Here is a 230,686-nt window from a genome sequence, read left to right as displayed (position 1 = left end):
CCCAAAATGTAGGGGGAATATGATACAATAGAAGTAATCATATACGGTTTAATCAGGCTTGATAGCAAGCATTAGAAAAGTGCTCCACGGGATTAGCCTTGTGTGGAGTTAATGAGGAAAAGTTATGGGAATCTTTGATTTTTTAAAAAAGACGGAAACTGCAGAGGCAGCTGAAATCACTGAAGCACAGAAAGAAACAGAAGAATCTAAAAACAATGCATGTATTGGAGTTCTAGATTTGTTCCCGATGAAGGAAACGAATCAATTATTGATTGTTGGGAGTTTAGAAGGTAGTCTGAATGTTGGGGATCAGTTACAGTTTTGCAATCCCGACCAAGGAATGGAAAGTCTTGGTAGTGTAGAGGTTAAAAAACTCAGCAGTCAAAACAAAGATGCAGATAGTCTAACTGATGAAGTTCTTGCCCATCTAGTGGTTGATAGGATTCCTTCTTTGGATAAACTGAAAAAAGGAAGTGTGCTCTTTAGTTCAGGTGTTGATGAAGAGCAAAAATTATCTAGCTATTCGGATGCTCTTTATCGTGCTTTTGTAGCCATCCAAGAGGGCCAGTTAACCAATGAGGATTATTTGGCAGCTAGCCTTGATGATAGCGTAGAGATTTTACGCCTCTTTTTATGGAAATGCCGTCAAAATCAGGAAACTGAAAGTGAAGAAAGCTATCAAGCTAACACCCGCAAGTTGGAGCGTCTAGCAGAAATTGTCAAGGATAAGTTGTTAGCAGCAGATTCAGTTTATGCAGTTTTTTCAGAAAAAACAGGCGAACCCTATCTTTTCTCAACGACCTATGACAGGGGAGAAGAGGGATACCTATGCACAGATCCCATGATCATGCTTTTGACACCATCTTGGTATCGCCAATTCAAAGAAACCATTGATAGCCGCCCAAACTCTGTCGTAAAACTGATTGAAAATACGGAAGATAAAAAAGGGATTGAGAACTTCCTTGGGACAGCCTTTTACTTAAATGGTGCCTTGGGAGCAATCTTTAATTCTAAGGAAGTTAGCATCAGTGCCTCGGCCTTGGTTCAAAAACCAGATTATTCTAATTTGCCAGAAATACAAGTTCCTGTAATGAATCCTGACCTAGTGAGATGGATGTTGTTGATGGGACAATTGGATAGCCCAACTACAGAAGATGAAGAAGTAATTTATAAGCTCTATTATAAGTTCTTTTCAGAAGCTATGCCGAAAGCTAAATTCCTAATTCCTCTAGATGCGGCTTCGGAATTTAAGGGCGATAGTCAGGAAGGAAATTCCTTCGTTTTAGAAAAAGATTCTAGTTTCAACATTCCGGTCAAAGAAGGAAAAAATGGCAGAAACTCTGTGCCGGTATTTACTGATTGGAAACGTCTGCGAATGGTCTTTGACGAAAAATGGAATGGCATGATTGAAGAAGCGGGAGGCATGATTGAAGTTTTTGACTATGCCATTAATCCAACGGAGTATTATGAAGCGGGTGCTTATGTTAGCCTAACAGCTTTTAAAGAGATGCAAGAGCTCAGTGAGGAACTAGAAGGCAGAGCTAAAGATTAGAGAGTTTCTTTACATTGGGAAACTATATAGTTTTATCTACATCCTACTTGAACCACTAACCTTTTTCAAAGATTGTGAAAGGAAATGATATGGCAAATAGAAGTTATATTTACTTAAAAAACGAAGATGAAGCCCGTATTCTAACAGAGGGAATTTACACAATACCCTATTTTTGGCAATTGTTTTGGGATGAAGAAGATTTAAAAGCTCCTATTGCTCTCTGGGAAACAGCAGAAAAACTGGAAGAAGATGAAGAGCAGGCAGAAAGATTTTACCAAGAGCAGAATGTAGATATCTTGCTTTCTATTGAAAAATTCCAGCAGAATGCCCTCAAACACCGCTCTTTTTTAGAAGAGAATGCTCCACAATCCGTGCAACTATATGATGCCTTTGTTCGTTATATTCTTGCAAACATAAAAGATGGTGATGTGCTCGGATTTGATGTCTTAGATGTTGTTTTTATGGACCAAGTGTCTGTTGTTTCTGATAAACTGTTAAAAAATATACGAGCTATTCGGGGAAATCAACCCAAAGATTTAGATTTTTCTTTGACAGAAAAGAACTTAATTGGTCTTGCTATGGGCTTTCCTGATTATTATGCTTCAGAATTATTGCCAGAGGACAATATTCTAGATTCGGTTGCCTATCAGGATGAACTGAAGAAAACGAACCCCCAAGAAGATAAGAAAGTGCTTGATATGACTGGATCTGATTCAAAAGGGAACAAGCCTCGTGTTCTTTTAGTGTTTTGGATTTTGTTGGCACTAGGAATTATGTGGGTTTTATATATTATTTTTAGCTAATAAATAGAAAAGAGAATAAATGAGAATTGCAGATTATAGCGTGACCAAGGCAGTGCTGGAGCGTCACGGTTTTACCTTTAAAAAGTCCTTCGGGCAAAATTTCTTGACCGATACCAATATCCTTCAAAAAATTGTGGATACGGCTGAGATTGATGACCAGGTCAATGTCATTGAGATCGGGCCAGGTATTGGTGCCTTGACGGAGTTTTTGGCTGAGCGTGCAGCTCAAGTCATGGCTTTTGAGATTGACCACCGCTTGGTACCAATTTTAGCTGATACCTTGCGTGATTTTGACAATGTAACCGTAGTTAACGAAGACATTCTCAAGGTTGATTTGGCGCAGCATATCCAGAATTTCAAAAATCCTGATTTACCAATCAAGGTAGTAGCAAACTTGCCTTACTATATCACAACCCCTATTCTTATGCACTTAATCGAGAGTGGCATTCCTTTTAGTGAGTTTGTGGTCATGATGCAAAAAGAAGTGGCAGATCGTATCTCTGCTCAACCAAATACCAAGGCTTATGGTAGCTTGTCAATTGCAGTTCAGTATTATATGACGGCTAAGGTTGCCTTTATCGTGCCTCGTACGGTCTTTGTACCAGCACCCAACGTGGACTCAGCTATCCTGAAAATGGTACGTCTTCCAGAACCGGCGGTTGCGGTCGAAGATGAGAACTTCTTCTTTAAGGTTTCCAAGGCTAGTTTCACTCATCGTCGCAAGACCTTGTGGAACAACTTGACAGGTTACTTTGGGAAGACTGATGACGTCAAGGACAAGTTGACAAAGGCTTTGGACCAGGCTGGACTGGCACCATCTGTACGTGGTGAAGCTCTTGGCTTAGAAGAATTTGCTAGTCTAGCAGATGCGCTTAAAGGACAAGGACTCTAAGATGCAGGGACAAATCATTAAAGCATTGGCCGGTTTCTACTATGTGGAAAGTGATGGTCAAGTTTATCAAACACGCGCGCGTGGGAATTTTCGTAAAAAAGGCCATACACCCTATGTTGGAGATTGGGTAGAATTTTCTGCAGAGGAGAACTCAGAAGGCTATATTTTGGAAATTCATGAACGAAAAAATAGTTTGGTTCGTCCACCCATTGTCAATATTGACCAGGCCGTTGTCATTATGTCCGTTAAAGAACCTGACTTTAATAGCAACTTGCTGGATCGGTTCTTGGTTCTTTTAGAGCACAAGGGAATTCATCCTATCGTCTATATTTCCAAGATGGACTTACTGGAAGAACGAGGAGAACTGGATTTTTACGAGCAGACCTATCGTACCATCGGATATGACTTTGTGACTAGTAAAGAGGAACTCTTGCCTTTGTTGACGGACAAGGTTACGGTCTTCATGGGGCAGACAGGTGTTGGAAAGTCAACCCTGCTTAATAAAATTGCACCTGACCTCAATCTAGAAACGGGAGAAATCTCAGACAGTCTAGGACGCGGTCGCCATACTACTCGAGCTGTTAGTTTTTACAACCTCAATGGTGGTAAAATCGCAGATACACCAGGTTTTTCGTCGCTAGATTATGAAGTATCAAGTGCTGAAGAGCTGAACCAAGCCTTTCCAGAGATTGCTAGTGTCAGTCGCGATTGTAAGTTCCGTACTTGTACGCATACTCATGAGCCATCTTGTGCAGTGAAACCAGCAGTAGAAGAGGGCATCATTGCAAACTTCCGTTTCGACAACTATCTGCAATTTCTCAGTGAGATTGAAAATCGCAGAGAAACCTATAAAAAAGTCAGCAAAAAAATACCAAAATAAGGAGAAACCTATGTCTCAATACAAGATTGCTCCGTCAATTCTGGCAGCAGATTATGCCAACTTTGAACGTGAAATTAAACGCCTAGAAGCAACTGGGGCAGAATATGCCCATATCGATATCATGGATGGTCACTTTGTACCTCAGATCAGCTTTGGTGCAGGTGTAGTTGAAAGTCTTCGACCTCATAGTAAGATGGTCTTTGACTGCCACTTGATGGTATCAAATCCTGAACACCATTTAGAAGACTTTGCGCGTGCAGGAGCAGATATCATCAGCATTCACGTAGAGGCAACACCTCACATCCATGGCGCTCTTCAAAAGATTCGTTCTTTGGGAGTGAAACCTTCTGTAGTCATTAACCCTGGAACACCTGTTGAGGCGATTAAACATGTCCTTCACTTAGTTGACCAAGTATTGGTCATGACGGTTAATCCTGGATTTGGTGGGCAAGCTTTTCTGCCTGAAACCATGGATAAGATTCGTGAGTTGGTGGCCCTTCGTGAGGAAAAAGGCTTGAACTTTGAAATCGAAGTCGATGGTGGTATTGATGACCAAACCATTGCTCAAGCCAAAGAAGCTGGCGCTACAGTTTTTGTAGCGGGGTCTTATGTCTTTAAGGGAGATGTCAATGAACGAGTGCAAGCTCTCAGAAATCAACTGGACTAAAGTTGCAGTTTTTGCAGGGGGAGACCGCGGTCACTACCGGACAGATTTTGACTGTTTTGTCGGTGTGGATCGAGGCTCACTCTGGGTACTGGAGGAAAAACTTCCTCTTGCTCTTGCAGTTGGGGATTTTGATTCTGTGACTGAAGAAGAACGTCAGTTGATTCAAGAACATGCCCAGCATTTTGTCCAAGCTCAGCCAGAGAAGGATGATACCGATCTGGAACTAGCACTGTTAACGATTTTTGAAAAAAATCCTCAGGCTCAGGTGACCATTTTTGGCGCCCTAGGTGGTCGCATCGACCATATGCTGGCCAATGTCTTTCTGCCTAGCAATCCTAAATTGGCGCCCTATATGCGTCAAATAGAGATTGAGGATGGGCAAAACTTGATTAGCTATTGCCCAGAAGGGACCAGTCAACTTGAACCACGTTCGGACTATGATTATCTGGCCTTTATGCCGGTTCGGGATAGTCAGTTGACCATTATCGGTGCCAAGTATGAGTTGACAGAGAAAAATTTTTTCTTTAAGAAAGTTTATGCTTCTAACGAATATATAGATAGGGAAGTTTTGGTGACTTGCCCAGATGGCTATGTGGTTGTCTTGCATAGCAAAGACAGGAGGTAGGATGGAAAGTTTACTTGTTGTTTTATTAGTTGCTAATCTAGCCGGCCTCTTTCTTATTTGGCAAAGGCAGGACAAGCAGGAAAAATATCTGACCAAGAGTTTGGAAGACCAATCAGATAACCTATCAGACCAGTTAGATTATCGATTTGAACAAGCCAGACAAGCTAGCCAGCTAGATCAAAAGGACTTAGAAGTGGCTGTCAGTGACCGTTTGCAAGAAGTGCGAATCGAGTTGCACCAAGGTCTGACCCAGGTACGTCAGGAGATGAACGAAAACCTCCTCCAAACAAGAGATAAGACTGACCAACGCCTACAAGCCTTGCAGGAATCAAATGAGCAACGCTTGGAACAGATGCGCCAAACGGTTGAGGAAAAGCTAGAGAAGACCTTGCAGACACGCTTGCAGGCCTCCTTTGAGACAGTTTCCAAGCAACTGGAATCTGTCAACCGAGGACTTGGAGAAATGCAGACGGTGGCGCGAGATGTCGGTGCGCTTAATAAAGTCCTTTCTGGAACTAAAACGCGAGGAATTCTAGGAGAATTACAACTGGGACAGATTATCGAAGATATCATGACACCTGCCCAGTATGAACGAGAATTTGCAACAGTTGAAAACTCTAGTGAACGTGTGGAATACGCCATCAAGTTACCTGGACAAGGTGACCAGGAATATGTCTATCTACCGATTGATTCTAAGTTTCCACTGGCAGATTATTACCGTCTGGAAGAAGCCTATGAAGCAGGTGACAAGGACGAGATTGAGCGCTGTCGTAAGTCTCTCCTAGCAAGCGTCAAGCGTTTTGCTAAGGATATTAAGAGTAAGTACCTGGCGCCACCTCGGACAACCAATTTTGGAGTCTTGTTTGTTCCGACAGAAGGTCTCTATTCAGAAATCGTTCGTAATCCGATTTTCTTTGATGAGTTGAGACGGGAGGAGCAGATTATCGTTGCAGGACCAAGTACCTTGTCAGCCCTCCTAAACTCCCTATCGGTTGGTTTCAAGACCCTTAATATCCAAAAGAGTGCGGACCATATCAGTAAAACCCTTGCTAGTGTCAAAACCGAATTTGGCAAGTTTGGTGGTATTTTGGTTAAAGCGCAAAAACACCTCCAACATGCCTCTGGCAATATTGATGAATTACTAAATCGTCGTACTACAGCTATCGAGCGGACGCTCCGTCACATTGAGTTATCAGAAGGTGAGCCTGCGCTTGATCTACTCCAGTTCCAAGAAGATGAGGAAGAATATGAAGATTAGTCACATGAAGAAAGATGAGCATTTTGAAGGTTTTTACCTAATCAAGTCAGCTGATCTTAGACAAACCCGAGCTGGGAAAAACTACCTAGCCTTTACCTTCCAAGATGATAGTGGGGAAATCGAAGGCAAACTTTGGGATGCTCAACCGCATAACGTTGCAGCATTTACAGCAGGAAAAGTAGTCCATATGCAAGGACGAAGAGAAGTGTATAATAACACCCCTCAGGTCAATCAAATTACTCTTCGTCTGCCTCAGCCTGGCGAACCCAACGACCCAGCGGACTTTAAGGTTAAATCTCCAGTAGATGCCAAAGAGATTCGTGAGTATATGTCACAGATGATTTTCAAAATTGAAAATCCGATTTGGCAGCGAATTGTTCGGAAACTCTACACCAAATATGACAAGGAATTCTACTCCTATCCAGCTGCTAAGACCAACCATCATGCCTTTGAAACAGGCCTGGCCTACCATACAGCAACCATGGTTCGTTTGGCAGAAGCAATTGCAGATATTTATCCTCAGCTCAATAAAAGTTTACTTTATGCAGGAATCATGCTCCATGATTTAGCCAAGGTCATCGAGTTGACAGGTCCTGACCAAACTGAGTACACAGTAAGAGGAAATCTTTTAGGGCACATTGCTTTGATTGACAGTGAAATCACAAAAGCAGTTATGGAGCTTGGAATCGATGATACCAAAGAAGAGGTTGTCCTTCTTCGTCATGTCATTCTCAGTCACCATGGTCTCCTTGAGTACGGAAGCCCTGTTCGTCCACGCATTATGGAGGCAGAGATTATTCACATGATAGACAATCTGGACGCAAGTATGATGATGATGTCAACGGCTCTCGCTCTTGTTGATGAGGGAGAAATGACCAATAAGGTCTTTGCCATGGACAATCGTTCCTTTTATAAGCCAAAATTAGACTAGAAACTAAAAAAATGAGCTTTATTTAGGTAATAAAGTTCGTTTTTTTAACTCTAGTGTGATATAATGAGAAAAAGACTAAATAAAAAAGAATGGTAAATGCATAATGAAATTAAGAAGAAGTGATCGGATGGTTGTTATTTCCAATTACTTGATCAACAATCCATACAAATTAACCAGTCTCAACACCTTTGCAGAAAAGTATGAATCTGCCAAGTCTTCTATTTCAGAAGATATCGTCATCATCAAACGTGCTTTTGAAGAGATCGAAATTGGTCATATCCAAACAGTGACAGGTGCAGGTGGAGGAGTTATTTTTACACCATCTATTTCTACCCAAGATTCTAAAGCTATTATTGATGAGTTGCGTGAAAAGCTCTCAGAAAGCGACCGTATCCTTCCAGGTGGCTACATTTATCTATCGGATCTGCTCAGCACACCGTCCATTTTGAAAAATATTGGTCGCATTATTGCTAAGAGCTTCATGGATCAGAAGATTGATGCTGTTATGACGGTGGCGACCAAAGGGGTTCCGCTTGCAAATGCAGTGGCAAATGTCCTCAACGTACCTTTTGTTATTGTCCGTCGCGACTTGAAAATTACTGAGGGTTCAACTGTTAGTGTCAACTATGTTTCAGGTTCTAGTGACCGTATCGAAAAGATGTTCCTTTCAAAACGTAGCCTCAAAGCAGGAAGTCGTGTCTTAATCGTCGATGACTTCTTGAAGGGTGGAGGAACCATTAACGGGATGATTAGCCTCTTGTCTGAGTTTGATTCAGAGTTGGCTGGTGTAGCTGTCTTTGCTGATAATGCACAGGAAGACCGTGAACAACAGTTCGACTACAAGTCACTCTTGAGAGTCACAAATATTGATGTGAAGAACCAACAAATTGCTGTTGAAGTTGGAAATATCTTCGATACAGAAAAATAAGAATTGACTTGAAATACAAAGGTTGGAACTTTCGTCCCAGCCTTTCTTTGATAATGAATATGAAGGAGTCCTATGAAAACACCATTTATTAAACGTGATGCCTTAGAAAAGATTGTTGAGGAGTTTCCAACCCCATTCCATCTTTACGATGAAAAAGGGATTCGCGAGAAAGCACGCGCAGTAAACAAGGCCTTTTCTTGGAATAAGGGCTTTAAAGAATACTTCGCAGTTAAAGCGACCCCAACCCCAGCTATTTTGAAAATCTTACAAGAAGAAGGGTGTGGAGTGGATTGTTCTAGTTATGTCGAACTCTTAATGAGTCATAAACTAGGATTTGCAGGTTCCGATATGATGTTCTCATCTAATAATACTCCAGATAGAGAATATGCCTATGCCCGTGAATTAGGTGCGACGATTAATTTAGATGCCTTTGAAGATATCGAGCATTTGGAACGTGCAGCAGGTATCCCAGAAATCATCTCTTGCCGTTACAATCCTGGTGGCGTATTTGAACTGGGTACGGACATTATGGATAATCCTGGTGAAGCTAAGTTCGGGATGACTAAGGAACAGCTTTTTGAAGCCTTTGCAATCTTGAAAGAAAAGGAAGCTAAAACCTTTGGGATTCATTCCTTCCTAGCTTCCAATACAGTGACCCATCTCTACTATCCAGAATTAGCACGTCAGCTTTTTGAATTGGCAGTAGAAATCAAGGAAAAGTTAGATATTTCACTGGACTTTATCAATCTTTCTGGTGGTATCGGGGTCAACTATCGCCCAGATCAAGAGCCTAATGACATCGCTTTGATTGGAGAGGGAGTTCGTCAGGTTTATGAAGAAGTCCTCACACCAGCAGGCCTTGATCAGGTTAAGATTTTTACAGAACTTGGTCGCTTTATGTTGGCACCTCATGGAATTCTAGTCACAAAAGTAACTCATAAAAAGAAAACCTACCGTACTTATCTAGGAGTAGATGCGTCAGCTGTCAATCTTATGAGACCAGCTATGTATGGTGCTTATCACCACATTACTAATATGATGCATCCTGATGGTCAGACTGAAGTAGTTGATGTTGTTGGTTCTCTTTGTGAAAACAACGATAAGTTTGCAGTTAATCGTGAACTACCTCAAACAGAAATTGGTGATTTGTTAGTCATTCATGATACAGGTGCGCATGGCTTCTCTATGGGCTACCAGTACAATGCCAAGCTTCGTTCGGCAGAAATTCTCTATACAGAGGACGGTGGAGCACGCTTGATCCGCCGAGCAGAGCGACCAGAGGATTATTTTGCGACTCTCTATGGGTTTGATTTTGACAAGGATTAATAAATATTTTGAAAATCATGAAAGTTGAAAGTGAAAAACAGATTGTTTTCTAAAAAATAGGCAAAATCTGTGGTTTTTCTTTTCAGTCATGGTATAATAAAGACTATAAAACGTTTTCAAGGAAGGTAACGATATGTCTGAGGAAATAATTGACTATGGACAAGTGACAGGAATGGTGCATTCGACAGAGAGTTTTGGGGCGGTAGATGGCCCTGGAATTCGTTTTATTGTCTTTTTGCAAGGCTGTCAGATGCGTTGCCAATACTGCCATAACCCTGATACTTGGGCTATGGAAACCAATAAATCTCGTGTACGAACAGTAGATGATGTTCTAGAAGAAGCGCTTCGTTATCGTGGTTTCTGGGGAGACAAGGGAGGTATTACAGTCAGCGGAGGAGAAGCCCTCTTGCAGATTGATTTCTTGATTGCCCTCTTTACCAAGGCAAAAGAAAAGGGTATCCACTGTACCTTGGATACTTGTGCCCTTCCATTCCGTAACAAACCACGCTATCTAGAAAAGTTCAACAAGTTAATGGCAGTGACAGACTTGGTTCTCCTTGATATCAAGGAAATTAACGAAGCACAACACAAGATTGTAACCAGTCAAACTAATAAAAACATCTTGGCTTGTGCTCAGTACTTGTCAGAAATCGGTAAACCTGTTTGGATTCGTCACGTTCTTGTACCTGGATTGACAGACCGCGATGAAGATTTGATTGAACTTGGTAAGTTTGTAAAAACTCTCAAAAATGTTGATAAGTTTGAAATCTTGCCTTATCACACTATGGGTGAGTTCAAATGGCGTGAACTTGGGATTCCATATTCCCTTGAAGGAGTTAAACCTCCAACAGCAGATCGCGTCAAGAATGCTAAGGAATTGATGGATACAGAAAGCTATCAAGATTACATGAAACGTGTACATGGATAAAAAGAAGCCTGATGGAAACATCGGGCTTTTATAATGCAAAAAAGACTTAGCAATCTAGCTAAGCCTTTTATTTTTTATCTAGAATGTTGTTTTCCAGCATTGCGTTTTTTGTTTTTCTTCTTGTTAGAAGTTGTGATAGCTGTTGCTGGTTCAGGGGTTACATCTTTACGATTGCTTGAAGTTTTGCTTGCTTTTGGTGGATTCTTAGCAAATTCTTCGCGTACTTTTTTACGAAGTTTTGGACGAACGATGTAGTTGATGATGAATTGTTGAAGTATCATCATGAAACCACCGACAACCCAGTAAAGTGTAACGCTGGCTGGTGAGAAGACAGAGAACACGACAATCATGAGAGGGCTCATATAGAGCATCTTCTTGATCTGTTCTCTTTGAGTTTCATCCTCAACTCCATGTAAAGAAAGGAGTGATTGAAGATAGTAAAGGATACCAGCAAAGGCAACCAAAATCATACTAGGTGAGCCTAGAGGAATTCCTAGGTAGCTTGCTTGGGCAACTCCTTCAGTATGTTGGGCAGCAAAGTAGATAGCAGAGAAGAAAGGCATTTGAATGAGGATAGGGAAACATCCCACGCCGCCAAACATGCTGATGCCGTGCTCTTTTTGAGCAGCAAAGAGAGCTTGTTGAGCTTCTAGTTTTTCTTCTTGAGTTGTTGCTTCTTTCAGGCGAGTCTGATGTGGTTCAAGGACGTGCTTGAGAGCATTCATCTTTTCAGAGTGAAGCGTTGCTTTCCATGATTGGTAGATACCAAGTGGAAGGATAATCAAGCGAACGATAATGGTTACGATGATAATCCCAACACCGAAACCGAGACCTTGATCATTAGCGAAGTATTTGATAGCTTCTCCCATTGGAGCACCCAAGAAATCCCAAACGGGACCAATTGGCTTACCTGTTGCTTTATCGATCTGAACGCAACCTGCCAAGACTAATAGCATAGCCACTCCCATAGCCGAGAGTGCAAAACGTTTAATAGATTTCACTGTTTTTATTCCTTCTTTAAAAATTATACCTTTCTATTCTACTGTTTTTTTGGAAAATATACAATAGTTCTAGAGACCTAATTTGCGACTTTGAAGTCTGAATAAGATGGAAAGTTACTCAATTGAACATCAAGATAGGTTACTTTAGAGAATGGGGTAGGGCCTTTTCGAATCTCTTGGATAAACTTGGCCATGATGGCTGAAGACTCTGCTTGGGCAAGGATTTCAACGGTTCCGTCATCGTTATTCCAGACACGACCCGTAATGCCACCTAGTTCTAGAGCTAGGGTATAGACACCCCAGCGGAAGCCCACTCCTTGGACGCGACCTTGGGCGATCATTTTAACCTTTTGCATACCAAACCTCCTTGATTGTGTTATAATATTTCTATGACTATTATAACCTCTAAAGCCAATTCTGTGGTGAAAAATGCCAAAAAATTGCATCAAAAAAAATATCGGAAAACCTCATATCTGATTGAGGGATGGCATCTGTTTGAAGAAGCTGTTCAGGCAGGTGCAAAGATTGAGAAAATATTTGCCCTTTCAGAGTATGGTGAAAAATTAACGGACTACCCTCAGACTGTCTTTGTGGCCGAAGAAATCTTGCTTGATTTAGCAGATTCACAAACTCCTCAGGGCATTGTAGCCATTGTTCAAAAGGAAGAAGAGCAGTTGCCGGATTTGAGCCAAGGGAAATATCTTTTCTTGGAAGACGTGCAGGATCCTGGAAATGTTGGCACAATGATCCGAACGGCAGATGCGGCAGGTTTTTCGGGAGTCGTTGTTTCAAGCAAGTCAGCAGATATTTATAGCTTGAAGACTCTTCGATCCATGCAGGGCAGTCATTTTCATTTACCGATTTATCGGATGCCTATTGAAACTTTTGTTGAAGAGGCTAAAAAGGGCAATTTACCAATTCTGGCAACTACTTTGTCCCAAAACTCTAAAGATTATCGTGAGCTTGCTCAGCTAGCAGATTTCGTCTTGGTTATGGGAAATGAAGGTCAAGGCATTAGTCCATTCATGACAAATCAGGCAGATCAACTGGTTCATATTACCATGAAAGGGCAAGCGGAAAGTCTCAACGTTGCCATTGCTGCAGGCATACTCATGTTTTATTTGAGTTAAATTGTTTTATTTTTGTTATAATAAGTAAAAAGATTTCATAAGGAGAAAAAAGATATGAATCAAACAATTATTCAAGAACGTTCTGGTCTGAATCAATTTTATGCAAAAGTCTATGCTTTTGTCGGGATTGGGATTGCCTTATCTGCAATTGTTTCAGCCTTGATGTTAACAACCTTCCAAGATCTTCTTGTTCAGTTAATGATTAACGCCCGTATATGGCTAATCGTAACAGGAGTAGTTGAAGTTGCCCTTGTCATTGCAGCCAGTAATATGGCTTATAAAAATAGCCCAGCAGCTCTTCCGATGTTTCTCATCTATTCAGTAGTGAACGGTTTTTCACTGAGTTTCATCGTGTCGCTCTATCTACCAGGAACGGTTCTAACGGCCTTTATTTCCAGCGCAGCTCTCTTCTTTGTCATGGCTATTATTGGAGTTGTAATTAAAAAGGACTTGAGTGGTATCGGACGTGCTTTGATTGGAGCCTTGGTAGGTCTCATCTTGGCTATGATTGTTAATATATTCTTAAACAGTGGTCTATTCGATTACATTATCAGTATTGTCATGGTTCTTGTTTTTGCAGGTTTGATTGCCTGGGATAACCAAAAGATTCGCTATGTTTATGAAGAATCAAATGGTCAAGTCGCTACAGGTTGGGCAATTTCATTGGCACTTAGCCTCTACCTCGACTTTATCAACCTCTTCCTCAGCTTCTTGCGTATCTTTGGAAGTGACGATTAATACTTTTAGAGCTCAAATGAGCTCTTTTTTAAATTTTTACTTTTATTTTTACTGGCAAAAGGGTATAATCATCTTATTATTCAAAAGGAGAGATGTATGAAGAAAAGTTTTATCCATCAACAGGAAGAAATTTCCTTTGTAAAAAATACCTTTACCCAGTATTTGAAAGATAAATTAGAAGTTGTAGAAGTGCAGGGGCCAATCTTGAGTAAGGTTGGGGATGGGATGCAGGATAACCTCTCAGGGATTGAACATCCAGTTTCTGTTAAGGTTTTGCAAATCCCAGATGAAACCTATGAAGTGGTGCATTCCCTTGCTAAGTGGAAACGCCATACCTTGGCCCGTTTTGGTTTTGGCGAGGGTGAAGGCCTCTTTGTTCACATGAAGGCCCTTCGTCCAGACGAAGATTCGCTAGATGCGACTCACTCAGTCTATGTTGACCAGTGGGACTGGGAAAAGGTCATTCCTAATGGGCAACGCAATCTAGCCTATCTCAAAGAAACAGTCGAAAAGATTTATAAGGCTATTCGTTTGACAGAGTTAGCAGTAGAAGCACGCTATGATATTGAGTCAATTTTGCCTAAGCAAATTACCTTTATCCATACAGAAGAGTTGGTAGAACGCTACCCAGACTTGACACCAAAAGAACGTGAAAATGCTATCTGTAAGGAGTTCGGTGCGGTCTTCCTAATTGGTATCGGTGGAGAATTGTCAGATGGGAAACCTCATGACGGACGTGCACCAGACTATGATGACTGGACAACTGAGTCTGAAAATGGCTATCATGGCTTGAATGGGGACATCCTTGTTTGGAATGATAATTTGGGTGCAGCCTTTGAATTGTCTTCAATGGGGATTCGTGTCGATGAAGACACTCTTCGTCGTCAGGTAGCTATTACGGGAGATGAAGATCGCTTGAGTCTAGAATGGCATAAGGCTCTCTTGAACGGACTTTTCCCTTTGACAATCGGTGGAGGAATTGGACAGTCTCGTATGGCTATGTTCCTGCTTCGTAAGAAACACATCGGTGAAGTCCAAACCAGTGTTTGGCCGCAAGAAGTGAGAGATACTTACGAAAATATTCTTTAATCAATCGAGCCGTAAGGTTCGATTTTCTTTTTTTGATAAGAATTTGGTATAATAGACGTTATGAAAATCGTATCAGGAATCTACGGTGGGCGTCCTTTAAAGACGCTGGACGGTAAAACGACAAGGCCAACATCAGACAAGGTTAGGGGCGCTATTTTCAATATGATTGGCCCTTACTTTGAAGGCGGGCGTGTGCTAGATCTCTATGCTGGTAGCGGGGGGTTATCCATTGAAGCAGTTTCAAGAGGGATGTCTAGCGCTGTCCTAGTTGAGAAGGATCGCCGAGCCCAGAATATAGTCGCAGAAAATATTCGGATGACCAAGGAAACCTCTAAATTTCAATTATTGAAAATGGAATCCAGTCGCGCATTGGAGCAAGTGGATGGTGTCTTTGATCTTGTTTTTTTGGACCCTCCCTATGCAAAAGAACAAATCGTGTCCGATATTGAAAAAATGGCAGAGAGAAATCTTTTTTCAGAAGATGTCATGGTGGTTTGTGAGACCGATAAATCAGTAGAACTTCCAGAAGAAATTGCTTGTTTGGGTATCTGGAAGGAAAAAATATATGGGATTAGTAAGGTGACGGTTTATGTCAGATAAGATTGGGCTATTTACAGGTTCCTTTGATCCGATGACCAATGGACATTTGGATCTTATTGAGCGTGCAAGTAAGCTCTTTGATCAATTGTATGTAGGGATTTTTTATAATCCCCATAAAACGGGATTTTTACCGATAGAGAGCCGAAAGAAAACTGTTGAAAAAGCAGTAGCACATCTCAACAATGTCAAAGTCATAGCTTCTCACGATGAATTAGTCGTTGATGTTGCTAGAAGATTAGGTGCAGAGATCTTAGTGCGTGGTTTACGCAATGCTACGGATCTTCAGTATGAAGCTAGTTTTGATTTTTACAACCATAAATTAGCGGGAGAAATGGAGACAATCTATCTCCACAGTCGGCCAGAGCATGTTCACATCAGCTCTTCAGCTGTGAGAGAACTATTGAAATTTGGTCAAGATATCAGTGAGTATGTACCAAATGCTGTCCTAGAGGAGTTAAACAATGAAGAAAAAAACTAGATGGCCCCTATATCTCATTATTGGGCTCATTATCACTTTTATAGCTTTTACGGTGCCCCTGCCATATTATATAGAGGTGCCAGGAACTTCTGAAGATATTCGAAAGGTTTTACAAGTTAATAACCAACCTGACCAAGAGGAAGGTTCCTACCAATTTGTGACGGTTGGAGTTAAGCACGCCAGAATGGTTGACTTGTTTTATGCCTGGCTAACACCTTTCACGGATATACATAGTGCCAAAGAAATGACGGGTGGTTCGTCAGATGCAGAATTTATGCGAATCAACCAGTTTTACATGGAAACTTCGCAAAATATGGCCAAATATCAAGGTCTGAAGACGGCGGGTAAGGAAATTGAGCTCAAATATCTGGGTGTCTATGTTTTGACTGTTACAGATAACTCGACTTTCAAGGGAGTTCTTAATATTGCTGACACCGTGACAGCTGTGAATGATAAGACTTTTGAGAGTTCCAAGGAGATGGTTGACTACGTTAATTCTCAAACTCTAGGTGATCAGGTGAAGGTTACTTATGAGGAGGATGGAAAAGTCAAAACTGCCGAAGGAAAGATCATTACTCTAGAAAATGGGAAGAATGGTATCGGAATCGGTTTGATTGACCGTACAGAAGTATCTAGTGATGTGCCAATCAAGTTTTCAACTGCAGGTATTGGTGGTCCTAGTGCTGGGATGATGTTTAGTTTATCCATCTACACGCAAATTGCAGACCCTACTCTTCGCAATGGACGTATCATTGCTGGTACAGGAAGTATCGACAGAGATGGGAATGTTGGTGATATTGGTGGAATTGATAAAAAGGTTGTGGCCGCAGCTAAGAAAGGAGCAACTGTATTCTTTGCTCCTAACAATCCAGTAACTGAAGAAGCTAAAAAAGCAAATCCAAATGCCAAGAGTAATTATGACACAGCTCTAGAAGCAGCTCAAATGATTAAAACAGACATGAAAATCGTTCCAGTCAAAACGCTTCAAGATGCGATTGACTATTTGAAAAACAATCCCTAAACAGTAGGCGAATCCCTAAACTAGCTTAGAAAAAAAGAAGATGGTATAATAGGCAAATGATTCAATTGTTTTTTACCCTTAGTAGTCATATGTTTTTTGTCTACCTAGTCTTTCAGCTCTTGAAAGATTTGGTCAGATGGGATCAAATTTTGAAGGTGACAAAGGATAATGCGAAGAAGGTTCGACTCTTGGTAGTATTGTGTAGTATCGGTTTAGGATATCTGATTAGTTCCTTTTTCCTAAATCTCTACCAACTTTGGCAAGAAGCAGTTAGAACACTATTCTAAAATTGTAAGTGAAGGAAAATACTCTATGGAAAAAATTGTAGTTCAAGGTGGCGATAATCGTTTGGTTGGAAGTGTCACCATCGAGGGCGCAAAAAATGCAGTTTTGCCACTGCTTGCAGCAACTATTTTAGCAAGTGAAGGAAAAACAGTCTTAAAAAATGTTCCTATTTTATCGGATGTTTTTACCATGAATCAGGTGGTTCGTGGATTAAATGCGAAAGTAGACTTTGATCAAGAAGCACATATTGTTGAAGTTGATGCGACTGGAGATATCACAGAAGAAGCTCCCTATAAGTATGTCAGTAAGATGCGAGCTTCTATTGTAGTATTGGGGCCGATCTTGGCTCGTGTGGGACATGCTAAAGTTTCGATGCCAGGTGGCTGTACCATCGGTAGTCGTCCGATAGACCTTCACCTAAAAGGACTCGAAGCAATGGGGGCTGAGATCACCCAAACAGCAGGTTATATTGAAGCTAAGGCAGAACGCTTGCACGGAGCTCACATTTACATGGACTTCCCTAGTGTTGGAGCTACTCAAAACTTGATGATGGCAGCAACTCTTGCTAACGGCGTAACTGTCATTGAAAATGCTGCGCGTGAACCTGAGATTGTTGACTTGGCTGTTCTCCTAAATAAAATGGGTGCCAAAGTCAAGGGGGCAGGAACAGAAACTATTACCATTACTGGTGTTGAACAACTACACGGTGCAACCCACAATGTTGTGCAAGACCGTATTGAAGCAGGGACCTTCATGGTAGCAGCTGCCATTACAGGTGGAGATGTCTTGATTCTGGATGCTATCTGGGAACATAATCGCCCCTTGATTGCTAAATTACAGGAAATGGGTGTTGAAGTCATCGATGAGGACGAAGGAATTCGTATTCGTTCTCAACGTGAAAAATTAAAGGCTGTTCATGTTAAGACACTTCCACATCCAGGATTTCCGACAGATATGCAAGCGCAGTTCACTGCTCTAATGACCGTTGCTCAAGGTGAGTCAATTATGGTAGAAACTGTATTTGAGAATCGTTTTCAACATTTAGAGGAAATGCGTCGTATGGGTTTGCACTCTGAAATCATCCGTGATACAGCCCGTATTATCGGCGGACAGCGACTCCAAGGTGCAGAAGTTCTATCGACAGACTTACGTGCCAGTGCAGCCCTGATTTTGACTGGCTTGGTAGCTGAAGGCGAAACAGTTGTAGGAAAGCTTGTCCATTTAGATAGAGGTTACTACCGTTTTCATGAAAAATTAGCCCAGTTAGGAGCTAAGATTGAACGGGTAAGTGTGGAAGCTGATGAAGATGAATAAACAATCCAAATATGTCTTACGTCGCTTTATCCTAGTAATTGTAGTATTACTACTAGGAGTCTTAGCTCTTGCTATTGGTTTGATGATTGGCTATGGTATTCTAGGAAAAGGTCAAGATCCTTGGGCTATTTTAGCACCAGCAAAATGGCAAGAACTCATCGCAAAATTTACAGGAAAATAGAGAGTGGGACAGAAATCGGTAATTCGTTAGAATTCGATTTCGTCGTCCCACCTCCGCACAGTTGAATAGGGTTGTAAAAGCTGATGAAATCAGCGTAGTAGAGCCCACTCAACCACTGCGTCTTGCTCGATAATCCAAAGACAATTGAGAGGCTAGGACTTTTGTCTCAGCCTTTTTTTCTAGGAAGTGAATGTAATACTCAATGAAAATCAAAGAGCAAACTATGAAGAGAACCGCAGGTTGCTCAAAACACCGTTTTGAGGTTGTGGATAGAACTGACGAAGTCAGCTCAAAATACTATTTTGAGATTGCAGATGGAAGCTGACATGGTTTGAAGAGATTTTCGAAGAGTACAAGGAGAAAATATGAATAAAAAAACAAGGCAGGCCCTAATTGGTCTCTTGCTCTTTTTGCTCTTGTCAGCAGGAAGCTACTATATTAAACAAATGCAGTCTTCCAACACTGCACCACAAACACAAGTAAAACAAAAATCACAGTCGTCTGATACTCCAAGTCAAGAACTGGCTGAAAGTGTATTGACCGATTCAGTTAAAAAACAAATTAAGGGTACTCTAGAGTGGAATAGCGCAGGAGCCTTTATCGTCAATAACAATAAAACCAATCTAGACGCCAAGGTTTCAAGTAAACCCTATGCGGATAATAAAACAAAGACTGTAGGAGGAGAGACGGTTCCCACAGTAGCGAATGCAATCATGTCAAAAGCGACCAGACAGTACAAGGATCGTGAAGAAACTGGCAATGGTTCAACATCTTGGACGCCTGCGGGTTGGCATCAGGTTAAGAATCTAAAGGGAAGTTACAACCATGCGGTCGATAGAGGGCATTTGTTGGGCTATGCCTTAATCGGTGGTTTAGATGGCTTTGATGCTTCTACTAGCAATCCTAAAAACATTGCCGTACAGACGGCTTGGGCCAACCAAGCGCGTGCAGAAGATTCGACAGGTCAAAACTACTATGAGAGCTTGGTTCGAAAAGCCCTAGATCAGAATAAACGAGTGCGTTACCGTGTGACGTTGCTCTATGCGTCTGAGGAAGACTTGGTGCCGTCCGCATCGCAGATTGAAGCCAAGTCCTCTGATGGGGAGTTGGAGTTTAATGTCGTTATTCCAAATGTCCAAAAGGGAATTCAGTTAGATTACCGAACAGGTGAGGTCACAGTCACAAAAAATAGCTAATTGATTAAGAGGTTGAGGAAAAATCCCAACCTCGTTTTTTATTAGTCATGAACTGTAGAAACGATTGCTTGTTTTTTGCTCTTCTGATTTTAAAGAGCTTTTTTGAAGATTCACAAGGCTTGAACTAGGGCGTCGAGACTTGGATTGCAGCTCTTTATTCAGCGCCCCTTTATCATAGAAATTGAAAATTAATGTGTAAAAATTGGAAAATATGGTATAATGGTTTCAATTATACTTTTTAGGAGAAGGAAAATGGAAGACCCGAGCAGTCAGGATTTGCTACTGCAATTTGTTTTATTAGTTGTTTTGACCTTTTTAAATGCCTTTTTCTCAGCAACAGAAATGGCCATGGTTTCACTTAGTCGTTCACGTGTTGAGCAAAAAGCTGAAGAGGGAGATAAACGCTATATCCGTTTACTAAAGGTACTTGAAAACCCCAATCACTTTTTATCAACCATTCAAGTTGGTATCACCTTAATTACGATCTTGTCAGGGGCTAAACTAGCAGATTCACTTGGAGAGTTAATCGCCTCTTGGATGGGAAATAGCGAAACTGCCTATGCGGTAGCTAGCTTCTTATCATTAGCTTTCTTGACCTATATTTCTATTGTTTTTGGTGAGCTTTATCCTAAGCGAATTGCTCTAAATCTTAAGGATGCCTTGGCTATCCGAACAGTACCGTTTATTATTGGACTTGGTAAGATTGTGAGTCCCTTCGTTTGGATGCTCTCAGCATCAACTAATCTCTTGAGTCAATTGACACCGATGACATTTGACGATGCAGATGAAAAAATGACTCGTGATGAGATTGAGTATATGCTTACCAATAGTGAAGAAACCTTAGATGCTGATGAAATCGAAATGTTACAAGGTATTTTCTCGCTAGACGAGCTTATGGCACGTGAAGTCATGGTTCCTCGAACGGATGCCTTCATGGTTGATATTCAAGATGATACTCAAACCATTATCGAAAGCATTTTAAAACAAAACTTTTCTCGTATTCCTGTCTATGATGATGACAAGGATAACGTGATTGGTTTGATTCATACCAAGAGTCTGCTAAAAGCAGGGTTTACCGATGGTTTTGACAATATCGTATTGAGAAAGATTTTGCAGGAACCGCTCTTTGTACCTGAAACTATTTTTGTGGATGATTTGTTAAAAGAGTTGAGAAATTCACAAAGACAGATGGCAATTCTTCTTGATGAATATGGGGGAATGGCTGGTTTGGTTACTCTTGAGGATTTACTTGAAGAGATTGTTGGTGAAATAGATGATGAAACCGACCGAGCTGAGGTCTATGTTCACACTATTGGCGAAAATATCTATATCGTCCAAGGGACAATGAATTTAAATGACTTCAATGACTACTTTGATGTTGAACTTGAAAGTGATGATGTAGATACAATTGCTGGTTACTATTTGACTGGTGTGGGAACTATTCCAACATCAGAAAAACTTAGCTATGAGTTAGAAAGTAGCAATAAGCATATCACTCTAACCAATGATAAGGTCAAAAATGGACGTGTAACCAAGCTTAAGGTTCAAATTCAAGAACTTGAATCAGAAGAAGAAACAGAATAAAACAAAAGCTTTATCAGAGCAGAACTGATAAAGCTTTTCTAATAGTTAAAAGAAAAGGCTCTATAATATTTGTAGTGGGTAAATCCCCTATAGATATTATGGAGCCTATTTTGTGTAGAAAAAAAGTCCCATAAGATCTATAATGAAAAGCGACTAAACCATCATTAGAAAGAATCATATGGAACAATTACATTTTATCACAAAACTACTCGATATTAAAGACCCTAATATCCAGATTCTAGATGTTATCAATAGGGATACACACAAGGAAATCATCGCTAAACTGGACTATGACGCCCCATCTTGCCTTGAGTGCGGAGGTCAAATGAAGAAATATGATTTTCAAAAACCGTCGAAAATTCCTTACCTCGAGACGACTGGTATGCCTACCAGAATTCTTCTTAAAAAGCGTCGTTTTAAGTGCTATCATTGCTCGAAAATGATAGTCGCTGAAACTTCTATCGTTAAGAAGAATCATCAAATTCCTCATATTATCAACCAAAAGATTGCTCAAAAGTTGATTGAAAAGACTTCTATGACTGATATTGCACATCAGCTATCCATTTCAACTTCAACTGTCATTCGTAAGCTCAATGACTTTCACTTTAAGCATGATTTTTCTCGTCTTCCAGAGATTATGTCTTGGGACGAGTATGCCTTTACCAAGGGAAAGATGAGTTTTATCGCACAAGATTTTGATCAGCTCAATATCATTACTGTTCTTGAGGGAAGAACACAAGCTATCATCCGCAATCACTTTCTGCGCTACGATAGAGCGGTCCGATGTCGAGTGAAAATCATTACTATGGATATGTTTAATCCTTACTATAACTTGGCTAAACAGCTTTTTCCTAATGCAAAAATTGTACTTGATCGTTTCCACATTGTTCAGCACTTAAGCCGAGCTATAAGTCGAGTTCGTGTTCAAATTATGAACCAATTCGATAGAAAATCCCATCAATACAAGGCTATCAAGCGCTACTGGAAGCTCATCCAACAAGATAGCCGTAAATTGAGTGATAAGCGATTTTATCGCCCTACTTTTCGTATGCACTTGACGAATAAAGAGATTCTAGACAAGCTTTTAAGCTATTCCGAAGACTTGAAACACCACTATGATCTCTATCAACTATTGCTTTTTCACTTTCAGAATAAAGAGCCTAAGAAATTTTTCGGACTTATTGAAGACAATCTAAAAAAGGTTCATCCTCTTTTTCAGACTGTCTTTAAGACATTTCTAAAGGACAAGGAGAAAATCGTCAACGCCCTTCAATTACCTTATTCCAACGCTAAATTGGAAGCGACTAATAATCTCATTAAACTCATCAAACGAAATGCTTTTGGTTTTAGGAACTTTGACAACTTTAAGAAACGAATTTTCATCGCTCTGAATATAAAAATGGAGAGGACAACGATTGTCCTCTCCAGATGTTAGCTTTTATTCAACCCACTACAGTTGACAAAGAGCCAAAGAAAAAGACTCCTGTAGGAGTCTTTGATAATATAGAGGCGGTAGACGGATTTGAACCGACGATCAAGCTTTTGCAGAGCCGTGCCTTACCACTTGGCTATACCGCCTTAACTTTTATTATTATACCTTTAAAATCTGCTCTCGTCAATAGTTTCTTTTCTGAAAATGTAAGTTTTCCGACTTTCAAAATGTGAGCGACAAAATATTCTGAAAATTCGTTTACTTTTTGAAGTGGTTGTGGTATAATAAGCATTATCTTATTAATTTCAAAAGAGGAGTTAAGTAATATGAAAAAAAGTCGGATTTTTGCAGTAGCAGGCGTAGCCCTACTTGCAACAGGTGTTCTCGCGGCTTGCGGTTCTTCAAAATCATCTAATGCTGAGGCTCCAAAAGCCTACGGATATGTATATACAGCTGATCCAGAAACTTTGGACTACCTTATCTCTGGTAAGCAAAGTACAAAAGTTGTCACTTCAAATGGTATCGATGGACTCTTTACAAATGATAAATATGGTAACCTCACTCCTGCAGTTGCAGAAGATTGGTCAGTGTCTCAAGATGGTTTGACATACACTTATAAGATTCGTAAAGGTGTAAAATGGCTCACAGCTGATGGTGAAGAATATGCAGAAGTAACTGCTAATGACTTTGTTACAGGTTTGAAACACGCAGCTGATAAGAAATCAGAAGCATTGTATCTTGCTCAAGATTCTGTAAAAGGTTTGGCAGATTATGTGGCTGGGAACTCAACTGACTTTTCAACTGTTGGTGTAAAAGCTGTTGATGACTACACTCTTCAATACACTTTGAACAAACCAGAGCCATATTGGAATTCTAAAATGTCTTACGCAATCTTCTGGCCTTTGAATGCAGAGTTTGAAAAATCAAAAGGTTCAGACTTTGGTAAGTCAACAGATCCAACATCATTGCTTTACAATGGTCCTTTCTTGCTTAAAGGATTAACTGCTAAGTCTTCTGTTGAGTTTGTGAAGAATGAGCAATATTGGGATAAAGATAATGTTCACTTAGACACTGTGACGCTTGCATTCTATGATGGTTCAGACCAAGAATCAATCGAACGTAACTTTACAAGTGGTGCATACAGCTACGCCCGTCTCTTCCCAACAAGTTCAAATTATTCTAAAATCGCAGAAACATACAAAGACAACATTTACTATACTCCACAAGGAGCTGGTATTGCTGGTTTGGGTGTTAATATTGACCGTCAAAGCTATAAATATACATCAAAAACAACTGATGAAGAAAAGACTTCTACTAAGAAAGCCCTTCTTAACAAAGACTTCCGTCAAGCTTTGAACTTTGCATTTGACCGTACATCATACTCTGCTCAGCTGAATGGTGAAGATGGAGCAGCGCTTGCTGTTCGTAACCTATTTGTAAAACCAGACTTTGTTTCTGCAGGTGAGAAAACATTTGGTGACTTGGTTACTGAGAAAGTTGTTTCTTATGGTGATGAGTGGAAAGATGTAAACTTTGCAGATGGTCAAGATGGTCTTTATAATGCTGATAAAGCGAAAGCAGAATTTGCTAAAGCTAAGAAGGCTTTGGAAGCAGATGGCGTGAAATTCCCAATTCACTTGGATATTCCAGTTGACCAAACTGCTAAGAGCTACATTGCGCGTATTCAGTCCTTCAAACAATCTGTTGAAAAAGTTCTTGGTGAAGAAAATGTAGTCATCGATATCCAACAAGTAACAAAAGATGAATTATTTAACATCACTTACTATGCTCCGAATGCAGCAGCTGAGGATTGGGATCTTTCAGGTGCCGTTGGATGGAACCCAGACTATCAAGACCCATCAACTTACCTTGATATCTTGCAAACAAGTAACAGCGAGCAAACAAAGACTTACATGGGTTATGACAATCCATCAAATCCAGCAGTTACCCAAGTTGGTTTGAAAGACTACGACAAGTTGCTTGAAGAAGCTGGTAATGAAACAAGTGACCTTAACAAACGTTATGAGAAATATGCAGCAGCTCAAGCTTGGTTGACAGATAGCTCCCTCTTCCTTCCAGCTATGTCATCTTCAGGAGCAGCGCCAGTTATTTCTCGTGTAGTACCATTCTCGGCCTCTTACACTCAATCTGGTGATAAAGGTTCAGATGTATACTTCAAGTACCTTAAATTGCAAGCTAACACTGTAACAACCAAAGAGTACAAAGAAGCTCGTGAAAAATGGCTCAAAGAAAAAGCTGAATCAAACGAAAAAGCTCAAAAAGAGTTAGCGAGTCATGTGAAATAAATAATGCTCATCAGAACTTTCTCTCCTAAAGGAGAAGGTTCTTTTGGGATTTTAAAGGAAATAATATGAAAAAATATGTTTTTATGCGTATCTTGCGGTCGTTGGTTTCTATTTTCTTAGTAACGACCTTGATTTACACAATCATCTATACGATGGTTCCACGGAAGTTGATCTTCAAACAAGATACTAACTACAATAAAATTGCAACCACAGCTGATAAACGTGATAACTATGAAAATACCGTCTTTGAGCGTATGGGTTATATCGAATATTATGATACGAAAGAGTTGCAGGAAAAAGCTAGTAGCATTGACTCTTCTGTTACAGTAGATGCAAATGATACAAATAAAGCAATCTATGAAAAATATATCCAACAACTTGGGAATGGTTGGACTCTAGGTGAGTTTACAGAGAGTGGACAATTCTACGCTACACGTGAAATTCCTATTTTTGAACGTGTGTTTAAATTCTATGCAAACTTGCTTGATATTGACCATACAAACAAGATCCAAGACCCTGAGAATCCTAACTTAGAGCGTTATTTGCGCTTTGAGAATGACCCTGCTATCGGTTGGTCTCTTGTGGGTTCAGGTACTAAACACAAATACCTCTTGTACTTCAATAGTCAGTTCCCATTTGTTCACCAAAACTTTGTCAACTTGAACCTAGGAGATTCTTATCCAACTTATGCAAATACTCCTGTTCTTCAAGTTATTACACAAGGACAAGGACAAACGAAGACTTCTGAAGTTCAATTCCCAACTGGTAAGAAAACATCATCAGTAAATATTTACTCAAGAACTTATAAATCTCCGAGTCAAGCTGATGCTCGTGAAGTAGCCAACTACGGTAAAGATGATCCTTATACAGCTACTGAGAGCAACTATCAGTACCCATCTATGATTGCAAGTTCTGCTATCACTGGTTTGATTGGTCTTTCGATTTCATACGCGATTGCGATTCCTCTTGGTTCAGCAATGGCTCGTTTCAAAAACACTTGGATTGATAGTTTCGCTACAGGGACTCTAACTTTCTTGTTGGCTCTTCCAACGATTGCCCTAGTCTATATTATTCGTTTGATTGGTTCTTCAATCGGCTTCCCAGACTCATTCCCAATCTTGGGTGCTGGTGATTGGCGTTCTTATGTCCTTCCTGCTGTGATTTTGGGCTTGTTAGGAGCACCTACTATGGCAATTTGGATTCGCCGTTATATGATTGACTTGCAATCACAAGATTTCGTTCGTTTTGCTCGTGCAAAAGGTTTGTCTGAGAAAGAGATTTCTGATAAGCATATCTTTAAAAATGCTATGGTACCACTTGTTTCTGGTATTCCAGGTGCTATCATTGGTGTTATTGGTGGAGCAACTCTTACAGAAACAGTCTTCGCCTTCCCAGGTATGGGTAAAATGTTGATCGACTCTGTAAAGGCTTCAAACAATAATATGGTAGTTGGTCTTGTCTTTATCTTCACTTGTGTCTCAATCTTCTCAAACCTTATTGGTGATATTTGGATGACGATTATTGACCCACGTATTAAATTGACAGAGAAAGGAGGCAAATAATGTCTACAATTAGTAATGAAAAATTTCAGTTTGTAAAACGTGATGATTATGCCTCTGAAGCAATTGATGCTCCTGCCTACTCATACTGGGGTTCTGTCTTTAGACAGTTTTTGAAGAAGAAATCAACAGTAATCATGCTAGGTATCTTGATTGCAATTGTTTTGATGAGTTTCATTTACCCAATGTTTTCTGATTTTGACTTTAATGATGTAAGTAAGGTAAACGATTTTAGCGCTCGTTACATTAAGCCAAATGCTGAATATTGGTTTGGAACAGACAGTAATGGTAAATCTCTCTTTGATGGTGTCTGGTTTGGAGCTCGTAACTCTATCTTGATTTCGGTTATTGCTACCTTTGTTAACCTTTTTATCGGTGTTGTCATCGGTGGAATTTGGGGAATCTCAAAATCAGTTGACCGTATCATGATGGAAGTCTACAACGTTATCAACAATATTCCATCACTTTTGATCGTTATTGTTTTGACTTACTCTATCGGGGCAGGGTTCTGGAACTTGATCTTTGCCATGAGTGTAACTACTTGGATTAGTGTTGCCCATTCAATTCGTATCCAAATGTTACGTTACCGTGATTTAGAGTATAACCTTGCTTCACGAACTTTGGGAACACCAAGTTACAAAATTATTGTAAAAAACATTATGCCCCAATTGGTATCTGTTATTGTTACGAGTACGTCGCAAATGCTCCCAGCCTTTATCTCATATGAAGCTTTCCTTTCATTCTTTGGTCTTGGATTGCCGATTACAGTTCCTAGCTTGGGACGTTTGATTTCAGATTATTCTCAAAACGTAACAACCAATGCATACCTCTTCTGGATTCCATTGACTACATTGGTCTTGGTATCCTTGTCACTGTTCGTTGTTGGTCAAAACCTAGCAGATGCTAGTGATCCACGTACACATAGATAGGAGTAGACATGATAAAAGGAAAAAATGTAATTTTGACTGCTCAAGATATTGTCGTGGAATTTGATGTTCGTGACAAGATTTTGACAGCTATTCGAGGTGTCTCCATCGATTTGATTGAGGGAGAGGTCCTCGCCTTAGTTGGGGAGTCAGGCTCAGGTAAATCAGTTTTGACAAAAACATTCACAGGAATGTTGGAAGAAAATGGTCGCATTGCACAAGGAAGTATTAATTACCGTGGACAAGATTTGACAACCTTATCTTCTCATAAAGAATGGGAAAGTATTCGTGGTGCGAAGATTGCAACTATCTTCCAAGATCCGATGACCAGTCTAGACCCAATCAAGACAATCGGAAGTCAAATCACAGAAGTTATTGTTAAACACCAAGGCAAGACTGCTCAAGAAGCTAAAGAGATGGCTATTGACTATATGAATAAAGTTGGTATTCCAGATTCTGAGAAACGTTTTGACGAGTATCCTTTCCAATATTCTGGGGGAATGCGTCAACGTATTGTTATCGCGATTGCTCTTGCCTGTCGTCCAGACATTCTTATCTGTGATGAGCCGACAACAGCTCTTGACGTGACCATTCAGGCACAGATTATTGATTTGTTGAAGTCACTTCAACACGAATACCACTTTACAACAATCTTTATCACCCACGACCTAGGTGTAGTAGCAAGTATCGCTGATAAAGTTGCGGTTATGTATGCTGGTGAAATCATCGAGTATGGTACTGTTGAAGAAATCTTCTACGACCCACGTCATCCATATACGTGGAGCCTCTTGTCAAGCTTGCCTCAACTTGCGGATGACAAAGGTGAATTGTACTCAATCCCTGGAACACCTCCATCGCTTTATACTGAATTGAAGGGAGATGCTTTTGCTCTTCGTTCAGATTATGCTATGAAGATTGACTTTGAGGAAAAAGCACCTCAGTTTGCAGTATCTGATACTCATTGGGCTAAGACATGGTTGCTTCATGAACAAGCTCCAAAAGTTGAAAAACCATCGGTGATTGCAGATTTACACGACAAGATTCGTGAAAAGATGGGCTTTACACATCTTGAGGACTAGGAGGAAGGAAATGTCTGAAAAATTAGTAGAAATTAAAGACTTAGAAATTTCCTTCGGTGAAGGAAGCAAAAAGTTTGTCGCTGTTAAAAATGCGAACTTCTTTATCAACAAAGGAGAAACTTTCTCACTTGTTGGAGAGTCTGGTAGTGGTAAGACAACAATTGGTCGTGCTATTATCGGTCTTAATGATACCAGCAAAGGTGATATCATCTTTGAAGGTAAAAAAATTAATGGTAAAAAATCACGTGAACAAGCTTCGGAATTAATTCGTCGTATCCAAATGATTTTCCAGGACCCTGCTGCAAGTTTGAATGAACGTGCAACAGTTGACTATATCATTTCTGAAGGTCTTTATAACTACCATTTATTTAAAGATGAAGAAGAAAGAAAAGAAAAAGTTCAAAATATCATTCGTGAAGTGGGACTTTTGGCTGAACACTTGACACGTTACCCACATGAGTTCTCAGGTGGACAACGTCAACGTATCGGGATTGCCCGTGCCTTGGTTATGCAACCTGACTTCGTTATTGCGGATGAGCCAATTTCAGCCTTGGACGTTTCAGTACGTGCCCAAGTTTTGAACTTGCTCAAGAAATTCCAAAAAGAATTAGGATTGACTTATCTCTTTATCGCCCACGATTTGTCAGTAGTTCGTTTCATTTCTGATCGTATTGCGGTAATTTATAAGGGTGTCATTGTTGAAGTGGCTGAAACTGAAGAATTGTTTAACAATCCAGTTCATCCATACACGCAAGCACTTCTATCAGCTGTTCCTATTCCAGACCCAATCTTGGAACGTAAAAAAGTTTTGAAAGTCTATGATCCAGATCAACATAACTATGAAACTGATAAGCCTTCTATGGTAGAAATTCGTCCAGGTCACTATGTTTGGGCAAACCAAGCAGAGTTGGAACGCTATAAAAAAGATTTGAAATAAGAAAAAGTTTTGTAATCTTGATAGAACAATTCTATTAAGATTATGAAACTTTTTTATTTTTGTAAAAAACTAGTCTAAAGATAAACAACTATATACCCGAGAACATGCTAATACTCAATGAAAATCAAAGAGCAAACTAGGAAGCTAGCCGCAGGTTGCTCAAAGCACGGCTTTGAGGTTGCAGATAAAGCTGACGTGGTTTGAAGAGATTTTCGAAGAGTATAAGACTAGTCTTCAATGATTCTTGGATGAGAGATCAAAGAAGCTGTTTTCTTTGAAAGTGTATTGAATCTATGCAGAATGGAATGGATAAAACTACTTTCAGATAAGCTTTTATGAATCTTCAAAATTAAAATCACTTTCTATTTAAAAATCCATCTTGCAAAGCCTACCTATATGTGCTAGAGTTATGGTAACGGTTACAAAATTAAGGAGGGTTTTATGAGAAATCCAGCATTAGTAGAAGAAATGAAAACATACCAAGGAAGGGATGAAGTTCCTCATGATTTTGATGCTTTTTGGGATGGGGAGATTGATAAGGTTTCGGTCTTGCCAGATTACCAACTAGAGGAACGTGATTTTCATATTCCAAATGTGAAGTGTTATGAGTTAACCTTTAAAGGTACCCGTGATGGCCTTGTTTATGCGCGTATAGTCTTACCAAAATCAGAAAAGAAAGTACCTGTCATTTTCCACTTCCATGGCTATATGGGACGTTGCTGGGATTGGACAGATATGCTAGCCTTTACAGTAGCTGGTTATGGTGTCGTATCGATGGATGTTCGTGGACAATCTGGATACTCACAAGATGGCTTGCGCTCACCACTCGGAAATACAGTTAAGGGCCAAATTATCCGTGGTGCAGTAGAAGGAAAAGAGCAACTCTTCTATAAGGATGTCTATCTAGATATTTATCAATTGATTGAAATTGTAGCTAGCTTCCCACAAGTGGCTGCGGGGCAATTAGCAAGCTATGGAGCTTCTCAAGGAGGGGCACTAGCTCTAGTGGCTGCGGGGCTAAATCAACGTATCAAGCGTACAGTTGCTATTTATCCATTCTTATCAGACTTTAGGCGAGTGCTCGAGATTGGAAATACCAGCGAAGCCTATGATGAGCTCTTTCGTTACTTTAAGTTCCATGATCCATTCCATGAGACAGAAGAGCAGATTATGGAGACGCTCGCCTATATCGATGTAAAAAATCTTGCCCATCGCATTAAGGGGGAAGTTCGAATGATTACTGGGCTTGATGATGATGTCTGCTATCCAATCACTCAGTTTGCCATTTACAACCGTTTGACTTGTGAAAAGAGTTATCGTATCATGCCTGAATACGCTCATGAGGCCATGAATGTTCATGTCAATGATCAAGTTTACAATTGGTTGTGTGGTAGTGAGATACCCTTTACCTATCTTGGTCATTAAAAATTGAAAAAAAGCTCTGTAGTTTCGAATGAACTACAGGCTTTTCTTTATGTGACCCAGATAATGAGAAAGTAGTTTCAGGTAGTTTGAAACTTCTAAATATCTTTGAAAGTAGAATCTATTATAGATTATAAAGTCTAAAATTTAGAATATTTATTATATAATATGATTAAGATAAAATGTGAAAGGAGTATAGCTAGTTGCGAATCTTTTAACATGGAATTTATAAAAGAGCAACAGCATTTCATCTACAAAGAATGGCAATTTCATTCAATAATACAGTTTCTTATTTGCAGCTAGTCTGAAAGGCTAAAAATTTTAAGCAAAAAAGAAAGCGCTTTATTTTTTAAAAAATAACGGAAGGGAACACATGAATCAGAGAGATTTTGATAGAAAACAGAGATATGGAATTCGGAAATTTGCAGTTGGAGCAGCTTCAGTAGTGATTGGAGCGGTTGTTTTTGGTGCTGCACCGGCTTTGGCTCAAGAGGCGCCATCAACGAATGGTGAAACAGCGGGGCAATCTTTGCCAGAATTGCCTAAGGAAGTAGAGACAGGAAGTCTAGCTAATGTAGATAAGGAGCCTGCAGGCCAAGTAACCACAGTAAATAATAGTGGAACAGAAGTGAGCCGTGAAGAGTTGCAAGCAAACCCAGGGTATGAAAAACCAACAAAAACAGAAGCATCAAACGAAACTCCAGCTACAGAGAGTGAAGACGAAGAAGAAGTTGGAAACATTCCGCGTGACTTTTATGCAAGAGAGTTGGAAAATGCCAATACTGTTATAGAGAAGGAAGATGTTGAAACCAATCCTTCAAACGGTCAAAGAGTTGACATGAAAGAGGAACTCGATAAGCTTAAAAAACTTCAAAATGCGACCATTCATATGGAGTTTAAGCCAGATGCATCTGCTCCACGTTTTTACAACCTCTTCTCAGTTTCTAGTGATACCAAAGTAAATGAGTATTTCACTATGGCCATCCTTGATAACACAGCTATCGTTGAAGGTCGTGATGCAAATGGAAACCAATTCTATGGTGATTATAAAACTGCTCCTTTGAAGATTAAGCCAGGTGAGTGGAACTCTGTAACCTTCACAGTTGAAAGACCAAATGCAGACCAACCAAAAGGTCAAGTTCGTGTCTATGTAAATGGTGTCTTGTCGCGCACAAGTCCTCAGTCTGGTCGTTTCATCCAAGACATGCCAGATGTCAACCATGTGCAAATCGGTACAACGAAACGCACAGGCAAAAACTTCTGGGGCGCTAATCTTAAAGTCCGTAATCTAACTGTTTATGATCGTACCCTTTCACCAGAAGAAGTTAAAAAACGTAGCCAACTTTTTGAAAGAGGAGAGTTGGAGAAGAAACTTCCTGAAGGAGCAGAAGTTACTGATAAACTGGACGTTTTTGAAGGTGGTGAGAACCGCAAGCCAAATAAAGATGGTATTGCAAGCTACCGTATTCCAGCCCTGCTGAAAACTGATAAAGGAACCTTGATTGCTGGTGCAGATGAGAGACGCTTGCATCACTCTGACTGGGGTGATATCGGTATGGTTGTTCGTCGTAGTGATGATAAGGGCAAAACATGGGGAGATAGAATTGTCATCTCAAATCCTCGTGATAATGAGAATGCTAAGAATCCAGAATGGCCATCACCAGTCAACATTGACATGGCCCTAGTCCAAGATCCGAAAACTAAGAGAATCTTTTCAATTTATGATATGTTCCTTGAAGGTAAGGCTGTATTTTCTCTTCCAGGAAAAGCACCACAAGCCTATGAACAAATTGGGGACAAGGTATACCAAGTCTTGTACAAACAAGGTGATGCAGGACGTTATACAATCCGTGAAAATGGTGAAGTTTTCGACCCTGAAAATAGAAAGACAGAATACCGTGTTGTAGTTGATCCTAAGAAGCCAGCCTATAGTGATAAGGGTGATTTGTATAAAGGTGAAGAACTGATTGGTAACGTCTACTTTGATTATAGCGACAAGAATATCTTTAGAGTTTCAAACACCAACTATCTCTGGATGTCTTATAGTGATGACGATGGTAAAACTTGGTCTGCACCAAAAGATATTACATATGGAATTCGTAAGGATTGGATGCATTTCTTAGGTACTGGACCTGGTACAGGGATTGCCTTGCATTCAGGACCTCACAAAGGTCGTCTCGTTATCCCAGTCTACACGACAAATAACGTATCATACCTCAGTGGTTCTCAATCTTCACGCGTCATTTACTCAGATGACCATGGTGAAACATGGCAAGCAGGTGAAGCTGTCAATGATAACCGTCCAGTAGGTAACCAAACAATTCACTCTTCAACCATGAATAATCCAGGTGCTCAAAATACTGAGTCAACTGTTGTTCAGTTGAACAACGGAGACCTCAAACTCTTCATGCGTGGATTGACAGGAGATTTGCAGGTTGCAACAAGTAAGGATGGCGGAGCAACTTGGGAAAAAGATGTGAAGCGCTATGCGGATGTCAAAGATGTCTACGTTCAAATGTCTGCCATTCATACGGTACAAGATGGTAAGGAATATATCATCCTCAGTAACGCAGGTGGACCTGGACGTTACAATGGTTTGGTACACTTAGCGCGTGTGGAAGCTAATGGGGATCTAACTTGGCTCAAGCACAATCCAATTCAAAGTGGTAAATTTGCCTATAACTCCTTGCAAGATCTTGGAAATGGCGAATTTGGCTTGCTTTATGAGCATGCGACTGCCACTCAAAATGAATACACCTTGTCTTATAAGAAATTCAACTGGGATTTCTTAAGCAAGGATAGAATTGCTCCAACAAAAGCAACTGTGAAAAATGCTGTAGAGATGAGCAAAAATGTCATTGCTCTAGAATTTGATTCTGAAGTATTGGTGAATCAACCACCAGTTCTTAAACTGGCAAATGGTAATTTTGCGGCTTTCTTGACACAATACGATACAAAAACATTGTTATTTGCGGTTAACAAGGAAGATATTGGTCAAGAAATTACAGAAATCATTAACGGTGCAATTGAGAGCATGCATAATTTACCTGTAAGTCTTGAAGGTGCAGGAGTCCCTGGTGGTAAAAATGGAGCAAAAGCAGAAATCCATGAAGTTCCAGAGTTTACAGGTGCAGTCAATGGTGAAGGTACAGTTCATGAGGATCCAGCCTTTGATGGTGGCGTCAACGGTGAGGAAGCAGCCGTTCATGATGTACCAGCCTTTGAAGGTGGTGTGAACGGCGAAGAAGCGGCTGTTCATGACGTTCCAGAAATAGAGGTTGAAGAAAATCCACCAGGAACTATTAACGAAGTTCCGGCCTTCGAAGGTGGGGTTAATGGTGCCGAAGCAGCCGTTCATGAAGTTCCAGCCTTTGAAGGTGGTGTGAACGGTGAGGAAGCCGCGGTCCATGAAGTTCCAGAAGGTAATCTAGTAGAAAGCTCAAAAGGGGAATCTGCCGTTCATGAAGTTCCAGCCTTCGAAGGTGGAGTCAATGGTGAGGAAGGAGCTAAGGCAGAAAGTACAGAGTTCGAAGGCGGTGTTAATGCAGTAGAATCCGCTAAGTTAGAGGTGCCAGAATATACAGGCGGTGTTAATGCAGTAGAATCCGCTAAGTTAGAGGTGCCAGAATATACAGGCGGTGTTAATGGAGTAGAATCTGCTAAGTTAGAAGTCCCAGAGTATACAGGTGGTGTCAATGGAGTAGAGGCCGCTAAGTTAGAAGCGCCAGAATATACAGGTGGTGTGAATGCAGTAGAATCCGCTAAGTTAGAAGCGCCAGAATATACAGGTGGCGTCAATGGATTAGAATCCGCTAAGTTAGAAGCACCAGAATACACAGGTGGTGTTAATGCAGTAGAATCCGCTAAGTTAGAAGCACCAGAATATACGGGTGGTGTCAATGGATTAGAATCCGCTAAGTTAGATTCTCCAGAATACACAGGTGGTGTTAATGCGGTAGAATCTGCTAAGTTAGAAGTTCCAGAGTACACAGGTGGCGTCAATGCAGTAGAGGCCGCTAAGTTAGAGGTGCCAGAATATACAGGCGGTGTTAATGGAGTAGAACCTGCTAAGTTAGAAGTTCCAGAGTACACAGGTGGCGTTAATGGAGTAGAGGCCGCTAAGTTAGAGGTGCCAGAGTATACAGGTGGTGTTAATGGTCTAGAATCTGCGAGTACAGAAGTTCCAGCCTATGTAGGTGGTGTAAACAGTGCGGAAGCTGCTATCCATGAGGTCTCAGAGTATAAGGGAGAACAGTCAATTGTAGTTCAAGCTATGGCACAAGATAAAACTTATCAAGCCCCTGCTGCTCGTCAGCAACTTCTTCCTGAAACAGGAAGTGAAGATGTTGCTCCTCTTGCCTCTCTAGGATTTGTAGGCATGCTCCTAGGTATGTTTGCCATGGGCAAGAAAAAAGAAGATCAATGAAATAGTTAAAATCAACGAAATTCATAGAGGAATTTGATCTTATATTAGAAAGGGTCGTGACTAGAACTAGTTACGGCCTTTTGATCTAGATAAATCAGGAGTCAAATAGTTAATACTCTTCGAAAATCTCTTCAAACCACGTCAGCTTCGCCTTACCGTATATGTGTTACTGACTTCGTCAGTTCTATCCACAACCTCAAAACGGTGTTTTGAGCAACCTGCGGCTATCTTCATAGTTTGCTCTTTGATTTTCATTGAGTATAAGTTTGAGATAAAGTTCATTAAAAAACGATTCAACTGGATGAAGCAATTTTATGTTAGAAAAATCCAAAGCGTCCGAAAGTAGTTTCAAATGTCCAATTTTATATTTCTAAAACTGAAAGTATAATCTGTTCTATCTCAATCTCTCTTAAAAGGGGAGGATTTATTATATAATGAGAATAAGATAAAATTTGAAAGGAGTAGGAGACTCTAGTTAACGATGGCATGATGATAGATTGTTGATCGTTAAGTGAGAGAAAATTTGAAAGAGCGAGTGTAACCATTCGTGAAAAAAGTAATTTTTGTCATTTAGTCAGATGACTAAAAATTTTAATCAAAAAAGAAAGCGCTTTATTTTTAAAAATGAAAGGAAGAAAGATGAAGCATAATCAGTTGGAGAGAAAACAACGATACGGAATTCGTAAATTTACAGTAGGAGCCGCTTCAGTCGTTATTGGAGCAGTTGTTTTTGGTGCATCGCCAGTATTAGCACAAGAATCAACAACTACCAATAAGGAAACGACAGAACTAGGAGTAGAGAAGGATCAGGCAGAAAAAGTAGCAGATACTGAAAAGAATGTTACTGAGTCTAATGGAGTAGATACAGTCACACATACATCTACAGAAGCACATACTGGAACAGAGACAACTGCAACAGCAGAAACAGCAGAAGCAACTAGAGAAACCGAAAAAGATCCAGCTTCGCTTCCACGTGATTATTATGCTAGAGAGTTAGAGAACGCCAATACTGTTCTTGAAAAGGAAGATGTAGAGACTAATGCTGCAAATAGCAATAGAATTGATTTGACAGAGCAATTGGACAAACTGAAACAGCTTCAAAATGCGACCATTCATATGGAGTTCAAACCAGATGCTTCTGCACCAGCATTTTACAACCTTTTCTCAGTATCAAGTGATAAGGTAAGAAATGAATACTTTACAATGGCTGTGTATAACAACGTTGCCTTGATTGAGGGCCGCGATCAAGATGGAAATCAATTTTATGATAGATACACAGATGCACCATTAACAGTCAAACCAGGTCAGTGGAACTCAGTAACCTTTACAGTTGAAAGACCAAGTGCAGATTCTCCAGATGGGCAAGTTCGTCTCTATGTAAACGGAGTTTTGTCACGAACAAGTAAGAAATCAGGACGCTTTATTAAAGATATGCCTGATGTAAATCATATGCAAATTGGTACCACAAATCGTGCAGGAAGTATGGTTTGGGGGGCAGGCTTACAAGTTCGTAATCTAACTGTTTACGATCGTGCCTTGAGTCCAGAAGAAGTTCAAAATCGTAGCTACCTATTTGAAAGATCCGAATTAGAGAAAAAGCTTCCAGAAGGAGCTGAGATAACAGATAAAAAGGATGTCTTTGAAGCTGGTAAAAATGGGCAGTCAAATCCAGATGGTATTAATAGCTATCGTATTCCAGCCCTCCTTAAGACTGACAAGGGAACTTTGATTGCTGGTGCTGACGAACGCCGCTTACACCACTATGATTGGGGTGATATCGGTATGGTCGTTAAACGAAGTGAAGACAAGGGCCAAACATGGGGCGATCGCATCACTCTTACCAATCTTCGTGACAACCCAAAAGCTACTGATCCATCTGTTGGTTCACCAGTAAATATCGATATGGTTTTAGCCCAAGATACTGAAACCAAACGAATCTTTTCAGTCTATGATATGTTCCCAGAAGGAAAAGGTATCTTTGGAATGTCAGCTGAAAAAGAGGAAGCTTATAAAGAAATTGATGGGAAAACCTACCAAATTCTCTATCGTGAAGGAGAAAATGGAGCCTATACTATTCGTGAAAATGGGCTTGTCTACACACCAGATGGTCAGGCAACGGATTATCGTGTTGTTGTAAATCCTGTCAAGCCTGGTTACAGCGATAAAGGTGATCTTTATCAGGGTGAGCAGTTACTAGGCAATATCTACTTTACAAGTAATAAAACTTCTCCATTTAGAATTGCTAAAGACAGCTACCTATGGATGTCTTACAGTGATGATGATGGTAAGACTTGGTCTGCTCCTCAAGATATTACTCCAATGGTCAAAGCTGATTGGATGAAATTTTTAGGTGTGGGACCTGGAGTGGGCATTACCCTCCAGAATGGACCTCATAAAGGTCGTATCGTCGTTCCTGTCTATACGACGAATAGAACAAACCACCTCAATGGTTCTCAATCATCTCGTATCATCTACTCAGATGACCATGGTAAGACTTGGCATATGGGTGGCGGTGTCAATGATAACCGTACACTTTATGATGGTACAGTAGTTGATTCAAGCAACATGAACAATTACTATGCTCAAAATACAGAAGCTTCTGTTGTTCAGCTGAACAATGGTCAGTTGAAACTCTTTATGCGTGGTTTGACTGGTGATTTGCAGGTTGCGACAAGTAATGATGGTGGTATTACATGGGACAACTATGTAGCACGCTATGATGTGCCAGATGTCTATGTTCAAATGGCAGCGACTCATACGGTTCAAGATGGTAAGGAGTATATCCTTCTAGCAAATGCCAATGGCCCAGGTCGTAAGAATGGTTACATTCGAGTGGCTCGTGTAGAAGAAGATGGCGAGTTGACTTGGCTGCATCATCATTTGATTCAAGAAGGGGAGTATGCCTATAACTCACTTCAACAGATCGGACCAAAAGAATTTGGTCTCTTGTACGAACATCATGAAGCTGGTGGCAATCCTTATACTCTATCCTTCAAGAAATTCAACTGGGATTTCCTAACGAAGGAAAGAATTTCTCCTAAAGAAGCCAAAGTTAAAAATGTTATTGAAAAATGGCCAGGAATTCTTGCAGTAGAATTTGATTCAGAAGTTTTGGTTAACAAAATCCCAACACTTCAGTTGGCAAATGGTAAAAAAGTAAACTTCATGACCCAGTACGATACGAAGACTCTTCTATTTACAATAGACAAGTCAGATCTTGGTCAGGAGATAACTGGACTTGCTTCTGGAGCTATCGAGAGTATGCACAACCTTCCAGTGAGTCTTGAAGGAGCAGGTATTCCTGGAGCTGCCAACGGTAGTGAAGCTGCTGTTAACGAAGTACCAGAATTCACAGGTAGTGTTAATGGTGTAGAAGCTGCGACTGCTGAACTTCCAGAATTTACTGGTGGAGTCAATGGTAGTGAAGCAGCTGTAACGGAGCTCCCAGAGTATACTGAACCTATTGGTACAGTAGGTGAAGAAGCAGCACCGATAGTAGAACTTCCAGAATTTGCAGGTGGAGTCAATGGTGTAGAAGCAGCAAAAGCAGAATCTCCAGAATTTGCAGGTGGTGTCAATGGTAGCGAAGCAGCTGTACATGAAGTCCCAGCATTCACAGGCAGTGTGAAGAATGACGTCGCGTCAACAGAAAAACCAGGATTTGTAGGCGATGTCAAAGGTTCAGAAATAGCGAGCGCTAAAAATCCAGATCACAAAGGTCAGCAGTCTATTGTATCTCAGGTTATGGCACAAGATAAGACCTATCAAGCACCTGCAGTTCATCAAGATGTTCTTCCTAAGACAGGAAGTAAAGATGCCACTGCCCTTGCATCAGTAGGGCTTGTGGGGATGCTCCTTGGTATGTTTGCTTTGGGGAAGAGAAAAGAAGATTAGTCAAATAGTTGAAATTGAAGGTTTCCTTAGTGAAACTAAATCTTAGTTAGAAAGGGTCGTAACGAAAATTTGTTACGGCCTTTTTCTTTCATGTTTGCGAGAAAAAAGGGCTGTTTTCAAGATTTAAGAGGTGTTGGGATAGATTTTAGGTTCCTGAAACTACTTTCAGAAGAAACTGTTGCATAAAATTGTTTTGAAACTTCAATCTATCCTAGCACAAGTTATTGAAAGCGCTTTAATAATAAGCTATAATAGTCACATAAACACAAAGGAAAAGAAAAGGAGGAAAGTAGATGCCACAAATTAGTAAAGAGGCCTTGATTGAACAAATCAAAGATGGAATCATCGTTTCTTGTCAGGCACTTCCTCATGAACCGCTCTACACAGAAGCGGGAGGAGTTATCCCCTTGTTGGTGAAAGCAGCTGAACAAGGTGGTGCAGTCGGTATCCGAGCAAACAGTGTTCGAGATATCAAGGAAATTAAAGAGGTCACTAAACTTCCGATTATCGGAATTATTAAACGTGATTATCCACCACAGGAACCATTCATCACAGCGACTATGAGAGAGGTAGATGAGCTAGCAGCTCTTGACATCGAAGTCATTGCTCTTGACTGTACCAAACGTGAACGTCATGATGGCTTGGAGATCCAAGAATTTATCCGTCAGATCAAAGAAAAATATCCAAATCAACTCTTGATGGCTGATACAAGTACCTTTGAGGAAGGTCTAACAGCAGTTGAAGCGGGAATTGACTTTGTCGGAACAACCTTGTCAGGTTACACTTCTTACAGTCCAAAAGTGGATGGCCCAGACTTTGAACTCATCAAGAAACTCTGTGATGCAGGGGTGGACGTCATCGCTGAAGGAAAAATTCACACACCAGAACAAGCTAAGCAAATCCTAGGTTACGGAGTGCGAGGTATCGTAGTTGGTGGCGCTATTACTAGACCAAAAGAGATTACGGAACGATTTGTTGCGGGTCTTAAATAACACAATATAAAAAAACGAGGAGAGTGGTTGATTAGTAGGAAAAAATGAAAACGTATACAAAGCCGACATTACTCATTATCCAATTCGGATACGCTTATCATCATTTAGGAGAATACAAATGAAATTTAAAAAACTAGCTTGTACAGTACTTGCGGGTGCTGCGGTTCTATCTCTTGCTGCTTGTGGCAAATCAGATGCAAACAAAGATGCTGCTAGCTCTGGTAGTGACAGTGGAAAAACTGAAATCACTTGGTGGGCATTCCCAGTCTTTACTCAAGAAAAAACTGGCGATGGTGTAGGAACTTATGAAAAATCTATCATCGAAGCTTTTGAAAAAGCAAATCCAGATGTTAAAGTTAAACTAGAAACAATCGACTTCAAATCTGGACCTGAAAAGATCACTACAGCAATCGAAGCAGGAACTGCGCCAGACGTTCTCTTTGACGCACCAGGACGTATCATCCAATACGGTAAAAATGGTAAATTGGCTGAGTTGAACGACCTCTTTACAGATGAATTTGTTAAAGATGTCAACAACGAAAATATCATCCAAGCAAGTAAAGCTGGTGATAAAGCTTACATGTATCCAATCAGTTCTGCACCATTCTACATGGCTATGAACAAGAAAATGTTGGAAGATGCAGGAGTTGCAAACCTTGTAAAAGAAGGTTGGACAACTGATGACTTTGAAAAAGTTTTGAAAGCGCTTAAAGATAAAGGCTACACACCAGGTTCATTGTTCAGTTCAGGTCAAGGGGGAGACCAAGGAACACGTGCCTTCATCGCTAACCTTTATGGCGGATCTGTAACTGATAAAGAAGTAACAAAATACACAACTGACGATCCTAAATTCGTTAAAGGTCTTGAAAAAGCATCTAGCTGGATCAAAGATGGTTTGTTGAACAACGGTTCACAATTTGACGGTGGAGCAGACATCCAAAACTTTGCAAACGGTCAAACTTCTTACACAATCCTTTGGGCACCAGCTCAAAATGGTATCCAAGCTAAACTTTTGGAATCAAGTAAAGTTGAAGTGGTAGAAGTACCATTCCCATCTGATTCAGGTAAACCAGCTCTTGAATACCTTGTAAACGGATTTGCAGTATTTAACAACAAAGACGAAAAGAAAGTCGCAGCAGCTAAGAAATTCATCCAATTCATCGCAGATGACAAAGAATGGGGTCCTAAAGACGTAGTTCGTACAGGTGCATTCCCAGTTCGTACTTCATTTGGAAAACTTTATGATGACAAACGTATGGAAACAATCGGTAGCTGGACTCAATACTACTCACCATATTACAACACAATCGACGGATTTGCTGAAATGAGAACACTTTGGTTCCCAATGTTGCAAGCTGTATCAAATGGTGACGAACAACCTGCTGCAGCATTGAAAGCATTCACTGAAAAAGCGAATGAAACAATCAAAAAAGCAGCTAAATAATAAGCCCTAAATAAAAACTGAGTTCCCCCCTTTTCCCTGAGCATATCTGTGTATGAAAAGGGGGACTTTTGTTTGAAATAGAAGCAACTGACAGGTCAAAATTAAAATGAAGTTTTTACATTGACGAATCTTAGAAAAATTTCATTTTGATTTTAGATCAGGGTCAGATAACAGTCAAAAAAATAAAACTATGTGAAAGTGAGGTGCCGACTGTGAAAATCAATAAAATTCGCATGCGGGAAACTATTATTTCCTACGCATTCCTAGCACCAGTATTAATCTTCTTTACCGTCTTCGTTTTAGCTCCAATGATCATGGGCTTCATCACTAGTTTCTTCAACTATTCGATGACTAGCTTTGAGTTTGTGGGCTTGGACAACTACATCCGTATGTTTAAAGACCCTGTCTTTACAAAATCTTTGATTAATACCGTAATCTTGGTTATCGGGTCTGTACCAGTCGTTGTACTCTTCTCGCTCTTTGTAGCATCACAAACTTACCAACAAAATGCCATCGCTAGATCTTTCTACCGTTTCGTCTTCTTCCTTCCTGTAGTAACAGGTAGTGTTGCCGTAACAGTAGTATGGAAATGGATCTACGATCCTCTATCAGGTATTTTGAATTTCGTACTTAAGTCAAGCCATATCATTAGCCAAAACATTTCTTGGTTGGGTGATAAAAACTGGGCTTTGATGGCGATTATGATTATTCTTTTGACAACATCAGTTGGTCAGCCAATCATCCTTTACATCGCTGCAATGGGTAATATTGATAACTCACTTGTTGAAGCGGCGCGTGTCGACGGAGCTACTGAGTTACAAGTTTTCTGGAAGATTAAATGGCCAAGCCTCCTTCCAACAACTCTTTATATCGCAATCATTACAACCATCAACTCATTCCAGTGTTTCGCTTTGATTCAGCTTTTGACTTCAGGTGGTCCAAACTACTCAACAAGTACACTTATGTACTACCTATACGAGAAAGCCTTCCAATTGACTGAGTATGGCTATGCCAATACTATTGGTGTATTCTTGGCAGTTATGATCGCAATTGTCAGCTTTGTTCAATTTAAAGTACTTGGAAACGACGTAGAATATTAATAGAAAGGAGACAGCTATGCAATCTACACAAAAGAAACCTTTAACAGCTTTCACTGTTATTTCAACCATCTTCTTGCTTTTATTGACTGTACTGTTTATCTTTCCATTCTACTGGATTTTGACAGGTGCATTCAAATCACAACCAGATACCATTATGATTCCACCACAATGGTTCCCTAAAGCTCCAACAATGGAGAACTTCCAACAATTGATGGTGCAAAACCCAGCCTTACAATGGATGTGGAACTCAGTCTTCATTTCATTGGTAACTATGTTCTTGGTTTGTGCAACTTCTTCCCTAGCAGGTTATGTATTGGCTAAGAAACGTTTCTATGGACAACGCATTCTATTCGCTATCTTTATCGCTGCCATGGCTCTTCCAAAACAAGTTGTCCTAGTACCATTGGTACGTATCGTCAACTTCATGGGAATCCATGACACTCTTTGGGCGGTTATCTTGCCTTTAATCGGATGGCCATTTGGGGTCTTCCTCATGAAACAGTTCAGTGAAAACATTCCAACAGAATTGCTCGAATCTGCTAAGATTGATGGATGTGGTGAGATTCGTACTTTCTGGAGCGTAGCCTTCCCAATCGTGAAGCCAGGATTTGCAGCTCTTGCAATCTTTACCTTCATCAATACATGGAATGACTACTTTATGCAGTTGGTTATGTTGACATCTCGTAACAACTTGACCATCTCACTCGGGGTTGCGACTATGCAGGCTGAGATGGCAACCAACTATGGTTTAATTATGGCAGGGGCTGCTCTTGCAGCTGTGCCAATCGTAACAGTCTTCCTTGTCTTCCAAAAATCCTTCACTCAAGGTATTACTATGGGAGCCGTTAAAGGTTAATACTCTGCGAAAATTGAATATAGTACAATCTGTTTATCAGTATGCAGAAGTATAGTTGATAGACTAAGAGAATACAGGATATATAAGTGTCTACAAAATGGAGAGGAGTTGGTTACTTCACGAAGTTTTGTTAGACACTTATAAACTTACTGGCTAGACATTTTGTGTCTGAAGATAACAATCAGGTAAAGGAAATTACTATGATTTTTGATGATTTAAAAAACATTAGCTTTTACAAGGGAATTCATCCAAATCTCGATAAGGCTATTGATTATCTCTATGAGCATCGTAAGGATAGCTTTGAATTAGGCAAATACGAGATTGATGGAGATAAGGTTTTCTTAGTTGTACAGGAAAATGTTCTTAACCAAGAGGAAAATGATCTCTTTGAGCATCATAAAAAATATGCAGATTTGCATTTGTTGGTTGAAGGGCATGAGTACTCTAGCTATGGTTCTCGCATCAAAGATGAGGCTGTAGCCTTTGATGAAGCCAGCGATATTGGCTTTGTCCATTGTCATGAACAATACCCACTCTTGTTGGGATATCACAATTTTGCAGTCTTTTTCCCAGGTGAACCTCATCAGCCTAATGGCTATGCAGGTATGGAAGATAAAGTTCGCAAATACTTATTTAAAATTTTAATCGATTAGTCAGTTAGGAGGAGCAAACAATGGCACATAAAGGATCTGGATTGATAAAAGCGGCATTTGATACGGATAACTTTCTTATGCGATTTTGTGAGAAGGTTTTAGATATCGTGACGGTTAACCTACTCTTTGTTGTGTCTTGTTTGCCTATTGTGACAATCGGAGTAGCAAAAATTAGTCTCTATCAGACAATCTTCGAAGTTAAGAGTAGTCGTCGTGTTCCTGTTTTTAAAACGTATATAAGAGCCTTTAAGCAAAATTTGAAATTAGGTCTCCAGTTAGGTTTGTTGGAACTTGGAATTTTTCTGATTAGCGTTGTTGACTTATCTCTATTCTGGAGTCAAACCAGCCTAGGCTTCCAGCTCATTAAAGCCATTTGCTTGGGAATACTGATATTTTTAACCCTAGTTATGTTGGCTAGTTATCCAATTGCAGCACGATATGACTTGACTTGGAAAGAAGTTCTTCAAAAGGGCTTGCTTTTGGTCAGCTTTAACTTCGTGTGGTTCTTCTTGATGTTTGCAATTATTTTATTAATCATGATGCTTCTCTATCTATCAGGCTTCACTCTAGTGCTTGGTGGTTCAGCATTTCTACTTTTTGGCTTTGGCCTTCTTGCTTTTTGCCAAGCTGGATTAATGGAAAAATTGTTTGCTAAATATCAAGCAGATTGAAAATGATATGAAACTACTTTCAAACAAGAAAAGCTATGGGAGATGAATAGAAATTAAAATCTAAGTGGCTAAGATGTATTGAAAGCGCTTTTCACAAGGTGTATACTAAAATAGTAAAAAATCATCTGCCAAGAGCAGAAAATAAGAAATTTTAGGAGAAATCTATGTCAGATTTAAAAAAATATGAAGGTGTCATTCCTGCCTTCTACGCATGTTATGATGATGCGGGTGAAGTAAGCCCAGAACGTACTCGTGCCTTGGTGCAATACTTCATTGATAAAGGTGTTCAGGGGCTTTATGTCAACGGTTCTTCAGGTGAATGTATCTACCAAAGCGTAGAGGACCGCAAATTGATCTTGGAAGAAGTCATGGCAGTTGCTAAAGGTAAATTGACCATCATTGCTCATGTGGCTTGCAACAATACTAAAGACAGTATCGAACTTGCTCGCCATGCTGAAAGCTTGGGAGTAGATGCTATTGCAACAATCCCACCAATTTACTTCCGTTTGCCTGAGTACTCAGTTGCTAAATACTGGAACGACATTAGTGCAGCGGCACCAAATACAGACTACGTTATCTACAACATTCCTCAATTGGCAGGTGTTGCCTTGACTCCAAGTCTTTACACAGAAATGTTGAAAAACCCACGTGTCATTGGTGTTAAAAATTCTTCAATGCCAGTTCAAGATATCCAAACTTTTGTTAGTCTTGGTGGTGATGATCATATCGTCTTTAATGGTCCAGACGAACAATTCCTAGGTGGACGTCTCATGGGTGCAAAAGCTGGTATCGGTGGTACTTATGGTGCTATGCCAGAACTCTTCTTGAAACTCAACCAATTGATTGCAGATAAAGACCTAGAAACAGCGCGTGAATTGCAATATGCTATCAACGCTATCATCGGTAAATTGACTGCAGCTCATGGAAATATGTACGGCGTTATCAAAGAAGTCTTGAAAATCAATGAAGGACTTAATATCGGATCAGTTCGTTCTCCACTTACACCAGTGACCGAAGAAGATCGTCCAGTTGTAGAAGCAGCTGCGGCATTGATTCGTGAAACTAAGGAGCGTTTCCTCTAATCAATAGGAGATTTTATGACTAATTACGTTGCAATTGATATTGGTGGAACTAATATCAAATATGGTTTAATTGATCAGGATGGACAACTTGTAGAGTCTCACGAAGTAGCGACTGAGGCTCACAAGGGTGGTCCACACATTTTACAAAAAACAAAAGCTATCGTAGCTAGCTATCTAGAAAAAGGACCAGTATCAGGTGTAGCCATTTCCTCGGCGGGAATGGTTGATCCTGATAAGGGTGAGATTTTCTACGCTGGTCCACAGATTCCAAATTATGCCGGAACTCAATTTAAAAAGGAAATTGAAGAAAGCTTTAACATTCCTTGTGAAATTGAGAATGATGTCAACTGCGCAGGGCTAGCAGAAGCGGTTTCTGGATCTGGAAAAGGTGCAGGAATAACGCTTTGTTTGACCATCGGAACAGGTATCGGTGGTTGTTTAATCATTGATGGCCAGATTTTCCATGGATTTAGTAATTCTGCCTGTGAAGTTGGCTATATGCATATGCAGGATGGGGCTTTCCAAGATTTAGCTTCTACAACTGCCTTGGTTGAGTATGTAGCCAAGGCTCATGATGAGGAAGTGGCTCATTGGAATGGTCGCAGAATTTTCAAAGAAGCTACAGAAGGCAATAAACTCTGTATGGAGGGCATTGACCGTATGGTAGACTATCTTGGGAAAGGTCTTGCTAACATCTGTTATGTTGCCAATCCAGAGGTTGTTATACTAGGTGGTGGTATTATGGGGCAAGAAGCGATTTTGAAACCGAAAATTCGTACAGCTCTGAAAGATGCGCTTGTTCCGAGCTTAGCGGAAAAAACAAGATTAGAATTTGCGCGTCATCAAAATACTGCAGGTATGCTTGGAGCCTACTATCACTTCAAAACAAAACAATCCTAAGTTGGCCTTGCCAATTTAGGATTTTTTAGTCATAAAAAGTAAAATAATCATTTAGTAAAAATCTAGTTAAAACTTTGAAAACCCTTGCATTTTTTAATATAACATAGTATATTTATAATAATGCGAAAACTCTAGAAAAATTCTTGCTAATGGAAGCATTATTTTATTTTTTAAAAATGTAAGCGATTTCTACAATCTTATATTTACTCAAAATAAATAGCTCAGGGAAAGAATTTTAAGCTAGGGAATCAAACAAAAATTGTCGCCAGATTACACTGGGCTCGGGCAGTAGCTGACTGCTCTAGAAGATTAGGAGTATTTGATGAAACAATATTTTTTAGAAAAAGGTAGAATATTTAGTATTCGTAAACTGACTGTTGGTGTTGCTTCTGTCGCAGTCGGTCTTGCTTTTTTTGCATCTGGTAATGTTGCGGCTAGTGAACTTGTGACAGAACCAAAACTTGAAGTAGATAGTCAAGCAAAAGAAGTGGCAGATGTAGATCATGAAAAAGAAGAAGCAGTTAAAGAAGAAGTAACTGAAAAAACAGAACCTGCTGTCGAGAAAGTGGCAGAGGAAGGGAAAACTGCTGAAGTGGCTGGCGATTTACTCCCTGAAGAAATCCCTGACCGTGCCTATCCTGATACTCCAGTGAAAAAAGTGGATACTGCAGCTATTGTATCAGAAAAAGATAGTCCACAAGTAGAGACTGAAAGTATCTTAAAAGCGAAGGAAGAAACTCCATCTGAAGCTGGAAAAGAAAATAGAGCCATTATCAATGGTGGACAAGACCTTAAGCGCATCAATTATGAAGGTCAACCAGCAACATCTGCTACTATGGTTTATTCAATCTTTAGCTCACCTTTGGCCAATGGAGGTAGTCAGCGATACCTTAACTCAGGTTCAGGTATCTTTGTTGCTCCTAATGTCATCTTGACAGTGGCGCACAACTTCTTGGTCAAGGATGCGGATACTAATGCTGGTTCTATCCGTGGTGGTGATACGGCTAAGTTCTACTACAATGTAGGTTCAAATACTGCTAAGAATAATTCTTTACCAACTTCAGGGAACACTATTTTGTTCAAGGAAAAGGATATTCATTTCTGGAATAAAGAAAAATTCGGTGAAGGTTATAAGAATGACTTAGCCTTGGTTGTAGCTCCAGTTCCACTTTCAATTGCAAGTCCAAATAAGGCGGCTACCTTTACTCCTCTAGCAGATCATCGGGAATACAAAGCTGGAGAACCAGTGAGCACAATTGGCTATCCTACAGATTCAACTTCTCCAGAATTGAAGGAACCAATTGTTCCTGGTCAATTGTATAAGGCAGACGGTGTCGTTAGAGATACTGAAAAGTACGATGAAAATGGAGCTGTAGGTGTTACCTATCGTTTGACTTCTGTTTCTGGTCTTTCTGGTGGTGGAATTATTAACGGTGATGGTAAGGTCATTGGGATCCACCAACGTGGTACTGTTGATAATGCGAACATTGCTGAAAAAGATCGCTTTGGAGGAGGGCTTGTCCTCTCACCAGAACAATTGGCATGGGTCAAAGAAATCATTGATAAATACGGTGTTAAAGGCTGGTATCAAGGCGACAACGGCAATCGTTATTACTTTACTCCAGAGGGAGAAATGCTCAGAAATAAGACAGCTGTAATAGGTGAAAACAAATATTCCTTCGATGAAAGTGGTGTAGCGACTCTTCTTGAAGGTGTTGATTATGGACGAGTTGTTGTCGAACACCTAGACCAAAATGATAATCCAGTCAAAGAAAACGATACTTTTGTTGAAAAGACGGAAGTTGGAACTCAGTTCGACTATAACTATAAAACAGAAATTGAAAAGACTGACTTCTTCAAGAAGAATAAAGACAAATATGAGATTGTATCAATTGATGGCAAAGCTGTCAATAAACAGCTAAAAGATGCTTGGGAAGATGATTATAGCGTTGTGAGCAAGGCTCCTGCAGGAACTCGTGTCATCAAGGTGGTTTATAAGGTCAATAAAGGTTCCTTTGACGTTCATTATCGTTTGAAAGGTACAGACCAAGAATTAGCAACTGCAACTGTGGATAATAACGATGGTAAAGAATATGAAGTTTCCTTTGTTCACAGATTCCAAGCTAAAGAAATTACAGGCTACCGTGCAGTAAATGCAAGCCAAGAAGCAACAATCCAACATAAAGGAGTGAACCAAGTTATTTTTGAATACGAAAAAATTGAAGATCCAAAACCAGTAACTCCTGCAACTCCAGTAGTGGATCCAAAAGACGAAGAAACAGAAATTGGAAATTATGGACCACTTCCAAGCAAGGCTCAGTTGGACTACCACAAGGAAGAATTGGCTGCCTTCATCCACTATGGAATGAATACCTACACCAACTCTGAGTGGGGAAATGGTAGAGAAAATCCTCAAAACTTTAATCCAACTAACCTTGATACAGACCAGTGGATTAAGACTTTGAAGGATGCCGGGTTCAAACGAACAATCATGGTTGTCAAACACCACGACGGTTTTGTGATTTATCCATCTAAATATACAGACCATACGGTGGCTGCAAGTCCATGGAAAGACGGTAAGGGTGACCTTCTCGAAGAAATCTCTAAATCAGCAACTAAGTATGACATGAATATGGGTGTTTACCTATCACCATGGGATGCTAATAACCCTAAATATCATGTTTCAACTGAAAAAGAGTATAACGAATACTATCTCAACCAACTCAAGGAAATCCTTGGGAATCCTAAATACGGAAACAATGGTAAATTTATCGAAGTCTGGATGGACGGTGCGCGTGGTAGTGGAGCTCAAAAAGTAACCTACACCTTTGACGAATGGTTCAAGTACATCAAGGAAGCTGAAGGAGATATCGCTATCTTCTCTGCACAACCGACAAGTGTCCGTTGGATCGGTAATGAACGTGGTATCGCTGGAGATCCAGTTTGGCATAAGGTTAAGAAAGCTAAAATCACTGACGATGTGAAGAATGACTATCTCAACCATGGAGATCCAGAAGGAGATATGTACTCTGTCGGTGAAGCAGACGTTTCTATTCGTTCAGGTTGGTTCTACCATGACAATCAACAACCAAAATCAATCAAAGATTTGATGGATATCTACTTTAAGTCTGTTGGTCGTGGAACGCCACTTCTCCTCAATATTCCACCAAATAAAGAAGGTAAATTCGCAGATGTAGACGTGGCTCGCTTGAAAGAATTCCGAGCAACCTTGGATCAAATGTATGCGACTGACTTCGCCAAGGGAGCAACTGTAACGGCAAGCTCTACCCGTAAGAATCACTTGTACCAAGCAGGTAACCTAACAGATGGTAAGGATGATACTAGTTGGGCATTGTCAAATGATGCGAAGACAGGTGAATTTACTGTCGATCTCGGTCAAAAGAGACGCTTTGACGTAGTCGAACTCAAAGAAGATATTGCTAAAGGTCAACGTATCTCTGGATTTAAGGTTGAAGTTGAGCTCAATGGTCGATGGGTTCCATATGGAGAAGGTTCGACTGTTGGTTATCGTCGTCTTGTTCAAGGTCAACCTGTAGAAGCCCAAAAGATTCGTGTGACTATCACGAATTCACAAGCAACTCCTATTTTGACAAACTTCTCTGTTTATAAGACACCAAGTAGTATCGAAAAAACAGATGGCTATCCTCTAGGCTTGGATTACCATTCAAACACAACAGCTGACAAAGCAAATACAACCTGGTATGACGAATCTGAAGGCGTTCGTGGAACATCCATGTGGACCAATCAAAAAGATGCTAGCGTAACCTACCGTTTCAATGGAACTAAGGCTTATGTCGTATCTACAGTGGATCCAAATCATGGTGAAATGTCAGTTTATGTGGATGGTCAAAAGGTTGCAGACGTACAAACTAATAATGCAGCTCGTAAACGTAGCCAGATGGTTTATGAAACAGATGACTTGGCTCCAGGTGAACATACCATCAAACTCGTTAACAAAACTGGAAAAGCTATTGCAACTGAAGGTATCTACACGCTCAATAATGCTGGTAAAGGTATGTTTGAGTTGAAAGAAACAAGCTATGAAGTTCAAAAAGGCCAACCAGTTACTGTAACCATTAAACGTGTTGGTGGTAGCAAAGGAGCTGCAACAGTTCATGTCGTGACTGAACCAGGAACAGGGGTTCATGGTAAAGTTTATAAGGATACAACAGCTGATTTGACCTTCCAAGATGGTGAAACAGAAAAAACGTTGACCATTCCGACAATTGACTTTACGGAGCAAGCTGACTCTATCTTTGACTTCAAAGTGAAAATGACGAGTGCTTCAGACGAAGCATTGCTTGGCTTTGCTTCAGAAGCAACAATTCGAGTGATGAAAGCTGAATTGCTTCAAAAAGATCAAGTCAGTCATGATGATCAGGCAAGTCAACTTGACTATAGTCCAGGTTGGCACCATGAAACGAACTCAGCTGATAAATACCAAAATACAGAATCATGGGCATCGTTTGGACGTTTGACAGAAGAGCAGAAGAAAAATGCCAGCGTAACAGCCTACTTCTACGGAACAGGTCTTGAGATCAAAGGATATGTGGATCCAGGACATGGTATCTACAAGGTGACGTTAGATGGTAGAAGAGTCGAGTATCAAGATGGCCTAGGTAATGCGTCTGAATACAACGGTAAGAAGTACTTCAGTGGTACAGCTGCCACACGTCAAGGTAATCAGACTCTCGTTCGTTTAACAGGACTCGAAGAAGGTTGGCATGCTGTAACCTTGCAATTGGATCCAAAACGTAATGATACTACAAGAAACATTGGTATCCAAGTTGACCAGTTTATCACTCATGGAGAAGATAGTGCTCTTTATACCAAAGAAGAGTTGCTTCAAGCTATGAAAAACTGGAAGAATGAATTGGATAAATTTGATCAAACAAGTTTGAAGAACACTCCAGAGGCGCGTCAAGCCTTCAAGTCAAACTTGGACAAATTATCAGAGCAACTTTCAGCAAGTTCTGCAAATGCACAAGAAGTTCTGAAAACAGCTACAGCCTTGCAAACGATCCTTGATAAGGAAGAGAACTACGGTGTAGAAGAAACTCCAGCCCAACCAGAAGAGCCTAACTATGATAAGGCTATGGCAAGCTTGGCAGAGGCTATTCAAAACAAGACTAAAGAACTAGGTGATGATAAGGAAGCTAAGAAGAAACTAGTCGAGTTATCCGAGCAAGCTCTTACTGCTATTGAGGCAGCTAAGACTCAGGATGCGGTAGACAAAGCCTTGCAAGCAGCTCTAACTTCTATCAACCAACTTCAAGCGACTCCAAAAGAGGAACCAAAACCAGAGCAGCCAGCTCAACCAGAAGAGTCTAAGATTGACTACGATAAGGCTATGGCAAGCTTGGCAGAGGCTATTCAAAACAAGACTAAAGAACTAGGTGATGATAAGGAAGCTAAGAAGAAACTAGTCGAGTTATCCGAGCAAGCTCTCACTGCTATCGAAGCAGCTAAGACTCAGGATGCAGTAGATAAAGCTTTGCAAGCAGCTCTAACTTCTATCAACCAACTTCAAGCGACTCCGAAAGAGGAACCAAAACCAGAGGAGCCAGCTCAACCAGAAGAGTCTAAGATTGACTACGATAAGGCTATGGCAAGCTTGGCAGAGGCTATTCAAAACAAGAGCAAGGAACTAGGCAACGATAAAGAAGCTAAGAAGAAACTAGTTAAGTTATCCGAGCAAGCTATTACTGCTATTGAGGCAGCTAAGACTCAGGATGCGGTAGACAAAGCCTTGCAAGCAGCTCTAACTTCTATCAATCAACTCCAAGCGACTCCGAAAGAGGAAGCAAAACATTCAAATCTTCCGACTGAAGGTGTTAAAGAATTGAGCTTTACTCAACCAAGCCTTGAGGTAGTAGAAGAAGCTACCAACTTCAAGACAGTTAAACAAGAAGATCCAACTCTGCCAGAAGGTGAAACTCGTGTAACTCAGGTAGGTCGCGCAGGCAAGGAACGTATCTTAACAGAAGTAGCACCAGATGGAAGCCGTATTGAAAAACTGCATGAAGTTGTTGAAGTGGCGCAAGATGAGATTGTGCTAGTCGGAACTAAGAAAGAAGAATCAGGTAAAACAGAGGCAGCTATCCATGAAGTACCAGAGTTTACTGGTGGCGTAAATGGTTTGGAAGCAGCTATCCATGAAGTACCAGAGTTTACCGGTAGTGTGACTGGTTCTGGAGCAGCTATCCATGAAGTACCAGAGTTTACTGGTGGTGTAAATGGTTTGGAAGCAGCTGTCCACAGAGTTTCAAACTTTGAAGGAGGAGTTCCTGGTGGACAAGCACCTATTCATCAAGTACCAGGATTTACTGGTGGTGTAAATGGTTCTGGAGCAGCTATTCAGGAGATTGCCGAACACAAGGAAGAACAGTCGCGTGTAGCTCAGGCTATATCACCAGATAAGACTTATCAAGCACCTGCAAATCGTCAAAATGGTCTCCCTGAAACAGGCGCTAAAGAAACGGCTACTCTTGCAAGTTTGGGAGCTGTAGGAGCACTTCTTGGACTGGCTGCCATTGGAAAGAAAAAAGAAGACGAATAGAATCTGTCAAACTCAAGAAATACTGTTGAGGAAGTATAGATTTTGTGGAAATTATTGCAGAATATTAAAAAACTACTGTAATAACTGTCCAAACTTTAGAGATTGAAACCAATAACTAATCTCAATTATAAAAAGCGAACAAAATGAGTTTTCTGAGAGTCAGAATTCCGTCTTGTTCGCTTTTTTGGCTCTTTGTCAATTGTGATGAGCAAGCATTTGGTCAAGGTTGAGAGTGCTAGCCATTTGCTTCTTAGTGATGTAGGTAAGTTTCACATGGGTGTAAATCTTCTAGAAAGCTTAAACTCAAACTGCTGATTTTTAAGAGCAAACAAACTGTTCACAGACTGCTAGTTATGCATGTTTAAGCTTTTAAAACAGATTCTAGAAGGATTGAATTGCATTTTCTACTATACAATCCAGTTCACGTTTATGCTTGGTACAGTATGGGACAAGTGTTTAAAAGAGTGATTATCCTTGTACACTAGTGTCCACTTTTACAATTTTTCATGACCTTGAAAAGTTAGTATTTTATAGCTTTCGTGCCGAACTTATCCGTTTTATAGTATTTAAGTGGTTTAAGGTCAAATTGCTTGCTTTTGTCTACTAATAATGTATAATGAAAGTGGATAATAATAAAAAGGAGACTGCAATGTTTTTTAAACGTTCAAACGGTGAATTCCGTGAAACCGATCGTGTGACTCGGTTCAAATTGATTAAGTCGGGTAAGAATTGGTTGCGCGCATCTACTTCGAACTTTGGGCTTCTAAAAGTGATTCGTGGTCAAGTAGAAGAGACTATTGTAGCCGAAGTGCATGAAGATGCGGTGTCAGAAAAGGGACTGACAAGTCGAGTATTCTTAAAAGGGATCGTCGTGGCCGCAGCTGTTCTTAGTGCGACATCGCTTGTACATACTGGTCATGCAGATGAACTAGGAAAAGATGCAACAACTGCATCAGCTTTGGTTAGTGCACCTGCAGTTACAACAGAGTCAGAATCATTGAGTGAGCAAGGTTCTACGGACCAATCAGCAACTCTAAATGAATCTGCTACTGAAACAAAAGAAGATACAGTGGTTTCATCTGAACTAGTTGCAGATGCTCCTGTGTCTGAAGACAAAGCAATCTTGGAACAAAATGCTTCTGAAGCAGCTTTGTTGATTAACATCGCTGAAAAATACGCATCAAACCATCAAGATGCAGATCAAAAAGCAGCGATCCATGCGGCTGTTGCTAACCTTCAATCAGAATTGTCTGCAAGCACTAGTTTGGCCAATGCAACTGCTCAAGCTTATGCAGATCAACGTGCACGTTTGAGCAAGTCAGTGGATGAGCTGATGGCAGTCTTAACAGTGGCAGGTTTTGAAGGAAACACTACTGTTAACGGATCACCAGTAGTCTCTGCACAGTTGGATGCTCTTTCAACCTCAAATACTCTAACAGCTCCATCTGTTTCTCCAACAATGGATCAACCAAACGGTGCTTCAATTGAAGACCCAGCATGGAACAATGCAAATTATAAATTAGATCCAAATGCAGACCGTTATACTTATTCAATCTGGGATCTTCAAAACTGGGCAGGATCTGCAAATCAAGGTGGGGTGACCTATAGCAATGGTGGTTACTATGTAACGTTCTCAGTAGACCGTGCTACTACGGGGACTACAGAAGCTCCAAAAGTTCATGCTCGTTTGGTAGAAAAAGCTACTGGTAAAGAAGTAGAAGCGTTGGATATGACTGCTAACTCAACTTACCAATTTAAAACTTTGGTGCAAGCAAATCCAACTTATGCACCTCAATTTGATTATACGCTTAAAGAGTATGCGCAGATTCTTGGGACATGGACAAATAACCGAGATGCTGGTCCAAAAGCGGATGACAAATATAAACATCATATTCTTCAAGTTCTTGATTTAGCAAAACCTGGAAATGAAGGATCAACAAAACCAAACGTTCAAACAAAAATTCCTCGTGAAAAAATCACTCATACGACCTATTATAAAGTTGAGGGAACTAATGAAGAATTAGCTTCATATAGTCAAACCGGCATTGAAAGCCAAGCCTACAAGGCATCTAATCCGCGTTCATTTGAAGGCTACGAGTTCGTACGTACGGATGCTGAAAAAGATATGAGCGGTTTCTTAGGTGGTGTTGGAGCTAAGTACCTGGAACTTCAAGGTGGGCGCGCTCATTACTACGTGAAACGTATTGTTGAACAAATAGCGACAGACGGGACCTCAGTTGTTAAGTTATATGTCTTAGATCCGTCAAAAGTTTCATCTTACAACCCAGCAACTGATGTTAACACCCCTGATTTAAGTAATTATACATTGGTATATACCTCAGATCCTGTTAAGCCAGGAGAGAAACCAACACCTGCTGGAACAAAAGATGCAACTCACTCAGTTGGATTTGTTGATAGTAAGGATGGACAATACCATCTTAAAGTAGAAACTTATACTGATGGTGGGAATGGAAATGCGCGTTTGAGTGGTTGGTTCAATAAAGCCACTGGAGATGCCTTTACCGCTTCACCGCAGTTCTCAGTTGATGTTGATCCAGTTCGAAATAATACATCTAACATCATTGGTGGAAATACACCAGGAGATAAAGCTTCAGGCTATCCATCATTCTTTAATAACTATTCTCTTCCAACAGTCAAAGAAATTTCTACGAATGTAACTCACTATTACCGCAAATCAGATGTTAAAGGTAATGTCTACGTTCATTATCAAGATACAGAAGGTAAGACTATTAAGCCAGATGTAACCGATGAAAAAGATCAACCAGTTAATAAGGTCTACGATACAGTTGTAGACAATCGTCCGAACGAGATTACATTCGAAGGTAAGACTTACGAGTTAGTCCCAGCTGGTAACTACACAGTAGGTGAAGTTGATGACCAAGGACATCTTACATCATCAGATCCAACAACAGGTGCAGTTGCTAAAGAGGATAAGAATGTAACTTACATCTACAAACTTAAAGAAGGTGAAGTTGTTATCACTTATGTAGATGAAAATGGTAAAGAGATTCAAAAACCTCGTCAAGACACTCCAAATTCACCATATGACACACCATATGACACTACTGAGGAAGGTGAAAAACCTAACTTCATCAAGGCAGAAGATGGTAAGACATATAAGATCGTACCGAAGGGTGATTATCCTGTAGGTAAGGTTGATGAGAATGGACACCTTGAAAAGTCTGCCCCAGTTACAGGTAAGGTTACTAAACCAAAATCAACTATCACTTATGTTTATAAAGAAGTGAATGGTAATGTCTATGTACACTACGTTGATACAGAAGGTAAGACAATCAAGGACGATGTTACTGATGAAAAAGCTCAACCAGTAGACAAAGACTACGACACAGTTGTAGACAACCGTCCACAAGAGATTGAATTCGAAGGCAAGACTTACGAATTGGTTCCAGCTGGTACTTACACAGCCGGTGAAGTAGATGACCAAGGTCACCTTAAAACAACAGATCCAACAACTGGTAAGGTTATCGAAGGCAATAAGAATGTCACTTATGTCTACAAGTTGAAAGAAAAACCAAAAGGTGAAGTTGTTATCACTTATGTGGATGAGAAGGGTAAAGAGATTCAAAAACCTCGTCAAGACACTCCAAATTCACCATATGACACACCATATGACACTACTGAGGAAGGTGAAAAACCTAACTTCATCAAGGCAGAAGATGGTAAGACATATAAGATCGTACCGAAGGGTGATTATCCTGTAGGTAAGGTTGATGAGAATGGACACCTTGAAAAGTCTGACCCAGTTACAGGTAAGGTTACTAAACCAAAATCAACTATCACTTATGTTTATAAAGAAGTGAATGGTAATGTCTATGTACACTACGTTGATACAGAAGGTAAGACAATCAAGGACGATGTTACTGATGAAAAAGCTCAACCAGTAGACAAAGACTATGACACAGTTGTAGACAACCGTCCACAAGAGATTGAATTCGAAGGCAAGACTTACGAATTGGTTCCAGCTGGTACTTACACAGCCGGTGAAGTAGATGACCAAGGTCACCTTAAAACAACAGATCCAACAACTGGTAAGGTTATCGAAGGCAATAAGAATGTCACTTATGTCTACAAGTTGAAAGAAAAACCAAAAGGTGAAGTTGTTATCACTTATGTGGATGAGAAGGGTAAAGAGATTCAAAAACCTCGTCAAGACACTCCAAACTCACCATATGATACACCATATGACACTACTGAGGAAGGTGAAAAACCTAACTTTATCAAGGCAGAAGATGGTAAGGCCTATAAGATCGTACCGAAGGGTGATTATCCTGTAGGTAAGGTTGATGAGAATGGACACCTTGAAAAGTCTGACCCAGTTACAGGTAAGGTTACTAAACCAAAATCAACTATCACTTATGTTTATAAAGAAGTGAATGGTAATGTCTATGTCCACTATGTAGATACGGAAGGCAAGACAATCAAGTCAGATGTAACCGACGAAGATGCTCAACCAGTAGACAAAGACTACGACACAGTTGTAGACAACCGTCCACAAGAAATTGAATTCGAAGGCAAGACTTATGAATTGGTCCCAGCTGGTAACTACACAGTAGGTGAAGTAGATGACCAAGGTCACTTGAAGTCAACAGACCCAACAACTGGTAAGGTTATCGAAGGCAATAAGAATGTAACATATGTATACAAACTTAAAGAAACACCAGCTGAGCCTAATGGTAACGTTTATGTCCACTATGTAGATACGGAAGGCAAGACAATCAAGTCAGATGTAACCGACGAAGATGCTCAACCAGTAGACAAAGACTACGACACAGTTGTAGACAACCGTCCACAAGAGATTGAAAAAGACGGTAAGACTTATGAATTGGTCCCAGCTGGTAACTACACAGTAGGTGAAGTAGATGACCAAGGTCACTTGAAGTCAACAGACCCAACAACTGGTAAGGTTATCGAAGGCAATAAGAATGTAACATATGTATACAAACTTAAAGAAACACCAGCTGAGCCTAAGGGTAACGTTTATGTCCACTATGTAGATACGGAAGGCAAGACAATCAAGTCAGATGTAACCGACGAAGATGCTCAACCAGTAGACAAAGACTACGACACAGTTGTAGACAACCGTCCACAAGAGATTGAATTCGAAGGCAAGACTTATGAATTGGTCCCAGCTAGTAACTACACAGTAGGTGAAGTAGATGACCAAGGTCACTTGAAGTCAACAGACCCAACAACTGGTAAGGTTATCGAAGGCAATAAGAATGTAACATATGTATACAAACTTAAAGAAACACCAGCTGAACCTAAGGGTAATGTTTATGTACACTACGTTGATACAGAAGGTAAGACAATCAAGTCAGATGTAACCGACGAAGATGCTCAACCAGTAGACAAAGACTACGACACAGTTGTAGACAACCGTCCACAAGAGATTGAATTCGAAGGCAAGACTTATGAATTGGTCCCAGCTGGTAACTACACAGTAGGTGAAGTAGATGACCAAGGTCACCTTACATCATCAGATGACACAACAGGTAAAGTAGCTGAACAAGATAAGAACGTTACTTACATCTACAAGCTTAAAGAAGAACCAGTTCAACCAAAAGGTAGTGTCTATGTACACTATAAAGATACAGAAGGCAATGAGCTTAAAGCTTCTGTAACGGATATGGATAAAGAACCAGTTGATTCAGCTTACGATACAGTCGTAGACAACCGTCCAAAAGAAATCGAAAAAGATGGTAAGACTTATGTATTGGTACCAGCCGGTAACTACCCAGTAGGTGAAGTAGATGACCAAGGTCACCTTACATCATCAGATGACACAACAGGTAAAGTAGCTGAACAAGATAAGAACGTTACTTACATCTACAAGCTTAAAGAAGAACCAGTTCAACCAAAAGGTAGTGTCTATGTACACTATAAAGATACAGAAGGCAATGAGCTTAAAGCTTCTGTAACGGATATGGATAAAGAACCAGTTGATTCAGCTTACGATACAGTCGTAGACAACCGTCCAAAAGAAATCGAAAAAGATGGTAAGACTTATGTATTGGTACCAGCCGGTAACTACCCAGTAGGTGAAGTAGATGACCAAGGTCACCTTACATCATCAGATGACACAACAGGTAAAGTAGCTGAACAAGATAAGAACGTAACATATGTATACAAACTTAAAGAAACACCAGCTGAGCCTAAGGGTAACGTTTATGTCCACTATGTAGATACGGAAGGCAAGACAATCAAGTCAGATGTAACCGACGAAGATGCTCAACCAGTAGACAAAGACTACGACACAGTTGTAGACAACCGTCCACAAGAGATTGAAAAAGACGGTAAGACTTATGAATTGGTCCCAGCTGGTAACTACACAGTAGGTGAAGTAGATGACCAAGGTCACTTGAAGTCAACAGACCCAACAACTGGTAAGGTTATCGAAGGCAATAAGAATGTAACCTATGTATACAAACTTAAAGAAACACCAGCTGAGCCTAAGGGTAACGTTTATGTCCACTATGTAGATACGGAAGGCAAGACAATCAAGTCAGATGTAACCGACGAAGATGCTCAACCAGTAGACAAAGACTACGATACAGTTGTAGACAACCGTCCACAAGAGATTGAAAAAGACGGTAAGACTTACGAATTGGTCCCAGCTGGTAACTACACAGTAGGTGAAGTAGATGATCAAGGTCACTTGAAGTCAACAGACCCAACAACTGGTAAGGTTATCGAAGGTGATAAGAATGTAACATATGTATACAAACTTAAAGAAACACCAGCTGAGCCTAAGGGTAACGTTTATGTCCACTACGTTGATACAGAAGGTAAGACAATCAAGTCAGATGTAACCGACGAAGATGCTCAACCAGTAGACAAAGACTACGACACAGTTGTAGACAACCGTCCACAAGAGATTGAAAAAGACGGTAAGACTTATGAATTGGTCCCAGCTGGTAACTACACAGTAGGTGAAGTAGATGACCAAGGTCACTTGAAGTCAACAGACCCAACAACTGGTAAGGTTATCGAAGGTGATAAGAATGTAACCTATGTATACAAACTTAAAGAAACACCAGCTGAGCCTAAGGGTAACGTTTATGTCCACTACGTTGATACAGAAGGTAAGACCATCAAGTCAGATGTAACCGACGAAGATGCTCAACCAGTGGACAAAGACTACGACACAGTTGTAGACAACCGTCCACAAGAGATTGAAAAAGACGGTAAGACTTACGAATTGGTCCCAGCTGGTAACTACACAGTAGGTGAAGTAGATGATCAAGGTCACTTGAAGTCAACAGACCCAACAACTGGTAAGGTTATCGAAGGTGATAAGAATGTAACCTATGTATACAAACTTAAAGAAACACCAGCTGAGCCTAAGGGTAACGTTTATGTCCACTACGTTGATACAGAAGGTAAGACCATCAAGTCAGATGTAACCGACGAAGATGCTCAACCAGTGGACAAAGACTACGACACAGTTGTAGACAACCGTCCACAAGAGATTGAAAAAGACGGTAAGACTTACGAATTGGTCCCAGCTGGTAACTACACAGTAGGTGAAGTAGATGATCAAGGTCACTTGAAGTCAACAGACCCAACAACTGGTAAGGTTATCGAAGGCGATAAGAATGTAACCTATGTATACAAACTTAAAGAAACACCAGATAAACCTGTAGATCCAACATCAGGTAAACCGGTTTCGGAACAACCAGCTGATCCAACATCGGCTAAGGAACAACTTCCAAATACTGGTGAAACTACATCTGCAGGATCAACTGTACTCGGAGTAGTTGCAGGACTTGTAGGATTGGCAACACTTGGACGTCGTAAGAAGGAAGACGAAAAATAGTCATCTTTCTTAGGAGAGTAATGTTACTTTATTTAAAATAACAACTCAACATAGAAAAGAGAAGCTATCCCCCACTTTAGGGATAACATTTAGAAAATCTTTTCAACATAAAACGCATAATATCAAGGTTTTTGAATATCTGATATTATGCGTTTTTCTGATTTTAAAGATCTTTTAGCCAACCTCTTTTTATGCATTGGGGAAACAAGTCTTTCTATGAGATAAAGCCCCTCATAGATCCCCACAAAAGGAAGAACCCAAATAAAGTTTTTATAGTAGATTGAAATAAGATATGAATAAAGAGATTAGGAAACTCAAGTTAATTTCTAAAAACGTTTTAGAATCCTTAGCGGATATAATCCAAGGTGAAGCTGACGTGGTTTGAAGAGATTTTCGAAGAGTATAAAAACCAGCGACTTTAATCGCTGGTTGCTTATATGATTATTCATTTGATAGGGGTGAAGGCTTATCTAGACCTTCTATTTCTACGATAGCCGTTTAGTTTTTTATTTTCCCAATAACTGTTAAAGATTTTTTCTTTACTTTCACGATCAATTTCTAGGAAATAAGCATAGAGTAGATCGATTAAGATCAACATAGGAAGTTGGGCAGAAATGCGTTGGATATAGGAAGCCTGACTCTGGCTTGCTACCAATACAGTTTCTGTGAAGGCCTGAGTTTCCTTGCTAGGTGTACTCGTAAAAAGAACAGTTTTAGCCCCCATATCTTGAGCGTCTAGTAGACTGTCAATGATGGATGGAGTTGTTCCAGAAAGGGAGAAACCAAAGACCAAACATTTTTCATCGATGATACTGGTCGTCCAGGCGAATCCATCTGGATCTGTTAAAGCTTCACAAACGACACCTAGTCTCATGAAACGCAATTTCATCTCACGCGCAACTAGGCCAGAACTTCCAGTCCCAAAAAAATAGACGCGTTCTGATTGATCAATCATTTGGGCAATACGCTCCAGTTGGTCATCATCAATCAATTCTTGTGTCATTTCTCGGATATTTGTATAGCTTCTCAAGACTCTTTGTGTCAAAGGATTCATATCTTGTTGAGGAACGGAAAGGGTATCCTTTTGTTGTTGGTATTTGAAAATAAATTCCCGATAGCCCGTAAAGCCACATTTTTTGGCAAAACGAGTGAGAGCCGCTTGAGAAATATGAAGTTTTTGAGTGACTTGCTGAGAAGACAAGTCATCATGAATGGTATCTGCCTGCAAAAAATAGCGGGCAATCTCTTGCTCTAAATCGGTCATTTCTTCAAAGTGAAGATCAATAATCGTAGAGATGTCTGGCTTGTTCATGGGACTCCTTTGTAGTTATTTGTTAAACATTATTTGTCAATAAAACCTAACAAATAAAATAGCGCTTACTTTTATTATACCACAGTTGCTTTGTTTTTGGGATAAAAAGGAAAAGTCTTTTCTTTTTCCATAATTTTCTCATCAAATTATGGTACAATGAAGAGTAAGATTTTGATTAGAAATGAGACTGATTTGTATGAGAAAATTCAACAGCCATTCGATACCGATTCGGCTTAATTTATTGTTTGCAATCGTTATATTGCTCTTCATGACCATTATTGGTCGCTTGCTCTATATGCAAGTCGTGAACAAGGATTTCTATGAAGCTAAGTTAGCATCTGCTAGCCAAACTAGGGTAACAACGGGTTCTGCTCGAGGAGAAATCTATGACGCGGCTGGAAAACCCTTGGTAGAAAATACCGTTAAACAAGTAGTGGCTTTCACACGAAGCAATAAGATGACAGCTACGGATTTAAAGGATATTTCTACTAAGCTCCTAGCTTATGTGACAGTTTCCTCGCCAGATTTGACGCAACGTCAAATGGCTGACTATTATCTAGCGGACCCAGCTGTCTATAAAAAAACGGTAGAGGCTCTTCCTAAGGATAAGCGTTTTGATTCTGATGGTAATCAGCTGTCTGAAGCTCAACTTTATAACAATGCTGCTGAGAGTATCACTTCTGATCAACTGAACTATTCAGAGGATGAGAAAAAGATTATCTACCTCTTTAACCAGCTCAATGCAGTTGGTAATTTTGCGACAGGGAATATTCAAACCGACCCCTTAAGTGACACACAGGTGGCCATCATTGCTTCAGCTTCCAAGGAATTACCTGGTATTAGCATTTCAACTTCGTGGGATAGAAAGGTTTTAGAAACCTCGCTTTCATCTATCGTTGGAAGTGTCTCTAGTGAGAAATCAGGTCTTCCAGCTGAGGATGTGGATGCTTATTTGCAAAAAGGCTATTCACTTAATGACCGTGTTGGAACTTCTTATCTAGAGAAACAATACGAAGAAGTTCTACAAGGGAAGCGTACCGTAAAAGAAATCCATCTCGACAAATATGGTGATATGGAGAGTGTGGAAAATGTCGAAGAAGGTAGCAAGGGCAAAAACATTAAGTTGACCATTGATTTGACCTTCCAAGACAGTGTGGATAATCTTCTGAAAAGCTACTTCGATTCAGAACTATCAAATGGTGGAGCAAAATATTCAGAAGGTGTCTATGCAGTAGCTCTCAATCCTAAGACGGGTGCTGTGTTAGCTATGTCAGGGATTAAACATAATCTGGAAACGGGTGAATTGACCTCAGACTCGCTGGGGACTGTGACCAATGTCTTTGTACCGGGTTCTGTCGTTAAAGCGGCTACCATCAGCTCAGGCTGGGAAAATGGTGTTCTTAAGGGGAACCAGACCTTGACAGACCAGCCAATCGTTTTCCAAGGATCCCCAGCTATCAATTCTTGGTATACTCTTGCTTATGGTTCTTTCCCAATTACAGCAGTCGAGGCTTTGGAATACTCTTCTAATGCCTATATGATTCAAACTGCTTTGGGAATGATGGGTCAAACCTATCAACCAGATATGACAGTTAAGACCGACAAACTAGAGTCTGCGATGGGAAAACTACGCGCGACTTTTAGTGAGTATGGTTTGGGTGCTTCTACAGGAATTGATTTGCCAGAGGAATCAACAGGATTTATTCCTAAAAACTTTGACTTGGCTAATTATCTGTACAATGCTTTTGGACAGTTTGATAACTATACGCCGATGCAGTTAGCCCAGTATGTGGCAACAATCGCTAATAATGGTGTTCGTTTGGCTCCTCATATCGTAGAAGGAGTCTATGATAATAATGAGCAAGGCGGTCTAGGAAATTTGATTCAGCAAACAACTAGCACCGAATTGAATAAAATCAATATTTCTGAGTCAGATATGGCCATCCTACAAAAAGGATTTTACCAAGTGTCGCACGGAACAAGTGCTCTTACGACAGGTCGTCCCCTTCTAAACGGGGCAACGGTCTCTATCAGTGGTAAGACAGGTACAGCCGAAAGTTATGTAGCCGATGGTCAAAAGGCTACCAATACCAATGCGGTTGCCTATGCCCCATCAGATAACCCTCAGATTGCAGTTGCAGTTGTATTCCCACATAATACCAATCTCAGCAATACGATCGGACCTTCGATTGCCCGAGATATTATCAATCTATACAACCAACACCATCCAATGAACTAGAAAGGAAGCTATGCTTTACCCAACACCTATTGCTAAGTTGATTGACAGCTATTCTAAACTTCCAGGTATCGGGATTAAGACAGCGACCCGACTGGCCTTTTATACCATTGGAATGTCGGATGATGACGTCAATGAATTCGCAAAAAATCTTCTGGCAGCTAAACGAGAATTGACCTATTGTTCAATCTGCGGACGCTTGACAGATGATGATCCTTGTTCCATCTGTACGGATCCTAGTCGTGACCAGACTACTATCCTAGTATTAGAGGATAGCCGAGACGTAGCAGCTATGGAGAATATCCAAGAATACCATGGACTCTATCATGTCTTGCACGGCTTGATTTCACCAATGAATGGGATTAGTCCTGACGATATCAATCTTAAAAGTCTCATGACTCGTCTCATGGATAGCGAGGTTTCAGAGATCATCGTGGCGACCAATGCAACTGCTGATGGTGAGGCGACTTCTATGTACATCTCTCGACTTCTCAAGCCAGCAGGAATCAAGGTTACTCGTCTAGCACGAGGTTTAGCAGTCGGAGCTGATATCGAATATGCGGATGAAGTAACGCTCTTAAGAGCTATTGAAAATCGTACCGAACTCTAGTTTGTAAGGTTAAGGATAGATGCAATGAACTAGCAGATAATCATTTAAAAGTACAAAGAGCCTGAATCCCATTTTGACTCAGGTTCTTTTCTTGTTTTTTGCTGTACAAGTTTAAAAAAATAGACAAATGTGATATACTAAAGAGCAAGTATTCTAGTAGAAATAGGACAATCATATGAAACAAACAATTATTCTATTATACGGTGGACGCAGTGCAGAACGTGAAGTGTCTGTATTGTCAGCTGAGAGTGTCATGCGTGCGGTTAACTATGATCGTTTCGCAGTAAAAACCTTCTTTATCAGCCAGTCTGGAGACTTTATCAAAACCCAAGAATTTACCCAAACACCTGGACAAGACGAACGTCTCATGACCAATGAAACGATCGATTGGGACAAGAAAATTGCTCCAAGTGCTATCTACGAAGAAGGAGCGGTTGTTTTTCCAGTTCTTCATGGACCTATGGGAGAAGATGGTTCCGTTCAAGGTTTCTTAGAAGTCTTGAAAATGCCTTATGTCGGTTGTAACATCCTATCTTCAAGCCTTGCCATGGATAAAATCACAACTAAGCGTGTATTAGAGTCTGCTGGGATTGCCCAAATTCCTTACGTAGCGATTGTTGAAGGGGATGACTTGGCTTCTAAGATTGCAGAAGTTGAAGACAAATTAAACTATCCAGTCTTTACCAAGCCATCCAATATGGGTTCTAGTGTTGGTATTTCTAAGTCTGAAAATAAAGAGGAACTCCATCAAGCTCTCGAACTCGCCTTTAAATATGATAGCCGTGTCTTGATAGAGCAAGGCGTCAATGCCCGTGAAATCGAAGTTGGCCTCTTAGGGAACTATGATGTCAAGAGCACTCTTCCTGGTGAAGTTGTCAAAGACGTAGCCTTCTATGACTATGATGCTAAGTATATCGATAACAAGATCACCATGGATATCCCGGCTAAGATTAGCGATGATGTAATAGCTCTTATGCGTAAAAATGCCGAAACTGCCTTCCGTGCTATCGGTGGACTTGGATTGTCGCGTTGCGACTTCTTCTATACAGATAAGGGAGAAGTTTTCCTAAATGAGTTAAATACCATGCCAGGCTTCACTCAATGGTCTATGTATCCCTTGCTTTGGGACAATATGGGAATTTCTTATCCAGAATTAATCGAACGTTTGGTTGACCTTGCTAAGGAAAGTTTTGACAAGCGTGAAGCGCACCTATTGTAAAGACAGACATAAGGGCGAGGAAGGACTCCTTGCCCCTTTTTAAAGGAGTAAACATGAAACTTACGATTCACGAAGTTGCGCGTGTTGTTAATGCAAAAAATGATATGACAAGCTATGCGGATAACCCGTTAGTCAAGGCAGAGTTTGATAGTCGCTTGATTGGAGCTGGGGATCTATTTGTGCCACTCAAGGGAGCGCGTGATGGTCATGACTTTATCGAGACGGCTTTTGAAAATGGTGCTGCTACAACCTTGTCAGAAAAGGAAGTGGCAGATCATCCATACATTTTAGTAGAGGATGTTTTGACAGCCTTTCAAGATCTTGCAGCCTATTACCTTCAAAAGACCGGTGTAGATGTCTTTGCCGTTACAGGTTCGAACGGTAAGACAACGACCAAGGATATGTTGGCCCATTTGCTTTCTACAAGCTACAAAACCTACAAAACGCAAGGAAATTACAATAACGAGATTGGCTTACCTTATACAGTTCTTCATATGCCAGATGACACTGAGAAGTTGGTCTTGGAAATGGGACAGGATCACTTGGGAGATATTCATCTTTTGTCTGAACTGGCTCATCCGAAAACAGCTATTGTGACTCTGGTCGGAGAGGCACATTTGGCCTTCTTCAAGGACCGTTCAGAGATTGCCAAAGGGAAATTGCAAATCGCTGATGGTATGGAGAAAGGGGGATTGCTTTTAGCGCCAGCTGACCCCATTGTAGAGGATTATCTACCTACTGACAAAAAAGTGGTTCGCTTTGGCCCAGGTGCAGAACTAGAAATTACAGAATTAACTGAGCGTAAGGATAGCTTAACCTTCAAGGTTAATTTCTTGGAGCAGGCTCTTGACTTGCCAGTAACAGGTAAGTACAATGCGACTAATGCTATGATTGCTTCTTATGTTGCCCTGCAAGAAGGAGTGACTGAGGAGCAGATTGGTCAGGCCTTCCAAAATCTTGAATTAACGCGTAACCGTACCGAGTGGAAGAAAGCAGCCAATGGAGCAGATATCCTGTCAGATGTTTACAATGCCAATCCGACTGCTATGAAGTTGATTTTAGAAACTTTCTCTGCTATTCCAGCTAATGAAGATGGTAAGAAAATCGCAGTTCTGGCGGACATGAAAGAACTTGGAGACCAGTCTGTTCAACTCCACAATCAGATGATTTTGAGCATTACACCCGATGTCCTTGATACCGTTATTTTCTATGGCGAAGACATCGCTGACTTGGCTCAACTAGCCAGTCAAATGTTCCCAATCGGCCATGTTTATTACTTCAAAAAAACTGCTGAAGAAGACCAGTTTGAAGCTATGATTAAGCAGGTCAAGGAAAGTCTTGGAGCACATGACCAAATCTTGCTTAAAGGTTCGAACTCTATGAATCTAGCCAAGTTAGTAGAAAATTTGCAAGAAGAAGACTAATGTTCTTCGATAAGAAAAATTTTTCAAGAGTAAATTTGTCTTGAAGGATTAGCTTCTTTGGAACACAAAAATATAAGAAATAAATATAAGCTAGGCTCTATAAAAATCAGTAAGAGATTGGCTTATATGAAAATGAGGAAAGTTACATGAATGTTTGGGATGCTTTATTTAGCACGCAGCCGACGGAGCCACCCCAATTTGATCTTCTTTGGTATGGAAGTCTATTTACTTTATTGGCATTGACTGTATTTCTTGCCTATCGTTATGGTGAGAAAAAAGTTTGTCAACGATTTTTCCAGATTTTACAGGCCGTTCAATTAATTCTACTTTACGGCTGGTATTTGGTAAATCAGATGCCTTTGACAGAAAGTCTACCCTTTTATCATTGCCGTCTGGCAATGTTTATAGTGCTTTTGCTTCCTGGTGTTTCTAGAGTCAAACAGTATTTTGCTGTGCTAGGAACCTTTGGGACTTTGGCAGCCTTTGTTTATCCAGTGCCAGATCCCTATCCCTTCCCCCACATCGCTATCCTGTCCTTTATTTTCGGACACCTAGCCCTCCTTGGAAATTCCTTGATTTATCTTTTGAAGGACTACGATGCTAGCTTATTGGACTTCAAACGAACCCTAATCATCACATCTTCACTGAATGCTGTGATCTTTGTGGTCAATCTAATGACGGGTGGAGATTATGGCTTTTTGACAAAACCGCCATTGGTTGGAGACCACGGTCGTTTGATCAATTATCTAGTCGTTACCCTATTCCTGACTTGTGCCATTTATTTAGTCTCTAAAATTTTTCAGACAATCCTTCAGGAACAGGAAGAAAAAAGGTTGAGAATCTGGCAGAAATAAAAAAATATTTTCCCAATCTCTTGACTTTTATCTGAGAATTTTGATACAATAGTAGACGGTATTGTTTACCCCATTTGTAAGGCCCCGGAACCTTTCAAATAACTTGCGGACCGGAACATCCGCCCTGTAAACAAAAACGATATTCATATAGGAGAAATCATGAACAAAACTACATTCATGGCTAAACCAGGCCAAGTAGAACGCAAATGGTACGTTGTTGACGCAACTGATGTACCTCTTGGACGCCTTTCAGCAGTTGTTGCTAGCGTACTTCGCGGAAAAAACAAACCAACATTCACACCACACACTGATACAGGTGACTTCGTAATCGTTATCAATGCTGAAAAAGTTAAATTGACTGGTAAAAAAGCATCTGATAAGATCTACTACACTCACTCAAACCACCCAGGTGGATTGAAATCAATCTCTGCTGGTGAACTTCGTTCTAAAAATGCAGTACGTTTGATCGAGAAATCAGTTAAAGGTATGCTTCCACACAATACTCTTGGCCGCGCTCAAGGTATGAAATTGAAAGTATTCGTTGGAGCTGAGCACACTCACGCTGCACAACAACCAGAAGTTCTTGATATTTCAGGACTTATCTAAGGAAAGGAACAATAAAGTATGTCACAAGCACAATATGCAGGTACTGGACGTCGTAAAAACGCTGTTGCACGCGTTCGCCTTGTTCCAGGAACTGGTAAAATCACTGTTAACAAAAAAGATGTTGAAGAGTACATCCCACACGCTGACCTTCGTCTTGTAATCAACCAACCATTCGCAGTTACTTCAACTGCAGGTTCATACGACGTTTTCGTTAACGTTGTAGGTGGTGGATACGCTGGTCAAGCAGGAGCTATCCGTCACGGTATCGCTCGTGCCCTTCTTCAAGTAGACCCAGACTTCCGCGATTCATTGAAACGCGCAGGACTTCTTACACGTGACTCACGTAAAGTTGAACGTAAGAAACCAGGTCTTAAGAAAGCTCGTAAAGCATCACAATTCTCAAAACGTTAATCAATACGATTATATCAACGTTTCAAAGCACTCAAAAGTTTACCTTATGGGTGCTTTTTTCGTGTTTTTTTAAAAAGTTTACCTCAAAGTTCACCTTGTTTTTACCTTATTGTTTTAGAGACTTTAAAGCAAATTCACCAACTGCTATAGGAACTACATTAGAAGTATTGACATAAATCTGAGTTGTACCTGTATCGCTATGAGTCAATGCTTCAGAAATGGCTTCTAAACTCATTCCTGCTTGTTTAGCAAGTGTTGCTCCTGTATGTCGTAATTTATGAGGTGTAGCATGTGCCAGTTCTTTATGTCGCTTTCTGATGCTTTTCATTTTATTGTTTAGATAGTCGGCGTGTAAAGGCTTATTGATGTTTCCTTTGGTATCGATATATGTAAAAACAAATTGTTCTGGATTACTGATGATGCCAAACTTTGCCAGCTCATATTTTTGTTGCTCTTTCCAAGAGGCAAGAAGTTGAAGTAAGTCATTAGAAATAGAGAAAATAGTTTTCTTATTTCCTTTAGTAGATTTTACTTGTCCATATCTATCTAAAGCTTGAATTAGCTGAATCTGCGATTTTGAAAAGTCTATATGTTTCCATTGAAGAGCATAGGTTTCAGATTTTCTATCGCCTAAGAAAAAAGTGAGATAAAATAGGACATAATCTTTAAGGGTTATTTTATCATTCTCTAAATCTTCTTGAAATGCTGAGAACCATTCTTGGAGTTGTTCATGAGTTAGATATAAATCTTCCTCTCTCTTTGACTCTGCAAGTTGAATCTTTTTAGTGGCCTTTATTCTTCTTAATATTTTTGCAACTCTATTTGCTTCAATATATTCAAGTTCTTCTGCCCAATCAAAAATGGAAATCACATAGCTACGTAAAGATTTGAAGTTCGCATATTCATTAGCCTTAGATGTCATTAGATTTAGGATAACTTGCTTATTTTGATTTAGAAACTGTATCGTATAGTTTCCAAGAAGTGGTAGTATATGTTTTTCAAAACATGTTTTGGTATTTGCAACTGTTGACCTGCTTGGTGGCTTAGAAGTAGATGTAGTTTGTCCTGCTTTATAAGAGTCCCACCAGATATTGTTATAGAAGTCTGAGAAAAGAATATCTTCTTTTCCTAGTCCTGTAAACTCATTATCTTCTATTTGATTTAACTTGGTAAGCAAGTCTATCTCAGCTTGTCTTGCCTCCTTTCTAGTTTTAAATCGCTTATCGTAATAGTTGCTATTGACAATTCCAAGTGGCATTCGTGCTTCTATTGGGATATAAACTTTTAAGCGAAAAGTTCCGTTCTTTGTCTTACTGATAGTCGTCATGATATTCTCCTTGTGTATCGAACCAGAAAATATCATGACTATTATAAAACAAAAATATAGATATTTCTAGTTTTGTGAGTAAAGCCATGAATTAATGGCTTCTTTATTAAATCGTATAGTCTTGCCTATTTTTATTGTAGGCAGTCCTTTCTTGATCCAACTATCTAGAGTATTGTTTGAGATGCCTAGATAGTGGCAAGCCTGCTGTTTGTTTAAAAAAGGGCTTTCAAGGTTACTATGGTGTAGCTTCTTTTCAATTTCTTTTGTGATAAGTTCAGCAAGTAGGAGCTGAATTTGTTTAACTTGTTCATCTGGTAGAATTACTTGCATAAGTTATTTCTCCCTATTGTGCTATAATTGAAGTATCAGTTGATTTTTAATCATCTGTATTTGCCTCATCAGTATTGCTCGCCAAAGTATCTTCTGAGGAGGTTTTTTTGTTGTTTTGTGGATTATAACGTCTAGAATCTAAAAATTTTGTAAAAAAGTAGGTTCGTTCAATTATTAATCCCAGTAGTGAAATATCTTTATTTCTAGCGTAGTGAACTAAGTCTTCGAACTCGGTAAAATCGTTATCGGTGATTACATCGATAACAGTTTCTAGAAATAAATTTGAATTTTGCTCTATCAAGAACTTATCAAGTTCGAATCCGCAACCTGATTCAATATCCTCTATATTGTATAAAGTTTTTTCAGGATTTTCTGCATGTATGAAATAATCGTACATACCTTTTGGTGACATGACAACTTCAACGTGGGAAGGTGTATTGAGTTTCTCAGTAAGAAGCTCTGACACTTGGGAATAACTTTTTAGCGATTCAAAAAATAAGACTCCGTGCTTGTGCGATTTTTTAAATTCCCCAGTTTCCCTGTTAATGTCCTTATCATGCCAAGGGCTAAGAACAAATGGAATGTGTAACTCTTCGAGAATTTCTAAATAATTTTCTGGGGCACTTTCCTTATAGAATAGGAATGCCCATTTATTTGAACGTTTTTCTTTAGCCATTTTGTCTTCTTTCTATGATTATTGATTATTGATTTATTGGGGGTCGTAGTAACCCCAATAAATCTTCTCTTGGGGCTTGCCCCAAACCCCAGCCTCTCCTGCCCGATGATATCACACACTAAGAACGCTTGAGGACTGGCAAGGGACGGGGTAGTATTTTTCGACTTCGTTACGCTTTCGCTTTAGGCTTCGCTATACTACGCTGAAAAATCTCCACCCCTCAAAGCCCTTGCAAGGCCTCATTTTCCTACTGATTGGTAAGTGCCGACACTATACCGATGAGATAGCTCAAAAAGGGCTACTGTCGTCAAAACAAGTATAGCAGGAAAACCGCTATTCATACCTTGAGAAAAGCTCCTGAATTCGTAGATTCAAAATTTGCTGATTCTTAACTGGAATAGTCCGAAACATTCTCACAGGTTCGCCTTCTATTTGAAAATACCCATATCCCCTAGGCTTGACGATGACCTCGTCTTTTTCCATATCTGGGAAAAGTAACTGTCTATTGTTGCTTGCATTCAAAAAGCTAGTTGATAAACTGATGACACAATTAAAGTTATATCGTCCAGGCAAATCTACCAATAAGAATCGCTGACTGGATAAAATTATTCTGAAGCCTAGGCTTCTACCCATACTATTCATCATTAGCATTTTAGACAGTATTTCCTTGTGTTTCTTTTTATCAGTTTGTTCAAGATAAGCTAGAAATGCTTGCCACTCGTCAAAAATAAGATATAGATTGTGGTCATTCGTTTCTACCTTGCTTAATCTGTTTTCAAAGCGATTATAGATAGTTTCAAACATATCAAGACAGTTGAATCCACGAGCTACATGAGTCCCTGACATTGAGAATAGTTCATCATCAGCTTTAAAATCCATAAAATAAGCTTCAGCAGATGTATCATGGGTTGCCACAAGACCTATAAATCTATGCAAGAAGGTTGATTTCCCTGAACCAGACGGTCCTGCAATAATCCAAGCAAAATATCGGTTTATGTCAATGTTGAAAGGGGAAGGGTGTCCCCTACTGTTGACCTCGAAAACGTTTTTAATCATATTAGAAGTCCTCTTCTTGAATGATTTCAGTCTGTCTTGCCATACGATTGTGTGTCGCCTCTTCAAATGTTTTGACATCAAATTTAGCAACCCAACCAGCACCAACATTCATTTCTATGTGCATATAGTCAAGAGCAAATTCATTTGTGTATTTAGCCAACACTCCCATGAAATAATCTTCAAGCTCCTTTTGGGAGTTTGTGTCAAGATTATTAGCGAGATAGATCCAAACATCTATACCTCGTGTGGTAGCAGGATTTATAGTTTTTAACTGTAAATCATGAGATAAGTTTTGATTGAGATGATTGACCACGTTTTGTAAGACAGTACCTTTTCGGACTTGTAGTTGTTCATCAGCTTTCTTATTGAACCACCAAAGTGTGACATTTTGAATCAATGTAGTTATAAACTTAACTTGCTTGCCTGTTAACAAGAGGCATTGTTCCCATAAATTTTCATTTCTCTTAACAACCTCATCTGACACAATGAGAAACTGTCGTTTTAGAGAGATGTATAGAGTATTAAAACCTTGCCATATAAATAATGCAAGAATAAGATAAAAGAATATTTGTATCAACATATATGTTACCTCGTCATATAGTGAGTAGTTATCATCTACACAATGCAGATGATAACTCACTATGTTCGTCACTTATCTTAATGAAATATCAGCAAGTTCAGCTACAAGAGCGAGTCCGACCGGTTGCTTCAACTTGTCAAGAACAAATGACAAGTCATACTTGTTAAGTATGATGTCAGTATTGACCAAACCATCTAAACTCTCGTTTTGATAGTTCTTCAACTTGACTTTGAACGTCGGGCAGTAATTTTCTTGACCAATACTAGCGAACTGTTCATAGAGTTCGACATCTACGCATGTAAGAGATGCCCATGGTCGTTGATTATCTTGACCCTCGTTTATGATTCCATTGTTTGTATTGATTACTTTGATATCTGACGAGATATCAATAGAAGTTGACAAAGCATATAAAAATGCTCTCGCGCTTTCGTAGTTTCCTATGATTAATTTTTTCTCTTTTGACATATGAATGCCTCCTTTGCTAATCTTCCGTCTGACTAGCAATTTTAACTTTGAATGATAGGACGGTCTATATTTGAATTGGTTAGCTAACTTATGACACTAGTATATATTTTTTTTGTTCCATGAGCAATGTGAGGGATTAATATAGTTGGTGTCTCTTTTTTGACACCATTATTTAAAGAATCTTCTTTATGTAAAATATATAAATCATGATTAATATTTTCGATTAAAATAGGCTTTTTATCTATATTGTTTCTAATAAGTGATTTGGATATTAATAATTGAACAACTTATCATTTAAAGTTTTTATCTAACTTTTGATACTATTTTATATATTTTTTTATAACTAAAAAAGGATTCTAATTTTATGGTTAGAATCTTTTTTTGACACTATTATTGAAAGGTGCTATAATGTTTTTAAAAGGAGGTAATATATGATTAATTTTGAAGATTTAAAGTTAGAAATACAAGATGAGTTTATTTCTTCTAATATTTCTGAAATATTGTACAGACAAAGAAAAAAAGATAAATTATCACAAGAACGTTTTTTAGAAGAATATTTTGAATACAATATTTATACAAAAACAGCAGGGACTTTATCGCTCTCGCAGTTAAAAAGATATGAGAAAAATTATCGAGAAAAATCTTCCACTATTAAGCCTCAAAAAAGTAGCGAAATTTTTAATATTATTAGAAGATTTTCTGTTACTAATGATTTATATCAAAGAGAGATATATAACGACTATTTAAAAGAAGATTCGTTTAGGTTAGCTGAACGTCTAGAAGAGTTAGGTTTATTGGACTGCATTGAAAAAGCAACTAATGGACTAGCTGGGATGAATGAATTTAACATTAAATTTGGAAAAACTTATGATAAATCTGTCTTACTAGATTGGTTATTCACTAATGCTAATAAAGCATTGAATGGTGAAGATATACCTCAATTTATTTATAGTCAGACTAAAACAAGGCATGATATAAAAGGAGGAACTAAAAACTAAATTAGCAAATTTAAAAAAGCCAAGTTCAAAAATACTTGGCTTAATTTATTTGTTTTAATATATCTCGGAGAGCTTTTATAGTAGGTTCTCTTTTTTCTGTTGGTAGGTTTCTAATATCTTCAATGAGTTGTGAAAATTCTCCGCTTTGATTTTGATTTTCAATATTAAAAAAAGTATTCATATCAACTTCAAGAGCTTGTATGATTTTTTCAATAGTCTCAAGCTTAACGTTTAACTGTTTATTCTCTAATCTATAGATATAGTTGAATCCCAGATCAGCCTTTTCTGCTAGATATTCTTGTGTCATTCCGCTTTTCAGTCTTAGAAGTCTGATTTGTTTTGCAACAAATTCTCTTAAATTTATTTTTTCAGTCATGATAGTACCTCATAACTATCATACAAGTTTATCTCGTTGAATAAATCATTATCAAAAGACTGAAATTTTTGCTAGAATGGTGTTTTAAAGACTGTAAAATGTGGTATAATATTATTCATAAAACAGTCTTTTAAGACATAAAGGAGTTTACATGCTAGAATCAAACACACAAGGTCACGGCACCATCAAAAAATTGCGTACTGGCGCAGTTATTTCAACGCTTGCAATCTCGGCTCTAGGGGTATCTACTGGGGTATCGGCTAGTGAGACTGAGGTAGCCGTTAATGAGCCTGCAACTAAGGTAGTTGCTAAAGACGAGGTAGTTGCTAAAGTTCCTAGTCAAGCTGATGTTGATAAGGCTAAAGCTGAATCTGACAAGGCTAATCAGGATGTAGCTAAGCAAAAAGAAGTGGTTGCATCTACTGAAGCAAACATTGCTAACGTTGAAAAGACTATCGCTGAAACTACTAAAAAGGTAGAAGAAGTTAAGTCGGTTACACCTGAAAAGGTTGCTGAGGCTAAGGCTGACGCTGACAAGAAAGCCAACGAGCTAGCTACGGCTGAGAAGACTGTAGCGGATGCTGATAAGTCTGTATCTGCGACTGCTGAAAAGGTTGAAGACCAAACTAAGGTAGTATCTAACGCTGAGAAAACTGCCACTGCTACGGCTAATAAGGTAGCTGACGCTCAGAAAAAAGTAGATGCTCTTTCATCTACTACTGATGTTGCTCCACTTGAAGAAGAGGTAGCTACACTTACTGACCAAGTTAGTGAAGACACTCAAGCCGTAGAGACTGCTGAGACTAACCTTAACAATGCTAAAAAGGCTCAAGCCAACAAAGACCAAGCCATCAAAGATGCTCAAGGTGGGGTATCTAGTGCTGAATCTAACCTTACCCAAGCTACTACAGCCCTTGCTAGTGCTAAAGCTGACCAATCTAACAAAGATAAGGCAGTTACTTCTGCTAAATCAGCTCTTGACGTAGCTAAACAAGGTGTTACTGAAACAACCACATCTTCTGAAACAATGTACGATGTTCCTAAGGCAACTTACTCTCCAGCCTTGTCTGATGAGTATATTCAGGCAATTAAAGCCCTAGCTAATGGTACAGGCAATGTTCTTGATGTTATGAAGGCAATCAATAAGCCTTATACTGACGAGAAGACAGGTGTAAGTGCCAATACTCTAGGTGGGTATAACTTTACAGGTAAGTATTTCTATAAAGGTAAAGATATTGCTTATGGTAGTGAAGACACAGACACTACAGAGATTGTTGATTTCCAACACCTATCTAAAGAGCAAGCAACTAAATTAAGTTTGTATGCAGCATCTATCATTAACGATTTGCGTGCTAAGGTTGGTACTGCACCTCTTAAAGTTAGTGAAAGTTCTATTGAATTGGCTACTCAGTTTAACCATTACGCAAATCCTTTTGAAAAAGTGACAGATGGTAAGACAAGTCCAAACTACACAAAAACTCTAGCTGAGAAGTTAGCTATGGGTAAAGAGTCAGCTAAGTTTAACTTGGACGCTTTGGGTATTCGAGCAGAGGGTATCCCAGATTACGCAGGCAAAGGTACTGTTTCGACTATGGCTCAAATCAAGCAAGTAGTTTATGAGGGTATTGTTCAGACAATTATGTCTGCAACAAGTACAAGTTCTAGCGAAGATCTATATAGTGGTGCTTTGTCACTTCTAGGTTTCCGTGATACCGATAAAACCAATCTTGGTGTAGGTCTAGGTTTTGGTTATAGTCAGCTTGGGGTAAAATATGAGACTAGTTTCACTCTCTCTCCTACTAAAGAGGTAACTACAACTACCCAGAAGGTAGACACTAAGGCAGTAGAAACTGCTCAAACTGCCTACAACGATGCACTCAAAGCATCTGAAGAAGCTAAATCAACTGTAGCAACTGCACAAACTGACTACACTGACGCTGAGACAGCTCTTGCTAATGCTCGTAAACAGCTCTCTGATTTGGTAGGTAACAAGATTGATGTTCCGTCACTTGAAAAGGCTCTTGCTGATGCTAAAGATAAACTAGCGCAGGACACTCAAGCTTTGCAAACTGCTAAGGAATCGCTTGCTCTAGCTAAATCAAACGCTACTGACAAAGCTAAGGCTCTTACTGATGCTAAAACAGCTCTTGAGACTGCTAAAGCTGAGCAATCAGATGCAGACAAGGCTCTTACCTCAGCTAAGGGTGAGTTGGAAGTCCTTACTAAGGCTCATGATGTAGCAGTCTTGGCTCGTAAGTCAGCTGGTCAAGACCTTGCTCGTAAACGTGAAGCGTCTAAAGAGGCTACCGATACTCATACAGTTCTTGAACTTGCTCTCACTAATCGTGATGAAGTCCTTAAGGCTTTGGACAAAGAGCTTACTGACGCTAATGCTAAGCTTGGTGTACTCCGTGCTGAGTTGGAAACTGCTAAGGAAGAGTTGGCTCGTCTTGAGGGTATCGCAGAAGTTAAGGCTCGTGGGTATGAAAACTTTAAGCAACTCAAAGCCGACCATGACGCATACCTTGCTGAACAACAACGCTTGCAGGCTTTGAAAGACAGAGCAGAAGAAATCCGTAACGCAGGTGGAGAAGTTAAACCTGTCCTTGATGCTGACGGTAAAGTAGTTGATGTTGTGGATGCGAAGGCTAAGGCTAAGGATAAAGCAGTAGTTGCGACAGTAGGAACTAAAGACGATAAAACATATCAAGCTCCTGCACAAGCTACAAATGCAAAAGCAGAACCTAAGAAACAACTTCCAAATACAGGAACGAAGGATTCAGGACTTTTAGCATTGCTTGGAGCAAGTGTTGGACTATTTGCTTTAGCAGGAAAACGAAAATATAATAGATAAAAAGAAAGAGAGCGGTGGCTCTCTTTTCTAATGAAAACAAATTAGTATACATGTAAAAATTTTATATAAGGGAAACTTTTGATATTCTGGTTCGATTTTTGCTTATTTTTTATGAAAGTTTACCTTATTTTAATGAAACTGATTGAAATTAGTTGAAATTTTATTTTTTGAAAACTTATAAAAACGTTGATTTTAAAGCACTTTGAAATTAGATGAAATAAGTGGTGCCCCAACCAGGTCTTAAGAAAGCTCGTAAAGCTAGCCAGTTCTCTAAACGTTAATTCGTTGCTGGACAGCAGAATACAAACGAAAACACTTTGCATATTGCAAGGTGTTTTTTTCTATGAGAACTGGCGGTGCGCAATTAGGATAGCTCTAGCGACTTTAGTCGCATAGAGATATGCTATGCACAGTTGCCCCAAGAAAACAAGCGAAGCGATGTTTGATTGGATGGCAACCACTGCACTCAAAACGTTCTTCGAAAGAATTACTATACTTACAAAGAGCACCTTTCGGGGTGTTCTTTTTATTGATATTATAATTAGAAATCTCCTTGAAGGGTATCAGGTAAATGAAAAGATTCGGCGATCATATCCTATTTCTTCGTACTTTAGTCTAATACCTATAATGTAAAAAACTCTAGCTATCAGGTAGTTGATAGTTAGAGTTTTTTTCTATTCATATGATTTAATGAGATTAAATAAGGCTTCTACTTCTGATGACAGTGTAGCTGATTTGAGATAAGCATAATAAACTGTAAATGTTATCTGGTCCTCCGGTATTAGAGGGATTTTTATTAAATCATCATCTTCATCAGAAAGTGCGATATCAGCCAGTAAACTAAGGCCGATCCCTTTCTTTAAAAGTTCTTTAAGAATGACAATGTCATCAGTCTTAAAGAATATTTCTGCCTTGTTTTGATGCTTTTGATTAAGTAGTTCAAAAGCTTTCAGGTGAACAAAGTGTTCGTCTAAAAGTATAAAGGATTGATCTACTAAATCTTCAAAAGTGAGGGAAGGAGCAGTAGCAAGAGGATGGTTCTTAGATAAAACGACATACAGTTCTTTATGAAAGAGTTCATGCGTCTCTATTGAAGGATGATTGAGTGGTTCAATCAAACCTAGTAGGCTTGCATCAAGGTCTCCCTTGAGGAGAAGATTTAATAACTCTACGGAGCCACCGCGGATAGGGCGTACTTTTTTTAAAAAATCGAATTGATCTTTTTCGTTTAAGGCAGCAAAGAGATACTGAATGATAATAGGAGGGAATCCTACAGTAGAGTATTGGGCCAAGGAACGATTGATTTCTTTGCGAGTAGAAATAACCTCAGGTAAGATCTTTTCTGTATGCTTTAGAAGGATCTGCCCTTGAGGAGTTAGTTTGAAGGAACGATGCGAAGGATCATGGTGAATCAATTTGCAATTAAAAGATTCCTCTAAGCGCTTGATTGCATAAGAAATAGATGGTTGGCTGACCTTGTGTTGTTTTGCTACTTCCGTATAGGATTGAAGCTGACAGAGGTCATAAAAATATTGTAGATCTTTTAAATTCATATGGGCTCACTTTCATTAAATGGAGAAAAAATTGGAAATCACCAGATAAATAAATCTTATCCGTATCCCACAATTTGACTATACGAGTATTCGCCGGTTAAAATGTAAGTGAGTCAGGGATTTCAAAGGTTATCTAAGATACTTTCAAAAATGACCAACATCTTTTCTCGTTTATCAATAGGGAGTTGTTTAACCTTCATGTTGATTCTTTTGAGTGAAAGATTGTCGGTCTTATCAGAGGTTGATTCAAGGCTATCAAAATTGAGAAATTCCTCTGGGGTCATCTTTAGGGCGACAATCACTTTTTCAAGACTGTGAATGGTCAGATTCACATTTTGGTTTTCAAGTTGATTGATATACTTAAGCCCGAGCCCCGCTTGTTCCGAAAGTTCTTCCTGGCTCATTTTTTTCTGTGTTCGAAAATATTTCACTTTTTGGGAAATATATTGTTGTAAATAGTTTTTATTCGTCATATAAATAGAATACAAGTTTTGCATGACAAAAAAACATCTTAAAAAATACAAAGTATTGTATAACAAACTTATATAATATTTATTTTAATTCGGATTGCCAATTTGTATGATTAGTTTCTTTTACTCGAAACGTTTAGTAAATAGTGATCATCGAGAGTTTTATGAGTTCAGAACTTTATAAAATATAACAACTTAAAGTGCCATTAACAATAGTGTTTTAAGTATAAAGAGCTTATTAGAAAATTGTCTTCGTAGACTCATTATAACATATGCGTACACAATAGTATTTTTTAAACAACAAAGTTTTACAAACAATTCATTTTAAGTGGTATAATAGATGTAAAAAGGAGGTTGCACTATGACTGCACATGATATTTTAAACAACCCTTTCCTCAATAAAGGTACTGCCTTTACCTTAGAGGAGCGAAAGGAACTAGGCCTTATTGGTTTACTGCCACCGTATGTTCAAACGATTGAAGAACAAGCGGCGCAAACATATGCACAAATGCAAACAAAAGCCAATGATTTGGAAAAACGTCTTTTCCTAATGGAAATTTTTAATACCAACCGGACTCTTTTCTATTACCTCTTTTCTCAACATTTGGAGGAATTCAATCCAATTGTATACGATCCAACCATTGCAGATACCATTGAAGGCTATAGTGACCTCTTTGTAGATCCCCAATATGCGGGATATCTTGATATCAATCATCCTGAAAATATTGAAGCCACTTTGAAAAATGCTGCTGGGGATCGCGAGATTCGTCTCATTGTTGTAACAGATGCAGAAGGAATCCTTGGAATCGGTGACTGGGGAACAAATGGTGTCGATATTTCTGTTGGGAAATTGATGGTCTACACGGGTGCTGCTGGAATCGATCCTTCTATGGTTCTTCCTTTAGTCATTGATGTAGGGACTAACCGTGAAGAACTTCGTAACAATCCTAATTACTTAGGAAATCGTCACGAACGGGTTCGCGGTGATCGTTACTACGACTTCGTTGACCAATTTGTTCAAACAGCAGAACGTCTCTTTCCTAAACTCTACCTTCACTGGGAAGACTTCGGCCGCTCGAATGCTGCCAATATTCTTGAAAAATACCGGAAACAAATTCCAACTTTTAATGATGATATTCAAGGTACAGGAATCGTTACCTTGGGTGGTATCTTTGGTTCACTAGATATTAGTGGTGAAAAATTAACAGATCAAGTTTATCTCTGCTATGGTGGTGGGACTGCGGGTGCAGGAATTGCCGCTCGTGTTCTTCGTGAAATGGTGAGTGAAGGTCTTTCTGAAGAAGAAGCCTATAAACGTTTCTTTATGGTTGATAAACAAGGTCTTCTCTTTGATGACATGGATGACTTGACACCAGAGCAAAAACCGTTTGCTAAGAAACGTGCTGACTTTAGTAACGCAGACAAGTTGACTGACCTGCTTGAAGTAGTGAAAACTGTGAAGCCAACCATTCTTGTAGGAACTTCGACTCAGCCTAATACCTTCACTAAAGAAATAGTAGAGGCTATGTGTGAAAATACAGAGCGTCCGATGATCTTCCCTTTGTCAAATCCAACCAAACTAGCTGAAGCTAGTGCTAAAGATTTGATTGAATGGTCAGATGGCAAAGCTTTTGTCGCAACAGGAATTCCTGCTGATACAGTTTCTTATAAAGGTGTCGACTATGTGATTGGTCAAGCCAATAATGCCTTGATTTACCCAGGTCTTGGTCTAGGTATGCTGGCTTCTGAAGCAAGTCTTTTGACTGATGAAATGATCGGAGCAGCGGCTCATTCATTGAGTGGTATTGTCAATCCAGGCCAACCAGGAGCTCCTGTCTTGCCACCGTTCAAGTATGTAGCAGATGTTTCTATTAAAGTAGCAGAAGCAGTCGCTAAAAAAGCACAAGAGCAAGGTCTTGCACGTGCTAAGGAAACAGATATGGCCAAAGCAGTTCGTGATTTGAAGTGGTATCCAGAGTATAAATAATTCACTGCTGCTGTCTATCCTTTGCTAGCGACAGATTTGTATGGGCTGTGGACTTAAGTAATTTAGAAAGGATACCTATGTCACTCTTTTTAACCTCGATTACGAGTATCATTCCGATTATCGCTATTATTGTTTTGGGGTATATTCTTCAGGTGAAGGGATGGTTTGGAGATGCCTTTGGGCCTAACCTATCTCGTTTGATCATGAATGTAGCCTTGCCAGCGTCAATCTTTGTGTCGGTGATGAAATACCTAACACTAGATAAACTAATCAGTCTTTCTGGAGGTCTCCTTTATACATTTGTGGCCTTTATCTTGGGCTATATCGTAGCTTATATTGCAGTTATGGTTTTCAAGGTTCGTCCAGGACGGCGAGGAACCATGATTAATACTTTTGTGAATGCCAATACTATTTTTATTGGTTTACCTTTAAACGTTGCTCTTTTTGGGGATCAGGCTCTTCCTTATTTCTTAATTTACTATATCACTAACACGATTTCCACCTGGACATTGGGCGTGTATTTGATGACGAGTGACAGTAAATCGGGTCAAAGCAAGGAGACAAGTAAATTTGACTGGAAGAAATTGCTACCAGCTCCGCTTGTAGGTTTTCTTGTGGCTCTGCTATTTTTGATTCTCCGAATCTCTATTCCAGATTTCGCAACGAATACCTTAACCTATGTTGGAAATATCGTAACTCCCTTATCTCTGATTTATATTGGTATCGTTCTTGCAAAGGCAGGCTTGAAAACTATTACTTTTGATAAAGATACAATTGTCACTTTAGTTGGACGCTTTATCCTAGCTCCTCTAATCATGCTTCTTGTATTGAAGTTCTTTGCGCCAAATATGGCGACAGTAGAATTTAAGACCTTTATGATTCAGTCCGCTACACCAGCTTTAGCTGTTCTTCCGATCCTTGCTAATCAGGGAAAAGGAGATGTGGAATTCTCTACGAATGTGGTGACTCTAAGTACGGTTTTATTTATCGTTGTTATTCCAATATTACAAACTTTATTAGGATAAGAAGGAAGAGGATAGGATTGAAAGTTTTGCATTAAGAAATTGCACTATTATAGATACATCTATTCCTATTTCTTGAAATCAAAATCGGCATAAACTCTTCGGACGTTTCCTATCAAGCGCTTTTGAGCTGTCCTAAAAGCCAAACTTTTCAAACTAGGATTGAAAAAAGCTTGTCAAGCATCACAATTTAGTAAACGTTCTTCGAAAGAATGACTATACTTACAAAGAGCACCTTTCGGGGTGTTCTTTTTTTGTACGTTCTTACTAAATTGGCGCAATTGACGCAGTTGTTGTGACTTTAGTCGCTTACAAATGTAGCTGCAAACTGATGAAGTCAGTTGCCTCAAAAGGTTCATCAACACCATACTATCAACGTTTCGAAACACTTCATGGTTCACATCATGTGGTGTTTTTTTGATGATTTTTAGCAAAATTTACACCACTTTTTACACCACAAGTCTTTGTTTTATACAATTTCTTCCTAGTATAAGTTTAGTATGATATAATTAGGGTGAGAACAATCGAAAGGTGTTATAAATGAAAATAGGAAAAATAATTAAAAGAACTGAAGATATTGTTTATATCGGTAATAATGATGGAAGCTTTCAAAAGTCTGCTATTGAAAATTGTGAATTCGAGCCCAAAATCGGGGATATTGTTCATATCTATGAGGGTCTAGTTGTAAAACTTGAAGCTAAAAATGCTGCTTTTACTTATAAACCGAAGCATAAGATAACTAGTATTGTAGATGGGATTGCTAGAATACAGCTGAATACAGGAAATGAGCTGACTATTTCGATTCGTGAGTTGAATTTTCAACCTAAATTGAATGAATTAGTTGAGATTTATCAGGATGCTGATGAAATGATTGTTCTACGATCGAAAGAAAAAGGCATCAACTGGCTGTTGCTCTTGTCATGTTCCTTAATTCCTATAGTGCTGACTAGTTTTATGTTCTTTTTTAATCATAAGAAGCAAGATGCAGAAGCAGTGAATACCCCTACATCTGAACAGCTCTCTACTACTAGTAGTACGACAACGACTAGTACAACAACCACTAGTTTAACGACTACTCAAGATAGTACTACGACTACGGAGGAAAAACCTTCGACGCAAGAAGAGCAAACGAATGCTGAATCACAAAAAATAGATGAGCAAGCTATTCTAAATGGTGATTTCTCTACTCTAGTTGGAACATGGAGAAATGGGCTTGGACAAGAATTTACATTCGATAGAAGTGGATTAGTAAACAGTGGAAATATTGAAAAAATGAACATAGGTAATGATGGAAGTATTAACTTTAGTGTTAGAACTGGTAATACAGGATTTGGTATGATTATTTATCCTGCGGGGACTACTATGAAGTGGGTTGATTCTGATCCAAGTAAAAATAGGCTTATTGCTGGTCAAGTTGCTCCAGCTAGTTCAGAACAAGTCTTTTATAGAGTGGACTAAATGATTAACCATCTCATCAAATTTGAGGTGGTTTTCTTCTTTATTTGTAAGTCATTATCATTTTATGAAGATGAAGCAGGTAGGGTTTAAAAATAGCTTCCATAAGCGTTCCAGCTTGTTTAGCAAGATGTTGGAATTTATGAGGACCTTGCTGGATATTATTTTTGTTCATAGTATGTTGTGTTATAATGTAGATACGATATGAAAAAATAAAGATATCTTTTTAAATCCTGTAAATGTTACTTTGTGTAAATATGAGTAAATTTGAATCTAGAGAACGATAGGAAATGTTTTATAATGATAAGTTTAGAGCTGATGTCTGAAGAAAATAGTATAGATATCTATTCTTTTGAAAAAGAAAATCGGGAGTATTTTGAGCGGAATTTACCTCCTAGACCAGCTACCTATTTTGATTCAGAAGGTTTTAAAGAAATTACAAGGGAATTGTTAAGAGAACAAGAGAATCATGATGTCTACATGCATCTTATTAGAGATGCACAAGGTACTATGGTCGGAAGAATCAATTTAAGTGTTTTAGGGAAGGATAGAAAAACAGCAGAACTTGGATATAGGATTGGAGAAAATGTTACTAATTTAGGTTATGCAAGTGAAGCGGTTAAACTCGTTTTAGACAAGGCCTTTACTACTTATGGTTTACATAAGATTATCGCAGGGACGGCAACGGACAATCTGGCCTCTCAGAGAGTGCTTTTAAAAAATGGTTTCACCTTTAGTAAAATCATAGAAAATGACTTTCAAATGCATAACGAGTGGATTCATACGGCAGTATTTGAGATAAGGAATCTATAGCATCATCATTACCAGTCGTTTGCCAAAACTCAACATTCCCAGTAGACATTCGTCTACTTTTTTTATATAATAAAACTAAACCAAAATGGTTGAATCTCAAAAATAGAGTTAACCTAGGATGAAACATCACACTAGGAGGGAAGTCATGTACCAACCAGAAAAACTAAAGGCTCGGAGAAAAGAGCTAAAGCTAACACAGAAGGAAATTGCAGAGCAGCTTGGCATTAGTTTTCAGGCTTATTCGGCTTGGGAGCGTGGAGTCAAGGAGCCTTCTAAAGAGAAGGTTTCACAACTAGAAGAGATTTTAAAAGTACCAAAAGGTTATTTCACCCAAATTGAGATTGTTCGTATCTATAATAGCCTCTCTAGCCAAGGGAAAGAAAAGGTGGTAGTCTATGCTCGCAACCTGGTTCAAGAAGAACAAGCAAAGAAGGTAACGGCCATGCCAGAAAAACTTTTCGAGTATCATGTCTACGAACGTATGTCAGCCGGTATCGGAGCTTCAGTTTATGATGATCGCAACTTTGATACGGTTTACTTTAATGAGGAACTAGCTCACGATTTTGCTTCCTGGGTCTCTGGAGATTCTATGGAACCCAAATATCAAAATGGTTCAGTAGCTTTGATTCGTGAGACCGGATTTGATTATGACGGTGCTGTCTATGCAGTGGTTTGCAATAACCAGACCTATATCAAACGGGTCTATCGAGAAGAGGATGGCTTGCGTCTGGTTTCCATCAATCCTAAATACAAGGATATTTTCATTTCTTATGAGGAAGATCCGCGGATTGTAGGCATTATCGTGGGCAATTTCGTACCCATGGAGGGATAAGTCTATGGGCTACTTTGATTATTCCAGAGAGCCCAAAAGTGATATTGCCTTTGTCGATATGAAGTCCTTTTATGCCAGTGTTGAGTGTGTGGAAAGAGGACTCCATCCCCTCAAAACCTCCCTTTGTGTCATGAGTCGGGCGGATAATTCTGTTGGGCTTATTCTTGCCTCCTCGCCTATGTTTAAAAAGGTCTTTGGGAAAGCAAATGTAGGTCGTGCTTATGACCTGCCTTTTGATATTAAGACGCGCAAATTTTCCTACTACAATGCTAAGAAACAAGGCTTACGGACAGACTCAGCCTATGTGAGATTTATCGAAGACTGGGCTCGGGTGACCGTCATTGTCCCTCCTCGGATGGATAAGTATATCGCAGTTAATATGAAAATCCAACGAATCTTTCAGAACTATGGCGGTCCAGATGATATTTATCCTTATTCAATTGATGAAGGCTTTATTGATCTAACCAGTTCGCTCAATTATTTTGTTCCGGACCAGCAGATTTCTCGTAAAGATAAGCTGGACATGCTTTCGGCTCGTATCCAGAGAGATATCTGGCGACAGACCGGGATTTACTCGACGGTCGGCATGTCGAATGCCAATCCTCTGCTTGCTAAGTTGGCTTTGGATAATGAAGCCAAGCACACACCGACTATGCGAGCCAATTGGTCTTACCAGGATGTGGAAGATAAGGTCTGGTCTATTCCAAAGATGACTGACTTTTGGGGGATTGGACGTCGAATGGAGAAGCGCTTGAACGCCTTAGGAATTCATTCGATTAAGGAATTGGCTAATAGCAATCCGGATGTCCTGAAGAAGGAACTTGGCCAAGCTGGACTTCGCTTGTGGTTTCATGCCAATGGAATAGACGAGAGTAATGTTCACAAGCCCTATAAAGCCAAATCTCACGGCTTAGGCAATTCGCAAATTTTACCGAGAGACTATGTCAAGCAACGAGACATCGAAATTATCCTTCGAGAGATGGCTGAGCAGGTGGCTATCAGGCTTCGACGGGCCAGAAAGAAGACGACAGTTGTGTCTATTCATCTTGGATTTTCTAAGCAGGAACAAAAACGCTCCATCCATACCCAGATGAAGATTGAGCCGACCAATAATACCGGTCTTTTAGTCAGTTATGTACTGAAATTATTCCATAGCAAATATACTTCTGGAGCTGTCAGAAGCGTTGCCGTTAGTTATTCAGGATTTGTGGACGAGTCCTTTGCTTTAATTTCCCTTTTTGATGATGTTGACAAGCTAGAAAAAGAAGAAAGGCTCCAGACCGCCATTGATTCGATTCGAGAGCAATTTGGCTTTACTTCTCTCTTGAAGGCGACTGCTTTAGAGGATGCCTCGAGAAGTATTGCAAGAAGTAAGCTGATCGGAGGGCACTCTGCTGGAGGATTAGATGGACTAAAATGATTGATCGCTCTTATTTGCCCTTCCAATCCGCGAGGGATTATCAGGATCCAGGCATGCAGAAGTGGATGGGCTTTTTTCTATCGGAGCATACGAGTTCACTCATTGCAGAAAACAATCGTGTCGATTTATCAACAGATTTGAATTCAGTCGAGAAGTTGTTGCTACTTTCCCAGCTCTACGTCGGACGACTAAAAGGCTCTTTTGTGGTCAAGGAGAAAAATCATAAAAGCACGATAATCGGTGAAGTAAGAGCATTATCCCCCGAAGAAATCTCTATTAGAACGGATGAGGGCTATCGATTAATAAGGGTAGATGATATTCTCACAATCCAACTTTGTCAGGAGGAAGTTTATGACTAGAAAAGAACTTTATGAAAATAAACTACAGATGGACTATTTTTCAGATGACTACATCCGCTTTGAAGAAGATTTCCAAAAATACTCTGCCATGAATGTACCTCTGACTTTTCTGATTGACGACATTCTGCGAACCATGGCTATCAACCAAAAGGACTACTTTGTCTTGAACAAGGAAAATGCCAAGGATGGCAGAGATCATTATTATTATTTTGAGATAGATTGTCGCGTAGGATGTAGAAGTTTTCACTATAAAAAGCATGTGAATAGATAATTTGAACGCTACGACAGATGAAGCCTATATTTATTTTGAAAATAAATTATCCAGTGAATTAGCACCCCTAACAGAGAGTGCTAAAACATCATAAATTCATCAAGTGATTTGAAAATTTTGAGAATAACGGAAAAAACGTTAAAAATGTTTGATCAGTAGATAAATATATCGATGACTATATTTTTTATCATAATTGTAAAATAAAAATTTCTGAAAATTTTTTATGGATCTGAAATTTTTCTCCACAAGAATACAAAGACTAGTAGATTTAAGAATGTATAGACCCTGAAAGTTAAATTTTTCGGGGGTATAGTACGGAGAAATTCCTCCCTCTCAAAGCCTCTCTTTTGTCATGAGTTGTGTGATCTATCCTTAGATATCAAGAAATGCAAATCTTATGAACTATAATGCCAAGAAATAAGGTTTGTCAACAGATCCAAAATTTATCTAAGATTGGTTCCGAGTACTTGTGCTTGTTCTTTTTGGCAATTGCAGTCAATATGGTGGAAATTTAGACCATTTAATGCAGAATAGAGAATCCGATTTGTCATCAAAAAAACATCATTTTCTTAGTTCTTGTCATAGATTTGTAATGAAAATGTACTTTCTTTGTAAAAATCAAAATGCTATAATTCTCTAAACAATTTTCCTTGCACAGGGAGGTTATTATGAAAAAATATAGATGGTTAAAGAAAAGTTTCTTGGCGCGTATCCTTGGATTGCTGATGGTATTTCTCTTCTTATCAGCATTCACAGCACCTGAAAAACCAGACTATGGTATCTACGATCCGAATCACTATTTGACAGAGGACGCTATCACACAAATTCGTGATTTGAATGAAGCTAATAGTAAAAAGGCAGAAAAGCTCCAAATAGGTGTCTATATCGTAGATAGTCTGGAAGGAGAAAGCATTGAAACGGTGGCTAATGAAACTGCCAGGGCTTGGAAGATTGGCTATTCAGGAGATAATTTTGGAAGTCTCATTGTAGTAGCTGTTCAAGACCGTAAATCGAGAATTGAAACCAGTAATAACACCGCCATTAGAATAACGGACTATCAAACCAAGCAGATTTTGGCAGCCAGCCGTACAGATTTCAAAACTGGTGACTATGGTAAAGGAATTCTAGCGATTGCCAAAGGCTTGGACAATCAGTTTTATAGAGGAAGTGGAACATTTCCATCTGATGAATCCTCTAAAATCAAACGTTATTCTGATAGCATCAGTGGGAAAAAATCGAGTCGCAATAGTAGCTCGTCTAGTCATCGTAAGAACAGTGACCCTATGGACAATGTGTTTGGAGTAGGGATAATCATTTATTTCATTATCGTATTTATAGCCATTATTAGAGGAGGCGGCGGTGGCCGAGGAGGAGATTCCTCTGACGGAGGATGGTGGTTTAGTGACTCATCCGATTCGGATTCATCTTGGTCAGACTCAGGTTCAGATTCTTCTGGTGGCTGGGACGGCGGAGGCTTTGATGGCGGTGGCTCATCCGATGATTGGTAATGTTAGTATAAAATTTAAGGAAATAAGTAGGTTTAGATATGAAAAATAAAGGAATCATTTATGTATTGAGCATTTTACTAGCCATTATCTTGCTGGGAGGTTGCTCGGTTGTAGGTACTTATAACGGTCTTGTCTCCGAACAGACCAAGGTAGAACAAGCTCAAGCAAATGTAGCGACAGCCCTCCAACGTCGTTCAGACTTGATTGGAAATCTGGTAGAGTCTGTAAAGGGACAAATGAACCATGAAACAGAGGTCTTCGCCCAGATTGCAGAAGCACGTGCAAAAATTGGGAATGGCTCTGTTACTTCAAAGGAAAACCAAGAGGCTCAAAGTGAGTTGAGTTCAGCTATTTCACGCCTACTTGTATTGACAGAGAACTATCCTGAGCTTAAGAGCAATCAAAATGTGGAACAACTCATGACGGAGTTGGCTGGAAGCGAAAATCGTATTTTTGTAGCCCGCAAGGATTACAACCAGGCAGCAACTGACTACAATCAAAAATTAAGAAGCTTTCCAACTGTTCTCTTTGCTAATATGATGAACTTTAAAGAAGCAGAAACCTTCAAAGAAAGCGAAGAAGCCAAGACAGCTCCAAAGGTTGACTTTAGTACTTCTACATCAAAACAGTAGACTGGCCGTTTATTTCTAAGAATTGCAAGATCTGGAAACTACTTTCCAGGTCTTTTTGCTATAATAAAAATAGGAAACCATTCTGGAGGTGATGAGATGGAGAAGTTGCTACAATTGTTGATTTTAGTGCCCTATTTTTTCTTTTTTAGTTGGCAAAGGAAGGCACGACCAGGAAGAAAACACTTTTCACTCCTTTACTATTTTTACTGGATTTATTTACCTCTCATGGCCTTGTTTAGTCTAGCTTTCACTCTTTTTTCGCTAATCTTATTTAATTTTATTTTACTAGAACCCAAGGATTTAGCTAGGTGGTTGATATGGATAGTTTTAGTCTTTTTATCCTTACTCAATGACTGGATAGTTTATACTTGTCTAAAGTTTATGAAAAAACTGAAGTTGGAAAAGAATAAGGCTAATCTTCCTTGAGAGAACTGAGGAAATTATTGCCTAATAACTGAAGGATGCTTCGTTTCTCAATGCGGAGTTAAGTAGAAGTTTAAATTAGGGAAAAATGAAACTAAGAGTAGGAATTTTAAGAGGAACTAATCTCGATGATTAGCCCTTTTTTGCCCTAAGGGAAAACGGAATATTTCTTGAAAAAATTGGGCAAATATGCTACAATAAAAAGAACATTCTAAAATATTCAGAATTTAAAGTAAGGAAAAAAATGGCAAATTTACTAAAAACAATCATCGAAAATGATAAAGGCGAACTCCGTCGCTTGGAAAAGATGGCGGACAAAGTCTTAAGATATGAAGATGAAATGGCTGCGTTAACAGACGAGCAATTGAAAGCAAAAACAGAAGAATTCAAACAACGCTATCAAAATGGTGAGACTCTTGACCAACTTTTGTATGAGGCGTTTGCTGTTGTACGCGAGGGAGCTAAGCGTGTTCTTGGTCTTTTCCCGTATAAGGTTCAGGTTATGGGGGGGATCGTTCTTCACCATGGTGACGTTCCTGAGATGCGTACTGGTGAGGGGAAAACCTTGACAGCGACTATGCCAGTATACCTTAACGCCCTTTCAGGTAAAGGTGTACACGTAGTTACGGTCAATGAGTATCTATCAGAACGTGACGCGACTGAGATGGGTGAGTTGTACTCATGGCTTGGTTTGTCAGTAGGGATTAACTTGGCAGCCAAATCTCCAATGGAGAAAAAAGAAGCTTATGAGTGTGATATCACTTATTCAACAAACTCAGAGATTGGATTTGACTACCTCCGTGATAACATGGTTGTTCGTGCGGAGAATATGGTTCAACGTCCACTCAACTATGCCTTGGTCGATGAGGTTGACTCTATCTTGATTGACGAAGCTCGTACTCCTTTGATCGTTTCAGGAGCCAATGCAGTTGAAACTAGCCAACTCTACCATATGGCAGACCATTTTGTGAAGTCTTTGGATAAGGATGACTATATCATTGATATTCAGTCTAAGACAATTGGTCTATCTGATTCTGGTATTGACAAGGCTGAAAGCTACTTCAAACTAGAAAATCTCTACGATATCGAAAACGTAGCCTTGACTCACTTTATCGACAATGCCCTTCGTGCTAACTACATCATGATTCTTGATATTGACTATGTGGTCAGCGAAGAGCAGGAAATCTTGATTGTCGACCAATTTACAGGTCGTACCATGGAAGGTCGTCGTTATTCTGATGGTTTGCACCAAGCGATTGAAGCCAAAGAAGGTGTGCCAATCCAAGATGAAACCAAGACTTCAGCTTCTATTACCTACCAAAACCTTTTCCGTATGTATAAGAAATTGTCAGGGATGACAGGTACTGGTAAGACTGAGGAAGAAGAATTCCGCGAAATTTACAATATTCGTGTTATTCCTATCCCAACAAACCGTCCGGTTCAACGTATCGACCACTCAGACCTACTCTATGCAAGTATCGAAGCTAAGTTTAAGGCTGTTGTCGAAGATGTAAAAGCTCGCTACCAAAAAGGTCAACCTGTCTTGGTTGGTACGGTTGCAGTTGAAACCAGTGATTATATTTCTAAAAAATTGGTAGCTGCAGGTGTTCCTCACGAAGTATTGAATGCCAAGAACCACTACAAAGAAGCTCAAATCATCATGAATGCTGGCCAACGTGGTGCAGTTACAATCGCGACCAACATGGCCGGTCGTGGTACTGATATTAAGCTTGGTGAAGGTGTTCGTGAACTTGGTGGACTTTGTGTCATTGGTACAGAACGCCATGAAAGTCGTCGTATCGATAACCAGCTTCGTGGACGTTCAGGACGTCAAGGGGACCCAGGGGAGTCACAATTCTACCTTTCTCTGGAAGATGATTTGATGAAACGTTTCGGTTCAGAGCGCTTGAAGGGTGTCTTTGAACGTCTCAATATGTCAGACGAAGCGATCAAATCTCGTATGTTGACACGTCAGGTTGAAGCAGCACAAAAACGTGTTGAAGGAAACAACTACGACACCCGTAAACAAGTCCTTCAATACGATGATGTCATGCGTGAGCAACGTGAGATTATCTACTCACAACGTTACGATGTCATCACTGCTGATCGCGACTTAGCTCCTGAGATTCATGCAATGATTAAACGCACTATTAATCGTGTTGTTGATAATCATGCGCGTGCTAAACAAGATGAAAAACTAGAAGCTATCTTGAATTTTGCAAGATACAACTTGCTTCCAGAAGATTCAATTTCACTTTCAGACCTAGAAGGTTTGTCAGACCAAGCGATCAAAGATGAACTTTACCAACGTGCCTTGAAAGTCTACGATAGTCAAGTTGCTAAGCTTCGTGATGAGGAAGCTGTTAAAGAATTCCAAAAAGTCTTGATTCTACGTGTTGTAGATAACAAGTGGACAGACCATATCGATGCTCTTGATCAGTTGCGTAATGCTGTTGGTCTCCGTGGTTATGCTCAGAATAACCCTGTCGTTGAGTATCAAGCAGAAGGTTTCCGTATGTTTAATGATATGATTGGTTCCATTGAGTTTGATGTGACTCGTTTGATGATGAAAGCACAAATTCATGAACAAGAGCGTCCACAAGCAGAGCGTCATATCAGTACGACCGCTACTCGTAATATCGCTGCGCAACAGGCTGATCTTCCTGCAGATTTGGATCTTAGCCAAGTTAAGCGTAACGACTTGTGCCCATGTGGTTCTGGTAAGAAATTTAAAAACTGTCACGGTAAACGACATTAAGAATGACTAATTTTCAGGCGGATGCCTAGTGAAAAGTGAATTTTCGCTTGGCGTCCGTTTGCTTTATAAGGAGGATGAATCATGGTATTTACAGCCAAAAGCCCTAAAATTAATATTGAAGAAGTTCGTAGTTTGTCTAAATTAGAAGGACAAGCACTTGCCAATAAACAACAACGCGATCAAGAACTTGAAGCGATTATTCGTGGTGAAGATCAACGAATTTTGTTGGTGATTGGTCCGTGTTCGTCTGACAATGAAGAAGCAGTTCTTGAGTATGCCAAGCGTTTGGCAAAATTGCAAGAAGAAGTCAAAAATCGCGTCTTTATGGTGATGCGCGTCTACACTGCTAAACCACGTACTAATGGTGATGGTTATAAGGGCTTGATTCACCAACCAAATGCTAAAGAAGCACCTAGTCTCATCAATGGGATCAAGGCGGTTCGTCACCTGCATTACCGTGTTATTTATGAAACAGGAATGACAACAGCAGATGAGATGTTGTACCCAGAGAACCTTCCTTTGGTAGATGATTTGATTTCTTATATGGCAGTTGGAGCTCGTTCGGTTGAAGACCAGCAACACCGTTTTGTAGCTAGTGGAGCAGATTTTGCGACAGGTTTTAAAAATCCAACCTCAGGAAATCTCAATGTCATGTTCAACGGTATTTATGCAGCGCAAAACAAGCAGAGTTTCCTTTTCCTAGGGAAAGAAGTCGAAACTACTGGAAATCCTTTATCCCATGCCATTCTCCGTGGTGCCCTTAACGAATACGGAAAAAATATTCCTAACTACTACTATGATAATTTGATGGATACCATTGCCCAGTATGAAAAGATGGGCCTTGAAAATCCATTTATCATCATTGATACCAACCATGATAACTCAGGCAAGCAGTATATGGATCAGATTCGCATCGTTCGTCAGACCTTGATTAACCGCGATTGGAATGAAAAGATTAAAAAATATGTTCGTGGTTTCATGATTGAGTCTTATCTAGAAGACGGTCGTCAAAATGAACCAGAGGTCTTTGGGAAATCTATCACCGATCCATGTTTAGGATGGGAAAATACTGAGGCTCTTGTGCGCGAAATCTACCAAAGACTAGGAGAATAATATGGCATTTATTGAAAAAGGTCAAGAAATCGATATTGAAGCGATTAAGGCGGAAACACAGTTATCTGCAAAAGCCTTGCAACATAAGGAAAGCCGTGACCAGGAACTAGCAGACATCCTTTCAGGAAAGGATGACCGAATCTTGTTGGTCATTGGACCTTGTTCGTCTGACAATGAAGAAGCAGTTCTTGAGTATGCTCGCCGTTTGGCAGACTTGCAGAAGAAAGTTGCGGATAAGATTTTCATGGTCATGCGTGTGTACACAGCCAAGCCACGCACCAATGGAGATGGCTACAAGGGTTTGGTTCATCAGCCAGATACTTCTAAAGCACCAAGTTTGATTAATGGTTTGCAGGCTGTACGTCAGCTTCATTATCGAGTGATTACAGAAACTGGATTGACTACAGCAGATGAAATGCTTTATCCATCCAATCTAGTTTTAGTTGACGACTTGGTGAGCTACCATGCCGTGGGTGCGCGTTCAGTAGAAGACCAAGAACACCGTTTTGTAGCTTCAGGGATTGATGCACCAGTGGGGATGAAAAATCCAACCTCAGGAAATCTATCTGTTATGTTTAATGCCATCTATGCTGCACAAAACAAGCAAATATTTCTTTACCATGGACAAGAAGTTGAGACTTCAGGTAATCCCCTGGCCCACGTTATCCTTCGTGGAGCTATGAATGAATATGGGAAGAATGAACCAAACTTCTACTATGAAACTCTCTTAGATACTATCGGCCGTTACGAGTCTATGGGGCTTGAAAATCCCTTTATCATGATTGATACTAACCATGATAATTCAGGCAAGCAATATATGGAGCAAGTTCGAATTGTTCGTCAGGCTCTGCTCAACCGTGACTGGAATGAAAAGATCAAGAAGACAGTTCGAGGTTTCATGATTGAATCTTACTTGGCAGATGGTCGCCAAAATCAACCAGAAATCTTTGGTTGTTCTATTACAGACCCATGTCTAGGATGGGAAAACACAGTAGCCTTGGTAGAAGAAATCTATACTACCTTAACAAAATAAGTGAAAAGGATGGAGTTGGGGGAACCTCAACTCTTTTTGACGAAAATGATAGTTGGACACGGAATCGATATCGAAGCATTAGCTTCCATACAACATGCAGTTAAAAAAAGAGAAGGCTTTGCGCAGCGTGTTTTGACAGACAAGGAATTGAAGCGCTTTGCCAGTCTCAAAGGTCGTAGACAGATTGAGTATTTGGCTGGTCGTTGGTCAGCTAAAGAAGCTTTTTCAAAGGCTATGGGAACGGGTATTGGAAAGCTAGGTTTTCAGGATTTGGAAGTCTTGAACAATGAGAGAGGTGCTCCCTACTTCAGCAAATCCCCGTTTTCAGGAAAAGTGTGGTTATCGATTAGCCATACAGATCAGTTTGTGACAGCTAGTGTTATTTTGGAGGAAAATTATGAAAACTAGTCCACATAGACCAACTAAGGCCCTTATTCATCTAGAAGCAATTCGCTACAATATCCAACAAATGGGAGCGCACATTCCCAAAGATACCCTCAAATGGGCAGTTGTAAAAGCCAATGCCTATGGGCACGGAGCGGTTGCTGTTGCTACGGCTATCCAGGATGACGTTGATGGTTTTTGCGTTTCTAATATCGATGAAGCCATCGAGCTTCGTCAGGCAGGAATTTCTAAGAAGATTCTTATTTTAGGAGTATCTGAGGTTGAATCTCTTTCATTGGCTAAGGATTTTGATATTACCTTGACAGTGGCTGGATTGGAATGGATTCAGAAACTCATAGCCACAGAGTCAGACTTATCAGGTTTAACTGTTCACCTTAAAATTGACTCAGGCATGGGACGAATTGGTTTTAGAAGTGCAAGCGAGGCGGCACAAGCGCAAACTTTACTCAAGGAGCATGGAGCAAATGTTGAGGGAATCTTTACACATTTTGCAACTGCTGATGAAGAGTCGGATAGCTATTTTAAGGAACAGTTAGAGTGTTTCAAGGAAATCCTAGATGGCTTGCAAGAAGTACCAGAATTGGTTCATGCTAGTAACTCCGCAACGACTCTATGGCATGCAGAAACTATTTTCAGTGTTGTTCGCATGGGAGATTCCATGTATGGTCTCAATCCAAGTGGACAAGTTTTGGAATTGCCTTATGAACTAAAACCAGCCTTAACTTTGGAGTCAGCTATTGTTCATGTTAAAACAGTCCCAGCTGGGGTTTGTATGGGTTACGGAGCAACTTATCAAGCAAACGGTGAGCAAGTCATTGCAACGGTACCGATAGGTTATGCAGATGGTTGGACACGAGATATGCAGAATTTCTCAGTTCTGGTAGATGGACAATTGTGCCTCATCGTAGGACGTGTATCCATGGACCAAATCACCATTCGTTTGCCTAAGCTTTATCCATTGGGTACCAAGGTAACCTTGATTGGCTCAAACGGGGACAAGGAGATTACTGCAACAGACGTAGCAGTTTATCGAGGAACCATCAATTATGAGGTGGTTTGTCTCCTCAGTGATCGAGTTCCGAGAGAATATTATTAAAAAACAGAAGGAAAGGAGTGTAGCATGAATTTACACCAACCCTTGCATGTCTTGCCAGGCGTGGGACCTAAATCAGCAGAGAAATATGCCAAACTAGGAATTGAAAATCTGCAAGACCTCTTGCTCTACTTTCCTTTCCGTTATGAAGATTTTAAGACCAAGCAGGTGCTAGAACTAGAAGATGGTGAAAAGGCTGTCCTATCTGGTCAAGTCGTGACTCCTGCTAGTGTTCAGTATTATGGATTTAAGCGTAATCGCCTACGTTTTAGTCTCAAACAGGGAGAAGTTGTGTTTGCGGTTAACTTCTTTAACCAACCCTACCTGGCTGACAAGATTGAACTAGGAGCAACCTTGGCTGTCTTTGGAAAGTGGGATCGTGCTAAAGCTAGTCTCACAGGTATGAAGGTTTTAGCCCAAGTGGAGGATGATCTCCAACCTGTCTATCGTCTCGCACAAGGAGTTAGTCAAGCAGGCCTTGTTAAAGTCATTAAAACCGCCTTTGACCAGGGTCTAGATCTCTTGATAGAGGAAAATATCCCTCAGTCCTTGCTCGATAAATACAAACTCATGTCTCGCTGTCAGGCTGTTCGTGCCATGCATTTTCCTAAGGATTTAGCAGAATACAAACAGGCCCTTCGTCGAATTAAGTTTGAGGAGCTCTTTTATTTCCAAATGCAGTTACAGACCCTCAAATCTGAAAATAAGATTCACGGAAGTGGATTGGTCCTGAATTGGTCCCAGGAAAAACTAACTGCCGTTAAAGAGAAATTGCCTTTTGCCTTAACCCAAGCCCAAGAAAAAAGCCTACAAGAAATTCTAACAGATATGAAGTCGGACCAACACATGAATCGACTCTTACAAGGGGATGTCGGTAGTGGGAAGACAGTGGTTGCGGGTCTAGCGATGTACGCGGCTGTAACGGCTGGTTATCAGGCAGCTCTAATGGTTCCGACAGAGATCCTTGCAGAGCAGCATTTTGAAAGTCTAGAAAGTCTCTTTCCAGATTTGAAACTAGCCCTCCTAACAGGTTCACTAAAAGCTGCAGAAAAACGCACGGTTTTGGAAACGATTGCTAAGGGCGAGGTTGATGTGATCGTCGGTACCCATGCCCTTATACAGGATGGGGTGGAATACGCTCGACTTGGTTTGATTATCATCGATGAACAACACCGATTTGGTGTGGGACAAAGGCGTATTTTACGGGAAAAAGGAGAAAATCCAGATGTCCTTATGATGACGGCAACTCCGATTCCACGGACCTTAGCCATCACAGCTTTTGGAGATATGGATGTTTCCATTATTGACCAGATGCCAGCGGGACGAAAACCGATCGTAACACGCTGGATTAAACATGAACAGTTGCCCCAGGTCTTGACTTGGTTGGAGGGTGAGATTCAGAAAGGTTCACAAGCCTATGTTATTTCTCCCTTGATTGAAGAATCAGAAGCCCTGGATCTTAAAAATGCTATTGCTTTATCGGAAGAATTGACGGCTCATTTTGCAGAAAAAGCAAAAGTTGCTCTCTTACACGGTAAGATGAAGAGTGATGAAAAAGACCAGATTATGCAGGATTTCAAAGAGAGAAATACAGATATTCTGGTTTCGACAACGGTTATCGAGGTCGGGGTCAATGTGCCAAATGCGACAGTCATGATTATCATGGATGCTGACCGTTTCGGACTTAGTCAGCTTCATCAGCTCAGAGGTCGTGTCGGTCGGGGAGACAAGCAGTCCTATGCGGTACTTGTGGCCAATCCCAAAACTGATTCTGGAAAGGATCGCATGCGCATCATGACGGAAACGACCAATGGATTTGTCCTTGCAGAAGAAGATTTGAAAATGCGTGGCTCTGGTGAGATTTTTGGAACCAGACAGTCAGGTCTACCAGAGTTTCAAGTGGCTGATATTATCGAAGATTTTCCTATTCTTGAGGAAGCGCGTAAGGTAGCTGGTTATATCAGCTCCCTTTCTAACTGGCAGGAGGACCCAGAGTGGCATATGATTGCCCTAAATCTAGAAAAGAAAGAACATTTAGATTAAGCTTTCTCTAAGAAAATCTTAAGTTTGCTTTTAGGGTTATTGTCTATACTAGGGTCATCAAAAAGAAACGAGGACTCTCACATGACGATGACAATTAAAGTAAATTACCAAAAAACGTTTCAACAGGAACAAACACCTTCTCATAAATACTAAGTAAAAGAGCGGTAACGAACGCTCTTTTTGTATGGGATTCTCAGGTAAGGGATTTAGAAAAGTGATTATGTTCATTTGATTTACTGAATGTATAAACTTCAACATTACTTCAAACAACACCTTAGTCTTAACAGGCAATCTAAAAGCAGTGCTTTGAGAAACCTGTGACTAGCTTTCTAGTTTGCTCTTTCGTTTTCGTTGAGTCAGAAGTTACTTTTAGTTTTTTCTAAGGAAAATGTAAGCTATGTTTTAGGAAGAGATTTTATACTGGGTTCATCAAAAAGAAACGAGGACTCTCACATGACAATGACGATTAAAGTAAATTATCAAAAAACCTTTCAAGAAGTAGTGGAAGCAGAAAAGGTTGCTACAAAATAGTAGTTATTAAGGGCAGTAGAGCCCTTTTTAAATACTTGCTTTATACTCTTCAAAAATCTCTTCAAACCACGTCAGCTTCGCCTTGCCGTATGTGTGGTTACTGACTTCGTCAGTTTTATCTACAACCTCAAAGCAGTGCTTTGAGCAACCTGCGGCTAGCTTTCTAGTTTGCTCTTTGATTTTCATTGAGTATTAGGCGAAATATGATAGATTTTTAGTAGATAGAATGGGCAGAATCACGCTATACCAATTTTTATTCTTGACAAGTAAAAGAAACAAGTATATACTGTTTTTGCTGATTCTGCAAAGCGAGAATTAGACTATACCAATTTAAGGGGAAAGCACAGCTTGTCTGTGTCGTATATACTATGTGTGGAATTGTTGGTGTTGTTGGAAACACAAATGCAACTGATATTTTGATTCAAGGGCTTGAAAAGCTCGAATACCGTGGTTATGATTCTGCGGGAATTTTTGTCCTAGGTGGTGCTGAAAACCATTTGGTGAAGGCTGTTGGTCGTATTGCAGAATTGTCTGCTAAAACTGCTGGCGTTGAGGGGACAACTGGTATTGGACATACTCGTTGGGCCACTCACGGTAAACCAACAGAAGACAATGCTCACCCACATCGCTCTGAGACAGGACGTTTTGTATTGGTCCACAATGGGGTGATTGAGAACTACCTTGAAATCAAGGAAGACTACCTTGCAGGTCACCACTTCAAGGGACAAACAGATACAGAAATCGCTGTACACTTGATTGGAAAATTTGTTGAAGAAGACGGCATGTCAGTACTTGAAGCCTTCAAAAAAGCTCTTCACATTATCCGTGGTTCTTATGCCTTTGCCTTGGTTGACTCACAAGATCCTGAAGTCATCTATGTAGCTAAGAATAAATCACCACTTTTGATTGGTCTTGGAGATGGTTACAACATGGTCTGCTCAGATGCTATGGCTATGATTCGTGAAACTAACCAATACATGGAGATCCATGACCAAGAGTTGGTGATTGTGACGGCAGATGGCGTTGAAGTGCAAGACTATGATGGCAACAGTCGTGAGCGTGCTAGCTACACTGCAGAGCTCGACTTGTCAGATATCGGTAAGGGAACTTACCCTTACTACATGCTTAAAGAAATCGATGAGCAACCAACAGTGATGCGTAAGTTGATCCAAGCCTATACAGATGAGGCTGGTCAAGTAGTGGTGGACCCTGCTATCATCAAGGCTGTTCAAGACTCAGACCGCATCTACATTCTAGCAGCTGGGACTTCTTACCACGCAGGATTTGCTTCTAAGAAAATGTTGGAAGAATTGACAGATACGCCAGTTGAACTTGGTATCTCATCTGAGTGGGGCTACGGTATGCCACTACTCAGCAAGAAACCACTCTTCATCTTTATCAGCCAATCTGGTGAAACAGCTGATAGCCGTCAGGTTTTGGTCAAGGCCAATGAAATGGGAATTCCAAGCTTGACAGTGACAAATGTGCCAGGATCAACTCTGTCACGTGAAGCCAACCATACTATGTTGCTTCACGCAGGTCCTGAAATTGCCGTTGCTTCAACCAAGGCATATACTGCGCAAATCGCAGCTCTTGCCTTCCTTGCGAAAGCGGTCGGTGAAGCAAATGGCAATGAAAAAGCCAAAGCTTTCGATTTGGTTCACGAATTGTCTATCGTGGCTCAGTCTATCGAATCAACTCTCTCAGAAAAAGAATTGATTGATAGCAAGGTTCGTGATCTTCTTGAAACAACACGTAACGCCTTTTATATCGGACGTGGTCAAGATTACTATGTAGCCATGGAAGCCAGTCTCAAACTCAAAGAGATTTCTTATATCCAATGTGAAGGTTTTGCGGCTGGAGAGCTCAAGCACGGAACTATTGCTTTGATTGAAGAAGGAACGCCTGTATTGGCCCTCTTGTCAGATCCGGTTCTTGCTAACCACACTCGCGGAAATATCCAAGAAGTGGCAGCACGTGGCGCTAAGGTCCTTACTATTGCAGAAGAAAATGTTGCTAAAGATACCGATGATATTGTCCTTACGACCGTACACCCTTACCTCTCACCAATCTCAATGGTCGTACCAACACAATTGGTCGCTTACTTTGCAACTCTACACCGTGGACTTGATGTGGACAAGCCACGTAACCTTGCCAAGTCAGTAACGGTAGAATAAACCCAAAGTTTAAATCATAAGAAAAAGTGAACTAAATAGTTTTCTGGAAATCAGAATGCTGTCTTGTTCATTTTTTTTGTATACTTAATGAAAATCTATGACTAAACTAGTTCTCTTGTGTAGATGTCTCCAAGCATCGCTTTGAGGTTCTAGATAAGAGTGACGAAATCAGTCTCATTACACCAATTTGATATTGTAGAGAAAACGGATCAAGACCTCAGTCAAGATAGTTCAAGTCAAGATTGAAGAGGATTGATTCATACTCTTCGAAAATCTCTTCAAACCGCGTCAACGTCGCCTTGCCGTAGGTATGGTTATTGACTTCGTCAGTTCTATCCACAACTTCAAAACAGTGCTTTGAGCTGACTTCGTCAGTTCTATCCACAACCTCAAAACAGTGTTTTGAGCTGACTTCGTCAGTTTCATCTACAACCTCAAAGCAGTGCTTTGAGCAACCTGCGGCTAGTTTCCTAGTTTGCTCTTTGATTTTCATTGAGTATCACTCCTTTTAAGGATTCATTAGAAATAAATCTAAAATCAAATGTTATCCCAGTTTCTATTAAAATTAAAATTCTTTTTGAAAGCTATGCTTGTGAAAGACTGGAAAGCTATAAAAAAACTCTAAGAGCTGGACGATAAGGATCCAACTCTTAGAGGAGTGAGTGTCGTATTTTACTTGCGATACAAACGATCGTATTGATAGTAAGGGTCAAAGGTTACATTGATTCCTAGTTTGCGAAGAACATTCTTATCTTCGTCTGTTAGGATAATCGTAGAGTGAGCTTCGCTTCCTTTGAGATTTCCGAGTTCTTTCATGGCACGATCTGCATCAGGATTTTGCATAGCTGTGATTGCAAGTGCGATAAGGATTTCATTTGAGTGGAGTCGGGGATTGCGACTACCTAAGTGATTGATTTTCAAACCTTGGATTGGTTTCACCACTTCTGGTTCGATTAATTTTGTTTCAGCATCGATGTTAGCTGATTTCTTGATTGCATTGATCAAAGCAGCGGCTGTTGGACCAAAGAGTTCTGAGTTCTTACCAGTAACGATTTCACCAGAAGGTAATTCAAGAGCTAGAGCAGGTCCGCCTGTTTCTTCTGCTTTTTGACGTGCGGCAACAGCAACCTTTCTATCAGCTGGTGTGATACCTAGGTCATTCATGAGAAGCTCAATCTTCTTCACAGCAGTTTCTCCAACCTTCTCAGCTTTGAAGTCAAGAACTGTCTGGTAATAGCGACGGATAATTTCCTGTTTAGATGCTTCAATGGCAGCGTCGTTATCAGTGATTGCAAAGCCAACCATGTTGACACCCATGTCAGTTGGAGATGCATAAGGAGACTCACCCAAGATACGTTCCAGCATACGCTTAAGAACAGGGAAAATTTCAATGTCGCGGTTGTAGTTGACTGTGGTTTCTCCATAAGTTTGGAGATGGAATGGGTCAATCATGTTGACATCATCTAGGTCTGCTGTAGCGGCTTCATAAGCTAAGTTGACTGGATGATGGAGAGGAAGGTTCCAAACTGGGAAAGTTTCAAATTTGGCATAACCAGACTTGATACCATTGATTTGGTCGTGGTACATGTTAGACATACAAGTTGCCAACTTACCTGAACCAGGACCAGGAGCAGTCACGACAATCAAGTTACGGCTAGTTTTGATATAGTCGTTTTTCCCCATACCTTCAGGAGAAATGATGTGATCCATATCTGTCGGATACCCTTTGATAGGGTAGTGAAGATAAGAGTCGATACCATTCTTCTCTAATTGATTACGGAAGGCATCTGCTGCCGGTTGTCCTGCATATTGAGTAATGACAACTGAACCAACAAAGATACCCAATTCATTGAATTTATCGATCAAACGAAGCACTTCTTGGTCATAAGAAATGCCCAAGTCTCCACGAGCTTTTGAGTGCTCGATATTGCTAGCGTTAATAGCGATAACAACCTCAACTTGCTCCTTCAACTCTTGCAAGAGCTTGATTTTATTGTCAGGTTCATATCCAGGAAGGACACGAGCAGCGTGGAAATCTTCTAACATTTTGCCACCAAACTCCAAGTAGAGTTTGCCGTCAAATTGGTTGATGCGCTCCAAGATATGGTCGCGTTGTAGATTCAAATATTGTTCAGAACTAAAAGCTTGTTTTTTCATTTTTTTACCTCTGAGCTCTATTATATAAAAAAAATGGAAGATTAGAAACTAGAGAGTCGCAAAAGTGAGAAAAAAAGATAAAGCAAACGCTTGCATAATTTTGATAAAAGGTCTATGATGGAGTAAAGTCAATTTTAAATAGAGGTAAAAAGATGCAAGAAAAATGGTGGCACAATGCAGTCGTCTATCAAGTATATCCAAAAAGTTTTAAGGATAGCAATGGAGATGGGATTGGTGATTTACCTGGGATTACCAGTAAGCTAGACTATCTAGCTAAGTTAGGGATCACAGCGATCTGGCTTTCTCCAGTCTATGATAGCCCCATGGATGACAATGGTTATGATATTGCCAATTATCAAGATATTGCAGCTATCTTTGGATCCATGGAAGATATGAATGTGCTGATTGCTGAGGCTAAAAAACGAGATATCCGAATCATTATGGATTTGGTGGTCAATCATACATCAGATGAGCATGCTTGGTTTATTGAAGCTTGTGAAAATCCTGATAGTCCTGAGCGAGACTACTATATCTGGCGGGATGAACCTAACGAATTGGAGTCAATTTTCAGTGGATCTGCCTGGCAATACGATGAAAAGTCTGGTCAATACTATCTCCATTTTTTCAGCAAGAAGCAACCGGACCTCAACTGGGAAAATGAAGAACTACGCCAAAAAATCTATGAAATGATGAATTTCTGGATTGATAAAGGGATCGGTGGATTTCGTATGGACGTTATTGACATGATTGGGAAAATTCCTGACGAGAAGGTGGTTAATAATGGTCCTATGCTCCATCCCTATCTCAAGGAAATGAATCAGGCAACTTTCGGCGACAAAGAGCTTTTGACAGTAGGGGAGACATGGGGAGCAACGCCCGAGATTGCTAAGCTCTACTCGGATCCAAAGGGGCAAGAATTGTCTATGGTCTTCCAGTTTGAGCATATCTGTCTTCAGTATCAGGAGGGTAAACCTAAGTGGCAGTACCAAAAAGAGCTAAATGTAGGGAAATTAAAAGAGATTTTCAACAGATGGCAAACGGAATTAGGAGTTGAAGATGGCTGGAATTCCCTCTTCTGGAACAATCATGACCTCCCTCGTATCGTCTCTATCTGGGGAAATGACCGAGAATACCGCGAAAAATCTGCTAAAGCGTATGCAATCTTGCTTCATCTCATGAGAGGGACTCCTTATATTTACCAAGGGGAGGAGATTGGGATGACCAATTTCCCGTTTGAAAAGCTAGATCAAGTAGAAGATATTGAATCTCTCAACTATGCGCGTGAAGCTCTTGAAAAAGGTGTTTCAATGGAAACAATCATGGATAGCATTCGTGTGATTGGACGTGACAATGCGCGTACTCCAATGCAGTGGGATGAGACAAAAAATGCCGGTTTCTCAGACGGACAACCTTGGTTGGCTGTTAATCCAAACTACGAAGCAATCAACGTTCAGGAAGCACTGGAAAACCCAGATTCTATTTTCTATACTTATCAAAAATTGGTAAACATTCGTAAGGAAAATAGCTGGTTGGTTCGTGCTGACTTTGAACTTCTTGATACGGCTGAAAAAATCTTTGCTTATATCCGTAAGGATGGAGACCGTCGTTTCCTAGTTGTGGCCAATTTGTCCAACCAGCAGCAAGAGTTTGCAGTAGAAGAGTCAGTTAAGTCTGTCTTGATTGAAAATACCTCAGTAGAAGCAACTTTAGCTACACAGACCTTGGCTCCATGGGATGCCTTCAGTGTCGAATTAGCCAAATAAACCTAGAAACTCAAGTGTCCAAAGATGCTTGAGTTTTTTCTAAAATAAGTGTAGAAATTTCTTTAATAAATATTAGGCTAAATTAGTTTGAATTTTCTAAAAAATACCCTTAAAACCCTTGCTTTTATATAAAAATAGGGTATAATGGTGAAAATAGTATTTTAAAGGAGAATACCGATGAAATCGAAAAAGTGGCTCGCAGTAGCAGGGATAACGATGAGCGCAGCTCTTCTTTTGGCGGCTTGTGGCAAGACTGAGAAAAAAGCAGATGCTCCAACAACATTTTCGTATGTTTATGCTATTGATCCAACAACATTGGACTATAGCGTTACTAGTAAAAGTTCAACATCAGATGTCATCGCCAACCTGGTCGACGGACTCTTGGAAAATGACAAATATGGAAACTTAATTCCATCGCTTGCTGAAGACTGGTCTGTTTCACAAGACGGTTTGACTTACACATACAAGCTACGTAAAGGTGTCAAATGGTATACTTCTGAAGGAGAAGAGTATGCTGAAGTCAAGGCCCAAGACTTTGTGACTGGTTTGAAACATGCTGCAGATGGTAAATCAGATGGCCTAACACTTATCCAAGACTCCATCAAAGGATTGGCAGAGTACGTTAGCGGTGAAACGAATGACTTCTCAACAGTCGGTGTCAAAGCAGTTGATGACTATACGGTTGAGTATACCTTGAACAAACCAGAAAGCTTCTGGAATTCTAAGGTAACAACAGCAACCATGCTCCCAGTTAATGAAGAATTCTTAAATTCTCAAGGGAAAGATTACGGTGCAGCAGCGCCTTCAGGTATTCTCTACAATGGTCCTTATATTTTGAAGAACTTCACTTCGAAATCCGTGATCGAGTACGAAAAGAACCCGAATTACTGGGACAAGGACAATGTTAAGATTGACCACGTCAAGCTTACTTTCTACGACGGCTCTGACCAAGAATCATTGATTCGTAGCTTTGCGTCAGGCTCATATACGACAGCTCGCCTCTTCCCAACTAGCTCAAGCTTTGATTCAACTAAGAAAGAATACGGCGATAAGATCGTTTATAGTCCACAAGAAGCCACTAGCTATTACTTTACTTTTAACGTAAATCGTCAGTCTTACAATAAAACAGCTAAGACAGATGATGCCCAAAAAACATCAACTAAAGAAGCGCTTCTCAATAAAAACTTCCGTCAAGCCATCAACTTCGCTCTTGACCGTCATGCTTACTCTGCACAGATGAATGGCGAAGAAGGTGCAGACAAGATTATCCGTACCAGCCTTGTGCCTTATGACTATGTTCAGGTTGGTGAAAAGACCTTCGGAGAATTGGCTCAAGAACAATTGGTAACATACGGAGACCAGTGGAAGGATGTAGCTTTGACAGATGGTAAAGATACCTTTTACAATCCAACAAAAGCAAAAGCCGCCTTTGAAAAAGCAAAATCAGAATTGCAAGCTAAAGGTGTAACCTTCCCAATCCATTTGGATATTCCAGTTGAACAGACAGATGTCATTGCTGTACAGCAGACCAACTCCCTCAAACAGTCTGTCGAAGCAGCACTTGGAAATGAAAATGTTGTCATCGATGTACTTCAAATGACTGACAATGAGAAAATGAGCATTACATCTCAAGCTAAAGTTCCTTCTCAAAAAGACTATGACTTGAACGGAACTGGTTGGGGGCCAGACTATCAAGACCCGGCAACCTATCTCAATATCCTAGATGCTAAGAAGGGTTCTGCCCTTAAACACTTGGGTATCACAAAAGGAAAAGATCCAGAAGTCATGGCTCAAGTTGGACTTGATGAGTACAAGAAACTCTTGGATGATGCAGCATCAGAAACGAGCGATCTCAACAAACGCTATGAAAAATATGCCAAAGCCCAAGCATGGGTTTCAGATAGCTCGCTCCTTATCCCTGTAGCATCTTCAGGTGGTTCTCCGACAGTTAGTCGTACAGTGCCATTTACAAAAGCATACTCTCAAGTTGGTATCAAGGGTGATCCATTTGTATTCAAAGGCTTAGAGTTGCAAAACGATATTGTAACCACTAAAGAATACGAAGAAGCTCTCAAGAAATGGCAAAAAGAGAAACTTGAAACAAATGCCAAATACCAAAAAGAACTAGCAAATCACGTTAAATAGTCTTTTGTAATGAATAAAGAAATCCTGTTTTAAAGCAGGATTTCTTTATTTTCTCCTTTTATTGACGAATGGACAAATAAGGATATAACTTTACTTTTAGGTCAAAATTTGATAATATAGTTGTATGTTACAAAACCTAACATATAAGGAGAAATGAAACATGAAACTTAAAAAACGTTTGATTGGAGCGGGGTTGACACTTGCTGCTGCGGTCTTGTTGACAGCGTGTGGGAAGTCAGCATCAGACGCTAAAACCTACTCGTCAACATTTGGTGCCGATCCAACAACCTTCAACTACCTTTTGGACTATTCAGGAGATAACACTGCTGTTGTAACCAACTTGGTAGATGGTTTGCTTGAAAATGACAATTATGGAAATCTCATTCCTGCTCTTGCAGAAGATTGGAGTGTTTCAAAGGATGGCTTGACTTACACTTATAAACTTCGTCAAGATGCTAAATGGTTCACGGCTGATGGGGAAGAATACGCCCCAATTAAAGCACAAGATTTCGTCACAGGTATCAAGTATGCAGCTGATAACAAGAGTCAAGCGCTTGATTTGATTCAAAACTCAATCAAGGGATTAGATGATTATGTGACAGGTGCAAATACTGACTTTTCAAATGTTGGAGTCAAAGCCTTGGATGACTATACTGTCCAATATACCTTGACACGACCAGAACCATTCTGGAACTCTAAGACTACCAATAGTATCTTGTTCCCAGTGAATGAAGAATTCTTGACTTCTAAAGGTAAAGAATTTGGAGAGTTGAAAGCAGATAGTATTCTTTATAGCGGTCCTTATTTGTTAAAAGAATTTACATCAAAATCATCACTCGAGTACAAGAAGAATCCTCATTACTATGACCAAGAAAAAGTAACGATTGAAAGAGTTAAATTGGCCTATGTTGATGGTTCTGACCAAGATATGACGATTCGTAACTTTGAAAGTGGTGCTTACTCATCTGCAGGAGTCTATCCAAATAGCTCAAACTTTGCAAAGACTAAGGAAAAATATAAGGACAACATCGTCTATAGCTTGCAGGACGCAACTTCTTGGTACTATAATTTTAACGTTAACCGCCAAGCATACAATCATACAGCTAAGACTAGCGATGAGCAAAAACAAGCGACCCAAGCTGCGATTTTAAATAAAAACTTCCGTCAAGCCATCAACTTTGCAATTGACCGTACAGCCTACTCGGCTCAGTCTAATGGAGAGGAAGCTGCAAAAAACACTCTTCGTAACACACTTGTGCCACCAACTTTCGTGCAAGTTGGAGATAAGACCTTTGGTGAGACAGTTTCATCTAAGTTGGTAAACTACGGTACACAGTGGTCAAACATGAATCTTGAAGACGCTCAAGACGGCTACTTCAATAAAGAAAAAGCACAAGCTCAGTTTGCAGAGGCTAAAAAAGAACTAGAAGCACAAGGTGTAACCTTCCCGATTCATTTGGACTTGCCTGTAGACCAAGTTAACAAAACCTTGCTTCCAAAGATTCATTCGCTTAAACAATCTGTCGAATCAACTCTTGGGGCAGAAAATGTAGTGATTGATGTAATTCAAATTTCAACAGAAGACTATGCCAATGCGACATTCCAAGCGCCAACCACAGCTGATCATGACTATGATTTGAACTTGGATGGTTGGTCTGCAGACTACCAAGATCCATCAACTTATCTTAATCCTTTCAACGCTGAGGATGGATTCTATCTCAAGATTTTAGGACTTGATCCAAGCAAGGATACGGATAAGATTACCAGTATTGGATTGGACCAGTATACTCAAAAATTGAAAGCAGCAGATGCAGAAAATACAGACGTAGCCAAACGCTATGAAAACTATGCAGATGCACAAGCCTGGTTGATTGATAGTTCGCTATTGCTCCCTGTAAATTCAAACGGTGGTGGGGCTTCAGTGACACGTGTTACACCATTTACACGAGCTTACTCATTAGTTGGTATCAAAGGAACTGGAAGCAACTACAAGTACATGAGATTGCAGACAGATGTCGTTACAAGTTCTCAATTTGCTGAAGCCAAGGCTAAATGGGAACAAGAACGTAAAAATTCTGTCGAAAAGAGTCAAAAAGACTTTGAAAGCCACGTGAAATAATTTTAAGAAGAGGAAACGAGGCAGAAATCTGTAGGCAAATGTCGGTGTCGTAGACTAAATGACGAACAAAGAATTATCAGCTGCCGCGACAAAACTTCATTAGCAATTGCCATAAAGGTCGGGATTTTTGCCCCGGCCTTTTTAACATAGAAACCTCTTTTAAGTAAAGTTTTAGCCATTTTATCATTGGGATTTACTATTCTTGTTTTTAAGGTAAATAAAAACGATTACCAAGTGTATGTTGATGGTATCCAGTACCACTTTGTGATATAATTAAAATAAAAAATACTTTGTAGAGGTGTAAGTTGAGTATACATTCAAAAGAAAGAAAAACGAGCAAGATTCAACAAAACATCAATATCATTTTGTTGTTTGCATATGTCGTGCTTGCTTGTTTTTTGCTGTTTTTAATATTCAGATATCATATTTTAGCGATTAGCTATGCCAATGTCCTTATAGCCATCGCTATGATCTTGATTGCGCTAATAGCCTTGTTTTTGATTTTAAAGAGAAAAGCCAAGGTATTCACCATGATTTTACTCGTGGTTCTGGTCATTGTGAACGCAGTTTCTTTGATTGGAGTTCATCAATTCGTTAGCCTAGCAAATCAATTAAATGCAACCTCTAACTATTCTAGTTACTCCATCAGTGTTGCAGTTTTGGCGGATAGCGAGATTGGAAATGTCTCAGAATTATCCAGTGTGGCAGCCCCAACCAAAACAGATGCAGAGAATATCAAAAAATTGCTCGATGATATTAAGACAAGTCAGAGTAAAGACTTAACGGTTGAAGATAGTTCTTCCTATCTTGCAGCTTATAAGAGTCTCTTAGCTGGAGAGACCAAGGCAATTGTTTTGAACAGTGTCTTTGAAAATCTGATCGAACAAGAGTATCCAGACCATGCCAAAAAGATCAAGAAGATTTATACCAAAGAACTAACCAAGAGCGTTGAGGCGCCTAAAGTTTCTCAAAACAAGGCTTTTAATATCTACATCAGTGGGATTGACACATACGGACCGATTAGCTCCGTATCTCGTTCGGATGTCAATATCATTATGACGGTCAATCAAGAGACCAAGAAAATTCTCCTGACAACAACGCCTAGGGATGCTTATGTGCCCATAGCTGATGGTGGCAATAACCAAAATGATAAATTGACCCATGCAGGTATTTATGGCGTGGATGCTTCCATTCATACCTTAGAAAATCTCTATGGAATTGATCTAAATTACTATGCACGACTCAACTTCACTTCCTTCTTGAAATTAATTGACCTCTTAGGTGGTGTCGATGTTTATAATGATCAAGACTTCACATCTCTTCATGGGAACTATCACTTCCCTGTTGGGAATGTTCATCTAAACTCTGAGCAGGCTCTAGGCTTTGTTCGTGAACGTTATTCCTTAACCAATGGCGATGGAGATCGTGGGCGTAATCAACAAAAAGTCATTGCAGCCATTATTCAAAAATTAACTTCAGCAGAAGCCTTGAAGAATTTTGATGGTATTATGCAAGGATTGCAAGATTCTGTACAAACCAATATGCCTCCTGAAACCATGGTGAGTTTAGTGAATGCCCAACTAGCAAGTGGAGGAAAATATACTGTCATCACTCGAGATCTAAAGGGAACTGGTCGTATGGATCTTCCTTCCTATGCCATGCCTGACAGCAACCTTTATATGCTAGAGGTCGATCCAAATAGCTTGGAGACACTCAAAACAGAAATCAAAGATATCATGGAAGGAAAATAAGATGATTGATATCCATTCACACATAGTTTTTGATGTAGACGATGGCCCAAAGGATAAGGCAGAGAGTATAGCACTTCTGAAGGAAGCCTATGCCCAAGGAGTCCGTACCATCGTTTCGACCTCCCATCGTCGGAAGGGGATGTTTGAAACACCAGAGGAGGACATTGCAAGAAATTTTAAAGTTGTCAAGGAGTTGGCTAAGGAGATTGGTCCCGACTTCACCATCTTGTATGGAGCGGAAATCTATTACAGCAGTGATGCTTTAAACAAATTAGAGAATCAACAGATTCCACAATTAAACGACACACGCTATGCCTTGATCGAATTCAGTATGAACACTCCTTATCGTGAAATCCATAGCGCATTGACCAATGTTTTGATGTTGGGAATAACCCCTGTTATTGCCCATATAGAACGTTATGATGCTTTGGAAAACAACGAAAAAAGGGTTAGAGACCTTATCAATATGGGATGTTATACACAGGTCAATAGTTCGAGCATCCTCAAACCAAAATTGTTTGGTGATACTTATAAATTTATGAAAAAGCGTGCTCGCTATTTCTTGGAGAGGGATTTGGTCCATATAGTTGCTAGTGATATGCATAATCTAGATAGTCGTCCACCTTATATGCGAGAGGCTTATGAGATAGTGAGCAAAAAATATGGCCAAGATAAGGCTCGGGAACTTTTCGTGAAAAATCCCGAAAAAGTCATTAAAGATCAAATAATATAGGAGTAAAAATGAAAGAACAAGATACTATTGAAATCAACGTTATTCAGTTGTTAAAGGCGCTATGGGCAAAGAAGCTACTAATCCTTCTTGTAGCTATCGTGACAGGAGCTGCTGCATTTGCATATAGTAGTTTTGTGGTCAAACCTGAGTATAGAAGTACAACGCGAATCTATGTGGTCAATCGAAATCAAAGTGACAAACCAGGTTTGACAAATCAGGATCTACAAGCAGGAACATACTTGGTTAAGGACTACCGTGAGATCATTCTTTCCCAAGATGTTCTTGAGAAGGTGGTTTCTGATCTAGGCTTGACCATCAATGCAAAAACATTGTCTAAGAAGGTTCAGGTAACGGTTCCTGCAGATACACGTATCGTATCTATTTCAGTTAGCGACCATAAACCAGATGAAGCAAGTCGTATTGCAAATGCACTTAGAGAAGTTGCAGCACAGAAAATCATCGCAGTTACTCGAGTTTCGGATGTAACGACTCTTGAAGAAGCTCGTCCAGCTACTGGACCATCATCACCAAATATCCGTCGCAATACCTTAATGGGAATCGGTGCTGGTGCAGGCTTGGTGATTGTCGTGGTTTTACTAGTTGAGCTACTAGATGACCGTGTTAAACGTCCAGAAGATATCGAAGATGTTATGAAAATTTCACTCCTTGGAGTCATTCCAGATATGGATAAATTAAAGTAAGGGAGAACTTATGGCAAAGTTAGAATTATCACAACAAAAACTGAACTCTGTAAAAAAAGCAGAAGAGTACTACAATGCTTTACGTACAAATATACAACTGAGTGGAAATAACTTAAAGGTTATTGCTGTTACATCAGTTGACCCTAGCGAAGGAAAGTCTACAACAGCCACAAATGTTGCTTGGGCTTTTGCGCGTGCAGGCTACAAGACGCTATTGATTGATGCCGACATCCGAAACTCAGTCATGTCAGGAGTATTCAAGTCAAGAGAAAAAATTACTGGTTTGACAGATTATCTAGCTGGCACTCAGGATTTGTCAAATGGCCTTTGTGAGACAAACGTTGAAAATTTATTTATGATCCAGTCAGGAGCAGTTTCTCCAAATCCAACGGCTCTCCTTCAGAGTGATAAGTTTGGAAGTATGATCGAAACCTTGCACAAATATTTTGACTATATTATCGTCGATACGGCACCGATCGGAGTTGTAATTGATGCAGCCATTATCGTCCAAAAATGTGATGCATCTATTTTGGTCGCGGAAGCTGGTGTGGCAAAACGAAGAGAAATTCAAAAAGCTAAAAGTCAGTTAGAGCACACTGGGACACCATTTTTGGGTGTGATTTTGAATAAATTTGATGTTCAACGTGAAAGATATGGTTCTTATGGCTCTTACGGATCCTATGGAAAAAAATAAAATGAAGTTAGGGAGACCAGTATGGAAGGAAGGGGTTTCTACAATGTAACTCTAGCGTTCTTACAGAGTATACTTGTTAGTTTTTTAGCTTATGTACTGATTGCAATTTCAGAAACTGATATTGTTTTAGATACAGTATTTGTCCTTTTTTTCCTTCACTTTGCAGCCTTCTACATTAGTGGCTACGGTAAGGATTTTTTCAAACGAGGTCAGTATGTTGAACTAGTTGAAACGGTCAAATACATCCTCTTTTATGCCTTGTTGATTAGTTTTTCAAGTTTCTTCCTAAAAGAGAAATTTGTAATTTCTAGACGAGGAATGCTTTATCTGCTTTCCTTGTATGGTGTTTTAAATTATCTACTCAGTTTCTTTGTGAAGCGTTATTGGAAACCCTTTAACCATAATTTGAAGGGTAGTCGTAAGATTTTGTTGATCACAGCAACATCACGTACTGAAAAGGTACTGGACCGATTATTAACAGCTAACGATGTGCAAGGGAAACTGGTCGCTGTATCTGTTTTAGATAAGCCAGAATTCACTCATGAAAAGATCCTTGTTGTGCCAAGCGAGGAATTGCTTACTTATACAACGCATGAAGTAGTTGATGAAGTCTTTGTCAATCTTCCTAGTGAGGACTACGACATTGGAGCTATTATTTCTCAGTTTGAAACAATGGGGATCGATGTAACAGTCAACCTTAACGCTTTCGATAAAAACCTAGGTCGCAATAAACAGATTCACGAAATGGCTGGCTTGAATGTAGTAACCTTTTCTACGAATTTTTACAAGCCTAGTCATGTCATTGCTAAGCGCGTTATTGATATTTGTGGAGCTATCGTTGGGCTTATCATCTGTGGTATTATCAGCATAGTTTTAGTTCCTATGATTCGTAAAGATGGGGGACCTGCAATCTTTTCCCAGACTCGTATCGGGAAAAACGGTCGTCACTTTACCTTCTATAAGTTCCGTTCAATGCGTATTGATGCAGAAGCGATCAAGGAACAATTGATGGATCAAAATACGATGCAAGGTGGTATGTTTAAGATCGATAACGATCCTCGAGTGACAAAGATTGGACAATTTATCCGAAAAACTAGCTTGGATGAATTGCCACAATTTTGGAATGTTTTGATTGGCGACATGAGTCTAGTCGGTACGCGCCCACCAACTCTAGATGAGTACGAAAAATACACACCTGAACAAAAACGTCGTCTCAGCTTCAAACCTGGTATTACAGGTTTGTGGCAAATTAGTGGTCGAAGTGAAATTACAAACTTTGATGAAGTCGTGAAACTGGATGTGGCTTATATCGATGATTGGACCATCTGGAAAGATTTCGAAATATTGTTAAAAACTGTAAAAGTTGTGTTGATGAGAGATGGAGCGAAGTAATTTTACCTATGCTCCTGTCTATAAATTAGGAGTAACATGAAAAAAACTGTCTATATTGTAGGGTCAAAAGGGATTCCTGCTAAGTATGGGGGATTCGAAACCTTTGTTGAAAAATTAACAGCCTTTCAACAAGATAAGAATATTCAATATTATGTAGCTTGTATGCGTGAAAACTCTGCAAAGTCAGGGATTACTGAGGATGTTTTTGAACATAACGGTGCTATCTGTTATAACATCGATGTACCTAATATTGGTCCAGCCCGAGCCATAGCATATGATATCATTGCAATTAACAGAGCGATTGAAATTGCTAAAGAGAATAAGGATGAAGCTCCTATCTTCTATATTTTAGCTTGTCGCATTGGACCATTTATCCATGGAATCAAGAAAAAAATTCAAGCAATAGGTGGGACTCTTCTGGTTAATCCGGATGGTCATGAGTGGTTGCGAGCTAAGTGGAGTGCTCCTGTTCGTCGCTACTGGAAAATTTCTGAAGGTCTTATGGTCAAACATGCAGATCTTTTAGTGTGTGATAGTAAGAATATTGAAAAATATATTCAAGAAGATTATAAACAGTATCAACCTAAGACAACCTATATCGCTTATGGGACAGATACAACACGCTCTACATTAAAAAGTAGTGATGAAAAAGTACGTACTTGGTTCAAAGAGAAGAATGTTTCTGAAAACGAGTATTACCTAGTTGTAGGACGTTTTGTACCAGAAAACAACTATGAATCTATGATTCGTGGGTTTTTAGCATCTAATTCTAAGAAGGACTTTGTCCTAATCACAAATGTAGAACAGAATAAATTTTATAATCAGCTATTAGCAAGTACTGGATTTGATAAAGATCCACGAGTGAAATTTGTTGGAACAGTCTACGATCAAGAACTTCTGAAGTATATTCGAGAAAACGCCTATGCTTACTTCCATGGACATGAAGTTGGAGGAACCAATCCTTCGCTACTTGAAGCTTTGGAATCAACAAAGTTGAACCTACTACTCGATGTTGGTTTTAACCGAGAAGTTGGTGAGGATAGTGCCATTTATTGGAAAAAAGACGAACTATCACAAGTGATTGAGGAAGTTGAACAATTTGATGAAAAGATGATTGATGAGTTAGATAGACAATCAAATCAGAGAATTGCAGATGCTTTCACTTGGGAAAAGATTGTTACAGACTATGAGAATTTATTTAAAATATGAAAATATTACATTATACTTTAGGATTTCAACCCCAGCGAACAGGTGGTTTGGTTAAATATGCTGAGGATTTAATGCTAGAGCAAATTGCTCAAGGTTATCAAGTAGCTGCCCTATATCCTGGAAATATTAGGTTGCTTTCAAAAAAAGTAGGAATAAAGAAGGTATCATCAAGACAGTTTGAGTGTTATGAACTGCTTAATAGCTTACCTCTAGCTTTATTTGGAGGGATATCCAATCCAACTGCTTTCCTGACATCTTGTGATAAAAATGTTTATCGTACTTTTTTAGAAGAAGTACAACCTGACATTATACATATTCATTCGTTTATGGGATTGCATAAAGAATTCCTCGAAATTGCTAAAAACTTGAATATTAAAGTGGTTTTTACGAGTCATGATTATTATGGATTAGCACCCGTACCTCATTTCTATTTTAATGGGGTGGATTATAGTGATAAAAATACAAACTTAACATGGAATATTATGTCTTCCAATGCTTTAAGTGTAAAAAAACTAAGACTTTTTCAGGTTTCATTTTATCCTACTATTCGTAAACTTTTGAAACTATTAGGGAAAAATCCAAAGTCTAAAAAGAATTTAGTTATTCGAGATGTTATTGAGGAGCAAGATTATAGTGAGCTTCGACACTATTATAATGAGATGTTCCATTTGATAGATGGTTATTTGTTTAATAGTAGTCTAGCAAAGAATGTATATGAGATAAATGAGATTCAACCAGCTAATAGTATAGTATTAGCTATAACAAATAGTTCAATTAAACAGCATCAGAGATTAACAACTACAAATGATAAAATTAGAGTTGCTTATATTGGTCCAGATGAAGAATATAAAGGATATTTTGATTTTATTGAATTCGCTGAAATTTTAGACCTAGAGTCATATGAAGTAGCAACTTATGGACATTTACCGAATGAAGAGTGTCCGTCATTCATTGAACAAAAAGGATATTTTACCAAGGAAACGATCGATAGTGTCTATGAAAACATTGATATTCTTATTGTTCCAAGTAAGTGGAAGGAAACATTTGGATTGATAACAATAGAAGCATTATCCTATGGGGTAAATGTTTTTGTGAGTGAAAATGTTGGATCAAAAGACTTACTTCCAGAAATACATGTTTTTAAAAATCAGAATGACTTAGTAGTTAAAGTTTTTAAAAATGAAATAGAAAATACAAAATTAAAAACTATAGATGAACACTCAATAGAAGTGATTCAGTATTATGAAAGAGTGATAAATGAAAGTTGAGAGTTTAATAAACAAGATTACTGGAAAAACAGTAGACATTCATCCTGATGTACCCTTATCGTATATACTACAAAGAGGCATGAACTATGGTTTTGGACTCTTTCGTGGATTTGTACGTGGAATCGGATTTGGTCAAAAAGGGAAGCGTTTGTTCATTGGACAAGGAGTTTCTATCTTAGCAAAGCGTAAATTATTTGTTGGGAAAAATGTTCGAATTGGTAAAAACGTGTCTATAGATGCACTGTCGAAAGAAGGAATCCGTTTTGCAGATAATGTGAAGATTGGAGATTATTCTCAAATTATTGGCACAGGTTCTATAAAAAATATGGGGATTGGCTTGAAAGTTGGTAAGAACTCATCTTTTTCAGAATATAGTTTATTTGGTTCTGCTGGAGGTATCACAATTGGTGATAATGTTATCGCAGGTCAGAATGTTCGTTTTCATGCTGAAAATCATAATTATAGTGATTTAAATAAACTCATTGTTGAACAAGGTGTATCTCGAAAGGGAATATCAGTAGGACATAATTGTTGGATTGGTGCTGGAGCTGTTTTTTTGGATGGATCCAGCATCGGTTCAGGTTGTGTTGTAGCTGCAAATTCTGTAATTACGAAAAACTTTCCAGATAACGTTATTGTTGCTGGAGTACCAGCTAAAATTATAAAAATGATAGGATGTTAAATGGGGAAAGAAATTAAAGCTGCTTATGCGATATTAAATTATAATACTTGGGAAGATACTGCGAGTTTAGCACAGAAAGTTGCAACATTTCAGCATATTCAATCTGTGATAATAGTGGATAATTTATCAACAGATGATTCATACCCGTATTTAAAAAGACTTGAGGGAGAGAAAATTTCAGTTTATCAAACACAAAGAAATGGTGGATATTCTGTTGGGAATAATGTTGCAGCACGAATAGCTTATAATATGGGAGTTGATATTCTTTTCATTTCAAATCCAGACGTTGATATTGATGAAAAAGATTCCTTGATGATTGCACAAAATTTGTATAAAAATAGTTCATATGCACTTCTATCAGGTATAGAATATAATGCCATGAAGGAGATAGATTTGCCAATTGTTTGGCATGAAAATTCTTATTACGATGACTTACTTGATTGTCTGTTTTTAACCAGAAAATTGCGAAGAAAAAAAGAAGATATCAATTTGTCAATGATTAAATCATCCATAATAGATGTAGATCTTGTTAAAGGATCGTTTTTTGCTGTAAGACTGTCTGATTTTCATGATGTTGGTTATTTTGATGAATCTGTATTTCTTTTTTGTGAAGAGAGAATATTAGCTAAAAAGTTACAAAGAGCAAATAAAAAAATAGGTATTTTGCCTGAAGCGAAATATTACCACAATCATTCAACTTCTATAAATGAGAGATATAAAAAGAAAAAAGAACAGATAGTTTTACTATATAATGCTCGTTATTACTATAATGTGACGTATCAAAATATTAGCTTTTTGAAAAAAATTTTCCTAAAACTATTCATGTTTTTATCTACCATTGAATATTCGATACTAGATTATGTTAGACGAAAGGGATAGTTTTTTATGGTTATTAACTTTAGTAAATATAATTGGATTTTAATTTTAATCTTATCGAGCTCAGAACTTTTTTCTAAAGAAACAAATCTTTTTTTATTACTATTTATTCTACTATACTATGTTTTAGTTCGTGGAGGGAGACTACCTATTTCAATTCCAGGAGCGAAATATTATTTTACTTTATTAATAGTGGGGCTGTTTATAGGTATTGTGAATGTAATAATTAACGAAAATACAGTATTTAATTTTGTAAAGCACTTTATTTATTACTTATTACCTCTATTTTTTTGGCAGTTTGGATATATTCTGTCAAATAAAGAGAATTTATCTTGCAAGCCAAAAAATATTAAGGAATCAATTGTTATAACAGCATTTCTATTATCTTCTTATGATTTAATAGGATCAATCATTAGTTTCTTATCTAGGACTAAGGAAATTGTTGATTTATATAGTTTACGGTCAGAATTTGGTCGAGGTTCCTATGTACCAATTATTGCACTGTATTTAGTTCTTTTTTATTCTAGAGAAATAAAGTTGAGCAAAAATTTTAAGAGATTTTTGGTACTATTGTTTACAATCTCGATTTTGATACATTTTTCTAGGACACATTTTATTATTTTATTAATTCTAGTATTTTTTTCAGGATTTGAAAAAAATATGAAAAATATTAAAAAAATAATATTTGCAGGAACATTGATATTAGCAGGTGTAGGTGTTTTATATTTATATTTTCCAAATTTAGTCATAGATTTTTATAATAAAACATCTCAATCAATGACGGAAATCACGTTTTCTAAATCGTCATGGTCCCATAAAGATATCATATGGAATTGGCGTGGATATGAAATGTACTCTGCCTTAAATCATTTCAAATCTTCAAGTTTTTTTGAGCAAATTTTAGGAGGAGGATTTGGAACAGTTTTATACATGGGAGAATATGCGTATTTGGTAAGTGATTTACCGTATCTTCTTTTTTTACATAATGGATATTTCACTACTTTACTTGTTTTTGGTGTTAGTGGGGTCATACTATTCGTTTTATGGGTGCTTAGTTTATTTGGTTATAGCAAGTATATTAATAATACCCAAGATTCTAATTTTATAAAAGGTCTTGCTGTGGTTATATTATTTACCACATATTTTGTAAATGGTCCTCTTTTTTCTGTTTCACAGGCTACCTTCTTGCTTTATTTTGCACTTTTTAGTAATAATCATGGAGAATTAGATGAAGATTTTAAAAAGAATTAAATTTATGTTAATGCTGCTTTATACCTCAACTTTTCCAAGATGTGAGAAAATACTGATTTTTGGATCATGGTTGGGTGAAAAATATGCAGATAATCCAAGATATTTGTTTGAGTATGTGATTAAGAATCGTCCCGATTTAAAAGCTATATGGATTACGAGTAATCAAGATGTTTTTAAAGAATTACAGAAGAAACAATATCCTGTGATGATGGCAGATGAGAGTGAAACTCATAAAATTATAAAGAAAGCTAAATATATTTTTACAGCTACAGGTATTTTTGATATCGGAGTAGAAAATAGTAGGTTGATTGGTGGTGCTTTTTTAATTAACCTTTGGCATGGCATTCCTTTGAAAAAAATCATGTATGATGATAAACATTCAGCACTTCACAACCGTAGTAAACTAGTGACTTTGGTAGAAAAAATTCCTCTTCGAAACTATTTTGTTATTTCCACTAGTACTGCAATAACTCAAATTTATCAGTCGGCTTTTCGCGTAAAGAAATCTCATATATTAGAACTTGGTCAGCCTAGAAATGACTATTTTTATGATAAGTCTTATCCAGCAAGTTCACTAATACAAGAATTAAAAAGTAAAAATATTATCTTATATATGCCGACGCATCGCAATGAAGGAAAGAAACAAATTAATCTAGATAATTTAATGGATTTAAATCGATTAAATAAATGGTGTGAAGAAACAAATTCAATTTTTGTAATAAAAAAACACTTCTATCATTCAAAAGAAAAAACACTTGAGAAAGAATATTCATCAATAATTGATGTGACAAATGAGAAGGTCGATGCTCAAGAATTACTCAAATATTCAAAGATCTTAATAACTGACTACTCGAGCTGCTATATTGACTACTTATTGTTGAATCGTCCAATTATATTTTTTAATTATGATTATGATGATTATTTGAGGATGGATCGTTCGCTATATTTTCCATATGAGAAGGTTACTCCAGGGGAGAAATGTCAAAACTTTGATGAATTATTAGTGACTTTGCAAAATCTATATGTAGGAAAAGATGATTATAGGGAACAGCGTGAAAATATTAAAACTTTCTTTTATTCTAGTGAAACTCAGAAGTCAGTTTCTGAAAAAATCATTAATCACGTACTAAATCTATAACTTTATTGGAATCTGTAATGAAAAAAATATTAAATAAGTATTATTCTTTATCTAATCCTGTAAAAGCTTCAATTTGGTTTACTATTTGCAATGTTCTTCAAAAAGGAATTTCAATGATTACTGTTCCAGTTTTTACTAGATTATTGACAACGGAACAATATGGTGTATACTCTGTATATCAATCATGGTATTCAATAATTGGAGTTTTTGCAACACTAAACCTATATTATGGAGTTTTTAATAATGGAATGGTTAAATACGAGAAAGATAAAAACGCCTTTACTTCCTCTATGCAGGGACTAACAACAACAGTTACAGCTATATTTTTAGTGATATATTTAATAGGGATTGATTTTTGGAACTCGTTGTTAGGTTTACCTACGCTACTAATCTTAGTGATGTTCTTTGATTTGTTTTTTACTCCTGCTTATTCTTTTTGGGCTGCGCGTCAGAGATTTGAATATCAATATCGAAACTTAGTATTTATCACATTTATTATAGTGATTGGAAGCCCTATTATTGGTATTTCTTCAGTTGTTTTATCGACTTATAAAGCGGAGGCTAGAGTTATCTCATTTGTGTTAGTTCAATCTTGTATAGGATTATATTTCTATGTTTTGAACCTTTACCGAGGTAAATATTTTTTTTGTAAAAAATATTGGCTCTATGCTTTGAATTTTAATTTACCTCTTATTCCTCATTATTTATCGCAATCAGTTTTAAACCAATCGGATAGAATAATGATTAATTCAATGGTAGGAATGGGAGAAGCAGCTATTTATAGTGTTGCTTACAGCATATCAACTTTGATGGTTTTAGTGACAAGTGCTATAAACAGCTCTTTTATTCCTTACACATATAAGTGTATTCGAGATAAGAAATATACTGAACTAGGGAAAAGTGCAAATCTTTTAATTACTCTGGTAGGCATTGGTTCGATTTTAACTATTTCTCTTGGACCAGAAATCATTCAATTATTTGCACCAAAACAATATTACGAAGCAATATGGATTATTCCTCCAGTTGCTCTTTCAGTTTATTTCATGTTCTTATATCCCATTTTTGGTAACATTGAGTTTTACTTTGAAGCAAATCATTTTGTAATGTGGGCTTCAATAGGTGGAGCAATTATGAATATTTTTTTGAATTTTATTTTTATAAAACACTTTGGCTATATTGCGGCAGGCTATACAACTTTATTCTGTTATATTTTATTTGCGTTGGGACATTACATTTTTATGAGAAGAGTATTGTATCAGAATCTTTCGGGTATCCAAATTTATGATTCTCGATATATTTTCTTTTTTTCGTTTCTTCTTCTGATTCTAATGCTACTAATCGTGATTATTTATCCATTTGTGTTGATTCGTTATATTGCTATCTCACTCATCCTAGGAGGATGTTTTTTAAAGAGGAGAAAGATAATGAGTTCGATAGTCATGATAAAAAAACAGTGAGGTACACGCATGACAGAAATAAATAAACAGTTACATGAAACATTAATCGAAATTTTAGACTTTGTAAAAGAAATTTGTGAAAAACATGAATTAACTTATTTTTTGGTCTATGGTACGGCACTCGGTGCAAAACGCCATTGTGGATTTATTCCGTGGGATGACGATGTTGATATTGCGTTGCCACGAGATCACTATAATATATTGATCGACATAATTTCTAAAACGGAACAATCTATATTTAGTCTTCAAAATGAAGAGAACGAGCCGAACTATTTTTTACCATTTGCTAAATTAAGAAAAAATAATACGATTTTTATTGAAAAGATTCTTGATGTTGAATATGAGAATAACGGTATTTACATTGATATTTTTCCACTAGATTTCGTAGAGAATCCGGACTCTTTCAATTTTAAGATCAGGAAAGCTACCTTTAATTATATAAAGCATATTTTAAAATTTTCAAGTTGCAGAAGTTTTTATAAAAATAAATACAGTAGCGTGCGTTATTTGATGGAAAATATTATGAGTATTCCTACCCTGTTTTTTTCAAATAGGAGATTACTATTCTTAGCGAATAATTTAATTTCATCAACGAATAAAGCTGATTTTATTGGTCAATATGATGAAAGTAGCGAAAGAGCTATCATGCCTTCAAGCTATTATTTCCCGCCTAGATCCGCTGTGTTTGAAGGAAAGACTTATAGTGTTCCTGCGAAATTAGAAGATTATTTAAAATATTTTTATGGTTCGGATTATATGGAATTACCACCAATAGAAAAAAGAGTCACTCATCAACCAATAAAACTTAGATTCAAAAAATAATTGGGTATTCTGTAGAAGGAGAATATAATGAAAAGAGTAATTACATACGGAACGTTTGATTTGCTTCATTATGGACATATCAATTTATTGCGACGTGCAAAAGAATTAGGTGACTATCTAGTGGTAGTTGTTTCAAGTGATGAATTCAACCTAATTGAAAAAAATAAAGTTTGTTACTTTAATTATGAGCATAGAAAAAGTTTAGTCGAAGCTATTAGATATGTGGATCTTGTTATTCCTGAAACTAGTTGGGAACAAAAACGGAGTGATGTCAAAGAGTATCATATTGATACTTTTGTGATGGGGGATGATTGGATTGGAGAATTTGATTATCTAAAAGAAGAAGGAGTCGAAGTTGTTTACTTACCGCGGACCAAAGAAATTTCGACAACTAAAATAAAAAAAGATTTATCAGAGTAATATTCTGAAATAAGCATTGTTCTGTTATTGTTCTTGAATTGACTGCCTTATCTTAAAGTAGAGATGCTAAAATCGAGATAAAAGAGAAAAAATCATAGAACAATACCAATATAGTAAAAAATATTGTAATTTAATAACAAAGAAAGGTACCCTATTATGAAAGGTATTATTCTCGCAGGTGGCTCGGGGACACGTTTATATCCTTTGACTCGAGCTGCATCAAAACAACTGATGCCGGTTTATGATAAACCGATGATTTACTATCCACTTTCAACATTGATGTTGGCTGGGATTAGAGATATTTTGATTATTTCAACTCCACAAGATTTGACTCGTTTTAAAGATTTACTTCAAGATGGATCTGAGTTTGGGATTAAACTTTCTTACGCAGAGCAACCAAGTCCAGATGGTTTGGCACAAGCCTTTATCATTGGTGAAAAGTTTATTGGCGATGACAGCGTTGCTCTAATCTTAGGCGACAATATCTATCACGGGCCTGGCCTTTCTAAGATGTTACAAAAGGCAGCAGGTAAGGATTCGGGAGCAACTGTGTTTGGCTACCATGTTAAGGATCCAGAGCGCTTTGGTGTGGTTGAGTTTGACAAGGATATGAACGCTATTTCTATCGAAGAAAAACCAGAACACCCTCGTTCAAACTATGCAGTTACAGGCCTCTATTTCTACGATAATGATGTAGTGGAAATTGCTAAAAATATTAAACCAAGTCCTCGTGGTGAGTTGGAAATTACAGATGTAAACAAGGCTTATCTAGATCGTGGAGATTTGTCCGTTGAGGTTATGGGACGCGGCTTTGCTTGGTTGGATACTGGGACTCATGAAAGTTTACTAGAGGCTTCACAGTACATCGAAACAGTCCAACGGATGCAAAATGTTCAGGTAGCTAATTTGGAAGAAATTGCTTATCGCATGGGCTATATCAGTCGAGAAGATGTGTTGGCCTTAGCCCAACCGCTTAAGAAAAATGAATACGGACAGTATTTGCTCCGTTTGATAGGAGAAGCATAGATGACAGACAATTTTTTTGGTAAGACGCTTGCAGCACGTAAGGTTGATGCAATTCCAGGTATGCTAGAATTTGATATCCCCGTTCATGGTGATAATCGTGGCTGGTTTAAAGAAAATTTCCAAAAGGAAAAAATGCTCCCACTTGGTTTCCCAGAGTCTTTCTTTGTAGAAGGAAAATTGCAAAACAATGTATCTTTCTCACGCAAAAATGTCCTACGTGGTCTCCATGCAGAGCCTTGGGATAAGTACATCTCTGTAGCAGATGGTGGGAAAGTTCTGGGCTCTTGGGTTGATCTACGCGAGGGCGAAACCTTTGGGAATACTTATCAGACGGTTATTGATGCTAGCAAGGGAATCTTTGTTCCTCGAGGCGTGGCCAATGGCTTTCAAGTTCTATCAGATACAGTTTCTTACAGTTATCTGGTCAATGATTACTGGGCTCTTGAACTCAAACCCAAGTATGCCTTTGTGAACTACGCTGATCCAAGTCTTGGCATCGAATGGGAAAATCTTGCAGAAGCAGAAGTTTCAGAAGCAGATAAAAATCATCCACTACTTAAGGATGTAAAACCTTTGAAAAAAGAAGATTTGTAAAAAGGAAAGAATATGACTGAATACAAAAAAATTATCGTGACAGGAGGAGCTGGTTTTATCGGATCCAACTTTGTCCATTATGTTTACAAGAATTTTCCAGATGTTCACGTGACAGTCTTGGACAAGTTGACTTATGCTGGAAACCGCGCTAATATTGAGGAAATTTTAGGTGATCGTGTTGAGTTAGTTGTTGGTGACATTGCTGATGCAGAGTTGGTAGACAAGTTGGCAGCTCAAGCCGACGCTATCGTTCACTATGCGGCGGAAAGTCATAATGACAATTCACTGAGTGATCCATCACCATTTATCCATACCAACTTCATCGGAACCTATACTCTTTTGGAAGCGGCTCGCAAATATGATATTCGTTTCCACCATGTGTCTACAGACGAAGTTTATGGTGATCTTCCTCTACGTGAGGATTTGCCAGGTCATGGTGAAGGACCAGGTGAGAAATTTACTGCTGAAACCAAATACAACCCAAGCTCTCCGTACTCATCAACTAAGGCAGCTTCAGACTTGATTGTGAAAGCTTGGGTACGTTCTTTTGGAGTCAAGGCAACGATTTCTAACTGTTCAAACAACTACGGTCCTTATCAACACATTGAAAAATTTATCCCACGTCAGATTACCAACATCCTAAGTGGCATAAAGCCAAAACTGTATGGTGAAGGTAAGAACGTTCGCGACTGGATTCACACCAATGACCATTCTTCAGGTGTATGGACAATCTTGACAAAAGGTCAAATTGGTGAAACCTACTTGATTGGTGCTGATGGTGAAAAGAACAACAAGGAAGTTTTGGAACTAATCCTTAAGGAAATGGGACAACCTGCCGATGCCTATGATCATGTGACTGACCGTGCTGGACATGACCTTCGTTATGCGATTGACGCAAGCAAGCTCCGTGATGAGTTGGGCTGGAAACCAGAATTTACTAACTTTGAACAAGGTCTCAAAGAAACCATTCAATGGTACAAAGATAACCAAGACTGGTGGCAAGGAGAAAAAGAAGCTGTTGAAGCCAACTACGCTCAAACACAAGAGGTTCTTGAAAAATAAAAGGCGCTGGGACAGAAATCGATAGACAAAATCTCGATTTCCTAGTCCCAGCCCCGCGAAGATGATTAGGAGTTTTTGAAGTCTAAAAGTCAAACAAAAAGTCCAATCAGCTACCGCGTCAAAGTTTGATTGCAAATAAAAGTGAGGTAGGGATTTTTTGTCCCGACCTCTATTGCTATACCGAAGAATTGTGAATCAGTTGAAAGGAAGAAAAATGATTTTAATTACAGGAGCAAATGGCCAATTAGGAACGGAACTTCGTCATTTGTTGGATGAGCGTAATGAAGAATACGTTGCTGTTGATGTGGCTGAGATGGACATTACCGATGCAGAGATGGTTGAGAAAGTTTTTGAAGAGGTGAAACCGACTTTAGTCTACCACTGTGCTGCCTACACCGCTGTTGATGCGGCAGAGGATGAAGGGAAAGAATTGGACTTTGCCATCAATGTTACAGGGACAGAAAATGTCGCAAAGGCATCTGAAAAGCATGGTGCAACTCTAGTCTACATCTCTACAGATTATGTCTTTGACGGTAAGAAGCCAGTCGGGCAAGAGTGGGAAGTAGATGACAAACCAGATCCCCAAACAGAATATGGTCGTACTAAGCGTATGGGAGAGGAGCTTGTAGAAAAACACGTTTCAAACTTCTATATTATCCGTACCGCCTGGGTTTTTGGAAATTATGGGAAAAACTTCGTGTTTACCATGCAAAATCTTGCAAAAACACATAAGACCTTGACAGTTGTAAATGATCAACATGGTCGACCAACCTGGACGCGTACCTTGGCCGAGTTCATGACTTTCCTAGCTGAAAATCGCAAGGAATTTGGTTATTATCATTTGTCAAATGATGCGACGGAAGACACAACTTGGTATGACTTTGCAGTTGAAATTTTGAAGGATACAGATGTCGAAGTCAAGCCAGTAGACTCAAGCCAATTTCCTGCTAAGGCGAAACGTCCACTAAACTCAACGATGAGCCTTGCCAAAGCTAAAGCTACTGGATTTGTCATCCCAACTTGGCAAGATGCCTTGAAAGAATTCTACAAACAAGACCATAAAAAATAGCCTTACTGGAGGCCAAAATGTATACAGAAAGAGAGAGAAGAGAGATTCTCTTTCTTTTTTTGTTTGCTCGTATATGCAATCGTCGGATAATTATAAAAATTCAAGAAAAAGCTTGTTTAAATGTTAGAAAATTCGAGCACGAATGTTTTTTTTGTGTTATAATATTTTGTGAGTAGTTATGCCTTGGTGTAGCTATTAAAAATAGAAGTGTGAAACTGGGAAGATAGAGAGGACGCAGTGTAATGACTAGAAATGGTTTTTTTACAGGCTTAGATATCGGAACTAGCTCTATTAAAGTGTTGGTTGCAGAGCTTGTAAATGGTGAAGTAAATGTAATTGGCGTTAGCAATGCCAAAAGTAAAGGTGTCAAAGATGGGATTATCGTTGACATCGAAGCAGCAGCGACTGCTATTAAGTCTGCAATTTCTCAAGCAGAAGAAAAAGCAGGAATTTCAATCAAGTCTGTAAACGTTGGTTTGCCAGCTAATTTGCTACAAGTGGAGCCAACTCAAGGCATGATTCCAGTGACATCAGATACAAAAGAAATTACGGATCAAGATGTCGAAAATGTTGTCAAATCAGCCTTGACTAAAAGTATGACTCCAGACCGTGAAGTTATCACCTTTATTCCAGAGGAATTTGTCGTAGATGGATTCCAAGGAATTCGTGATCCTCGAGGGATGATGGGTGTGCGTTTGGAAATGCGCGGTCTCTTGTACACTGGCCCACGTACGATCCTTCACAATCTTCGTAAAACTGTTGAGCGTGTAGGCGTTCAAGTCGATAACGTGATTATTTCACCTCTTGCAATGGTTCACTCTGTCTTGAATGAAGGTGAACGTGAGTTTGGTGCGACTGTTATCGACATGGGTGGTGGTCAAACGACTGTTGCCACTATTCGCAACCAAGAACTTCAATACACAAATGTCAACCAAGAGGGTGGCGATTATGTCACAAAAGACATTTCTAAAGTTCTCAAGACTTCTAAGAAAATTGCAGAAGGTCTAAAACTGAACTACGGGGAAGCTTATCCACCGTTAGCTAGCAAGGAAACCTTCCAAGTTGAAGTAATCGGTGAGGTTGAACCAGTTGAAGTGACTGAGGAATACTTGGCTGAGATTATTTCAGCAAGACTTAAGCACATTTTTGAGCAAATTAAGCAAGACTTAGAAAGACGTCACCTATTAGACTTGCCAGGAGGTATTGTCTTAATTGGTGGGAATGCCCTTCTTCCAGGTGTCGTTGAATTGGCCCAAGAAGTATTTGGAGTACGTGTTAAATTATTCGTGCCAAATCAAGTTGGTATTCGCAACCCTGCTTTCGCTCATGTCATCAGCTTGTCAGAATTCGCTGGTAGTCTTACTGAAGTGAATGTTTTGGCACAACGAGCAATTCGAGGTGACGAAAGTTTACGCCACCAACCGATTGACTTTAGAAGTTCAGCTCAACCAGTTTCACCTGTTTCTCCACGACCAGTATTTAATACAGTGACAACTCCTGAGCCTGAAACAACTCAATCTGTTGAACCAGTAGCTCCTCTTCAATCAGAAGAAAAGAGCAAAGGTAAATTAACGGATCGTTTCCGTAGTTTGATTGGAAGCATGTTTGACGAATAAAATAGAGGAATATAAATATGACATTTTCATTTGATACAGCAGCTGCACAAGGTGCAGTCATTAAAGTAATCGGTGTCGGCGGTGGTGGTGGAAATGCCATCAACCGTATGGTTGACGAAGGCGTTTCCGGCGTTGAATTTATCGCAGCCAACACAGATGTACAGGCTTTGAGCAGTACAAAAGCTGAGACAGTTATTCAGCTCGGCCCTAAATTGACTCGCGGACTTGGTGCAGGAGGACAACCTGAAGTTGGTCGTAAAGCTGCAGAAGAAAGCGAAGAAGTATTGACAGAAGCAATCAGCGGTGCTGACATGGTCTTCATCACTGCTGGTATGGGTGGTGGTTCTGGTACAGGTGCTGCACCAGTTATCGCTCGTATTGCAAAAAGTCTTGGTGCTTTGACAGTCGGTGTTGTAACTCGTCCATTTGGTTTTGAAGGAAGCAAACGTGGACAATTTGCCATCGAAGGAATTAACGAACTTCGTGAGCATGTTGATACACTCTTGATTATCTCAAACAACAACTTGCTAGAAATCGTTGACAAGAAGACTCCACTTCTTGAAGCATTGAGTGAAGCTGACAACGTTCTTCGTCAAGGTGTACAAGGGATTACAGATTTGATTACAAATCCTGGTTTGATCAACTTGGACTTTGCAGACGTTAAGACGGTTATGGCCAACAAAGGTAATGCCCTCATGGGTATTGGTATCGGTAGCGGTGAAGAACGTGTTGTAGAAGCTGCTCGTAAAGCAATCTACTCACCACTTCTTGAAACAACTATCGATGGAGCAGAAGATGTGATTGTCAATGTAACGGGTGGCTTGGACTTGACTTTGATTGAAGCTGAAGAAGCATCAGAAATTGTGAACCAAGCAGCTGGTCATGGTGTTAACATCTGGCTTGGAACATCTATCGATGAGACAATGAAAGACGAAATCCGCGTGACTGTTGTTGCAACAGGAGTACGTCAGGATAAAGTTGAGAAAGTTGTAACTGCTCAACCACGTCAAGCAACACATCGTGAACCTGCTCGAACTAGCCATGTACAAACTTTTGACCGTAATTTTGATATGGCTGATACAGCAGAAATTCCAACTCCAAGTTATCGCCGTCAAGAAGCGCCAAAGACATCGGCCTTTGGTGACTGGGACTTGAGACGCGATGCCATTGTTCGTCAAGGAGAACCAGTTGTTTCTCCAGTGGAACGTTTTGAAGTTCCAACAGCGACAGATGAAGACGAGTTGGAAACACCACCATTCTTTAAAAATCGTTAATGAAGATGAATTTAAAAGAAAATACGAACCTTGTTTTTCAACAGATATCGAATGCAGTTCAGGAAGCCGGTCGTGAAAACGATTCGGTTTCTGTGATTGCGGTGACCAAATATGTAGATGTTGAAACAGCCTCAGCTTTGGTTTCGCAAGGAGTGCAACACATTGGTGAGAACCGTGTTGATAAATTTCTTGACAAGTATCATGCTCTGAGTGATCAGAATCTTACCTGGCATTTGATTGGAACCTTACAGAGACGTAAAGTCAAGGAAGTGATTTCTTATGTGGATTATTTTCATGCTTTAGATTCCTTAAAGCTAGCTCAGGAAATTCAAAAACGAGCGGACCACAAGATTAAGTGCTTTTTGCAAGTAAATATTTCTAAGGAAGAAAGTAAGCACGGTTTTTCGAAAGAAGAATTGTTAGCTCTCTTACCAGAACTTTCAGAATTAGACCAGATTGAGTATGTAGGTCTGATGACCATGGCTCCATTTGAAGCAACTAGTCAAGAGTTACTAGACATATTTAAAGAAACGCAAGAATTGCAAAAAACCATTCAAGAAAAACATCTCCCTAATATGCCGATGACCGAACTAAGTATGGGTATGAGTCGAGACTTCAAAGAAGCGATTCAATGTGGTTCAACTTTCGTTCGAATCGGTACAGCATTTTTTAAATAGGAAATAACCATGTCACTAAAAGATAAATTTGATAAGTTTATAGATTATTTCACTGAAGATGGAGAAGAGGTGGCACCAAGCGTTGCTGAATTAAAGTCTGAACAAACCTTAACTTCAGTTTCGGCTCCAAAGGAAGAACTTCCACGAGCTCAACAGTCACCACAATCTTCACAAGTGAATTCTAAAGAGAAAAATATTACACGCCTTCATGCTCGTCAGCAAGAGTTGGCGATGCAGAGCCATCGTAGCACAGAAAAGGTAACTATTGATGTTCGTTATCCTCGTCGCTACGAAGATGCAACAGATATCGTTGATTTGTTAGCAGGCAACGAAAGTATTCTAATTGACTTCCAATACATGACTGAAGTACAAGCACGCCGCTGTCTAGATTACTTAGATGGAGCTCGCCATGTGCTTGCTGGTGAATTGAGAAAAGTTGCAAATACTATGTATCTTTTGACACCAGTAGGAGTTGTTGTTAATATTGAAGACATTCGCTTGCCTGATGGTTCTCACGGTGAAGAGTTTGATTTTGATATGAAGAGAAATCGAGTGAAGTAATGATTTTTCTAATTCGTTTTATACAGAATGCTGCAACTATCTATTCATGGATACTTGTAGCTTTTGCTCTATTATCTTGGTTACCCAATGCCTATGATACAGCACTAGGTCGTTTGTTAACTAGCTTAGTCAAACCGATCCTTCAACCCTTGAGACGTTTGCCACTAAGGGTTGGTGTCTTTGATCTTACAGTTTGGGTGGCTGTCATTTTAGTTCATTTAGTCGGTAACTATTTGATCCGTTTTCTGTTAATGCTAGCATGAGAAAAGATATTTATCAGCATTTCTCAGTCGAGGATATTCCTTTCATTGATAAGGGACTGGAGTGGCTTAGGCAGGTTGAAGAACATTACGCTCCCATCCTAACTCCCTTTATCAATCCCCATCAGATCTTTATTTTAAAGACATTGGGGAATCATCATGGGATTCAAGTTTTTTCAAGCAATGATTTTGTACCTAGTGAGTATAGTCGTGTGCTTCTTGCACCAGATTATTTCGTACCGACTTTGGCGGATTTTGAAATGGAATTGCTTGAGATTGTTTATTCTAGTAAGTTTGACCAATTGACTCATTCCAAGATTTTAGGAACTGTTCTGAATCGTCTGGGAATTGATCGCAAATTATTTGGTGATATTTTAGTTACGGAGAATAGAGCCCAAATCATTGTGGACCAAAAATTCACTTCTCTCTTTCAAGATGGGATTCAAAAGATTGCTAGATTGCCTGTCAAACTAGAAGTCGTATCTTTTGAAGAATTGGTAGAAGCCGAGAGTGATTATCAGGAAAAGGAAGTTTTAGTTCCGAGTATGCGCTTGGATGCTTTCTTGTCAAATGTTCTGAAATTGTCTCGCTCTCAGACAGCTGATTTATTAGAAAGAAAATTTGTTCAGGTAAATTACCATCTGGTTGAAAAATCTGACTATCAAGTTAAGTTAGGTGATTTAGTAAGCGTTAGACGCTTTGGACGGATTATCTTACTCAAAGAAAATGGTCAAACCAAAAAAGATAAGAAAAAAATAACAGTCCAATTACTACTAAGTAAGTGAGAAGAAACATGTCGATTACACCACAAGAAATTATTGATAAAGTTTTCTCCATTAAATTCAGAGGCTATAATAAGGAAGAAGTTGACGAATTCTTGGATAAGATTTATTTTGACTATGAGGAACTAGTCCGTTACAAGGATGAAACTGAAGTCTATATCAAAAGATTAGAAGAACGTCTTTCGTCTTTTACTACTGATTTTCCTAAGAGAACAGTGACAAACGAGCAAGAACCATTGAATGATTCTATTTTTTATTAAGTAAGTGAGGAAAAATATGCCAATTACATCGTTAGAAATCAAGGATAAAACCTTTAGTACCAAGTTTAGAGGTTTTAATCCTGAAGAAGTTGATGAATTTCTAGATATTGTTGTTCGTGATTATGAAGCGCTTGTTCGTAGTAACCATGAAAAAGAGCAACACATTAAAAATTTAGAGGAACGTTTGTCTTATTTCGATGAGATTAAGGAGTCATTGAGCCAGTCTGTATTGATTGCTCAAGATACTGCAGAACGTGTCAAACAAGCTGCCAATGAACGCTCTCAAAATATCCTTAAACAGGCTGAACAAGATGCCCAACGTCTGCTTGATGAAGCTAAGTATAAGGCTAATGAAATCTTGCGTCAAGCTACGGATAATGCTAAGAAGGTTGCAGTAGAGACGGAAGAGTTGAAGAATAAGAGCCGTGTCTTCCATCAACGTTTGAAATCTACGATTGAGAGTCAATTAGCTATTGTAGACTCTTCTGACTGGGAAGAAATTTTGCGCCCGACAGCAACTTACCTTCAAACAAGTGACGAAGCCTTTAAAGGAGTTGTTGGAGAAGTTTTGGGTGAAGATGTTTCTACCTATCAGGATGAAGAGCCGATTGACATGACCCGTCAGTTTTCACCTGAGGAAGTAGCAGAGCTCCAAGCCCGTATTGAAGCAGCTAATCGAGAATTGGCTGAATCACAAAAAGAAGAAAAGCCAGCTACTGCTAGCTCAGTAGTAGAAGAAGTTGATTCTTCAAGCCAAGAAGATTCTCAACCAACACCCTTGACAGAATCTATTAATCTTTTATAAGAAAGAAAATCTGAGAACAAGATCTAATTTAACATATTTTCAGCGAGTAGGAGATGGTGGAAGTCCTACAATCCCTGTTGATGAGATTATCCTCTCAAGTTATCAAGTCTGAAGTTAGTAAGATTTGACGTCGCCCACGTTACGGGAAAAGAGGGAGAAAGACTAGTTCTTTTTCCGAATAAAGGTGGTACCACGATCTTCGTCCTTTTTAGCGAGTCGTGGTTTTTATTTTGTCTATATAATAAAGGAGATATCATGAAACTCAAAGAAACTTTAAATCTTGGGGAAACAGACTTCCCAATGCGAGCAGGCCTTCCTACCAAAGAGCCAGTATGGCAAAAAGAATGGGAAGAAGCTAAACTTTACCAACGTCGTCAAGAGTTGAATGAAGGGAAACCTCATTTCACCTTGCATGATGGTCCTCCATACGCTAACGGAAATATCCACGTTGGTCATGCGATGAACAAGATTTCTAAAGATATCATCGTTCGTTCTAAGTCTATGTCAGGATTTTACGCGCCATTTATTCCTGGTTGGGATACTCATGGTCTGCCAATCGAGCAAGTCTTGTCAAAACAAGGTGTCAAACGCAAAGAGATGGACTTGGTTGAATACTTGAAACTTTGCCGTGAATACGCCCTTTCTCAAGTAGATAAACAACGTGAAGACTTTAAACGTTTGGGTGTTTCAGGTGATTGGGAAAATCCATATGTAACACTGACTCCTGACTATGAAGCAGCTCAAATCCGTGTCTTTGGTGAAATGGCAAACAAAGGCTATATCTACCGCGGTGCGAAACCAGTTTACTGGTCTTGGTCTTCTGAGTCAGCTCTTGCTGAAGCGGAGATTGAATACCATGACTTGGTTTCAACTTCTCTTTACTATGCCAACAAGGTCAAAGATGGCAAAGATGTTTTAGACACTGATACTTATATCGTGGTATGGACTACAACTCCATTTACTATTACAGCTTCTCGTGGTTTGACGGTTGGAGCGGATATTGATTACGTTTTGGTTCAACCTGCTGGTGAAGCTCGTAAGTTTGTGGTTGCTGCAGAATTGTTGAACAGCTTGTCTGAGAAATTCGGCTGGTCTGATGTTCAAGTCTTGGAGACATATCGTGGTCAAGAATTGAACCACATCGTGACAGAACACCCATGGGATACTGCAGTAGATGAACTTGTTATCCTTGGTGACCACGTTACAACTGACTCTGGTACAGGTATCGTCCATACAGCTCCTGGTTTTGGTGAGGACGACTACAATGTCGGTATTGCTAATGGTCTAGAAGTTGCCGTGACTGTTAACGAACGCGGAATCATGATGGCTAATGCTGGGGCTGAGTTTGAAGGTCAATTCTATGATAAGGTTGTCCCAACTGTCATTGAAAAACTTGGTAATTTGCTTCTTGCCCAGGAAGAAATCTCTCACTCATACCCATTTGACTGGCGTACGAAAAAACCAATCATCTGGCGTGCAGTTCCACAATGGTTTGCCTCTGTATCAAAATTCCGTCAAGAAATCTTGGACGAAATTGAAAAAGTGAAATTCCACTCAGAATGGGGTAAAGTCCGTCTTTACAACATGATTCGTGACCGTGGTGACTGGGTAATCTCTCGTCAACGTGCTTGGGGTGTCCCACTTCCAATCTTTTATGCCGAAGACGGAACAGCTATCATGACAGCTGAAACGATTGAGCATGTGGCTCAACTCTTTGAAGACCATGGTTCTATCATCTGGTGGGAACGTGATGCTAAAGACCTCTTGCCAGAAGGATTTACACATCCAGGTTCACCAAATGGTGAGTTCAAGAAAGAAACAGACATCATGGACGTATGGTTTGACTCAGGTTCATCATGGAATGGTGTCGTGGTTAATCGCCCAGAACTCAAATACCCAGCAGACCTTTACCTAGAAGGTTCTGACCAATACCGTGGTTGGTTTAACTCATCACTCATCACATCTGTTGCCAACCATGGCGTAGCACCTTACAAACAAATCTTGTCACAAGGTTTTGCCCTTGACGGTAAAGGTGAGAAGATGTCTAAATCTCTTGGAAATACCATTGCTCCAAGCGATGTTGAAAAACAATTTGGTGCGGAAATCTTGCGTCTCTGGGTAACAAGTGTTGACTCAAGTAACGACGTGCGTATCTCTATGGATATCTTGAGCCAAGTATCTGAAACTTACCGTAAGATCCGTAACACTCTTCGTTTCTTGATTGCCAATACATCTGACTTTAACCCAGCTCAAGATTCAGTAGCTTACGAAGAGCTTCGCTCAGTTGATAAGTACATGACTATTCGCTTTAACCAGCTTGTTAAGACCATTCGTGACGCTTATGCAAACTTTGAATTCTTGACAATCTATAAAGCCCTAGTGAACTTTATCAACGTTGATCTATCTGCCTTCTACCTTGACTTCGCCAAAGATGTTGTTTACATTGAAGGGGCTAAGTCGCTTGAACGTCGTCAAATGCAGACCGTCTTCTACGATATCCTTGTGAAAATTACCAAACTCTTGACACCAATTCTTCCTCACACAGCTGAAGAAATTTGGTCATATCTTGAGTTTGAAGCCGAAGACTTTGTTCAATTGTCAGAATTGCCAGAAGCTCAAACTTTTGCGAACCAAGAGGAAATCTTGGACACATGGGCAGCCTTCATGGACTTCCGTGGACAAGCTCAAAAAGCCTTGGAAGAAGCTCGTAATGAAAAAGTCATCGGTAAATCCCTTGAAGCTCACTTGACAGTTTACCCAAACGAAGTCGTGAAAACTCTTCTTGGGGCTGTTGATAGCAATGTTGCTCAACTTTTGATCGTCTCAGAATTGACTATCGCAGAAGGACCAGCTCCAGAAGGTGCAGTAGCCTTTGAAGATGTAGCCTTCACAGTTGAACGCGCTGCAGGTGAAGTATGTGACCGTTGCCGTCGTATCGACCCAAGTACAGCAGAACGTAGCTACCATGCAGTCATCTGTGACCACTGCGCAAGCATCGTTGAAGAAAACTTTGCGAACGCAGTTGCAGAAGGATTTGAAGTGAAATAAATTTATATACTGGAGGTTGGGACAAAAGATCCCGACCTCATTTTTTATTAGGAATCAAACTTTGACGCGGTAGCTGATTGAACTTTTTGTTCGTCTTTTGGACTCCAAAAAGCTTCTAATCATCCTCGCGGGGCTGGGACTACGAAATCGAGACTTTGGTCTATCAATTTCTGTCCCACCGCCTTTTTTATGGAGTGAATACTCTCTTATTTTAGAAAATAGAAACTAAAATGTTTTTAGATCTGATATAAATCCTTTTTGTAAAAAATATGTAAACAATCACAAATAAAACAAAAATAAGTTTTTAAAAAACGCATAAAATAAAAATTGACAAAAAATCACTATTTTCAATGTTTTTCAGGACTAATCAATCTTATTTTCACATCAAAAATACTTGTATTTATAGGTTGAAAAGGATACCAAGCATATGTATTTATATAAAATAGACCTTTTTTAAAAAATAAAACAAATAATTTGAATATTGAAAGCGAATAAGTTATAATTGCTCTGTATGTGAAATACAATATTACAAAAATAAAAAAGGAGATACGTGATGTATTTTAACCGTAAAAATGCGGAACAGAAGAACTGGCGGATGATCAAAAAAGGAAAACATTTCCTGTTTGGTTGTTCGCTTGTATTTGCAGTTGGAGCAACTTTAGCGACTCCAACGGTTCATGCTGACACCGCAGAAGCGAAGGCAGAAGTTACAACTTCAACAACACAAGTTGAACCTACTGCAGAGGCGCCTACCTATGCGGCACCAGCAGCAACTAGCCCGGTTGCGACTGAAACAGTAGAAGCAAATTCAGCAACAACTGCAGTTTCTGTTGACAAGTCTCAACTAGAAGCTGTTTTGGCACAGGCAAAAGCTAAAAACTTGGATGCTCAAGAAGCTTCGGTTAAAGCTGAAGTAACAGCTGCAATTGCAGAAGCAGAAGCATTAGTTGCGAACGGTTCAGCAAGCCAAGAACAAGTAAACCAAAGTGTTGAACGTTTGACTCAAGCAGTGGCAAGTGTGAAGGAAGTTACTGAAGCAACAGTTGAAACAACAACTGAAGCAGCATCTGAAGAAACTACAGATTCTTCAGAAACTCCTAAAGTAAGAAACAAACGTGCGACTTCTGAAGGATCAGTTCGCTCAGTGGATGAAAACAACCTGCAAAGAGCGGTAGTTACTAAAGAAAACTTTGAAAGTTTCTTCCAAGAAGGTGGAACAGCAAGTTATGATGAAAGTACAGGGACAATTCGGTTAACTGAAGATGCTCGAGATCAAGCTGGTAATGCTTACCTTCGATTCAAAATCGATTCGAATGAGGATTTCACATTTACTGGCAAAATCGATATCGGTAATAAATATGAGGGACATCCTGTAGATGGTCGTGTTGGTGGGGACGGTGTCGGTTTTGTCTTCCACACAGGTAATGTTGATAAACTAGGTCAAAATGGTGCTTCCGTTGGTATGGGAACTATCAAAAATGCCTTCGGTTTCAAACTGGACTCATATCACAACACAAGCAACCCAGCTGCTAAGGATAATTCAATTAAAGACCCACGATATGGTGACATAAACAATGCCTTTGGTGCATTTTACTCATCAAATGCTGGAGGTAAAGTAGATAATATTTCAGATGCAAAAGCTCTAACTCCGGCTCCAAACGGTCAATGGGTAGATTTTAAGATAGAATATAAAGGTGATTCAAAGCAGTTTACAGTAACCTATGGTAATCAAACATGGTCGACAAATATAACGAGAACAAATGGTAAAATTTCACCAAATGCAAGAACAGAGCTATCAAAATCTAATGCTCTTTATGCTTTATCATTTGCAGCCAGTACAGGTGGTGCTACAAACCTACAACGTGTACAAATTGAAAGATTTGAATTTACTGCGCCCCAAATCGTTCACGTGAAATATGTTGATGAACAAGGAAACGAGTTGGCAACAAACACAGCGGTTCCAGGTGATGAAAACCAAGTAGTGAATCTAAATAATATAAATTCATTACAAAAAACAATTAATGCCCTCAAAGCAAAAGGTTATACGCTTAAAGATGTAAATAAAGATAAAGCTGAAACCTACAATGCGGCTACTAATACAGTTACATTAAGAAAAGGTGGACAACTATTAAAATATGTATTTGCTCCTGACATCAAGGAACCAGCATTAACACCAGTAAATAATATAACTAATCTAACTGCAGATGAAAAAACTAAGGTAAAAGCAGCGGTAGAAGCAGCAAATCCAGGAGCAGAAGCGACAGTAGGAGCAGACGGAACAACAACAGTGTCGTATCCTGGAGGGGCTTCTGGAACTATCCCAGGAAATAAAACTGTTAAAGCTTCACAATCAAGTGGAATCCAAGCACCAACAACAAAAACGCCAGTTAAAAACTTAACAGCGTTGACTACAGCAGAAAAACAAGCGGTGGAAGCAGCGATAAAAGCAGCAAATCCAAAAGCAACAACAGTAGTAGTAGGAAATGATGGATCAGCGACAGTAACATTCCAAGATGGCACAACAGCACCGTTAACAGGAGCACAAACAGTAAAAGCGGCAGACGCAAACGGAATCAAAGCGCCAACAACAAAAACGCCAGTTAAAAACTTAACAGCGTTAACTACAGCAGAAAAACAAGCGGTGGAAGCAGCGATAAAAGCAGCAAATCCAAAAGCAACAACAGTAGTAGTAGGAAATGATGGATCAGCGACAGTAACATTCCAAGATGGCACAACAGCACCGTTAACAGGAGCACAAACAGTAAAAGCGGCAGACGCAAACGGAATCAAAGCGCCAACAACAAAAACGCCAGTTAAAAACTTAACAGCGTTAACTACAGCAGAAAAACAAGCGGTGGAAGCAGCGATAAAAGCAGCAAATCCAAAAGCAACAACAGTAGTAGTAGGAAATGACGGATCAGCGACAGTAACATTCCAAGATGGCACAACAGCACCGTTAACAGGAGCACAAACAGTAAAAGCGGCAGATGCAAACGGAATCAAAGCGCCAACAACAAAAACGCCAGTTAAAAACTTAACAGCGTTAACTACAGCAGAAAAACAAGCGGTGGAAGCAGCGATAAAAGCAGCAAATCCAAAAGCAACAACAGTAGTAGTAGGAAATGATGGATCAGCGACAGTAACATTCCAAGATGGCACAACAGCACCGTTAACAGGAGCACAAACAGTAAAAGCGGCAGACGCAAACGGAATCAAAGCGCCAACAACAAAAACGCCAGTTAAAAACTTAACAGCGTTAACTACAGCAGAAAAACAAGCGGTGGAAGCAGCGATAAAAGCAGCAAATCCAAAAGCAACAACAGTAGTAGTAGGAAACGATGGATCAGCAACTGTAACGTTCCCAGATGGAACAACAGCAACCCTTCCAGGCGCTAAGACTGTTAAGGAAGCAGATTCTAAAGGTGTTCAAGACCCAGCAGCTAAGACACCAGTTCAAAACACATCAGCCTTAACTCAACCAGAAAAAGATGCTGTTAAGAAAGCAGTAGAAACAGCGAACCCAACAGCAACTAAGGTTGAAGTAGGAAACGATGGATCAGCAACCGTAACGTTCCCAGATGGAACAACAGCAACCCTTCCAGGCGCTAAGACTGTTAAGGAAGCAGATTCTAAAGGTGTTCAAGACCCAGCAGCTAAGACACCAGTTCAAAACACATCAGCCTTAACTCAACCAGAAAAAGATGCCGTTAAGAAAGCAGTAGAAGACGCGAACCCAACAGCAACTAAGGTTGAAGTAGGAAACGATGGATCAGCAACCGTAACGTTCCCAGATGGAACAACAGCAACCCTTCCAGGCGCTAAGACTGTTAAGGAAGCAGATTCTAAAGGTGTTCAAGACCCAGCAGCTAAGACACCAGTTCAAAACACATCAGCCTTAACTCAACCAGAAAAAGATGCTGTTAAGAAAGCAGTAGAAGACGCGAACCCAACAGCAACTAAGGTTGAAGTAGGAAACGATGGATCAGCAACCGTAACGTTCCCAGATGGAACAACAGCAACCCTTCCAGGCGCTAAGACTGTTAAGGAAGCAGATTCTAAAGGTGTTCAAGACCCAGCAGCTAAGACACCAGTTCAAAACACATCAGCCTTAACTCAACCAGAAAAAGATGCCGTTAAGAAAGCAGTAGAAGACGCGAACCCAACAGCAACTAAGGTTGAAGTAGGAAACGATGGATCAGCAACCGTAACGTTCCCAGATGGAACAACAGCAACCCTTCCAGGCGCTAAGACTGTTAAGGAAGCAGATTCTAAAGGTGTTCAAGACCCAGCAGCTAAGACACCAGTTCAAAACACATCAGCCTTAACTCAACCAGAAAAAGATGCCGTTAAGAAAGCAGTAGAAGACGCGAACCCAACAGCAACTAAGGTTGAAGTAGGAAACGATGGATCAGCAACCGTAACGTTCCCAGATGGAACAACAGCAACCCTTCCAGGCGCTAAGACTGTTAAGGAAGCAGATTCTAAGGGTGTTCAAGACCCAGCAGCTAAGACACCAGTTCAAAACACATCAGCCTTAACTCAACCAGAAAAAGATGCCGTTAAGAAAGCAGTAGAAGACGCGAACCCAACAGCAACTAAGGTTGAAGTAGGAAACGATGGATCAGCAACCGTAACGTTCCCAGATGGAACAACAGCAACCCTTCCAGGCGCTAAGACTGTTAAGGAAGCAGATTCTAAAGGTGTTCAAGACCCAGCAGCTAAGACACCAGTTCAAAACACATCAGCCTTAACTCAACCAGAAAAAGATGCCGTTAAGAAAGCAGTAGAAGACGCGAACCCAACAGCAACTAAGGTTGAAGTAGGAAACGATGGATCAGCAACCGTAACGTTCCCAGATGGAACAACAGCAACCCTTCCAGGCGCTAAGACTGTTAAGGAAGCAGATTCTAAAGGTGTTCAAGACCCAGCAGCTAAGACACCAGTTCAAAACACATCAGCCTTAACTCAACCAGAAAAAGATGCTGTTAAGAAAGCAGTAGAAGACGCGAACCCAACAGCAACTAAGGTTGAAGTAGGAAACGATGGATCAGCAACCGTAACGTTCCCAGATGGAACAACAGCAACCCTTCCAGGCGCTAAGACTGTTAAGGAAGCAGATTCTAAAGGTGTTCAAGACCCAGCAGCTAAGACACCAGTTCAAAACACATCAGCCTTAACTCAACCAGAAAAAGATGCCGTTAAGAAAGCAGTAGAAGACGCGAACCCAACAGCAACTAAGGTTGAAGTAGGAAACGATGGATCAGCAACCGTAACGTTCCCAGATGGAACAACAGCAACCCTTCCAGGCGCTAAGACTGTTAAGGAAGCAGATTCTAAAGGTGTTCAAGACCCAGCAGCTAAGACACCAGTTCAAAACACATCAGCCTTAACTCAACCAGAAAAAGATGCCGTTAAGAAAGCAGTAGAAGACGCGAACCCAACAGCAACTAAGGTTGAAGTAGGAAACGATGGATCAGCAACCGTAACGTTCCCAGATGGAACAACAGCAACCCTTCCAGGCGCTAAGACTGTTAAGGAAGCAGATTCTAAGGGTGTTCAAGACCCAGCAGCTAAGACACCAGTTCAAAACACATCAGCCTTAACTCAACCAGAAAAAGATGCCGTTAAGAAAGCAGTAGAAGACGCGAACCCAACAGCAACTAAGGTTGAAGTAGGAAACGATGGATCAGCAACCGTAACGTTCCCAGATGGAACAACAGCAACCCTTCCAGGCGCTAAGACTGTTAAGGAAGCAGATTCTAAAGGTGTTCAAGACCCAGCAGCTAAGACACCAGTTCAAAACACATCAGCCTTAACTCAACCAGAAAAAGATGCCGTTAAGAAAGCAGTAGAAGACGCGAACCCAACAGCAACTAAGGTTGAAGTAGGAAACGATGGTTCAGCAACCGTAACGTTCCCAGATGGAACAACAGCAACCCTTCCAGGCGCTAAGACTGTTAAGGAAGCAGATTCTAAAGGTGTTCAAGACCCAGCAGCTAAGACACCAGTTCAAAACACATCAGCCTTAACTCAACCAGAAAAAGATGCCGTTAAGAAAGCAGTAGAAGACGCGAACCCAACAGCAACTAAGGTTGAAGTAGGAAACGATGGATCAGCAACCGTAACGTTCCCAGATGGAACAACAGCAACCCTTCCAGGCGCTAAGACTGTTAAGGAAGCAGATTCTAAAGGTGTTCAAGACCCAGCAGCTAAGACACCAGTTCAAAACACATCAGCCTTAACTCAACCAGAAAAAGATGCCGTTAAGAAAGCAGTAGAAGACGCGAACCCAACAGCAACTAAGGTTGAAGTAGGAAACGATGGATCAGCAACCGTAACGTTCCCAGATGGAACAACAGCAACCCTTCCAGGCGCTAAGACTGTTAAGGAAGCAGATTCTAAAGGTGTTCAAGACCCAGCAGCTAAGACACCAGTTCAAAACACATCAGCCTTAACTCAACCAGAAAAAGATGCCGTTAAGAAAGCAGTAGAAGACGCGAACCCAACAGCAACTAAGGTTGAAGTAGGAAACGATGGATCAGCAACCGTAACGTTCCCAGATGGAACAACAGCAACCCTTCCAGGCGCTAAGACTGTTAAGGAAGCAGATTCTAAAGGTGTTCAAGACCCAGCAGCTAAGACACCAGTTCAAAACACATCAGCCTTAACTCAACCAGAAAAAGATGCCGTTAAGAAAGCAGTAGAAGACGCGAACCCAACAGCAACTAAGGTTGAAGTAGGAAACGATGGTTCAGCAACCGTAACGTTCCCAGATGGAACAACAGCAACCCTTCCAGGCGCTAAGACTGTTAAGGAAGCAGATTCTAAAGGTGTTCAAGACCCAGCAGCTAAGACACCAGTTCAAAACACATCAGCCTTAACTCAACCAGAAAAAGATGCCGTTAAGAAAGCAGTAGAAGACGCGAACCCAACAGCAACTAAGGTTGAAGTAGGAAACGATGGATCAGCAACCGTAACGTTCCCAGATGGAACAACAGCAACCCTTCCAGGCGCTAAGACTGTTAAGGAAGCAGATTCTAAAGGTGTTCAAGACCCAGCAGCTAAGACACCAGTTCAAAACACATCAGCCTTAACTCAACCAGAAAAAGATGCTGTTAAGAAAGCAGTAGAAGACGCGAACCCAACAGCAACTAAGGTTGAAGTAGGAAACGATGGATCAGCAACCGTAACGTTCCCAGATGGAACAACAGCAACCCTTCCAGGCGCTAAGACTGTTAAGGAAGCAGATTCTAAAGGTGTTCAAGACCCAGCAGCTAAGACACCAGTTCAAAACACATCAGCCTTAACTCAACCAGAAAAAGATGCCGTTAAGAAAGCAGTAGAAGACGCGAACCCAACAGCAACTAAGGTTGAAGTAGGAAACGATGGATCAGCAACCGTAACGTTCCCAGATGGAACAACAGCAACCCTTCCAGGCGATAAGACTGTTAAGGAAGCAGATTCTAAAGGTGTTCAAGAACCAGCTGCTAAGACACCAGTTCAAAACACATCAGCCTTAACTCAACCAGAAAAAGATGCCGTTAAGAAAGCAGTAGAAGACGCGAACCCAACAGCAACTAAGGTTGAAGTAGGAAACGATGGATCAGCAACCGTAACGTTCCCAGATGGAACAACAGCAACCCTTCCAGGCGCTAAGACTGTTAAGGAAGCAGATTCTAAAGGTGTTCAAGACCCAGCAGCTAAGACACCAGTTCAAAACACATCAGCCTTAACTCAACCAGAAAAAGATGCCGTTAAGAAAGCAGTAGAAGACGCGAACCCAACAGCAACTAAGGTTGAAGTAGGAAACGATGGATCAGCAACCGTAACGTTCCCAGATGGAACAACAGCAACCCTTCCAGGCGCTAAGACTGTTAAGGAAGCAGATTCTAAAGGTGTTCAAGACCCAGCAGCTAAGACACCAGTTCAAAACACATCAGCCTTAACTCAACCAGAAAAAGATGCCGTTAAGAAAGCAGTAGAAGACGCGAACCCAACAGCAACTAAGGTTGAAGTAGGAAACGATGGATCAGCAACCGTAACGTTCCCAGATGGAACAACAGCAACCCTTCCAGGCGCTAAGACTGTTAAGGAAGCAGATTCTAAGGGTGTTCAAGACCCAGCAGCTAAGACACCAGTTCAAAACACATCAGCCTTAACTCAACCAGAAAAAGATGCCGTTAAGAAAGCAGTAGAAGACGCGAACCCAACAGCAACTAAGGTTGAAGTAGGAAACGATGGATCAGCAACCGTAACGTTCCCAGATGGAACAACAGCAACCCTTCCAGGCGCTAAGACTGTTAAGGAAGCAGATTCTAAAGGTGTTCAAGACCCAGCAGCTAAGACACCAGTTCAAAACACATCAGCCTTAACTCAACCAGAAAAAGATGCCGTTAAGAAAGCAGTAGAAGACGCTAACCCAACAGCAACTAAGGTTGAAGTAGGAAACGATGGATCAGCAACCGTAACGTTCCCAGATGGATCAACAGCAACTCTTACAGGCGATAAGACTGTTAAGGAAGCAGATTCTAAAGGTGTTCAAGAACCAGCTGCTAAGACACCAGTTCAAAACACATCAGCCTTAACTCAACCAGAAAAAGATGCCGTTAAGAAAGCAGTAGAAGACGCTAACCCAACAGCAACTAAGGTTGAAGTAGGAAACGATGGTTCAGCAACCGTAACGTTCCCAGATGGATCAACAGCAAGCCTTCCAGGCGATAAGACTGTTAAGGAAGCTGATGATAAGACAGCTCCAGATGCACCAGTTGTGAACCCAGTTAAAGCAGGTGACACAGCCGTAACCGGTACAGCTGAAGCAGGATCAACAGTAGAAGTAACCCTTCCAGATGGCACTAAAGCATCAGCAACAGCTGACCAAGATGGTAACTTCAGCGTTCCAGTTAGCGGCTTGGAAGAAGGTCAAACAGTCTCTGTTACAGCGAAAGACGCTTCAAACAATACATCAACTCCAACTACAGCAACTGTAGCGAAAGCTGATGATAAGACAGCTCCAGATGCACCAGTTGTGAACCCAGTTAAAGCAGGTGACACAGCCGTAACCGGTACAGCTGAAGCAGGATCAACAGTAGAAGTAACCCTTCCAGATGGCACTAAAGCATCAGCAACAGCTGATCAAGATGGTAACTTCAGCGTTCCAGTTAGCGGCTTGGAAGAAGGTCAAACCGTCTCTGTTACAGCGAAAGACGCTTCAAACAATACATCAACTCCAACTACAGCAACTGTAGCGAAAGCTGATGATAAGACAGCACCAGATGCACCAGTTGTGAACCCAGTTAAGGCTGGTGACACAGCAGTAACCGGTACAGCCGAAGCAGGTTCAACAGTAGAAGTAACTCTTCCAGATGGCACTAAAGCCTCAGCAACAGCTGACCAAGATGGTAACTTCAGCGTTCCAGTTAGCGGCTTGGAAGAAGGTCAAACAGTCTCTGTTACAGCGAAAGACGCTTCAAACAATACATCAACTCCAACTACAGCAACTGTAGCGAAAGCTGATGATAAGACAGCTCCAGATGCACCAGTTGTGAACCCAGTTAAAGCAGGTGACACAGCCGTAACCGGTACAGCTGAAGCAGGATCAACAGTAGAAGTAACCCTTCCAGATGGCACTAAAGCATCAGCAACAGCTGACCAAGATGGTAACTTCAGCGTTCCAGTTAGCGGCTTGGAAGAAGGTCAAACAGTCTCTGTTACAGCGAAAGACGCTTCAAACAATACATCAACTCCAACTACAGCAACTGTAGCGAAAGCCGATGACAAAGAAGCACCAGCAGCTCCAGTTGTGAACCCAGTTAAGGCAGGTGACACAGCAGTAACCGGTACAGCCGAAGCAGGTTCAACAGTAGAAGTAACTCTTCCAGATGGCACTAAAGCCTCAGCAACAGCTGACCAAGATGGTAACTTCAGCGTTCCAGTTAGCGGCTTGGAAGAAGGTCAAACAGTCTCTGTTACAGCGAAAGACGCTTCAAACAATACATCAACTCCAACTACAGCAACTGTAGCGAAAGCCGATGACAAAGAAGCACCAGCAGCTCCAGTTGTGAACCCAGTTAAGGCAGGTGACACAGCAGTAACCGGTACAGCCGAAGCAGGTTCAACAGTAGAAGTAACCCTTCCAGATGGCACTAAAGCATCAGCAACAGCTGACCAAGATGGTAACTTCAGCGTTCCAGTAAGTGGCTTGGAAGAAGGTCAAACAGTCTCTGTTACAGCGAAAGACGCTTCAAACAATACATCAACTCCAACTACAGCAACTGTAGCGAAAGCTGATGATAAGACAGCACCAGATGCACCAGTTGTGAACCCAGTTAAAGCAGGTGACACAGCAGTCACAGGTACAGCTGAAGCAGGTTCAACAGTAGAAGTAACCCTTCCAGATGGCACTAAAGCATCAGCAACAGCTGACCAAGATGGCAACTTCAGCGTTCCAGTAAGTGGCTTGGAAGAAGGTCAAACCGTCTCTGTTACAGCGAAAGACGCTTCAAACAATACATCAACTCCAACTACAGCAACTGTAGCGAAAGCTGATGATAAGACAGCTCCAGATGCACCAGTTGTGAACCCAGTTAAAGCAGGTGACACAGCAGTAACCGGTACAGCCGAAGCAGGTTCAACAGTAGAAGTAACCCTTCCAGATGGCACTAAAGCCTCAGCAACAGCTGACCAAGATGGCAACTTCAGCGTTCCAGTAAGTGGCTTGGAAGAAGGTCAAACAGTCTCTGTTACAGCGAAAGACGCTTCAAACAATACATCAACTCCAACTACAGCAACTGTAGCGAAAGCTGATGATAAGACAGCTCCAGATGCCCCAGTTGTGAACCCAGTTAAAGCAGGTGACACAGCAGTAACCGGTACAGCCGAAGCAGGTTCAACAGTAGAAGTAACCCTTCCAGATGGCACTAAAGCATCAGCAACAGCTGACCAAGATGGCAACTTCAGCGTTCCAGTAAGTGGCTTGGAAGAAGGTCAAACAGTCTCTGTTACAGCGAAAGACGCTTCAAACAATACATCAACTCCAACTACAGCAACTGTAGCGAAAGCTGATGATAAGACAGCTCCAGATGCCCCAGTTGTGAACCCAGTTAATGCAGGTGACACAGCAGTAACCGGTACAGCCGAAGCAGGTTCAACAGTAGAAGTAACCCTTCCAAACGGAACAAAAGCAACAGCAACAGCTGATCAAGATGGCAACTTCAGTGTCCCAGTTAGCGGTTTGGAAGAAGGTAAAACAGTATCTGTAACAGCGACAGATGACGCAGGTAACACATCAGATGCGACAACTGCAACTGTAGCAAAAGCCGATGCTGACAGTATTAAAGCTCCATCAACTAAGACACCAGTTAAAGACACAGCAAACTTGACTGATGCAGAAAAAGCTAAAGTTAAAGAAGCCGTAGAAGCAGCGAACCCAGGATCTAAAGCAGAAGTAGGTCAAGACGGAACAACGAAAGTAACGTTCCCAGATGGCTCAACAGCAACACTTACAGGTGATAAGACAGTTACTCAAGCTGATATCACAGCTCCAGCAGCACCAGTTGTGAACCCAGTTAAAGCTGGTGATACAGCAATCACAGGTACAGCCGAAGCAGGTTCAACAGTAGAAGTTACTCTACCAGATGGAACTAAAGTATCAGCGAAAGCAGATAAAGATGGTAAATTCAGTATTCCAGTTAATGGTTTGAATGCTGGAGATACAGTTTCTGTAACAACAACAGACGAAGCAGGAAATACATCAGTTACAACAACAGTAACAGTAAGTAAAGTTAATGTAGGTGGTAAAGATGCTGATAATGCTAAAGTACCAGTTCTTACTCCAGTAGTAGATCCAAGCAACTTGACAGACGCAGAAAAAGCTAAAGTAGCTGAAGAAGTTAAGAAAGTTAACCCAACTGCGACAGATGTTAAGGTTAACAATGACGGATCAGTAGTTGTAACCTTTGCGGACGGATCAGTAGCAACAATTGCAGCTAATAAAGTTGTTAAGGAAGCAACTAAAGAGTCATCTGCTCAAGCGCCAGCTAAGAAAGCAGGAGTGAAAGAATTGCCAAACACTGGTACTAAACAATCTAACGCTTCACTTGGACTAGCACTTCTTGCAGCGGTGACAGGAGGACTCCTTATCTCTAAAAAACGTAAGGAAGAAGAGTAAGCCATTACTCAAATAAAGCAAATCTAAGAATCTTGATTCTATGAGATTGCCAGAAAAACCGTAAGAAGAAATTCTTACGGTTTTTTTGATCTTTTGGAAGCTAGTCACTATAGGGCAGCAAAAAAGGGCTCTTTGTCAACTGTAGTGGGTGACAAAAATTTTAACAACGAGAAAGGATAATATTTGTTGATGTTAAGGGATATGAAAACACGCTTCTTAAAGTTTAAGAAGTTTCTAAAACCAAATCCTTGACGTTTAATGTCTTTGATCAGCTTGTCAGTTGCTTCAAGCTTTGCATTTGAATAAGGTTCTTCTAAAGCATTGTCAATGTAATTCTTATGTTTCATAAAAGTTCTAAATACAGTTTGAAAATAAGAATTAACAGTGTTCATGTTCTCCTCAATCAGTTCAAAAAACAGCCTTTTATTCTTTTCTTGAAAATGAAATAAGAGGAGTTGATAAAGATTGTAGTGATGTGAAAGTTCATGAGAATAGCAAAGTGTTTTCTCGACTATTTCTCTTGGTATTAGTGTTTGACGGAATGTCTTGGAATAGAAAGGTTGCAGAGAAAGTTTACGACTATCCTTCTGGAAGATACGCCAATGGTTCTTCAAAGAGCGATAAGGGAGCGACTTTTTATCAAATTGATTCATCCTATCAATGCGCGTTCTTAAAAAAGCTCTGCCGAGATGTTGGATAATATGGAATCGGTCAAGAACGATTTTAGCATTAGGAAAAAGTCTTCTAGCTAATGGAATATAAGCACCAGATATATCCATAGTAATATACCTCACTTGCTTGCGAACTTTAAGAGGGTACTTCAAGAAGTAATTCCGAATAGAAGTTTGTCGGCGATTATCTAGGATTGTAAGTAGTTCGTTTGTTTCATAATTTTGTACAATAAAGGTTAGTTGTCCATTTCTAAAACCCAACTCATCCCATGACATTACAGTGGGTAATTTATCAAAATTTTCCTCAAAGGTGAATTGATCCAATTTTCGGTAGACAGTTGAAGTAGAAATAGAAAGTCTTCTAGCGATATCTGTTAAGGAAATTTTTTCAGTAAGAAGTTGGGCCACTTTTTGTCTAACCAGGTTCGAAATTTGGCAATTTTTCTTTACAATAGGAGTCTCAGCCACAAGAACCTTATGACAATTTTTGCATTGGAAACGGCGTTTCTTGAGCCGAAGTAATGATGGGTATCCAGCATGTTCTAGTAAAGGAATTTTCGAAGTTTTTTGAAAGTCATATTTGATCATCTTGCCTTTACAATGAGGGCATAAAGGAACAGGATAATCGAGTTTAGCACGTATCTCTAAGTGAGTTATTGTTTTAAAAACAAAGAAAATCTTTATATTTGGGTCTTTTATTTCAAGTAATTCTGTGGTATTCTTAATAGGTCTCATAAGTAACTCCCTAATGTATTGTGTGGTGCTTTCATTATAGTTCTTATGAGGCTTTTTTTCTACAACAAAATAGGCTCCATAATTCCTACGGTGGTTTTACCCACTATAGAAATTATAGAGCCAAAATTGCTGTATGTAAATTAGTCAACAATTTATTAATACTAGTTGTATAGTTCTATCAGAAACAATCAAGAGCGCTAAATTAAATCTGAGTAAGAAATAGTACAGGGAAACTAATACTAAACCTCAGATAACCTCATGGAGGAATATGGTGTGCTATATGCTATAAATGTAAAATAATAAGTAAAAAAATAGAACTATTACACTTTAAATATTACTAGTTTGATTCGTATAGAGAGCCAGTAAAGGAATCATCAATCGCGGTTCATCATTCTATACTAGGTTGGTAAAAACTTTAAATAAAAACTAAAATATGGTAAAATAACGATTGTATAACATTTTGAGGAGACAGTTATGAAGACAAAAACACTTGCACAAGTTGATGGAATTATTGGAATCATTGCAGGAGCAGTTTTAGCAATCTTACCAGTCATTATAGTTATGATTGCAGCTATTTCTGAAAATGAAGATTTTGCTGGATTTGTTTTGGGAATTGTTTTCCTTGTTTTTACTTTAGTAAAAATTGCAACTCTTATCCTAGGAATTCTCACTCTTGTCTATTATAAGGATGACAAACGTATCTCACTTGCGCCGTCTATCTTGTTTATCGTTGGATCGGGAGTAGCATTGATTCCATTCTTGGGATGGATCGGTGGAATAATCCTCATCATTGGTGGAGCGCTATACTTGTCGAGCTTAAAACATTTCCAAATTGAAGGATAGTTCTATACATAAAGGGAAGAGTCAAGAAGTCTCTTCTCTTTTTTGATTGATTTTGACTAGCTTTTTTGTGAAAAATTGTGTAAAATAGAATAGATAAACGAGGGAAACCTCGGAAAATAAAAGGAGTATCCATCAAATGGTAAAATTGGTTTTTGCTCGCCACGGTGAGTCTGAATGGAACAAAGCTAACCTTTTCACTGGTTGGGCTGATGTTGATTTGTCTGAAAAAGGAACACAACAAGCGATTGACGCTGGTAAATTGATCAAAGAAGCTGGTATCGAATTTGACCAAGCTTATACTTCAGTATTGAAACGCGCAATCAAAACAACTAACTTGGCTCTTGAAGCATCTGACCAATTGTGGGTTCCGGTTGAAAAATCATGGCGCTTGAACGAACGTCACTACGGTGGTTTGACTGGTAAAAACAAAGCTGAAGCAGCTGAACAATTTGGTGATGAACAAGTTCACATCTGGCGTCGTTCATACGATGTATTGCCTCCAGCAATGGATCGCGATGATGAGCACTCAGCTCACACAGACCGTCGTTATGCTTCACTTGACGACTCAGTTATCCCAGATGCTGAAAACTTGAAAGTGACTTTGGAACGTGCCCTTCCATTCTGGGAAGATAAAATCGCTCCAGCTCTTAAAGATGGTAAAAACGTATTCGTAGGAGCACACGGTAACTCAATCCGCGCTCTTGTAAAACACATCAAACAATTGTCAGACGACGAAATCATGGACGTAGAAATCCCTAACTTCCCACCATTGGTATTCGAATTTGACGAAAAATTGAACGTAGTTTCTGAATACTACCTTGGAAAATAAACATCATAAAGCCTAGGATGATTCCTAGGTTTTTGATTTTCGAAACATACAGTCTGAGGTAGAAGAAAACTTGAGCTGAGATTTTGGAAGGCTGAATTCCCAAACTAAGTTTTACCGTTAGTACAAGTGGATGTTACTTTGAGAAGTTACCGTTCAAGATTTAAGAATTCAAAAACAATTAAGCTTGTCAAAGCAGAGGATTCTTGTTATAATAGGTAAGATGGAGGCGTTATGGCACTTAAAAAAGCAAGTCTAGCCTGTGCGGTTTGTGGTTCTAGAAACTATTCGATTAAGATTAGTGGAAATCCAAAACCAACACGCTTAGAAGTAAATAAATTTTGTAAACACTGTGGCAAGTACACCACACACCGAGAAACGAGATAGGAGAAAACGATGCGTTTTATTAAGGACATTTTTAAACTTCTTAAAGAAACAACTTGGCCGACTCGCAAGGAAAGTTGGTTAGATTTTAAATCTATCATGGAATACACTGCTTTCTTTGTAGTGATGATTTATATTTTTGACCAATTGATTGTTAGCGGATTGATTCGTTTTATTAATATTTTTTAACATAAGCTAAGAAAAAGATCTAGTCGCTAAAATTCTTCAGTTAGGAAAGGAAAAAACATGGATAGTTTTGATAAAGGATGGTTTGTGCTACAAACTTATTCTGGCTACGAAAATAAAGTAAAAGAAAATCTATTGCAACGTGCACAAACATACAATATGCTAGAAAATATTCTACGTGTTGAAATTCCTACACAAACAGTGCAAGTAGAAAAAAATGGAAAGAAAAAAGAAATCGAAGAAAATCGCTTTCCAGGGTATGTTCTTGTAGAAATGGTTATGACCGACGAAGCATGGTTTGTGGTGCGTAACACACCAAATGTAACAGGATTCGTAGGTTCACACGGAAATAGATCAAAACCAACTCCACTTTTGGAACAAGAAATTCGCGATATTTTAGTTTCTATGGGTCAAACTGTCCAAGAATTTGATATTGATGTTGAAGTTGGTCAAACTGTTCGTATTATTGACGGTGCTTTCGCAGATTACACAGGTAAGATCACAGAAATTGATAACAACAAAGTCAAGATGATTATCTCAATGTTTGGTAACGATACAGTTGCAGAAGTAAATCTTAACCAGATTGCAGAACTTTAATCGGACATTTTTTTGGAAATTTCGTCAATTAAAACTACAAAACAAAGACAACTGTAGAGAAAACAGTTGTCTTTTTTTACTCTCACATGTCAGTATTCATACTTCCTGATACACTTTGGACTTGAAAAAACACAAGACAGAAACCAAAGCCCCTCTTTCCCCCTTTCTCTGCTATACTACAAGCAGAGAAAGGGGGAAAGCAAATGCTTGAGAAGTATTATGCAAAGGTAAAAGGAATTGTTCATAAATGTAGAAAAGACTACTATCTCCACCTGTGGGAGAAAGAGGATTGGGACCAAGAAGGCATGATCTGTCTCCATGAACTTCTAGAAAAGCATCCAGAACTAGTGGAAGAGGAAAAGAAACTCTACGTCTACTTCAAAACAAAATTTCGCAATCGAATCCTTGATAGCGTCAGAAAACAAGAGAGTCAAAAGCGTCGCCTAGACCGAATGGCCTATGAAGAAGTAGGAGAGATTAGCCATCGCCTACCAGAAGGAGGATTGTGGTTGGATGATTACTACGCCCTTCATGAATTGTTGAATACTTATAGAAGAAAGTTACCAGAAGATAAACAAGAAGCCTACGAACGACTCTGGGCAGACGAACGATTTAAAGGCCGCAAAGCCCTTCTAAGAGAACTGAAGGAAACATTACAAGACTTCTAAAAAAAAATTAAAAAAAGGTGTTGACAAAGTACGAAAAGTCGGTATAATAGTAAGAGTTGAAAATAACAACTCCGGTCCGTTGGTCAAGGGGTTAAGACACCGCCTTTTCACGGCGGTAACACGGGTTCGAATCCCGTACGGACTATAGTATGAAGCAGATGAAACACTAGATGAAAAAAATTAAAAAAAGTTTCAAAAAAGTGTTGACAAGCGAAAGCGGCTGTGATATACTAATATAGTTGTCACTTGAGAGAAGTGAGTAACAAAGACCTTTGAAAACTGAACAAGACGAACCAATGTGCAGGGCACTACAACTAAGGTTGTAGTACTGAACAATGAAAAAACAATAAATCTGTCAGTGACAGAAATGAGTGAGAACTCAAACTTTTAATGAGAGTTTGATCCTGGCTCAGGACGAACGCTGGCGGCGTGCCTAATACATGCAAGTAGAACGCTGAAGGAGGAGCTTGCTTCTCCGGATGAGTTGCGAACGGGTGAGTAACGCGTAGGTAACCTGCCTGGTAGCGGGGGATAACTATTGGAAACGATAGCTAATACCGCATAACAGTAGATATTGCATGATATCTGCTTGAAAGGTGCAATTGCATCACTACCAGATGGACCTGCGTTGTATTAGCTAGTTGGTGAGGTAACGGCTCACCAAGGCGACGATACATAGCCGACCTGAGAGGGTGATCGGCCACACTGGGACTGAGACACGGCCCAGACTCCTACGGGAGGCAGCAGTAGGGAATCTTCGGCAATGGACGGAAGTCTGACCGAGCAACGCCGCGTGAGTGAAGAAGGTTTTCGGATCGTAAAGCTCTGTTGTAAGAGAAGAACGAGTGTGAGAGTGGAAAGTTCACACTGTGACGGTATCTTACCAGAAAGGGACGGCTAACTACGTGCCAGCAGCCGCGGTAATACGTAGGTCCCGAGCGTTGTCCGGATTTATTGGGCGTAAAGCGAGCGCAGGCGGTTAGATAAGTCTGAAGTTAAAGGCTGTGGCTTAACCATAGTACGCTTTGGAAACTGTTTAACTTGAGTGCAAGAGGGGAGAGTGGAATTCCATGTGTAGCGGTGAAATGCGTAGATATATGGAGGAACACCGGTGGCGAAAGCGGCTCTCTGGCTTGTAACTGACGCTGAGGCTCGAAAGCGTGGGGAGCAAACAGGATTAGATACCCTGGTAGTCCACGCCGTAAACGATGAGTGCTAGGTGTTAGACCCTTTCCGGGGTTTAGTGCCGTAGCTAACGCATTAAGCACTCCGCCTGGGGAGTACGACCGCAAGGTTGAAACTCAAAGGAATTGACGGGGGCCCGCACAAGCGGTGGAGCATGTGGTTTAATTCGAAGCAACGCGAAGAACCTTACCAGGTCTTGACATCCCTCTGACCGCTCTAGAGATAGAGTTTTCCTTCGGGACAGAGGTGACAGGTGGTGCATGGTTGTCGTCAGCTCGTGTCGTGAGATGTTGGGTTAAGTCCCGCAACGAGCGCAACCCCTATTGTTAGTTGCCATCATTTAGTTGGGCACTCTAGCGAGACTGCCGGTAATAAACCGGAGGAAGGTGGGGATGACGTCAAATCATCATGCCCCTTATGACCTGGGCTACACACGTGCTACAATGGCTGGTACAACGAGTCGCAAGTCGGTGACGGCAAGCTAATCTCTTAAAGCCAGTCTCAGTTCGGATTGTAGGCTGCAACTCGCCTACATGAAGTCGGAATCGCTAGTAATCGCGGATCAGCACGCCGCGGTGAATACGTTCCCGGGCCTTGTACACACCGCCCGTCACACCACGAGAGTTTGTAACACCCGAAGTCGGTGAGGTAACCTTTTAGGAGCCAGCCGCCTAAGGTGGGATAGATGATTGGGGTGAAGTCGTAACAAGGTAGCCGTATCGGAAGGTGCGGCTGGATCACCTCCTTTCTAAGGATAAGGAATGCACATTGGTCTTGTTTAGTCTTGAGAGGTCTTGTGGGGCCTTAGCTCAGCTGGGAGAGCGCCTGCTTTGCACGCAGGAGGTCAGCGGTTCGATCCCGCTAGGCTCCATTGGTGAGAGATCACCAAGTAATGCACATTGAAAATTGAATATCTATATCAAATAGTAACAAGAAAATAAACCGAAAACGCTGTAGTATTAATAAGAGTTTATGACTGAAAGGTCAGAAAATAAGGTTAAGTTAATAAGGGCGCACGGTGGATGCCTTGGCACTAGGAGCCGAAGAAGGACGTGACAAACGACGATATGCCTTGGGTAGCTGTAAGTAAGCGATGATCCAGGGATTTCCGAATGGGGGAACCCAACAGGTACTACCTGTTACCCGCATCTGTTAAGGATGTGAGGAGGAAGACGCAGTGAACTGAAACATCTAAGTAGCTGCAGGAAGAGAAAGCAAAAGCGATTGCCTTAGTAGCGGCGAGCGAAACGGCAGGAGGGCAAACCGAAGAGTTTACTCTTCGGGGTTGTAGGACTGCAATGTGGACTCAAAGACTATAGAAGAATGGTTTGGGAAAATCAGCCAAAGAGAGTGATAGCCTCGTATTTAAAATAGTCTTTGTACCTAGCAGTATCCTGAGTACGGCGGGACACGTGAAATCCCGTCGGAATCTGGGAGGACCATCTCCCAACCCTAAATACTCCCTAGTGACCGATAGTGAACCAGTACCGTGAGGGAAAGGTGAAAAGCACCCCGGGAGGGGAGTGAAATAGAACCTGAAACCGTGTGCCTACAACAAGTTCGAGCCCGTTAATGGGTGAGAGCGTGCCTTTTGTAGAATGAACCGGCGAGTTACGATATGATGCGAGGTTAAGTTGAAGAGACGGAGCCGTAGGGAAACCGAGTCTGAAAAGGGCGCTTTAGTATTATGTCGTAGACCCGAAACCATGTGACCTACCCATGAGCAGGTTGAAGGTGCGGTAAGACGCACTGGAGGACCGAACCAGGGCACGTTGAAAAGTGCTTGGATGACTTGTGGGTAGCGGAGAAATTCCAAACGAACTTGGAGATAGCTGGTTCTCTCCGAAATAGCTTTAGGGCTAGCGTCGACATTAGAGATTCTTGGAGGTAGAGCACTGTTTGGGTGAGGGGTCCATCCCGGATTACCAATCTCAGATAAACTCCGAATGCCAATGAATTATGGTCGGCAGTCAGACTGCGAGTGCTAAGATCCGTAGTCGAAAGGGAAACAGCCCAGACCACCAGCTAAGGTCCCAAAATAATTGTTAAGTGGAAAAGGATGTGGGGTTGCACAGACAACTAGGATGTTAGCTTAGAAGCAGCTATTCATTCAAAGAGTGCGTAATAGCTCACTAGTCGAGTGACCCTGCGCCGAAAATGTACCGGGGCTAAAACAATTTACCGAAGCTGTGGATACCTTTATAGGTATGGTAGGAGAGCGTTCTATGTGTGAAGAAGGTGTACCGTGAGGAGTGCTGGAACGCATAGAAGTGAGAATGCCGGTATGAGTAGCGAAAGACAGGTGAGAATCCTGTCCACCGTAAGACTAAGGTTTCCAGGGGAAGGCTCGTCCGCCCTGGGTTAGTCGGGACCTAAGGAGAGACCGAAAGGTGTATCCGATGGACAACAGGTTGAGATTCCTGTACTAGAGTATGTAGTGATGGAGGGACGCAGTAGGCTAACTAAAGCAGACGATTGGAAGTGTCTGTCTAAGCAGTGAGGTGTGAATTGAGTTAAATGCTTAGTTCTATAACATTGAGCTGTGATGGGGAGCGAAGTTTAGTAGCGAAGTTAGTGACGTCACACTGCCAAGAAAAGCTTCTAGCGTTTAAACATACTCTACCCGTACCGCAAACCGACACAGGTAGTCGAGGCGAGTAGCCTCAGGTGAGCGAGAGAACTCTCGTTAAGGAACTCGGCAAAATGACCCCGTAACTTCGGGAGAAGGGGTGCTGACTTTAAGTCAGCCGCAGTGAATAGGCCCAAGCAACTGTTTATCAAAAACACAGCTCTCTGCTAAATCGTAAGATGATGTATAGGGGGTGACGCCTGCCCGGTGCTGGAAGGTTAAGAGGAGTGCTTAGCGGTAACGCGAAGGTATGAATTGAAGCCCCAGTAAACGGCGGCCGTAACTATAACGGTCCTAAGGTAGCGAAATTCCTTGTCGGGTAAGTTCCGACCCGCACGAAAGGCGTAATGATTTGGGCACTGTCTCAACGAGAGACTCGGTGAAATTTTAGTACCTGTGAAGATGCAGGTTACCCGCGACAGGACGGAAAGACCCCATGGAGCTTTACTGCAGTTTGATATTGAGTGTCTGTACCACATGTACAGGATAGGTAGGAGTCTAAGAGATCGGGACGCCAGTTTCGAAGGAGACGCTGTTGGGATACTACCCTTGTGTTATGGCCACTCTAACCCAGATAGGTGATCCCTATCGGAGACAGTGTCTGACGGGCAGTTTGACTGGGGCGGTCGCCTCCTAAAAGGTAACGGAGGCGCCCAAAGGTTCCCTCAGAATGGTTGGAAATCATTCGCAGAGTGTAAAGGTATAAGGGAGCTTGACTGCGAGAGCTACAACTCGAGCAGGGACGAAAGTCGGGCTTAGTGATCCGGTGGTTCCGTATGGAAGGGCCATCGCTCAACGGATAAAAGCTACCCTGGGGATAACAGGCTTATCTCCCCCAAGAGTTCACATCGACGGGGAGGTTTGGCACCTCGATGTCGGCTCGTCGCATCCTGGGGCTGTAGTCGGTCCCAAGGGTTGGGCTGTTCGCCCATTAAAGCGGCACGCGAGCTGGGTTCAGAACGTCGTGAGACAGTTCGGTCCCTATCCGTCGCGGGCGTAGGAAATTTGAGAGGATCTGCTCCTAGTACGAGAGGACCAGAGTGGACTTACCGCTGGTGTACCAGTTGTCTTGCCAAAGGCATCGCTGGGTAGCTATGTAGGGAAGGGATAAACGCTGAAAGCATCTAAGTGTGAAACCCACCTCAAGATGAGATTTCCCATGATTTTATATCAGTAAGAGCCCTGAGAGATGATCAGGTAGATAGGTTAGAAGTGGAAGTGTGGCGACACATGTAGCGGACTAATACTAATAGCTCGAGGACTTATCCAAAGTAACTGAGAATACGAAAGCGAAGGTTTTCTTGAAATTTGATAGATATTCAATTTTGAGTAGGTATTACTCAAAGTTAAGTGACGATAGCCTAGGAGATACACCTGTACCCATGCCGAACACAGAAGTTAAGCCCTAGAACGCCGGAAGTAGTTGGGGGTTGCCCCCTGTGAGATAAGGAAGTCGCTTAGCTAAAGGGAGTTTAGCTCAGCTGGGAGAGCATCTGCCTTACAAGCAGAGGGTCAGCGGTTCGATCCCGTTAACTCCCATAGGTCCCGTAGTGTAGCGGTTATCACGTCGCCCTGTCACGGCGAAGATCGCGGGTTCGATTCCCGTCGGGACCGTTTAAGATAACGAAAGTTATTTTAGACTCGTTAGCTCAGTTGGTAGAGCAATTGACTTTTAATCAATGGGTCACTGGTTCGAGCCCAGTACGGGTCATCATTGCGGGTTTGGCGGAATTGGCAGACGCACCAGATTTAGGATCTGGCGCTTAACGGCGTGGGGGTTCAAGTCCCTTAACCCGCATAATAGAAATAAGCCGGCTTAGCTCAGTTGGTAGAGCATCTGATTTGTAATCAGAGGGTCGCGTGTTCAAGTCATGTAGCCGGCATTTTTTAATATAACCAAGAGGTCGATGCGAACGTAGTTCAGTGGTAGAACACCACCTTGCCAAGGTGGGGGTCGCGGGTTCGAATCCCGTCGTTCGCTTAGAGAGGCCGGGGTGGCGGAACTGGCAGACGCACAGGACTTAAAATCCTGCGATTGGTAACGATCGTACCGGTTCGATCCCGGTCCTCGGCATATAAAGAGCACCCTTAGCTCAACTGGATAGAGTACCTGACTACGAATCAGGCGGTTAGAGGTTCGACTCCTCTAGGGTGCATTTTTCTATTTAACTCGGGAAGTAGCTCAGCTTGGTAGAGTACTTGGTTTGGGACCAAGGTGTCGCAGGTTCGAATCCTGTCTTCCCGATTGATGGCGGTGTAGCTCAGCTGGCTAGAGCGTCCGGTTCATACCCGGGAGGTCGGGGGTTCGATCCCCTTCGCCGCTATAATGATCTTGTTGGACCTTTAGCTCAGCTGGTTAGAGCTCTCGGCTCATAACCGAGTGGTCGTAGGTTCAAGTCCTACAAGGTCCATTAATACTATGGAGGATTACCCAAGTCCGGCTGAAGGGAACGGTCTTGAAAACCGTCAGGCGTGTAAAAGCGTGCGTGGGTTCGAATCCCACATCCTCCTTTATTATTAACGCGGGATGGAGCAGCTCGGTAGCTCGTCGGGCTCATAACCCGAAGGTCGTAGGTTCAAATCCTGCTCCCGCAATAAGGCTCGGTAGCTCAGTTGGTAGAGCAATGGATTGAAGCTCCATGTGTCGGCGGTTCGATTCCGTCTCGCGCCATATTTGTTTTTATGCGGGTGTAGTTTAGTGGTAAAACTACAGCCTTCCAAGCTGTTGTCGCGAGTTCGATTCTCGTCACCCGCTTTGAACATATAGTTCATTTACCAAGTTTTTAAAACTTGGGCGCGTAGCTCAGGTGGTTAGAGCGCACGCCTGATAAGCGTGAGGTCGGTGGTTCGAGTCCACTCGTGCCCATTAATAGGAGAATTACTCAAGAGGCTGAAGAGGACGGTTTGCTAAATCGTTAGGTCGGGTAACTGGCGCAAGGGTTCGAATCCCTTATTCTCCGTAATTAGAGCTTTTTAGCTCTTTTTTTGTGTTTTTGACTGTAAAATTTGGCTCTTTGATAACTATAGTAGGGCGATGAATTCTTACAATCTGGAGTGAAACAAAATGCTTCACTCTTTTTGTTTCACACTTAGGAACTTTCTAGGTTTAAAGTTATTAAACTAATCGAATATATTCGTTTTTTAGAGATTTTTGTAGTCTTTTTCCTAGCTTCTATCTGCATTTCTATTTTAGTCTTTCGATGTGTTAATGTTCTTTTTTTAATTTCCTGTAAGTTTCTAATATAAAATAATTATATTAGAAATTACCTTTAAATAATGGTTTAATCTCTTTTTGTTATAGCTCCTATTGGCTTTTCCTACATTATGTTTAGATCTATAGTATTTATCGAAGGTGTATCTAATATAAGAATTATAGAACTTATTTACTTAGTATTTGTATATATAAGTTTTTTTATTTTACCGAAACTCTAAAATATTTGATATAATGTAGGCAAAGCTATGGTTACCATTCATTTCAAGAGGAGATTTTTATGGGTAATAGAAGTATAGTAGGAAGTCTGTTCATTCTTATATTTAGTTTCTTAACAGTTGGTTGTAGTAATCAAAATTCTGATGTTTCTAGTGATGATACTAGTTTATCTGCTACAACTAGTCAGTCAACTACTAGTAACAAGATAAAGTCTGGAGAGTCTAAGAAAGATTACAAAGATTTATACAAGCCAGTTTTTGAGGATTACAAAAAAATCCTATCTACACCGAAAGATCTTAATGTAATCGCTAATCTCTATAAGAGTTTACAAGGCACTGAACGCCCTATCAATAGTTGGTCAGTTGAAAATGCGGTTTTTCAATCAGATAAGATTAGCTATGCCTATGCGGATCTTAATAAAGATGGTGTAGAGGAATTGCTAATTGGTGTTGAGCAATCTAATGGTGATTATTTTATTTCGGGTCTTTATTATCTTGTGAATGAGAAGCCAGTCCTTTTAGCAGAAGGCTTTGTTGCAGGGCATGGTGGTGCTAGAAATTCTATGAATATCTATAAGGGTGGAGACATCTTAGAATTAAGCTGGTCATCTGGTACAGGTGAAGGTAGGGGAGTACTTTATCATCTGAATTCGAGCCAACAAGCAGCAAGTAAAGTTCAGGAACAGGACATTCGTGTTCCTGGTAACAAAAGTTTGCATTCTGATTTTGGAAAAACAGAAGCAGAAATGCTAGATTTCAATCAACTTGATTGGCAGAAATTTGAAACTTCTAGTAGTAGTAAGTCTATTTCGGGTGAAGACCAAAAAGCTCCTTGGAATGCTAGGAAATCTGCTAAATTAGAAGAGTTCATAAAAGGGTGGGGTGAAAGACTTGGTCAACCTAATTACGAAAAGGGAATATCAGGAGGGGATGTTGGTGCAGATAATCTCTATACCTTTGGAGATGGACCAAGCGAAAAAATGAATGCCGAATACACGGATACAGGTTTAGGAACTGCTAAGTACCGTATTGTGGAACGCTATAGTAACTGGGATAAATACCCGGACGTGCATAGCTACTTTTTTTCGATAACTGATACTGGGGAAGCGATTGTTTTTCATTCTCCAACAACAAATGGTGGGGTTATGTACTTAAAACCGACAGAGAATACAGAGATCCAAGCAGAGTTTAAACGCTTAGTTGAGGAAGAGTAGAAAAATGAAGAGTTTGGTCAAGGCCAAGCTCTATTTTTTAAAATCTCTTCTTTCATTTTTATATTCTTTGAGTATTTAATGGTATACTAGTGTTATATAAGAACGTAAAGCATTATTTGATGATGATTCTATAATCCAGGAGAATAATTTCTATGCCAAAAAGTGTGAAGTTTCATAGTATTTATTATAGATTTGTTCTATTTATAGTTATTTTATATTTTTTGGGTGTTCATCAAATTGTTGGGCGAGGAATTCAAACAGTTACTATCTTTGATTACGTCTTCAACTTTCATCAAACACAGTTAGGGTATCCCCTTCTTTTATTAATTTTAGTTGGCATTGGTATTAATTTTCTTTTTCCTTGGAAATTTTATATTACTCAGGATGGGATATACATTAGAAGGTTAGATTTATTTGTTCCTTGGAGTGATATCAGTGGAGTTTCCCATGTTTGGATTAACAAAGCGAGTAATTTTAGCAGAGGGCTTGTTTTTTATAACAATAAATGTTTAGTTTTCTATCGTAATAATTATAAACCGATTTGTATCTTTAACACTTCTTTATTAGCCTTATTTCTTGTCAAACTCTTTAATTCTCAGATCAAGACGAATATCTTATCGGCTAGTTTTGCTACGGGATTTAATATTCTATTGAATACATCAATTGTCTGTTATCTTTACTTTCTTGATTTGAAAACTCTTAGTTTTAGTTATTTTTTACTTTTTTGCTTACTCTACTTTATAAAAATTTTTATCATTCCTTTATGCTTGGTTTCTAGTCAAAATTCTAAGTATGGTCCTTATCTGGTCCATAGTAGTTTCTTTAAGAGGAATGCTTCAGATGTGATTCATGTTTAATTTTATAAAAATAATGACTTTCTACTTTTGGGTAGGAAGTTTTTTATTATTTCTATATCGAAATAGTTGACAGATGTAATGAAAAGTCTTACAATAAATTCAGAAAGTTCGATATAGAAGTAAAGGAGACAAAATGGACAAGATGTTAGGGGGCTACCAAGCTCTACAGATTCGATTGTTGAATGGGCGTATCTTTCAAAAACTCTTGAGCAAGGAACCAGATGCCCAATACAGAAGTGAGCAGGGAAAAATTTTAACAATCTTGTGGAAGCAAGAGTTGGGTTGTGCTACCGCAACTGATATTGCTCTTGCGACAGGTCTTGCAAACAATACGCTGACCAGTATGGTTAAGAAATTAGAAGAACAGGGTTTGGTTGCGATTAAGCCTTGTACACAGGATAAAAGAAAAAAATATATCTCTTTGACAGATCTCGGTTGGGCGCAAAAAGAAATTGGAGACCGTGTCAGTAAAGAGTTAGGTGAAATTTTCTACCAAGGATTTTCGGATCAAGAAATCCAGGAATTTGAAGCTTATCAAGAGCGTATTATCACTAATCTAAAGAAAAAAGAAAATGAGGAATAAATCATGTCAATTCAAGCACAAAATGCACAAAATCTATATATTCGTGCTATTCAAGATGGCCGTGTAGCAGAAGCGCAAGCAAGCTCAGTAGGGGATACCTATATCCAACACTCGACAGGAGTGCCGGATGGGAAAGAAGGATTCGCTACTTTTTTTGCAGATTTTTTCAAGCGCCATCCAGAACGTGAAATCAAGATTGTTCGTACCATTGAAGATGGCAATCTGGTTTTTGTTCATGTGCACCAGTACCTAAACGGTGGAGAAGCCCAATGGGTGACGACAGATACTTTCCGTGCAGATGAAAATGGTCGTATCGTTGAGCATTGGGATGTTATTGACTACTATCGTACACCTGAAAATGAGCAACTTGATCAGATCTTTGGAGATTTTGAAATCAAGGACTTGGACAAGTCAGCGGAAAATAAAAAGCTGATCCGTCGTTTCTTGACAGAAATTTTCCAAAACAAGGAGCTCGATCAATGGGAAGACTTTGTGGCAGAGGATGTGATTCAGCATAATCATGAAATTGGGCAAGGGAGTCAAGCTTATAAGGATTACGTACGCGAGCACCATGTGGCCTACGACTTTGTTTTCCAACTCTTGACTCAAGGAAATTTTGCAGTGAGTTATGGTCAGGTATTGATTGATGGCGTTGCCTATGCTCAATACGATATCTTCCGTTTAGAAAATGGGAAAATTGTTGAACATTGGGATAATAAGGAAGTTATGCCTAAGGTAGAAGACTCGACCAATAGAGGGAAATTTTAAAAAGGAATACATTATGAGAGCAGTTGTTGTAAGCACTCCAGGTGGACCGGAGGTATTAAAAGTTGTCGAACGACCAAAACCAGTCCTGAAGGCAGGTTGGACCCTGGTGAAAATCCAAGGATTTGGCATCAATCATAGTGAAATTTTCACCCGTAAGGGACAATCACCATCTGTGAAATTTCCTCGTGTATTAGGGATTGAGTGTGTCGGTCTTGTGGAAGAAACGACACGACCGGATTTGAAGATTGGTCAACAAATCATTTCCATTATGGGAGAGATGGGGCGAGCCTTTGATGGAGGTTATGCAGAGTATACACTTCTTCCAAATGAACAAATTTATCCGATCAAGACAGAACTTGATTTGGAAAGTTTGATTGCACTACCTGAAACCTATTACACGGCATTTGGCTCTTTTCTCAATCTTAAGATTGAGGAGAAAGATAGCGTGTTAGTTCGCGGAGCAACCAGTGGTGTAGGAATTGCCTTTGCTAAACTGCTTAAAGGAAAATTTCCTAAGATTCACCTGGCAGGAACTAGCCGAAATTTAGCTAAGGAAGACCAATTGAAGGCAGTCGGATTTGATCAGGTGATTTTGGACAAGGATGGCGTCTTGCAAACGCAAGAGCAGTTTGATAAGGTCTTAGATCTTGTCGGTCCAAGTGCTATTCTCGATACTTTTGCTCGAACAGCAGAAGGCGGGATTATCTGTTCTTGTGGCCTACTGGGTGGTCAGTGGACTGTTCCAGACTTTGATCCAATCGAGATGCTCTCTCGCAATCTCTACTTGACGACCTTTGCTTCTGCCAATGTGTCTCAAGACAAGCTTCAGGCTTTGGTAGACTTTGTCGAGCGTTATCATGTGGATGTAGGGTCTGAAAAAGTTTATAAGATTGACCAAATTCAGGAAGCGCATGCTTATCTGGAAGGAAGCTATTCTTTTGGCAAAGTTATTGTGAAAAATGAGGAAGACTAAATGATTGAATACAAAAATGTAGTGCTGCGCTATACGGATACAGACATTTTAAAAGATGTCAATCTCCGCATTGAAAATGGAGAATTCATGGTGCTTGTGGGTCCTTCAGGATCTGGAAAGACCACCATGATCAAGATGGTGAACCGTCTCTTGGAGCCGACAGATGGCAATATTTATATGGACGGGAAACGCATCAAGGACTATGATGAACGGGAGTTACGTCTCAGTACCGGCTATGTCCTTCAGGCCATTGCCCTTTTTCCAAATTTGACAGTTGCTGAAAATATAGCATTGATTCCTGAGATGAAGGGTTGGAGCAAGGAGAAAATTGCCTCTAAAACAGAAGAACTCTTGGACAAGGTGGGTCTGCCTGCTTCAGATTATGCTCATCGTTTACCAAGCGAGTTATCTGGTGGGGAGCAACAGCGGATTGGGATTGTGCGGGCTATCATTGGGGAACCAAAAATCTTGCTGATGGATGAGCCCTTCTCAGCTTTGGATGCTATCTCCCGCAAGCAGTTGCAAGCTCTCACCAAAGACTTGCACAAGGAGTTCAGTATGACGACCATTTTCGTTACTCATGATACGGATGAGGCTTTAAAATTAGGGGATCGAATTGCCGTTTTACAGGATGGAGAGATTCGTCAGGTCGCAGAACCTGAAACAATTTTACAAGCGCCTGCGACAGACTTTGTAGCGAACTTGTTTGGAGGTGGCCTTCATGTCTAATTTGATTTCAACCTTTCAAGAGCGATTTAGTGAATGGGTAACAGCTCTGGGACAACACTTACAATTATCGCTTTTGACCTTATTGGTTGCTATTTTTCTGACCATCCCACTTGCGGTTTATCTAAATGGTCACAAAAAAGCAGCGAACTGGGTGCTACAAGTTGCGGGTATCTTCCAGACCATTCCTTCAATGGCCTTGTTGGGGCTCTTTATTCCTTTCATGGGAATTGGAACCTTACCAGCCCTCACGGCTCTGGTTATTTATGCTATTTTCCCGATTTTAGAAAATACAATCACAGCCTTGAACGGCATTGATCCTAGTCTTGAGGAGGCAGGAATTGCTTTTGGAATGACCAAGTGGGAGCGACTCAAGAAGTTTGAAATTCCACTGGCCATGCCTGTCATTGTATCGGGGGTTCGTACAGCAACCGTTATGATCATTGGGACAGCGACTTTAGCCGCTCTTGTTGGAGCTGGAGGATTGGGATCCTTTATCCTTTTGGGAATTGATCGTCGGAATGCTAGTCTCATTTTAATCGGAGCAATCTCATCAGCCATCTTGGCCATTCTCTTTAATGTCATTCTCAAATGGTTGGAAAAGGCAAAGTTGCGTACGATTGTTTCGGCCTTTGCTGTCATGATCCTTGGTTTGGGAGTTAGTTTTGTTCCAAGCATCATCCCACATAATGAGAAAGACAATCTCGTCATTGCTGGGAAGTTAGGACCTGAACCTGAGATTCTCATGAATATGTATAAACTTCTCATCGAGGAAAATACGGATATGACGGTGACGGTTAAACCCAATTTTGGGAAGACAGATTTCCTTTACCAAGCACTGAAAAAAGGGGATATTGATATCTATCCAGAATTTACAGGTACTATTACAGGCTCTCTCTTGCAGCCAGCTCCTAAAGTGAGCAATGACTCTGAAGAAGTTTATGAAGTAGCGCGTGATGGCATTAAGAAGCAGGATAATCTAGTCTTGCTGAATCACATGGCTTATCAAAATACTTATGCTATAGCAGTTCCTAAAAAAATTGCGCAAGAATATGGGCTTAAGACGATTTCAGACTTGAAAAAAGTAGAAGGACAGCTCAAGGCGGGATTCACTCTGGAGTTTAATGACCGTGAGGATGGAAACAAGGGCTTGCAGTCTGTTTATGGATTGAATCTCAATGTGGCAACTATGGAGCCAGCTCTTCGCTACCAAGCCATCCAGTCAGGTGACATTCAAATTACAGATGCTTACTCAACGGATGCTGAAATTGCTCGGTATGATTTAGTGGTTTTGGAGGATGATAAACAACTCTTCCCACCATATCAAGGTGCACCACTTATGAAAGCTGAATTACTCGAAAAACATCCTGAGTTGGAAGCAGTCCTCAATAAATTAGCTGGTAAAATTACAGAAAGCCAGATGAGTCGGATGAACTATCAGGTTGGTATTGATGGTAAGGATGCTTATACTATTGCACATGATTTCTTGGTGGAACAGGGATTATTGAATAAATGATGAGGCAAGAAGAAATACAAGAGACTCTTTTGCGACTCTGTAAGCACTATGGAGAACAAAATTGGTGGCAATCGGATAACAAGCTTGAAGATATGGTATCTACTATTCTTATACAGCGAACATCTGAGAAAAATGCTAAGTTGGCTTTAGCTGGTCTTATGGATTTCATGACAGTAGAGGGTATCCTAGGGTTATGGCTAGAAGATTTACAGGAACGTATTCGACCTGCTGGATTTTTTAAGCAAAAGTCTCAAACGATTAGGGGACTTCTAATCTGGTTAAGAGAAAATGGTGGTTTTGAGGTTCTTGCTAGGATTGGAACAGAAGATTTACGGAAGCAACTTTTGGAGTTAAAAGGGATTGGACCAGAGACTGCAGATGCACTTTTACTATATCTTTTTGATCGTTCAGTTTTTATTTCGGATGAATATGCTAGAAGACTTTTTCGACGATTAGGATTTGGAAATTTTGATACCTATAATGAAATGCAGGCTGTTTATTGTAACGTATTGGAAGGACTTACTCTCAAACAATGCCAAGAGATTCATGCTGTTATTGATGAACATGGGAAAGTTTTTAGCAAAAGTAAAGGCCAGTTAGACGAAAGTTGGTTACGATAAAAAATTCTAAGGCTTCTTGTCTTAGAATTTTTTTAGTTAATGCACTTGCTTAAAAAATCATAGTTTGATCAGATTAATAAATAGAAAGTAGAGGCAAAATATTCATGGTGAATGGAATATTTGAATGATAGAATGTTGACAGGTATTTTTCTTTTGAGTGGATATGAAATCTATAGTTGTGTTTGCTACTTCATCCCCATGACATCTAAGTAAAATCTCACTACTTGATCTTCCTTATAAGATTTCCCCTTTTTCAGCCACCAGGTCAATGTTTCGATAAAGTTAGTTACAACATAGTGTTTGAGATAAGAAGCAGGAATATTAGAATAGGAAACTTGCAAGTCCTCTGCGACCATAGGATAAACATGGTGTTCCAATTCTTTCTGCAATTGACGGAGGAAGTAGTCGTTTTTAGAGAAAAGAAGACTGGTGACGTGGTCCTGATTTTTCTTAAAATGTGAAAAGATATGAGCCAAATAAGCTTCTGTAGATATATTTTCCTCACGTTCAAAAAGATGATGAAAGAGATAACGGCAGAGCTCGTCTAGAAGCAGTTCCTTACATTCATAGTGACTGTAAAAGGTGGAGCGACCGACATCTGCTAGGTCAATAATCTCCTGAACAGTGATGGATTCAAAATTTTTTTGATTTAGTAATTGTAAAAAAGCAGTATAGATAGCTTTTCGTGTCTTGGTAATGCGACGGTCTTGACTAGTCATATGGACACTTTGAACAAATCGTTCAGTAACTTACAAAGAGAACAGTTTGCCCCTATCCTTTCTTTTCGGAGTAAGAGATAATACTAGTAAAGGGAATATTTATACTACTATTATACCAAAGGAGGACGGAAAAATGACAACGAAAGGTGCGGTTTGGCTAGCTTTTTTCTTAAATTTGAGTTATGCCATTGTCGAGTTTATCGCTGGTGGAGTATTTGGTTCTAGTGCTGTTCTTGCTGACTCTGTCCATGATTTGGGAGATGCAATCGCAATTGGGCTATCAGCATTTCTAGAAACAATCTCCAATCGTGAAGAAGATAGTCATTACACCTTGGGGTACAAACGTTTTAGTCTCCTAGGTGCCTTGGTAACGGCTGTGATTCTCATGACAGGATCTGCTTTAGTCATTTTGGAGAATATAACGAAACTCTTTCATCCACAAGCGGTCAATGATGAGGGTATCCTCTGGCTAGGAATCATTGCTGTTAGCATTAATGTGCTGGCGAGTCTAGTAGTTCGCAAGGGAAAAACAAAAAACGAATCCATTCTTAGCCTGCATTTTCTGGAAGATACTCTGGGTTGGCTGGCTGTTATCCTAATGGCCATTGTTCTGCGATTTACCGACTGGTATATTCTGGATCCGCTCTTATCTCTTGTCATTTCCTTCTTCATTCTGTTAAAGGCTATTCCACGTTTTTGGTCTACACTCAAGATTTTCCTCGATGCCGTGCCAGAAGGAGTGGATATCAAGCAAGTAAAGAGTGATTTGGAACGGTTGGAGTATGTGGCTAGTATCAATCAGCTTAACCTATGGACCATGGATGGTTTGGAGAAAAATGCCATTGTCCATGTTTGTCTAAAAGAAATTGAACAGATGGAGCTCTGCAAGGAATCGATTCGAAGCATACTCAAAGATTGTGGTTTCCAAAATATCACCATTGAGGTTGATGCAGATCTAGAAACTCACCAAGCCCATAAGCGCAAAATTGAGGAGTTGGAAGTAGATAAAAGTCATGAACATCATCATTAATGAGACGTAGTATAAGTGAGCGAAAGCTTCATAAAAAGTGTATACTTGAAATAAGTTAGATACAGAGAGGTAAATGTTTATGAAATCAGCAGTCTATAAAAAAGCAGGTCAGGTTGGTATTGAAGAGGTTAAACGTCCAAGTATTCAAGAAGCGGATGATGTGATTATCCGCGTAGTTCGTGCTTGCGTTTGTGGTTCAGACCTATGGAGTTACCGCAATCCAGATATTAAAGCGGGACATAAAAATAGTGGACACGAAGCGATCGGAATCGTTGAAGAAACTGGAGAAGCCATTACCACGGTCAAGCCCGGTGATTTTGTGATTGTGCCATTTACTCATGGTTGTGGGGAATGTGATGCCTGTCGTGCTGGATTTGATGGTTCCTGTGACAATCATATCGGAAATAATCTAGGAGGGAATTTCCAAGCTGAATATCTCCGCTTCCACTATGCCAATTGGGCACTTGTTAAAATCCCTGGACAACCGTCTGACTACACAGAAGATATGCTCAAGTCTCTCTTGACTCTGGCTGATGTCATGCCAACAGGCTATCATGCAGCGCGTGTAGCAGATGTAAAACCAGGTGATAAGGTTGTCGTTATTGGGGATGGAGCTGTTGGGCAATGTGCTGTCATCGCAGCTAAAATGCGTGGCGCTTCACAAATTATCCTCATGAGTCGTCACGAAGATCGTCAAAAAATGGCCTTGGAATCAGGAGCGACAGCTGTTGTAGCTGAGCGAGGAGAAGAGGGCATTGCCAAGGTGCGTGAAATTCTTGGCGGTGGAGCAGATGCAGCACTTGAGTGTGTTGGTACTGAGGCGGCTGTTGAGCAAGCACTGGGTGTCCTTCATAATGGCGGTCGTATGGGATTTGTAGGAGTTCCACATTATAAGAATCGTGCTCTTGGTTCAACCTTTATGCAAAATATCTCTGTTGCAGGTGGAGCAGCTTCTGCAACAACATACGATAAGCAATTCTTGCTCAAAGCTGTTCTTGATGGTGATATCAATCCAGGTCGTGTCTTTACTTCAAGTTACAAACTAGAAGATATTGACAAAGCATATAAGGCCATGGATGAACGCAAGACCATTAAATCTATGATTGTGATGGATTAAAAAAAGAAAATCCTAATAGAGAACTGAAAAGTTCTTATTAGGATTTTTTTATGTTCAAGTTTTGTACTTAATGCAAGGTGCTTTCTCTTAAAGTCAGTTTGGTTCCAAGCATGGTGAGGCTTGGAATTTTACGGCCGTGAAGGACTTCTCTGTTCAAAATATCCATTCCTGTGCGTCCCATTTCTTCGGTGTAGACAGTAATACTAGAAAGTGGTGGGAACACTTGCTTGGTTAGAATAGTATCATTAAAGGAAATAATGCTGACGCGCTCTGGTATGCTGATGCTGGCTTCTTGAAGGGCGCGAAGGGCTCCGATTGCCAAACTATCACTAGCTGCAAAAAAGGCCTGTGGAAGCTTATCTCCTAATTTTTCGATAGCCTCTTTCATCAAGTCGTATCCAGATTGGGCAGTAAATAGTCCTTGGAAAATGAATTTCTCGTTATAAATTCCTTTTTCTTGTGTATAGGATTTAAAGTAATCTAAGCGTTTATCTGAGATAACTTCTTCATGGTCAGTAGTAGTTTCAAGACCGGATAAGATACCAATCTTCTTAATCCCATGATCTGTAAAGTAATCAACCACCTGTCTAACCGCATTATAGAAATCCGTAATGACACAGGTATGACCAAGGGCAATCGTATCACTGTCAAGGAAAACTAGGGGCTTGTGATATTCTTCAAACGAGGCAATCTGTGCTTGGCTAAATTTCCCGATACAAAGAATCCCAATGACTTCTTCGCTAAGCGTAAAAGGCTGGTCATTAAAATAGCGCAAGATGTCGTAATCTAATTCTTGAGCTCTATTTTCAATTCCTAGTCGAATCTGGTAGTAGTAGAGATCTTCTAACTCTCCCTGTTCACTGACCCACTGGATGATTGCGATTTTCTGTTTGAGTTTATGAGATTCACCTGTTTTGAGATGTTTGGTGTAGCCTAGTTCTTCGGCAACGGTTAAAATACGATGTCTGGTTTCTTCTGTCACAGATAGACTCTGATCGCGATTGAGGACACGGGATACAGTTGCGATCGAGACAGAGGCTAGCTGAGCAATATCTTTGAGTGTAGCCATAATTCCCCTCCTTTTTAGGTTATTATAGCATATTTTTCTTCCTTTTTACTCATAGTTTAGTAAAATATCGGTAAAAATGTTGACCAAAGCAAAACCCTTGGGTACAATAGAAGAAAACGATTACAGGATAAACTTTTTTACCTAATATTTCGTAAAAGGAGAATTCATATGACACAACATCTTACTGCTGATGCACTTCGCAAGGATTTTCTTGCTGTTTTTGGTCAAGAAGCAGACCAAACCTTTTTCTCACCAGGGCGCATCAACTTGATTGGGGAGCATACTGACTATAACGGTGGGCATGTTTTCCCAGCAGCTATTTCATTAGGAACTTACGGAGCTGCACGCAAGCGCGATGACCAAGTATTGCGTTTCTACTCCGCGAACTTTGAGGACAAAGGTATCATCGAAGTGCCTCTAGCTGACCTTAAGTTTGAGAAGGAGCACAACTGGACCAACTATTCAAAAGGTGTCCTTCATTTCTTGCAAGAAGCTGGTCATGTGATTGATAAAGGTTTTGATTTCTATGTATTTGGAAATATCCCAAATGGTGCTGGTTTGTCATCTTCTGCATCCTTGGAGCTTTTGACTGGTGTCGTGGCAGAATACCTTTTTGACCTAAAATTGGACCGTTTAGATTTAGTAAAAATCGGAAAATTGACAGAGAATAACTTTATCGGTGTTAACTCTGGTATCATGGACCAATTTGCTATCGGTATGGGGGCAGACCAACGTGCTATATACCTAGATACTAATACTCTAGAATACGACTTGGTTCCCCTTGATTTGAAGGACAATGTTGTTGTTATCATGAACACTAACAAACGCCGTGAACTTGCGGATTCTAAATACAATGAACGCCGCGCTGAGTGTGAAAAAGCAGTAGAAGAACTCCAAGTGGCCTTGGACATTCAAACCTTGGGTGAATTGGATGAGTGGGCTTTTGACGAGTATAGCTATCTCATCAAAGACGAAAATCGCTTGAAACGTGCGCGTCATGCAGTTCTTGAAAACCAACGTACACTTAAAGCGCAAGCCGCTCTTCAAGCAGGAGATTTGGAAAAATTTGGTCGTTTGATGAATGCATCTCATGTTTCGCTTGAGCACGATTACGAAGTAACTGGCTTGGAATTAGATACCCTTGTTCATACAGCTTGGGCTCAAGAAGGTGTTCTTGGTGCTCGTATGACAGGAGCAGGTTTTGGTGGTTGTGCGATTGCCTTGGTGCAAAAAGATGCGGTTGAGGCTTTCAAGGAAGCTGTAGGCAAGCACTATGAAGAAATCGTTGGCTACGCTCCAAGTTTCTATATCGCTGAAGTGGCAGGTGGAACTCGCGTTCTTGATTAGTCAGAAGGAGGTTTTCTAGTGACCTTAGTAGAAAATTTTGTGACCAAAGTCATTGCAGAAAGTAGCTTTGAAGAGTTGGATCGTATCTATCTGACCAATCGTGTTTTAGCACTGGTGGGAGATGGAGTTCTTGAAGTTAAGACTGACCAAGATGATTTGATTGAACTAAAAGATCAGCTTGTCGAGGAAGCCGTTCGATTGGAAACGATTGAAGATAGTCAGGCTGCGCGTGAGATTCTCGGTGCTGACCTCATGGACTTGGTAACGCCTTGTCCAAGTCAGCTTAATCGTGACTTTTGGGATACCTATGCCCAGTCACCAGAGCAGGCAATTGCGGATTTCTACCAACTCAGTCAGAAGAATGACTACATCAAACTGAAGGCTATCGCAAAGAATATTGCTTATCGTGTACCATCTGACTACGGTGAACTAGAGATTACCATCAATCTCTCTAAGCCTGAAAAGGATCCAAAAGAGATCGCGGCAGCTAAGTTGGTTAAATCCAGTAACTATCCTCAATGTCAACTCTGTATGGAAAATGAAGGCTACCAAGGACGTGTCAATCATCCAGCTAGAAGCAATCACCGGATTATTCGTTTTGATATTTCTGGTCAGGAGTGGGGCTTCCAGTATTCGCCTTACGCTTACTTTAATGAGCACTGTATTTTCCTAGATAGCCAGCACCGTCCTATGGCCATTAGTCGCCAAAGTTTTGAACGTTTGTTAGCAATTGTGGAGCAATTCCCAGGCTACTTTGCTGGTTCGAATGCTGATTTGCCAATCGTGGGTGGCTCCATCCTGACCCATGATCATTATCAAGGTGGTCGCCATGTTTTCCCAATGGAAGTGGCTCCTATTCAGAAAAGCTTTACCTTTGCAGGTTTTGAATCTGTCAAAGCAGGAATTGTTCAATGGCCTATGTCCGTCATTCGACTAACTTCAGATTCAGCAGATGATTTGACGGAACTAGCAGATAAAATCTTACTGGCTTGGCGTCAATACTCAGATCCAAGTGTACAGGTCTTGGCAGAAAGTAATGGAACACCACACCATACCATTACACCGATTGCCCGTAAACGCGATGGACAGTTTGAGTTGGACTTGGTTTTGCGGGACAATCAAACATCTCCAGAGCATCCAGATGGTATCTATCATCCCCACAAGGATGTCCAGCATATCAAGAAGGAAAATATCGGCTTGATAGAGGTCATGGGGTTGGCAATCTTGCCACCACGCTTGAAGGAAGAAGTGGAGCAGGTAGCAGCTTATCTAGTCGGAAAAGATGTTTCAGTTTCAGATTATCACCAAGAATGGGCAGATGAGTTGAAAGAATCCCATCCTGGATTGACTGACAAAGACCAAGCTCTTAATATCGTCCAAGAATCTGTTGGAAAAATCTTTGCTCGAGTTTTGGAAGATGCAGGAGTTTACAAGCAAACAGAAGAAGGACAAGCTGCCTTTATGCGCTTTGTGGAGCAGGTTGGAGTTTTACCTGAATAAGTGCTTCTCCCTTGCATAGACCCATGAAAAGTAGTATCATAGTGTCGTTTGAAATATCAGGAGGAAAGTATGAAAGATTTTCACTTTGACGCTATATCTGCCTTTGAAAACTATGAAATTGAAAAAATGAGAGATGGTCACGTTGTGGTGACGACAAAAGTAGTGGACTCCTCACTCAACTATTATGGGAATGCCCATGGAGGCTATCTATTTACCCTATGTGACCAAATCAGTGGTCTTGTGGTGATTTCACTTGGCTTAGATGGAGTGACACTCCAGTCTTCCATCAACTATCTGAAAGCTGGAAATCTAGGGGATGTTCTCACTATCAAAGGAGAATGTGTCCATCAAGGACGTACCACTTGTGTCGTCGATGTTGACATCATCAACCAAGATGGCCGAAATGTCTGCAAGGCAACCTTCACCATGTTTGTCACAGGACAACGATCTGAAGATAGACAGGTGAGGATATAGGAAATATAAAAAGAGGCAAATGCCTCTTTTTTATTACTTTTCCACTCTAATACTTTATTATTCTATTCACTAAATCTTAAAAAATAGCCATCTGGGTCTAGAACTGCAAATTCATGAGGGTAGATATATTGTTCACCAACTCGAAATTCTCTTTTAGTCAAAGGACGATAGATGGGATAGTTGACTTCCAGCAGTTTTTGGTGGAGTTGAGGGACATCCTTGATACCAAAGGAAATATTGACACCACGCCCGAAAGGATAAGTCAGTTGGGATAATTCTTCTGCGTTGCCTTCTTCTAGCATAAGTTGGCAGTCTTCAAGCGAAAGGAAGAGAAATTTTTCCTCTGGACGCTCGTATTCGACGGAGAATCCCAATAAGTCGCAGTAGAAGTGACGCGATTTCTCGATATCCGATACGACAAATTCAGGGATGACAGCTTGATAGTCCATTCGTTTTCTCCTTAGAAATCAATCTCCAAGACAATCGGTGTATGGTCTTGGCGTGCGCCTGAGTCAATCATGTCTGACTTGGTAACCTTGTCTGCTACACGGTTACTTGTGAGCCAGTAGTCGATTCTCCAGCCTGTGTTGTTGATTTTTGAAGTTTTGCTACGTTGTGCCCACCAAGTATAGCGTTCTGGCACATCGCCATGGATATGGCGGAAGGTATCTGTAAATCCTTTGGCTAAAAGGTTTGTAAATCCTTCACGTTCTTCGTCTGTAAATCCTGGTGAACGACGGTTGCTGGCTGGGTTGGCAAGGTCAATTTCCTTGTGGGCAACGTTGTAGTCTCCGGTTGCTAGGACAGGTTTTTGTTTGTCTAGTTGAGCCAAGTACTCTGCATATTTTACATCCCAGACTTGACGTTCTTCCAAGCGTTTGAGTCCATCACCAGCGTTTGGTGTGTAAACTTGAGTCACGAAAAATGTATCAAATTCTAGGGTAATGATGCGTCCTTCCGAGTCCATAGTAGAAGGGGCACCGATTTCTGGGAAGCTGATGCTTGGAGTCAGTTCTTTCTTATAGAGGAACATGGTCCCAGCATAGCCTTTACGAGCAGGCTCTTGAGAGGAACGCCAAGTATTTTCATATCCAGGGAAGAGTTCTTCTAACACCTCGAGATGTTTTTTAGTAGGACCTTTAGCTGAAAGCTTGGTTTCTTGGATGGCGATAATATCGGCATCTTCGGCTACCAAGGTTTGGAGGACGTCTTGTGATAATTTCGCACGCGCAGAATCACTCGTGAGTGCAGCGTTTAGGGAATCAATATTCCATGAGATCAATTTCATAATGTTTACCTTTTCATTCAGATTATAGACAATATTATACCAGAAAAAGAAGTATTTCCCCAGCGTATAGTTTGAAAAATCCAGGGCATTCCTATATAATAAAGAATGATTTATGTAAAAGATTGAAAATAAATGAAATGTTACTCCTCTGAGTATCTTTATCGCTGAATATGACACAGTTTAAGTTTGTGTCATCACCTATGAATAGGAAAAACCTGAGGCAGTCGCCTCAGGTTTCCATTTGTCATTAGAAAGGAATTTTATGTCCATCATCCAAAAACTCTGGTGGTTTTTTAAATTAGAAAAACGCCGTTACCTAGTTGGAATCGTAGCTTTGGTTTTGGTTTCTGTGCTAAACCTCATCCCACCTATGGTCATGGGGCGCGTGATTGATGCTATCACTTCGGGACGATTAACACAAGATGACCTCCTGCTTCATCTCTTTTATCTCCTGCTGGCAGCTTTCGGGATGTACTACTTGCGTTATGTTTGGCGCATGTATATCCTAGGGACCTCCTACCGACTTGGACAAATCATGCGTTCAAGACTATTTGAGCATTTTACAAAGATGTCGCCTGCTTTTTATCAGAATTATCGAACCGGGGATTTGATGGCTCACGCCACCAATGATATCAATGCTCTGACTCGTTTAGCAGGTGGTGGTGTCATGATGGCAGTGGATGCCTCTATCACAGCCTTGGTGACTCTCTTGACTATGCTCTTTAGCATTTCTTGGCAGATGACCTTGGTTGCCATTCTACCTTTGCCGTTTATGGCCTATGGGACTAGTCGTCTGGGGAGAAAGACCCATAAGGCTTTTGGCGAATCCCAAGCAGCCTTTTCTGAACTTAATAATAAGGTTCAGGAGTCTGTATCAGGTATAAAGGTAACCAAGTCCTTTGGCTATCAGTCTGATGAATTGGCATCTTTCCAGGAAGTTAATGATTTGACCTTCCAAAAGAATCTGCAAACTATGAAATATGATAGTCTCTTTGACCCTATGGTTTTGCTCTTTGTTGGTTCTTCCTATGCCTTAACTCTCTTGGTCGGTGCCTTTATGGTGCAAGCAGGACAGGTAACTGTCGGAAATCTGGTCACCTTTATCTCTTACTTGGATATGTTGGTATGGCCTTTGATGGCGATTGGTTTCCTCTTTAATATTACTCAAAGAGGGAAGGTTTCTTATCAACGAATTGAGAGTCTTTTGTCCCAAGAGTCACCTGTCAAAGATCCAGAATCTCCACTTGAAGGGATTGAAAATGAGCGCTTAGACTATGCCATTGATCGTTTTGCCTTTGAAGACGAAGAGACGCTGAGAGATATACATTTTAGTCTCGAAAAAGGGCAAACCTTGGGATTGGTTGGGCAAACTGGTTCAGGGAAAACTGCTTTGATTAAATTGCTCCTACGTGAGTATGACGTTGACCAAGGAGCTATTTATCTAAATGGTCATGACATTCGTTACTATCGACTAGCTGATTTACGTAGTTTGATGGGATACGTTCCACAGGACCAATTTCTTTTTGCCAGTTCTATCATAGATAATATTCGCTTTGGAAATCCCGACCTACCTTTCTCAGCAGTGGAAGAAGCGACTAAGTTGGCTCAAGTCTATCAAGACATTCAAGCCATGCCTGAGGGATTTGATACAGTTATCGGGGAAAAAGGTGTTAGTCTATCTGGTGGACAAAAGCAACGTCTGGCTATGAGTCGGGCTATGATTTTAAATCCTGATATCTTGATTTTAGATGATTCCTTGTCAGCTGTGGATGCTAAGACAGAGTTCGCAATCATCGATAATCTCAAGGAAACTCGCAAAGATAAAACGACTATCATCACTGCCCATCGTCTCAGTGCAGTTGTTCATGCTGATTTGATCTTGGTTATGCAGGATGGTCGCATCATTGAACGAGGTAGGCATGAAGACTTACTAGCCTTGGATGGTTGGTATGCCCAAACCTACCAGTCTCAACAGTTAGAAATGAAAGGAGAAGAAGATGCGCAATAAACAAGAACAATGGGCTGTATTGAAACGCTTGTTGTCTTATCTTAAGCCCTATAGTCTCCTAACCTTTTTAGCACTTGCTTTTCTCCTTGCGACGACTGTTGTTAAGAGTATTATCCCCTTGGTTGCTTCGCACTTTATCGACCAGTATCTAAACAACCTTAATCAGCTTGCTGTTACAGTTTTGCTAATTTACTATGGTCTCTACATTCTTCAAACTATTGTCCAATATGTGGGGCACATCCTCTTTGCGCGCGTGTCCTACAGCATCGTTAGAGATATCCGACGTGATGCCTTTGCCAATATGGAGAAGCTAGGCATGTCTTATTTTGATAAAACACCTGCAGGTTCCATCGTTTCTCGTTTGACCAACGACACGGAGACCATTAGTGATATGTTTTCGGGAATCTTATCTAGCTTTATCTCGGCAGTCTTTATATTCGTGACGACCCTTTATACCATGTTAGTTTTGGACTATCGTCTGACTGCTTTAGTCTTGCTCTTTCTACCTTTGATTTTCCTTTTGGTTAATCTCTACCGTAAAAAATCGGTCAAGGTCATTGAAAAAACCAGAAGTCTACTGTCAGATATTAACAGTAAGCTGGCAGAAAATATCGAAGGAATTCGTATTATTCAAGCCTTTAACCAAGAAAAACGCCTGCAAGAAGAGTTTGATGAGATAAACCAGGAACACCTAGTCTACGCTAACCGTTCAGTAGCCTTGGATTCTCTCTTTTTACGCCCAGCTATGAGTTTGTTGAAGCTGTTGGGATATGCGGTTTTGATGGCCTACTTTGGCTATCGCGGACTTTATCTAGGAATAACGGCAGGAACTATGTATGCCTTTATCCAGTACATCAACCGTCTCTTTGATCCGCTCATCGAGGTAACGCAAAACTTTTCTACTCTTCAGACATCCATGGTGTCAGCAGGTCGTGTCTTTGCACTCATCGATGAGTCCAACTATGAACCGGTCCAAGAAAATGGACAAGCCGAGATTAAAGAAGGAAATATCCGTTTTGAACATGTGTCCTTCTCCTATGATGGGGAACACCAAATTCTCGATGATATTTCCTTTACCGTCAATAAAGGTGAAACCATTGCCTTTGTCGGGCATACTGGCTCTGGAAAATCTTCGATCATCAATGTTCTTATGCGTTTTTATGAATTTCAGTCTGGTCAAGTTCTCCTAGATGGTGTGGATATTCGTAAGTATAGCCAAGAGGAATTGAGAAAAAATATCGGTTTGGTCCTACAGGATCCCTTCCTCTATCATGGGACCATTAAGTCCAATATCGCCATGTACCAAGATATCGGCGATGACCAGGTTAAGGCAGCAGCAGAGTTTGTCGATGCAGATTCTTTCATTCAGGATCTTCCATTAGGCTATGATGCCCCTGTGTCTGAGCGTGGTTCGAGTTTTTCAACTGGTCAACGTCAGCTTCTTGCCTTTGCTAGAACCGTTGCCAGTCAACCTAAAATTCTGATTTTGGATGAAGCGACAGCCAATATCGACTCTGAAACAGAAGCCTTGGTCCAAAATTCTCTAGCCAAGATGAGACAGGGTCGGACTACCATTGCCATTGCCCATCGTCTTTCTACCATTCAGGATGCAAATTGTATTTATGTCCTAGATAAGGGACGAATCATCGAGAGCGGCACACACGAGGAACTTTTGGCCTTGGGAGGTACTTATCACAAGATGTATAGTTTACAGGCAGGGGCTCTATCTTAGAGAAGAATTCCTTTAAAATACAGATTTCTTGCACTGCCTCTTTCATTTTGTGGTATAATGTAGAATGTTTAAAGATTACATATTAAAAAACAGAGGAGAATGTGCATGCTGAAATGGGATGAACTACCTCAAGAGATGCAATTAAGTGAGGTAAAACCATACTACCAGCTTGTTTCTAGAAGAAAAGGTTCATTGGTTCTCAAGCGTTGTCTAGATTTGTTTCTAGCATTGGTCTTGTTAATCTTGACCTCACCCGTATTTCTAATTCTAAGCATTTGGATCAAGCTAGATAGCAAGGGTCCAGTCATTTACAAGCAGGTACGGGTAACCCAGTACAACCGACATTTCAAGATTTGGAAATTCCGGACTATGGTGACCGATGCGGACAAGAAAGGAAGTTTAGTAACTTCTGCGAATGACAGCCGTATCACCAAGGTTGGAAATTTCATTCGCCGTGTTCGTTTGGATGAACTGCCGCAATTGGTCAATGTTCTTAAAGGAGAGATGTCCTTTGTGGGAACTCGTCCAGAAGTACCACGCTACACAGAGCAGTATAACCCAGAAATGATGGCTACCTTGCTCTTGCCAGCAGGGATTACATCGCTTGCCAGCATTAACTATAAGGACGAGGATGCCATTATCAGTCAAATGACTGCAAAAGGTATGTCGGTCGACCAAGCTTATGTCGAAAGAGTCCTTCCAGAAAAGATGCACTATAATCTAGCCTACCTACGTGATTTTAATTTCTTCGGAGATATCAAGATCATGTTCCAGACTGTATTTGAAGTTTTAAAATAAAGTAGTCACAAGAGTGAATACAGTAAAAGGAGTAAATCAATGACAAATTACAATATTCCATTTTCACCACCCGATATTACCGAAGCAGAAATTGCTGAGGTAGCAGATACCCTTCGTTCTGGTTGGATCACAACAGGACCTAAGACAAAAGAATTAGAGCGTCGTCTGTCCATCTATACTCAAACGCCTAAGACAGTCTGCCTCAACTCTGCAACAGCAGCTCTTGAATTGATTTTGCGCGTGCTTGAAGTAGGGCCTGGTGACGAAGTCATCGTTCCAGCTATGACTTATACAGCATCATGTAGTGTCATTACTCACGTAGGTGCGACACCAGTGATGGTTGATATCCAAGATGATACCTTTGAAATGGACTATGATAAGCTTGAGCAAGCTATTACTGAGAAGACTAAAGTCATCATCCCGGTAGAACTAGCAGGGATTATCTGTGACTATGACCGCTTGTTCCAAGTTGTAGAAAAGAAACGCGACCTCTTTACAGCTACTAGCAAGTGGCAAAAGGCCTTTAACCGTATTGTGATTGTCTCTGATAGTGCCCACGCTTTGGGTTCAACCTACAAGGGACAACCAGCCGGTTCAATTGCAGACTTCACATCATTCTCTTTCCACGCGGTTAAGAATTTTACAACTGCTGAGGGAGGAAGTGCGACTTGGAAAGCAAATCCAGCTATTGACGACGAAGAAATGTACAAGGAATTCCAGATCCTTTCTCTTCATGGTCAAACTAAGGATGCCCTTGCCAAGATGCAACTAGGTTCTTGGGAATACGATATCGTAACACCAGCCTACAAGTGCAACATGACGGATATCATGGCTTCACTTGGTCTAGTTCAGCTAGATCGTTATCCTAGCTTACTACAACGTCGTAAGGACATCGTGGATCGCTATGACCGTGGATTTGCAGGGACTCCTATCCATCCATTGGCACATAAAACTGATACAATAGAATCTTGTCGTCACCTCTACATCACCCATGTAGAAGGAGCAAATCTCGAACAACGCAACCAAATTATTCAAGAATTGGCCAAGGCAGGAATCGCAAGTAACGTTCACTACAAACCGCTTCCGCTTTTGACAGCCTATAAGAATCTTGGGTTTGATATGGCAGATTATCCGCGAGCTTATGCCTTCTTTGAAAATGAAATTACATTACCACTTCACACGAAATTAACGGATGAAGAAGTAGACTATATCATTGAGACTTTTGTCAGAGTTTCCGAAGAAGTTCTAGGCGCTTCACAAAAATAATTAAAAAAATTAGTAAAAAATGAATGAAAACGGTTGACAAAGAAAAAACAATGACATATAATTAACTCAACAAATCAGAAAAGTAGTTATTTTTGATCTTCAGGGAGCCTGTGGTTACTGTGAACAGGTGGTTGGAACTAGTGAAATTGGGCTGATTTGAAACAATGAATTTGAAACAATGAAAATTCGGTGCGCACACCTTACAGTGCAACTTGTTGATAGACAAGGCAGAGATGTAAAGGGGATATTCTCTTTACAATTGAGGTGGTACCGCGTTACGAACGCCCTCACATGGAAATATATTCCGTGTGTGGGCTTTTTCTATCCGTCATTTTGTTTATCTTTTGTTAGGGCATGAACTTAGAGTAATATTCAAGTTTTACTTGTTCTTTAAGTAAAGGCTGAAATGGTCCCCCAGACCATTTCACTACCAAAAGCAAACAAAAAGCCGGATTCATACAGAAGGAGGAAAATTTTATGACAACTAAAGGTTATTTTGGACAATTTGGTGGTAGTTTTGTACCAGAACCAATTCAGGTTTTGCTAGATGAATTGGAAGTGACTTTTGAAAAATACAAGGATGATCCAGAGTTTTTAGCTGAGTTTCGCCATTACTTGAAGGATTATTCAGGTCGCGAAACACCGCTATACTATGCAGAGAGTTTGACAGAGCACCTAGGTGGGGCTAAGATTTACTTAAAACGTGAAGACCTTAACCACTTGGGTTCACATAAACTTAACAACGTTTTGGGACAAATTCTTCTTGCTAAACGCATGGGCAAAAAGCGTGTCATTGCCGAAACAGGAGCTGGTCAGCACGGAGTTGCGACTGCAGCTGCTGCAGCTAAATTTGGTATGGCCTGTGATGTCTACATGGGGGCAGAAGATGTGGAACGCCAACGTCTTAACGTCTTCCGTATGGAGATGATGGGAGCAACTGTTCACGCAGTTGAGACAGGAACACGTACTCTAAAGGATGCGGTTGATGCAGCCTTTGGAGCCTGGATGAATGACCTTGAAGCTTTCTATGTTCTAGGTTCAGCTGTAGGTCCTCACCCTTATCCAACCATTGTCCATGAGTTTCAAAAAGTCATCAGTGAAGAATCTCGTCGTCAAATCTTGGAAAAAGAAGGACGTCTGCCAGATTACGTTATTGCCTGTGTAGGTGGTGGTTCTAATGCCATCGGTGCCTTTTCACAGTATGTAGCTGATGAAGAAGTCAAATTGGTCGGTGTAGAAGCTGCTGGTCATGGTCTAGATACTGATAAACACGCAGCAACTATGACCAAGGGTAGTGTAGGTATCGTTGATGGAATGAAAACCTATGCAGTCTTTAAGGAAGATGGAGAACTTGCTCCAGTCTACTCTATCTCAGCTGGTTTGGACTATCCAGGGGTTGGTCCAGAGCATGCCTTCTTTAAGGACTCTGGTCGTGTAGAGTATGTTGCAGCGACGGATGAAGAAGCTGTCCAAGCCTTGCTTTTATTAAGCAAAACAGAAGGAATCATCCCTGCAATTGAAAGCTCACATGCTATCGCTGAAGCAGTCAAACGCGCACCAAAACTAAGTAAAGATGAGATTATCATCATCAATGTCTCAGGTCGTGGAGACAAGGACGTAGCCGCGATTGCAGATTATCTTGAAGCTAAAAAATAAAAGATGGAAAATATACAGATATTTCTCTCACAGAGAGCTTGTGGTTGCTGAAAACAAGCAGAGAAAACTGTAAGGTTGGGTCCATCTGAAATGAGAGAAGAAAACATAATTCTCAAGGGAGTGCCCTTTATCGCACAGCCTGTTACAGGAGGTATCTGAGACAGGAAAGAGAGATAGGAGAAATCCTATAATTGAGGTGGCACCGCGAATTTCGTCCTCACGCAAGTTATTTTGCGTGGGGATTTTTATATATGTATTATAGGTGTGGCTATTCAGTTTTAAATTATGCTTCATCAATAGGTAGATTTCTATAAAATATTTGCGAACAAAGTGAGCATCGAACCGCTATTTCCCGCCATGGTGGTATCCTAGAGAAGCAAAGATGCTTCTCTAGGACGGAATTTTTGAGAGTAAAATAGTTCGGGGAACTATTTTAGCCTGAGCTTAGAAATGAATGAGCGAGGAGCTCAAAAATTAGGTCTTTCATTTCATGATTTTCTAAAATCATCCACTGGATAATTTTACCTCCCGTCCGCACTATTTAAGGGAAATAGAAAAAAGATAAAAAATTAAAAATAAGGAACTGAAAGGGAAATTACAATGGAACGAATCATTCATGGAGATGTTTTATCACCAATCTTGGCTTATATGCGCTTAAACGGAAAACACAAGGTCATACTTGAAAGTATCCCAAGAGAAAAAGAAAATGCTCGATTTTCTATCTTAGCCTATAACCCAGTTTTTGAGATTAAGTTTGAGAATGGAGTTCTTTACCAAAATGGTCAAGTGATTGATCGTGATCCCTTGGATTTCCTCTATGAAGTGACTCATAAGAGCCTGCACCATTCAGACCTACCTTTTGGTGGTGGAGCTATTGGCTTTGTTGGCTACGATATGATTTCTCTCTATGAAGAAATTGGCCAGCTCCCTGAGGATACGATTGGGACACCAGATATGCATTTCTTCGTATATGAGAGTTACATGGTCTTTGACCACAAGAAGGAAAAAATCCATATCATCGAGGATGCTCTCTACAGTAATCGTAGCAATGATGAACTAGAAGCGGCTTTAGATCAGGTTTTAGAAGAGTTGAAAATCCCTGCTCCTAATGAATTTGAAAATTTGGACGTTTCTCCACTTCAGTTTAGACCACATATCGCTCCTCAGAAATTTGAAGAAATGGTAGAAACAGCTCGCGACTTGATTCGCAATGGAGATATGTTCCAATGCGTGCTTAGCCAGCGCTTCTCCGCAGAGGTAACTGGAAATCCTTTTGACTTCTACAGAAATCTCCGAGTGACCAATCCATCAAATTACCTCTACTTTTATGACTTTGGAAATTATCAAATTATCGGTGCCAGTCCTGAGAGCTTGGTGTCCGTCAAGAATGGCATCGTGACAACCAATCCGATTGCAGGTACACGACCTAGAGGTGCCAATGATGAAGAAGATGCAGTTTTAGCAAATGACCTACTCTCTGATGAAAAGGAAACGGCAGAACACCGAATGTTGGTGGATTTGGGAAGAAATGATATCGGTAGAATTGCTGAAACAACCAGTGTCCAAGTAACCAAGTATATGGAAGTGGAACTTTTCCGTTATGTCATGCATTTGACCAGCGTGGTTAAAGGACGTTTATTACCAGAATTAACTGCCATGGATGCCTTGAAAGCGACTCTTCCGGCAGGAACAGTATCGGGAGCACCAAAGATTCGGGCCATGAAACGCATCTATGAACTAGAAACAGAGAAGCGAGGGGTATATGCAGGTGCTATCGGTTACCTATCAGCAACTGGAGACATGGATTTTGCTATTGCAATTCGAACCATGATTCTTAAAAATAAAACAGCCTATGTACAGGCTGGAGCAGGAATTGTTTATGATTCTATCGCTCAAAACGAATACCAAGAAACGATTAACAAAGCTAAATCTATGACTAGAATGGGAGAACTAAGACCATGATTTTATTGATTGATAATTATGATTCATTTACCTATAACCTAGCCCAATACATTGGGAATTTTGCAGAAGTTCAGGTTTTGAGAAATGATGATCCAAACCTTTATGAAGAAGCTGAAAAGGCAGATGGATTAGTTTTCTCTCCTGGCCCAGGTTGGCCAGCTGATGCTGGGAAAATGGAAGAAATGATTCGTGATTTTGCAGGTAAGAAACCTATTCTAGGGATTTGTTTGGGGCACCAAGCCATCGCAGAAGTCTTTGGTGGTAAGTTAGGCTTGGCTCCTAAAGTTATGCACGGTAAACAAAGTCAAATCCGATTTGAGACTCCATCAGTTCTCTATCAAGGGATTGAGGACAATCGTCCAGTCATGCGTTACCACAGTATTTTAATTGAAGAGATGCCAGAAGAGTTTGAAGTGACAGCTCGTTCGACAGATGACCAAGCTATTATGGGGATTCAACACAAAAATCTACCAATTTATGGTTTCCAGTATCATCCAGAAAGTATTGGAACGCCAGATGGCCTGTCTTCTATTCAGAATTTTATCGAGAAAGTTGTAAAGTGAGGAACACAAAATGAAAGAAATTATTGAAAAATTAGCCAACTTTGAAGATCTATCAAGTGTTGAAATGACAGATGTGATCGAACGCATCGTAACAGGGCGAGTAACAGAAGCACAAATTGCGTCCCTACTGTTAGCCCTTAAGATGAAGGGAGAAACACCTGAAGAAAGAACAGCCCTCGCTCAAGTCATGAGAGGACATGCTCAACACATTCCAACAAATATTCAAGATGCTATGGATAACTGTGGTACAGGTGGAGATAAGTCATTTAGCTTCAACATTTCTACAACTGCAGCCTTTGTCTTGGCAGGTGGAGGAATCCACATGGCCAAACATGGAAATCGCTCTATTTCTTCTAAATCTGGGTCAGCAGATGTCTTGCAAGCTTTGGGAATCAATATTGACCTAAAACCAGCACAATTGGGTAAGGTATTTGACCAAACAGGAATCGTCTTTCTCTTTGCCAAAAACATGCACCCAGCCATGAAATACATTATGCCAGCTCGTTTGGAGTTGGGAATTCCAACTATCATGAATTTGACAGGACCGCTCATCCATCCAATGGTTTTAGAAACACAGCTTCTAGGAATCAGTCGTCCTGAACTTCTGGAAAGTACTGCTCAGGTCTTGAAAAACATGGGTCGCAAACGTGCTATTGTAGTAGCTGGTCCAGAAGGATTGGATGAAGCTGGTTTGAATGGAACTACCAGTATTGCCCTTCTTGAAAATGGTGAAATTACTTTATCAACCTTTACTCCAGAAGATTTGGGAATGGAACGCATTGCTATTGAAGACATTCGTGGTGGAAATGCTCATGAGAATGCAGCCATCCTTGTCAGCGTTCTTAATAACGAACCAAGTCCATTCTTGGAAACAACAGTCTTAAATGCAGGGCTTGGTTTTTATGCGAATGGGAAAGCAGACAGTATCAAGGACGGAGTTGAATTGGCACGTCAAGTGATTGCCAGTGGTAAGGCCCTTGAAAAACTCAGACTATTACAGGAGTATCAAAGATGAGTCAGGAATTTTTATCACGTATCCTAGAGCAAAAGGCGCGTGAAGTTGAAAAAATGGAGCGAGAGGAGCTTCAGCCCCTACGTCAAACTTATCGATTGAGTGAGTATTTAAAAAATCACCAAGACCGTTTGCAAATCATTGCGGAGGTCAAAAAGGCAAGCCCAAGTCTAGGTGATATCAATCTTGATGTGGATATCGTACAACAGGCCCAGACTTATGAGGCTAACGGGGCGGTTATGATTTCTGTTCTGACAGATGAGGTTTTCTTTAAAGGACATTTGGATTATCTGCGAGAGATTTCCAGTCAGGTAGAGATTCCGACGCTCAACAAGGACTTTATCATCGATGAAAAGCAAATCATCCGTGCTCGCAATGCAGGTGCGACAGTTATCTTACTCATCGTCGCAGCCTTGTCAGAAGAACGACTAAAGGAGCTTTACGACTATGCGACAGAGCTTGGTTTAGAAGTGTTGGTGGAGACCCACAATTTAGCTGAACTAGAAGTGGCCCACCGTCTTGGAGCTCAAATTATCGGTGTCAACAATCGTAATTTAACAACCTTTGAAGTAGACTTACAGACCAGTGTAGACTTGGCCAAACACTTCAAGGACGATTGCTTCTACATTTCCGAATCTGCTATTTTTACAGAGGAGGATGCAAAACGTGTTGCACCATACTTTAACGGAATTTTAGTAGGGACAGCTCTCATGCAGGCAGAGGATGTGGCTCAAAGAATCAAGGAGTTGCAGATTGACAAAGGTTAAGATTTGTGGACTATCGACCACAGAAGCGGTGGAAACAGCCGTATCAGCAGGGGCAGACTATATTGGTTTTGTCTTTGCTCCTAGCAAAAGACAGGTGACTTTGGAACAAGCAGCAGAGCTGGCTAAGTTTATTCCTAGCCATATTCAAAAAGTTGGAGTATTTGTTTCACCCAGTCGGGCAGAACTGTTAGAAGCGATTGAAAAGGTCGGCTTGGATTTAGTTCAAATTCATGATCAGGTAGCGGATGATCTGTTTGAGAATTTGCCTTGTGCCAGTATTCAAGCTTTACAAGTTGATGGGAATGGGCAAGTACCCAATTCTCAGGCAGATTATCTACTCTTTGATGCTCCTGTGGCAGGGAGTGGACAAACCTTTGACTGGGGCCGACTGGATACGACAGAACTAGCCCAGCCTTTCTTCATCGCAGGTGGGCTAAATGAGGACAATGTAGCAAGAGCAATTCAGCATTTCTCTCCCTTTGCAGTAGATGTATCAAGCGGAGTAGAAACAGACGGACAAAAAGATCATGAAAAGATTAGAAGATTTATAGAGAGGGTAAAGAATGGCATATCAAGAACCAAATAAAGATGGATTTTACGGGAAATTCGGTGGACGTTTTGTCCCAGAAACATTGATGACAGCAGTATTGGAGTTAGAAGAGGCTTATCGTGAAAGTCAGGCAGATCCAAGTTTCCAAGAGGAGTTAAACCAACTTTTGCGCCAGTATGTAGGTCGCGAAACTCCTCTTTACTACGCAAAAAACTTGACCCAGCATATCGGCGGAGCCAAGATTTACCTTAAACGTGAAGACCTCAACCATACAGGCGCCCACAAGATTAACAATGCCTTAGGACAAGTTTTACTGGCTAAACGCATGGGCAAGAAGAAAATTATCGCTGAAACAGGTGCCGGTCAACATGGTGTGGCAACTGCAACAGCTGCAGCCCTCTTTAACATGGAATGTACCATTTACATGGGTGAGGAAGATGTCAAACGTCAAGCCCTCAATGTTTTCCGCATGGAGCTTTTAGGAGCTAAGGTAGAGGCAGTGACAGATGGTTCGCGCGTGCTCAAGGATGCAGTCAATGCAGCCCTTCGTTCTTGGGTGGCAAATATCGATGACACCCACTATATCCTTGGTTCTGCCTTGGGGCCTCATCCTTTCCCAGAAATTGTTCGTGATTTCCAAAGTGTTATCGGACGAGAAGCCAAACAACAGTACCGTGAATTGACAGGTGAAAATCTGCCAGATGCCCTAGTAGCCTGTGTTGGTGGTGGTTCGAATGCCATCGGACTTTTCCATCCATTTGTGGAAGATGAGTCAGTGGCTATGTATGGTGCTGAAGCAGCAGGACTAGGTGTGGATACAGAGCATCATGCAGCAACCTTAACCAAGGGTCGTCCAGGTGTTCTCCACGGATCTCTCATGGATGTGCTCCAAGATGTCCATGGTCAAATCTTAGAAGCCTTCTCTATCTCAGCAGGTTTGGACTACCCAGGTATCGGTCCAGAACATTCTCATTACCACGATATCAAACGTGCCAGCTATGTTCCTGTGACGGACGAGGAAGCCTTGCAAGGATTCCAACTCTTGTCTCGTGTGGAAGGAATTATCCCTGCCTTGGAGTCTAGTCATGCTATCGCTTTCGCAGTTAAATTGGCCAAAGAACTTGGACCAGACAAGTCTATGATTGTCTGTCTATCAGGTCGTGGGGACAAGGATGTGGTTCAAGTTAAAGACCGCTTGGAAGCAGACGCAGCAAAGAAGGGAGAAGCTCATGCCTAAGACTCTAACAGAAAAATTGAACGCTATAAAAGCGACTGGAAAAGGAATTTTCGTTCCCTATATCATGGCTGGAGACCATGAAAAAGGTTTGGATGGTCTTGCTGAAACAATTCGCTTTTTAGAAGACTTGGGTGTGTCTGCCATTGAGATAGGAGTTCCCTTTTCAGACCCTGTTGCAGATGGTCCAGTTATCGAAGAAGCAGGCTTGCGCAGTCTAGCTCGCGGAACCTCTACCCAGGCTTTGGTTGAAACCTTGAAAACCATTGAAACAGAAATCCCGCTTGTCATCATGACCTATTTTAACCCCCTCTTTCAGTACGGTGTTGAGAAATTTGTCAAAGACCTTTCTACTACAGCGGTTAAAGGGTTGATTATCCCAGACCTCCCTCATGAACATGCTAACTTTGTAGAGCCCTTTTTGGCAGGTACAGACATTGCTTTGATTCCACTTGTCAGCTTGACGACAGGAATGGAGCGTCAAAAAGAACTCATTGAAGGGGCAGAAGGTTTTGTCTATGCTGTTGCTATTAACGGAGTGACAGGAAAATCAGGAAACTACCGAGATGATTTGGACAAGCACTTGGCTCAACTTCATCAAGTAGCAGATATTCCAGTCTTGACAGGATTTGGTGTATCCACACAGGCTGATGTCGAACGCTTCAATGCTGTATCAGACGGCGTTATCGTCGGATCCAAGATTGTTAAGGCTCTACATGAAGGACAAGTAGCCGAAATCGCTGACTTTATCCGAGAAGCAGTAGCTTACCAAAAATAATCATACAAGCAGCCAGTAAGAGGAAAGGCACAAAAGGTAGTCTTTCCTTTTTCTTTAGTAGGAGAAAGGCTAGGATACCAGTCGTGGAAGCAAATTGAATTAAAATCAGCATTTCAGTTAGGCTAAAAATAAGTGCACAAGAAGCCAGAAAGAGAAAATCTCCAGCACCTATGCGGATATCGATAAAGTGAGCCAAAATTCCCAAGATAAGAAAGAAAATCATAACTAGATTCCAACCACAGCAAACTATGAGGAATAAGTGAAAAGTCAGCCAGACTAGCAAGGGATATTCTTGATGACGAAAGTCGTAGATGCCTAAGGTCAAGCCAGCGGCGATCAAAATGACTTGATTCAAAGTTAGAAATCCCAAAGAAAAAGTTAGAAAGAGTAGCCCCAAGAATAACTCAAAGAGGGTATACCAGACAGGATAGTTTGACTTGCAGTAGCGACAGCGAAAGCGATAGACTACTTGAGAAATAATTGGAATCAAATCCAAGGGATGTAAGCGAGTATGACAGGAATCGCAGTGACTAGCAGGAAAGATAATAGACTGCTCAGGAAAGCGGTCAATGACAAGACCTATAAAGGAAGCAATAATAGCTCCAACAAGAAAAAAGTAAAGATGAATCATACTTATTAATTCGGAAAAAAAGGGAGAAATAGTATAATGGAGAAACACAGATAAGATGGTGAGGTCAAGATGACAATTCGTTTTGAAGAAAATGTGAGTATAGAAAACGCTCAATTCGTATGCCAATGGTCCAACTCTCTCGGCAAACCCTTTCAAGAACAATGGATGGGACCAATGATTCCTTTTCCCTTGACAATTCAAATCTTGCAAGATTTGGAAGGAATCTTTTCAATCTTTGGTGGACAAGAGTTTGTGGGGCTTATCCAGAAAATCAGGCTAGAAGACAGGAATCTTCATATCGGGAGATTTTTTATCAATCCCCAGAAACAGGGGCAGGGATTAGGTAGCCAGGCTTTAAGGAAATTTATTAGTTTGGCCTTTGAAAATGAAGACATAGATACTATTTCTCTAAATGTCTTCGAGGCAAATCAAAGAGCTCAGAATCTTTACCAAAAAGAAGGATTTGAAATCGTTCAAATGGTTGAAGCACCTGTACGAAAATATATGATGATAAAATCTAGATAAGAATTAGATTATATCAATAACTGTCCCCGTGCAATTTTTGGTTTTCAAACTTGTTGCAGAGAAATTTTCTTGATAAAATAGATATATGACTAGATATAAAGCTATCATTTCCTATGATGGTTACGCCTTTGCTGGTTTTCAACGGCAACCACACGCGCGTAGTGTCCAAGAGGAAATTGAAAAAACTTTAACCAAATTAAATAAAGGGCAGGCCATTACCATTCATGGTGCTGGGCGAACGGACAGTGGTGTTCATGCCTTAGGGCAGGTCATCCACTTTGATCTTCCCTATCAGATGGATGAGGAAAAGCTTCGCTTTGCTCTCGATACTCAAAGTCCTGAAGATATTGATGTGATTTCGATTGAGATTGTGGCTGATGATTTTCATTGCCGTTATGCCAAGCATAGCAAGACCTACGAGTTTATCGTGGATAGAGGGCGTCCTAAAAATCCTATGAGACGTCATTATGCCACCCACTATCCATATCCACTTGATGTGGAACGGATGCAGCTTGCTGTAAAAAAACTAGAGGGAACACATGACTTTACTGGTTTTACAGCATCAGGGACTAGTGTGGAGGACAAGGTTAGGACGATTACGGAAGCCAGTCTTAGGGTTGATGAAACAGGACAATTTTTGACCTTTACTTTCTCAGGCAATGGCTTCCTCTATAAGCAGATTCGAAATATGGTTGGAACCTTGCTGAAAATTGGTAACAACCGTATGCCAGTTGAACAGATTGACCTCATCTTGGAGAAAAAAGACAGACAGTTGGCAGGTCCAACTGCAGCGCCTAATGGTTTGTATTTAAAGGAGATTCGTTATGAAGAATAATCGTATTTTAGCACTTTCAGGAAATGATATTTTTAGTGGTGGTGGATTAGCTGCTGACCTTGCCACCTATACTTTGAATGGTTTGCATGGATTTGTAGCCATGACCTGCTTGACTGCTTTGACAGAAAATGGTTTTGAAGTCTTTCCGACGGATGAGACTATTTTCCAACAACAGTTGGATAGCCTGAAAAGTGTAGACTTTGGAGGGATTAAGATTGGTCTCTTGCCGACAGTCGGTGTTGCTGAAAAAGCCTTGAATTTCATTAAGGAAAGATCAGGAGTTCCTGTCGTCTTGGACCCTGTATTGGTTTGTAAGGAAACGCATGATGTTGCAGTTAGTGAGCTCTGTCAAGAGTTGATTCGCTTTTTCCCTTATATGACTGTAATTACACCCAATCTACCTGAGGCAGAATTGCTTGCAGATCAAAAGATTGAAAGCCTGGAAGACATGAAGGCTGCAGCGCAGAAATTACATGACTTGGGTGCACCAGCAGTGATTATCAAGGGTGGAAATCGCCTCAGTCAGGATAAGGCTGTGGATGTCTTTTATGATGGGGAGAATTTCACTATTCTTGAAAATCCAGTTATCCAAGGACAAAATGCTGGTGCAGGATGTACCTTTGCATCAAGTATTGCCAGCCAGCTAGTTAAGGGAGACGAACTCTTACCAGCAATTGAAAGTTCCAAAGCCTTTGTTTACCGTGCCATTGCACAAGCAGATCAATATGGAGTGAGACAGTATGAAGCAAACCAAAACAACTAAAATTGCCCTAGTATCTATCTTGGCAGCTAGTTCTGTCGTATTGGGGTATTTTATAAAAATACCGACACCAACTGGATTTCTAACACTTTTGGACGTTGGAGTCTTCTTCACAGCCTTTTACTTTGGCAGTCGTGAAGGGGCCGTTGTTGGAGGTTTAGCAGGATTTCTTATTGACCTCATTTCAGGCTACCCTCAGTGGATGATTTTTAGCTTAATTAACCATGGTTTCCAAGGTTATTTCGCAGGCTTTAAAGGGAAATGGCAATGGCTAGGCTTAGTCTTAGCGACTTTATTCATGGTAGCTGGTTATGCCTTGGCATCAGCTTGGATGAATGGTTGGGGTGCAGCTATTCCAGAAATCATTCCAAATCTCATGCAAAATATCGTTGGAATGACTCTAGGATTTCTTCTTTGTCATAGTGTGAAGAAATTCAGATGATCGTGAAAAAAGGAAACCTACCCCGAACTATTAGGGAACTATTGAAAAAACTCTGATTATTTGCTAAAATGAAAGCTATGAAAACACTCTACGATGTGCAACAATTTCTCAAACAGTTTGGTATCATTGTCTATATGGGAAAACGTCTCTATGACATTGAACTGATGAAGATCGAGCTATCTCGAATCTATGATGCAGGCTTGATGGACAAGCTGGATTATCTTGAAGCGGAGGCTGTTCTTCGCAGAGAGCACAAACTAGAATTAGACTATTTAGAAAAAAATGGAGATTAGGTAATATGGTAACTTGGGTATTATGGGGACTTATTGTAGCGATGTTGGCTTGGATGGGATATAACTATCTTCGCATTCGTCGTGCAGCGAAAATTGTAGACAATGCAGAGTTTGAGTCTTTGATTCGTACAGGTCAGTTGATTGACTTGCGTGATCCAGCTGACTTCCACAGAAAACATATCCTCGGAGCTCGTAATATTCCTTCAAATCAATTGAAGACAAGTCTTGCAGCTCTTCGCAAGGATAAACCTGTCCTTCTCTATGAAAACCAACGTGCGCAACGTGTCACAAACGCAGCACTTTTCTTGAAAAAACAAGGTTTCTCAGAAATCTATATCCTCTCTTACGGATTGGATTCTTGGACAGGGAAGGTGAAATCTAATTAACAATGTGAAAAATCTTGTCACATATGTTTAATATAAAGTCTTGGCTTTTTATGGTATAATTGTTAGTATAAAATTTAAGGAGTTTTTGAAGATGAAAGAAAAGAAAAAACCATCACTTGTTTTAGGTGTCCTATCTATCGTCCTTGGTTTGCTATCTCCAATCGTAGGTCTCGTTTTGGGGATCATTGGTCTAGTCTTGGCTAATTCACATCAAAAAGAATCTGAGCTTGATTACAAAACAGAACGAATTCTTAATATCGTAGGGATTGTAATTTCTGTAGTTAACTGGGTTGCAGGGCTCATCTTAATGATGCACTAATCAGGATTCTAACAAAAAAAGCTTTATCTTTGAACTGCACCCCAAAAGTTAGACATAAAAATCTAACTTTTGGGGTGTTTTTATTATGAAATTAACTTATGAAGATAAAGTTCAAATATATGAATTAAGAAAGAAAGGAGAGAGCTTTAGACAACTTTCAAATCAATTTGGGATAAACATTTCTAATCTTCAGTACATGATTAAATTGATTAATCGTTATGGAATAGAAATCGTCAAAAAAGGAAAGAATTGTTACTATTCTTCTGAACTAAAACAAGAGATCATTGATAAAGTTCTTCTTGAGGGACGTTCACAAATTAGGGTGTCTCTGGATTATGCTCTTCCAAGTAGTGGATTACTTTCGAATTGGCTGGCACAATATAAGAAAAACGGGTATACTATTGTTGAGAAAACAAGAGGGAGACCGCCTAAAATGGGATGTAAGCCAAAGAAGAGATTTGAAGATATGACAGAATTAGAACGTCTTCAAGCAGAAAATGAGTACTTGAGAGCGGAGAATGCCATTCTAAAAAAGTTGAGAGAACTCCGATTGAGGGACGAAAAGGAGCAAGAAGAAAAACGGAAATTGTTCAAGGACTGGTAACAGAGTTTTCTTTAGATATCCTTCTAAAGATTATTAAGCTTGCCCGTTCAACCTATTATTACCACTTAAAACAGCTGGATCAAAGCGATAAGGATTATGATATTAAAGCTGAAATTCAGTCAATTTATACTGAGCATAACGGAAATTACGGCTATCGTCGCATAACTCTAGAATTACGAAATCGTGGCTTCGTAGTGAACCATAAGAAGGTGCAGCGTCTTATGAAAGTACTTAGTTTAACGGCTCGAATTCGCCGTAAACGGAAGTATTCTTCATACCAAGGAGAGGTTGGCAAGAAAGCAGATAACCTTATTCAACGTCAATTTGAAGCAACCAAACCAATGCAAAAGTGCTACACAGATGTGACAGAATTTGCCATTCCAGCAAGCAGCCAGAAACTTTATTTATCACCAGTTTTAGATGGCTTTAACAGCGAAATTATCTCCTACAATCTTTCTACTTCGCCGAACTTAGTACAAATGAAAGCTATGCTAGAACAAGCCTTTACAGAGAACCATTACGAAAATACAATTCTCCATAGTGACCAAGGATGGCAATACCAACACGATTTCTATCATCATTTTTTAAATAATAAGGGAATCCAACCATCTATGTCACGTAAGGGAAATAGCCCAGATAACGGTATGATGGAATCTTTCTTTGGCATTCTTAAGTCTGAAATGTTTTATGGTTATGAGAATACGTTTCAGTCACTTGAGCACTTGGAACAAGCTATTGTAGACTATATTGATTACTACAACAACAAACGAATTAAGGTAAAACTAAAAGGACTTAGTCCTGTACAATACAGAACTAAATCCTTTGATTAAATTAATTGTCTAACTTTTTGGGGTCAGTACACTTTAAAAGCTTTTTTTGTTTTATCCAATTGATAAAGCTAATTTTTATAGTATTATTCATTTGTATGAGTTTAAGGAGTTTTTAGAATATGCAAGAAAAGAAAAAAGCGTCACTTGTTTTAGGTATTTTGTCTATCATTCTTGGTTTGCTTTCGCCGGTGGTAAGTTTGATTTTGGGGATCATTGGTCTAGTCTTGGCTAATTCACATCAAAAAGAATCTGGACTAGACTATAAAACAGAACGAATTCTCAATATCGTAGGTATTGTAGTTTTTGTAATAAACTTGATTGTAGCCATAGCGAGAGTTTATGGATAAGCAATAACAAAAAAGCTTTGAAGTATAAAGCTTTTTTGTTTTATCCACTGTTTTCTAAATAATTTTTTATAACCTGTAATTCTTCTTTGTTCAGAAGTCGGAACTCACCTTCTGCTAGCTTAGGGTCCAATATAAAATTCCCGAATTGAACTCGTTTGAGAGCAGTTACCTTGACACCGACAGAGAGGAACATTTTTTTGACTTGATGAAACTTTCCTTCAGATATGGTGATAGTGGCTTTGCTGAGACTAGGACTTGAGGATAAAATCTCAAGTTGAGCAGGTTTACAGATAGTTCCATCAAGAAAGACAATCCCATCTTTAAACTCTTGAATATGGTCGGGAGTTAGTGGCCCATTGACCTCTACTTGGTAAGTTTTATCGACATGGTATTGAGGATGGAGGAGTTGAAAACCTAGAGGCCCATTGTCCGTTAAGAGGAGGAGTCCTGTCGTATCCCGATCCAGACGACCGATGGCGTAGAGTTGGTCAGACTGGAGATGCTGAGGAAGGAGGTCCATGACCGTTGGGAGTTTCTTATCCTTGCTTGCAGTTACGGCTCCATTTGGCTTACGGAGCATGAGGTAGGTGTGTTCGTATCCTTGAATTCTTCTGCCTTGGAACATCAGTTCTTGAAGTCCTGTATCAACATTCTGTGCAAGGGAACTAGCAGGGAGTCCATCAACTAAAATTTCTTTTTTCAAAAGAGCCTGTTTCATGGCTTTTCGACTGATTTTTTCCTGGGCTAATAATTTATCTAAACGCATACCAGCCTATCTTATCATAAGTCGGAATTTTTGAAAAGAAAAGGAATGAGAAATTTTTGCAATATCAAGCACAATGTGACAAATTCGTCCAAATGGTTAATTGAGTATTTTTTAAGTCAATTGAACTAGCTTAATGAATGTTTACAGATTTGTAGCAAGGGTTTTTTTGAATTTTTATCTTGTAAAGATTTATAAAAAAATTGGATTTAGTCGCATTTCACCTGCAACAAACTCTTTCAATAAGCTTTAAATCTTTCTGATGCATAAATTTGAGATCAGAGTTTGTATGAATAATTTTGGTCAGAATAAAAAATAAACATATCTATCATTTATTATAGAGTCTTTGTGATTCTAGTATATTAGACGAACCTATCTTCTCTATTGGATTTGATTTTATAACAGTACATTTTCCTAAATATGGTAACCAAAAGACACTTTATAAAAAATTGCGTTTACAAAGCCAGTGTTTGTCTGATATAATGATATCACAGGAGCGATTATATGAAAATTTTGAAGTTTAGTTTATCACTAATTATAATAATTATGGTTTTATTTTTAGGTTTAAAGGTCTTAGATGGCTTTGAACAGATGGCTGTGGAACAACATTCTCAAAACTCAGTTGAGAAGAAGTTTCATAAGAATCCAGATGTTTTTGCTTGGCTAACAGTTGAAGGGACTCGGATTGATTACCCAGTCGCTCAACATCCAAGGGATGATGCTTATTACCTTTCTCACGATATAGATGGTGAAGAGACCTCTTATGGAGCTATATTTACAGAGCTGGTTAACAAAAAAACATTTGAAGATCCTGTCACGATTATCTACGGACATGCGATGTTAGATGATTCGATGTTTGGGTCTTTAGATTATTTTGCGAAGCCAGCTTTTTTTAAGGAGCATGAACGTATTACGATTGACACCTTGACTCAACATTTTGAATATGAGGTGATGGCAGCTCACTCTTATACAGATGATCATCTTTTTCATACATTCGAATTAGGGAGTCTAGAAGGACTTGGATATTATTTAGAAACATTGAAAACAAGATCGTTGGACTATGGAGGAGCCTATCGTAAGATAGACATAAATCCTCAGAAAGATCGATTTTTAATCTTATCAACTTGTGATGCTTTTAAAAATGATCAACGTTTTGTAGTTACAGCCCGCTTAAAAAGTGTCAAAGAAAGGACAAATAAATGATGAAAGCACTAAGATTTTCTAGATTTTGGAGACTAGCTACTGGCCTACTGTGTTTGGGACTAGGTCAACGATTTTTATATAAAGGAGCTATCTCTCCTATGGTAGTTGAAGAAGGATTATCGCTCATTCTGACCTCACTTAGCCTATTGTTTTTAATCATAGGATCGGGTCTTGTCCTTCCGATAGCGATCTGGTTCTATAGGCAGTACTGTGTAGATAAGCGTTTAAATCGTACCCTTTTAGCTTACATACTCAGTGCGATTTTATGTGGTATCCTCATCGGAGGGTTTGGCCAAATTTTATACGATCATACGAGTATGGAGTATGACCATGTCAAGATTACTATCTGGGCTTTTACTACCATTATCCAAACGTTTCTTAAAGTAATCTTATCCTATAGCCTGGTGAGTATTTACAAAGCTTTACCAATTAAAAATAGGTTAGAGCAGTTGCGACTACCTGTTCTAGTATCAACGATTCTTGTTGCCTGTTGTATAGCTCTTGCTATCTTGTTTTCAATACTAGGTTCATTTGTTTTATCAATCGTTGATGCTCTAATATTAATTTTTACACTTTATTATTTTATTTATCTTACAAAGGAGAATACCGATGAAAAGACTGCGTAAGTCCATACAGTGGTTATTATTGCTGAGTTTATTTGTTTCTAACATGCCGTTGATCTATGCGGAAGAAATAAACCAAGCAATTAAACAAGGCCAGGCTGAGGAAGCTTATAAAAAAGCTGTTACAGAGGCGAGTATCCAGACTGTTGGTTCTGAAAATGCAAATACGGAAGGTTCGACAAGTGCTGATGCTTCAAAACCAGTAAAAGATGGAGGAGATGCCCTTCAACAACCCAAAGTGGTCAATGGAGAGAGTAAGGCAGAGGCAGAACTGAAAAAACAATACGGCGCACCAGTAGCGGTTAGTGGGCAAGAACAACTGTTTCGGGTTGATGATACTCACTTTGTGACGCATATTGGTAGTGATATCAAAACATATATTGATAAAGAAGGGGTAGAAGTTCCTGTAGATTTATCTCTTTATTCTTATCATGCTAATGGGAAGCATTATTATCTACCCAAAGAATCTCCAGTAGGTGTGGTTCTCCCGAGCGAAGTTAAGAAAGAGACTCCCATTGATATTACACATAAGGATGATAAAATTTCTTTGTATCCGCTTGATAAAACATATGAACAAGCAACTGTAGAAAAGAATGCGATCTTATACAACAATGTTGATGGCAAAACAGATGTGCAATATACGGTACAGTCTAATGGAGTCAAAGAAGAAATCATTTTAGCCGAGTGGGGTGGGAAGAACTCCTTTACTTATGGTTTGGATGCATCTAAGTATGATGTTTCTTTGAAAGACAATCAAATCCTTGTCCGTGAAAAGGGGAAAACGAAGATCCTCTTTGTACTAACTGCCCCAATGATGGTGGATAGTGTAGGCGCTACAAGTAATGCCTTAACCCTTGGATTGAAAAAAGGGGATGGGCGTCATGAAGTGACAGTCACAGCTAGTAAAGAGTGGTTGTCTGCTTCTGAACGTAAGTATCCTGTTAGGATAGACCCAACTGTAACAGTTCCACGAGAAAAAATTCTTGACATTGTTACCTCATCTGTACATGGGCAATATCAAGGTTATTCTTATGGGTATGTTGGATATCTAACAGCCGAAATGATCGGAATGACGGGTGTTCCAGGTGTTCGTGACATCGGACGTGCAAGGATGTACTTTAAGATTAATTACGATTTTCAAAAGAGTATTCCTAAGGAAGCGCGTATTGATAGTGCGAGTCTAAACATCTATGAATATACGGCACCAGATTCTCAATCAACCCAGTTTGCAGCTTATCGCTTGAAACAAGACTTTGATATCAATAACCTCACATGGGATACTTCTGTGGGCCTTGATATGGAAATCGCAGGAAAGAATGCGACCAGTGGTAAGAAGATTGGAATGCATAACTTTGATATCCGTGAGACTGTAAATGCATGGGTTCAAGGTTTGGAACCAAACTATGGCCTAGTTGTAGCTGCAACCGACGAAGGCTCAGATGGTGGTGCTTTCTATACAACTGAAGCGACGGCAGAAAATGCAGGACAGATTGGGTTTACTCCAGACAAGGCTCCAAGTTTGACGATTAATTGGTCCGTTCCAGATCCAGTTGATGTCAATTATCCAATAGGGAACACAACTATCAATCTTCGGACAATGGTGAAGACAGATAAGAAAGGAAAATTGCAATTTCAGGGAGTCTTTGCGGATGGTCTGACAACGCCGGGTGCTCAGGTTGATTACAATCTTAGTGATACTGCGAAAGACTACAAGGGACAAAGCCCTGCAAGTTTTTCTTACAAATACCCTGATAGTAGTTCCTTTGATGCAGCATTTGAAAAAGGAACGACCAAATATAAAGATAAACTTTCAAACTGGCAGACTCAGGTGCCTTTCACAGAACCTGAACTAAACAAGGTTTATACGATTGACGCAGAGAGTAAAAAGGATAGTCAAACTAGTGGTAAAAAATCAAGTGATACTTTCTTGATTTACAAAGTTACCCAGTTTGATACACTTCCAAAGATTGCGGCATACTATGGAGTACCGCTCAATCAACTTGCTTACGATAATCGTATCCAAGATATGATGCTTGTGCAAAATAACACCCTATTTATTCGTAATCCAAGAAAGAATGCCGATAAACCTTATAATCCACCAGCTTTGACATCCAATACAAAGTCGGAAATAGACAGGCTTTTAATGGGGCGTGGCCTTCACTGTGAATTTGGATTTGAGCCAATCAATCTAAACACGGGGAATTTCTACCTAGATCGAACAGATGTTTCTATCACTGATGTTGACGGCAAGTTTGAAATTACTCGCGCCTATAATTCCAAAGCAGCAGGTATCAATAGTCTATTTGGACGTGGTTGGTCATTTGCCTTTAATGAGCAGTTATCAAGCGATGAAGATCAAAATCTCTACTATACTCGTACAGACGGTTCTATCCTTAAGTTTGCGAAGGATGGAGATGGCTATCGTGCTCCAAGCGGTTATGATCTCACTCTCGAAGTAAAAACAGTTGAAACAAAGAAAGGTGACTTTGGTGGAGACGAAAAAGAAGACTACGATGTTAAGGAATACCGAATTGTCGATCACAACCATCAAGAGAAAATTTTCAACTATTACGGTCTTTTAACGAGCCAGACGGATGAAAAAGGTAATAAAACAAGCTTTGATTATAATGAAAATTACCAGCTGGTCAAGATTACCTCTCCTACAGGCTTGGTTTATAGTATCACCTATAATACAGATGGTTATATTGGTGCGATTCAAATCCCTAATGGCTCAACTTTGACCTATGAATATGACACGAATGGTCATTTGATTACCTATACGGATGCGACAGGTGTTCCTACTCGTTATGAATATGACGATAAGGGACGTATGACAGCCTGGTATGATGGAAATGGCACCAAGGTTATCCAAAACGAGTACGATGAGGAAAATCGTGTCATCAAGCAAACAGATGGTGCAGGTGCTGTTTCAACTCTTTCTTATAGTGAAGGTCAGACAATCACTACCGATGGAAATGGCGATCAAACCGTATATACTTACGATGAGCAATATCGCACAACTGGCATTCGCTATGCAGATGGAACTAGTGTCTCAAAAACGTATGATGAAAACAACCGTCTGTCAAGCGTGACGAATGAAGCGGGGCAAACAACTCGCTACACCTATGACAGCAATGGCAATACCTTGACAGAAACGCGTTTTGATGGTGCGGTAAAAACTTCTAGCTATGATGAGAAGAATCATCTTCTGTCTTTGACTGATTTTAGTGGTGCATCAACAGCACATAACTATGATGCGAATGGTAATCTAATCCAGACAACATTGCCAGATGGGTCTAAGATTACCTATACTGTCGATCAGCAAGGACGCATCTTGTCTACAACAGATGCGGCGGGGCATACAACTTCTTTTGCCTATCAAGGTGCGAATCTGGTAAGCCTCACTAATCCTTTGGGAGGCGTATCAACCTTTACCTATAATGCACACAATCAAGTCACTAGCATTACGAATCCTCTCGGTGGGACCAAGACCTTTACCTATGATGCAGAAGGTCGCAAGCTTAGCGAAAAAGATGCCGATGGTGTTGGGACGAGCCATACTTTTGATAAGGCAGGTCAAGTGACAGCTGTGACAGAAGGCAATGGTAACACGACTACCTTCACCTATGATGGTTTCGGCCGTAAAGTCGGTGCTTCGAATGGAGAAGGTGGAACCTATAGCTACACTTATGATGGTGTTGGAAACCAGCTTTCCGTGACTGATGCAGAAGGACACGCTACTAGCTATACATATGATAGCAAGGGTCGTTTCCTAACAGAAACCAATGCTTCAGGGCAAGCAACTACCGTTACTCGTGATGCGTTGGGTCGAATTGTCACTCGAACCAATGAAGCAGGTAATAGTAGTAGCTTGACTTATGATGATAGAAACAATGCCGTTAAAACCATCACAGATGCTTTAGGTCAAGTTACTCAAAACACTTATGACGCGGCAGGAAATATAACCTCAGTTTCTTATCCAATCGGTACAAAGGCAGAAACTACTTATGATATCATGGGGCGTGTGCTCTCTTACACCGATGAAGCAGGTCAGAGAGTGACCTACACCTATGACAGTGTCGGTAATAAACTCAGTGAAACCAAAGAGAAAAAGACTACCAGCTATACCTATGATGCTGCGGGAAATGTGACAGGTGTTACCTACCCAGATGGTAGCAGTGTTTCATATGTGTTGGATGCGATGGGGAATATCCTGTCCATGACAGACGCCCTTGGAAAAGAAACGACTTATGAATATAGTAAGGCAGGGCGCCTGATCGCAACGACCAATGCCTTGGGTCACCGCACCAGCATGACCTATGATGCCAATGGCAATCAAAATAGCCTAACAGATGCGGCAGGCTATACTGCTAGCACGACTTATACAGGCCAAAATCAAGTTTCCAGTATTACAGATGGTTTAGGCAATGTCACTAAGATGGCCTACAACCAGATGGAACAGTTGACAGAGTTGACAGATGCCTTGGGTGGTAAGACTCAGTACACCTATAATGAACTAGGCTATCCGATTCAGGTCACCGATGCTAATGGCAATGTCACTAAGATGACCTATACCTCAACGGCTCAACTGGAAGAAGTGACTCTTCCAGACGGAACTACCGTAAGACAAGAATACGATGCCCTTGATCGTCTCATCAAGCAGACGCATTCTAGTGGTTTGGTAACAGAGTACAGCTACGATGCCGCCAACCGAGTAGTGAACAAAAAAGATAATCAGGATCTCAATGAGACCTACACCTACGATAAGGCAGGAAATCGCCTCACTTTAATCAACAGCTTGGGTGAGGTTACCCAATATAGCTATAATAGTGACAACCAACTGACTAAGGTGGTCTACGCAGATAAGACCAGCGAAACCTTCACCTATGATGTCATGGGCAATGTCGCAAGCTCAACCGACCAAGAAGGTAAGACCAAGACTTATCACTATGATCAAAACGGCAATCTGCTTAAGACCGTCGATCATCTAAAACGTGAAACCAAGTATAGCTACGATGCTCTCAACCGAGTGGTGACAGAGTCGGATGCCGATGGAAATACCTCTACTTACGAATATGATGTCCTTGGCAACCTCTCTAAAATGACAGATGCCAATGGCCATTCAAGTAGCTATGGTTATGATGCTAATAAAAAATTGGTGCTCTATACGGATCCAAATGGTCAAGCAACAGCCTTTAAGTACGACCCATTAGGACGAATCATCGAAACAGTAGCTCCGACAGGAAGCAAGCAAAGCTTCAGCTATGATGCTTTGGGGAATCGTTTGAGTGAAACAAGTGGCGAAGGTCATACAACGACTTACAGCTATGACAGTATGAACCGTGTCAGCAGTAAGAAACGTCCAACAGGTGGAGAGGATCGGTATGCTTATGACGCTACAGGTAGCTTGTCAAAAGAAACAGATGCTAACGGTCATAGCACCAACTATGTCAATGACCTTTATGGTCGTGTGACCAAACGCACCTTACCAAATGAGGCGGCTTATACCTATGCCTATGACGCCTTGGGCCGTCTCACTAAGCAAACAGGTCCACAGGGGCTATCAAAAACCTATAGCTATGATGTGTCTGGAAACTTGGTGCAAGAGACAGACCAATCCGATCGAAGCAATCACTATAGCTATGACAAGGTTGGCCGTCTCTTAACGGCTAAGAACGCCCTTGACCTTGAAACCAAGTATAGCTACGATGAAGCGGGGAACCTAGCCAAACTGACCAAGCCGTCAGGTGCTACAACCACTTTTGACTATACAACCCTCGATCAACTAAAAACGATCAAAACGCCAACTGGTCGAACAGTGGAATCAAGCTATGACCCCGTCGGTCAGGTGACCAAACGAACCATCAATGGCAAGCGCGAAACGACCTATACCTATGACCCAAATGGCAATCTCCTTGAGGAGACGAATCCTCTCGGTCAAGTAACCAAGCGGACCTATGATAGCCTCAATCGCCTCACCTCAGAAAGCGATACGGCAGGCCAGTGGACTAAGTATGGCTATGACCACGATAACCATCTCACGAAAATCACAGATGAAGCTGGCGGCGTCGCAAGTATGACCTATGATGCCAATGGCAACCTCACCAGTGTCACATCCGGAAGCAAGCGTGTCAAGACCTACACCTACGACTTAAAGGATCAGTTGCTTACAGCGACACAAGGAAGTGGAGAGAAGGCTTCTACCTCTAGCTATACCTACGACAGTGTGGGCAATGTCACTTCGGTTACGAATGGAAATGGCAAGGTCACAAGCTACAGCTATGACCAGCTTTCCAATCTAGTGGAACGCATGACCAGTCTCGGAGATAAGGAGACCTATACCTATAATGTCAATAACCAGCTCGAAAAAGTAACCAAGTCCGATGGGAAAACCATCAGCTATGACTACAACAAGCTGGATCAACTGCTCAAGGTGGAGTACTCTGAAAAGCAAGATGGGCAAGTCCTCTATACCTATGATGCGGATGGACGTCGGGTGTCTATGAGTGACCTGACAGGAACTAGTCAGTACGCGACCAACGAAGAAGGCGAGATCACGGGTGTTCGTCAGGGAGATGGTAGCCTGATTCAGTACGAGTATGATGCCAATGGCAATATCTCGAAGATGATTTACCCAGATGGTAGCACAGTTTCTTATACTTACGATGAACTGGATCGTCTCACTTCCGTGACAGATGTCAAGGGACAAAAGACCAGCTATAGCTATAACACAGCAGGGGATCTGACGGAAGTTAATCGAGGAGATGGAACCAAGAGCTTCTTGACCTATGACAAGGCTCACCGTCTCACCGAACTCCGTCACATGGACAAGCAGGACAAACTCATCTCCAGCTATGGCTATGAGTATGATGATGGTGGCTACATTGCCAAAGAAACCATCAAGCAAGATGGCGAAACCCTAGTCCATACCTACACTTACGATACTCTGGGTCAAGTGGAAAACATGACCGTATCGGATGGAGCTGGTAAGGAACTTTCCAAGCTCTTCTACACCTATGACTTAGCCGGCAATAAACTAACCAGCACCGAGACAGTCGATGGTAAGGAGAGCCAGACACGCTTTACCTACGATGACCATAACCGCTTGACCAAACTAGAAGGTCCAGATGGCACTATCACCTATACCTACGACAAGAATGGCAATCGCATCGCCTCTGAGAAGAACTCAGAGAAGCTAGACTACATCTACGACACCGAGAACCGCTTGCTTGCGATCAAGGACAAGAAGGGTCTTCTCATGGCTGCACTTTACGACGGAGATGATAATCGTGTCTTCACTGCTAGTCGCAGGGAAGGCAAGAACACCTATCAACTCTTCCAACGCAAACCTAAGGAAGATCAATCTGGTGATCAGGCATCGCATGCAGGTAGAGGCAAGTCAGGTCGTAAGTCGCCATACACAGCCCCAAGTGGGGAAGAAAACTCCCTCTTCTGGTATGGCTTTAGTCAGAATGTTCTCCAAGCTCTATCCACCCTACCACAGACAGTAGGAAGCATCTGGAACAGCATCTTTGACGATGTGTCTAGAGCCTATCACCAGAAAGTGGCTAAGGATCGAGCAACCAAGGAAGGGATCGTGGTCAATCCACCAGAACTCGGTAACTTACCGGGTCAGGGAGAAGTAACCTATGCCAGTCAGGTTCAGGATGTCCTCATCCCTTACACCACACGAGAGGATACTTACAACTACTACGAGGAACGCAACTATGTCAACGATGTCAATCGTGAACATACAGAAGTCCTTGAAACCTATGATCATGATGGCAAGGCACGAGAGACCTATAGTTATGGCAAAGGTCGAGCTAGCTACCTCAACAACCAAACAGGCGACAGCTACAACTATTTGACCAATCAGTCAGGCTCTGTGACAGGCTTGACCAAGGATGGACAAGCCGTCGCATCAAGCAGCTATAACCTCTATGGCGCAAGAAAGGCAAGCACAGACACAACAGGCAATCCATTTGCCTATAACGGCGAAGCTCGTGACGATACTGGACTTGACTATTTACGCGCAAGATATTATGATAGTCAGGGAGGTACTTTCTTAACCGAGGATAGTTACCCAGGTGAGGACACAGATCCTCTCAGCCAGAACCGTTACAGCTATGTGCAGAACAACCCCGTCAACTATACCGACCCGAGTGGGCATAGAATGGTCTGGATGGGTGGTGAAGGCGAACCAAGTCGTCCTCGTAGTATAAATACGCGCCAACAACGTTTCTACCAACAAAGTATTATCGGACAAGATGCTTTAGGTCGTGCAGTGTCACTACATGAATACACGGATCGTCGTATTCAAACCGATCGAAACTTCCGAGCACCAGCAAGTTATTATCAAGCTTTTGGTCCCAATGTGGCAACATATCAGGGTGGAAGTTACGGAGGACAAAGTTCTTATGCATATGCCCAACAACAAGCAGCGCGCGCAAGAGCCCAAGCAGAACAGCGCCGTCGCCAACAGATTCGCTATGAATATGGTTTAGCGACAGGGATCAAGTCATCTCCAACCATCCGGGAAGGATTAAATTTACTTCGTAATTGGAATACGGCATTACAGAACACCTTGAAGCATGTATGTAATCCAAAAACGACTAAGGGTCAAGATGATGCTAGCAAGAAAAAACTGACAGCTAGTGAGTTACGACAACTCGTCAAAAAAGCAAATTCTGGCGATATGTCTGCGGTTGCAGCCTTGTCTAGAAGCTATGATGGTAAATCAGGTATAGGAACAGACACGCGTACAAAAGAAGAGATAGCAGCAGGGAATAGACGTGTTTGGAAGAATGCGGAAGATGGCTTAAAGAAAATACCTTATATAATCGGAGAGTTTTTCTCAGTCAACGATACATACCGTCTAACTACAGGGAAAGATCCTGAAACAGGTGAGAATGCCAGTCGCATAGAAGCAGCTGGATGGCTACTAGCTGATATCGTAACATTAAAAACTAGTAAAGTTGCCAAGGGAGCTAAAGCTGCTAGTACAGGCTTGCAAGCCCTAGATGCGATTAATGATGCATCAAAAGCTGCGAAGGCAGCAGATAGAGTTAAAGATGCTTCGAAAGCTGCAAAGGCTGTGGACGATGCGTCAGATGCAGCTCGTGTGGTTGATAAAGTCAAAGATAGTATTCCTAAAATAAACTACTCAGATTTACCGACTAATGTCCAAAATTCATATAAAAAATATTCCGATATAAAATGGGAAGGTAGTTTTAAAGGGCAGACAGAGGGAACTGCAGCAGGAAAAAAATTTAGAAATGCTGATAATTCATTGCCAAATATTGATAAGCATGATTCACCAATCACTTATAAGGAGTTTGATGTCAATAATAAACTACCATCTAAAGGGAGAGATGGAGAAAGATTTGTAAGAGGAAGTGACGGAAGTGTTTACTACACAGATGACCATTATAAAACGTTTAAACAAATAAAGTAGATTAGAAAAAATGATAAAAAATAAAATTCACTATATACTAAAACAAAATATTGACGAGATACTATCTTCTGAAGATTTTGTAATTCTATTCGACGGGAAGAAAATTCGCAATAAGAATGAATTATTTAGTTTTCTTGAGGAAACTATGGATCTTCCTGATTCAGATAATTGGAGCTCATTGATAGATTGGTTAACTGATCTATCTTGGTTGAAAGCAGACAAATATGCTTTTGTATTTGACAATTATAATTCTTTCTTAGCAGATGATTTTGTTTCGAAGGAGCTGTTTTTAGAAATTCTGAAAGAAGATGTTTTGCCGTGGTGGGAAAATGATGCTAAAAAATATGTAGTAGGAGGAGTTGCAAAGAGTTTTCAAGTCTATATCATAAAGAATGATTAGGAGTAGAGTTGAAACTAATGATATAGAGGCTATTAAAGATATATCAAACTTCATTTGGTTATATTTTTTGAAGGAATATTGGTAAAAACTGAACTGCACCCCAAAAGTTAATTAGAAAGTCTAATTCTTTGGGGTGTTTTGCTATGAAATCATCAAAAGATTAAATTTTTAGTCTCACCGAACTCCGCCATGTAGATAAGCAGAATAAGCTCATCTCTAGCTATGGTAAGGGTCGAGCTAGCTACCTCAACAACCAAACAGGTGACAGCTACAACTACTTGACTAACCAGTCAGGCTCTGTGACAGGCTTGACCAAGGATGGACAAGCCGTCGCATCAACTATCTATAACCTCTATGGGGCAAGAAAGACAAGCACCGACACAACAGGCAATCCATTTGCCTATAATGGCGAAGCTCGTGACGATACTGGACTTGACTATTTACGCGCAAGATATTATGATAGTCAGGGAGGTACTTTCTTAAGCGAGGATAGCTACCCAGGTGAGGACACAGACCCTCTCAGCCAGAACCGATACAGCTATGTGCAGAACAACCCTGTCAACTACACCGATCCAAGTGGGCATAGAATGGTCTGGATGGGTGGTGAAGGCGAACCAAGTCGTCCTCGTAGTATCAATACGCGCCAACAACGTTTCTACCAACAAAGTATTGTCGGACAAGATGCTTTAGGTCGTGCAGTGTCACTACATGAATACACGGATCGTCGTATTCAAACCGATCGAAACTTCCGAGCTCCAGCAAGTTATTATCAAGCTTTTGGTCCCAATGTGGCAACCTACCAAGGTGGAAGTTACGGAGGACAAAGTTCTTATGCATATGCCCAACAACAAGCAGCGCGCGCAAGAGCCCAAGCAGCACAGCGTCGTCGCCAACAAATTCGCTATGAATATGGTTTAGCGACAGGGATCAAGTCATCTCCAACCATCCGGGAAGGATTAAATTTACTTCGTAATTGGAACACGGCATTACAGAACACCTTGAAGCATGTATGTAATCCAAAAACGACTAAGGGTCAAGATGATGCTAGCAAGAAAAAACTGACAGCTAGTGAGTTACGACAACTCGTCAAAAAAGCAAATTCTGGCGATATGTCTGCGGTTGCAGCCTTGTCTAGAAGCTATGATGGTAAATCAGGTATAGGGACAGGCATACGCACGAAAGAGGAAATTGAAGCTGGTAACAAACTGGTTCGGGAGAATGCAGTAGATGGCTTAAAGAAAATACCTTATATAATCGGAGAGTTTTTCTCTGTCAACGATACATACCGTCTAACTACAGGGAAAGATCCTAAAACAGGTGAGAATGCTAGTCGCATAGAAGCTGCTGGATGGCTACTAGCTGATATCGTAACTTTGAAAACTAGTAAAGTTGCCAAGGGAGCTAAAGCCGCTAGTAAAGGATTGCAAGCCCTAGATGCGATTAATGATGCATCAAAAGCTGCGAAGGCAGCTGATAGAGCTAAAGATGCTTCGAAAGCTGCAAAGGCAGTGGATAAGGCGTCAGGAAATCTTTTACCTATGACCTTAGATAATCTCCAAATGTTTGCGAAGAAGCCTCTTAAAGTGGATAATATGAGTGAATTTTTTAAAACAGAATTTGGCACAAAAATAAAAAGTTCACTTAAAAAAACTTCTAAGCAACAGCAAGGCCAATCAATTTATGAAGTTGTTGATAAGGGGATTGATGGTCTTAAAAAAGGAGATCAACTTTATTTGGATGCTAGGCATAAAGATCATTTTGAAGTTTTTAATAAGAATGGTAAAATAAGTTTGGTGCTGAATTTAGATGGAAGTGTCAACTTAACTAAAACAGAATTAGCAATTAGGCAAGGAAGGAGATTAAAGTGACGATAGAAACAGAATTGAAAAAAATTAGTAAAAGTTTATCTTTAATAAATGACAGCCAAACCTTCAATAAGATATCTTCTACTAATTTAGAAAATATAGATGATATTTTAAATAATTATTTACCCCTTCATTTAAAATGGATAGAGAAGGGAAATTCTTGGATTATTGAGTCATTAAGTGAAAATCATCAATTAGATAGACAAGCATTTTCTCAATTACTTGTAGGTGTTAGAAACTTATATCTTGATTTAGAAGAACTAAATGATTTATTTATTGAAGTATCCAAGGAACTTGATGATAATTGAAGTATGTTGGCTGTCCCAGAGAAAGTAGGGATGAGATGGTTTGGAATACATATTGGAACAGAACGTGTACTTATTTACGAAGGTGAGAAGAAATATTTCTTAGATTCAAATACTGGTGAAAAAATTTTTAATAGAATTGGTATAGATTTAAGGATATTGAAAAATTAATATAAATCTCTCATTGAAAACCTAGTTTATTAAAACACTTTATAACACTTAAAATCTTACTTAAGAATGTGATATATTTTAAATATCCTATCTAGCTGTAGTAGAACCATATATAAAACTCTCGAGGGTGAACTTCTTCGAGAGTTTTATGTTACACCTATGACTTAAAGAAACAGTTGCTTACAGCGACATAAGGAAGGGGAGATAAGGCATCCAGTCGTTATAACCTCTATGGCGCAAGAAAGACAAGCACAGACACAACGGGTCAGCCATTTGCCTATAATGGCGAAGCTCGTGACGATACTGGACTTGACTATTTACGAGCAAGGTATTATGATAGTCAGGGAGGTACTTTCTTAACCGAGGATAGCTACCCAGGTGAGGACACAGATCCTCTCAGCCAGAACCGTTATAGCTATGTGCAGAACAACCCCGTCAACTACACCGACCCGAGTGGGCATTTCTGGAACAGTATCAAAAAAGGCTGGAACTATGTTAAAAAGACAGCCTCTAATGCATGGAATGGTGTGAAAAAGGTTGCATCTAATACTTGGAATACTGTGAAAAGAGTGGCATCAAACACCTGGAATGGTGTGAAGAGTGTCGCATCTACGGCTTGGACTGCGACCAAGAGTGCTTTCAACCACGCGACTAACTGGGTTAGCACCCAATACAATCGTGCGGTTAATTGGGGTAGTCGACAGTGGAATAAAGTTCAAACGGCTTACAATAGTGCTAGTGACTATGTACAACATCAATATCAACTAGTGGCAGCACAGATAGAAGCTAAGCGCCAACAAGTGGTTCGGTCTGCCTATTCGATAGCTACAGGCATCAAGTCTTCGCCAACAATCCGAGAAGGTCTAAATCTATATCGGAATTGGAATACGGCATTAGAAAACACATTGAAACATGTCTGTGATCCCAAAACAACCGGTGCCTCCGATAAGGGAGAAAATAAAGTTCCATCTGTCGCAGACTTTAAAAAGTATGAAGATGCGGCAAGACATGGACTAACAGTCTCTGAAAAAGCTAATATTGATTCAAGTTCTCTTAGTGAACTTAAAAATAAATATGGTAATGTTCTAGGAAGCTATAATACTTATCAAGGCACAGGTTACTTTAATCCACAGGGGTCACCTAGAAATAGATACATCATCTCTCGTTATGAAGAATTAAAGGCTATTGAAGATGCTAAGGTAGCTCAAAAAGTAGCTGAGATGAATAAGTATCACTATACTAACCTATACAAGCATATTGCTGAAACAGGCTACCGTGTAGATGGGACACCAGCGAATGATATAGAGAAAGCTATCGCTCCATATGTGCCGTGGATTGCACCGATTCAAGATGTAACGGCTGCGGTTGCTGGTAGACAGATCGCTAAGTACAATTCTAGTGTTCCGACTGGTAAAGGTCAGCAGTGGAGTAGTAGTGAAACAGTTCAAGCTCCTAAGGCTGATGTGGTGACGACAAAGCCTACAGGTGGACGTCTACCAATGACAGTAGATAATCTCCAAATGTTTGCGAAGAAGCCGAAGGCTAAGCCAGATATTGTTGATAAACCATCTACTTTATATCATTATACGTCCGAGAAAGGGTTGGCTGGAATATTAGATACAGGAACTCTAAATCCATCGTTAAAAGCGAATAATCCTAAAGATGCTCGCTATGGTAATGGTCAATATTTTACGGATATTGCTCCAGGTTCTAAAAGTAACGGTCAATTATCTCGAGAGTTTTATGCTACACCATGGAAATACAGGCAAACTTCTCATTATCTTGAAATTGATACAAATGGTTTAAATGTTATAAAAGGAAGAGAAGGAGTGTACCTTGTTCCTAATGAATCTTCTCTTGATATAACAAACCGTATTGTAAATTATGGTGAAAATTAGGAGGAAACTAATGAAATATTATAGAACTTATTGGGAGCAGTCATCTCTCGAATATGCAACATGGATATTTTCGGAAGTTGATAATCAGGGGTATGAGATTAGAAAGCTAGAAATTTTTTTAGATGGAAAAATTAGTTATTATGATGCTAATACTCCCTTTGAGTTGGGTGAATTTCCTACCGATGAAGATTTAGAATCTATCAACGATAGTGAGGAAATTACAGTAATAGAAATTTCAAAAAATGATTTTGAAAAAACATTACAACTTTTTAATGATAAAAATCAGACGGGGGGCCAATAATGGAATACTATCGAACTTATTGGCAACATGATGATGATAATCCTGATTGGAAGTAGGTGTGGCGTTGTATCCGACTAGTTTTGATGCAATAAATTCAGAAGGTGAATTAAAAGTTGACAAGATTACTTCAAAAGAGTTTAATGAAATTTTGTCTTTATATAATCTTGATGAATTAATTGAAAATTACTATGAGGGTTTGTAGTATTTGTATCTTTTCTTTTAATATAATAAATCGTATAATTCAGAAAATAAGGATATTTTCAGATGATTATAAGAAAGAGTATCCAGTCGAACAATACATAACTCAAAACAAATCAGATGTAAAAGTATACACTGAAATTGCAAATGATATTTTGAAAAATTAACTTATTTCTGATTGGTGTTCCGCTTATCCTAGTCAGTTTTCAGTTGAAAATTGGGGTAACGTAAAGATGATTAGTGAAAACGCAATAGATTAATAAAAAGTCTCACTTCATACTCTATGATCTTGTTCTAGAACGCTGGTTTAAAAATGGTAGTCAACGTTACTCAGTTGAGAATCTTGGGGATGTAGAGATTGTGCCACTAAGTTTTTCTGAATAGATTAACCGATTTTTAGGCTTTTAGCATTTAGTTGCTCTATTTTGAACAGTTGTGATAGAAACATGCAAAAACTCTCGGGGAAGGATTTCTTCGAGAGTTTTATGTCACACCTATGACCTAAAGGATCAGTTGCTTACAGCGACACAAGGAAGTGGAGAGAAGTCTTCCACCTCTAGCTATACCTACGATACTCTGGGTCAAGTGGAAAACATGACTGTATCGGATGGAGCTGGTAAGGAACTTTCCAAGCTCTTCTACACCTATGACTTAGCCGGCAATAAACTGACCAGCACCGAGACAGTCGATGGCAAGGAGAGCCAGACACGCTTTACCTACGATGACCATAACCGCTTGACCAAACTAGAAGGTCCAGATGGCACTATCACCTATACCTACGACAAGAATGGCAATCGCATCGCTTCTGAGAAGAATTCAGAGAAGTTAGACTACATCTACGACACAGAGAACCGCTTACTTGCGATAAAGGACAAGAAGGGCCTTCTCATGGCTGCACTTTACGACGGAGATGATAATCGTGTCTTCACTGCTAGTCGCAAGGAAGGCAAGAACACTTATCAACTCTTCCAACGCAAACCTAAGGAAGATCAATCTGGTGATCAGGCATCGCATGTAGGTAGAGGCAAGTCAGGTCGTAAGTCGCCATACACAGCCCCAAGTGGGGAGGAAAACTCCCTCTTCTGGTATGGCTTTAGCCAGAATGTCCTCCAAGCCCTATCCACCCTACCACAGACAGTAGGAAGCATCTGGCACAATATCTTTGACGATGTGTCGAGAGCCTATCACCAGAAAGTGGCTAAGGATCGAGCGACCAAGGAAGGGATCGTGGTCAACCCACCAGAACTCGGTAACTTACCTGGACAGGGAAAAGTGACCTATGCCAGTCAGGTTCAGGATGTCTTGATCCCTTATACCACACGAGAGGATACCTACGACTACTATGAGGAACGCAACTATGTCAACGATGTCAATCGTGAACATACAGAAGTCCTTGAAACCTATGACCATGATGGCAAGGCACGAGAGACCTATAGCTATGGTCAGGGTCGAGCTAGCTACCTCAACAACCAAACAGGTGACAGCTACAACTACTTGACTAACCAGTCAGGCTCTGTGACAGGATTGACCAAGGATGGACAAGCTGTCGCATCAAGCAGCTATAACCTCTATGGGGCAAGAAAGACAAGCACAGACACAACAGGGAATCCATTCGCCTATAATGGCGAAGCTCGTGACGATACTGGACTTGACTATTTACGAGCAAGATATTATGATAGTCAGGGAGGTACTTTCTTAACCGAGGATAGCTACCCAGGTGAGGACACAGATCCTCTCAGCCAGAACCGATACAGCTATGTGCAGAACAACCCCGTCAACTACACCGACCCGAGTGGACACTTCTGGAACAGTATCAAAAAAGGCTGGAACTATGTTAAAAAGACAGCCTCCAATGCATGGAATGGTGTGAAAAAGGTTGCATCTAATACTTGGAATACTGTGAAAAGAGTGGCCTCAAACACCTGGAATGGTGTGAAGAGTGTCGCCTCCAAAGCTTGGAATACGACCAAGAGTGCTTTCAACTATGCGACTAACTGGATTAGCACCCAATACAATCGTGCGGTTAATTGGGGTAGTCGACAGTGGAATAAAGTTCAAACGGCTTACAATAGTGCCAGTGACTATGTACAACATCAATATCAACTAGTGGCAGCACAGATAGAAGCTAAGCGCCAACAAGTGATCCAGTCTGCCTATGCGATAGCTACAGGCATCAAGTCTTCGCCAACAATCCGAGAAGGTCTAAATCTATATCGGAATTGGAATACGGCATTAGAAAACACATTGAAACATGTCTGTGATCCAAAAACGACCGGTGCCTCCGATAAGGGAGAAAATAAAGTTCCATCTGTCGCAGACTTTAGAAAGTATGAAGATGCGGCAAGACATGGACTTAGACCGGATCAGAAAGAGCGAATTGATAAAATGACATTGGAGGAGTATCTAAAGGCTCCCCCAATGACTCCTGAGGAAAATGCCTATGCATCTAATGTAAAATTTGCGAAGTTTAACCAAGAAAATAAAGCTACACTTCCAACTATAGCAGCTGAATTAATAGGCTGGAATAATGGAGAACGTTTAGTTACAGGGAAAGATCCACTAACGGGCGAAGATGCAAATCGTTGGGCGGCAGGTGCAGAGTTAGCTGTTGATATTGCAAGTAATTTCTTTCCTATAGCTAAGGCTGGCAAATTAAGGAAACTTGAGAAAGCACTTGATGCAGTAGACGCAGTCAATGATGTTTCGAAAGCTACGAAGACAGCTGATAAAGCATCAGATGCTGCTCGTGTGGTGGATAAAGTAGATGATGTTAAAGATGCTAATAAAGTAGTGAAGAGTATTGATGAGCTTTCTCCTAAGGAATTGCAAAATATGACTCTTGATGAAATCAAAAGTACTATACCTGATAATAGCGGATGGGCTGTTTATGAGCATAATGGTTTTGTACATATTAAGAAAAATGGTGTAGACAGGATAAAATTGGATCCTCCAGATAAGGTTACAACCTATCCTCATATGCATATATATGATGAAAATAAAAATTTATTAAACATTGATGGAGAAATTGTTGGTAGAAAAGATCCAGCTGGTCATATACCGTGGAACAATGGAGGTAGTTAATGAATATTTTAAAAATTCAAGAACAGATTGACAGTACAAATTACTGGGATGCCTATGCGTTAGACTTTAGAGTTTCATTTTTCGGGGATGAATGTAAACTCTATATCGAGATTGAAAATGGCAAATCGGATCAGTATTGCTGGGAGATAGTTTTCTACCGTTGTTTTAAGGTTGACTATGAGACGGATGCTGGTTGGACATGTTGGGAAAGTGAGGCTGGTACAAGAAATTTCAATATGAAAGATATTCCTTTTGAAAATCTCATGTCTCACAGTGTACATGACATTAGACTTATTGAAGAGAAAAATAATATGATACGAGCTACAATTACTTTATCAAGTATGTTAATTGACATTGTATGCCAAGATATTCAAGTCTCTAAGGTTTTAGTGAGTGACCAGAACTTTTTTTGGAATTGTTAGACGAGATAGTGCATTATTAAGAAATAGGAATAATTTATAGATTGACCTAAAAAATTTTTTATAGTGATTTAGTTTACAAAGATTTTCCAAATTAGTTCAGTATTGTGTAAATAGGTAAGGTGGTAATATACAGTTAAAACTAAGAACAAACTGTTTGTTAGTGAAGAACTTTTCTCATAATTAGATTCATTAAAATCTCTTGAAGAATTTATTCTTCAGGAGATTTTACTTATGATAGAGGTATTAGTTTTCTTGAGAAAAAATTACCTGATGGACGGGGGATGAGATTAAATATGGATGGTTCTTTCAAGGGATTTATTGATAAATAGGAATGAAATTATGGTAAACATTGAATTGAGAATAGCGGTAGTAGATTTAGCCATTATAGATAGATTGTTGAAATTGTTAGATATTAGTCAGCAGATAATTAATTCTCATTTTTATTATAAAAAACAGGATATAAACTATTCAAATGATATAAAATGGGGGCAGTATTTTTCTAGTCCATCTACAGGATATTTACATGTAGGACAAATATTTTTAGGAAAGTTTTTTAAGGATGCTATAATTATTATTTCAGGAAATAAAAATATAGTCGATTTTATTATTGAGTTCCAAGTTGAATATATGACAGATGAGGATATAAATAATATAAAAAAATTTATCCTAAAATATAATCCAGATATTTCAGATAAAGATATTGAAGTTATCTGTGAAGAGTTTTAAGTTTTTATCAGTTATTAAAAGTTAACTAAAACAATAGATTGGATACCTACTTTCTTATGGTTGAAAGCAGATAAATATGCTTTTGTATTTGACAATTATAATTCTTTCTTAGCGGATGATCTTGTTTCGAAGGAGCTATTTTTAGAAATTCTGAAAGAAGAAGTGTTGCCGTGGTGGGAAAATGATGCTAGAAAATATGTAGTAGGAGGAGTTGCAAAGATATATCAAACTTCATTTGGTTATATTTTTTGAAGGAATATTGGTAGAAACTGAACTGCACCCCAAAATTTAGATATAAAGTCTAATTATTTGGGGTGTTTTGCTATGAAAATATATTTTTAGCCACACTGAAATCTGTCAAATGGACAAGGAGTACGGGCTGATACTCAATGAAAATCAAAGAGCAAACTAGGAAGCTAGCCGCAAGCTATACTTGAGTACGGTAAGGCGACGCTGACGTGGTTTGAATTTGATTTTCGAAGAGTATGATTTATAGCTACCAATACCATGAAGAATACAACTATTATAAAAAGTAACCAAGTCCGATGGGAAAACCATTAGCTGTATTATTTTTCGTAATATTAGTACATTATTTTAAGATACCTTTTCTACTGAATTTCAATTTATAAAGAATATTGATCTTTTGAAAACATTTACACTTACTTGAGTTAAGTCATTTGCTCAAAATTGTGGTATAATCGTTCAGTTAGAAAATAAATTTTTGAATACAATAGAGGAAATCATGACAAAATTAAGAGAAGATATCCGTAATATCGCGATTATCGCCCACGTCGACCACGGTAAAACTACCCTTGTTGACGAATTGTTGAAACAATCTGAAACTCTTGACGCGCGTACAGAGTTGGCAGAGCGCGCAATGGACTCAAACGATATTGAAAAAGAGCGTGGAATTACCATCCTTGCGAAAAATACAGCAGTTGCCTACAACGGAACTCGTATCAACATCATGGACACACCAGGGCACGCGGACTTCGGTGGAGAAGTTGAGCGTATCATGAAAATGGTTGACGGTGTTGTTTTGGTCGTAGATGCCTACGAAGGAACCATGCCACAGACTCGTTTCGTATTGAAAAAAGCCTTGGAACAAGACCTTGTGCCTATCGTTGTGGTTAACAAAATCGATAAGCCATCAGCTCGTCCAGCAGAAGTAGTAGATGAAGTCTTGGAACTTTTCATCGAGCTTGGTGCGGATGATGACCAGCTTGACTTCCCAGTTGTTTATGCGTCAGCGATCAACGGAACATCTTCATTGTCAGATGATCCAGCAGACCAAGAAAAGACTATGGCGCCGATCTTTGACACTATTATCGACCACATTCCAGCTCCAGTTGATAACTCAGATGAGCCCCTTCAATTCCAAGTGTCACTTCTTGACTACAACGACTTCGTAGGTCGTATCGGTATCGGACGTGTCTTCCGTGGTAGTGTAAAGGTTGGGGACCAAGTTACCCTTTCTAAATTGGATGGTACAACTAAGAACTTCCGTGTCACAAAACTCTTTGGTTTCTTTGGTTTGGAACGTCGTGAAATCCAAGAAGCCAAAGCTGGTGACTTGATTGCCGTATCAGGTATGGAAGATATCTTCGTTGGTGAAACCATCACTCCAACAGATGCAGTTGAAGCTCTTCCAATCCTACATATTGATGAGCCAACTCTTCAAATGACTTTCTTAGTTAATAATTCACCATTTGCTGGTAAGGAAGGTAAATGGGTCACTTCTCGTAAGGTAGAAGAACGCTTGCAGGCGGAATTGCAAACAGACGTTTCTCTTCGTGTTGACCCAACTGATTCACCAGATAAATGGACGGTTTCAGGACGTGGAGAATTGCACTTGTCAATCCTTATCGAAACAATGCGTCGTGAAGGATATGAACTTCAAGTATCTCGTCCAGAAGTTATCGTAAAAGAAATCGATGGTGTTAAATGTGAGCCATTTGAACGTGTTCAAATCGACACTCCAGAAGAGTACCAAGGATCTGTTATCCAAAGTCTTTCTGAACGTAAAGGTGAAATGTTGGATATGATTTCAACTGGTAATGGTCAAACTCGGTTGGTCTTCCTTGTTCCAGCCCGTGGTTTGATTGGATACTCAACTGAGTTCTTGTCAATGACTCGTGGTTACGGTATCATGAACCATACCTTCGACCAATACTTGCCATTGATTCCAGGTGAAATCGGTGGACGTCACCGTGGTGCACTTGTTTCTATCGATACTGGTAAGGCAACAACATACTCTATCATGTCTATCGAAGAACGTGGAACAATCTTTGTTAACCCAGGTACTGAGGTTTACGAAGGAATGATTATCGGTGAAAACTCTCGTGAAAATGACTTGACTGTTAACATCACAAAAGCAAAACAAATGACTAACGTTCGTTCAGCAACTAAGGACCAAACAGCGGTTATCAAGACTCCTCGTATCTTGACTCTTGAAGAATCACTTGAGTTCTTGAACGATGATGAATACATGGAAGTAACGCCTGAATCTATTCGTTTGCGTAAACAAATCCTTAACAAGGCAGAGCGTGAGAAAGCAAACAAAAAGAAAAAATCAGCTGAATAAGAGCTAGAAAGAGCAGAAAATGGTCTATTTAATCATAGGGATTTTATTACTCTTACTCTACATATTTGCGACACCTCAAAGTATCAAGGGAACAGTTAATATTGTAATTCTTGTTTTTGGTCTCGTTTCCCTCGTGATTTTGATCATGTTGTCCATCCTACAAATCTTTCAGCTACCAACAGAATTCTTTATCACAGTAGCCATGCTGGTCCTTGCTTACTTTAGTTTGCGAGATATCAGTCTCATGTCGATTCGAAAAAAACACTAATCATCAATTCGAATCCTAAAATAATAAAAACTTCTATTAGCAACTAGTTGGCTGATAGAAGTTTTTTTGATTAAGATAGATTGCTTTTTTCTTCAGAATAGCGTTGATAGAAGTCAACTTTCAGTTGGATAAAGTTTTCCAATTCGCGCAGGAGTTGAAGCAATGTTGCGCGTGTTTCAAATTCTTCCCTTGTTTTAGGGAGGTTACGATTGCGAAATACCTGCAGGTAGCTTTCAATATCATTTAATAGATCGTTGGCTGGATTGGTCTGACTGAGTTGATCCGCAATTTTAGCAAATAGCTGGGCAAGGATTAGGCTTTCGCTTGCTGCTAGATTACAGGTGTTGATTTGCTGGGCCATATTGCGAAGAATGCGACTCTGTCTCTGTCTCATTTCGAAATAGTGGATATGATAGTCGGTCTGATGAAAGAGATGGTCAGAGTGATCAAGATAGACCAGTTTGAGAGCTTCTTCAAGAAGCTGATCCAGTTCCTCAACGAGTTGAGCACGGTTGCGGCCATCGCCCTTTCCAAGATAATATTCAAAACGTTGTAGAATGTGTTTGAGTTTTTCTTCTACCTTGAGATGATAGAGATGGATTTCTTCTTGTCGAGAAGGCATATAGAGATTGACAGTCAAGGCAAATCCCGTACCAATAAGAAATAGGAGGAGCTCATTCACTAGCAGATCTGGTGATGTAGACTTCTGAACCAAGAGATGACTGACCAGGACACTACTCGGGGTAATGCCAATTTCCCAGCCGAATTTATAGGCAAGGGGAACATAGAGGGCCAAATAGAGACCGAAACTCCAGATATGGTAGCCAGTCAGGTGAAAGGAAAGGACACCAATGAAAAGAGCAAGAAGGGTAGAGAATAAACGATTACGAGCTAGTTTTATAGTGCTTCTACGAGTATCAGACAAGCTCAAAAGGGCAATGATACCAGCTGACACTGCTGAAGATAAATCGAGAAAGTAGGCTAGAACACAGGCCAAACAGGTTGCCAGAACGAGTTTAAAAGTACGTTGGGTGATAGACATGAGACATTTCCTATAATGAATGATAGAAACCAGACAAAACAAGCCCTAAAAAGGCTTGTCTAGATTATTTTTTGTGAGCAGAGGAAAGTTCTGCTACTGCTGTAAAGAGGACATCTGTTGAAGAGTTGAGGGCTGTTTCGCAAGAGTCTTGAATAACACCAATAACGAAACCAACACCCACAACCTGCATAGCAATATCGTTGGTAATCCCAAAGAGACTGCAGGCAACTGGGATAAGTAGGAGTGAACCTCCGGCGATTCCTGAAGCACCGCAGGCAGAGATGGCTGCAACGATACTGAGTACAAAGGCTGTTGCAAAATCAACTGAGATTCCTAGAGTATTGACAGCTGCTAGGGTTAAGATGTTGATGGTAACAGCAGCCCCAGCCATATTGATGGTTGATCCCAAGGGGATTGAGACAGAATAGGTATCTGGATTAAGACCTAGATCCTCACAGAGTTTCATATTAACAGGGATATTAGCAGCGGAACTTCGGGTGAAAAAGGCTGTAACGCCACTGATACGCAAGCATTTCCACACCAAGGGATATGGATTTTTCTTGATAAAGAGAAAAGCAATCAGAGGATTGATCACTAGGGCAACGAAAACCATAGTGGCAATCAAAAGTCCGAGTAGGATTCCGTAATTTGCTAAACTAGCGATACCTTGGTCTGAGATGGTTTTGAAGACCAAGCCCAGGATACCAAAGGGCGCAAGGTTGATGATCCATTCGACGATTTTTGAAGTCACACTGGCCATTGTTTTGAGTAGCTCCTTGCTATTTTTGCTAGCTTCTCGCATGGCAACTCCAAAGACGATAGCCCAAGATAAAATTCCGATATAGTTAGCTTCGATGATGGCATTGACAGGATTGTCTACGACTTTTAGTAGGAGATTGCTAAGGACTTGACCGATACCATCTGGAGGAGAAACTTCAGTACTAGCGCTACTTAAGACCATCTGAACAGGAAAGAGAAAGCTGGCCATAACTGCTACAAGAGCCGCAGCAAAAGTCCCCAGCAAATAGAGGAAAATGACTCTTTTCATATTGCTATCTTGGCCTTTTTGGTGTTGGGAAAGGGCGTTAGCGACTAAAGCAAAAACCAGGATAGAAGCGATAGCTTTTAGTCCTCCTACAAATAAATCTCCCAATAAACCAATACCAGTTAGATTAGGAAAGAGTAGACCTAGAATTGCTCCCAAGACCATTCCGATTCCAATACGTTTGATCAAATTTGTTTTGTTCCAAGCACGAATGATTCTTTTCATAGAGGTCTCCTTTTTTGTGTATTGTTTATGATTATAGTATAAATATGCTTGAAAAGCAAGTGAGTTATAAGTTTCATTAGAATAAATGAATATTTATGAAAAGGATGGCTGGGAAGGATTTATGGTATAATGGATAGAAAAGGAGTTTTATATGCAAGAATTTTTTCAACGTTATTTGGATAAATTAGATCTAACAACTGTATTAGAAAATCTCTTGACCAAGGTGATTTCTCTTCTACTTCTTATCCTTCTATTTTATATAGCTAAAAAGTTCCTCCATGTTGCTGTAGGAAAGATTGTTAAACCGTCACTTAAGTTTTCAAATCGAGATGCAGGTAGACAAAAGACTATTTCTCGTTTGCTTGAAAATATTTTCAACTACACGCTTTATTTCTTCTTGATTTACTGTATCTTGTCTATTTTAGGGTTGCCTGTTTCTAGCTTGCTTGCAGGTGCGGGGATTGCTGGGGTGGCTATCGGTATGGGGGCACAAGGTTTTCTATCAGACGTCATCAATGGCTTCTTTATTCTCTTTGAACGCCAGTTGGATGTAGGAGATGAAGTTGTTTTGACCAATGGGCCTATTACTGTATCAGGAAAAGTAGTTAGTGTCGGAATTCGAACGACTCAACTGAGAAGTGATGACCAAGCCCTTCACTTTGTTCCTAACCGCAATATTACTGTGGTTAGCAATTTTTCAAGAAAAGAAGAGAACTGAAATTTTACTTGATTTATGGTACAATAGAAAGAGTTTGGTAAAGGAGAAACGATGTTTTTAGATAAGCAGTTAGGGAATGGTTGCACCTGGATTAATCTAGATGTGGAAATCATCAAAAATCTTGAAGATTTATCTGAAATCTATGGATTGGATAAAGAAACCATCGAATATGCGCTGGATAGAAACGAACGGGCCCACATGGATTATAACCGTGAGAATGGGACAGTGACCTTTATCTACAACGTTCTTGACTTAGAAAGGGACAAGGAATACTATGAAGCCATTCCTATGACCTTTATCGTGGAAAAACAACGAATGATTACCATCAGCAATCATAAGAACGCTTATGTCATTGATCAGATGCTAGGCTATCTTGAAAATCATGAAATCATTTCAATCTACAAGTTTCTATTTGCTGGTTTAGAGCTTATTAGCAATGCCTATTATCCTGTCATTGAACAGATGGATAAAAGTAAGGATGAAATCAGTGCCTTGTTGCGTCAAACAACCACTAAAAAAAATCTCTTTGCCCTCTCTGACTTGGAAACTGGTATGGTTTACTTGACAGCTGCGGCTAAACAAAATCGCCTCCTCTTGGAGCATATCCAGGGACATGCGCTTTATCGGAACTTTAACGAAGTGGAAAGAGAGCAGTTTGATGATGCTATGATTGAAGCTCATCAGTTGGTGTCCATGACAGATTTGATTTCCCAGGTTTTACAACAACTCTCAGGATCTTACAATAATATCCTAAACAACAATCTGAATGATAATTTGACAACCTTGACCATTATCTCAGTTTTGCTAGCCATTCTTGCAGTCATTACAGGATTTTTCGGAATGAATGTCCCTCTGCCATTTACAGAAGAGCCTAATGCCTGGATATATATTTTGATTGCTAGTTTAATTTTATGGGCAATCTTGGCTCAGTATCTAAAGAAAATTGCTAGAAACTAAAAAATAGAAAGAAAAGGAGCCAGAATGGCGATTGAAAATTATATGCCAGATTTTGCTGTGGAAGCAGTTTATGATCTGACAGTCCAAAGCCTGCAGGAGCAAGGGATCAAGGCTGTTTTGGTTGATTTGGACAATACCCTGATTGCTTGGAATAATCCAGATGGAACAGTAGAGATGAAGCAATGGTTGCATGATCTGCGCGATGCTGGGATACGTATCATTGTGGTATCTAACAATACTCCCAAACGTGTCAAACGAGCAGTTGAAAAATTTGATATTGACTATGTTTATTGGGCACTGAAGCCCTTTACTTTAGGAATTAACCGTGCCATGAAACATTTCCACTATGAAAAAGACCAAGTGGTCATGGTAGGCGACCAGCTGATGACGGATATTCGAGCAGCCCACCGAGCAGGCATTCGCTCGATTTTGGTTAAACCCTTGGTCCAGCACGACTCTATTAAGACTCAGATTAACCGAGCGCGTGAGCGTCGTGTCATGAGAAAAATCGCTGAAAAGTACGGACCGATTACATATAAAAAAGGAATCTAATTATGGAAGAAATTCTCTGTATTGGTTGTGGAGCAATCATTCAGACGGAAGATAAGACTGGTTTAGGTTTTACACCTCAGTCAGCACTTGAAAAAGGTTTGGAAACTGGAGAAGTTTATTGCCAGCGTTGTTTCCGTCTTCGTCACTACAATGAAATCACTGATGTTCAGTTAACGGATGATGATTTCCTCAAACTCTTGCACGAGGTGGGGGACAGTGATGCCTTGGTAGTAAATGTCATTGATATCTTTGACTTCAATGGTTCTGTCATCCCAGGTTTGCCACGTTTTGTATCGGGCAATGATGTGCTCTTGGTTGGGAATAAAAAAGATATTCTGCCTAAGTCTGTTAAACCAGGCAAGATTAGTCAATGGCTCATGGAACGTGCCCATGAGGAGGGTCTTCGTCCATTCGATGTTGTCTTGACTTCAGCGCAAAATAAGCATGCCATTAAGGAAGTCATTGATAAAATTGAGCACTACCGTAAGGGACGTGATGTTTACGTAGTTGGTGTGACCAATGTGGGGAAATCAACCCTTATCAATGCTATTATCCAGGAAATTACGGGTGACCAAAATGTCATCACAACGTCACGTTTCCCAGGGACAACTCTAGATAAGATTGAAATTCCGCTCGATGATGGTTCTTATATCTACGATACGCCTGGAATTATCCATCGTCACCAGATGGCTCACTACTTGACGGCCAAAAATCTCAAGTATATCAGCCCTAAAAAGGAAATCAAGCCAAAAACCTATCAGCTAAACCCTGAACAAACCCTATTTTTAGGTGGCTTAGGACGATTTGATTTCATTGCAGGAGAAAAGCAAGGATTTACAGCTTTCTTTGACAATGAACTCAAACTTCATCGTACCAAGCTTGAAGGCGCTAGTGCCTTTTACGACAAGCATCTAGGAACCCTCCTTACACCACCAAATAGCAAGGAAAAAGAAGATTTTCCAAAACTGGTCCAACATGTCTTTACTATCAAGGATAAGACAGACCTCGTTATCTCAGGACTAGGCTGGATCCGTGTGACGGGAACTGCCAAAGTCGCCGTCTGGGCCCCAGAAGGCGTCGCAGTCGTCACACGAAAAGCAATTATTTAAACATAGAAAGGAAAGGGTTGTCTTTATAAAGGCGAGCATTGCGAGCTCATAGAAGATACTTTTCGCCGTGGTGTTAGTTGGTACAAGTGATTGTACCAACTGACTAAAATTTGAGACCTTAGGCTCAAATTTTAGTCATGAAAGTCCAGAGGACTTTGCTGACGTCCGTCACCACTTCAGAAAAGTATAAAAAGAAACTCTTTTAAATGAATTATGTCATTAACATCAAAACAACGTGCCTTCCTCAACAGCCAGGCACACACCCTCAAACCCATTATCCAAATCGGGAAAAATGGTCTCAACGACCAAATCAAAACCAGCGTCCGTCAGGCTCTTGACGCCCGCGAATTGATTAAAGTCACGCTCTTGCAAAACACAGATGAAAACATCCACGAAGTAGCTGAAATCTTGGAAGAAGAAATCGGTGTGGATACAGTCCAAAAGATCGGCCGTATCTTGATTTTGTATAAGCAATCAAGCAAGAAAGAAAATCGCAAGATTTCTAAAAAAGTTAAAGAAATCTAAAAATATACTCCAAAAAAACTGTTTTTACAGAAGACTAAAGGAGATTAGCCTATGGCAATCGAACTATTAACTCCTTTTACAAAAGTGGAGTTAGAGCCAGAAATCAAGGATAAAAAACGTAAACAAGTTGGAATTCTAGGTGGAAATTTTAACCCTGTTCACAATGCCCACCTGATCGTGGCAGACCAAGTACGTCAGCAGTTGGGATTGGATCAAGTTCTGCTCATGCCTGAGTATCAACCGCCTCACGTAGACAAAAAGGAAACCATTTCTGAACACCACCGCCTCAAGATGCTTGAATTGGCAATTGACGGAATTGAAGGTTTAGCTATTGAGACTATTGAGCTAGAGCGTAAGGGTGTTTCCTACACCTACGACACCATGAAGATTTTGACAGAGAAAAATCCAGATACCGATTATTACTTTATTATTGGCGCTGACATGGTAGACTATTTACCCAAATGGTATAGAATTGATGAGCTGGTTGATATGGTTCAGTTTGTGGGGGTTCAGCGCCCACGCTACAAGGCAGGGACTTCTTATCCAGTCATCTGGGTGGATGTGCCCCTCATGGATATTTCATCTAGTATGGTACGTGACTTCATTGCCCAAGGACGAACACCTAACTTTCTCTTGCCAAAGCCAGTGTTAGATTACATTGAGAAAGAAGGACTTTACTGATGGCATACCAAGACTATATCAACTGTTCCCGTGAAGAATTATTGAAAAAAATGGCAGAGCTTCTACCCGAAAAACGCTTAACCCATTGTTTGGGTGTAGAGCGCGCAGCCATTGAACTTGCAGAACGATTCGGAGTGGATGCCGAGAAAGCAGGTCTAGCAGGGCTACTTCATGATTATGCTAAAAAGCTATCAGATCAAGAGTTTCTAGACTTGATTGATCGATATCAGCTAGATCCTGACCTCAAAAATTGGGGTAATAATGTCTGGCATGGTATGGTTGGTATCTACAAAATTCAGGAAGATTTGAACTTGCAAGACTCTGAAATTCTGCGTGCAATAGAAATCCATACAGTTGGAGCTAGTCAGATGACAGACCTTGATAAGGTTATCTACGTCGCAGACTACATCGAGCACAATCGTGCCTTTCCAGGAGTGGAGCAGGCGCGTGAGATTGCTGAACTATCACTCAATAAGGCGGTGGCCTACGAGACAGCTCACACAGTAGAGCATTTAGCTCATCAGGGATTCCCCATCTATCCCCAAACCCTTGAAACCTATAACGCCTTTGTGCACTATTTGAAAGAGGACTAAATGAAGACGGCTTTTATAATCATTGATGTTCAGAATATTTTAGTGGAAACTGGGTTTCAGACAAAAAGTCTATTGGAAAAAATTTCTTATTTACAAAACCAGGCTAGAAGCAAGAATATCGAAATTATCTATGTTCAACATATTGAGAACTCTGAAGCTCAAACATCAGAAGATTGGCAGTTATCTGAGCT

General features: G+C 40.2%; 187 protein-coding genes, 20 tRNA genes, 3 rRNA genes, 1 pseudogene and 2 other annotated features (1 of these 213 running past the window's edge). Of the genes and pseudogenes, 186 read left to right on the top strand and 25 right to left on the bottom strand.

Annotation, left to right across the window (positions count from 1 at the left end; genetic code table 11):
• Positions 1 to 124: 124 nt before the first annotated feature.
• From AXE83_RS09205 to pflA, 11 genes are all read left to right on the top strand, one after another.
• Positions 125 to 1,552 (top strand): SseB family protein, encoded by a 1,428-nt coding sequence (locus tag AXE83_RS09205; protein WP_060956224.1) that lies wholly within the window; start codon positions 125 to 127, stop codon positions 1,550 to 1,552.
• Between the two features lie 89 nt (positions 1,553 to 1,641).
• Entirely contained in the window at positions 1,642 to 2,355 is a 714-nt protein-coding gene (locus AXE83_RS09200; protein WP_060956223.1) for a hypothetical protein, read from the top strand.
• Positions 2,356 to 2,374: 19 nt separating this feature from the next.
• Entirely contained in the window at positions 2,375 to 3,247 is an 873-nt protein-coding gene (gene rsmA, locus AXE83_RS09195; RefSeq protein WP_060956222.1) for a 16S rRNA (adenine(1518)-N(6)/adenine(1519)-N(6))-dimethyltransferase RsmA, read from the top strand.
• Between the two features lies 1 nt (position 3,248).
• The gene (gene rsgA / locus AXE83_RS09190) at positions 3,249 to 4,127 is read left to right on the top strand and encodes a ribosome small subunit-dependent GTPase A (RefSeq protein WP_060956221.1); all 879 of its coding nucleotides are present in this window, start codon (positions 3,249 to 3,251) and stop codon (positions 4,125 to 4,127) included.
• A 10-nt stretch (positions 4,128 to 4,137) separates the two neighbouring features.
• Positions 4,138 to 4,794 (top strand): ribulose-phosphate 3-epimerase, encoded by a 657-nt coding sequence (rpe, locus tag AXE83_RS09185; protein WP_049529734.1) that lies wholly within the window; start codon positions 4,138 to 4,140, stop codon positions 4,792 to 4,794.
• Positions 4,757 to 5,419, top strand: a complete 663-nt coding sequence (locus AXE83_RS09180; RefSeq protein WP_060956220.1) for a thiamine diphosphokinase — start codon at positions 4,757 to 4,759, stop codon at positions 5,417 to 5,419. Before rpe ends, AXE83_RS09180 begins: the two co-directional genes overlap by 38 nt.
• A gap of 1 nt (position 5,420) precedes the next feature.
• Positions 5,421 to 6,677: a DNA recombination protein RmuC gene (rmuC, locus tag AXE83_RS09175; protein ID WP_060956219.1), complete on the top strand. Its 1,257-nt coding sequence runs from the start codon at positions 5,421 to 5,423 to the stop codon at positions 6,675 to 6,677.
• The gene (locus AXE83_RS09170; protein ID WP_060956218.1) at positions 6,667 to 7,608 is read left to right on the top strand and encodes a 3'-5' exoribonuclease YhaM family protein; all 942 of its coding nucleotides are present in this window, start codon (positions 6,667 to 6,669) and stop codon (positions 7,606 to 7,608) included. Before rmuC ends, AXE83_RS09170 begins: the two co-directional genes overlap by 11 nt.
• 103 nt (positions 7,609 to 7,711) lie before the next feature.
• Positions 7,712 to 8,536 (top strand): pur operon repressor, encoded by an 825-nt coding sequence (purR, locus tag AXE83_RS09165; protein ID WP_060956217.1) that lies wholly within the window; start codon positions 7,712 to 7,714, stop codon positions 8,534 to 8,536.
• 72 nt (positions 8,537 to 8,608) lie between these two features.
• Positions 8,609 to 9,862, top strand: coding sequence for a diaminopimelate decarboxylase (locus AXE83_RS09160; protein ID WP_060956216.1), 1,254 nt, complete (start codon positions 8,609 to 8,611; stop codon positions 9,860 to 9,862).
• 133 nt (positions 9,863 to 9,995) lie between these two features.
• Complete coding sequence (pflA, locus tag AXE83_RS09155; RefSeq protein ID WP_001287990.1) at positions 9,996 to 10,790, top strand: pyruvate formate-lyase-activating protein; 795 nt, start codon at positions 9,996 to 9,998, stop codon at positions 10,788 to 10,790.
• A 74-nt stretch (positions 10,791 to 10,864) separates the two neighbouring features.
• On the opposite strand, the gene yidC is transcribed toward pflA, so the two are convergent.
• Positions 10,865 to 11,791 carry a membrane protein insertase YidC gene (gene yidC, locus AXE83_RS09150; protein WP_060956215.1) on the bottom strand — a complete coding sequence of 309 codons (927 nt, stop codon included), beginning with the start codon at positions 11,789 to 11,791 and terminating at the stop codon, positions 10,865 to 10,867.
• 77 nt (positions 11,792 to 11,868) lie between these two features.
• A complete protein-coding gene (locus tag AXE83_RS09145) occupies positions 11,869 to 12,147 on the bottom strand; it encodes an acylphosphatase (RefSeq protein WP_001174501.1) in 279 nt (92 codons plus the stop codon).
• A 33-nt stretch (positions 12,148 to 12,180) separates the two neighbouring features.
• Here AXE83_RS09145 and AXE83_RS09140 point away from each other — a divergent pair, with 33 nt between their 5' ends.
• The 12 genes from AXE83_RS09140 (at position 12,181) to AXE83_RS09085 (ending at position 22,842) form a co-directional block, all read left to right on the top strand.
• A complete protein-coding gene (locus tag AXE83_RS09140; RefSeq protein ID WP_060956214.1) occupies positions 12,181 to 12,921 on the top strand; it encodes a TrmH family RNA methyltransferase in 741 nt (246 codons plus the stop codon).
• 54 nt (positions 12,922 to 12,975) lie between these two features.
• Positions 12,976 to 13,659 carry a Bax inhibitor-1/YccA family protein gene (locus AXE83_RS09135; RefSeq protein WP_060956213.1) on the top strand — a complete coding sequence of 228 codons (684 nt, stop codon included), beginning with the start codon at positions 12,976 to 12,978 and terminating at the stop codon, positions 13,657 to 13,659.
• Between the two features lie 96 nt (positions 13,660 to 13,755).
• Positions 13,756 to 14,748 (top strand): aspartate--ammonia ligase, encoded by a 993-nt coding sequence (asnA, locus tag AXE83_RS09130; protein WP_045762699.1) that lies wholly within the window; start codon positions 13,756 to 13,758, stop codon positions 14,746 to 14,748.
• Positions 14,749 to 14,808: 60 nt separating this feature from the next.
• The gene (gene rsmD, locus AXE83_RS09125; RefSeq protein ID WP_049502925.1) at positions 14,809 to 15,348 is read left to right on the top strand and encodes a 16S rRNA (guanine(966)-N(2))-methyltransferase RsmD; all 540 of its coding nucleotides are present in this window, start codon (positions 14,809 to 14,811) and stop codon (positions 15,346 to 15,348) included.
• On the top strand, positions 15,338 to 15,826 hold the full coding sequence (coaD, locus tag AXE83_RS09120; protein WP_049529746.1) for a pantetheine-phosphate adenylyltransferase: 489 nt from the start codon (positions 15,338 to 15,340) through the stop codon (positions 15,824 to 15,826). The genes rsmD and coaD overlap by 11 nt, the downstream gene beginning before the upstream one ends.
• Positions 15,810 to 16,847 carry a SepM family pheromone-processing serine protease gene (locus AXE83_RS09115; protein WP_000730764.1) on the top strand — a complete coding sequence of 346 codons (1,038 nt, stop codon included), beginning with the start codon at positions 15,810 to 15,812 and terminating at the stop codon, positions 16,845 to 16,847. The genes coaD and AXE83_RS09115 overlap by 17 nt, the downstream gene beginning before the upstream one ends.
• Before the next feature lie 56 nt (positions 16,848 to 16,903).
• Positions 16,904 to 17,134 (top strand): DUF1146 family protein, encoded by a 231-nt coding sequence (locus AXE83_RS09110; RefSeq protein ID WP_000615324.1) that lies wholly within the window; start codon positions 16,904 to 16,906, stop codon positions 17,132 to 17,134.
• 25 nt (positions 17,135 to 17,159) lie between these two features.
• Positions 17,160 to 18,446 carry a UDP-N-acetylglucosamine 1-carboxyvinyltransferase gene (gene murA, locus AXE83_RS09105; RefSeq protein ID WP_000411899.1) on the top strand — a complete coding sequence of 429 codons (1,287 nt, stop codon included), beginning with the start codon at positions 17,160 to 17,162 and terminating at the stop codon, positions 18,444 to 18,446.
• Positions 18,439 to 18,627 (top strand): DNA-directed RNA polymerase subunit beta, encoded by a 189-nt coding sequence (locus tag AXE83_RS09100; protein WP_060956404.1) that lies wholly within the window; start codon positions 18,439 to 18,441, stop codon positions 18,625 to 18,627. The genes murA and AXE83_RS09100 overlap by 8 nt, the downstream gene beginning before the upstream one ends.
• Positions 18,628 to 18,992: 365 nt before the next feature.
• Entirely contained in the window at positions 18,993 to 19,823 is an 831-nt protein-coding gene (locus AXE83_RS09095) for a DNA/RNA non-specific endonuclease (RefSeq protein WP_060956212.1), read from the top strand.
• A gap of 252 nt (positions 19,824 to 20,075) precedes the next feature.
• On the top strand, positions 20,076 to 21,407 hold the full coding sequence (locus AXE83_RS09090; protein WP_060956211.1) for a hemolysin family protein: 1,332 nt from the start codon (positions 20,076 to 20,078) through the stop codon (positions 21,405 to 21,407).
• 178 nt (positions 21,408 to 21,585) lie between these two features.
• The gene (locus AXE83_RS09085) at positions 21,586 to 22,842 is read left to right on the top strand and encodes an ISL3 family transposase (protein WP_037612702.1); all 1,257 of its coding nucleotides are present in this window, start codon (positions 21,586 to 21,588) and stop codon (positions 22,840 to 22,842) included.
• Positions 22,843 to 22,914: 72 nt separating this feature from the next.
• On the opposite strand, the gene AXE83_RS09080 is transcribed toward AXE83_RS09085, so the two are convergent.
• A tRNA-Cys gene (locus AXE83_RS09080) sits at positions 22,915 to 22,985 on the bottom strand.
• Between the two features lie 180 nt (positions 22,986 to 23,165).
• Here AXE83_RS09080 and AXE83_RS09075 point away from each other — a divergent pair.
• The 18 genes from AXE83_RS09075 (at position 23,166) to AXE83_RS11090 (ending at position 61,524) form a co-directional block, all read left to right on the top strand.
• Positions 23,166 to 25,145, top strand: a complete 1,980-nt coding sequence (locus tag AXE83_RS09075) for a peptide ABC transporter substrate-binding protein (protein ID WP_060956210.1) — start codon at positions 23,166 to 23,168, stop codon at positions 25,143 to 25,145.
• 65 nt (positions 25,146 to 25,210) lie between these two features.
• Positions 25,211 to 26,707, top strand: coding sequence for an ABC transporter permease (locus tag AXE83_RS09070; RefSeq protein WP_049528232.1), 1,497 nt, complete (start codon positions 25,211 to 25,213; stop codon positions 26,705 to 26,707).
• Positions 26,707 to 27,633, top strand: a complete 927-nt coding sequence (gene oppC / locus AXE83_RS09065) for an oligopeptide ABC transporter permease OppC (RefSeq protein ID WP_060956209.1) — start codon at positions 26,707 to 26,709, stop codon at positions 27,631 to 27,633. Before AXE83_RS09070 ends, oppC begins: the two co-directional genes overlap by 1 nt.
• A gap of 8 nt (positions 27,634 to 27,641) precedes the next feature.
• Entirely contained in the window at positions 27,642 to 28,709 is a 1,068-nt protein-coding gene (locus tag AXE83_RS09060) for an ABC transporter ATP-binding protein (protein WP_060956208.1), read from the top strand.
• A gap of 10 nt (positions 28,710 to 28,719) precedes the next feature.
• Positions 28,720 to 29,646, top strand: a complete 927-nt coding sequence (locus AXE83_RS09055; protein WP_060956207.1) for an ATP-binding cassette domain-containing protein — start codon at positions 28,720 to 28,722, stop codon at positions 29,644 to 29,646.
• Positions 29,647 to 30,087: 441 nt separating this feature from the next.
• Positions 30,088 to 31,071 carry an acetylxylan esterase gene (locus AXE83_RS09050; protein ID WP_060956206.1) on the top strand — a complete coding sequence of 328 codons (984 nt, stop codon included), beginning with the start codon at positions 30,088 to 30,090 and terminating at the stop codon, positions 31,069 to 31,071.
• 370 nt (positions 31,072 to 31,441) lie between these two features.
• Positions 31,442 to 35,494, top strand: a complete 4,053-nt coding sequence (locus AXE83_RS09045; protein ID WP_060956205.1) for an SIALI-17 repeat-containing surface protein — start codon at positions 31,442 to 31,444, stop codon at positions 35,492 to 35,494.
• A 639-nt stretch (positions 35,495 to 36,133) separates the two neighbouring features.
• On the top strand, positions 36,134 to 39,388 hold the full coding sequence (locus AXE83_RS09040) for an SIALI-17 repeat-containing surface protein (protein ID WP_060956204.1): 3,255 nt from the start codon (positions 36,134 to 36,136) through the stop codon (positions 39,386 to 39,388).
• Between the two features lie 293 nt (positions 39,389 to 39,681).
• Positions 39,682 to 40,380 carry an N-acetylmannosamine-6-phosphate 2-epimerase gene (locus tag AXE83_RS09035; RefSeq protein WP_001135656.1) on the top strand — a complete coding sequence of 233 codons (699 nt, stop codon included), beginning with the start codon at positions 39,682 to 39,684 and terminating at the stop codon, positions 40,378 to 40,380.
• 118 nt (positions 40,381 to 40,498) lie between these two features.
• Positions 40,499 to 41,824, top strand: a complete 1,326-nt coding sequence (locus AXE83_RS09030; protein ID WP_049502843.1) for an ABC transporter substrate-binding protein — start codon at positions 40,499 to 40,501, stop codon at positions 41,822 to 41,824.
• A gap of 233 nt (positions 41,825 to 42,057) precedes the next feature.
• The gene (locus AXE83_RS09025) at positions 42,058 to 42,924 is read left to right on the top strand and encodes a carbohydrate ABC transporter permease (protein WP_083501025.1); all 867 of its coding nucleotides are present in this window, start codon (positions 42,058 to 42,060) and stop codon (positions 42,922 to 42,924) included.
• A gap of 16 nt (positions 42,925 to 42,940) precedes the next feature.
• Positions 42,941 to 43,780: a carbohydrate ABC transporter permease gene (locus AXE83_RS09020; protein WP_004250812.1), complete on the top strand. Its 840-nt coding sequence runs from the start codon at positions 42,941 to 42,943 to the stop codon at positions 43,778 to 43,780.
• 200 nt (positions 43,781 to 43,980) lie between these two features.
• Positions 43,981 to 44,433, top strand: a complete 453-nt coding sequence (locus AXE83_RS09015; RefSeq protein ID WP_060956202.1) for a YhcH/YjgK/YiaL family protein — start codon at positions 43,981 to 43,983, stop codon at positions 44,431 to 44,433.
• 20 nt (positions 44,434 to 44,453) lie between these two features.
• Positions 44,454 to 45,104, top strand: coding sequence for a YesL family protein (locus AXE83_RS09010; protein ID WP_060956201.1), 651 nt, complete (start codon positions 44,454 to 44,456; stop codon positions 45,102 to 45,104).
• A gap of 164 nt (positions 45,105 to 45,268) precedes the next feature.
• Positions 45,269 to 46,186: a dihydrodipicolinate synthase family protein gene (locus AXE83_RS09005; RefSeq protein WP_049529758.1), complete on the top strand. Its 918-nt coding sequence runs from the start codon at positions 45,269 to 45,271 to the stop codon at positions 46,184 to 46,186.
• 15 nt (positions 46,187 to 46,201) lie between these two features.
• Positions 46,202 to 47,086: an ROK family protein gene (locus AXE83_RS09000; RefSeq protein WP_060956200.1), complete on the top strand. Its 885-nt coding sequence runs from the start codon at positions 46,202 to 46,204 to the stop codon at positions 47,084 to 47,086.
• A 322-nt stretch (positions 47,087 to 47,408) separates the two neighbouring features.
• Entirely contained in the window at positions 47,409 to 53,666 is a 6,258-nt protein-coding gene (locus AXE83_RS08995) for an SIALI-17 repeat-containing surface protein (protein ID WP_060956199.1), read from the top strand.
• Positions 53,667 to 54,315: 649 nt separating this feature from the next.
• Positions 54,316 to 61,524 carry an accessory Sec-dependent serine-rich glycoprotein adhesin gene (locus AXE83_RS11090; protein WP_060956198.1) on the top strand — a complete coding sequence of 2,403 codons (7,209 nt, stop codon included), beginning with the start codon at positions 54,316 to 54,318 and terminating at the stop codon, positions 61,522 to 61,524.
• A gap of 466 nt (positions 61,525 to 61,990) precedes the next feature.
• On the opposite strand, the gene AXE83_RS08985 is transcribed toward AXE83_RS11090, so the two are convergent.
• Complete coding sequence (locus AXE83_RS08985; RefSeq protein WP_060956197.1) at positions 61,991 to 62,836, bottom strand: MurR/RpiR family transcriptional regulator; 846 nt, start codon at positions 62,834 to 62,836, stop codon at positions 61,991 to 61,993.
• A 196-nt stretch (positions 62,837 to 63,032) separates the two neighbouring features.
• Here AXE83_RS08985 and pbp2b point away from each other — a divergent pair, with 196 nt between their 5' ends.
• The 7 genes from pbp2b (at position 63,033) to rpsI (ending at position 70,196) form a co-directional block, all read left to right on the top strand.
• Positions 63,033 to 65,075, top strand: coding sequence for a penicillin-binding protein PBP2B (pbp2b, locus tag AXE83_RS08980; RefSeq protein ID WP_060956196.1), 2,043 nt, complete (start codon positions 63,033 to 63,035; stop codon positions 65,073 to 65,075).
• A 10-nt stretch (positions 65,076 to 65,085) separates the two neighbouring features.
• Positions 65,086 to 65,682 (top strand): recombination mediator RecR, encoded by a 597-nt coding sequence (gene recR, locus AXE83_RS08975; RefSeq protein ID WP_060956195.1) that lies wholly within the window; start codon positions 65,086 to 65,088, stop codon positions 65,680 to 65,682.
• Positions 65,683 to 65,857: 175 nt separating this feature from the next.
• Positions 65,858 to 66,901, top strand: coding sequence for a D-alanine--D-alanine ligase (locus AXE83_RS08970; RefSeq protein WP_060956194.1), 1,044 nt, complete (start codon positions 65,858 to 65,860; stop codon positions 66,899 to 66,901).
• Between the two features lie 53 nt (positions 66,902 to 66,954).
• Positions 66,955 to 68,325 carry a UDP-N-acetylmuramoyl-tripeptide--D-alanyl-D-alanine ligase gene (locus AXE83_RS08965; RefSeq protein WP_060956193.1) on the top strand — a complete coding sequence of 457 codons (1,371 nt, stop codon included), beginning with the start codon at positions 66,955 to 66,957 and terminating at the stop codon, positions 68,323 to 68,325.
• Positions 68,326 to 68,471: 146 nt separating this feature from the next.
• A complete protein-coding gene (locus tag AXE83_RS08960; RefSeq protein WP_060956192.1) occupies positions 68,472 to 69,179 on the top strand; it encodes a YwaF family protein in 708 nt (235 codons plus the stop codon).
• A gap of 159 nt (positions 69,180 to 69,338) precedes the next feature.
• The gene (gene rplM / locus AXE83_RS08955) at positions 69,339 to 69,785 is read left to right on the top strand and encodes a 50S ribosomal protein L13 (RefSeq protein ID WP_001044622.1); all 447 of its coding nucleotides are present in this window, start codon (positions 69,339 to 69,341) and stop codon (positions 69,783 to 69,785) included.
• Between the two features lie 18 nt (positions 69,786 to 69,803).
• Positions 69,804 to 70,196 (top strand): 30S ribosomal protein S9, encoded by a 393-nt coding sequence (rpsI, locus tag AXE83_RS08950; protein ID WP_002893764.1) that lies wholly within the window; start codon positions 69,804 to 69,806, stop codon positions 70,194 to 70,196.
• A 106-nt stretch (positions 70,197 to 70,302) separates the two neighbouring features.
• Here rpsI and AXE83_RS11300 read toward each other — a convergent pair whose 3' ends face one another.
• The 6 genes from AXE83_RS11300 to AXE83_RS08920 all read right to left on the bottom strand — a co-directional run bounded on the left by AXE83_RS11300 (position 70,303) and on the right by AXE83_RS08920 (position 74,630).
• Positions 70,303 to 71,523, bottom strand: a complete 1,221-nt coding sequence (locus AXE83_RS11300) for a site-specific integrase (RefSeq protein ID WP_060956191.1) — start codon at positions 71,521 to 71,523, stop codon at positions 70,303 to 70,305.
• Between the two features lie 66 nt (positions 71,524 to 71,589).
• Complete coding sequence (locus AXE83_RS08940) at positions 71,590 to 71,853, bottom strand: helix-turn-helix domain-containing protein (protein ID WP_060956190.1); 264 nt, start codon at positions 71,851 to 71,853, stop codon at positions 71,590 to 71,592.
• Between the two features lie 46 nt (positions 71,854 to 71,899).
• Positions 71,900 to 72,529: a replication protein gene (locus tag AXE83_RS08935; RefSeq protein WP_060956189.1), complete on the bottom strand. Its 630-nt coding sequence runs from the start codon at positions 72,527 to 72,529 to the stop codon at positions 71,900 to 71,902.
• A gap of 333 nt (positions 72,530 to 72,862) precedes the next feature.
• On the bottom strand, positions 72,863 to 73,585 hold the full coding sequence (locus AXE83_RS08930; protein WP_060956188.1) for an ATP-binding protein: 723 nt from the start codon (positions 73,583 to 73,585) through the stop codon (positions 72,863 to 72,865).
• A 1-nt stretch (position 73,586) separates the two neighbouring features.
• Positions 73,587 to 74,165: a hypothetical protein gene (locus AXE83_RS08925; protein ID WP_223299859.1), complete on the bottom strand. Its 579-nt coding sequence runs from the start codon at positions 74,163 to 74,165 to the stop codon at positions 73,587 to 73,589.
• A 72-nt stretch (positions 74,166 to 74,237) separates the two neighbouring features.
• Complete coding sequence (locus AXE83_RS08920; RefSeq protein WP_060956187.1) at positions 74,238 to 74,630, bottom strand: hypothetical protein; 393 nt, start codon at positions 74,628 to 74,630, stop codon at positions 74,238 to 74,240.
• A 431-nt stretch (positions 74,631 to 75,061) separates the two neighbouring features.
• Here AXE83_RS08920 and AXE83_RS08915 point away from each other — a divergent pair, with 431 nt between their 5' ends.
• Positions 75,062 to 75,628, top strand: a complete 567-nt coding sequence (locus AXE83_RS08915; protein WP_060956186.1) for a hypothetical protein — start codon at positions 75,062 to 75,064, stop codon at positions 75,626 to 75,628.
• Positions 75,629 to 75,668: 40 nt separating this feature from the next.
• Here the strand turns inward: AXE83_RS08915 and AXE83_RS08910 are convergent, their stop codons facing one another.
• On the bottom strand, positions 75,669 to 76,004 hold the full coding sequence (locus AXE83_RS08910; protein WP_047206714.1) for a helix-turn-helix domain-containing protein: 336 nt from the start codon (positions 76,002 to 76,004) through the stop codon (positions 75,669 to 75,671).
• 151 nt (positions 76,005 to 76,155) lie between these two features.
• Here AXE83_RS08910 and AXE83_RS08905 point away from each other — a divergent pair, with 151 nt between their 5' ends.
• A complete protein-coding gene (locus tag AXE83_RS08905) occupies positions 76,156 to 78,858 on the top strand; it encodes an SEC10/PgrA surface exclusion domain-containing protein (protein WP_060956185.1) in 2,703 nt (900 codons plus the stop codon).
• A 674-nt stretch (positions 78,859 to 79,532) separates the two neighbouring features.
• Here the strand turns inward: AXE83_RS08905 and AXE83_RS08895 are convergent.
• Positions 79,533 to 80,411 (bottom strand): LysR family transcriptional regulator, encoded by an 879-nt coding sequence (locus AXE83_RS08895; protein ID WP_060956183.1) that lies wholly within the window; start codon positions 80,409 to 80,411, stop codon positions 79,533 to 79,535.
• Between the two features lie 122 nt (positions 80,412 to 80,533).
• The gene (locus AXE83_RS08890; RefSeq protein WP_060956402.1) at positions 80,534 to 80,884 is read right to left on the bottom strand and encodes a helix-turn-helix domain-containing protein; all 351 of its coding nucleotides are present in this window, start codon (positions 80,882 to 80,884) and stop codon (positions 80,534 to 80,536) included.
• A gap of 358 nt (positions 80,885 to 81,242) precedes the next feature.
• On the opposite strand from AXE83_RS08890, the gene AXE83_RS08885 reads away from it, so the two are divergent.
• The 16 genes from AXE83_RS08885 (at position 81,243) to recG (ending at position 100,048) form a co-directional block, all read left to right on the top strand.
• On the top strand, positions 81,243 to 82,868 hold the full coding sequence (locus AXE83_RS08885; protein WP_060956182.1) for a malolactic enzyme: 1,626 nt from the start codon (positions 81,243 to 81,245) through the stop codon (positions 82,866 to 82,868).
• Between the two features lie 77 nt (positions 82,869 to 82,945).
• On the top strand, positions 82,946 to 83,893 hold the full coding sequence (locus AXE83_RS08880; protein ID WP_060956181.1) for an AEC family transporter: 948 nt from the start codon (positions 82,946 to 82,948) through the stop codon (positions 83,891 to 83,893).
• A gap of 537 nt (positions 83,894 to 84,430) precedes the next feature.
• On the top strand, positions 84,431 to 85,348 hold the full coding sequence (locus AXE83_RS11450; protein WP_223299858.1) for a DUF6287 domain-containing protein: 918 nt from the start codon (positions 84,431 to 84,433) through the stop codon (positions 85,346 to 85,348).
• A 297-nt stretch (positions 85,349 to 85,645) separates the two neighbouring features.
• Complete coding sequence (locus AXE83_RS08870; protein ID WP_060956180.1) at positions 85,646 to 86,158, top strand: GNAT family N-acetyltransferase; 513 nt, start codon at positions 85,646 to 85,648, stop codon at positions 86,156 to 86,158.
• 145 nt (positions 86,159 to 86,303) lie between these two features.
• Positions 86,304 to 86,990, top strand: a complete 687-nt coding sequence (locus AXE83_RS08865) for an XRE family transcriptional regulator (RefSeq protein ID WP_060956179.1) — start codon at positions 86,304 to 86,306, stop codon at positions 86,988 to 86,990.
• A gap of 4 nt (positions 86,991 to 86,994) precedes the next feature.
• Entirely contained in the window at positions 86,995 to 88,410 is a 1,416-nt protein-coding gene (locus AXE83_RS08860; protein WP_060956178.1) for a Y-family DNA polymerase, read from the top strand.
• Entirely contained in the window at positions 88,407 to 88,769 is a 363-nt protein-coding gene (locus AXE83_RS08855; protein ID WP_060956177.1) for a hypothetical protein, read from the top strand. Before AXE83_RS08860 ends, AXE83_RS08855 begins: the two co-directional genes overlap by 4 nt.
• Positions 88,762 to 89,040 carry a DUF5960 family protein gene (locus AXE83_RS08850; protein WP_060956176.1) on the top strand — a complete coding sequence of 93 codons (279 nt, stop codon included), beginning with the start codon at positions 88,762 to 88,764 and terminating at the stop codon, positions 89,038 to 89,040. Before AXE83_RS08855 ends, AXE83_RS08850 begins: the two co-directional genes overlap by 8 nt.
• A 668-nt stretch (positions 89,041 to 89,708) precedes the next feature.
• Entirely contained in the window at positions 89,709 to 90,548 is an 840-nt protein-coding gene (locus tag AXE83_RS08845; protein ID WP_060956175.1) for a TPM domain-containing protein, read from the top strand.
• Positions 90,549 to 90,586: 38 nt separating this feature from the next.
• A complete protein-coding gene (locus tag AXE83_RS08840) occupies positions 90,587 to 91,180 on the top strand; it encodes a LemA family protein (RefSeq protein ID WP_060956174.1) in 594 nt (197 codons plus the stop codon).
• Positions 91,181 to 91,847: 667 nt separating this feature from the next.
• Positions 91,848 to 94,361: a preprotein translocase subunit SecA gene (secA, locus tag AXE83_RS08830; protein ID WP_060956173.1), complete on the top strand. Its 2,514-nt coding sequence runs from the start codon at positions 91,848 to 91,850 to the stop codon at positions 94,359 to 94,361.
• An 81-nt stretch (positions 94,362 to 94,442) separates the two neighbouring features.
• Positions 94,443 to 95,474: a 3-deoxy-7-phosphoheptulonate synthase gene (locus AXE83_RS08825; protein ID WP_060956172.1), complete on the top strand. Its 1,032-nt coding sequence runs from the start codon at positions 94,443 to 94,445 to the stop codon at positions 95,472 to 95,474.
• Position 95,475: 1 nt separating this feature from the next.
• Entirely contained in the window at positions 95,476 to 96,507 is a 1,032-nt protein-coding gene (locus AXE83_RS08820) for a 3-deoxy-7-phosphoheptulonate synthase (RefSeq protein WP_060956171.1), read from the top strand.
• Between the two features lie 45 nt (positions 96,508 to 96,552).
• Complete coding sequence (acpS, locus tag AXE83_RS08815; protein ID WP_060956400.1) at positions 96,553 to 96,915, top strand: holo-ACP synthase; 363 nt, start codon at positions 96,553 to 96,555, stop codon at positions 96,913 to 96,915.
• A complete protein-coding gene (alr, locus tag AXE83_RS08810; RefSeq protein ID WP_060956170.1) occupies positions 96,905 to 98,008 on the top strand; it encodes an alanine racemase in 1,104 nt (367 codons plus the stop codon). Before acpS ends, alr begins: the two co-directional genes overlap by 11 nt.
• A 24-nt stretch (positions 98,009 to 98,032) precedes the next feature.
• The gene (recG, locus tag AXE83_RS08805) at positions 98,033 to 100,048 is read left to right on the top strand and encodes an ATP-dependent DNA helicase RecG (RefSeq protein WP_060956169.1); all 2,016 of its coding nucleotides are present in this window, start codon (positions 98,033 to 98,035) and stop codon (positions 100,046 to 100,048) included.
• A 558-nt stretch (positions 100,049 to 100,606) separates the two neighbouring features.
• On the opposite strand, the gene AXE83_RS11445 is transcribed toward recG, so the two are convergent.
• Positions 100,607 to 100,765 (bottom strand): hypothetical protein, encoded by a 159-nt coding sequence (locus AXE83_RS11445; RefSeq protein ID WP_049528859.1) that lies wholly within the window; start codon positions 100,763 to 100,765, stop codon positions 100,607 to 100,609.
• A 182-nt stretch (positions 100,766 to 100,947) separates the two neighbouring features.
• Between AXE83_RS11445 and glmS the strand changes: the two genes are divergently transcribed.
• Positions 100,948 to 102,756: a glutamine--fructose-6-phosphate transaminase (isomerizing) gene (gene glmS, locus AXE83_RS08795; protein WP_060956168.1), complete on the top strand. Its 1,809-nt coding sequence runs from the start codon at positions 100,948 to 100,950 to the stop codon at positions 102,754 to 102,756.
• A gap of 217 nt (positions 102,757 to 102,973) precedes the next feature.
• On the opposite strand, the gene AXE83_RS11440 is transcribed toward glmS, so the two are convergent.
• Together AXE83_RS11440 and AXE83_RS08785 are read right to left on the bottom strand one after the other, a co-directional pair.
• Positions 102,974 to 103,249: a hypothetical protein gene (locus tag AXE83_RS11440; RefSeq protein ID WP_060956167.1), complete on the bottom strand. Its 276-nt coding sequence runs from the start codon at positions 103,247 to 103,249 to the stop codon at positions 102,974 to 102,976.
• 179 nt (positions 103,250 to 103,428) lie between these two features.
• Positions 103,429 to 104,913, bottom strand: a complete 1,485-nt coding sequence (locus AXE83_RS08785; RefSeq protein ID WP_045762827.1) for a DUF1846 domain-containing protein — start codon at positions 104,911 to 104,913, stop codon at positions 103,429 to 103,431.
• 152 nt (positions 104,914 to 105,065) lie between these two features.
• On the opposite strand from AXE83_RS08785, the gene AXE83_RS08780 reads away from it, so the two are divergent.
• The 31 genes from AXE83_RS08780 (at position 105,066) to AXE83_RS08630 (ending at position 150,534) form a co-directional block, all read left to right on the top strand.
• Positions 105,066 to 106,676 (top strand): glycoside hydrolase family 13 protein, encoded by a 1,611-nt coding sequence (locus AXE83_RS08780; protein WP_060956166.1) that lies wholly within the window; start codon positions 105,066 to 105,068, stop codon positions 106,674 to 106,676.
• Positions 106,677 to 106,853: 177 nt separating this feature from the next.
• On the top strand, positions 106,854 to 108,821 hold the full coding sequence (locus AXE83_RS08775; RefSeq protein WP_060956165.1) for a peptide ABC transporter substrate-binding protein: 1,968 nt from the start codon (positions 106,854 to 106,856) through the stop codon (positions 108,819 to 108,821).
• Positions 108,822 to 108,981: 160 nt separating this feature from the next.
• Positions 108,982 to 110,940 (top strand): peptide ABC transporter substrate-binding protein, encoded by a 1,959-nt coding sequence (locus AXE83_RS08770; RefSeq protein ID WP_060956164.1) that lies wholly within the window; start codon positions 108,982 to 108,984, stop codon positions 110,938 to 110,940.
• A gap of 305 nt (positions 110,941 to 111,245) precedes the next feature.
• Positions 111,246 to 112,691, top strand: a complete 1,446-nt coding sequence (gene cpsA, locus AXE83_RS08765; RefSeq protein ID WP_060956163.1) for an LCP family glycopolymer transferase CpsA — start codon at positions 111,246 to 111,248, stop codon at positions 112,689 to 112,691.
• A gap of 1 nt (position 112,692) precedes the next feature.
• Complete coding sequence (gene cps4B, locus AXE83_RS08760) at positions 112,693 to 113,424, top strand: capsular polysaccharide biosynthesis protein Cps4B (protein WP_060956162.1); 732 nt, start codon at positions 112,693 to 112,695, stop codon at positions 113,422 to 113,424.
• Positions 113,425 to 113,432: 8 nt separating this feature from the next.
• On the top strand, positions 113,433 to 114,125 hold the full coding sequence (locus AXE83_RS08755) for a CspC family polysaccharide chain length determinant protein (RefSeq protein ID WP_060956161.1): 693 nt from the start codon (positions 113,433 to 113,435) through the stop codon (positions 114,123 to 114,125).
• Between the two features lie 10 nt (positions 114,126 to 114,135).
• A complete protein-coding gene (locus AXE83_RS08750) occupies positions 114,136 to 114,819 on the top strand; it encodes a tyrosine-protein kinase (protein WP_060956160.1) in 684 nt (227 codons plus the stop codon).
• A 21-nt stretch (positions 114,820 to 114,840) separates the two neighbouring features.
• Entirely contained in the window at positions 114,841 to 116,211 is a 1,371-nt protein-coding gene (locus AXE83_RS08745; RefSeq protein WP_060956159.1) for a sugar transferase, read from the top strand.
• Positions 116,212 to 116,247: 36 nt separating this feature from the next.
• Entirely contained in the window at positions 116,248 to 117,420 is a 1,173-nt protein-coding gene (gene cps2T / locus AXE83_RS08740) for a beta 1-4 rhamnosyltransferase Cps2T (RefSeq protein WP_060956158.1), read from the top strand.
• Positions 117,417 to 118,688, top strand: coding sequence for a glycosyltransferase family 4 protein (locus AXE83_RS08735; RefSeq protein WP_060956157.1), 1,272 nt, complete (start codon positions 117,417 to 117,419; stop codon positions 118,686 to 118,688). Before cps2T ends, AXE83_RS08735 begins: the two co-directional genes overlap by 4 nt.
• Entirely contained in the window at positions 118,678 to 119,370 is a 693-nt protein-coding gene (locus AXE83_RS08730; protein ID WP_060956156.1) for an acyltransferase, read from the top strand. The genes AXE83_RS08735 and AXE83_RS08730 overlap by 11 nt, the downstream gene beginning before the upstream one ends.
• Complete coding sequence (locus AXE83_RS08725) at positions 119,371 to 120,249, top strand: glycosyltransferase family 2 protein (RefSeq protein WP_060956155.1); 879 nt, start codon at positions 119,371 to 119,373, stop codon at positions 120,247 to 120,249. It abuts the gene before it with no gap.
• A gap of 6 nt (positions 120,250 to 120,255) precedes the next feature.
• Positions 120,256 to 121,497: an O-antigen ligase family protein gene (locus tag AXE83_RS08720; RefSeq protein WP_060956154.1), complete on the top strand. Its 1,242-nt coding sequence runs from the start codon at positions 120,256 to 120,258 to the stop codon at positions 121,495 to 121,497.
• Positions 121,475 to 122,635: a CDP-glycerol glycerophosphotransferase family protein gene (locus tag AXE83_RS08715; protein ID WP_060956153.1), complete on the top strand. Its 1,161-nt coding sequence runs from the start codon at positions 121,475 to 121,477 to the stop codon at positions 122,633 to 122,635. Before AXE83_RS08720 ends, AXE83_RS08715 begins: the two co-directional genes overlap by 23 nt.
• Before the next feature lie 17 nt (positions 122,636 to 122,652).
• Positions 122,653 to 124,092, top strand: coding sequence for a lipopolysaccharide biosynthesis protein (locus AXE83_RS08710; RefSeq protein WP_083501010.1), 1,440 nt, complete (start codon positions 122,653 to 122,655; stop codon positions 124,090 to 124,092).
• Positions 124,093 to 124,101: 9 nt separating this feature from the next.
• The gene (locus AXE83_RS08705) at positions 124,102 to 124,914 is read left to right on the top strand and encodes a LicD family protein (RefSeq protein ID WP_060956151.1); all 813 of its coding nucleotides are present in this window, start codon (positions 124,102 to 124,104) and stop codon (positions 124,912 to 124,914) included.
• Positions 124,915 to 124,941: 27 nt separating this feature from the next.
• Complete coding sequence (gene tagD / locus AXE83_RS08700) at positions 124,942 to 125,334, top strand: glycerol-3-phosphate cytidylyltransferase (RefSeq protein ID WP_060956150.1); 393 nt, start codon at positions 124,942 to 124,944, stop codon at positions 125,332 to 125,334.
• Positions 125,335 to 125,490: 156 nt separating this feature from the next.
• Positions 125,491 to 126,360, top strand: a complete 870-nt coding sequence (rfbA, locus tag AXE83_RS08695) for a glucose-1-phosphate thymidylyltransferase RfbA (protein ID WP_060956149.1) — start codon at positions 125,491 to 125,493, stop codon at positions 126,358 to 126,360.
• Entirely contained in the window at positions 126,361 to 126,954 is a 594-nt protein-coding gene (locus AXE83_RS08690) for a dTDP-4-dehydrorhamnose 3,5-epimerase family protein (protein WP_060956148.1), read from the top strand. It abuts the gene before it with no gap.
• A 12-nt stretch (positions 126,955 to 126,966) separates the two neighbouring features.
• Positions 126,967 to 128,016: a dTDP-glucose 4,6-dehydratase gene (rfbB, locus tag AXE83_RS08685; RefSeq protein ID WP_060956147.1), complete on the top strand. Its 1,050-nt coding sequence runs from the start codon at positions 126,967 to 126,969 to the stop codon at positions 128,014 to 128,016.
• A gap of 214 nt (positions 128,017 to 128,230) precedes the next feature.
• Positions 128,231 to 129,085: a dTDP-4-dehydrorhamnose reductase gene (gene rfbD, locus AXE83_RS08680; RefSeq protein WP_060956146.1), complete on the top strand. Its 855-nt coding sequence runs from the start codon at positions 128,231 to 128,233 to the stop codon at positions 129,083 to 129,085.
• Positions 129,086 to 129,327: 242 nt separating this feature from the next.
• Complete coding sequence (gene ftsA, locus AXE83_RS08675) at positions 129,328 to 130,701, top strand: cell division protein FtsA (protein WP_049510383.1); 1,374 nt, start codon at positions 129,328 to 129,330, stop codon at positions 130,699 to 130,701.
• Between the two features lie 17 nt (positions 130,702 to 130,718).
• Entirely contained in the window at positions 130,719 to 131,975 is a 1,257-nt protein-coding gene (gene ftsZ / locus AXE83_RS08670; RefSeq protein WP_060956145.1) for a cell division protein FtsZ, read from the top strand.
• Positions 131,976 to 131,980: 5 nt separating this feature from the next.
• Positions 131,981 to 132,652 (top strand): YggS family pyridoxal phosphate-dependent enzyme, encoded by a 672-nt coding sequence (locus AXE83_RS08665; protein WP_049510399.1) that lies wholly within the window; start codon positions 131,981 to 131,983, stop codon positions 132,650 to 132,652.
• Positions 132,653 to 132,661: 9 nt separating this feature from the next.
• Positions 132,662 to 133,213: a cell division protein SepF gene (locus tag AXE83_RS08660; protein ID WP_049510385.1), complete on the top strand. Its 552-nt coding sequence runs from the start codon at positions 132,662 to 132,664 to the stop codon at positions 133,211 to 133,213.
• Positions 133,213 to 133,476, top strand: a complete 264-nt coding sequence (locus tag AXE83_RS08655; protein ID WP_060956144.1) for a YggT family protein — start codon at positions 133,213 to 133,215, stop codon at positions 133,474 to 133,476. Before AXE83_RS08660 ends, AXE83_RS08655 begins: the two co-directional genes overlap by 1 nt.
• Entirely contained in the window at positions 133,473 to 134,258 is a 786-nt protein-coding gene (locus tag AXE83_RS08650; RefSeq protein ID WP_060956143.1) for a YlmH family RNA-binding protein, read from the top strand. The genes AXE83_RS08655 and AXE83_RS08650 overlap by 4 nt, the downstream gene beginning before the upstream one ends.
• An 8-nt stretch (positions 134,259 to 134,266) precedes the next feature.
• A complete protein-coding gene (locus tag AXE83_RS08645; protein WP_060956142.1) occupies positions 134,267 to 134,515 on the top strand; it encodes a DivIVA domain-containing protein in 249 nt (82 codons plus the stop codon).
• Between the two features lie 16 nt (positions 134,516 to 134,531).
• The gene (locus AXE83_RS08640; protein ID WP_060956141.1) at positions 134,532 to 135,320 is read left to right on the top strand and encodes a DivIVA domain-containing protein; all 789 of its coding nucleotides are present in this window, start codon (positions 134,532 to 134,534) and stop codon (positions 135,318 to 135,320) included.
• 255 nt (positions 135,321 to 135,575) lie between these two features.
• Complete coding sequence (gene ileS, locus AXE83_RS08635) at positions 135,576 to 138,368, top strand: isoleucine--tRNA ligase (RefSeq protein WP_060956140.1); 2,793 nt, start codon at positions 135,576 to 135,578, stop codon at positions 138,366 to 138,368.
• 553 nt (positions 138,369 to 138,921) lie between these two features.
• Complete coding sequence (locus AXE83_RS08630; protein ID WP_060956139.1) at positions 138,922 to 150,534, top strand: Ig-like domain-containing protein; 11,613 nt, start codon at positions 138,922 to 138,924, stop codon at positions 150,532 to 150,534.
• Positions 150,535 to 150,641: 107 nt separating this feature from the next.
• On the opposite strand, the gene AXE83_RS08625 is transcribed toward AXE83_RS08630, so the two are convergent.
• Positions 150,642 to 151,940: an ISL3 family transposase gene (locus tag AXE83_RS08625; RefSeq protein ID WP_083280559.1), complete on the bottom strand. Its 1,299-nt coding sequence runs from the start codon at positions 151,938 to 151,940 to the stop codon at positions 150,642 to 150,644.
• A gap of 474 nt (positions 151,941 to 152,414) precedes the next feature.
• Between AXE83_RS08625 and AXE83_RS08620 the strand changes: the two genes are divergently transcribed.
• The 36 genes from AXE83_RS08620 to AXE83_RS08445 all read left to right on the top strand — a co-directional run bounded on the left by AXE83_RS08620 (position 152,415) and on the right by AXE83_RS08445 (position 169,944).
• Positions 152,415 to 152,783, top strand: a complete 369-nt coding sequence (locus AXE83_RS08620; protein WP_060956138.1) for a hypothetical protein — start codon at positions 152,415 to 152,417, stop codon at positions 152,781 to 152,783.
• A 136-nt stretch (positions 152,784 to 152,919) separates the two neighbouring features.
• Positions 152,920 to 153,612: a phosphoglycerate mutase gene (locus tag AXE83_RS08615; protein ID WP_000240128.1), complete on the top strand. Its 693-nt coding sequence runs from the start codon at positions 152,920 to 152,922 to the stop codon at positions 153,610 to 153,612.
• Between the two features lie 231 nt (positions 153,613 to 153,843).
• Positions 153,844 to 153,996 (top strand): 50S ribosomal protein L33, encoded by a 153-nt coding sequence (rpmG, locus tag AXE83_RS08610; RefSeq protein WP_001809375.1) that lies wholly within the window; start codon positions 153,844 to 153,846, stop codon positions 153,994 to 153,996.
• A gap of 9 nt (positions 153,997 to 154,005) precedes the next feature.
• The gene (gene secE, locus AXE83_RS08605; RefSeq protein WP_001211016.1) at positions 154,006 to 154,182 is read left to right on the top strand and encodes a preprotein translocase subunit SecE; all 177 of its coding nucleotides are present in this window, start codon (positions 154,006 to 154,008) and stop codon (positions 154,180 to 154,182) included.
• 57 nt (positions 154,183 to 154,239) lie between these two features.
• Positions 154,240 to 154,776 carry a transcription termination/antitermination protein NusG gene (gene nusG, locus AXE83_RS08600; RefSeq protein ID WP_045763385.1) on the top strand — a complete coding sequence of 179 codons (537 nt, stop codon included), beginning with the start codon at positions 154,240 to 154,242 and terminating at the stop codon, positions 154,774 to 154,776.
• Positions 154,777 to 154,979: 203 nt separating this feature from the next.
• Positions 154,980 to 155,444 carry a sigma-70 family RNA polymerase sigma factor gene (locus AXE83_RS08595; RefSeq protein WP_060956137.1) on the top strand — a complete coding sequence of 155 codons (465 nt, stop codon included), beginning with the start codon at positions 154,980 to 154,982 and terminating at the stop codon, positions 155,442 to 155,444.
• 73 nt (positions 155,445 to 155,517) lie between these two features.
• Positions 155,518 to 155,589 (top strand) — tRNA-Glu (locus AXE83_RS08590).
• Between the two features lie 241 nt (positions 155,590 to 155,830).
• Positions 155,831 to 157,377: ribosomal RNA gene (locus AXE83_RS08585) — 16S ribosomal RNA — on the top strand.
• Positions 157,378 to 157,427: 50 nt separating this feature from the next.
• Positions 157,428 to 157,500: transfer RNA gene (locus tag AXE83_RS08580), tRNA-Ala, on the top strand.
• A 124-nt stretch (positions 157,501 to 157,624) separates the two neighbouring features.
• Positions 157,625 to 160,528, top strand: a 23S ribosomal RNA gene (locus AXE83_RS08575).
• 76 nt (positions 160,529 to 160,604) lie between these two features.
• A 5S ribosomal RNA gene (rrf, locus tag AXE83_RS08570) occupies positions 160,605 to 160,720 on the top strand.
• The 16S, 23S and 5S rRNA genes sit together here with 19 tRNA genes alongside, the layout of an rRNA operon.
• A gap of 4 nt (positions 160,721 to 160,724) precedes the next feature.
• Positions 160,725 to 160,797 (top strand) — tRNA-Val (locus tag AXE83_RS08565).
• Between the two features lie 2 nt (positions 160,798 to 160,799).
• A tRNA-Asp gene (locus AXE83_RS08560) sits at positions 160,800 to 160,872 on the top strand.
• Between the two features lie 24 nt (positions 160,873 to 160,896).
• Positions 160,897 to 160,969: transfer RNA gene (locus tag AXE83_RS08555), tRNA-Lys, on the top strand.
• Between the two features lie 5 nt (positions 160,970 to 160,974).
• Positions 160,975 to 161,056: transfer RNA gene (locus tag AXE83_RS08550), tRNA-Leu, on the top strand.
• A gap of 12 nt (positions 161,057 to 161,068) precedes the next feature.
• Positions 161,069 to 161,141, top strand: a tRNA-Thr gene (locus AXE83_RS08545).
• Between the two features lie 26 nt (positions 161,142 to 161,167).
• Positions 161,168 to 161,239 (top strand) — tRNA-Gly (locus AXE83_RS08540).
• Positions 161,240 to 161,246: 7 nt separating this feature from the next.
• Positions 161,247 to 161,332: transfer RNA gene (locus AXE83_RS08535), tRNA-Leu, on the top strand.
• 8 nt (positions 161,333 to 161,340) lie between these two features.
• Positions 161,341 to 161,414: transfer RNA gene (locus AXE83_RS08530), tRNA-Arg, on the top strand.
• Between the two features lie 15 nt (positions 161,415 to 161,429).
• Positions 161,430 to 161,503, top strand: a tRNA-Pro gene (locus AXE83_RS08525).
• Between the two features lie 5 nt (positions 161,504 to 161,508).
• Positions 161,509 to 161,582 (top strand) — tRNA-Met (locus AXE83_RS08520).
• Positions 161,583 to 161,595: 13 nt separating this feature from the next.
• Positions 161,596 to 161,669 (top strand) — tRNA-Ile (locus AXE83_RS08515).
• A gap of 10 nt (positions 161,670 to 161,679) precedes the next feature.
• Positions 161,680 to 161,769: transfer RNA gene (locus AXE83_RS08510), tRNA-Ser, on the top strand.
• Positions 161,770 to 161,779: 10 nt separating this feature from the next.
• Positions 161,780 to 161,853 (top strand) — tRNA-Met (locus AXE83_RS08505).
• A 3-nt stretch (positions 161,854 to 161,856) separates the two neighbouring features.
• Positions 161,857 to 161,929 (top strand) — tRNA-Phe (locus AXE83_RS08500).
• Positions 161,930 to 161,942: 13 nt separating this feature from the next.
• Positions 161,943 to 162,013: transfer RNA gene (locus AXE83_RS08495), tRNA-Gly, on the top strand.
• A 37-nt stretch (positions 162,014 to 162,050) separates the two neighbouring features.
• Positions 162,051 to 162,124: transfer RNA gene (locus AXE83_RS08490), tRNA-Ile, on the top strand.
• Positions 162,125 to 162,130: 6 nt separating this feature from the next.
• Positions 162,131 to 162,218, top strand: a tRNA-Ser gene (locus AXE83_RS08485).
• Positions 162,219 to 162,749: 531 nt separating this feature from the next.
• Positions 162,750 to 163,901, top strand: a complete 1,152-nt coding sequence (locus tag AXE83_RS08480) for a DUF4767 domain-containing protein (protein WP_060956136.1) — start codon at positions 162,750 to 162,752, stop codon at positions 163,899 to 163,901.
• A 152-nt stretch (positions 163,902 to 164,053) separates the two neighbouring features.
• Positions 164,054 to 164,758: a hypothetical protein gene (locus AXE83_RS08475; protein ID WP_060956135.1), complete on the top strand. Its 705-nt coding sequence runs from the start codon at positions 164,054 to 164,056 to the stop codon at positions 164,756 to 164,758.
• Between the two features lie 133 nt (positions 164,759 to 164,891).
• Positions 164,892 to 165,341 (top strand): MarR family winged helix-turn-helix transcriptional regulator, encoded by a 450-nt coding sequence (locus AXE83_RS08470; RefSeq protein WP_000359847.1) that lies wholly within the window; start codon positions 164,892 to 164,894, stop codon positions 165,339 to 165,341.
• Positions 165,342 to 165,344: 3 nt separating this feature from the next.
• Positions 165,345 to 166,109, top strand: a complete 765-nt coding sequence (locus tag AXE83_RS08465; protein ID WP_060956134.1) for a nuclear transport factor 2 family protein — start codon at positions 165,345 to 165,347, stop codon at positions 166,107 to 166,109.
• Positions 166,110 to 166,122: 13 nt separating this feature from the next.
• Positions 166,123 to 167,082: a zinc-binding dehydrogenase gene (locus tag AXE83_RS08460; protein ID WP_060956133.1), complete on the top strand. Its 960-nt coding sequence runs from the start codon at positions 166,123 to 166,125 to the stop codon at positions 167,080 to 167,082.
• Complete coding sequence (locus AXE83_RS08455) at positions 167,083 to 167,811, top strand: ATP-binding cassette domain-containing protein (RefSeq protein ID WP_060956132.1); 729 nt, start codon at positions 167,083 to 167,085, stop codon at positions 167,809 to 167,811. It begins immediately after the preceding gene.
• Positions 167,804 to 169,324 carry an ABC transporter permease/substrate-binding protein gene (locus AXE83_RS08450; protein ID WP_060956131.1) on the top strand — a complete coding sequence of 507 codons (1,521 nt, stop codon included), beginning with the start codon at positions 167,804 to 167,806 and terminating at the stop codon, positions 169,322 to 169,324. The genes AXE83_RS08455 and AXE83_RS08450 overlap by 8 nt, the downstream gene beginning before the upstream one ends.
• Positions 169,321 to 169,944 (top strand): endonuclease III domain-containing protein, encoded by a 624-nt coding sequence (locus tag AXE83_RS08445; RefSeq protein WP_060956130.1) that lies wholly within the window; start codon positions 169,321 to 169,323, stop codon positions 169,942 to 169,944. Before AXE83_RS08450 ends, AXE83_RS08445 begins: the two co-directional genes overlap by 4 nt.
• 185 nt (positions 169,945 to 170,129) lie before the next feature.
• Here AXE83_RS08445 and AXE83_RS08440 read toward each other — a convergent pair whose 3' ends face one another.
• Positions 170,130 to 170,663: a TetR/AcrR family transcriptional regulator gene (locus AXE83_RS08440; protein ID WP_060956129.1), complete on the bottom strand. Its 534-nt coding sequence runs from the start codon at positions 170,661 to 170,663 to the stop codon at positions 170,130 to 170,132.
• Positions 170,664 to 170,796: 133 nt separating this feature from the next.
• On the opposite strand from AXE83_RS08440, the gene AXE83_RS08435 reads away from it, so the two are divergent.
• Both AXE83_RS08435 and AXE83_RS08430 read left to right on the top strand, forming a co-directional pair.
• Positions 170,797 to 171,693: a cation diffusion facilitator family transporter gene (locus tag AXE83_RS08435; protein ID WP_060956128.1), complete on the top strand. Its 897-nt coding sequence runs from the start codon at positions 170,797 to 170,799 to the stop codon at positions 171,691 to 171,693.
• A gap of 79 nt (positions 171,694 to 171,772) precedes the next feature.
• Positions 171,773 to 172,810 (top strand): zinc-binding dehydrogenase, encoded by a 1,038-nt coding sequence (locus AXE83_RS08430; RefSeq protein ID WP_060956399.1) that lies wholly within the window; start codon positions 171,773 to 171,775, stop codon positions 172,808 to 172,810.
• A 67-nt stretch (positions 172,811 to 172,877) separates the two neighbouring features.
• Here AXE83_RS08430 and AXE83_RS08425 read toward each other — a convergent pair whose 3' ends face one another.
• A complete protein-coding gene (locus AXE83_RS08425; RefSeq protein WP_060956127.1) occupies positions 172,878 to 173,879 on the bottom strand; it encodes a LacI family DNA-binding transcriptional regulator in 1,002 nt (333 codons plus the stop codon).
• A gap of 168 nt (positions 173,880 to 174,047) precedes the next feature.
• On the opposite strand from AXE83_RS08425, the gene AXE83_RS08420 reads away from it, so the two are divergent.
• From AXE83_RS08420 to AXE83_RS08410, 3 genes are all read left to right on the top strand, one after another.
• Positions 174,048 to 175,226 carry a galactokinase gene (locus AXE83_RS08420; RefSeq protein ID WP_060956126.1) on the top strand — a complete coding sequence of 393 codons (1,179 nt, stop codon included), beginning with the start codon at positions 174,048 to 174,050 and terminating at the stop codon, positions 175,224 to 175,226.
• Between the two features lie 18 nt (positions 175,227 to 175,244).
• Positions 175,245 to 176,726: a UDP-glucose--hexose-1-phosphate uridylyltransferase gene (locus AXE83_RS08415; RefSeq protein WP_060956125.1), complete on the top strand. Its 1,482-nt coding sequence runs from the start codon at positions 175,245 to 175,247 to the stop codon at positions 176,724 to 176,726.
• Between the two features lie 69 nt (positions 176,727 to 176,795).
• A complete protein-coding gene (locus AXE83_RS08410; protein WP_006152721.1) occupies positions 176,796 to 177,200 on the top strand; it encodes a PaaI family thioesterase in 405 nt (134 codons plus the stop codon).
• Positions 177,201 to 177,262: 62 nt separating this feature from the next.
• Here the strand turns inward: AXE83_RS08410 and AXE83_RS08405 are convergent, their stop codons facing one another.
• Positions 177,263 to 177,649: a bleomycin resistance protein gene (locus tag AXE83_RS08405; RefSeq protein ID WP_060956124.1), complete on the bottom strand. Its 387-nt coding sequence runs from the start codon at positions 177,647 to 177,649 to the stop codon at positions 177,263 to 177,265.
• 11 nt (positions 177,650 to 177,660) lie between these two features.
• Positions 177,661 to 178,488 carry an exodeoxyribonuclease III gene (locus AXE83_RS08400; RefSeq protein ID WP_060956123.1) on the bottom strand — a complete coding sequence of 276 codons (828 nt, stop codon included), beginning with the start codon at positions 178,486 to 178,488 and terminating at the stop codon, positions 177,661 to 177,663.
• A 262-nt stretch (positions 178,489 to 178,750) separates the two neighbouring features.
• On the opposite strand from AXE83_RS08400, the gene AXE83_RS08395 reads away from it, so the two are divergent.
• The 12 genes from AXE83_RS08395 to trpA all read left to right on the top strand — a co-directional run bounded on the left by AXE83_RS08395 (position 178,751) and on the right by trpA (position 192,814).
• Positions 178,751 to 180,496 carry an ABC transporter ATP-binding protein gene (locus tag AXE83_RS08395; protein ID WP_060956122.1) on the top strand — a complete coding sequence of 582 codons (1,746 nt, stop codon included), beginning with the start codon at positions 178,751 to 178,753 and terminating at the stop codon, positions 180,494 to 180,496.
• Entirely contained in the window at positions 180,486 to 182,228 is a 1,743-nt protein-coding gene (locus AXE83_RS08390) for an ABC transporter ATP-binding protein (protein ID WP_060956121.1), read from the top strand. The genes AXE83_RS08395 and AXE83_RS08390 overlap by 11 nt, the downstream gene beginning before the upstream one ends.
• A 105-nt stretch (positions 182,229 to 182,333) precedes the next feature.
• On the top strand, positions 182,334 to 183,026 hold the full coding sequence (locus AXE83_RS08385) for a sugar transferase (protein WP_060956120.1): 693 nt from the start codon (positions 182,334 to 182,336) through the stop codon (positions 183,024 to 183,026).
• A 39-nt stretch (positions 183,027 to 183,065) separates the two neighbouring features.
• Positions 183,066 to 184,292 (top strand): DegT/DnrJ/EryC1/StrS family aminotransferase, encoded by a 1,227-nt coding sequence (locus AXE83_RS08380; protein ID WP_060956119.1) that lies wholly within the window; start codon positions 183,066 to 183,068, stop codon positions 184,290 to 184,292.
• Positions 184,293 to 184,352: 60 nt separating this feature from the next.
• Positions 184,353 to 184,584: a binding site (T-box leader), on the top strand.
• 185 nt (positions 184,585 to 184,769) lie between these two features.
• On the top strand, positions 184,770 to 185,948 hold the full coding sequence (gene trpB, locus AXE83_RS08375) for a tryptophan synthase subunit beta (protein WP_060956118.1): 1,179 nt from the start codon (positions 184,770 to 184,772) through the stop codon (positions 185,946 to 185,948).
• Positions 185,945 to 186,170, top strand: a binding site (T-box leader). Its footprint overlaps the gene before it by 4 nt.
• Positions 186,171 to 186,548: 378 nt before the next feature.
• Entirely contained in the window at positions 186,549 to 187,910 is a 1,362-nt protein-coding gene (trpE, locus tag AXE83_RS08365) for an anthranilate synthase component I (protein WP_060956117.1), read from the top strand.
• The gene (locus AXE83_RS08360; protein WP_060956116.1) at positions 187,907 to 188,473 is read left to right on the top strand and encodes an aminodeoxychorismate/anthranilate synthase component II; all 567 of its coding nucleotides are present in this window, start codon (positions 187,907 to 187,909) and stop codon (positions 188,471 to 188,473) included. The genes trpE and AXE83_RS08360 overlap by 4 nt, the downstream gene beginning before the upstream one ends.
• Before the next feature lie 10 nt (positions 188,474 to 188,483).
• Entirely contained in the window at positions 188,484 to 189,488 is a 1,005-nt protein-coding gene (gene trpD, locus AXE83_RS08355; protein WP_006146009.1) for an anthranilate phosphoribosyltransferase, read from the top strand.
• Positions 189,485 to 190,252 carry an indole-3-glycerol phosphate synthase TrpC gene (trpC, locus tag AXE83_RS08350; RefSeq protein ID WP_060956115.1) on the top strand — a complete coding sequence of 256 codons (768 nt, stop codon included), beginning with the start codon at positions 189,485 to 189,487 and terminating at the stop codon, positions 190,250 to 190,252. Before trpD ends, trpC begins: the two co-directional genes overlap by 4 nt.
• The gene (locus AXE83_RS08345) at positions 190,239 to 190,838 is read left to right on the top strand and encodes a phosphoribosylanthranilate isomerase (protein ID WP_060956114.1); all 600 of its coding nucleotides are present in this window, start codon (positions 190,239 to 190,241) and stop codon (positions 190,836 to 190,838) included. The genes trpC and AXE83_RS08345 overlap by 14 nt, the downstream gene beginning before the upstream one ends.
• Positions 190,816 to 192,039, top strand: a complete 1,224-nt coding sequence (gene trpB / locus AXE83_RS08340) for a tryptophan synthase subunit beta (RefSeq protein WP_060956113.1) — start codon at positions 190,816 to 190,818, stop codon at positions 192,037 to 192,039. Before AXE83_RS08345 ends, trpB (AXE83_RS08340) begins: the two co-directional genes overlap by 23 nt.
• Complete coding sequence (gene trpA, locus AXE83_RS08335) at positions 192,032 to 192,814, top strand: tryptophan synthase subunit alpha (protein ID WP_060956112.1); 783 nt, start codon at positions 192,032 to 192,034, stop codon at positions 192,812 to 192,814. Before trpB (AXE83_RS08340) ends, trpA begins: the two co-directional genes overlap by 8 nt.
• Here the strand turns inward: trpA and AXE83_RS08330 are convergent.
• A complete protein-coding gene (locus AXE83_RS08330; RefSeq protein WP_060956111.1) occupies positions 192,783 to 193,445 on the bottom strand; it encodes a prepilin peptidase in 663 nt (220 codons plus the stop codon). The genes trpA and AXE83_RS08330 overlap by 32 nt on opposite strands.
• 69 nt (positions 193,446 to 193,514) lie before the next feature.
• On the opposite strand from AXE83_RS08330, the gene AXE83_RS08325 reads away from it, so the two are divergent.
• The 9 genes from AXE83_RS08325 (at position 193,515) to AXE83_RS08280 (ending at position 198,786) form a co-directional block, all read left to right on the top strand.
• The gene (locus tag AXE83_RS08325) at positions 193,515 to 193,970 is read left to right on the top strand and encodes a GNAT family N-acetyltransferase (protein ID WP_060956110.1); all 456 of its coding nucleotides are present in this window, start codon (positions 193,515 to 193,517) and stop codon (positions 193,968 to 193,970) included.
• Positions 193,971 to 194,055: 85 nt separating this feature from the next.
• The gene (gene truA, locus AXE83_RS08320; protein ID WP_045763152.1) at positions 194,056 to 194,805 is read left to right on the top strand and encodes a tRNA pseudouridine(38-40) synthase TruA; all 750 of its coding nucleotides are present in this window, start codon (positions 194,056 to 194,058) and stop codon (positions 194,803 to 194,805) included.
• The gene (locus AXE83_RS08315) at positions 194,795 to 195,568 is read left to right on the top strand and encodes a bifunctional hydroxymethylpyrimidine kinase/phosphomethylpyrimidine kinase (RefSeq protein ID WP_060956109.1); all 774 of its coding nucleotides are present in this window, start codon (positions 194,795 to 194,797) and stop codon (positions 195,566 to 195,568) included. The genes truA and AXE83_RS08315 overlap by 11 nt, the downstream gene beginning before the upstream one ends.
• Positions 195,546 to 196,007 (top strand): ECF transporter S component, encoded by a 462-nt coding sequence (locus AXE83_RS08310; protein WP_000814958.1) that lies wholly within the window; start codon positions 195,546 to 195,548, stop codon positions 196,005 to 196,007. Before AXE83_RS08315 ends, AXE83_RS08310 begins: the two co-directional genes overlap by 23 nt.
• A 68-nt stretch (positions 196,008 to 196,075) precedes the next feature.
• Positions 196,076 to 196,300 (top strand): YqgQ family protein, encoded by a 225-nt coding sequence (locus AXE83_RS08305; RefSeq protein WP_000646475.1) that lies wholly within the window; start codon positions 196,076 to 196,078, stop codon positions 196,298 to 196,300.
• Between the two features lie 5 nt (positions 196,301 to 196,305).
• On the top strand, positions 196,306 to 196,686 hold the full coding sequence (locus AXE83_RS08300; RefSeq protein WP_000259323.1) for a rhodanese-like domain-containing protein: 381 nt from the start codon (positions 196,306 to 196,308) through the stop codon (positions 196,684 to 196,686).
• Between the two features lie 91 nt (positions 196,687 to 196,777).
• Positions 196,778 to 197,005: a hypothetical protein gene (locus AXE83_RS08295; RefSeq protein ID WP_000660082.1), complete on the top strand. Its 228-nt coding sequence runs from the start codon at positions 196,778 to 196,780 to the stop codon at positions 197,003 to 197,005.
• Between the two features lie 85 nt (positions 197,006 to 197,090).
• Positions 197,091 to 198,439, top strand: a protein-coding gene (locus AXE83_RS10700; protein ID WP_150114541.1) for an IS3 family transposase whose coding sequence is annotated in 2 segments (ribosomal slippage) — positions 197,091 to 197,532 and positions 197,532 to 198,439 — 1,350 coding nt in all. Because the reading frame shifts where the segments join, the coding sequence is not laid out codon by codon here.
• Positions 198,440 to 198,558: 119 nt separating this feature from the next.
• On the top strand, positions 198,559 to 198,786 hold the full coding sequence (locus AXE83_RS08280; protein ID WP_060956107.1) for a hypothetical protein: 228 nt from the start codon (positions 198,559 to 198,561) through the stop codon (positions 198,784 to 198,786).
• A gap of 40 nt (positions 198,787 to 198,826) precedes the next feature.
• Here the strand turns inward: AXE83_RS08280 and AXE83_RS08275 are convergent, their stop codons facing one another.
• A complete protein-coding gene (locus AXE83_RS08275; RefSeq protein ID WP_060956106.1) occupies positions 198,827 to 199,552 on the bottom strand; it encodes a pseudouridine synthase in 726 nt (241 codons plus the stop codon).
• Positions 199,553 to 200,053: 501 nt separating this feature from the next.
• Between AXE83_RS08275 and AXE83_RS08270 the strand changes: the two genes are divergently transcribed.
• From AXE83_RS08270 to AXE83_RS08205, 18 genes and pseudogenes are all read left to right on the top strand, one after another.
• Complete coding sequence (locus tag AXE83_RS08270; protein WP_060956105.1) at positions 200,054 to 200,752, top strand: class B sortase; 699 nt, start codon at positions 200,054 to 200,056, stop codon at positions 200,750 to 200,752.
• Between the two features lie 98 nt (positions 200,753 to 200,850).
• Positions 200,851 to 201,378 (top strand): hypothetical protein, encoded by a 528-nt coding sequence (locus AXE83_RS08265; protein WP_223299857.1) that lies wholly within the window; start codon positions 200,851 to 200,853, stop codon positions 201,376 to 201,378.
• Positions 201,362 to 210,829 carry a DNRLRE domain-containing protein gene (locus AXE83_RS08260; RefSeq protein ID WP_083501009.1) on the top strand — a complete coding sequence of 3,156 codons (9,468 nt, stop codon included), beginning with the start codon at positions 201,362 to 201,364 and terminating at the stop codon, positions 210,827 to 210,829. Before AXE83_RS08265 ends, AXE83_RS08260 begins: the two co-directional genes overlap by 17 nt.
• Positions 210,830 to 210,839: 10 nt before the next feature.
• A complete protein-coding gene (locus tag AXE83_RS08255) occupies positions 210,840 to 211,229 on the top strand; it encodes a barstar family protein (RefSeq protein WP_223299856.1) in 390 nt (129 codons plus the stop codon).
• 278 nt (positions 211,230 to 211,507) lie between these two features.
• Complete coding sequence (locus AXE83_RS10695) at positions 211,508 to 213,097, top strand: RHS repeat-associated core domain-containing protein (RefSeq protein ID WP_083501008.1); 1,590 nt, start codon at positions 211,508 to 211,510, stop codon at positions 213,095 to 213,097.
• Positions 213,094 to 213,402, top strand: coding sequence for a hypothetical protein (locus AXE83_RS08245; RefSeq protein ID WP_060956103.1), 309 nt, complete (start codon positions 213,094 to 213,096; stop codon positions 213,400 to 213,402). Before AXE83_RS10695 ends, AXE83_RS08245 begins: the two co-directional genes overlap by 4 nt.
• 30 nt (positions 213,403 to 213,432) lie before the next feature.
• Positions 213,433 to 213,570, top strand: coding sequence for a hypothetical protein (locus AXE83_RS11290; RefSeq protein WP_190279312.1), 138 nt, complete (start codon positions 213,433 to 213,435; stop codon positions 213,568 to 213,570).
• Positions 213,571 to 213,851: 281 nt separating this feature from the next.
• Positions 213,852 to 213,971, top strand: a pseudogene (locus tag AXE83_RS11795) (hypothetical protein); the annotation flags it as partial.
• An 18-nt stretch (positions 213,972 to 213,989) separates the two neighbouring features.
• Complete coding sequence (locus AXE83_RS11500) at positions 213,990 to 215,468, top strand: HYD1 signature containing ADP-ribosyltransferase family protein (RefSeq protein ID WP_083501007.1); 1,479 nt, start codon at positions 213,990 to 213,992, stop codon at positions 215,466 to 215,468.
• Between the two features lie 10 nt (positions 215,469 to 215,478).
• Positions 215,479 to 215,769 carry a DUF6881 domain-containing protein gene (locus tag AXE83_RS08235; RefSeq protein WP_060956102.1) on the top strand — a complete coding sequence of 97 codons (291 nt, stop codon included), beginning with the start codon at positions 215,479 to 215,481 and terminating at the stop codon, positions 215,767 to 215,769.
• Between the two features lie 58 nt (positions 215,770 to 215,827).
• The gene (locus tag AXE83_RS11275) at positions 215,828 to 215,971 is read left to right on the top strand and encodes a hypothetical protein (RefSeq protein WP_190279311.1); all 144 of its coding nucleotides are present in this window, start codon (positions 215,828 to 215,830) and stop codon (positions 215,969 to 215,971) included.
• 251 nt (positions 215,972 to 216,222) lie between these two features.
• On the top strand, positions 216,223 to 216,351 hold the full coding sequence (locus AXE83_RS11065; RefSeq protein WP_223299875.1) for a TipC family immunity protein: 129 nt from the start codon (positions 216,223 to 216,225) through the stop codon (positions 216,349 to 216,351).
• Positions 216,352 to 216,480: 129 nt separating this feature from the next.
• The gene (locus AXE83_RS08230) at positions 216,481 to 219,048 is read left to right on the top strand and encodes an RHS repeat-associated core domain-containing protein (protein WP_060956101.1); all 2,568 of its coding nucleotides are present in this window, start codon (positions 216,481 to 216,483) and stop codon (positions 219,046 to 219,048) included.
• Complete coding sequence (locus AXE83_RS08225) at positions 219,048 to 219,470, top strand: hypothetical protein (protein WP_060956100.1); 423 nt, start codon at positions 219,048 to 219,050, stop codon at positions 219,468 to 219,470. Before AXE83_RS08230 ends, AXE83_RS08225 begins: the two co-directional genes overlap by 1 nt.
• A gap of 339 nt (positions 219,471 to 219,809) precedes the next feature.
• The gene (locus AXE83_RS08220) at positions 219,810 to 220,196 is read left to right on the top strand and encodes a hypothetical protein (protein ID WP_060956099.1); all 387 of its coding nucleotides are present in this window, start codon (positions 219,810 to 219,812) and stop codon (positions 220,194 to 220,196) included.
• Positions 220,197 to 220,256: 60 nt separating this feature from the next.
• Entirely contained in the window at positions 220,257 to 220,448 is a 192-nt protein-coding gene (locus AXE83_RS11435) for a hypothetical protein (RefSeq protein ID WP_060956098.1), read from the top strand.
• A 490-nt stretch (positions 220,449 to 220,938) separates the two neighbouring features.
• Positions 220,939 to 222,780, top strand: a complete 1,842-nt coding sequence (gene typA, locus AXE83_RS08210; protein ID WP_060956097.1) for a translational GTPase TypA — start codon at positions 220,939 to 220,941, stop codon at positions 222,778 to 222,780.
• A 19-nt stretch (positions 222,781 to 222,799) separates the two neighbouring features.
• A complete protein-coding gene (locus AXE83_RS08205; RefSeq protein WP_060956096.1) occupies positions 222,800 to 223,048 on the top strand; it encodes a DUF3165 family protein in 249 nt (82 codons plus the stop codon).
• Positions 223,049 to 223,118: 70 nt separating this feature from the next.
• Here the strand turns inward: AXE83_RS08205 and AXE83_RS08200 are convergent, their stop codons facing one another.
• Together AXE83_RS08200 and sstT are read right to left on the bottom strand one after the other, a co-directional pair.
• Entirely contained in the window at positions 223,119 to 224,090 is a 972-nt protein-coding gene (locus AXE83_RS08200) for an aromatic acid exporter family protein (protein WP_060956095.1), read from the bottom strand.
• Between the two features lie 64 nt (positions 224,091 to 224,154).
• The gene (gene sstT / locus AXE83_RS08195; RefSeq protein WP_060956094.1) at positions 224,155 to 225,360 is read right to left on the bottom strand and encodes a serine/threonine transporter SstT; all 1,206 of its coding nucleotides are present in this window, start codon (positions 225,358 to 225,360) and stop codon (positions 224,155 to 224,157) included.
• 151 nt (positions 225,361 to 225,511) lie between these two features.
• Here sstT and AXE83_RS08190 point away from each other — a divergent pair, with 151 nt between their 5' ends.
• The 8 genes from AXE83_RS08190 to AXE83_RS08155 form a co-directional block, all read left to right on the top strand.
• Positions 225,512 to 226,078 carry a mechanosensitive ion channel family protein gene (locus AXE83_RS08190; protein ID WP_001154834.1) on the top strand — a complete coding sequence of 189 codons (567 nt, stop codon included), beginning with the start codon at positions 225,512 to 225,514 and terminating at the stop codon, positions 226,076 to 226,078.
• Positions 226,079 to 226,129: 51 nt separating this feature from the next.
• Positions 226,130 to 227,035, top strand: a complete 906-nt coding sequence (locus AXE83_RS08185; RefSeq protein WP_049508908.1) for a magnesium transporter CorA family protein — start codon at positions 226,130 to 226,132, stop codon at positions 227,033 to 227,035.
• Positions 227,036 to 227,059: 24 nt separating this feature from the next.
• Positions 227,060 to 227,587 (top strand): YqeG family HAD IIIA-type phosphatase, encoded by a 528-nt coding sequence (locus AXE83_RS08180; protein ID WP_049503426.1) that lies wholly within the window; start codon positions 227,060 to 227,062, stop codon positions 227,585 to 227,587.
• Between the two features lie 2 nt (positions 227,588 to 227,589).
• Positions 227,590 to 228,696 carry a ribosome biogenesis GTPase YqeH gene (gene yqeH / locus AXE83_RS08175; RefSeq protein ID WP_060956093.1) on the top strand — a complete coding sequence of 369 codons (1,107 nt, stop codon included), beginning with the start codon at positions 227,590 to 227,592 and terminating at the stop codon, positions 228,694 to 228,696.
• Positions 228,697 to 228,909: 213 nt separating this feature from the next.
• Positions 228,910 to 229,221 (top strand): ribosome assembly RNA-binding protein YhbY, encoded by a 312-nt coding sequence (gene yhbY, locus AXE83_RS08170; RefSeq protein WP_000060171.1) that lies wholly within the window; start codon positions 228,910 to 228,912, stop codon positions 229,219 to 229,221.
• A 51-nt stretch (positions 229,222 to 229,272) separates the two neighbouring features.
• Positions 229,273 to 229,902: a nicotinate-nucleotide adenylyltransferase gene (locus AXE83_RS08165; protein WP_060956092.1), complete on the top strand. Its 630-nt coding sequence runs from the start codon at positions 229,273 to 229,275 to the stop codon at positions 229,900 to 229,902.
• A complete protein-coding gene (gene yqeK / locus AXE83_RS08160) occupies positions 229,902 to 230,495 on the top strand; it encodes a bis(5'-nucleosyl)-tetraphosphatase (symmetrical) YqeK (RefSeq protein WP_060956091.1) in 594 nt (197 codons plus the stop codon). The genes AXE83_RS08165 and yqeK overlap by 1 nt, the downstream gene beginning before the upstream one ends.
• Positions 230,496 to 230,686: the 5' portion of a cysteine hydrolase family protein gene (locus AXE83_RS08155; protein WP_060956090.1), read on the top strand. Its footprint extends 310 nt past the window's final position; only the first 191 of its 501 coding nucleotides appear in the window; its start codon is at positions 230,496 to 230,498; its stop codon lies off the right edge, out of view.

Source organism: Streptococcus sp. oral taxon 431, assembly GCF_001553685.1.
GTDB lineage: Bacteria > Bacillota > Bacilli > Lactobacillales > Streptococcaceae > Streptococcus.
Note: the sequence above shows the minus strand (reverse complement) of the source record. Positions and strands in the feature narration are given on the sequence as shown.

Coding starts and splice junctions, on each gene's coding strand:
- AXE83_RS09205 (WP_060956224.1), top strand. CDS start 125: ATGGGAATCTTTGATTTTTTAAAAAAGACGGAAACTGCAGAGGCAGCT.
- AXE83_RS09200 (WP_060956223.1), top strand. CDS start 1,642: ATGGCAAATAGAAGTTATATTTACTTAAAAAACGAAGATGAAGCCCGT.
- rsmA (WP_060956222.1), top strand. CDS start 2,375: ATGAGAATTGCAGATTATAGCGTGACCAAGGCAGTGCTGGAGCGTCAC.
- rsgA (WP_060956221.1), top strand. CDS start 3,249: ATGCAGGGACAAATCATTAAAGCATTGGCCGGTTTCTACTATGTGGAA.
- rpe (WP_049529734.1), top strand. CDS start 4,138: ATGTCTCAATACAAGATTGCTCCGTCAATTCTGGCAGCAGATTATGCC.
- AXE83_RS09180 (WP_060956220.1), top strand. CDS start 4,757: ATGAACGAGTGCAAGCTCTCAGAAATCAACTGGACTAAAGTTGCAGTT.
- rmuC (WP_060956219.1), top strand. CDS start 5,421: ATGGAAAGTTTACTTGTTGTTTTATTAGTTGCTAATCTAGCCGGCCTC.
- AXE83_RS09170 (WP_060956218.1), top strand. CDS start 6,667: ATGAAGATTAGTCACATGAAGAAAGATGAGCATTTTGAAGGTTTTTAC.
- purR (WP_060956217.1), top strand. CDS start 7,712: ATGAAATTAAGAAGAAGTGATCGGATGGTTGTTATTTCCAATTACTTG.
- AXE83_RS09160 (WP_060956216.1), top strand. CDS start 8,609: ATGAAAACACCATTTATTAAACGTGATGCCTTAGAAAAGATTGTTGAG.
- pflA (WP_001287990.1), top strand. CDS start 9,996: ATGTCTGAGGAAATAATTGACTATGGACAAGTGACAGGAATGGTGCAT.
- AXE83_RS09145 (WP_001174501.1), bottom strand. CDS start 12,147: ATGCAAAAGGTTAAAATGATCGCCCAAGGTCGCGTCCAAGGAGTGGGC.
- AXE83_RS09140 (WP_060956214.1), top strand. CDS start 12,181: ATGACTATTATAACCTCTAAAGCCAATTCTGTGGTGAAAAATGCCAAA.
- AXE83_RS09135 (WP_060956213.1), top strand. CDS start 12,976: ATGAATCAAACAATTATTCAAGAACGTTCTGGTCTGAATCAATTTTAT.
- asnA (WP_045762699.1), top strand. CDS start 13,756: ATGAAGAAAAGTTTTATCCATCAACAGGAAGAAATTTCCTTTGTAAAA.
- rsmD (WP_049502925.1), top strand. CDS start 14,809: ATGAAAATCGTATCAGGAATCTACGGTGGGCGTCCTTTAAAGACGCTG.
- coaD (WP_049529746.1), top strand. CDS start 15,338: ATGTCAGATAAGATTGGGCTATTTACAGGTTCCTTTGATCCGATGACC.
- AXE83_RS09115 (WP_000730764.1), top strand. CDS start 15,810: ATGAAGAAAAAAACTAGATGGCCCCTATATCTCATTATTGGGCTCATT.
- AXE83_RS09110 (WP_000615324.1), top strand. CDS start 16,904: ATGATTCAATTGTTTTTTACCCTTAGTAGTCATATGTTTTTTGTCTAC.
- murA (WP_000411899.1), top strand. CDS start 17,160: ATGGAAAAAATTGTAGTTCAAGGTGGCGATAATCGTTTGGTTGGAAGT.
- AXE83_RS09100 (WP_060956404.1), top strand. CDS start 18,439: ATGAATAAACAATCCAAATATGTCTTACGTCGCTTTATCCTAGTAATT.
- AXE83_RS09095 (WP_060956212.1), top strand. CDS start 18,993: ATGAATAAAAAAACAAGGCAGGCCCTAATTGGTCTCTTGCTCTTTTTG.
- AXE83_RS09090 (WP_060956211.1), top strand. CDS start 20,076: ATGGAAGACCCGAGCAGTCAGGATTTGCTACTGCAATTTGTTTTATTA.
- AXE83_RS09085 (WP_037612702.1), top strand. CDS start 21,586: ATGGAACAATTACATTTTATCACAAAACTACTCGATATTAAAGACCCT.
- AXE83_RS09075 (WP_060956210.1), top strand. CDS start 23,166: ATGAAAAAAAGTCGGATTTTTGCAGTAGCAGGCGTAGCCCTACTTGCA.
- AXE83_RS09070 (WP_049528232.1), top strand. CDS start 25,211: ATGAAAAAATATGTTTTTATGCGTATCTTGCGGTCGTTGGTTTCTATT.
- oppC (WP_060956209.1), top strand. CDS start 26,707: ATGTCTACAATTAGTAATGAAAAATTTCAGTTTGTAAAACGTGATGAT.
- AXE83_RS09060 (WP_060956208.1), top strand. CDS start 27,642: ATGATAAAAGGAAAAAATGTAATTTTGACTGCTCAAGATATTGTCGTG.
- AXE83_RS09055 (WP_060956207.1), top strand. CDS start 28,720: ATGTCTGAAAAATTAGTAGAAATTAAAGACTTAGAAATTTCCTTCGGT.
- AXE83_RS09050 (WP_060956206.1), top strand. CDS start 30,088: ATGAGAAATCCAGCATTAGTAGAAGAAATGAAAACATACCAAGGAAGG.
- AXE83_RS09045 (WP_060956205.1), top strand. CDS start 31,442: ATGAATCAGAGAGATTTTGATAGAAAACAGAGATATGGAATTCGGAAA.
- AXE83_RS09040 (WP_060956204.1), top strand. CDS start 36,134: ATGAAGCATAATCAGTTGGAGAGAAAACAACGATACGGAATTCGTAAA.
- AXE83_RS09035 (WP_001135656.1), top strand. CDS start 39,682: ATGCCACAAATTAGTAAAGAGGCCTTGATTGAACAAATCAAAGATGGA.
- AXE83_RS09030 (WP_049502843.1), top strand. CDS start 40,499: ATGAAATTTAAAAAACTAGCTTGTACAGTACTTGCGGGTGCTGCGGTT.
- AXE83_RS09025 (WP_083501025.1), top strand. CDS start 42,058: ATGCGGGAAACTATTATTTCCTACGCATTCCTAGCACCAGTATTAATC.
- AXE83_RS09020 (WP_004250812.1), top strand. CDS start 42,941: ATGCAATCTACACAAAAGAAACCTTTAACAGCTTTCACTGTTATTTCA.
- AXE83_RS09015 (WP_060956202.1), top strand. CDS start 43,981: ATGATTTTTGATGATTTAAAAAACATTAGCTTTTACAAGGGAATTCAT.
- AXE83_RS09010 (WP_060956201.1), top strand. CDS start 44,454: ATGGCACATAAAGGATCTGGATTGATAAAAGCGGCATTTGATACGGAT.
- AXE83_RS09005 (WP_049529758.1), top strand. CDS start 45,269: ATGTCAGATTTAAAAAAATATGAAGGTGTCATTCCTGCCTTCTACGCA.
- AXE83_RS09000 (WP_060956200.1), top strand. CDS start 46,202: ATGACTAATTACGTTGCAATTGATATTGGTGGAACTAATATCAAATAT.
- AXE83_RS08995 (WP_060956199.1), top strand. CDS start 47,409: ATGAAACAATATTTTTTAGAAAAAGGTAGAATATTTAGTATTCGTAAA.
- AXE83_RS11090 (WP_060956198.1), top strand. CDS start 54,316: ATGTTTTTTAAACGTTCAAACGGTGAATTCCGTGAAACCGATCGTGTG.
- AXE83_RS08985 (WP_060956197.1), bottom strand. CDS start 62,836: ATGAACAAGCCAGACATCTCTACGATTATTGATCTTCACTTTGAAGAA.
- pbp2b (WP_060956196.1), top strand. CDS start 63,033: ATGAGAAAATTCAACAGCCATTCGATACCGATTCGGCTTAATTTATTG.
- recR (WP_060956195.1), top strand. CDS start 65,086: ATGCTTTACCCAACACCTATTGCTAAGTTGATTGACAGCTATTCTAAA.
- AXE83_RS08970 (WP_060956194.1), top strand. CDS start 65,858: ATGAAACAAACAATTATTCTATTATACGGTGGACGCAGTGCAGAACGT.
- AXE83_RS08965 (WP_060956193.1), top strand. CDS start 66,955: ATGAAACTTACGATTCACGAAGTTGCGCGTGTTGTTAATGCAAAAAAT.
- AXE83_RS08960 (WP_060956192.1), top strand. CDS start 68,472: ATGAATGTTTGGGATGCTTTATTTAGCACGCAGCCGACGGAGCCACCC.
- rplM (WP_001044622.1), top strand. CDS start 69,339: ATGAACAAAACTACATTCATGGCTAAACCAGGCCAAGTAGAACGCAAA.
- rpsI (WP_002893764.1), top strand. CDS start 69,804: ATGTCACAAGCACAATATGCAGGTACTGGACGTCGTAAAAACGCTGTT.
- AXE83_RS11300 (WP_060956191.1), bottom strand. CDS start 71,523: ATGACGACTATCAGTAAGACAAAGAACGGAACTTTTCGCTTAAAAGTT.
- AXE83_RS08940 (WP_060956190.1), bottom strand. CDS start 71,853: ATGCAAGTAATTCTACCAGATGAACAAGTTAAACAAATTCAGCTCCTA.
- AXE83_RS08935 (WP_060956189.1), bottom strand. CDS start 72,529: ATGGCTAAAGAAAAACGTTCAAATAAATGGGCATTCCTATTCTATAAG.
- AXE83_RS08930 (WP_060956188.1), bottom strand. CDS start 73,585: ATGATTAAAAACGTTTTCGAGGTCAACAGTAGGGGACACCCTTCCCCT.
- AXE83_RS08925 (WP_223299859.1), bottom strand. CDS start 74,165: ATGTTGATACAAATATTCTTTTATCTTATTCTTGCATTATTTATATGG.
- AXE83_RS08920 (WP_060956187.1), bottom strand. CDS start 74,630: ATGTCAAAAGAGAAAAAATTAATCATAGGAAACTACGAAAGCGCGAGA.
- AXE83_RS08915 (WP_060956186.1), top strand. CDS start 75,062: ATGATTAATTTTGAAGATTTAAAGTTAGAAATACAAGATGAGTTTATT.
- AXE83_RS08910 (WP_047206714.1), bottom strand. CDS start 76,004: ATGACTGAAAAAATAAATTTAAGAGAATTTGTTGCAAAACAAATCAGA.
- AXE83_RS08905 (WP_060956185.1), top strand. CDS start 76,156: ATGCTAGAATCAAACACACAAGGTCACGGCACCATCAAAAAATTGCGT.
- AXE83_RS08895 (WP_060956183.1), bottom strand. CDS start 80,411: ATGAATTTAAAAGATCTACAATATTTTTATGACCTCTGTCAGCTTCAA.
- AXE83_RS08890 (WP_060956402.1), bottom strand. CDS start 80,884: ATGACGAATAAAAACTATTTACAACAATATATTTCCCAAAAAGTGAAA.
- AXE83_RS08885 (WP_060956182.1), top strand. CDS start 81,243: ATGACTGCACATGATATTTTAAACAACCCTTTCCTCAATAAAGGTACT.
- AXE83_RS08880 (WP_060956181.1), top strand. CDS start 82,946: ATGTCACTCTTTTTAACCTCGATTACGAGTATCATTCCGATTATCGCT.
- AXE83_RS11450 (WP_223299858.1), top strand. CDS start 84,431: ATGAAAATAGGAAAAATAATTAAAAGAACTGAAGATATTGTTTATATC.
- AXE83_RS08870 (WP_060956180.1), top strand. CDS start 85,646: ATGATAAGTTTAGAGCTGATGTCTGAAGAAAATAGTATAGATATCTAT.
- AXE83_RS08865 (WP_060956179.1), top strand. CDS start 86,304: ATGTACCAACCAGAAAAACTAAAGGCTCGGAGAAAAGAGCTAAAGCTA.
- AXE83_RS08860 (WP_060956178.1), top strand. CDS start 86,995: ATGGGCTACTTTGATTATTCCAGAGAGCCCAAAAGTGATATTGCCTTT.
- AXE83_RS08855 (WP_060956177.1), top strand. CDS start 88,407: ATGATTGATCGCTCTTATTTGCCCTTCCAATCCGCGAGGGATTATCAG.
- AXE83_RS08850 (WP_060956176.1), top strand. CDS start 88,762: ATGACTAGAAAAGAACTTTATGAAAATAAACTACAGATGGACTATTTT.
- AXE83_RS08845 (WP_060956175.1), top strand. CDS start 89,709: ATGAAAAAATATAGATGGTTAAAGAAAAGTTTCTTGGCGCGTATCCTT.
- AXE83_RS08840 (WP_060956174.1), top strand. CDS start 90,587: ATGAAAAATAAAGGAATCATTTATGTATTGAGCATTTTACTAGCCATT.
- secA (WP_060956173.1), top strand. CDS start 91,848: ATGGCAAATTTACTAAAAACAATCATCGAAAATGATAAAGGCGAACTC.
- AXE83_RS08825 (WP_060956172.1), top strand. CDS start 94,443: ATGGTATTTACAGCCAAAAGCCCTAAAATTAATATTGAAGAAGTTCGT.
- AXE83_RS08820 (WP_060956171.1), top strand. CDS start 95,476: ATGGCATTTATTGAAAAAGGTCAAGAAATCGATATTGAAGCGATTAAG.
- acpS (WP_060956400.1), top strand. CDS start 96,553: ATGATAGTTGGACACGGAATCGATATCGAAGCATTAGCTTCCATACAA.
- alr (WP_060956170.1), top strand. CDS start 96,905: ATGAAAACTAGTCCACATAGACCAACTAAGGCCCTTATTCATCTAGAA.
- recG (WP_060956169.1), top strand. CDS start 98,033: ATGAATTTACACCAACCCTTGCATGTCTTGCCAGGCGTGGGACCTAAA.
- AXE83_RS11445 (WP_049528859.1), bottom strand. CDS start 100,765: ATGAAAATCAAAGAGCAAACTAGAAAGCTAGCCGCAGGTTGCTCAAAG.
- glmS (WP_060956168.1), top strand. CDS start 100,948: ATGTGTGGAATTGTTGGTGTTGTTGGAAACACAAATGCAACTGATATT.
- AXE83_RS11440 (WP_060956167.1), bottom strand. CDS start 103,249: ATGAAAATCAAAGAGCAAACTAGGAAACTAGCCGCAGGTTGCTCAAAG.
- AXE83_RS08785 (WP_045762827.1), bottom strand. CDS start 104,913: ATGAAAAAACAAGCTTTTAGTTCTGAACAATATTTGAATCTACAACGC.
- AXE83_RS08780 (WP_060956166.1), top strand. CDS start 105,066: ATGCAAGAAAAATGGTGGCACAATGCAGTCGTCTATCAAGTATATCCA.
- AXE83_RS08775 (WP_060956165.1), top strand. CDS start 106,854: ATGAAATCGAAAAAGTGGCTCGCAGTAGCAGGGATAACGATGAGCGCA.
- AXE83_RS08770 (WP_060956164.1), top strand. CDS start 108,982: ATGAAACTTAAAAAACGTTTGATTGGAGCGGGGTTGACACTTGCTGCT.
- cps4B (WP_060956162.1), top strand. CDS start 112,693: ATGATTGATATCCATTCACACATAGTTTTTGATGTAGACGATGGCCCA.
- AXE83_RS08755 (WP_060956161.1), top strand. CDS start 113,433: ATGAAAGAACAAGATACTATTGAAATCAACGTTATTCAGTTGTTAAAG.
- AXE83_RS08750 (WP_060956160.1), top strand. CDS start 114,136: ATGGCAAAGTTAGAATTATCACAACAAAAACTGAACTCTGTAAAAAAA.
- AXE83_RS08745 (WP_060956159.1), top strand. CDS start 114,841: ATGGAAGGAAGGGGTTTCTACAATGTAACTCTAGCGTTCTTACAGAGT.
- cps2T (WP_060956158.1), top strand. CDS start 116,248: ATGAAAAAAACTGTCTATATTGTAGGGTCAAAAGGGATTCCTGCTAAG.
- AXE83_RS08735 (WP_060956157.1), top strand. CDS start 117,417: ATGAAAATATTACATTATACTTTAGGATTTCAACCCCAGCGAACAGGT.
- AXE83_RS08730 (WP_060956156.1), top strand. CDS start 118,678: ATGAAAGTTGAGAGTTTAATAAACAAGATTACTGGAAAAACAGTAGAC.
- AXE83_RS08725 (WP_060956155.1), top strand. CDS start 119,371: ATGGGGAAAGAAATTAAAGCTGCTTATGCGATATTAAATTATAATACT.
- AXE83_RS08720 (WP_060956154.1), top strand. CDS start 120,256: ATGGTTATTAACTTTAGTAAATATAATTGGATTTTAATTTTAATCTTA.
- AXE83_RS08715 (WP_060956153.1), top strand. CDS start 121,475: ATGAAGATTTTAAAAAGAATTAAATTTATGTTAATGCTGCTTTATACC.
- AXE83_RS08710 (WP_083501010.1), top strand. CDS start 122,653: ATGAAAAAAATATTAAATAAGTATTATTCTTTATCTAATCCTGTAAAA.
- AXE83_RS08705 (WP_060956151.1), top strand. CDS start 124,102: ATGACAGAAATAAATAAACAGTTACATGAAACATTAATCGAAATTTTA.
- tagD (WP_060956150.1), top strand. CDS start 124,942: ATGAAAAGAGTAATTACATACGGAACGTTTGATTTGCTTCATTATGGA.
- rfbA (WP_060956149.1), top strand. CDS start 125,491: ATGAAAGGTATTATTCTCGCAGGTGGCTCGGGGACACGTTTATATCCT.
- AXE83_RS08690 (WP_060956148.1), top strand. CDS start 126,361: ATGACAGACAATTTTTTTGGTAAGACGCTTGCAGCACGTAAGGTTGAT.
- rfbB (WP_060956147.1), top strand. CDS start 126,967: ATGACTGAATACAAAAAAATTATCGTGACAGGAGGAGCTGGTTTTATC.
- rfbD (WP_060956146.1), top strand. CDS start 128,231: ATGATTTTAATTACAGGAGCAAATGGCCAATTAGGAACGGAACTTCGT.
- ftsA (WP_049510383.1), top strand. CDS start 129,328: ATGACTAGAAATGGTTTTTTTACAGGCTTAGATATCGGAACTAGCTCT.
- ftsZ (WP_060956145.1), top strand. CDS start 130,719: ATGACATTTTCATTTGATACAGCAGCTGCACAAGGTGCAGTCATTAAA.
- AXE83_RS08665 (WP_049510399.1), top strand. CDS start 131,981: ATGAATTTAAAAGAAAATACGAACCTTGTTTTTCAACAGATATCGAAT.
- AXE83_RS08660 (WP_049510385.1), top strand. CDS start 132,662: ATGTCACTAAAAGATAAATTTGATAAGTTTATAGATTATTTCACTGAA.
- AXE83_RS08655 (WP_060956144.1), top strand. CDS start 133,213: ATGATTTTTCTAATTCGTTTTATACAGAATGCTGCAACTATCTATTCA.
- AXE83_RS08650 (WP_060956143.1), top strand. CDS start 133,473: ATGAGAAAAGATATTTATCAGCATTTCTCAGTCGAGGATATTCCTTTC.
- AXE83_RS08645 (WP_060956142.1), top strand. CDS start 134,267: ATGTCGATTACACCACAAGAAATTATTGATAAAGTTTTCTCCATTAAA.
- AXE83_RS08640 (WP_060956141.1), top strand. CDS start 134,532: ATGCCAATTACATCGTTAGAAATCAAGGATAAAACCTTTAGTACCAAG.
- ileS (WP_060956140.1), top strand. CDS start 135,576: ATGAAACTCAAAGAAACTTTAAATCTTGGGGAAACAGACTTCCCAATG.
- AXE83_RS08630 (WP_060956139.1), top strand. CDS start 138,922: ATGTATTTTAACCGTAAAAATGCGGAACAGAAGAACTGGCGGATGATC.
- AXE83_RS08625 (WP_083280559.1), bottom strand. CDS start 151,940: ATGAGACCTATTAAGAATACCACAGAATTACTTGAAATAAAAGACCCA.
- AXE83_RS08620 (WP_060956138.1), top strand. CDS start 152,415: ATGAAGACAAAAACACTTGCACAAGTTGATGGAATTATTGGAATCATT.
- AXE83_RS08615 (WP_000240128.1), top strand. CDS start 152,920: ATGGTAAAATTGGTTTTTGCTCGCCACGGTGAGTCTGAATGGAACAAA.
- rpmG (WP_001809375.1), top strand. CDS start 153,844: ATGGCACTTAAAAAAGCAAGTCTAGCCTGTGCGGTTTGTGGTTCTAGA.
- secE (WP_001211016.1), top strand. CDS start 154,006: ATGCGTTTTATTAAGGACATTTTTAAACTTCTTAAAGAAACAACTTGG.
- nusG (WP_045763385.1), top strand. CDS start 154,240: ATGGATAGTTTTGATAAAGGATGGTTTGTGCTACAAACTTATTCTGGC.
- AXE83_RS08595 (WP_060956137.1), top strand. CDS start 154,980: ATGCTTGAGAAGTATTATGCAAAGGTAAAAGGAATTGTTCATAAATGT.
- AXE83_RS08480 (WP_060956136.1), top strand. CDS start 162,750: ATGGGTAATAGAAGTATAGTAGGAAGTCTGTTCATTCTTATATTTAGT.
- AXE83_RS08475 (WP_060956135.1), top strand. CDS start 164,054: ATGCCAAAAAGTGTGAAGTTTCATAGTATTTATTATAGATTTGTTCTA.
- AXE83_RS08470 (WP_000359847.1), top strand. CDS start 164,892: ATGGACAAGATGTTAGGGGGCTACCAAGCTCTACAGATTCGATTGTTG.
- AXE83_RS08465 (WP_060956134.1), top strand. CDS start 165,345: ATGTCAATTCAAGCACAAAATGCACAAAATCTATATATTCGTGCTATT.
- AXE83_RS08460 (WP_060956133.1), top strand. CDS start 166,123: ATGAGAGCAGTTGTTGTAAGCACTCCAGGTGGACCGGAGGTATTAAAA.
- AXE83_RS08455 (WP_060956132.1), top strand. CDS start 167,083: ATGATTGAATACAAAAATGTAGTGCTGCGCTATACGGATACAGACATT.
- AXE83_RS08450 (WP_060956131.1), top strand. CDS start 167,804: ATGTCTAATTTGATTTCAACCTTTCAAGAGCGATTTAGTGAATGGGTA.
- AXE83_RS08445 (WP_060956130.1), top strand. CDS start 169,321: ATGATGAGGCAAGAAGAAATACAAGAGACTCTTTTGCGACTCTGTAAG.
- AXE83_RS08440 (WP_060956129.1), bottom strand. CDS start 170,663: ATGACTAGTCAAGACCGTCGCATTACCAAGACACGAAAAGCTATCTAT.
- AXE83_RS08435 (WP_060956128.1), top strand. CDS start 170,797: ATGACAACGAAAGGTGCGGTTTGGCTAGCTTTTTTCTTAAATTTGAGT.
- AXE83_RS08430 (WP_060956399.1), top strand. CDS start 171,773: ATGAAATCAGCAGTCTATAAAAAAGCAGGTCAGGTTGGTATTGAAGAG.
- AXE83_RS08425 (WP_060956127.1), bottom strand. CDS start 173,879: ATGGCTACACTCAAAGATATTGCTCAGCTAGCCTCTGTCTCGATCGCA.
- AXE83_RS08420 (WP_060956126.1), top strand. CDS start 174,048: ATGACACAACATCTTACTGCTGATGCACTTCGCAAGGATTTTCTTGCT.
- AXE83_RS08410 (WP_006152721.1), top strand. CDS start 176,796: ATGAAAGATTTTCACTTTGACGCTATATCTGCCTTTGAAAACTATGAA.
- AXE83_RS08405 (WP_060956124.1), bottom strand. CDS start 177,649: ATGGACTATCAAGCTGTCATCCCTGAATTTGTCGTATCGGATATCGAG.
- AXE83_RS08400 (WP_060956123.1), bottom strand. CDS start 178,488: ATGAAATTGATCTCATGGAATATTGATTCCCTAAACGCTGCACTCACG.
- AXE83_RS08395 (WP_060956122.1), top strand. CDS start 178,751: ATGTCCATCATCCAAAAACTCTGGTGGTTTTTTAAATTAGAAAAACGC.
- AXE83_RS08390 (WP_060956121.1), top strand. CDS start 180,486: ATGCGCAATAAACAAGAACAATGGGCTGTATTGAAACGCTTGTTGTCT.
- AXE83_RS08385 (WP_060956120.1), top strand. CDS start 182,334: ATGCTGAAATGGGATGAACTACCTCAAGAGATGCAATTAAGTGAGGTA.
- AXE83_RS08380 (WP_060956119.1), top strand. CDS start 183,066: ATGACAAATTACAATATTCCATTTTCACCACCCGATATTACCGAAGCA.
- trpB (WP_060956118.1), top strand. CDS start 184,770: ATGACAACTAAAGGTTATTTTGGACAATTTGGTGGTAGTTTTGTACCA.
- trpE (WP_060956117.1), top strand. CDS start 186,549: ATGGAACGAATCATTCATGGAGATGTTTTATCACCAATCTTGGCTTAT.
- AXE83_RS08360 (WP_060956116.1), top strand. CDS start 187,907: ATGATTTTATTGATTGATAATTATGATTCATTTACCTATAACCTAGCC.
- trpD (WP_006146009.1), top strand. CDS start 188,484: ATGAAAGAAATTATTGAAAAATTAGCCAACTTTGAAGATCTATCAAGT.
- trpC (WP_060956115.1), top strand. CDS start 189,485: ATGAGTCAGGAATTTTTATCACGTATCCTAGAGCAAAAGGCGCGTGAA.
- trpB (WP_060956113.1), top strand. CDS start 190,816: ATGGCATATCAAGAACCAAATAAAGATGGATTTTACGGGAAATTCGGT.
- trpA (WP_060956112.1), top strand. CDS start 192,032: ATGCCTAAGACTCTAACAGAAAAATTGAACGCTATAAAAGCGACTGGA.
- AXE83_RS08330 (WP_060956111.1), bottom strand. CDS start 193,445: ATGATTCATCTTTACTTTTTTCTTGTTGGAGCTATTATTGCTTCCTTT.
- AXE83_RS08325 (WP_060956110.1), top strand. CDS start 193,515: ATGACAATTCGTTTTGAAGAAAATGTGAGTATAGAAAACGCTCAATTC.
- truA (WP_045763152.1), top strand. CDS start 194,056: ATGACTAGATATAAAGCTATCATTTCCTATGATGGTTACGCCTTTGCT.
- AXE83_RS08315 (WP_060956109.1), top strand. CDS start 194,795: ATGAAGAATAATCGTATTTTAGCACTTTCAGGAAATGATATTTTTAGT.
- AXE83_RS08310 (WP_000814958.1), top strand. CDS start 195,546: ATGAAGCAAACCAAAACAACTAAAATTGCCCTAGTATCTATCTTGGCA.
- AXE83_RS08305 (WP_000646475.1), top strand. CDS start 196,076: ATGAAAGCTATGAAAACACTCTACGATGTGCAACAATTTCTCAAACAG.
- AXE83_RS08300 (WP_000259323.1), top strand. CDS start 196,306: ATGGTAACTTGGGTATTATGGGGACTTATTGTAGCGATGTTGGCTTGG.
- AXE83_RS08295 (WP_000660082.1), top strand. CDS start 196,778: ATGAAAGAAAAGAAAAAACCATCACTTGTTTTAGGTGTCCTATCTATC.
- AXE83_RS08280 (WP_060956107.1), top strand. CDS start 198,559: ATGCAAGAAAAGAAAAAAGCGTCACTTGTTTTAGGTATTTTGTCTATC.
- AXE83_RS08275 (WP_060956106.1), bottom strand. CDS start 199,552: ATGCGTTTAGATAAATTATTAGCCCAGGAAAAAATCAGTCGAAAAGCC.
- AXE83_RS08270 (WP_060956105.1), top strand. CDS start 200,054: ATGAAAATTTTGAAGTTTAGTTTATCACTAATTATAATAATTATGGTT.
- AXE83_RS08265 (WP_223299857.1), top strand. CDS start 200,851: ATGGTAGTTGAAGAAGGATTATCGCTCATTCTGACCTCACTTAGCCTA.
- AXE83_RS08260 (WP_083501009.1), top strand. CDS start 201,362: ATGAAAAGACTGCGTAAGTCCATACAGTGGTTATTATTGCTGAGTTTA.
- AXE83_RS08255 (WP_223299856.1), top strand. CDS start 210,840: ATGATAAAAAATAAAATTCACTATATACTAAAACAAAATATTGACGAG.
- AXE83_RS11290 (WP_190279312.1), top strand. CDS start 213,433: ATGAGATGGTTTGGAATACATATTGGAACAGAACGTGTACTTATTTAC.
- AXE83_RS08235 (WP_060956102.1), top strand. CDS start 215,479: ATGAAATATTATAGAACTTATTGGGAGCAGTCATCTCTCGAATATGCA.
- AXE83_RS08225 (WP_060956100.1), top strand. CDS start 219,048: ATGAATATTTTAAAAATTCAAGAACAGATTGACAGTACAAATTACTGG.
- AXE83_RS08220 (WP_060956099.1), top strand. CDS start 219,810: ATGGTAAACATTGAATTGAGAATAGCGGTAGTAGATTTAGCCATTATA.
- typA (WP_060956097.1), top strand. CDS start 220,939: ATGACAAAATTAAGAGAAGATATCCGTAATATCGCGATTATCGCCCAC.
- AXE83_RS08205 (WP_060956096.1), top strand. CDS start 222,800: ATGGTCTATTTAATCATAGGGATTTTATTACTCTTACTCTACATATTT.
- AXE83_RS08200 (WP_060956095.1), bottom strand. CDS start 224,090: ATGTCTATCACCCAACGTACTTTTAAACTCGTTCTGGCAACCTGTTTG.
- sstT (WP_060956094.1), bottom strand. CDS start 225,360: ATGAAAAGAATCATTCGTGCTTGGAACAAAACAAATTTGATCAAACGT.
- AXE83_RS08190 (WP_001154834.1), top strand. CDS start 225,512: ATGCAAGAATTTTTTCAACGTTATTTGGATAAATTAGATCTAACAACT.
- AXE83_RS08185 (WP_049508908.1), top strand. CDS start 226,130: ATGTTTTTAGATAAGCAGTTAGGGAATGGTTGCACCTGGATTAATCTA.
- AXE83_RS08180 (WP_049503426.1), top strand. CDS start 227,060: ATGGCGATTGAAAATTATATGCCAGATTTTGCTGTGGAAGCAGTTTAT.
- yqeH (WP_060956093.1), top strand. CDS start 227,590: ATGGAAGAAATTCTCTGTATTGGTTGTGGAGCAATCATTCAGACGGAA.
- yhbY (WP_000060171.1), top strand. CDS start 228,910: ATGTCATTAACATCAAAACAACGTGCCTTCCTCAACAGCCAGGCACAC.
- AXE83_RS08165 (WP_060956092.1), top strand. CDS start 229,273: ATGGCAATCGAACTATTAACTCCTTTTACAAAAGTGGAGTTAGAGCCA.
- yqeK (WP_060956091.1), top strand. CDS start 229,902: ATGGCATACCAAGACTATATCAACTGTTCCCGTGAAGAATTATTGAAA.